Below are 230,686 nucleotides of genomic sequence, written 5' to 3' on the forward strand. Positions count from 1 at the left end.
ATCAATCGAGCCTCTTGTTATATTAGCTCTTACAGTAGTAGCTACTGGTTCTAAAAATGATTGTGCAATTGTCTCTGTTTGTTCCAAGCCGTAATGTGTTACCCAATGGTCAACTAACCACTTAGGTAAACTATATTGAATAGCAATTCTTTTTTTATCATCTTGGATATCATTTATATCTGGTAATTCACTTCTCATAATTGTACGTAGTATACCGTTAACCACATTTCCGGTATAATAACCGCCTTCTTCTTTGGCAATTTCCACCGCTTCATTAATGATTGCGTGATCAGGTACTTTATCTAAGTATACATATTGATAAATACTCATCCAAAGTAATTCACGTACCCAACCTTTGATTTTTGTTTTTAAAAATGGTTTCAAATAAAAATCTAAAGTATATTTACGTTTTACTGTACCGTATACAAGTTCAGTGAATAATCCTTTATCTAAATCACTAATTTCATATGTTGATAGTACTTCATTAATTTCTAAGTTACTATAGGCACCTTCATCTAATATTGCTTGTATTGTCTCAAAAGCGAGACCTCTTATCGAATTTGTCATACTAATTTCTTCCCAACTAGTGATTCTTGAACACCACTTAAATAATTTGCTACTTGCATACGTTTTTTACCGGCTAATTGAATATCAGTTAAAGCAATACATTCATCTGAGGCAGTTGCAACTATAATTGCTTTCTTAGTCGTATCTACAATAGTGCCTGGTTCACCTTTTTTACCTGATACGATATGTGCACCATAAATTTTTAAATTCTTGTCATCCATAATAGTATAGGCAACTGGCCATGGTGATAGACCTCTTATATGATTGTGTATCTCTTGTGCACTACAATTCCAATCGATTTTTTCATCTTCACGACTAATATTTGAAGCAAATGAAGCTTGACTATCATCTTGTTCTACACTGTCATTAGTACCATTTAAAATTGAAGGTAATGTTTCTTTTAATAAATCAGCACCTAAAAAACTCAACTTATCATGCATTGAACCCACATTATCATCTTGTTCTATGTCGATAGCTCGTTGTGAGATAATATTTCCTGCATCTAGTTTTTTCACCATATACATAATCGTTATACCTGTTTCTTTTTCACCGTCTATAATCGCTTGATGTATTGGTGCGCCACCTCGATATTTAGGTAACAATGAAGCATGTACGTTTATTGCCCCTAGTTTAGGTGTATTCAATAATTGTTCTGGTAAGATTTGGCCAAATGCAGCTGTTACGATAAGATCTGAATCCATGTTTAATAATGTTTGTAATTCCTCAGATCCTTTTATTTTCTCAGGTTGATATACTGGAATATTATGTTCTACCGCTACTTTTTTTACAGGCGGTGGTGTCATAACGCGTTTTCTACCTACTGGTCTGTCTGGTTGAGTTACTACTGCAATAACTTCATGCTCTGCAATAAGCATTTCTAATACTTTAGTTGAGAAATCTGGTGTTCCCATAAAAATTATTTTACTCATTTTCGAAATATGCCTCCATTTCACTATCACTTAATATACGTTTAGCCTTTTCTGTGAAAAATATGCCATTTAATTGATCAATCATATGTAAAATCATTCTCGCTACATCATCGTACGCTGTTAATTCTACTGAATTTCCGTTAACGTCATTACTTTCAACAACAATCATTTTACTGCGTTCAACTTCGCCATATACATCAGGTAAACTTACTGATCCTTCTAAATCAGTAATCGTTTCAGTTGATTGTTTAATAATTTTAGGATTGATAAGTTGTAATAAGCCTTCCATTTCCATATCAACGATGGCAACTTGTTGGTTAATACCGATTTGATTTGCGCTTAATGCAGATCCTTCCAACGCATATAAAGTATCTTCAACATCTGTTAGTGTTTGCTTTAATTGATTATCGTATTGTTCTACTTGATGTGCCGGTTGGTTAAATATTGGATGCTCCGCTTTAACTAATTTTTTTACTGACATATTTAACGCTCCTCATTAAAATTCATCAAACCATTATAACTTATATAGTATAAAATTGCGACCTCCCTTATTCAGACTAAAGAATGAGAACGATCTCTTTGACTTTAATACCATATTTTATAAAATATAAATGAGTACTATGTTTAAAAAAAGGGAAGATTAATAAAGACAATTAATTTAAATTGTAAAAAAAGAGGTGAATTAATAATGGAAGTAAACAAAGTGATTTATATTTTATTAGCTGTATTTTTAGGTAGCTTTGGAATTCATAAATTCTATGCTGGTAAAAATATGCAAGGCATTCTACACATTTTATTCTGTTGGACAGCAATACCTCATATTTTAGCTATTATTAGTGCTATCTTAACATTATTCAGACCAGCTGATGAAAATGGTAATGTATTAATGTAATTAAATTAAATTTTTAAGCCATTGAGCGCTGACAACTGTGTTTGTTGTCATGATACTCAATGGCTTTTTTATGTCTACATCATCATTTGTGGGTTGATATCTATTTTTAATGCTAATTTATCTTTAACATACTTGTCATGATAATAATCATCTAAATATGTTAATGCTTTGTGTAATTCTGGTTCTCTTTTATATTTAACTAGAATTTGGAAGCGGTACTCGTTGTTAATTCTTGATAAAGCCGCAGGAGAAGGACCGAGGACAAGGGCTTGATCAGTTAGATGTTGTAACAATATTTTATGAATATGTTTAGAAGCTTCCATTACTTTTTTCATTTCTTTATGTGAAATTGTAAAATTAATTAAAAAGTAATAAGGAGGATACTTACCTAATTTGCGATAACTCATTTCTTGTTGATAAAAAGTTAAATAATCATTTTTCTTAACATCTTCAATTGCGTAATGTTCAGGATTATATGTTTGAATAATTACTTGCCCTTCTTTTTCATGACGTCCTGCTCGTCCAGCTACTTGTGTTAATAGTTGATATGTGCGTTCGCTAGCTCTAAAATCAGGTAAATTTAACATTGTATCTGCATTTAGAACACCTACTAATGTGATATTAGGATAATCTAATCCTTTAGCTATCATTTGTGTGCCTAAAAGAATATCTCCTTTACCATTTTCAAAATCATTAAGTAATTTTTCATGAGCACCTTTACGTGATGTTGTATCTACGTCCATACGAATGATTTTTGCATCTTCGAATTCTTGCTGGAGTAATTCTTCAACTCTTTGTGTACCAGTCCCTACTTGTCTAATATGTTCACTTTCACAATTAGGACATTTATTAGGTGGCGTTTCTTGATAACCACAATAGTGACATTTCAATTGATCAGTTGTTTTGTGATACGTTAATGAAATATCACAGTTTGGACACTGTGGTACGTGACCACAATCACGGCAAAGCATAAATGAAGCATATCCTCTTCTATTTAAAAATAGTACGATTTGTTCATTATGGTCTAAACAATGTTGAATGGCTTGTCTAAGTGTAGAAGAAAACATTGAACGGTTCCCTTCTGCAAGTTCCTCACGCATATCCACAATATTAATAGCAGGCAGCGCTTGATTATTAACACGATTAGGTAATGTTAATAATTGATAAACGTCTTTTTCTGCACGTGCATATGTTTCTAAACTTGGAGTTGCACTTCCTAGTATGACTGGACATTGATGATAATGACTACGCCATTGCGCTATATCTCGCGCATGATATCTTGGATAATCTTCTTGCTTATATGTAGATTCATGTTCTTCGTCTATAATAATTAGACCTAAATTTTTAAATGGAGCAAATATACTTGAGCGAGCACCTACACTGACTTGTGCACGACCATCACGAATCTTTTGCCATTCATCATATCTTTCACCATTTGAAAGACCTGAATGTAACACCGCAACATCATCACCAAATCGGCGCTTAACCCGTAATACCATTTGTGGTGTTAAAGCAATTTCGGGGACGAGCATCATAGCCTGTTTACCTTGATTTAATGCTGTTTCAATAGTTTGTAAGTATACTTCTGTTTTCCCCGATCCTGTGACACCATGTAATAAAAATGTTCTCTCTTCATTTGCATCTATTTTTGCTTTAATCGCATCGAAAGCATTTTGTTGATCATTCGTTAATTGACGATTATTTTCTTTCTCAAAAATACGATTTGCAAAAGGATCTCTTTCAACTTCAGCGTCATACTTTTCTAAATAACCTTTTTTAATTAATGTATCTAAACTTGATTTAGAGAATCCCATTTCATCTAATTCTTTGATAAACACATCTCGGTGTCTTTCATCTAACAAGTAAGCATATAAATCATATTGCTTAATTGATTTTTCTAATTTATTTAAAATTTCGTCTGGATTACCTATATCCGTTACTTTAACAGCACGTTGTGTTTTCTTTTTAATATTTTGCGATAAGATAGTAGTTTCTTTAATGAAATGTTGCTTTAATAAATCATCTAAATATCCTAAATCGTTATTTTTTTGTGCATCTTTATAAAAATAATATCCATCTTTATTAAATCTTTTTAAAATAGATTCTGATATGTCATTACCCTTTACAATTTCGAACGCTTTTTGATATTTAGCTTTAATTGCATTAGGCAACATGACTTCTAAAACTGAAATACGTTTTGTTAAATGATAATGACTAAGCCACTCACTAAGTTCAATTAATTCAGGTGTTAATTCTGGTTTGATGTCTTGAATCTCTTTGATTTCTTTAAGTTTACTGAAGTCAATGTCTTCGTCAGGTTGATCTTGAATACTCATAACATACCCTTGAATTGTTCTTGGTCCAAACGGTACTATCACACGTACCCCTATTTGAACGAATGATTGCAATCGTTCAGGTATAATATAGTCAAATTTAAAATCAACACTTTTAGAAGGTATATCTACAATAACCTTTGCTATCATTATTGCCACCTAGTTTCTAATTCGTCTAAAATTTCGTTAGCAATTTCAACTTTTTTGCCTTTCTTTATATTGACCATATCTTGGTTTTTAAAATGCATCGTTAATTCATTTTCATCTGAATTAAAACCAATTGATTTATCACCAACATTATTGGAAATAATCACATCCGCATTTTTTCTTTTTAATTTATCTTGAGCATATTGTTCAATATTTTGAGTTTCTGCAGCAAAACCAACTAAATACTGATCCTGTTTATGTTCACCAAGATACTTAAGAATATCCTGAGTACGTTTAAATTTTACAGTTAAATCGCCATCTTGCTTTTTCATTTTATGATCTAACACTTCAGATGGAGTGTAATCAGATACAGCTGCGGCTTTAATAACGATATCTTGAGTATCATAGTATTGTAATGTTTCTTCAAACATCTCTTTTGCACTTTCAACTCGAATCACATTCACACCTTTAGGATCATCTAATTGGGTTGGCCCACTAACTAGCGTGACATTAGCACCACGTTTTTGTAATGCAGTTGCTATTGCGAATCCCATTTTTCCTGATGAACGATTTGATACAAATCTAACTGGATCGATGACTTCAACTGTAGGACCTGCAGTAACAAGAGCATTTTTACCTTTAAATGAACTTTCAATTTGTGTCTCATGTTGATTAAAGTATTGATTAATGACTGACACAATTTGTAAAGGTTCTTCCATACGTCCTTTAGCAACATATCCGCACGCTAAATAACCGTCCCCAGGTTCTATAAATTGGTACCCATCAGATTTTAAAGTCTCTATATTATGTTGTGTTCGTTTATTTTCGTACATGTGTACATTCATAGCTGGAGCGATAAATGTTTGTGTTTCTGTTGCTAATAAAGTTGACGTTATCATATCATCTGCAATACCGACACTTAACTTTGCAATTGTATTTGCAGTCGCTGGCGCTACGATAATAACATCTGCCCAATCGCCAAGTGTAACGTGTTGGATTTCTTGAGGATTTTCTTCTTTAAAAGTATTTGTATAAACTGGATTTTTACTAATAGATTGAAAGGCTAATGGTGTAACAAATTCTTGTGCATGATTTGATAACATCACACGTACTTCATAACCTGCTTGAGTTAATTTACTAGTTAAATCTATAGCTTTATATGCAGCTATACCGCCCGTAACCGCTAATAAAATATGTTTCATTATTGTGTTCTCCTTAAATACATTTTCAATTCAATCAATTTATTTCCCTGATTAGAACTTTGCTCGTTTGTTTATTCAACAAGATGTTATTCAAATTTATATTAATTATACACAAATTATCAATGATATTAAAAAAACACACCTTATATAAGTGATATATTCATTACAACTCATGTAATAACATATCTCAAAAAAGGTGTGTACATTTATTTTAATGTGATTATCCTAAAAATTCGTTAGGAATAACTGGTGAAACTTTACCATCAGCAATTTCTTCTAGTGCTTTACCAACAGGTTTAGCTGAAATGTATTTACTTTCTAAAGCTGTTTCTGGTTTTTCATCTAATTCACGAGCTCTTTTTGCAGCAGTAGTAGCGATAAGATATTTAGATGTAATCTTACCTGTTAATTGGTTTAAAGGTGGATTTAACATTATTTTTTTGCCTCCAGTATCATTTTTCTATATTTAGCTTCTATTCTTTCACGTTTAAGGTGTTCAGCTTCGACGATTGATTGAATTTTGTTTTTGGCTAACTCTACTTCATCGTTAACCACAACATAATCATATAAATTCATCATTTCTACTTCTTTTCGTGCTTCGCTAACACGACTTTGAATTTTCTCATCTGATTCTGTCCCTCTACCTACTAAACGATCTCTTAAATCATCTAGACTTGGTGGAGCTAGGAAAATAAATAATGCTTCAGGGAATTTCTTTCTAACTTGTTTTGCACCTTCGACTTCAATTTCTAGAAATACATCATGTCCTTGGTCCATCGTATCTCTAACATATTGAACAGGCGTACCATAGTAATTACCTACATACTCGGCATATTCAATAAATTGATCATCTTTAATTAATGCTTCAAATTCATCTTTTGTTTTGAAGAAGTAATCTACACCATCAATTTCACCCTCGCGCATGCTACGAGTAGTCATCGATATAGAATACTTATACGAAGTATTGGGATCTTCAAATATTTTCTTTCTAACAGTTCCTTTACCTACACCAGAAGGACCTGAAAGAACTATTAACAATCCTTTTTCATTATCCATGCCTTACGACCTTTCTAAGCTATTCTTCTATTATTTAAATATGATATCATATTGCACTTGAAATTGTATAGAGATACTTTTAGCGACTCATTATACATTTTTCATAATAAGTTAAATTAAACAAGAATCATGACCGTACGAATGATGCATGTTACAATAATGAGAATGAATAACAAGAAGGTGGCAGATATCAATGGCATATGATGGCCTATTTACAAAACAGATGGTTGATTCCTTACAAGATTTAGTTACAGGACGCATCCATAAAGTTAATCAACCCGAAAATGATACGATAATTATTGTTGTACGCCAAAACCGTCAAAATCATCAACTACTTTTATCTATACATCCAAGCTTTTCAAGGTTGCAATTAACGAATAAAAAATATGATAATCCATTCGACCCACCTATGTTTGCTCGTGTCTTCCGTAAACATCTAGAAGGTGGCATTATTAAAGCTATTCGTCAAATTGGTAATGATAGACGTGTAGAAATTGATGTACAAAGTAAAGATGAAATCGGCGATACTATGTATAGAACGATTATATTAGAAATTATGGGTAAACATAGTAATTTAATATTAGTTGATGAAAATCGAAAAATCATCGAAGGATTTAAACATCTTACACCTAATACAAACCAATATCGTACAGTAATGCCTGGTTTCCAATATGAAGCCCCTCCAACTCAACATAAGTTAAACCCTTATGAAGTGTCAGGTTCTGAAGCATTAAAACATATTGATTTCAATGCAGGTAAAATTGCTAAACAACTGTTAAATACTTTCGAAGGTTTTAGCCCGTTAATTACAAATGAAATCGTTAATCGTCGTCAGTTTATGACGCCTGAGACTTTACCTGAAGCATATGATGAAGTCATGGCTGAGACACTAGAAACACCTACCCCTGTATTTCATAAAAATCATCAATCTGGTAAAGAAGATTTTTACTTCATGACTTTAAATCAATTTTATGATGATATAGTAACTTATGACTCTTTAAATGATTTATTAGATCGTTATTATGATGCACGAGGAGAACGTGAGCGCGTCAAACAACGTGCTAATGATTTAGTGCGTTTTGTCCAACAACAACTTCATAAATATCAAAACAAATTAAGCAAACTCATGCATGAATATGAAGGAACTAAAGATAAAGATAATTATCAATTGTATGGGGAATTAATAACAGCAAATATTTATCGTATAAATCAAGGAGACGAATCTGTAACAGTACTCAATTATTATAATAATGAAGAGATTACAATTCCCTTGAATCCAACGAAATCTCCTTCTGTTAATGCACAATATTATTATAGACAATACAATCGTATGAAAACGCGTGAACATGAACTTCAACGTCAAATTCAGTTAACTAAAGAAAACATTGACTATTTCACTGGTATTGAACAGCAATTAGAACATATAACGGTAAATGAAATCGATGATATTCGTGACGAATTAGCAGATCAAGGATTTATGAAACAGCGTAAAAATGTTAAGAAAAAGAAAAATGCTAAAATACAGCTTCAATCTTATCTTTCAACAAATGGAGATACGATATTAGTAGGTAAAAATAATAAACAAAATGATTATCTCACTAATAAAAAAGCACAGAAAAATCATATATGGTTCCATACGAAAGACATCCCAGGTTCGCATGTTGTTATTCTAAATGATTCACCTTCAGAAGAAACTATTAAAGAAGCGGCTATGCTCGCTGGTTACTTCTCTAAAGCTGGAAATTCAGGTCAAATTCCTGTTGACTATACCGAAATAAAACATGTCCATAAACCTTCTGGTGCAAAACCAGGATTTGTCACTTATGACAAGCAAAAAACTTTATATGCAACTCCAGATTATGATCATATTCAACATATGAAATCTGAAAGTTTAACTTAATTTAAATATAAAGAGGACTGATTACGCATATATGAAGTGCACCCCAAAAGTTAGACTTAAAATCTAACTTTATGGATTTCAGCACAATATATGACACGTAACCAGTCCTTTTTAATTATATAAATATTTTGTTAGTGCTTATCTGGTAATGCAAGTTGGAAACTGACACCAAATTTATCTTGTACCCATGCAAATTCGCGATATGGTGGCATTTCAGTTTTAGGCATTAAAATAGCGCCTTCTTTTTTTAGTCCACTGAAAAGTCTTTCCATTTCCATTGTATCTTTAACAGTGACATAAAGTGACATTGCAGGATTCATTGGTAATTCTTCTCCATTGTTTGCATCAATAGCCATAAAAACTTGACCATTTAGTGTGAATATCGAATGTTGAACAGTTCCAGGTGTTCCAGGTCCATCTTCATCATATTTAACCATCGTTATAATTTCACTATCTTCAAATAAGCTTGTATATAAATTAATTGCTTCTTCTGCTTGATCATTAAACATTAAAAATGTCGTTATTTTTGGTATTTCCATTTTAATCCCCCTATAAGTGTTGTTTAAATTATTATCAATACTTATCCATAGTTTAACATGCGTGTCTTAATTTTGTTGACTATACCCACTTTTAAGATTTTAGCTATTTATAATATTTTTGTTAGATGTAGTTTTTTAATTTTGACTTATATGTTTGAACGGTTAAAATTAAATTAAGTGAAAAGGAGGCCATAATATGACACATTTACTTATTCCTCTATTGATATTAGTAATTGTTTTACTAATTGGATGGCTATTAACTAAATTATTTATTCGTTAAAGTAATATAAAAAAGAAACGGCGTTAGAGTGTTGTTAAACTGATGTGCCCTTATAAAGTTAGATTTTTAGTACAACTTTAGGGTTCAGTACAAACATTGACTAATCGCCGTTTTTTTTAATTCATTGCTTTTAAATTAATAATCATGTAGTTTAAATCATTATTTCGGACTACAATTCACCTTTAGTACGTAAGTTTTCCTTTGCTTTTTTGAAAATATCACTTGTATGTTCAAAAGCATTATAATTCATTTCTTTTTGAAATTTGGATACTGTACTTTCATTTTCTTGGACATCGAGTTGAGTTGTATTTCTAAAATCTTCCCGTCGACTTAAAAATGCATTGCAGTGTTTTAATGACGAGTACAGATGATTATCATGTTTCTGCTTTAACATTTTACATCCCACCTATAAACCTATCTTATGATAAGTTATCTCTCCAATCAACTAAAGTCTGAATGTCATTTTCAGAAATTTCTCCACGCTCTTTTGCTACTTCAATCAATTCATTATAATTACTTAAAGTGTAAAAAGGAATTTGTGCTTGTTTGAATGTATCATCTGCTTTAGCTAGACCATAAGTAAATATGGCAACAACGCCTAACACTTCTGCGCCAGCTTCTTTAAGGGCATCTACTGCTGTTACTGATGATCCACCAGTAGAAATTAAATCTTCAACAACCACTACTTTTTTGCCTTTACTTTTGGCACCTTCAATTTGATTTTGTTTACCATGGCTTTTACTTTTCGAACGAACATAGTTCATTGGTAACTCCATTTTTTCTGAAATATACGCAGCATGTGGTATACCTGCTGTTGCAGTACCAGAAATAATTTCTACGTCTTCAAATTTTTCATTAATAAGTTTGATTAAACCATCTCTAATAGCATTTCGTACTTCTGGATAGCCTAATGTTACTCTGTTATCGCAATAAATTGGTGATTTAATACCTGAACTCCATGTAAATAAATCATTTGGTGATAATGATACTGCTTCAATATCTAGTAGTGATTTTGCAATTTCTTTAGCCATTTAACCTAACCAACTTTCTTTTATTTTTTGATAACTTTCAACTGGATTGTCACTTTGAGTAATTGGTCGACCAACAACAATATGTGTTGATCCTAATTTTTTAGCTTGCTCCGGTGTAGTGATTCGTTTTTGATCATTTTGCGCAGCACCTTGAGGTCTAATGCCAGGCGTTACCTTCATAAAATCTTCGCCTAATTCTTTAGTTAACAATTCCGCTTCCAATGGTGAGCAAACGACACCATCAAGACCTGCTTGTTGAGTCAATCGAGCATAATTTAGAACTGCTTCTTCAATCGTTGTTTGTATATTTTGTTCATTATTTAACTGTTCTTGAGTTGTTGATGTTAATTGAGTAACAGCAATGATTTTTATATCTTTGTTGTGTTGACGTAATCCTTCAATAGCTGCTTCCATCATCGCCTTACCACCAGCTGCATGAACATTTACTAAATCTACATCTAATTTTGCTAACCCTTGCATTGCTTTATTTACTGTATTGGGGATGTCATGTAATTTTAAATCAAGAAATATACTATGACCTCTATCTTTAATTGATTTAATTAAATCAGGTCCTGTTTGATAAAATAATTCCATTCCAACTTTTACAAATAATGGTTCATTAAATTGATCTAAAAATGCATTAACTTTATCTGCAGATTCAAAATCTAATGCAATAATTGGTAATTGTTTCATTATGTACTCCTTATATTGAAAGTTCTTCAATCAAAGTCTAATAACTAAGAATTGAAGAACTTATCTAAATTAAAATGTAGTTTCAAAATATTAAATTATATTGAATTAGTTTACATATTTCGCATCGTAAATGTCATACTCTCAATAACATTAGTTAAAGCGCTAGCAGTATCTAATGATGTTAAACATGGAATACCATTTTCAACTGTTGTACGACGAATTTGGAATCCATCTCTTTCCACTTCTTTACCTTTTGTCATTGTGTTAATAACGATTTGAACGTCACCATTTTGAATACGTGTAAGCAAGTCATTTTCTCCACCGATTTTGCCTACAACTTCTGCTGGTATATTATTTTGTTTTAATTTTTCAGCAGTCCCCTTAGTTGCTAGAATCTTATAACCTACTTCATTAAGACGGTGTGCAATTTTGACAATTTCGTCTTTATCTTTATTGCTTACTGTCATTAATACTGTACCGTGATCTTTGACTTCAAATCCACTACCAGTTAACCCTTTGTATAGCGCTTTTTCTAATGTTTGGTCTTTACCCATTACTTCACCTGTAGATTTCATTTCAGGCCCTAAAGTAATGTCTACATTTTTCAGTTTATTAAAGCTAAATACTGGTGCTTTAACAAATACACCTTCTGAATACGGTTGAATACCTTCTTTATAGCCTAAAGATGATAATTTCGTACCCATGATTGCTTGCATAGCTAATTGTGCCATTTGAATGTCAGTAATTTTACTTAAAAATGGTACTGTTCGACTTGAACGAGGATTTACCTCTAGAACATAAACACCATCATGTGCAATTACAAATTGAATATTGATTAATCCAATAATATTTAAACCTTTAGCTAATCTAATTGTGTAATCTTCAAGTGTTTTAATTTCTTCTTGAGATAGTGTTTGAGGTGGGTATACTGCAATAGAATCACCACTGTGTACACCTGCACGTTCAATATGTTCCATTATTCCTGGAATAATGACTGTTTCTCCATCTGAAATAGCATCGACTTCAATTTCTTTACCAGTTAAATATCTATCAACTAATACTGGATGTTCTGGACTAGCTTTAACAGCTTGTGTCATATAATTTTCTAACTCATCATCACTATCTACAATTTCCATAGCACGACCACCAAGCACATAAGATGGTCTAACTACAACTGGATATCCAATATTACGCGCGTTTTCTAACGCTTCTTTTGGTGATGTTGCAGTTTTACCTTGAGGTTGTGGTACATCGATAGTATGAAGTAATGCTTCAAATTCTTTTCTATCTTCAGCACGGTTTAAGTTTTCTAAAGAAGTTCCTAGTACTTGTACGCCATGTTTTGCTAATTTGTCAGCAAGGTTAATTGCTGTTTGTCCACCAAACTGTACAACTACACCTTTAGGTTTTTCAAGATTAATAATACTCATTACATCTTCTTCTGTTAATGGTTCAAAATATAATTTATCTGAAATTGAAAAATCTGTTGATACAGTTTCAGGGTTATTATTTACAATAATTGCTTCATAACCAGCATTTTGTATTGCCCACACAGCATGAACTGTTGCATAGTCAAATTCTACACCTTGTCCAATTCGAATAGGTCCAGATCCTAATACAAGAATTTTTTCTTTATCAGTAACAATAGATTCATTTTCAGTTTCATAAGTACCATAGTAATAAGGTGTTGTAGACTCAAATTCAGCAGCACATGTATCTACCATTTTGTACACTGGAGTAATATTATTTTCAATTCGTAATTGATAAACTTCTTCTTCTGTCATATCAAAACGATGTGCAATAACTCTATCACTGAATCCATAATCTTTAGCATATTTAAGGTATTCTAAATCACCTTGATGTGCTTTAAGTTCATGTTCAATGTTGATAATATTTTGGAATTTATTTAAGAAGAAATAATCAATTTTAGTCATTTCATGAATTTCTTCTAAAGTTGTTCCACGACGTATGGCCTCACCTATAAAGAATAATCTTTCATCATCTTGATGACTAATACGTTCTTTAATGTAGTCTAAATCAAAGCTTTCACCGTTTGGTAATCCTAAATGATGTACGCCGTATTCTAATGAACGAATCGCTTTTAATAAAGATTCTTCATATGTGCGTCCTATTGCCATTACTTCTCCAGTTGCTTTCATTTGAGTACCTAATTCACGCTCACCTTTTTCGAATTTATCAAATGGGAAACGTGGTATTTTTGAAATAACGTAGTCTAGTGTAGGTTCAAATGCAGCATAAGAAGTTCCAGTAATTGGATTTAACATTTCATCTAGTGTTAAACCTACAGCAATTTTGGCTGCTAACTTCGCAATTGGATAACCTGTTGCTTTAGATGCTAATGCTGATGAACGAGATACACGTGGGTTTACTTCAATAATGTAATAGTTGTATGAATCTGGATCTAAAGCTAGTTGTACGTTACATCCACCTTCAATTCCTAAAGCGCGAATAACTTTTAATGACACATCACGTAGCATTTGATATTCGACGTCTGATAGTGTCTGACTTGGCGCAACAACAATTGAGTCACCAGTGTGTATACCAACTGGGTCAATATTCTCCATATTACAAACTACTATTGCATTATCATTTTTATCACGCATAACTTCATATTCAATTTCTTTAAATCCAGCAATTGATTTTTCAATTAAACATTGTGTAGCAGGACTATAATGAAGACCATTGGTAACAACTTCTTTTAAGTCATCATCGTTGTAGCAAATACCGCCACCAGTTCCTCCCATTGTGAATGCAGGACGAACGATTAATGGATAGCCAACTTCTTCTTTAAATTTAAAAGCTTGTTCTACTGTATTTACGATGTCACTTTCAGGTGCTGGAACATTTAAATCATTCATTAACGTTCTAAATAATTCACGGTCTTCAGCTTGTTGAATTGATTCTAATTCAGTACCAAGTAACTTCACATTATTTGCGGCTAATACACCACTATCGTGTAATTGAATAGCCATATTCAAACCAGTTTGACCACCTAATGTAGGAAGTAATGCATCGGGTTGTTCTTTGCGAATAATACGTGCAATAAAATCGTGTGTTAATGGTTCAATATAAACTTTATCTGCAATTTCTTTATCTGTCATAATCGTCGCTGGATTTGAGTTAACTAATATAACTCTATATCCTTCTTCTTTAAGTGCAAGACAAGCTTGAGTTCCTGCATAATCAAATTCCGCAGCTTGCCCAATAATAATTGGACCCGATCCTACTACTAAAATTGTTTGAATATCGTTACGCTTAGGCATTTACATTACGCTCCTTTTCTATGAACTCGTTCATCATTGTTATAAATTCATCAAATAAATAATTCGAATCGCTTGGGCCTGGTCTTGCTTCAGGATGATATTGAACAGAAAAAGCAGGTAAAGTCTTATGTCTTAAACCTTCAACAGTTCCATCATTTAAAGCAATATGAGTAACCTCTAAATCAGTGTTTTCTAAAGAATCTTTATCGATTGAATAACCATGGTTTTGACTTGTAATGTCAACTTTACCTGTTTTTAAGTTTTTAACAGGATGGTTAGCGCCTCGATGACCAAACTTCATTTTGAATGATTTAGCACCTTGGGATAATGCGAATAATTGGTGTCCTAGGCAAATTCCAAAGAATGGAATTTTACCAAGAATACCTTTAATCATTTGAATAGCTACTTCTACTTCATCTGGATCTCCAGGTCCATTTGATAGCATTACGCCATCTGGTGACATCTTCAATATTTCTTCAGCAGATGTGTCGTATGGCACAACTGTCACATTGCACCCTCGCATATTTAATTCTCGTACAATATTTTGCTTTTTACCAAAGTCAAGAAGTACAACGCTTAAATCTGCTCCAGTAGATACATAAGGTGTTTTTGTAGAAACAGTTGATACTTCGTCTCTAGGTAATTCAGTTGTTTTAAGATGTTCAACTAAGCTTTCAATTTCATCTTTGTTATCTGTAAATCCAGCTCTTAATACACCATGTTGGCGAATTTTACGTGTGATACTTCTAGTATCAACACCTGAGATACCAGGTATTTGATATTGAACTAATACTTCATGTAATGTCTTTTGATTACGGAAATTACTTGGATGTGTACTTGCTTCTTTGACTACTACACCATTTAATGTAGGTGTTAAAGATTCAAAGTCATCTCTATTAATTCCATAATTTCCAATTAATGGATACGTAAATGTAATAATTTGACCTGTATATGAAGGGTCAGAAATTGTTTCTTGATAACCTGTCATTGCTGTGTTAAAAACAATTTCACCAATCGATAATTCATCTGAACCTAGCTGGTATCCTTCATAATAAGAACCGTCTTCAAATACTAGATAACGTTTTGAAAGCATTTATTTTTCCTCCTTAAATACAACTTCACCTTTTATCATAGTTAATACGGGATGTCCGTATACTTTCTCACCAATAAATGGTGTATTGTCAGCTTTTGATAAGAAATCTTCACTTCTAATTTCTTTTTCATTTTCTAAATCAATAATAGTAATATCAGCATAACTATCTTTGTGTAGTTTTCCGTAGTTAAGATTAAAGATTGTAGCTGGTTTAATTGTTAAATAATCAATTAATTGTTTTAATGACCAATTACCATTTCTTACGAAGTGTGTATATAGTAATGGGAATGCTGTTTCACTACCTACAATTCCAAATGGTGCTTTAGTCATAGGTTGTTCTTTTTCTTCTTTAGCGTGTGGCGCATGGTCTGTAGCAATACAATCAATTGTACCGTCTAATAATCCTTCTAATAATGCGTCACGATCTTCTGTACTTCTTAATGGTGGATTCATTTTATAATTAGCATCATCACCTGGAACATCATTTTCTGTTAATAATAAGTGATGTGGCGTTACTTCAGCTGTAACATGAATGCCTGCTTTTTTAGCATCGCGAATAACACGGACACTTTCTTTAGTTGATACGTGACAAACATGATAATGACATCCTGCTGCTTCAGCTAATAAAACATCTCTTGCAATTTGAACTGATTCACAAACATTTGGAATACCAGGAATACCTAGTTCTTCACTACGTTTACCTTTATGCATAGCGCCGCCATAAATTAAGCTATTGTCTTCACAATGAGCAACAATTGGCTTTTTAACTTTAGCAGCTTGCTTCATAGCAGCGTACATCATACTCGCTTGTTGTACACCGACGCCATCGTCTGTGAACGCAAACACACCTTCTTTAGCTAAAGCTTCGAAATCCACTAACTCTTTACCAGCTTGTCTAGTTGTAATTGAAGCATAGGGTAATACGCGAACTTGAGCTGTTTCAGAAATTCTTTCTCTTAACGCTCTTACATTTTCAACTGAATCTGGTACTGGTCTTGTATTAGGCATAGGGCAAATTGTAGTAAATCCACCTCTAGCTGCTGCTTTTGTACCTGTTTCAATTGTCTCTTTGTGTTCACCACCTGGTTCACGTAAATGCACATGTACATCTACAAATCCTGGTGCGATTAAATTTCCTTTAGCATCAATGACTTCAATATCGTCAGATGATGCATCTATTTTAGTACTGATCGTTTTAATTCTTTTACCTTCGATTAAAATATCTGTATTTTTCAATTTTCCGTTCTTAATAATTTTACCGTTTTTAATTAATTTCATGATTCAAATACCCCTTCCTTATTGTAAAAGCTCATCAATAACTGCCATTCTCAAATACATACCGTTTTCCATTTGCTTAAATATTCGAGACTTAGGTGCCTCTACCAATTCGCTTTCGATTTCTACTCCTCTATTTACAGGAGCCGGATGCATGACAATAGCTTCTTCTTTTAATTTATCATATCTTTCCCTAGTTAACCCATATTGTTGATGATAATTTTCAGCTTCAAAATTGGCCTTTCCAGTAATACCATGTCTTTCATGCTGAACTCTTAGCAACATCACAATATCTACTTGGTTAATCACATCATCAATATTTACATATGATGCCTCTATTGTATCGTCTACCCATTCTTCGGGGCTCGCGAACATTACATTTGCACCTAATGCTTTTAAACTATGAAAATTACTTCTAGCTACTCGAGAATTTTTGATGTCACCACAAATTAATACATTTAGACCTTCAAATTTTCCATACTCTTCATAAATTGTCATTAAATCAAGTAAACTTTGTGTTGGATGTTGACCACTACCATCCCCACCGTTAGCTATAGGGATATTTAAATTATTTAATTCTTCATAATATGCATTTTGAGAATGTCTAATTACAAGTAAATTAACACCAATACTTTCTAAAGTTTTACAAGTATCATACAAGGATTCACCCTTTTGAACTGATGATGTACTTGTCTCAAAATTAACTAAATTCAATCCTAACTTTTGTTCGGCAACTTCAAAACTACATTTTGTTCTAGTTGAATTTTCAAAGAACAAATTAGCTACAAATTTATCTTTGTATTGCGGTACATTAACTTCTCCAGATTTAAATTGACTTGCTTTTTTAACTAAGCTAAAAATTTCATCGTTTGATAAATCTTCCATTGATAATAAATGTTCCATTATTTGCCTCCTCAGTTAAACTGATTATTTTTTAGGTAAGATTAAATTTAAAATAATACCTGATAATGCTGATAATGCCATTCCTTCAAGCTGAAGATTTATGCCAATACCTTTTAAATTGATAAGTAGATTTCCAATACCAATTACTAAAATGACAGATGCTATTACCAAGTTTCTATTGTTAGCAAAATCAACATTACTCTCAACAATCATTCTTAAACCACTTGCGGCGATAATACCGAATAATAGTATAGATACACCACCCATGACTGGTGTTGGTATTGAAGAAATAAGTGCTGTGAATTTTCCTATAAATGCGAGTACTATCGCTATGACAGCTGCGCCACCAATAACGTAAATACTATAAATTTTAGTAATCGCCAGAACGCCAATGTTCTCACCGTATGTTGTACTTGGTGGTCCTCCGATAATACTTGCAACCATCGTTGATACACCGTCACCGATAATTGATTTGTCTAATCCTGGATCTTTAAAGAAATTTTTACCTACAATTTTATTAATGACCATTTGATGTCCAATATGTTCACTGACTGTAACAAAAACAACAGGTATCATCACTAGTACCAATCCTAGGTGAAACGATGGTACATAATCTTTAAATGGTAGATAAATATCTGGGAAATCTAACCATTTAGCTTTAGCTATTGGCGCAAATTTTACTAATCCCATAAATATTGAAACGATATAACCTACAATAATACCGATTAAAACTGGTATGAGGGATAAGAATCCTTTGAAAAAACCTTGCACAATAATAGTTACTATTAAAGTGATTAACGCTACTACTAAATAACTTAAATTGTAACCTTTCATGTCTCCTGAATTTTCATACATTGCCATGTTTACTGCTGTAGGTGCAAGACTTAAACCGATAACCATGATTACTGGTCCAACCACAACAGGTGGTAATAATTTCATTAGCCATTCTGTTCCACTAAATCGTATACATATACCGATAATGACGTACATTAATCCACTCATGAATAATGCAACTAACATGTCTCCTAAACTATGTGTACTTAACCCAGTAATGATTGGAGTGATAAAAGCGAAACTAGAACCTAAATAAGCAGGTATTTTGGCTTTTGTTATTAATATGTATAATAATGTTCCGATTCCAGATGCTAATAATGCAGCTGATATTGGTAGTCCTGTTAAAAATGGTACAAGTACAGTCGATCCAAACATCGCAAATAAATGTTGTAAACTTAAGAATGCCCATTGGCCTGCTTTTGGTTTATCTTTAACATCTAATACTGGTTTTACTGTACGTTCAAACATTTGTTCATTTTCCATAATGATTCATTTCCTCTCATAAAAAAATCTCTTTACATACAGTTATGCAAAGAGACTAAAGTCAATGATATGAATCATAAGCAATATGTATCTATAGTCATATAAGTTTACATAACTATATTACAGTTAGTTAAATGCTTATATAATTCAATTCACCTTTTTCAGTCTCTCGTACTGTTTTAAAAGGATATATTATTCAATTACTACCGCATTCGTTGAATCCTTTTCCGTTAAGAATACTTTCACTGATTCATCTCGTGCAGTAGGTATATTTTTCCCTACAAAATCTGCTCGAATTGGAAGTTCTCTATGGCCTCGATCAACAAGTGTTGCCAAACCAATTTTAATTGGTCTAGAGTGTAATAGTATAGCATCTAATGACGCTCTTACAGTTCTTCCTGTATATAAAACATCGTCCACGATGACAACAACTTTTCCTGTGATGTCTACATCAATCTCAAATGCTTTATCAAAAGATTGCTTTGAAACTTGATCAATGTCATCTCGAAATTGTGTAATATCAATTGTACCTGTTGGAACAAGTTGTTGCTCAATCATATTAATTTTTTCTTGAATACGGTAAGCAAGGTAAGCACCTCGCGTTTTAATGCCCAATAATACTAAATCTTCTGTACCTTTGTTATACTCAAGAATTTCATGTGCAATTCGAGTTACTGTACGTTGTATTGCTGCTTCATCCATAATGATGCGTTCAGACATTTCCTCACCTCATAAATTAACATGAAAAAAACCTCACGCCTTTAACAAGACATGAGGTTGATATATAGACAATGTGTGATTGATGTTTTATCACATACACATGTTCATTCAATTACATGAGTTACATTCCTTTATTGACGTCTCTATATACGAATATAAAGGTAGTAACGTTAATGTAGATTAAGTATCATTTTCATGTCTTTGAAGCCTCTCTGGACTTACATTTAAAGACCTACGATTTTTTTATTTAAACTGTTATTAGTTTAATCCTAAAACTACAATTAGTCAACGGTCATATGACTATTTTTTTATTTATCTTTATAAGTTTATGACTTATGTCTAGACTTTAATTAATATCTAAATTCAAATATTGAACTATATGATTTATCAAACTATATTAAGCATCTCTTTTTCTAATATCATCTAATAAATCTTCAAATTCTTGTGGTAATTTAGCTGTTCTTTCAATATATTCATGCGTAACTGGATGTTCAAAACCGATGACTCCAGCATGTAAAGCTTGTCCACCAATATCTAATGTTTTCTTAGGACCATATTTAGGGTCCCCAACTAATGGGAATCCAATATATTTCATATGTACACGGATTTGGTGAGTACGACCTGTTTCTAACTCGCACTCAATTAATGTGTAGTCTTTAAAATGTTCTAATACATTGAAATGTGTTACTGCTTCTTTTCCATCATCTACGACAGCCATAGCTTGGCGGTCTTTTTTATTACGTCCAATAGGTGCATCTACAGTTCCATAATCATGTGGAATATTGCCATGTACTAATGCGACATATTTACGTTTAACTGATTTCGCCATTAATTGCTCAACTAAGCCTCGATGCGCAATATCATTTTTAGCAACCATTAACAATCCTGAAGTATCCATATCAATTCTGTGAACGATGCCTGGGCGTATTTCACCATTAATACCTGATAAATCTTTAATTTGATACATCAATCCATTGACTAAAGTACCTGTATAATGACCAGGTGATGGATGAACAACCATACCTTTAGGTTTATATACAATAGCTACATCGTTATCTTCATAAAAAATATCAAGATTTAAATTTTCTGGCGTGATATCCGCTTCTACGACCTCTTGTTCTGTTACGATAATATGATCGTTTTGTTTAACTTTATAGTTTGGTTTTACCACTTTATCATTTACTTTTACTAAATCTTCTTTGATCCAATCTTGAATCTGACTACGTGACCAATCGCTATTCAATTCAGGTAATACTTTATCTAATCTTTGACCTACATAATTATTATCTGAAATTTGATATTCATATGTTTCCATTACCTTACCTCCTATTCTTTATTTGTTGTATCTTTAAGTAAAGCTATAATTATTAAAATTACACCAATTGTTAAACTTGAATCGGCAATATTAAATATTGGAAAATCATATCCAAAAATATTTGTGTCGATAAAATCAACAACTTCTCCATTAAACAAACGATCTATAAAATTCCCTAAAGCGCCTGCGAACAACAAACTAACAGCTAATTGCATAAATAAATTGTACTTAGCTTCTTTAATAAAGAATAATACGAGTATGATTAATATAATTACTGTAATGATATAAAAGAAAAACATTTTTCCACTTAAAATACCCCAAGCAGCACCATTATTTCTATGGGATGTTATATTTAAAAAATTTGGTATTACTTCGTAGGAATCCCCTATTTTCATTGAACTAGCAATTATCCATTTTGTTATTTGGTCAATGACTAAAATAAAAATGACTACGAATAATGAAATACCAGTATAATATTTCTTTTTCATTCATGTGCCTCCATTCAAAACCATTCATCACTTTTTTACAACATCTTTTATTATATCTTAATCAAGTATATAAAAACAGGATAGCCTAAAAATAAATACGATGTACATAATGAAATAATTTTATTTGCTAATCGGCATTATTATGAGTATCGATATGTTGTTCTTAATTATGCTTTTTCATTATTTTTAGGATGTATATACTGATATTGATCTACATCAAAACTTGGAATTGTTCTATCTGTAATTTCATAAGCTTTTTTAAAATTCATCTCAGAAATTTGAAGTGATCCATCTTGATTTATTTTTTCAATATATGCTACGTGCCCATATTTTCCTTTAGTTGTTTGTAATATCGACCCTTTTTTAGGTTGATGATTGACTTTGTAATCATCTTTTTCAGCATTTTTAGCCCATTCTTTTGCATCAGACCATGTGTTCTCAATTTGATGGTGATCTTCTTTAACTTTATCAAAAACATAATACGTACATTGACCTTTTTGATAAGTATTATATTTCATTGGATTGATTTCTAATAAATGATTTTTGGGCTCTGTCATATCTTGATTATTTAATCCATCTATTATTGCAGCTATCGTAATACATATAGTCACTATAAACATTAAAGTTATACTTTTTTTCACTGAATCACTCTTCTTTTATATAATTAAACCTAAAATATATGCCATCCGGCCCTTTAACATTCAAATGGGTCGTTTCTGGATAATGAAAATCTACAAGTGCTAAGCCATAAGAATGAGAATTATCAACGCGTTTAGTTCCGGATATCCATTGATTTATAGCTAAATGATGGTGGTAATGTTGAGATGATAAAAAGAATGAATAGTCATCCATATATGCTGATTCTTCTAAACCAAAATAATTTAAATAATAATCTTTGACTTCAGATATACGTACCGTCTTTAAATGTAACGTACCAATTTTAGCCTCATCTGGAATGCCTTGCCACTTTTCGTCTGAAACTTCATTTAATAAACGTGGGACGTTAATTGGCACAATATTAAGCAATGCTTTATCATCCTCATAATGCCATGACTCAAAATCTTGATCGACATAAAATTTCAAACCGTTGCCTTCAGGATCTTCAATAAACAAAGACGTTGAAACACTTTGTTCTCCACCGTTAACAGGTATTTCATAATCGCTCAATTGTACTAATAAATCAGCTAAATCAGATAGCGTTGGCAACATGATTCCTAAATTAAATAACCCAGCTTCTGACATTAATGGTTCTCGTCCATTAGTAATTTCATTTAACGTAATGAATGTATTTGACATTCCTACTTCATATTGAATGCTCGTCATCGTTTCGTTAACAATATTTAACCCTAATATTTCTTCATAAAAAGGTTTAAGTTCATCTTTATCTCTTACATTTATAGTTATTCCATTTACAAAATTTGCATTCTTATTATGAAACATACATACTACCTCTTTCATAAAGCTTATCTATAAATTTAACTCATTATTGAAATTATTATCAGTAACATCCATATTTTTAATATTATGCTAAAAATTTATACTAAAAGCAACTTAATTGCTAAAAATATTTCTTGAAAGAGCATAATGAGAACATAATATTACAACTAAACTTACACTAATTCATTTATCAATATTTCAAATTTAAAACTATAAAACAAAAGCTGTTAGCAATGTCAATTGACACTGCTAACAGCTTTAAATCAATGATCTAATATTAATTTAATGTTTTTACGACTTCTTGACAACGTGGGCATAAGTGATCTAGTTCTCCTACTGAACCTAATTGATCACTATAGTTCCAACATCTTTCACATTTTTCGCCTTCAGCATGTTCAATACGGATATCACCATATTGATATGCTTGACCATTGTCAACGTGGTCAACTACTTCTGCTTGAGAAGTAATAAATAATTGTTGTAAGTCATTAAATTGTTGTAAGAATTCTGAAGCATTGAAATCACTATTACTACCGATAGTCACTTTAGCTTCTAATGATTTACCAATGACTTTTTCATTACGAGCTGCTTCTAATGCACGGTTGACGTCATCACGTAATTTCATAAATGTATTCCATTTATCTAATAATTGTTGGTCTACTTCTTCAACTTTTGGCATATCAGCTAAATGTACACTTTCTTCTTTAACATGTGGCGTATGTGACCAAACTTCTTCTGCAGTATGCACTAAGATTGGTGCAAGTAATTTAGTCATATCAACTAAGATTTGATATAACACTGTTTGCATACTACGACGTTTATGTGATGAACGTTCTTCAATATAAAGAATATCTTTACCATAATCTAAGTAGAAATTACTTAATTCTACATTGATAAAGTTTTGTACTTCTTGATAAATATTAAGGTAATCAAAGTTTTCATAGTTTTTGATAGTACTAGCAGTGAATTCACGTAAACGATGTAATAAATAACGATCGACTTCTAATAAATCCGCTTCAGCAATACCATCTGTTTCTGGATTGAAATCATTCACATTACCTAACATAAATCTTAATGTATTTCTGATTTTACGATATACATCTGACGTTTGTTTTAAAATTTCATCTGAAATACGCACATCAGCTAAATAGTCTGTACTACTTACCCATAAACGTGCAATATCAGCACCTTTTTGTTTTACAACTTGATCCGGTACAATCACGTTGCCTAATGATTTACTCATTTTCTTACCTTCTCCATCCATGACGAAACCATGAGATAATAAGAATTTGTATGGTGATTGACCTTTTGTTGCCACTGCAGTTGTAATTGATGAGTTAAACCAACCACGATATTGGTCACTACCTTCAAAGTATAAATCTGCTGGGAAACTTAATTCAGGGCGTGTTTCAAGTACACCTCTATGAGATGATCCTGAATCGAACCATACGTCCATAATATCTTCTTCTTTAGTAAATTCGCCATTAGGACTTCCTGGATGAGTGAATCCTTCAGGTAATAAATCTTTAGCTTCACGTTCGAACCAAATATTTGAACCATGTTGTTCGAATAAATCTGCAACATGATTAACTGTTTCTTTAGTCATGATGATGTCGCCATTTTCAGCATAGAATACTGGTAGTGGAACACCCCATACACGTTGACGAGAAATAACCCATTCTCCTCGATCACGAATCATATTGTAAATACGAGTTTTGCCCCAATCTACTTTAAAATCAGTATTATCAATCGCATCTAGAATATCTTGTCTTACTTTATTAATAGAAGCAAACCATTGTGGTGTCGCACGGAAAATAACTGGTTTTTTAGTTCTCCAATCATGTGGGTAACTATGAGTAATGAAGCTTAGTTTTAATAAAGCATCTTTTTCTGTTAATAAATCAGTAACAGCTTTATTCGCTTTGTCATAGAACATACCTTCAAATGGTCCGCCTTCTTCAGTGAACACACCTTTATCATTTAGTGGACTAATAACAGGTAAATCATATTTTTGACCAACGATATAGTCATCTTCCCCGTGTCCAGGAGCAGTATGAACACAACCTGTACCAGCATCAGTAGTGACGTGGTCTCCGTTAATAACTAATGAAGTTCTGTCTAAGAATGGATGTTGTGCTTCAACATATTCTAATTCCTTACCTGTAAATTCTTTTTCAAGTTGGATTGAATCTGTATCCCATTCTAATGCTTCTGCAACTGTTTCTGCTAGAGCTTGTGCAATAATGTATTTTTTACCGTTAACATTATATTGTCCATATTTTAATTCTGGATGAACTGTAATCGCTACATTTGAAGGGATTGTCCATGGTGTAGTTGTCCAGATAATAAATTGTGCGTCAGGATCAACGACACCTTTGTCATCTTTAACATTAAACGCTACATAGATTGAAGCAGAACGTTTATCATGGTATTCAATTTCAGCTTCAGCTAATGAAGATTCACTTGATGGTGACCAATATACTGGTTTTTTACCTTTGTAAATTAAACCTTTGTCAGCCATTTCACCAAATAATCGAATTTGTGCTGCCTCATATTCAGGGTTTAATGTGATATACGGATTATCAAAATCACCACGTACACCTAAACGTTTGAAATCATTTTTTTGAATTTCAACTTGTTTTAAAGCAAACTCTTTACATTTTTCTCTAAATTCAGCAGTAGTCATTTTTTTACGATCTACGCCTTTTTTAGTTAATGCTTGTTCAATTGGTAAACCATGTGTATCCCAACCAGGAACATACGGGGCATAAAAGCCTTGCATCGTTTTGTATCTAACGATGAAATCTTTAATAATTTTATTTAAAGCATGACCCATATGTAAGCTACCATTAGCATAAGGTGGGCCATCATGTAAAATGTAAGATTGGTTTCCTTTATTTTTATCTAATGCTTTTTGGTATTGATTGTCTGCATCCCATTGTTCTTGAATTTTTGGCTCTTTATTAGGTAAGCCACCACGCATTGGAAATTCTGTTTTTGGCATTAATAACGTATCTTTATAATTCATTTACTTTCATTCCTCCTAATTATAAAAAAGAACTCTAAGTTCAATTAACAGGGACGGTTATACCGCGGTACCACCCTGATTAACTCAACTTAGAGTTCTCTCTTGAATGTATTCATTTTAAATAAATCAGTGATATAAGAAACATGCTTATATTAGGCTCCCACCATTTCCTAATTCGCTGTGATAAGTGTTTTGTTTCTTACGCGTCTGATTTTTTATTTTTGATTTGGTGATTCTGATTGAGTCACTGAATCACTTTGAGATGTTGAAACCGTACTTTCTGAAGATTCAGTTGTTTGAGACTGACTTTGAGCATTTTGTTTCATTGCTTTTTCTTCTTCAGTTAAATCATTTTCATTTAAATGGTGAATGTCTTCTAAAGTCACTTGTTCAGCATCTAAATCATAATTTAATAAATAATCCCAATCGTCATTCTTAAGTAAGTCTAATTGAGCTTCAACTAACATACGGAAACGAGATCTAAATACTTTAGATTGACGTTTCATATCTTCAGTTTGGAAAGCTAAACGACGTGCTTTTTCTACCGCATCGTTTACAATTTGATCAGCTTGCGCTTGAGCTTTGGCAATTGTTGCTTCTGCATCTTTATTCGCTGCTAATTTAGTTTCTTCACCAGCTTTTTGTGCTTGTACTAATGCGTCAGTTACAGATTGATGAACATCTTGATATGACTTAATATTAGTATCTCTTTCTTCAATAACTTTTTCAAGTTGTTTTTTATCTTCTTTTAATCTTTCTATTTCAGAGCTTAATTGTTCTAAATAGTTTGCAACTTCAGTAGGTTCTAGACCATTTTTCACACGAGTAAACTCTTTGCTTTTAATTTCACTTGGTGTAAAAGGCATTTTATGTCCTCCTTAATTTTACACTATTTGAATAATGTATTATAGGTAATGTGTATTTTATCTTTTTTAGTTCTTCCACCTATATCGGTCATTTGTGCTCTACCGAAACCTTGGATGGAAAGTAAATCATTCATTTCTAATTGAAAATCAGGTGAATCAATGATTGTGTGATTCACTTTTACTCTTTTTTTCTCGATGAGTTGTTTCGCAATCGATCTTGATTTGTGAATCATTTCTTTAAGTACAACATCAAGTCTTAGTGCACTCACCGTTGAACTATGAATCTTCCAATTCTCTTCTGATTGTATCATATCTTTCAAAGGAATAGAATTAAGTTTAATTGTAGCACCTTTGATTTTAGTGAATTCTAACATAATAAATGATTCTAAAGCTTTTGTCAAAACAAATTGAATACGTTCTCCAACCATAATATCTCCAAGTTGATTTCTATCTATTCCTAAAGACATCAATGTCCCTAATACATGTTGGTGTTGTATTGTAACAAACTTTTGTGGATAGTCTATTTCAATTAAAGTTAAATCAAAATCACTTTCATTTGGTTCGTAATAAGAAGGTGTGATCAGTGCACGTTGTCGTTCAGCTTGAGGTCCCCCATTAAAATGAACAACCAAATCTTCATAACTACCAACAATAACTTCCAATATATACTGACCTCTAGGATCTAAAAAGTTCGTTAATACTGGCGCATAATGTCGTTCAGCTTGTTGGCATTTATCGATTAATAAATCAATGGTTGCTTGTTCTTCTTTTCTAAAATGCTGATAAATATCGATGTTTGACACCTCCTTATTTTTAAGTAGTTTAGCCAGTTCAGTCACATTATTTTACAAAGTTAACAATAAAACGAGGCAAACTGGCATACTTCCAGTTACCTCGTTATTCAACAACATCTATATTATTTACTATCTTTTAAGTATTTACTCTTATCCAGCTAAGTGAACTAAAATCATGTTGAAAATAGTCACTAATCCTCGTTGGAATAATACTAAAACAATGATAGCAACAATAGATGATATATCAATAATTCCAATTGGTGGAATTATTTTTCTAAATGGTTCCAAAAATGGTTCGTAAATCTTCCCGAGTATTTCACCAAACTTAGATTCTCGAATATTTGGCACCCAAGAAGTAAAGAAATAAACAATCATTCCATAATAATAGATTTGAACAATCCAAATTATAATTCGGAATATTGTATTAAGTAATCCAATATCCATATGTTATCTCCTTATTCGTAATGTTGCTCCATATTCTCAATATGGTCTGTAATGCTACCAGCAACTTCAACATTGTCTGGAGTACATAGGAAAATATCTGTACCGACACGTTGGATATCGCCACCAATTGCATATACTGTACCACTCAAGAAATCAATAATACGTTTAGCAGAGACTTTATCAATGCGTTGTAAATTAACTAAAGTAGCACGACGATTTTTTAATTCATCTGCAATATCTTGAGTGTCTGAGAATACACGTGGTTCAAATAAACACATTTTTGAACTTTCTTGAGTAGCAACATTTGTTTGTGCATTATTATTCATCGTTACAACATTTCTTGAGTTTGATTTAGAATTATTAGTCATACGATAATTCCTTTCTTCAGAAGTTGAATTATATCTAGTTGAATTTTTTTGTGGTACTGATTTAATAGCACTTGTTTTTGACGTAGCCGGTTCTTGTGCTACCTCTCTTTGTGATTCAACTTCACGTTCTTGTTTACGATCACGTTCTTGTTCGCGTTCTTCTGGTACTTCCACTTCTTCTTCATCTTCAACTACAAAAAAACCATTAAATAAATCTTTTAAAGCCACGGGGCTCACTCCTCTTCTCCTACAAGTTTAGTCCCAATTCTTACAAACGTAGCACCTTCTTCTATAGCAATGAGGTAATCGTTACTCATACCCATAGATAATTCAGTACACGGTGCATATTCTAAATTGAGTTTCTGTATTTCGTCTCTTTTTATTCGTAATTTTCTAAATAATGACTGTATGTATTCAACATCATCTGTAAATGGTGCCATAGTCATTAATCCGACTATTTTTATATTCTCATATTGTTTAAGGTCTTCGATAAATGAATTAACATCGTCTAAATCAATACCATGTTTAGAAGATTCTCCAGAAACATTCACTTGCAAGAAACAAGAAATAGTATGATTGGCACGTTTGTTAATTTCTTTAGCTAAACTCATTCTATCTAAAGCGTGGAAGTAATCAACTTCATTGATGACATCTTTAACCTTTCTAGATTGCAAAGATCCGATAAAATGAAACACTGCATCACTAGGTAGTGCTTCTTTCTTTTCTTTAAATCCTTCAAGTCTATTCTCACCAAAGTGACGAAGTCCAGCTTGATAAGCTTCTTTAGCTCGCTCTATTGTAACATACTTTGTCACTGCAATCACGCTAGGCTGTGTTGAAATGTTACTTTTTTCTCTTTGCTGATTTATTTCATCGTTAATTTTTGCCAAATTTTCTTCGACTTTACGCATTAATCTTCACCTTGCTTTCTTCCGATGAAGGCTAACATTCTACCAGCTTGCCCTTTCTCTACTCTATAGGAAAAGAAATAATCTAAGTTTTCTGATGTAGCATAATCTGTAATATAAATATTATCTTTTGGTACACCCACACTTTGTAATAATAAAGCATTGGCTTTTTTTAAATCGATGCCATGTCTGTCTTCATCTCGTGTTTCTATATATTGAGTTGTTTCAATATCTAATGTTTCAAATTTAGATTTAATATCATCATTAATTTCATACGAATTTGAAGTTGCTGGACCTATCACAACTTGTAAATCATTTAAGTCAAAATCGATTTGTCGAACCATTTCTTTTACAATTTCACCATATGTACCTCTCCAACCTGCATGAGCTAAACCAACATAATGATTTTTCTCACTATAAAAATATACTGGTACACAATCTGCATAACACATCGTTAATAAAATATTAGGTTCATATGTATACAGACCATCAATACCATGTAAATCGTTTGTGATTGCATCGATATTAGTTCCTTTATCTGCAGCTGTAATTTTGGCTACTTTATTTTCATGAGTTTGTATAGGAAATACCCAATCTCTTCTAGGAAAATGTATCAAATCGGCTAAAATAGCTTGATGCTTTGATATATTATCTTGATCATCGTCAACGTATCTAGCCATATTAAATGCATTTTCAGGATACATACTTAAGCCACCCTCTCTCGTAGTAAATCCAAGGGTAGTATTTGTCTTATTTTCGTCTTTGTATTCTAAAAAATGATCTTGTTTAATAAATTTTTCAGTCAAATGTTTCACAACCTTAAGTATGAATTTTCAATATTTGCTATTAATGATAAAAATGGCTTTCGTAAAGTTATTATATAACATTTTTATTTGTAATTAAATTAAAACTATTTTAATTGTACATGGATTAACATGCTTTTTCTTAAACTTTAGAATCTGGTTATAATCTTAAAAATTCCTATGTAAAAAATTAAAAAGTCATCAGAATTCAATCTGATGACTTAAAATAATATGTTTAGAGAATTAATTAACGTCTAGTTCTTCTTGAACGTCTTTCTTCTCTGTTTCTAATAAAGCTAGGAATATCATCGTCTTTAGTTGTATGAGTTCTTTCGTTCACACTGTCAGAAGATGATGCACTTGAAGCAGAACTGCTTACAGATTCTTCTCTATCTACAGAATGAGATGATGAAGCACTATTTACACTAGAACCGAATCCAGTACTAGAAGCTTTACGTCCTTGAGAAGATGGTTTGTCTTCAAATCCAGTAGCAATAACTGTAACTACAATTTCATCTTGTAATTCTGGGTTAATTACTGTACCGAAAATCATGTTCACGTCTTCATCAGCAGCATCTTGTACGATATCAGCAGCTTCTTGAGCTTCGAATAAAGAAAGTGATTCCCCACCTGTAATGTTCATAAGCACACCTTGTGCACCAACAATAGAAGTTTCTAATAAAGGTGAAGAAATAGCTTTTTTAGCTGCTTCTACCGCTCTATTTTCTCCAGATGATACGCCAATTCCCATTAAGGCAGAACCTTGGTTTGACATAATAGTTTTCACGTCAGCAAAGTCTAAGTTAACTTCACCAGATACAGCGATTAAGTCAGAAATACCTTGTACACCTTGACGTAAAACGTTGTCTGCTTCTTTAAATGCTTCCATCATAGGAGTTGATTTATCAACGATATCTAATAAACGATCATTAGGAATAACGATTAATGTATCTACAGCAGCTTTCATTGATTCAACGCCGGCAGCAGCTTGTGTTTGACGTTTACGACCTTCAAAGCCGAATGGACGAGTAACAACACCAACTGTTAAAGCTCCCATTTCTTTAGCAATTTTTGCTACTACAGGAGCAGCACCAGTACCAGTACCGCCACCCATACCTGCAGTTACGAATACCATATCTGCACCTTGGATTGCATCTTCAATTTGTTCACGTGATTCTTCTGCAGCTTTTTTCCCAATTTCTGGGTTAGCTCCAGCACCTAATCCACGTGTTAATTTTTCACCAATTTGGATTTTTGATTCAGCTTTAGATAAGTTTAAAGCTTGTCCATCCGTATTGATAGCGATAAATTCTACATTATTCATACCGTGGTCAATCATACGGTTTACAGCGTTGTTACCGCCGCCACCTACACCGATGACTTTTAAAGTCGCTAAATGATTAAATCCTTGTTCAAATTCTAACATTTAAATTTCCTCCTAGTTTTAATGGCCAATAATCATTCAAATAAAGATTTCATGAGTTTTTTAAATTTACCTTCTTCTTTGTCTTTATCTTGAGCATTATGATGATCTTGTTCTTGATGAGTTTCGCGGTTGTCATATTCTTCATGAGGTGCTTCAGGTTCTTCCTCATAATCATCTTTTTTATTCGATTTGCGTTTGAACCAATCGAAACCGCTTGATTTAGAGTCAGCATCTTTATCATTTGATTCGATAACTTCCTCTTCAAATTCCTCATTATCTTGATAACTAATTGTAACATAATCTAATAACTCGTCAAAAGTGATACTACTAGAAATCGTAGAAATCGCAGAAGAAAATTCTGGTTTTCTGATACCCATTTGAGATGGTGTATGAATTCTTACTTTTTCACTTACCATATCTTGTAGTAATTCTTTTACACCTAATAAGTTAGCTGATCCGCCAGTAACGACGAAACCACCGTTAACTTTAGTTAATCCTAATTCTTGCAATACATCAAATACTTCGAAGAAAATATCTTCAACTCTTGCTTCAATAAAATCACTTAAATCTTTTTGCGTATATTGAACATTCTCTTCACTATCTATTTGATCCACAGAAAATACATCTTGGCTTGAAGCTGAGTCATAAAAAGCATGACCATATTGATGTTTAATCTTTTCTGCTGTGTCATAAGAAGTGTTTAATCCTTGTGCAACATCGTCAGTAATATCACGACCAGCCATTTCGATTGAATCTGCATCCACTAATTCGCCACGTTCATAGAAGGCAATTTGTGTTAAATCTTCACCGATATCAATAACACATGCACCGAGCTCTTTCTCAGTTGCTGATAAGATTGAGCCATAATTGTATGCATCTGAATATACGTCAAGCACGTCTACACCACATGATTCAACACATTTAATCATATTAATTAAAATTGATTTTTGAATAGCTATAACGCCTGCATCCACTTTAAGTGAATGTCTAGCGATTAATTCTTTTGGATCTGATACTTCATTTTCCTTATCTACAACAAAGCGTATTGGGAAAACGTTAATGACTTCTGTTTCAGGAACATCATTTTTGTCTCTAATACCTTCAAGTACAGATTCGATATGTGTTCCATTAATTTCAGTATCTTCATAAAATTCTATTTCATTTGATTCATCATACACTTCAGTTCCTATGATAGGTAATTTTAAGAATACTTCTTTAATATCGACACCTGAAGCGATAGAAGCCTTTTTAATTGTGTCTTTGACAGCTTGTCTTGCTATATCAAAGTCATCAATCAGACCATTTTTAATACCGCTTGTATAGGTTTGTCCTGTACCTATCACATTTATTCCATTGTGAAATTTTTCGCCTACTATTGTTTTAACACTTGATGAACCAATATCTATGCTTACATAGTAATGTTCCTCCATAGATAGGCACCTCCTGACAAGTTACTATTAAAATACACTATGTTTAGTTTACAATACGTTGATAAGCTTGTGAACTATAAACACATACTAATATCAAAATTTTTTAATTATTTTCTTTTGATTCTTTATTAATTTTATTTAACACACTTTGAAGTTCTTCTTTTGCTTCAGTTTCTTTTGCTGATGTTTTAGATACACTTTGTTCAGATTCAGATTGATCACCACTACTATTTTGATAAGGAATAAATGATGCTCCTACCGACAAATCAATATAACCATCTGTTTTAAGGTCGCCTGAATCACTACGAGACAGTGATTCTGACATTTGTGGGTAATATTTCATCTTATCCGCTATAGTCGTAATATCTCCAATGACTTGAATATCATCTTTAGTGAATATTTTAATTCTGTTCTGCTTATTCTTATCTGGTGCATAGTTGACTTCCGCAATTAAATTTCTCACTTTAGGTGACATTTCTGATAACGCTTGGATTATTTTTTCCTTTTTGTCGCCTTTAAAACCATCAATGATTGGACCGTCATGTGAAATATTACCATCATAATCTTTTAATTCTTTCCCGTCTTCTAGCACAGGCACATATTTGTCTTTGTTTTTCGTTAAACCAACAACTTGATATTCTGTTATTTTAACATTTAACGTATTAGGTAATTGCTTGGTAATGCTTACATCTTTAATTAATTTATTTTTCTTTAAATTAGTTTTAGCTTTACCTTTACTAAAAGTATACATGCGTGAAGTAGACTTAACATTGAGTGCTTTGTTAATTTGGCTTTTACTTACATTATGATTCCCCTCAATATTTACGTTGGAGATTTTACTTAATGGTGTAAACATATATAGTAAGAATATCACAATTAACAATACCAATACTGTAATAACGGTGTACTGAATTCTTTTTTGTCTTCGACGCCGTTGTGCTCTTTTCTCTTCTAGAGTTGGTGAACTAAATTGTGTAACTTTCTTATTAGAATCTGTTTGTTCTTCTTGTGCATGTTCTTTTTTCTTTGATGTTGATTTATTTGGTGTAAAAAAACTCAACCAATTTTTCTTTGCATTTTTATTTTTGTGCTTAGTTTTTGAAGTTGTATTAACTTCAATATTATTTGTTTGTTCTTTATCTTGTTGACTATCATCGCTATTAACTTTTTCATCATTATTATAATGATTAATTTGCTCACTTTCGCGATACGACTCTGAGTTATCATTATCGCTAACAAAATCTTCTTTATCGTTTAAATGAGTTTTGCGATCATTTAAGATGTCCTCACTATGATGCTGTTCTTCTTCACTCGTATCATCATAGTGATTCGAGTTAGATATGTCGTCTTCAACTTTATCTTTAAACTTTTTTCTTTTACGCGTTCTAAAATCGTTACTTCTACGAAACATGCTTAACTCATCATTTTGTTTGTCATCGGAGTTAGCTGCATTGTTTCTGTTATTGTCATTAGATTTACCGTCCATTTTCTATCACGCCCTTTTAGTATGATGGCAAGTGTGCACGGAAACTTTGAATAAATTTCTCTCCACGTTCTTCGAATGTATTATACTGATCCCAACTTGCACACGCTGGTGAAAGTAACACCACATCATTTGGTTCAATAACGTCTTGAATTTTATCGACGGCATCTTGTACATCTGTAGCCTTGATAACGTATTTACCTTGACTATTTCCTAATTTAGCGAATTTTTCTTGTGTTTCACCAAATACGACCATAATTCTTACATTATTCATATAAGGTACTAATTCATCAAATTCATTACCTCTATCTAACCCGCCACATAACCAAATGATTGGTTGATTAAATGAATTTAATGCAAATTGTGTAGCTAGCGTATTTGTTGCTTTAGAATCGTTATAGTATTTATTAGTTCTATTTGTACCAATATATTGTAATCTATGTTCAATCCCTGAGAATGTTGTAAGACTGTCAACAATCGCTTTAATTGGTACACCAGCTAATATTGTAGCTAAAACAGCTGCTAAAATATTTTCTAAATTATGTTCACCTGGTAAAACTAAATCATCTACGCTAATAATACGAACACCTTTATATTCAATAAAGCCATCTTTAATATATATACCATCCACTTCTTGTTGAGTTGAGAAATATAACGTTTTAGCTTTTAAATTTTCTGATTCAATTAAATGACGTTGATGATAATTACAAATTAAGAAATCATCTTCTGTTTGATTTTTATATATTTGCTTTTTAGCATTTTGATAATTTTCAAGCGTTTCGTGATAATCTAAATGCGCTGAATAAATATTAGTGATAATTGCGATATGTGGTTTATATTGATCAATTCCTAATAATTGGAATGATGATAATTCAGTAATCAAATAATCTTTCGGAGTTACTTCTTGTGCCACTTTCGAAGCAACATAACCAATATTTCCAGACAATCTACCAGTTAATCTACTATTTTTAAACATGTCACCTATTAATGAAGTGACAGTGGTTTTACCATTTGTACCTGTTACTGCAATAATGGGCGCTTCTGAAATTAGATAACTTAATTCAACTTCAGTTAATATTTTTAAACCTCTTTTTACTGCTTCATCTATAATCGATACAGTGTATGGAATACCGGGGTTCTTAATAACTATAGGGTTATTATCTAATAATGAATTTGGATGGCTTCCACTAATAACCTTAATGCCCATAGCTTCTAAATCTTTAGCATGTGCATCTTGAGATAAATCTTTACCATCATTCACTGTTACATTCGCGCCTAATTTACTTAATAATTTGGCTGCCTCGTAACCACTTTTTGCTAATCCTACAACTAATACATCTTTATTTTCTAATCCTGTGTAATTTAGCATACTAGTGCACTCCAATCCATAAGCCTATTAGACCTGTTATTAAACCTACTGACCAAAATACTGTTACAACTTTCCATTCATTCCATCCACATAATTCAAAGTGGTGATGAATAGGACTCATTTTGAAAATACGTTTTTTAGTTAATTTATATGAAGCAACTTGTAACATAACTGATAACGTTTCTACTACGAATACAAATCCGATAAATATAAGTGATAACTCTTGGTTTAACATAATTGAAATTGTAGCAAATATGCCACCTAATGCTAAGCTACCTGTGTCACCCATAAATACTTTAGCTGGATTTAAGTTATATGGTAAGAATCCTAGTAAAGCAAATACCATAATAATACAGAATGTACCAATTGCAGGTGATTCTAGTACAAAACTCATAATGGCATACATTGCAAAACCGATAATTGAAAGTCCTGTAGCTAAACCATCTAATCCATCTGTTAAATTGACTGCATTTGAAAAGCCAACTTGCCAAAAGATGATAAATATAACATAAGCAAATGAAAGAGGGATACCACCGTCAGTAAACGGAATATGTAAAGTTGTTGAAAAATTGACTAAGTTAAACACATTACTTAGTACGAAAAATATTACAGCAATTAAAATTTGTGCTAAAAATTTCTGTTTACTTGTTAAACCTTGGTTATTTTTCTTAACAACGATAATGTAATCATCAATAAAGCCAATTAATCCAAATCCGATTGTTACAAATAGTAATAAAATTATTGGATTAGAACGATCTACAAAAATAATCGCAATAACTGAAGCGATAATGATACTTATTAAGAATGTTAGTCCACCCATTGTTGGAGTACCCGTTTTCTTCATATGGCTTTGAGGCCCTTCTTCACGAATACTTTGTCCAAATTTCATTCTTTTGAGCGTTGGTATGAGTATAGGTACAAGTACAAAAGTTACTAGAAGCGATAACATCGCATATACAAAAATCATAATAATCTCCTTTTCTTTTATCCGTCAATTTACATATATTATTAAATATTTTTAATTGTTAGCTTTTACATTTTATCAGTTTTAGTTCTAAATTTATACGTTAGTTCATAACATATTAAGAAAGAGAGAAGGATAAATAAAATCCCAATCTCTTCCTTATATGTTGAATATCTATGTTGTACTAGTCAGTGCTTGAATCTTTCTTTTTAGACTTAGATTTATCTTTCTTATCAGATGATTTGTCTAATGATTGTTTATCACTATCGTCAGTTGTGCTATCAGTAGATTCTGCTGATAAAGTAACTTCAATTTTATCTGATTTTTTAAGTTTTTGACCTTGTGTCATAGATTGATCTGAAACAAAACCACTGCCAGTCGTTTTGACCTTAATGTTAGTTAATTCTTGGAAAGCAAGAACATCTTCTTTTGTCCAGCCTTTCATATCAGGCATAGTCAAGTCACCATCTGTTACTAAAAGAACTTTACTATGAGGCAATGCTTCAGAATCAGCTTTGACTGATTGTGATTTCACTGTTTTACCACTGCCAATAACAACTGGTTTAAGTGATTTAGCATTAATACTATCTTTAGCTTTTTCTATTGATTGTCCTTCTACGTTAGGCACTTTACTATAATCCTTTTTAGAAGCAGAATCTTTTGATTTATCAACGTTTAAATATTTCAACGTATTTTCCATGATCGGTTTGAATGCTTTACTTACACCCATTTCATATGCTTCTTGATCATTTTTTTGTGCAAGACTCATACCAGCATAAACAATCACTTTAGGATGTTTCTTAGGTGCATCACCCATGAAACTTACGAAGTATGGATTCTCACCCTTAACATAACCGCCACCTTTAGAATCGGCTACTTGAGCGGTACCTGTTTTACCTTCGATATCGTATCCTTTCACACGATAGTTCATCGCATGACTCTTCTTACTATTTACAACTTTATCTAATTCTTTTTCAACTTTATTAGCAGTATCTTCTGAAACTGGTTTTCCAGCGTAAGATTTCTCACCTTTATAAAAATTCTTTTTAGAAATTGGATTGTCTATACTACTTACAAACCATGGTTTCAACATATTACCTTTGTTGAAAAATGCTGACTGTGCTTGAATCATTTGAACTGGTGTTACTGTAGTTGATTGTCCAAATGCTGATGTTTTTTGTTGTAATTCATTATCCCATGCAATATGACCAGTGGATTCACCATCAAACATACCATTTGTTGATTTACCAAAACCAAATCGTTCATACCAAGATTTCATTTTATCAGCACCAACTTCATCTTGTAAGTGCATCATTAATGAGTTAGCTGAGTACGTAAATCCTAGTGTTTCAGGAATACTACCCCAACCTGTTTTATTCCAGTCAGAAATTTCTGAGCCCATTATCTCTCTAGGTCCTGATTTAAATTTCTTATTCGGGCTGAATTTACCTTCTTGAATAGCTGCAGCTAATCCATATGTTTTAAATGTTGATCCTGGTTCATACGTATTTTGATATAAATCATTAGCCCATTTTTTACCAAAGTCTTTACCTGTTTCAGGATTAAATGTAGGTCTTTGGCTATACGCTAAAATTTCTCCGGTTCTTGCATCCATAACAACCGCAAATAAATCTTTAGGATTGTAGCGGTCAACCATGTCATCTAATGCTTCTTCGACGAACACTTGAATATTTGAATCAATCGTTAAATGAACATCATCGCCACGTTTAGGTTGTTTTTCTGATTTTGTATTTGGTGCGATGTATCCCCAGATATCATGTATATATTTTAATGATCCTTTTGAACCATTAAGATAACTATTAAATATCTTTTCAACTCCCATTGCACCATTTAATTGACCCGTATCAGGATCTTTTTGAGCCATACCAATTAAGTGAGAAGCAAAGTTACCATTAGGATAAAATCTTTCAGTTTCAGGATATAAGGTAATTCCTGGTAAGTCTTTCTTTTCAAGTTTTTCTTTATCTTGATACGTTAAATTAGTACCTTTTTGACCAAACTCTACTTGGAATACTTTTTTCTGATTCAATCTTTTTTCGATTTCATCTGGTTTCATATCAATAACTTTTGATAATTCTTTGGCAGTTTTCTTTTTATCTACCACATGCCTTAGCTTTTTACTATTTTCACTCGCTTTTTTATCTACAACTGCTACGACTTTATATCTTTCAACATCTTCGGCTAAGACTTTACCGTTTCTATCGTAAATCTTTCCTCGTTCTGGTTGCTCTGAGTTATTAACTAAATATTTTTGGTTTGCTTTCATTATCAAATCTTGTCCATTTGAATGACCAGTAATCATTATGTATGAAAACCTCAAAACCAATATAAAAAAGAGCAGCCCGAATAAACCAACAAGTAGGACTGCCCCTATTTTATTTTTTTTAATTTTAATTTTTCGTTTCGCCATTATTACGCACTACCTTTACATTATCGTTCTTGAGGCTCATACCTTGCTTCTTAGCCTTGTCGTAAATGCGTTCGTATGAAGAATTTTTCTTAATTTCAGATTTTAAGGCGCTGTTCTCGCTAGATTGTTGTTCAATTTTTTGATCTAAATCTGCAATTTTTCCTCGCGTATCATACGCATCCATTTTTAAAGATAGCATATAAATACTAATCATAGCAATGACAGAGACTAGCGTTATGTATAAAATCTTTTCGAATCTAGTAAGTTGAACGACAACTTTACGTTTAACGGTTTGCTTTTGAGGAGAGGTTTGCGGTTGTCTTTTTGGAACACTGGTTTGTGTTGCATTATCATATGGTTGGTAAACTTTTTCTACAGCCATGTTGAATTACTCCTTATTTTAATATTTCTGCAATGCGTAGTTTTGCGCTTCGGGCTCGATTATTGTCATCTAAATCTTCGTCAGTCGCAGTAATAGGTTTACGGTTTACGCGTTTCAATTTTGGGGTATATTCTTCAGGGATAACTGGTAAGCTTCTAGGTAAGTCAGGTCCCTTTTCATACTCTTGAAACATCTGTTTACATAATCGGTCTTCCAATGAATGGAATGTAATAACAGAAATACGTCCGTGTACCTTTACAAGCTCGATAGCTTGTTCTATTGAATCTTCGAATGCACTTAATTCATCATTTACTGCAATTCGTATAGCTTGGAACACTCTTTTCGCAGGGTGCCCGCCTTTTCTTCTAGCTTTGGCAGGAATGCCTTCTTTAATCACTTCAACTAATTCTAATGTTGTCTCGATTGGTTGTTTTTCTCGGTTTGCTTCAATTCTTCTTGCAATTTGTTTTGAGAACTTTTCTTCACCATAACGATAGAAAATTTTGACTAATGCTTCAAAAGACCATTCATTTACAACTTCATAAGCTGATAATGATTGCGTTTGATCCATCCGCATGTCTAATTTAGCATCATGATGATAGCTAAAGCCTCTTTCTGGTACATCTAACTGTGGACTTGAAACACCTAAGTCATAGTAGATACCATCAACTTTTTCAATGTTTAGCTCTTTTAATATTTGTGTTAACTCTCGAAAATTACTGTGAATAAAAGTGACTTTATGTAAATGTTCTTTCAAAACATCTTTAGCATTTTCTATTGCAGTTAAGTCTTGATCAATTGCAATAAGTCTACCTTCATCACTTAATTGATTTAGTAAATATAAGGCATGTCCTGCTCCACCTAACGTACAGTCAACATACACACCATCTTCTTTTATATTTAGATAATCAATGGTTTCGTTTAACATAACGCTTATATGATGAAACACTGTCATACCTCCAAATTAAAAATCAAAATCTATTAAATCCTCAGCAATATCTTCGAAACTATCTTCAGATTCCTCATAGAAATCATTCCAAGTTTCTCTATCCCAAATCTCAATTCGATTTGAAACACCTATTACTGTACATTCTTTAGTTAAATTAGCGTATTTCCTTAAATTTTGTGGAATATTAATACGTCCTTGTTTATCTAACTCTACTTCAACGGCACCTGAGAAGAACATACGCATAAACTTACGTGCGTCTTTTTTTGTCATAGGTAAGGTTTTCATCTTCTCTTCAATTTGTTGCCATTCTTCTAAAGTATAGCCGAATAAACACTTATCAAGGCCTCGAGTGATAATAAAACGTTCATTTAAATCATAACGAAACTTGGACGGTATAATCATACGTCCTTTTGTATCTAATTGATGATCGTATTCTCCCATGAACATTTTTTCTCACCTCACCTTATTTATAATTTACCACATCTCCCCACTATCCTCCACTAATTATGTAAAATTCGTCAAAAATATTTATTTTTATAAAAAAATACCCGCTTTATCTTTTCGATAAATCGGGCTTAAACGCTGTTATATCAATCTTTTATTATGATATGATCAAAAGTGTAAGAAAGTGGTGGATAAGTGGAGGGACTGAACACATCTTTCCCAAAATCATTCAAAATTTGAAGTGGATTCCATATTCTTTCTTGTAAACCTCCCATTGCGTGGAGATGATCATTAATTTCTCTAAAATGTCTCATGCTAATGTCATTTTCTCTTTCGATATTTAAAAGATAACGTTTTTTCAAATAATCATACTGTCTTAAGTGTATTTCATTATTTTTAGTTACTAAATTTTCATTAGCATTATTACCTTGAACTTCTTTATATAAAGAATGAAATAGATTTTCCTGTTGTTGTTTCATACTGTCAATTTCATTTAAAAATGTTTCGGAAGCTTGTTCACGAATAAATTTTTGTTTATCTTCTTCAATACCATTCTCTATGACGTGTTCTAATTGAAGTTGATACTGATTTAATAATTTTTGAGTTCTATTATATAAATAAGTAATCCTCAATCTTGGTAATACAATCGGCATATCAATATTTAATAACTGAAATACATCATGTAGTTCTGCCCAATATTTAATTTCACTTGGACCACCGATGAAGGCCACAGTATTAAATAACCATTCTTCCATTATAGGACGTGTAACAACATTATTTGAAAATCTATCAGGTTCTTCATCTAATATGTCTAATAACTGTTGTTGATTATAGTTTTGTGTTGATTTACTTAAATGGAAAGCATCAATTTCATAAGTTAATAATTGTCTCATCCCTTCTTCATGAAGGAATAAATGCACATTAGTATCAGTTTGAATCATTTGAGACAAACCTTGTTGTGTTGTATTTTTTTGATTATTTCTAAAAGCTTCATCAATAGCACGATGTTTTAAAATCATTTCTTTTAATAAAGGTTTTTCCATTTTTCTCAACGAAGTATATTGAGCATCAATAAATAAAACACCATAATCTTTGAAGATTTCATGTAATAAAGCTTTAAAAATATTTGACCAGTTATCATTACTTTTAATAATGTCTAAACACATTTGGTAAATTGCTTTACTATGCTCTGTTTCTTTTAATTGTTTAAAGTAATCATTCAACACTTCAATCATTTGTGACTGTTCAGGATTAAAACGAGATACGTTACTTTCAGGTGGTGTCATAGTATGATATTTAATTTTATGTAGATGTGCGTCTTGTTGATTATAAGCAAATGTATGATTGACTTCATCAAAATCATGATCTTCTCCAGCAATCCAAAATACCGGTACAACCGTTTGGTTATATTTATTTGAAAGTTGTTGACTCAATGTAATAATTGAAAAAATTTTATGAATTGTATATAAAGGACCACCAAACAGACCAGCCTGTTGTCCTCCAATGACAACTTTTGCGCCATTAGCTAAAGCATCCAAATGTGTTTGTTGCGCTTCAGTTATTGATAAATCTTCCATATAAGATTGAATAACATTAGCAAGTTCTTTTTCTCTTCCATTAGAAGGCGCATCCATTTTCTTTTTAAAGCTATCTTCTGACATAGCATCATATTGGTAGAATTGTTGGAGCCTACTATCACTATTTTTTATTTTGGAAATAAACTGATCGTCATTGTTTAATTTTAATATTTTACAGTCCATTGTTTTTCTCCTTCAGTATCACTATTCCTAATATAGTATAAAGACTATACTCACTTATGACAATTTAACGGCTTATAAAAATTTATAAAATCTTAAAATTCATTAAAAATACATACGTTCGAAATGACATTCGTGTCATTATTTTTATTTTGAATGGTATAAAAAATTCAACTCGTATAAATATATTTATCTAGTTTAATTTTGGCTTAGAGCATAAATAAATGAAAAGAACATAGACTTTAAGGTATAATATAAGAAAGGAATAAAGGGGGACATGATGATGAGCGACGTAAAAAAATTAGAAATTAATTACAAAACTGATGAGTTATTCGAAGATTTTAGAGAGTTTGGTAATAAAGATTTATATATGGTTGAAGAATTTAACGGACAAATGATCGATGCAAGTTCAGACTCACCTTTTTATGGTATTTTTGTCGGAGATAAATTAGCTGCAAGAATGGCATTGCTAAATAAAGGTGAAGTTGAGGAATCTTACTTCCCTGATTGTGACGATTATATTTTATTATGGAAATTAGAAGTATTAGAGAAATATCAAAACAGAGGTTTTTCTAAGGAATTAATCGATTTTGCAAAATCATTTAACCTTCCTATTAAAGCAATCGCTAGAAATAATTCAAAATCTTATTTCGAAAGTCAAGGTTTCAAAGATGTCGAAGCTAAAAATCCTGAAGGACATGATGTTTTAATTTGGCACCCATAGTACGAAAAAATTCCACCGAATTTATTAAATTCGATGGGATTTTTTAATTTGATTATTCTACAATATCAATTAATTCTTTAAGAGACTTAATTTCATAATCAGGTTGAATTGTTGTATTATTTTCTTTATTTCTTAAATTGAACCAACATGTAGCAATATTAGCATTTTTTCCTCCTAAAATATCCGAAGTAAGTGAATCTCCTACAATTATTGCCTTTTCTCTATGTGTTTCTCCCATCTCTTTAAAAATGTAATCAAAAAATTCTGGCATAGGCTTTTGATAACCTGTTTGTTCAGATATAAAAATGCCATTTAATGTTTCGTTAAATGTTGTTTGGGCTAAACGACGTTGCTGTGTTTCTGTAACTCCATTTGTCACAATATAAATATTATGTTTTTTTCTCAAATAATCTATTGTGTCTAAAGTCCCATCAAAAAAGCTAGGTGTAGCTTTTGCTAATTCATCTCTAAATAGATTGTCAGCTAAATTCCCATCAACTTCAATGTTATAGTCTTTAAAGTAATTAACAAATCTCAGAGTTAAAACTTCAACTTTAGTTAATTTATTTTCTTGAAAAGCTTCCCAATGAGATTGATTAACCTTTCTAAAATAATAAAAATCCTCTTCTGTTGGATAATGATTAAAATGTTTAGCCATATTATAAAATGCTTTTTCTTCAGCATCATAAAAATCAACAATTGTATCATCAAAATCTAGTAAAATAGTTGTGTATTTCATTTTTATATCCCTCACTACTCTTTTATCTCTATTAACAATAACAAATTTTGAATATAATTTCTTAGAAAATAAAAAAAGACCAGAGCGCTTGCCCTGGTCAGTACTAAATATTTGAATATTAGAATCCGAATAATTTTCCTAATACGCTAACACCATTTTCTACGATGCTTACGATGCTTGTTCCTAATTTAGCTCCATCGTGATTTTGTGCTGCTTGTACTGTATTTGCGATTGCTTCTGCTAATTTTGTCATTATAAAAATCTCCTTTTCTGTTTTAATTTATTTTAATTGTTGTTAAGACTTAGAATCCAAATAATTTTCCTAATACGCTAACGCCATTTTCTACGATGCTTACGATACTAGTGCCTAATTTAGCTCCGTCATGTCCTTGTGCTGCTTGTACTGTATTTGCGATTGCTTCTGCTAATTTTGTCATAATAAAAATCTCCTTTTTTATAATTTATTTTAGTAATTGATAAATCTTAGAATCCAAATAATTTACTTAATACCCCTACACCATTTTCTACGATACCTACGATACTTGTACCTAATTTAGCACCGTCATTATTAACACCGGCTTCAACTGTATCTTTAATTGCTTTGAATAAACCTTCCACTATAAACACTCCTTAATATTTATTGTTCAAAAGTTACTTTCAAAAACTGAGGTAAATTGATTCGTGTTGTTTATCTATCGTTTTGTTATTTATAATATATAACTTTCATGCCCAACTTTGGCGTCTTTTCCTTACTTCGCTATAAACACTTCAAAACTGTAAAATCGTTTTCAGTTTTGAACAGTTAGGGATACAAAACTGAATTGTTCACAATTCAATAGATTCAAATATTCTTCAAACTTAAAAACACTTTATGATATTGTTTCAATACACTACAATAGTGAAAAATATAAACATTTTTTATATCATAGCTATTGCATATTACAGTTAATTTAGCTATAATAAATCTTGTGTTAAAAAATGTCCTGGTAGCTCAGCTGGATAGAGCAATGGCCTTCTAAGCCATCGGTCGGGGGTTCGAATCCCTCCCAGGACGCTAACTAGAACTGTAATCCTGTTGGATTACAGTTCTTTTTTTATGACATCAAAACAGCTAGGCATTCAAAAATGCCTAGCTGTTTTGATTATTAATTTATAGGGACTTTTTAGGGACCTGAATACTTACAAATAAACTTAAAAAAATGATTTCCTATCTATCATTATAATTCTACAATATGAGGTTTAACATCTGGGTCGTGATTAGCAATGGCTTCTATACAATTAGGATTTTGCACCATCTCTATCACCCAATTTAAAGATTGTTGAGCATCTTTTTTATCAACTAATACTCCAGGTAATATATTTTCTTTCCAAGATTTAGAAGCATAACCAATATCAGATACTAGGAATAAGAATTTCTCATTATCATAAGATTTTACAATCGTAGAACTTAGACCTTTACTATGTCCTGGTGACCATATCATTTTAATAGTACCGTCTCCAAATAAATCAAAAGCTTTCTTTTTAGGTCCTAAATCGCTATCTTCAAATTTAAATGTTTCTAAGTGAACACCCTTCCATTCATGAGGAAGATAATGCATTTTATCTTTTTGTATAGCTTCATATTCCTCTTCACTAACTAATATATGTTTAGCATCTTTAACTAATCTTAATCCGTCAGCATGATCACAATGCATATGACTCATTAATATATAGTCGATATCACTAGGTTTATATCCTAGTTTTATCAATTGTTCATGCACTGCTTCTCCTTTTGGTAAATCAGCTTTATTTACAGGATATTGAAAACGTAAATTTTTAATTTGATGTGTTCTATTATCTGTATGCCATCCAGTATCTATTAATACTAAACCTTTAGGATGTTCTATTAAATAAACTGAAACAGGTATCTTAATTTGATGCTGTTTAGATCTAAAAAGACCTGTCCATGCAAGTAATCTATTATTTGAATATCCAAATGGTAACGCTTCATCTACAATCACATTCCCTGTGTGTAAAACATGAACTTTAATTTTATTTGTCATTGTTCTTCATCCTTTTTTAAAATGTCGTTGATGTGGTTCGTATAATCAAAAAGATCATTTAATTCTTTATTATTTAAATTTAATTTCCTTTTAAAACCTTCATACAACTTGTTTTGTCTATTATTATAAAATTGAAGTCCTTCCTCAGTTAGTTGTATAACTTTCTCTCTTTTATCTCCAGACTTTATCCGTTCTACAAAATGTTTTGTTTCTAATTTCTTAATCCTTTTTGAAATTGCAGTTTTATATACACCTTGTTTTTCAGCTATTTGATTCACAGATAATTGTTTATGTTCTAAAAGTAATTTAAAAATGCCTAATTGTTCTCTTGAAATATCAATATTTTCTTCATCAATAACTTCGTTAATAATTTTACTTATTTCAATAAATGTTAAGTGAAATTGATTAAATTGTTGTAATTCATTACCTTTCATATGTACCTCCAATAAAATAGTACACCTAGGTGTACTATATGTCAAAAAATAATAAGCTTTCTTGTCCGTTGAATATATAATTCAACTTTGAAGAAAGCTTATGCATATTTTTAAATATCATTTAGTTTAAATTCAATTGTATCTATCACTTTATGCTCTCTATTTCTAAAATTTAACGTTGCTTTGTTCTCATCATCTACAATAATTAATTCGGCATATGTTTCTTCAACAGCACTTCTTGATTGAGAAATACTACCTGGATTAATCACATGTACATCAGCTATATTTTCATATTTAGCAACATGTGTATGCCCGTAAAATGCTAGTTGAGCGTTTAATGTTTTAGCTTTTTCAGCTAATTTCATTCTCGTTTGATTTACTTGGTATAAGTGCCCATGTGTATAAAAGGCATTGATCCCATTATTTGAGATTGTATTTTCTTCAGGAAATTCTGGATAAAAATCACAATTCCCTTTCACTCTGTTGTAAAGGCTAAGTTCAGTATCATCATATTGAAATTCTGAATCACCTAAATGAAGAAAAACATCTGCATCATTATGTTTCTCGTAAATATCGTAAAGAATTCCCGATTCATTATGATTATCACTTACTACAATCCATTTACTCATTATTCTCACCTGCTAAAAATTGTTGTAATTGATTAATAGCATTTCCACGATGACTGATTTTCGCTTTTTCCTCATCTGTTAATTGTGCCATTGTTTTACCAAGTGACGGAACATAAAAAACAGGATCATAACCGAAGCCATTTTCTCCTATAGGTTCAGTTGTGATTTCTCCTGATACCGTTCCTTTAAATTGCTGAGTTTGTCCGTTTGGTGAACTCATACTAATAACGCATACAAATTGTGCAGCTCTTTCAGTCTCGTTATTCATATTATCAAGTAACTTTTTAATATTATCTTGGTCATTTTTATCTAAACCAGCATATCTTGCAGAATAAACAGCTGGTTCTCCATTAAGTGCTTGTACTTCAAGGCCACTATCATCTGCAATGACTTGCTTATTTAATGCTTTAGCTGCAGCTACTGATTTTAATTTAGCATTTTCTTCAAATGTTGTACCAGTTTCTTCTACATCAAAATCTTTAATCAATTCACTTATTCCTATGACATTTTTATTAGGAAATATAGCTTTAAAATCATTTATTTTACCTTGATTATTAGACGCAATAACGATATCTTCCATTATTTTTCCCTCCATTTATCCAACATTAACTCGTTCAACTTCAGCATCCATACCTAACCATTCTTGAATAATATTTTCAATATATGTCGTATCTCCTGTAGCAAAAAAGCGATGTGCTGGATGTTCTGTATAACTAGCATGTTCATTACTAAATGTTAATAATGCACTTACTTCTCGAGCTGTCTCTAGTCCAGAAGAAATAACAGTTTTCTTACCACCAAAATAATCATATATAGGTTGATATAATAATGGATAGTGTGTGCAACCTAATATAACAGTATCAGCATCACTATTTCTCCATTGTTTCAATGTTTGATGTATGACAATACTTGTAATTGTCGGATCGTTATATCTCATTTGTTCTACTAAAGGAGCAAAAGCTGGACAAGCAATACCATATACTTCTACATTAGGATTAATTTGTTTAATGTGTTTACGATAAGCTTCTGATTTAATTGTACCTTCTGTTCCTAATATTAAAACATTTTGATTTCTTGTTGTCATAATAGCTGTTCTAGCACCAGGTTCAATGACACCTACCACTGGAATCGGTAATATTTTCTGTAAATGTTCTAATGCAACGGCAGTCGCTGTATTACATGCGATGACTAGCATTTTAATATCAAATTCTACAAGTTTTTGTGCAATTTCAGTTGTAAATTGTTTAACTTCTTCACCTGGTCTTGGACCATATGGACATCTACCAATATCTCCTAAGTAATAAATCGTTTCATTAGGAAGTTGTCTCATAATTTCTTTAGCTACTGTTAAACCACCAACACCTGAATCTATAACGCCAATTGGTCTATTCATAGTCTTACATCCTTATTTCATAATTAAGTTTTATTTTATCATACGCGATTCAATGTGTTTATTATTTTGAATTGTTACAGTCGTTATCTATTCATGGCCAATACAAAGTAAATCATTAAATAAAAAAGCGATACCCCTTTTATTGGGTATCGCTAAATCTGTTACTTATATTATTAATCTACTTTATGGTCAGAACCAAAGAATGATTTGAACATATGGAATGAAGTTTCTCTATTCATTGCAGCAATTGATGTTGTTAAAGGAATACCTTTTGGACATGCATTCACACAGTTTTGAGAATTACCACATTGTTGTAGACCACCTGCGCTCATTAATGCATCTAAACGTTCATCTTTTGTCATTGCACCTGTTGGGTGTAAGTCGAATAAACGAACTTGTGAAATAGCTTGTGCGCCAACGAAGCTATTATTTTGTGTAACGTTTGGACAAACTTCTAAACAAACACCACAAGTCATACATTTAGATAATTCATAAGCTGTTTGACGTTTTTTCTCAGGCATACGTGGTCCTGGTCCTAAATCGTAAGTACCATCGATTGGAATCCAAGCTTTCATACGTTTCAAGTTGTCGAACATTCTTGAACGGTCAACTTGTAAGTCACGAATTACTGGGAAAGTACTCATTGGTTCTAAACGAATAGGTTGTTCTAATTGGTCAACAATTGCAGAACAAGATTGTCTTGCGCGTCCGTTGATAACCATTGAACAAGCACCACATACTTCTTCTAAACAGTTCATATCCCAAGTTACTGGAGTTGTTTTTTCACCATTAATATTAACTGGATTACGTCTAATTTCCATTAGACAAGCAATAACATTTAAATTTTCTTTATAAGGAATTTCAAATGTTTCTTCATATGGTTTAGATTCACTATCGTCTTGACGTTTGATAATTAATTTAACCGTTTTTTGTTTTGGTTGATCGTTTTGCTGTTGTTGTTGATTACTTTGAGTTTCTGGAGTGTCTTTTACTGATTGGTCAGCCATTATTTTTTACCTCCTTTAGACTTACTAGTGTAATCACGTTTACGTGGTGGGATTAAGCTAATATCAACTGGATCGTATTCAAATCTAGGTGCTTCTGTTCTACCTTGGTAATACGCCATAGTTGTTTTTAACCATTCATCATCATTACGATCAGGGAATTCTGGTTTGTAGTGTGCACCACGTGATTCATTACGGTTATAAGCCCCAATTGTAATTACTCGTGCTAGCACAAGCATATTCCATAATTGACGAGTGAAGAATACAGCTTGGTTACTCCAAGTTTGTGTATCTTCCATATCGATATCTTCATAACGTTTCATCAATTCTTGGATTTTCTTATCTGTTTCTAATAATTTATCATTTTCACGCACAACAGTTACATTTGCTGTCATAATTTCACCTAATTCACGATGAAGTTTATAAGCATTTTCTGAACCGCGCATGTTTAATAATTTATCAAAGCGTTCTTGTTCTTCTTTTACACGTGCTTCATAAATACTGTCATCTAAGTCAGTGTATGAAGTTTCAATATCATCAAGATATTTAATAGCATTAGGGCCAGCTACTGTACCACCATAGATGGCAGATAATAATGAGTTAGCGCCAAGTCTATTACCACCGTGTTGAGAGAAATCACATTCTCCTGCAGCAAATAAACCTTTAATGTTAGTCATTTGGTCATAATCAACATATAGACCACCCATTGAGTAGTGTACTGCTGGGAAAATTTTCATTGGTACTTTACGTGGATCATCACCAGTGAATTTTTCATAAATCTCAATAATACCACCAAGTTTAACGTCTAATTCATGTGGATCTTTATGAGATAAATCTAAGTAAACCATGTTTTCGCCGTTAATACCTAATTTTTGGTTAATACATACATCGAAAATTTCACGTGTCGCGATATCACGAGGTACTAAGTTACCATAGTCAGGATATTTTTCTTCTAAGAAATACCAAGGTTTACCATCTTTATATGTCCAGATACGTCCACCTTCACCACGTGCTGATTCACTCATCAGACGTAATTTATCGTCACCAGGAATAGCAGTTGGATGAATTTGGATGAATTCACCATTTGCGTATGCTGCACCTTGTTGATAAACGATAGATGCTGCAGAACCTGTATTAATCATTGAGTTAGTTGTTTTACCGAAGATGATACCAGGACCACCTGTTGCCATAATTACTGCGTCAGAACCGAATGATTGAATTTCAGAAGTTGTCATGTTTTGTGCAACAATACCTCTAGCAGCATTGTCGTCATCTTTAACTATACCTAAGAATTCCCAACCTTCGTATTTTGTTACTAATCCATCTACTTCAAATGAACGAACTTGTTCATCTAACGCATATAATAATTGTTGACCTGTTGTAGCTCCAGCAAATGCTGTTCTGTGATATAACGTACCACCGAAACGTCTGAAGTCTAATAGACCTTCATTAGTTCTACTAAACATAACACCCATACGGTCTAATAAGTGAATGATGTTAGGTGCAGCTTCAGCCATTGCTTTTACTGGTGGTTGGTTTGCTAGGAAGTCGCCACCATAAACAGTGTCATCAAAGTGAATCCAAGGTGAGTCACCTTCACCTTTTGTATTTACCGCACCGTTAATACCACCTTGGGCACAAACTGAGTGCGAACGTTTAACAGGTACTAATGAGAATAAATCTACATGTGCACCTTTTTCTGCTGCTTTAATTGTTGACATCAGACCGGCAAGTCCTCCACCGACAACAATAATTTTTTTCTCTGCCATAGAAATGTCACTCCCCTGAAATATAAAAACTAAGACTAGTTAATCTGTATTTGTTACATAAATGCGATAATAGCAGTTACGCCGATATAAGAGATAATTAAAAATACAATTAACGATACCCATGTGAAGACACGTTGTGATTTTTTTGATTGTAAAATACCCCATGTAACTAAGAATGACCATAATCCATTTGAAAAGTGGAATACTACTGCAATTACACAAATAATGTAGAAAATAGCCCACAATGGATTATGTAAAGTTTCGTGCATCATATTATAGTCAACTGCTTTACCGTAAAAAGCTTTTTGTAAGCGTGTTTGCCATAAGTGCATACCAATAAAGATGAATGCTAAAATACCACTTATTCTTTGGCAAAAGAACATCCAGTTTCTGAATAATGAGTAATGACCCACATTCTCTTTTGCTGTAAATGCAATGTGTAAACCAAATAAACCATGGTATAAAAGCGGAATATAAATAAATAGAAATTCAACTACCAATAAGAACGGTATTGATTCCATGAAACCTGAGGCTTTATTAAAAGCTTCCGCCCCTTGTGTTGCTTGATGATTGACCAATAAGTGAACAATTAAGAATGCACCGATTGGGATAATACCTAATAACGAATGGATTCGTCTTAAGTAGAATTCATTTTTTGATTGAGCCAAAAGGAGTCCCCCCTGTAAACATTTAATTAATTGACTAAAATTATAAAGTTGTATGTAAACTGCCGTAAAAAACCATATAAAATACTAGCTTCTTTTACTTCTTTATTTTGTACTCGTCTTAATTAAATCACTTTAAAGATACTTGGGAGCATCTTCCTGTTAAATTTAAAATCAAACAAGTATTTCATAAAAAAGAAAAGGGCTAGTCATGTTATAGATTTCATATAATGATGTCGTCATATGTGAGTATTCTATAGCAATTCATGTAACCCTACATGATTGATAACAATTCTCAATTAGAAAACGCTTCCAAACAACTTTAAAAAAATAGCCTTTTGTTAACTATATTGTAACATTATTTAAAGCACTTTTGGACATGAGAATAATTCTCATGTCCAAAATTTGTCAATTTATTTTGATTGAAGTGCGTGCTGTAAGTTTTTTGCAACATTTTCGGGTAGTCCAGATTTTTTTAATTCTTCTAAAGATGCTGCTTTCATCTTCTTAATTGATCCAAAAGTTCTTAATAATTTCGTTTTACGTTTACTTCCAATTCCATCTATATCATCAAGTACTGACTTAAGACCTGTTTTTTGTCTCGTTTGTCTGTGGAATGTAATAGCAAAACGATGGACTTCATCTTGAATGCGGTGTAATAAATAGAAAGCTTGGCTATTTTTCTTCAATGGCACTATTTCAGCACTCGCACCATATAATAATTCTGACGTTTGGTGTTTGTCATTCTTTTGTAGTGCTGCAACTGGAATATCCAAACCTAATTCATTTTCAAGTACGTCCATAACACCGTTCATATGCCCTTTACCACCATCAACAATGATTAAATCTGGTAATGGGGTACCTTCATTTAGAACTCGAGTGTATCGTCGACGGACTACTTCTCTCATTGATTTATAATCATCTGGCCCTTCAACCGTTTTAATTTTATATTTGCGGTAGCCCTTTTTATCTGGCTTACCATCTACAAAAGTTACCATGGCTGATACGGGATCCACACCTTGGATATTGGAGTTATCAAATGCCTCAATTCTAATAGGAGTTTGTATTCCCATTCTTTCACCGAGTTCCTCAATTGCTTTAACTGTTCTTGATTCGTCTCTAGCGATTAATTCAAATTTATTTGTTAATGACACTTCGGCATTATGGTTAGCTAAATCTATCATTTCTTTTTTTGCACCTCTTGAAGGTTGCACTATTTTAGTATCCACAACAGATTGAATAATTTCTTTATTTAAATTTTTAGGGACATGAACTTCTTTAGGTAGGATGTGTTGATTTAAACTGTAGAACTGACCTATAAATGTATAGAATTCTTCTTCTTCTGTTTGTTGAATCGGAATCATCGTTGTATCTCTTTTAATCATATTGCCTTGCCTAATGAAAAATACTTGGATACACATCCATCCTTTAGACACACTATATCCAAAAACATCACGAATCGTATTATCGGTAGACATAATTTTTTGCTTTTTAGTGAGATTATGAATGTGTTGAATTAAATCACGATATTCTTTAGCACGTTCAAAATCTAATGATTCACTAGCTTTCTCCATACGATCTTGTAAATTGTTTAATATCGTTTTATCTTCACCATTTAAAAAATCACTAATTTCTTTTGTCATTTGAGCATATTTATCTAAATCTACATCATAAACACACGGCCCCATACATTGACCAATATGATAATAAAGACATAATTTATCCGGCATTTTATCACATTTTCTAAATGGATATATCCGGTCTAATAATTTTTTTGTCTCTTGTGCGGAATAAGCGTTAGGATATGGACCGAAATATTTACCAGATCCTTTTTTAACTGTTCTGGTTACGATTAATCTAGGATGTTTTTCTTTAGTAATTTTAATGAATGGATAGCTTTTATCATCTTTCAGCAAAATATTGTAACGTGGTTGATATTGTTTAATTAAGTTTAATTCTAAAAGTAATGATTCTGTCTCGCTTGAGGTTACAATAAATTCAAAATTACGTATTTCACTCACTAAGCGCGTTGTTTTAGCATCATGTGCACCAGTAAAATATGAACGTAATCGATTACGTAATTTTTTAGCTTTACCAACATAAATTACTTGATCATTACGATCTTTCATTAAATAACAACCAGGTTCCAATGGTACGACATTTAACTTAGTTTTAATTTGTTCTTGATACGTTTCCATGTTTTTCCTCCTTTCTTGTTGGTTTTAATTACGATAAATTCTTTTATGAAAAAATATTAATATTAAATAGGAATAGACAAAACAAAGCTGGAGCATTCTTATGAAATGCCCCAGTCTTCATGTCTATATTCTTATAGGTGTTTATCTAATACTTCAGCTAAGTTTTCTTTAGGTTGGAAACCTACTACTTTATCAACTGGTTGTCCATCTTTGAATACAATTAAAGTTGGAATACTCATTACTTCGTATTTTGCTGCAGTTGATGGGTTTTCATCTACATCTAATTTTAAGATGTCTGCTTTACCATCATAGTCCCCTGCTAATTCTTCTAAAACTGGAGCGATCATTTTACATGGTCCACACCAAGTAGCCCAAAAATCTACTAATTTAACTCCAGATTCTATTTTACTATCGAAATCAGAATCAGTTACTTTTACGATTGCCATAATTGCCAATCCTCCTTAATTTTTAAATGATGAGCAAATTATAACAGAATTTATAAGGTAATGCATTGCAATCTGCTTGCTCTTTTTTTAAAGTGGCAAATTTCCTCAAGAAATCATTCAATTTTCCACTTACTTTAGGCTAATGCCTCAACAAAATATCTATTATGAAGATTTATTTTAAAGAAGCTACGGTAACACCAAATCCACCTTCACTTGGCATACCACCTCTAAATGTTTTAACACTTTTATGTCGTTTTAAATGTTGTTGTACACCTTTTTGTAATGCACCAGTGCCTTTACCATGAATAATATAAACCTGTTCGAAATTGCTTAATACTGCTTGATCTAAATACTGGTCTAATTCGATTAGTGCATCTTCATAGCGATAACCTCTTAAATCAAGTTCTGTTTTTACAGTTTGTCTATTCGCACGGGTAACCATTTTCGTTGGTTTCTCTTTTTTCTTTTTCATTTTTTCTAAATCTTCAATAGGTAGTTTCATTTTTAAAATACCCATTTGAACAACCGCTTCTTCATCGCCAACTAATTCAAGCACTTCACCTTTTTGTCCATAAGATAAGACTTTAACTTCATCGCCAGCTTGAATTTTATCATACTTTTGTTTTTGAACATGTTGTTTAATGGATTTCGCTTCATATTGATCATCTAATTGTTTTTTCTTATCAATAAGTTCATGTTCTTTAACGTCTGCACCTTTTTTATCTCTTAATTCTCTCAATTCTTTAAGAATCGCATCAGCTTCTTTAGTTGCAGATTTCACACGTTGATTCGCTTTTTCTTTCGCTTCATCCATTAATGATTTTTCATAATTTTGATACTGTTGATATTGTTTTTCTAGTTCGTCGTGTGTTGTTTGTGCTTCCTTGACTAGTCTATCTAATTCAATACGTTGTTCATCCACACGTTTTGAATTTTTCTCAAGTGATTCTATCATATTGTTTATTTCTTGTTCATCAGTACCAATCATTGTCTTAGCTCTATTAATAATATGAAGACTTAAGCCTAATTTCTTAGATATATCAAATGCATTAGAACGTCCAGGCACACCCATAAGTAATTTATATGTTGGACTTAATGATTCAACATCAAATTCAACACTCGCGTTCATCACGCCTTCACGGTTATAACTATAAGCTTTTAATTCTGGATAGTGAGTTGTCGCCATAACTAAAGCTCCTAGACTTCTTACATGATCTAGTATACTCATCGCAAGTGCTGCACCTTCACTAGGATCTGTTCCTGCACCTAATTCATCAAATAGAATTAAGCTATTTTTATCTGCATCTTTTAATATTTCAACAATATTTTTCATATGTGATGAAAATGTCGATAATGATTGTTCTATTGATTGTTCGTCACCTATATCACAATACACGTTTTCAAATACACTTAATTGGCTACCATCTAATGTAGGAATAAGCATCCCTGATTGTGCCATGACAATAATTAATCCTAATGTTTTTAATGTTACTGTTTTACCACCTGTATTCGGACCAGTAATAATGACTGTTTCGATGTCATCTATAAATTCAATCGTATTAGCTACAACTGTATTTTGATCTAATAATGGATGGTATGCATTGGGTAAATAAACGGTTCTCTCTTTATGAAATGTTGGTTTAGTTCCTTTGATAGAACGTGCATATCTCGCTTTTGCAATTAAAAAATCAAGGTGACCCATAATTGACTCTGCTGTTAACAAAGCATCCGCTTCAGCTGCTACTTGACCCGTTAACTCAGTTAAAATACGTTCACGTTCAACTGCTTCATCATTTCGCAATCGGCTAATTTGGTTATTCATTTCAACAACTGAAGATGGCTCAATATACAATGTTTGTCCAGAAGCTGATTGGTCATGAACGATACCATTAAAGTCCTGTCTATATTCTGCTTTCACAGGTATAACATTTCTATCATTTCTTACTGTCACAATGGCATCAGACAATTTTTTTTGATTAGCCTGACTTTTAACTACTCTATCTAAATTTTGTCTAATACGTTGGTTAGTACTTGATATCTTACTACGGATACTTTGTAACTCGTAACTTGCATGATCAAATAAATCATGTGTGTCACATTTTTCATTAATATCTTTAAAAAGGTCAGTTAGTATTGGTAGTTGTGCCATATTACTATCTAAAATTGGATATTTAACCTCTTCATCTTCTTCTAATAATTGATTATAGAATGTCTTAAATTGATTTTGAACTTGTATCAAACGTTTAATCGCAGTTAATTCAGTTACATTTAAGACGCCACCAATAGTTGAACGATGAATATATTGCGCTACTTTTGATAAACCACTCAAACTTGGAAGTCGATGTTTATTATATATTTGCGAAATTTCGTCAGTTTCATTGATTTGAAATTCAACTGTTTCAAAATCTGTTGCTGGAGACATTTCTGCTACCTTTTCTCTTCCTAAATCACTGATAGCTTCATTTGATACAAATGATTTTATTTTATCAAATTCTAAGACATCTAATGTTTTTTGTCTCATGCAATCCCTCTATTTCTTCATTTTTATGTTGTTATTAATAAACGATTTAAATGCCTCTCTAGACATTGTATTGATTACTCTATCTTTCGTAACAAATCCTTTTTGCGCTGTTGCAACACCATATTTCATAAATTCTAAATGATCAGTATGATGCGCATCTGTATTAATGGTTAATTTAACATTTGGATATTGTCGTACTGTTTGTGCATTTAAATCCAAACGCTTTGGATTCGCATTAATTTCTAAAATTGTATTTGTTTCTTCAGCAAGTTGAGCTAGTTTTTCAATATTTGGTTCGTATCCAGGACGACGGCCAATAATTCTACCAGTTGGATGAGCAATATGTCTTACGTATGGATTACGACACGCATTTTCTAAGCGTTTCATAATGTCTTCTTCAGATTGATTAAAACTTTGATGTATCGCTGCAATGACATAATCCAATTGTGCAAGAATCTCATCATCATAGTCTAATGAACCATCGGGTAATATGTCCATTTCAATACCTGAATAAATATCAATTTCATCATATTCTTCATTTAATTGTTTAATTTCTTCATTTTGACGTAACAAACGTTCCACTTGTAAACCATTTGCCACTCTTAAACTTTGTGAATGATCAGTAATAACCATAAATTCATATCCCTTAGCGATATTGGCTTCTATCATATCTCTAATTGAAAATGCCCCGTCACTATACGTGGTATGCATATGAAGATCACCGTTAATATCATCTAATTGGATAATTTGACTTAAATCTTTATCAAATTCGCTTCCATCTTCACGCATTGAAGGTTCAATCCAAGAAACTCCAAAATGTCCATAAATTTCCGCTTCGCTATTAAATTGCAATACTTCCCCATTATCTTTTTCAATACCATATTCACTAACTTTCTCATTTTGAGCTTTGGCTAATTGTCTAATGCGAATATTGTGATCTTTTGATCCAGTGAAATGTTGCAACGTGTGATAGAACGCAGCAGGTTCAATCAGTCTAAAATCTACGCCAATTGTTTCATCATCGTATTCTAGTTCTACTGATATTTTAGTTGAACCTATCGCTACATCTTTAACTTTATTAGGAATATTTAATAATTGTTGTTGTACTTTTTCTGGTTCATTCGTGCTAATAATAAAATCTAAATCTTTACTTTGTTCTTTATATCTTCTAAAACTTCCCGCTGAAGAGTATCGATCGATATCGTCTAATTGACTAATATAATCTATAATTTGGTGATTGAGTCCTCTCATTTGATCAATTGGATAACTTTCTTTTTTAGCACCTAATGCTTTAACTGCTTCAAGAATATTTTGTTCCGTCTTTTTAGCAAAACCACTTAATTCACTTACTTTACCTGATTCACATGCTTCTTGTAATGACGCTTTATCAGTAATATTAAGTTCTTTATATAATTTAGCGATTTTTTTACTACCTAACCCTTGTATCTTTAATAAAGGTACTAGTCCTTCAGGAACTTCTTTTTGTAAATCTTCTAATGCAGTTGAATGTCCAGATTGTCGATATTCATTAATGACATCACCGACTCCTTTTCCAATACCTTTTAATTCAGTTACATCCTCAATCTCATCTAGTGGTCGTTCATCTACTTCTAAACTTTGAGCTGCTTTTCTATACGCAGACACTTTAAAGGTATTTTCTCCTTTTAACTCCATATAAGTAGCTATTTTTTCTAATAATTGAATAACATCTTTTTTAGTCATATACATCTCTCCATAAAAATAAGACCAGGACATATTTCTATTTCAAATTGTCTGTCCTGACCTCAACATCATTTTTTATAAATTTAAAATTAATTGTGAAACATAAGGTGTGTGCAATAGAATATGCTTAGCTAATAATGAATGACCCAATGAATTTTGTATCATTACATTAGGATATAAAGCTAAAATATACATCATGATTTGAATAAATATAATACCCATTATTAAACTTAATATAATACCTAAGATACGGCTAATGATATTTAAAGGTTGATATGCAACTATATTATCAAATGTGACGATGATTAGATATAAAATCAACTTACTGCATAGCGCAATTAAAATAAAAGCAACTATAGATTCAAAACGATATTGTAAGTGATCAAAAGATATCGCATATTGGGTATCATATGCAACAGTCTTTGGAAAAGGTAAAAACACGATTAAACGTTTTGCGATGTCTCGATAAAATTGCATTGCAATCCATAACGACACTATTGAAGAAATAAAATGTAAACTTGTAAGCCACAATCCTCGTCGAAATCCAACGATTGCAAAATACAGTAAAATGATTAATATAACAATGTCTAATAACATCTAATCTTCTCGTTGTTTTAATTGATTAAGTTCTTGTTGTAATCGACGGTTTTCTTCCTCTAAGCTTACTTTTTCATGCATAATATTGACGGCTGTTAAAATAGCTTTCCTTGTTGTGTCTAGTCCAGCTGATTTTTGCCCTAATTCTCTCATTGTCTCATCTACTAAATGAGCAACATGTCGTATATGCTCTGGGCTATCATCACCAATTATTGTAAAGTGTTGGTCATTAATTGTTACATTTATTCTATTCTTAAAATCACCCATAATTATATCTCCTGACTTTTAATTAAATTATTCCGTATCTCTATTTAATTTAACCAAAATCATGTTTCTATATTATTTGTACATAATATTAATTTTTGGTTTTATTCTTTTTACTTATCATTAAACATTATACATGAGTCATAATTATTTTGTAAGTATGTGGTTTAATAAAGTCAATCTTTTTCTTTAGAAAATTACGCCTACCTTTTTAATTTTTAGTATTATATATTTTAGAAAAATCCATACTCAAAGACTTCAAATGTAATTTAAGTATCTAATCTCTTTTGATTTTCACTTATGATATAAAAGATAATGTTATGATATGATTTGATTAATGTACCATAATAGTATGAATAAAGAGAGGTTTAACAAAGTATGGCTAATATAGTCCATAAATTAACAACAAATGAAATCAATACTTTAATGTCTAAAATAAAATTTGATACTTTACAGTTGCCACAAGGTATGAAAGCTCGCACGAAACATAATGGTGCTGTTATCAATATATATAATTCTGGAAAAGTCATGTTCCAAGGTAATAATGCCGAAACCGTAGCGCAACAATTGCTACCTGAAAAACAAAGTAACACTACTAGTTTAAATACTTCCAAATCTTCTAAGACACAGGCATCTTATATTAAATACAATCAATATAATTGTATAGGTAGCGATGAAGCTGGCAGTGGTGATTATTTTGGCCCACTAACAGTATGTGCCGCATATGTTACAAAAGAGCATGTGAAAATTTTAAAAGAATTAGGTGTTGATGATTCTAAAAAATTAACCGACACTAAAATAGTAGAAATAGCAGAACAACTTGTTAACTTTATTCCCCATTCATTACTTACACTTGATAATGTTAAATATAATGATCGACAACGTGCTGGATGGTCACAAGTTAAAATGAAAGCTGTATTACACAATCAAGCTATTGCAAATGTTGTCCAAAAAATTGAAACTAATGATTTGAATTATATTGTCATTGACCAATTTGCAGAACGTGGCGTATATCAACGTTATGCTTTATCCGATTTGCCTTATCCGAAATTAACAAAGTTCGAAACAAAGGGCGAATCTAAATCTTTAGCAATAGCGGCTGCCAGTATTATCTCTCGATATGCCTTTGTAAAACATATGAATCATATATCTAAATCATTAAAAATGGAAGTTCCTAAAGGCGCAAGTAATAAAGTTGACTTATTCGCAGCAAAAATAATTGAAAAATACGGTATTGATAAATTGGACAGTATTTCTAAAAAACATTTCAAGAACAGAGACAAAGCTCAGGCTTTAGTTAAAAAGAAATATTTATAAATGCAAACTAATGCAAGTAAGTAGTATTTATATTGATTAGTAATTATATTAGACTGTCCGTAAAGTCCATGACTTTGTTGGCAATTTTTATACCCATGCTTTCCCAGGGTACAGTTTCAGTCAGAAATTCTACACAGATAAATCTTTGGGAATTTCTAACGTCTCAACAAATACTGTTACCTCTGGAGTCAGCGCATAAATACAGCTCATTATTCCTCAAATAATCTAACAATGAGATGATTTTAAAAAGACAAACCTATCGCCAAGATAGATTTGTCTATAAATATGGCAAGTATCAACCTTTAAGGAATGATACTTGCCTTTTACTTACTTTATTATCTTATTGTTGCGCCTTTTTCTTTCAATGCTTCGATAATTTGATCATGTACTTTTGATACACGCTCATCAGTTAAAGTATTTTCAGTATCTAAATAATTTAATCTGATTGCTACTGATTTTTTACCTTCTTCTAAATGTTCACCTTCATATACATCAAATACTTGTGTATCTTGAAGAATATCAGCACCATTATCATGAATTGTTGAGATAAGTTCATATGCTGGTACATCGTGATTTACCTCTAATGCAATATCACGTGAAACACCTGGATATTTTGGAATTGGTTGATAATTGATATAACCAACAGAAACTTTCATCATTTCTTCGTAGTTTAATTCAAACACATATGTGCGTTTTAAGTCATTATCAGCCGCTACAGAAGGATGTAATTCACCGATAAAACCAATATCTTTGCCATTTAAAGAGACAATTGCAGTTCTACCTGGATGTAAACCTTCAATTTTAGCTGCACGATAATCTAATGTTAAATTAAGTTTTTCAGCAACTCGTTCAATAACACCTTTAGTTAGATAAAAGTCGACTTCTTCTTTTTTACCTTGCCATTGATTTACAACATAATCACCTGTCATAATACCACTTAAATATTCAACTTCTTCAGGTAATTCATCTTCACCATTGCCGAAGAATACACGTCCAATTTCATATAATTTCACATCTTTATTTTTACGTGCAACATTATACGTTGTTGCCTCAATTAAATGTGGTAGTAAACTTTGACGCAATGTTGAATGTGCTTCACTCATTGGCATAAGTAGTTCAATTGTTGATCTATCTTGTAATGCAAAGTCTTTAGCATGTTCTTTAGATACAAGTGAATATGTGATAGCTTGGTTTAAACCTGCACCTTCTATTGTTTCTTTCACTATTCGTGTTTTACGTTGACGGTCAGTTAAAGTACCACTAGTCACTTCTTCAAACACTGGTAAAGTTGATGGTATCTCATCATAGCCGTATATACGTGCAACTTCTTCAATCAAGTCTTCTTTAATAGAAATGTCTTTACGACGAGATGGTACGAATACCGTAAGTTCATTATGATTCACTTCTGTTTCAAAACCTAATTGTTCGAAATTCTTTGTAATTTCATCTGCAGATAAATTAAATCCGACTGTTTCATTGATTTTGTCAGTTGTAATGTGAATTGGTGTTATGAATTCACCTAAATCGCCTGCAGACACTCTATCTTTAAGGACGCTACCAGAAGCATACATTTCTAATAAATAACATGCACGGTCAACAGCTTCATTGACAAATTCTGTCGCAATACCCTTTTCAAATCGACTAGAAGCTTCACTTCGTAAATTTAAGCGTCTTGATGTATGACGAATAGAAGCAGAATCAAAAATAGCGCCTTCTATAACAACATTAGTTGTTCGATCACTCACTTCTGAAAAATCTCCGCCCATCACGCCACCTAATGCAATTGGTGTTTGTCCATTAGTGATGACAATATCTGATTCAAGTAGCGTTCTTTCTTGATCGTCTAATGTCGTCATTGTTTCATTTTCTCGTGCTTGACGAACTTCAATATGATTAGAACCAATTTGATCTTGGTCAAACATATGTAAAGGTTGTCCATATTCTAATAGAACATAGTTTGAAATATCAACGACGTTATTAATTGGTCTAATTCCCGCTTTCATTAAACGTGATTGCATCCATATTGGTGATTGACCAATAGTGACATTTTTAACTATTCTCGCGCTATAATAAGGTACTTTATTTTCATTTTTAACGGTAACAGATAATTCATCTGTAGCGGATTCATTTAACTCATTACTAGCAGTTTGTGGTTTAGTCATTTGAGTTTGATATAACGCTGCTACTTCATATGCAGTACCTACCATACTTAATGCGTCTGCACGATTTGGAGTTAAATCAAATTCCATAATTTGGTCATTTAAATACAATGCATCTAATGCATCTGTACCGGGTGTTACCTCTGTAGAAAATACGAAAATGCCATTTTCAAATGCTTTTGGTACAACATTACTTGAGATACCTATTTCTTGTAATGAACAAATCATGCCTTCAGAACGCTCCCCGCGTAACTTGGCACGCTTAATTTTAATACCACCTGGTAAACGTCCACCTACTTTAGCAACAATGACATATTGTCCTTCATCAACATTAGGTGCACCACAAACGAATTGTACAGGCTCTTCCTCACCAATGTCTACTTGGCATATATTTAATTTATCTGCATCTGGATGAGACGTTTTAGATACGACATAACCTACTACTAAGTTTTTAATGTCTTTTGTATAATCAATAATATCGTCAACTTCGATACCAGTGCGTGTTATTTTTTCTGCTAAATCTTGAACATTTTGATTCACGTCTACATAATCTTTTAACCATTCATTTGAAATTAACATTAAATCTCACCTCTATCTTCTACAGCTTTAAACTGGTCTAAGAAACGTACATCATTTGTATAGAAATGACGAATATCCTCAATACCATATTTCAACATTGCGATACGGTCTGGTCCCATACCAAAGGCAAACCCAGAATATTCATTTGCATCAAAACCAGCCATATTTAAAACGTTAGGGTGTACCATACCTGCCCCTAAAATTTCGATCCATCCAGTATGTTTACAAACATTACAACCTTGACCTTTACATTTGAAACATGACACATCCACTTCAACAGATGGTTCTGTAAATGGGAAATAACTTGGTCGTAATCGAATTTCTCTATCAGCACCAAATAATTCTTTCGCTAATAATTCTAATGTCCCTTTTAAGTCACTCATTTTAATATTTTTATCTACTACTAATCCTTCAATTTGAGTAAATTGGTGGCTGTGTGTGGCATCATCTGAATCACGACGATAAACTTTACCAGGGCATATTATTTTAACTGGACCTTGACCATTTCGTTGTTCCATTGTTCTTGCTTGCACTGGTGACGTATGCGTTCTCATTAAAATTTCTTCAGTAATATAGAAACTATCTTGCATATCACGTGCTGGATGAGATTTAGGTAAGTTTAAAGCTTCAAAATTATAATGATCTTGTTCTACTTCAAATCCATCTACAATTTCATAACCTAATCCTAAGAATAAATCTTCAATTTCTTCAATAGTTCGAGTTAATGGATGTTTAGAACCTATTTCAATTTGACGACTTGGTAAAGTAACATCGATTGTTTCTTCTGCTAATTGTTGATTTAACTTTTCATTAGCTAAAATCGTTTGTCTTTCGTCTAGTTCTTGTTGAATTGTTTGTCTTAGCTCATTGACTTTTTGTCCATAAGCTGGTTTTTCTTCATTTGGTAAGTCTTTCATATTTTTCATTAATGCACTTACCGAACCCTTTTTACCTAAATATTTAACTTTCACATCTTGTAAAGCTCTTTCATCATTAGCAGCATTTATATCAACCAATGCTTGTTGCTTTAATTCACCCATATGATCATTTTGAGTCATACGTTTTTCCTCCTTTTATCCCATCAACAATATATTAATCAATCAATTATTTATTTATTTTTTAAACAAAAAAGACTTTCACCCCTCTAACTGGGACGAAAGCCTTCCGTGGTACCACCCAAATTTATGCCTATGCATACACTTGTATACGTTGTTAACGAAGACGTACTCCGACTTAAATCTCTTTAAGTAGCCAAAAAGATGAAAAAAACTAATCAAAATTGGAATAACTTTCAGTCATGGTTATTCTCCCTTAAACAATTTCACATGTTAGTTTACGTCTTTTTATAGGCTATTAATTCTCTTGTAGACCATATCATTGATTATTTATGAATTCATTATTTATTATAGACGATTGATTGATATAGGGTCAACCGGCAATAACCGTTTTGAATATCATTTATAAATTTTAAAGTCACCTAAATGTAGACAAATATTTTATCCTTTTAATTGGTAAAGTAAGATACTACCAGCAATTGCAACATTTAAACTTTCAGCTTTTCCATAAATAGGAATAGTTAAATTTTGTGTTGTACTATTTAATAGTGTTTCATTTACACCTTCACCTTCGTTACCCAAAATAAGTGCAAATGTGTCTTGTGCTTCAATTTCTTTAAAGCTTACAGCTTCATCTAATGCTGTACCATAAATGGGTCCATCAAATGTATCGATGAATATCTGTAATGATTCTGACATAACAGGAATATGAAATACACTACCTTGACTCGCACGTAATACTTTATCTTGATATGGATCTGCAGTGCCTTTTTCCATTACTATTAGATCAATACCTGCTGCATCTGCAGTGCGGATTAACGTTCCTAAATTACCTGGGTCTTGTATTCTATCAATTAATAATACTTGTTTCGCAGTTGATATATCATATTCTGGTTTTTTTATCACTGCGAAAAAGCCTTGAGGTGTCACAGTTCCAGACAACGCTTCTGCAACTTTTAAATTAATTTCAAATGTTTCATTAGCATACTCAATTAATTGTTCATCTGTTCTACTAGGATCAACAACAAATAATTGTTCAATGTCTAAACCACTTTGATATGCTTCATCTATTAAATGTATACCTTCGATAAGTGCTAAACCTGTTTTATCTCTATCTTTCTTTTTCTTAAGTTTATTCGCATTTTTAATTTTACTATTTTGAGCCGACGTAATTTGTTCCATATAATTAATCTCCAATATGATAATTTCTAATTATCCTTAATTGTATATGATTAAGTTATAAATTGAAAATAAAGTATCACTACTATTTTAATAGTTAAGTGATACTTACGTATTAGTTTTAGCTAAGTTGTTCTACTAAGAAACACCCTCATAATATTAAAATAAAAAAACTTCCGACTAAATTTATTGATATTTAATCGGAAGCTAATTGCTCGTTAAACGAATGGTTATTTCAAATAATGATAGCCAATATCATATGTATGAACGCTATTTTTAATAATCGGACTACTTTTATCATCAGATTGACTGCGAACATTTTGATGTGCTTTTTTAAATACATCTGATTTCAACCAGTCTGTAAAAGCTTGTTTATCTTTCCATAAAGTTAAAATTTTAACTTCATCATAATCCTCTTTTTCTAATGTACGAGTAACAAACATACCTTCAAACCCGTCTAATGTCTCAATACCATGTCTAGTATAAAATCTTTCAACAATTTCTGTTGCTGTCCCTTTGTTTAGCGTTAATTTGTTTTCAGCCATAAATCTCATGATTGTCTTCATCCTTTTAGTTAATTTTAGTTAATTTGGCAACAACTGCTATTCTGCCTGCTGTTTGTCTAAATGCATCTTCACAAGTCGATAATGTCACAATTTTATCTCCTTCATTGACATCTACATTCGTTTTAATCAACGAACGCTTCTTTGTTTTGAGTAAAAATGCTTTAAACTGTTCATCATTATCAAAAGTCGTTTGGATATAATTGTCATTACTTGTTGTTTTAAATGCACTAAAAATTTGTAATTGATATTTACCATATTTAGTATCAAAGTGGATTGATTTGTGTTTGTCATAAAATGATTGTTTTAAATAATCATCAAGTACATCAAACATAGTTTGATCACCAATATGATGACCATATATCACCGTATTTTTATCTAAAGGGTTCAATGAATTTCGATAATCCATAAAAATACTTCCTTTACGACGTTGTTCTCTTTCAAAATCTAAATTTAAATATTCATGATTTGTTTTACCTTGTAAAATAGGATAATTGAGCGATGTTCCCTCTAATTGAATCCAACCAACGATGTCTTTATTAATTTTTTCTAAGGATTCAAATTGTGGTCTTACTGATGATTGATGTTCATTTGATAGTGTTTTAAATTTCTTTTGTATTTTGGCATAACTTTCTTGTTCATCTTTATCTTGAACATAAATTTTAATTATTTGATAAGTAAAAACGACAATAACAACGATTAAAATAATTTGTATTATTCTTATTATGTGTTTCATATAATGTGATAATCCTTTATTCTTCATTAGTTAAGCCTTACATAGATTTATAAATACGTTGACGTTTACCCTTACATAATAAATAAATCAATGTAGGTCCACCTACAATCATTAAAATAGCATTGGCAGGTATTTCTAATGGTGGATGTATTGCACGTCCTGCTAAATCAGCTAAAAGTAAGAACCAAGCTCCTATGACTATTGAAAATGGTATAACTGCTTTATAATTAACACCTACTATTTTTCTTACTATATGAGGTACAATAATCCCTAAAAAGGCCATTTGACCTACTATCGCAACTGTTGCACTTGCTAAAAATACTGCTAATAAGCCAATTATCCATCTATACGTATCTATTTGAAAACCAATACTCTTAGCTTGCATATCGTCTAAATTTAATAAATTCAACTTAGGAGATAGTAAAATACTTAAACTTAATCCTATCATTGCAGAAATCGCTATAATATATACATCTTTCCATGTTTTCATAGTTAAACCTTGAGACATTTTCAGTAATGGATTTTGACTTAAGATGTCATATACACCATTTAATAACACAAATAATGCTACACCTACTAAAATCATACTTACCGCATTCAACTGATATTTAGTGTGTAAAAATATAATGATTATAAATGGAATCAATCCTCCGATAAAAACTAAAAAGGGTAAATAATTATATAGTTGAGGAATATACATCATACATAGTGTTCTCATAATTAAAGCGCCAGTCGAAACGCCTATTAAGTTCGCTTCAGCTAATGGATTTTGAAGAGACGCTTGTAAAAGTGCTCCTGATACTGCCAACATAGCCCCTACTATCATTGCTATTAATATTCTAGGTAATCTCAAATCTAATATCGCATCCACCGCATTATTTTCACCAGTTGATAATTTATCTATCCAATCATTAAATGTAATTTTTAAAGTACCAGTAACAAATGATAAATATGCTGTTAAAACAGTTAATAGTATAAATATTATTAAAAATAACTTCTTATGGTTCTTTATCATACAATCATTCCATTACTTTTTATTGTTATAAAATAAGTCATATAACTGTTTCATTGCTTCGTCAGCATCAACATTCGCTGTAATTCCAAATGGAATTTCTTCTAAATCATAAACTTTATTATTTTTAACAGCTTTAAAATGCTTCCAAATATCATTTTGTTTAAATTCTTTTTTAAACATTTTTTTCACTTCATCTGGCATGCCATGTGGTAAACGTAAAATGATATCAGGGTCTACATTGAGTAAGTTTTCAGTATTTGACGAAATATACTGTCTATCTTTTACTTTAATTACATTTTCTCCACCAGCAATTTTCACTAAGTCGCCAATATAAGATTTATCAGTCGCAACTAAATAACTTCCTGGCACACCCATAAGTATTAGTACTTTAGGATGTTTACGTTGTTTAGCAGCTTTGTCTTCAATTTCCTTTTTCACTTTATTTAAGTGATCATTTAATTCTTTTGCTTTTTCAGTTCTATTAAACTGTTTACCTAATTCTGTAATTGAATTTTCCATACCTTGCAAACTATCGTAGTCATAATAGTAACCTTTCATATTAAGCTGTTTATAAAAAGGTTTCATTTCATCTTTGATTGTAGACACACTTAATACGTGAGTTGGATTTAATTTTTTAACTGCTTCTACACTAGGTTGCATAGGTTGTCCCACTTCGGGAACATCTTTATATCGTGCCGGTAATGTTTTATAAGATGTTGGTTTTCCAACGATTGGTAAATCCAGTTTGTCTAGTGTCATTGTCAATGCAACAGTGGTAGGTACTATTCTATATTTTTCAGCTTTTTCTTCTTTTTTTGGTTTCGACGATGATTCACAAGCGACTAATAAAATAGCACATATAATTCCTAAAATTATTGTTTTTACATGTTTCAATCTTTTTTACCTCGCTTTCTCATTAATAAATGAGATACAACTAGGAGTAACATTGCTAATACTATAGCTACGCCCAATATCGCATATTCTTTTTTATGACTTTTTGCTTTTTGATTATTTTCATATTTTTTATTATTTGGTTTATGTTTCTTTACATCATCATCTCTATTGAATGATGGTAATGTTTTATCTTTTTCCTTTTTAATATTGTCCCTAGTACTTTGAATTTTAGTTGATTGTGAATCAACATTATTTTTCAAACTTTGATCATTATTATTTGAATTTTCAGACGATTGAGTATGACTGCTGTTACTATTTTTAGTCACATTTATATTTGTTGTAGTTGATTTGTTTTTTTGTTCTTGAGTACTATTCTTATATTCTTTTGGTTTATTTTGACCAGTCTTTTTATTTTTAGATATATCTTTATCTGTAGTTCGTGTTTGTTGATTATTATTCTTATTTTGTTGAGCTATTATTTGATTCTGATTTTTATCTTTTTTGTCTTCTTTATCATCTTTATTTTGTTTTAAATGAATGAATAGTACACTGTCTTCCTTATCATGGAGATTTTGTTTATAACGCATTTCCAAGGTTTGTATATTTTGCTTTAATAATATTCTTATCGTTGTTGTATTATCATTACTTTTAGTTACAAATGGTAATGGCTGAGAATTGGATGTCAAAAATTGATAATTTTCAATCTTAGTATGTGGAGATAATTTGATTTCTAGGTAAACTTGATTTTTACTATTAAAAATAAGTCGACCTTTTTCATCAAATACTTCTACTTTTTTATCATCTTTATCTCTTACATCTAGATAGATATTATTAGTCTTTTTAGGTAATTCTTTAAAAATAGATTCATCTAATTTCTGAGGGTTATCTTGCTGTGTATTATAAGAATTGGCTGATGGACTATTCATCTCATCAGCCAATAATAATGCATCTTTATTATTTAAAATCATAAATGTCGATACACAACAATAAATGATTAACGTTTTAAAGCTAGTTTGTAATGATACATTCATTATTTCACATTACCTTTGTTAACCTTTTTAGCATAAAATGTAATGAAAACGAATGACATCAATGCAACTGCAGGAACGATATAAATATATCCTGGAATACCAGCACTAGTTTGTGGGTTTTCTACACCACCAGTACCAGTGTTTGTAGTACCCCCTGTAGTATCATTACCAGTAGTACTTGCACTGCTACTACCATTACCAACTACATTAGATGGTCCATTAAATTTATAAGTAATATTGTAATGGTGATCATATAAGAAAGGTTTGCCATTTACTTTTTCATTAATATATACATCAATTTTACCTTGGACTTTACCGCTCACTTTACTTACTTCAAATTCAGAAGTACGTTCATCTTTCGCAGCATTTTTATTAATAATTTTTTCTTTATGGCCTTCGATACTCATACCTGTAATCCAATGACTGTGGTTAACAGTAATTTGAACATATAACTTACCGTTCTTTTTAACATATTTAGCTGGTTTATTAAAATAATCATTGGCAATAGATGTATCGTTAGTATTATATTTTAAGATTTCATAATTGAACGTTCCGCTATCTTCAGCAAAAGCATTATTAACAGTTGTCGCAAAAAACAATATAAAAGACAATACGGCTACACTAAAAATTTTATGTAATTTTTTCAAAATATATACCTCCCATTTAAGACGAATATTACGTCTTTACAAAAATAATAAATGATAAAGATTATCAAAGTCAATATTTATTTTATAATAAAATTATATTATTGTTATAACGATATACTTGTGGTACTATTATTGATAACCATTTTCAATTAAATTGGTTAATCACTTTTAATGACATAGCACAATCATTTTTAGGAGGAAAACATCATGAACAAACATTATCTAAATCCTAAGTTTTATAAGGAGAATAATCATGCATCATTAAGAAGATTTACAATTGGAAGTGCAACTCTTTTATTAAGTGTATTACTTTATGCAAGTAATGGAGAAAATCATGCGCAGGCTGCTGAAACAAATCAAAATAATAATCAAAATACAGCAGTATCACCTTCTTCATCACAAAATAATACTGTATCTGAAGAATTGAATTTCCAAGTTCAAAGAGATGGTTCAAATGAAGTGTCACACATGGATGAATATATGAAGCATCCTGGTAAAGTAATTAAAAAAGATAATCAATATTATTTCCAAGCTACATTAACAAATGCTTCATGGTGGAAAGAATATAAATTTTTCGATAAAAACAATCAAGAATTAACTACTAATGTTGTTAATGATGACACAGCAAATGATACAAAAACGTTAGATATTTCAGTAGAACCAGGATATACAAATATCACATCAAGAATACATATCGTTATTCCAAACTTAAAGTATGATCATACTTATACAACGCATTTGGAATTTGCGAAACCTATTCCAACATTAGGCGAAATTAATACTAATAGTGATAATAATACAGCATCTCAACCTAACAATGATGTAGTAACTACTCCAGCTACTGGAGACAATAACAACGGTGCTACTGCTCCAAGTACTGGAGATAACAACAATGTACCTACTACTCCAGCTTCTGGGGACAACAACAATGCATCTACTACTCCAAATACTGGAGACAACAACAATGCACCTACTACTCCAGCTACTGGAGATAACAACAATGCACCTACTACTCCAGCTGCTGGGGACAACAATAATGTACCAACTACTCCAGCTGCTGGGGGCAATAATAATAATGGAACTAATACAAACACTGGTGACAATGTCGGTAAAGATGGTAAAGATGGTAAAGGTGGCAAAACAGGCAAAAAAGAAGATGAAGGTAAAGATAGCAAATCTAATCAAAATAACGGGGATAAAGATGCTAAAAACTCACAAAATAGCGACGACAACAAATCAAAAGAATTACCTGATACAGGTAAAGTAGCTTCACATAGTTACTTTAATGAATTAGCTATGGCTACGATTGCCCTATTCACATCTATTACAATGTTTGTTTTCAGAAGAAAGCACTCTAAATAATCATATGAAACCTATATTAAGAAGTTGATATCTCTCAGTATAGGTTTTATTATTTTTTTATAAAATGGATTGCAATATATTTATACTTTGAGTTACAATACATGTGAACGATTGATAATGATTATCAATCTGTATTAAAACTATAGGAGTTGTTTACAACATGAACAAACATCAACAGCATAACTTCCCAAAATTAAGGTCTTTTTATTCAATACGCAAATCTACACTTGGTGTAGCTTCGATAGTAGTAAGTACACTATTCATTTTTACTTCTCATGGACAAGCCCAGGCTGCCGAAAATTCTAATGACAATAATGTACAAAATCAATCGGCATCTACGGCGAATTCTGATCAATCAAACCAATCTCAACCTGTAACTCAACCGGTTGAAAATAATAATCAAACACAAACAACGAATCAGCCTACTGCCTACCCTGCAGCGGATCAGTCTATAAAAGATGCTATTAAAAACCCTGCAGTTGAAAACCAACCTCATGACATTGGTCCAAGAGAGACAGTCAATTTCCAACTATTTGATCAAAATAATGAAACACAATATTATCACTATTTTAGTATTAAGAACCCTGCTGATGTCTATTACACAAAAACTAAAGCAAACGTTGAACTTGACCTTGATACAGGTTCAACTTGGAAGAAATTTGAAGTTTATGAAGGAAACACAAAACTTCCTGTTAACTTAGTGTCTTATAATCCAGACACAGATCATGCATATATTCGTTTCCCTGTGACTGATGGTACACAAGAACTTAAAATTGAATCGTCTACACAAATTGATAATGAACCTGAAACAAATTATGATTATACAAAATTAGAATTCGCTCGACCTATTTATAATGACCCATCACTCGTTTTAAATGATAATAGCAGTAATAATGCTTCGGAAAATGCAACTGATAACACAACACCAACAAACACTACCAACAATTCAGATAATAATGTAAATTCAACATCAAATAATAACGATGTAAACTCAACAATTGATAATAATCAAAGCGTTAGTAATCAAACTAATAATAGTCAAAATCAACCAAATGAAAACCAATCTGTAGATACAACACCAAATAATAATCAATCAAATACTACAGATAATAATAATCAAAATGATGACACTCAAAATCAAACTGCAGATACAACACCAAATAATAACCAAAGTAATAATGAAGAAAATCAGTCACAAGCTAATGATACAGTCTATCCTCCTGCTGATGTATCAATAAAAGATGCTATTAAAAACCCAGCAGTATTAGATAAAGATCATAGTGCACCCGTTACACGACCTATTGATTTTGAAATGAAAAAAGAAGACGGTGACAGACAATTTTATCATTATGCAAGCACATTAGATCCAGCAACTGTGATATTTACTAAATCTCAACCAGAAATTGAATTAGGATTAAAAACAGCACAAACATGGAGAAACTTTGAAATTTATGAAGGAGACAAAAAACTTCCTGTTACGCTCGTATCTTATGATTCAGATAAAGACTATGCTTATATCCGTTTCCCAGTTTCTGTAGGCACAAAAGAAGTTAAAATTGTATCATCTATTCAACTTGGTGAAAATAAAGTCGAAAATTATGATTATACTTTAATGGTTTTCAAACAACCGATAACTAATAATCCTAATGATTACAAAGATGATGAAACTTATACTGTAGATAAATTATTGGCACCATATCGCAAAGCTAAGACACTAGAAAGACAAGTATATGAATTAGAAAAGTTACAAAAAACTTTACCTGATAAATATAAAGAAGAATATAAATTCAAATTAGAAAAGACAAAAGCTGCTTTAAAACAACAAGTTCAATCAGCAATTGTTGAGTTTGAAAATGCAAAACCAACTAACGATCAATTAACGGATGTACATGATGCTAATTTTGTTGTATTTGAAAGTGAAGAAAATAATGAGTCAGTAATGGATGGATTTGTTGAACATCCTTTCCAAATTGGTACATTAAATGGTAAGCAATATGTAATTATGCGTACTAAAGAAGATAGTTATTGGAAAGACTTTATTGTCGAAGGTGAACGAGTGACAACTATTTCTAAAGATAAAGAAAAAAACACTAGAACATTAATTTTCCCTTATGACCCTAATAAAGCAGTTTACAATGCAATAGTTAAAGTCGTAGTATCTTCTATCGGTTACGATGGTCAATATCACGTAAGAATTATAAATAAAGATGTCCCAGTTGAAGATACATCTTTTACAAACGTAGACAATTCAATAATTGATGCAGAAAATAATCAAAATGACCCAACTACAACAACTAACAACGAAAACACTCAAATAACTGATGTAGTTAAAGATAACAACACTGATAATCAAACAGATGAAAATGTAGATAATAATGAATCAAATAGTGATAATACAACAATCCCTGATCATAATGTTGATGATATTGCAGATATTGTCGAAGATCACGATGTCGATAAAAACGAAGATAATGAAGTAACTCAAAAAGTTGATGAAGACAGTGATATAATAATACCTGAAAGTGTTAAAACAGATGAAGATATTGATAAAGAACATGTTAAGAAAAAAGGAACAACTGAAACCAAAACTGAGAGTAAAGATAATGTAAAAGATAGTGATAAACAAAAATCAAAAGAGCATGACATGAAAAAAACAACATCTCTTCCAGAAACTGGTCAATCTTCATCTCAAGGATTGACATGGTCATTATTGTTAGCGTTAACTGGTTTAACTTTTATCTTACCAAAGAGAATTAAACATTCTAAAAAATAATACAAAAAAATCCCGTCTGAAAATTAATTTCAGACGGGATTTTTAATAATATCTAAAATTATTTAGATACTACTTCTTCACCATTGTAAGAACCACAGTTTTTACATACGCGGTGAGTTAATTTGTATTCGCCACAACTTGGGCATTCTGTCATACCAGGTACTGACATTTTGAAATGAGTACGGCGTTTGTTTTTTCTAGTTTTAGACGTTCTTCTTTTAGGTACTGCCATGATTTATCCTCCTTAAAATTAAACACATAATTAAATGATATCAGTTTATTTAACAATATTATATCATTAATTAAACCGTTATTGTTCTTTATCGTATAATTGTTGTAATTTCTGAAGCCTTGGATCAACTTGATTACTATTTGAACCATCGTCTTCTTGATCTTGTTCTTGGACAAGTTCAACGAATTCATCTTCATCAATCACTTCCCAACCATTGCCTTCGGTTAACATTTGATCACTGTTGTCTGAATAAGCACGCATCGGTTTTTCGATGATAACTAAATCTTCAACAATATCTTTAATATTAATCATACCGTCAGTAGCTAGATGATAATGTTCATCCTGCTCTTCTTCATCGGTATAATAATCACTACCTTCTAAATCAAATATTTCAGAAGTTTCTACATCCAATGGCACTTCTACAGGAACTAAAGTACGAGCACACGGCATCGTATATGTCCCAGTGACATGTATGTCAGCAATAACTTCATTTGATTTGATAGTTAATTTACCGTCAACATTGATTTCAGAAAGATCAATGAGATCTAATGATTCTTTTAAATGCTCAAAATTCGCCGTTTGATTAAATTCAAAAGGCTTACCTTGATATTTTCTTAATTGTGTTATTGACCATTTCATATGGCTTCACCTCTAACAAGCACAAAATTTATTTTAACTTTCTCAGTATAATATGTCAAGATTTTTTCTTAACATACGTACTTCTGTTACAATACTAATAATGAATTCTGAAAGGAAGAAATGCAAATGAAAAGTGTTGGCTTGATTACTGAATATAATCCTTTCCATAATGGGCATCTATATCATGCTCAACAATCTAAAATAAATTCTCAAGCAGATGTTTCTGTTGCAATAATGAGTGGCAACTTTGTAATGCGTGGCGAACCAGCTATATTCAATAAATTCATTCGTACTCAAATGGCACTTTCTGGTGTTGATTTAGTTGTAGAATTACCTACTATCGCAAATTTATCTTCTGGAGACTTCTTTGGAAAAATGGCTATTAAAGTAGCGAATTATATCGATATTAACACAATATCTTTTGGTAGTGAACATGGTAATATAGTTGAGTTACAAAATGCAGTCAATCACGTGCTTGAATTAGAAAATAATCCTATATTCAAGTCCAAAATTAAAGAAGGTAAAAGTTATCCAAGAATTATCAGTGAACTGATTAAAGACCAACAAACTTTAAATATTTTACAATCACCTAACAACATCTTAAGTATAGGATATCTTAAAGCAATCCAGCAATATGCACCACATATTGAAGCAATGACGATTTACCGTGAGTCAGCACAACATCGTGATAACACAATAAAGCATCAACAATTTGCGAGTGGGTCTTCCATCCGCCAATCTTTAATCAATCAAGAAACTGATTGGTATAAAGTAGTACCTGAAAATATTAAATCACTGTATCAAAATCAAATGACTACAGTTGAAGATACTTTCCCTTACATCAAACATCAATTGTTAACACAAGACACTAATACTTTAAACACTATATATACTGTCAGTGAAGGGTTCGAAAACAGATTAAAAACAATCATCAAAGATGTCAATTCGTTTAAAGAATTACTAAGTAAAACCAAAACCAAACGATATACCTATACACATATACAACGTATCCTAATGAATATCCTGCTCAATATTCATCAACATGATATTACAAACGATATACGAGCAATTAGAATTTTAGGTATGAATGAACAAGGTCGCGCTTATTTAAAATATTTAAAGCAACAATATCCAGAACGTCGTTTTATAACCAATATCAATAAATCTTCAGCTACATATTTCCCTATCGAAATTAAAGCAACAAATGTATACAACTTATTAAGCCAACAATCTCAAAATGATTTTAATACACCAGTGATTCAAACATAATTTAAGACCGTACTATCGATGATGACTATTAAAAGAGTCACATAGTACGGTCTGCTTTTTTATTTATAATATTTTTCTTTTAATGCTTCAGCAACATTAGGAGGTACAAATTCCGAAATGTCTGCTTTATAAGCTGCAACTTCCTTAACGATACTAGAACTAATAAATGAATAATTCGTACTAGTCATCATATACATAGTTTCAATATTATTATTCAACTTTTTATTCATTGATGTTAAGCGTAATTCATATTCAAAATCACTTACCGCACGTAATCCACGTACAATCGTTTTCGCACCGACTTGTTTGCAAAAATCTACTAATAAACCATTAAAATGATGTACTTCCACGTTGGAAAGATGTGCTACAGAGCCCCTAATTAAATCCATACGTTCTTCTATATTAAACGTGCCGCCTTTACTACTATTTTTCAAAACACAGACATGTATTTCGTCAAAACGATCTGCACTTCTTTCAATAATATCTAGATGACCGTATGTAATTGGATCGAAACTCCCGGGAATGACTGCTTTCGTCTTATTCATATTAATCTCCTTTTTCTAATAGCAATGTATCTGTCAAACCATAATGATATCTTTTTATTTCTTTAAACGGTGCACTTTGAATATGTTCTTCATTACTAAACTCACAAATGATAATACCATTTTCTTTAAGCAAATTAAACTCATCAATGCTTTTTAATGCTTCATCAATAAGACCTTTTTTATATGGCGGATCTAAAAATATGTAATCAAATTGAATCTCTCTTTTAGCTAAAGCTTTTAACGCACGATCAGCATTATTTTTATACACTTCAGATTGTGCTAATAAATCAAGTTGCTTAAGGTTTGATTTAATCACTTTAACTGCTTTAAAATTTTGATCGACAAAGATTACTTTATCCATACCTCGAGATAATGCTTCAATCCCTAATGCGCCGCTTCCAGCGAATAAATCCAAAGCTATACCTGATACTTCATGTAAACTATTAAAGATGCCTTCTTTAACTTTATCCATAGTTGGCCTAGTATTTCGACCTTCCAAACTTTCTAATGCCTTACTTTTATGTATTCCCGCAATGACACGCATCACTTTCACACTTCCATTTCACAATATAATTTAATATAATTTGGGATAAAAGGAGATTGATTAAACAAATGAAACAATCATTTATTGTTTTAGGTGAGGGTTTAACAGATTTATTCGAATTCACCACTCTCATCGACTACAACCATACTAGAATTGATAAAATAATCTATTTTCATTCCCCACAAACTGAAAAGCAATTATCATCAGTAGCTATCATTATGCAACCGACTGAAGGTAATTATTTCCAAGCAATGTATATGATGATTAATGCATTAAAATATCCATATCCAAATAGTAATAAGAAATTTGACATGATTAACCAGAAAGCAGAGGAATACGATATCCCAGTATTAGGTATAGATGTTCAACCTCCAGAAGCTTTCCATGACAATGACTTATATTTTAACTATTTAATTAGCGTTTTACGATTACAACGTTGGATACCACCATTACAATAGGAAACACATTTCTTAACGAACACGAGTTATATGACTTCGTGTTTTTCTTTTTCATACGTTTTCTTTAAAAATTTGTATGGTGAACCATCTATATGTTGAACATATTTTAATTTCATTAGTTTATTAACGACATCGTCCGCTTCACTTTCATTAACATACATGATAACGAATTTACGTTGACGATTAGAATGAACGATGTGTCCATATTTTCTAATTTGTCTTTCATGTTTGATATGTTTTAAATAAACAATAAGGCTCACTCTTTGAACTAAATTCATCTTTGCTCACTCCATTTAATATACACAGTTTTTATCATATCATGAGTTTAAATTTTATGAAATAACAATCACTTCCATATATTCCATCCCTATTTATATTATTCTATTAAATCAAAACCAATCTTCATAATGGGATATTCCTATACTTAATTCGTCAAGTAAATATTTGTCTATAAAAAATAAAATAATATTCCGTTCTTCACGCACTTCATTTTTCAAATATGAAGGATATCTGTTAATATAACTTTAATACCTAAAGGAGGATATCAAATGGTTAAACTAAATAAGTGGTTCATTAATGGTTCATTCGCAATTGCAAGTATTGTTGGAAGTGTGATTTATGTAAATAAAAATAAAAAACCACGTGAAATTAATGCAATCCCTCCATTTTTCACAGGTGTAGCACCATATTTATTTGCGCATAGAGGCGGCATGGCTGTTAGACCTGAACAAACAAAGCTTGCATTTGATAATGCAGTACAATATGGCGTAGATGGATTCGAAACAGATGTAAGGCTCACTAAAGATAAGGAACTTATCGTATTCCATGATGCAACTGTTGATAGAACAACTAACGGTTCAGGTAAAGTAAGTGAACATACTTTAGAAGAATTAAGAAAATTAGACGCTGGATATTATTTCACAGATATAAATCGTCAATATCCATTTCGTGGACATGAAGATGCTAAAATTTTAACATTTGAGGAACTTTTAGAGCTTTATCCAGAGATGTATATTAATGTTGATTTGAAAGATCATCCAAACAGTTATGAAGGTTCTATTGCACCTGAAGTCATTTATCATCAAATTGTTAAACATCATGCAGAACATCGTGTATTAGTAACAAGTTTCCATAAAGAACAAATTGAACGCTTTGATCAATTAAGTAAAGGTACTGTAGCAATTGGTGCGAGTCAAAACGAAGTAGCAGATGCGTTTATTAAGTTTAATACGTTTAGAGGACATAAATTCCATCCGAAAGCTAATACTTTCCAAATGCCAACCGAATTTAAAGGAATCAAGCTTACTTCTTCTAGATTTATTAAATGGTTAAAAGTATTAAATATTGTACCAGGATTTTATGGCATTAATAGTATTGATTTAATGACAGATTTATACCAAAAAGGTGTGCATACACTTGTAACAGATCGACCTGATTTAGCACAACAATTTAAAGAGACATTAAAATAATAAATAGCAAAAATCCTTAACGAATAATCACCTTTTCGTTAAGGATTTTTACTTTTACAGACACCGATGTGTATTACCAATTTTCTATAGAATCTCTTTCACCTTTAAAATTGTTACTTTTATGATGACGTTGTTCTAATACTTTTTCAATTGCTGAAAAAGAAATATTTAACGAATGTAATAAGACAAATAAATGATATATTAAATCCGCCGCCTCGTTGATAACTTCTTTGTTATCATTTTTCATAGCTCCTATTACAACTTCAAACGATTCTTCTCCAAATTTCTTAGTGATTTTTTCTATACCTTGTTCTAACAAATAATTGGTATAAGATTTAGATTGATTAGTTCTAGATCGTTCTTTTATTGTATGTTCCAATAATTGAACTGCAAAATGTGTCTTTGTACTAAAACAGCTTTGATTCCCAGTATGACATGTTGGACCATTAGGAATAACTTCGATTAGTATTGCATCATTATCACAATCTGTATGTATCGTAACGACTTGTTGCGTATGCCCCGATGATTCCCCTTTAGTCCACAATCTTTGTTTAGACCTTGAATAAAAAGTTACTACGTTCTCTTCCATTGTTTTATTAAATGCTTCTTCGTTCATAAACCCGAGCATTAATACTTGCTTCGTTACATAATGTTGTAATATGACCGGTACTAAACCTTTACTAAAATCTACTGTGACTGTCATCTTACTGGCACACCACCTTTTCTTAATGTGTGCTTAATATCAGCTACTGTATATGTTTTACTATGTAAAATACTAGCAGCTAAACCGGCAGATACATCTGTTTCTTTAAATAAGTCTAGAAAATGTTGAGGATTTCCACCACCACCTGAAGCAATGATTGGTATATTCACCTTTGATTTAATATCTGATAAATGTTCAATATCAAAGCCAGTTTTCATACCATCGTGATGGATACTGGTTACAAGTAATTCTCCAGCACCAAGTTCTTCAACTTGTTGAATCCAATCATATACTCTTATAGAGGTTAATTGTTTACCTCCATGTGTAGTACAAAAATAGTCATTTTGTTCCGCACTATAATAACTATCAATAGCAATACAAATACATTGACTTCCAAATTTTTGGCTAGCTTCTTTAATTAAATTAGGATTTTGAAGTGCACTAGAATTTAATGACACTTTATCTGCTCCATGATTAAGTAATTGCGAAATATCATCTAAAGTTTGAATACCGCCTCCAACAGTCAATGGTATAAACAATTGTTTAGAAATGGTTTCGATAACTTCCAACATTAAGTCATGTCCTTTTTCAGTTTTAGAAATATCTAAAAATACAAGTTCATCTGCTCCCGCTTCATTATAGTATTGTGCTAATTCAAGTGGACTACCTATATCGATTAATCCCTTAAATTGTATCCCTTTAACAACACGCCCATCTTTAACATCTAAACAAGGAATGATTCTTTTTTTAATCAAGATAACCCCTCCCAAAAACTGGGATTATGTGCAGCTTTACCGATAATCGCAGCATAAACACCCAATTTTTCAAATTGGTTTAAATCTTCTTGATTTCTAATACCTCCAGAAGCAATAATACTTAATTCAGTTTGTTGTACTAATTGTCTTGTTAATTCAAAATTAGGACCAGCTAACTTCCCATCTTTTGAAATATCAGTATAGATGATGCCACCTAAAGGTAAATGATTCACTTGTTTAACAACATCAAACAAATTGAGTTGTGTATCTTCTAGCCAACCATTAATCTTTATATCTTGTTTGTATGCATCTATAGACAAATAAATCTTTTTAGGAAATAGATATGACATTCTTTCCAACCAAGTTAAATCTTGAATACCTTTAGTTCCAACTATGCAGTAATCTATACCTATATCAAAATAATGATTTAAAGTTTCTTGTGATCGAATCCCTCCACCTACTTCTATAGGTTTTTGAGATAATGATCTTAGCTTTTTAATATAATGACATTCTTGAGTTTGCTTTAATTTTGCTCCTATAAGATCCACAATATGTATACGTGAAACACAATCAAATTGATTATAAAATTGGATGCTTTCCTCAGCTGTCATTGTCATTTGCTCTTTAGATTCATATTTACCTTCAGTTAGTCTTACACTCGTTGAGTCAATCAAATCGATTGCCGGCCATATGTTAATCATTTATAAAACCGCCTTTCAATGCTTGATTTAAAATTGCCAATCCTTGTTCACCACTTTTTTCAGGATGGAATTGTATTCCTATACAATTGTTATATTGTACTACTGCAGGAATTTGACACTCATAATCTGCATATGCAACAACATGATTATTCATTATCGCTTGATAAGAATGTATAAAGTACACATCACATTGAAGTAATTGATGATCACTTTTCAATAAATTCCAACCTAAATGCGGGATAGGTTGTGTTGTATGGATTGGCACTATTCGTCCAGGTATCAGTCCTAGTCCTTCTACATTACCTTCCTCACTATATTCAAATAACAATTGCATTCCTAAGCAAATACCAATGATAGGTTGGTTTTTAATTTGGTTTAAGATAGTGTCTAATCTTTTATTTTTAATTTCTGTCATTCCATCTTTAAAATGTCCAACACCAGGTAATACAACTGCATCTGCCTTATAAATAATACTTTCGTTGTTGGTCAATATTGTCTCGTAGCCTAAGAATTCAATTGCCTTTTTCAAGCTATTAATATTGCCTAGACCGTAATCAACTATAGCTATCATTCAATCACACCTTTAGACGAAGGTATTACAAATTCAAGAGTTGGTGTTAATGCCTCTTGTAATGATTTAGCAAAAGATTTAAATAAAGCTTCAATTTCATGATGGGTATTTCCACCTCTAATTAAGTCCATATGCACAGTTAACCTCGCATTAATAATAAGTGCTCTAAAAAATTCTTCTACTAATTCTGTATCAAAATGACCTACTTTTTCTTTACTTAATTGAACATTAAATGAAAAATATGGACGGCCACTAATATCAATTACAGTTCTTGCTAACGTTTCATCCATAGGTATATAACTTGTACCATATCTTTTAAAGCTTTGCTGAGTCTTAACCATTTCCAATATCAACTGTCCTAAAACTATACCAATGTCTTCTGTCACATGATGATCATCAACATATGTATCTCCTTTAGCTTCAATTTGTAATGATAAGCCACTATGAAAAGCAAAAAGTGTTAACATATGATCTAAAAATCCTACGCCTGTATGTATATTGGATTTTTCCTTTTCTTTACTTATAGCAATTGAAATAGAAGTTTCAGCGGTTTGACGTGATTTTTGATAGTTCATTGAACTTCCTCCTTGTTGTTAATTCTGAAAATCACTTTTAAATATGGCTTTACCATATGTCAATGTCGAATATGTATTGATTGTTGATGATTATTAAGTGATTCTACACATGCTAACCTTTCTGCAGAATATGCTACCTTTTTAAAAGTTGATTTTGATAGATTAATCACACTGTGACGTGTCATAAAGTCATTAACTGATAAACCATTCGAAAATCTAGCAGTTTGGTTTGTTGGTAAAACATGACTTGGTCCAGCAATATAATCACCAATTGCTTCTGGAGCATAATGCCCTAAAAATAATGCACCTACAAATTTGATTTGATCAATAAACTGTTCTGGATGTTTAGTTTGAATGGATGCATGTTCAGGTGCAATTTTATTCAAAATATGACAGGCCTCTTCCATATCACTTACTTCAATTAAGTAATGATGATTGGCTATACTTTTGGACACTATAGAATGACGATCTATTGTTTTTAATTTATTATCAATATTTAACTGAAGTTGTTGTAATATTTGAGCATTGTCGCTAATAACAAATGTACGAGCCATTTCATCATGTTCAGCTTGAGCAAAAATATCATATGTAATGGCGTCAATTTGAGCAGTCTCATCAATAATCATAGCTAATTCAGTAGGGCCGGCAATTTGATCAATGCCTACATCTCCATAAACATATTTTTTTGCAAGCGCAACATACTGATTACCTGGACCAACTATTTTATCAACAGGTTTAATAGTTTCTGTACCATATGTAAGCGCCGCTATACTTTGTGCACCTCCAACTTGATAGACATGATTTACGCCAGTTAAGTGACAGGCAGCTAAAACTTCTTTAGAAACGCCATTTGTTTTTGGAGGTGTCACAACAACAATCTCTTCAACGTTCGCGACTTGTGCAAGTGTAGCCGTCATTAGAACAGTAGAAGGATAGCTTGCTTTACCACCTGGAACATATATCCCAACGCGTTCTATTGGATGGTAAACTTCATAACATTCTCCCTTTTTAGTAGAGGAATACTTTATCTTTTCTTGATATGATTTAATCCTTTCATAGCTTTGGTGTAACGCATTAAGTGTATCTTTATTTAATTCATCATAGGCCTTTTGTATGTCTTGCTTTGAAATTTCTAGAGATGTTGTGTCTACATGATCAAAAGTTAAATTATACTTTTTCAACGCTGCATCACCATTGACTTTAACATCATCACAAATATTTTTAACTAACAGGTATAAGGACTCATCTAATGATTGATTGTTACAATAAAGTTCTAAAAATTGTTGTGCTTTAAGCATTTATCATCTGCACCCCTAACATATTAATAAATGATTCTATTTCTTCACCCTTTTTAAAATACTGTGTTCTATTTGTAATCAATCTTGCCGAAATATCAGTGATTTTTTCTTTTTCAACAAGACCATTTGCTTTTAATGTAGTACCTGTTTGAACAATATCAATAATTCCATCTACCATTCCTACAATGCAAGCGAGTTCTATTGAACCACTTAATTTTACAATTTCAATATCTATTCCTTTGTTTTTAAAATAACGTGAAGTTGTTTGAACATAACTCGTAGCAATTTTTTTATAATCATTCGTAACAGGTTTAGCTGCTAAGGAAAAATGACAGTGTCCAAATGGTAAGTCGCATAAATTATTAATATTATATTTATTTTCATTTAAGATATCACTACCTACAATACCTATATCTGCAATGCCTTGTTCCACGTATATTGGTACATCACTTCCCTTTACTATAATAAAATCAATACCATCTATCGTAACTAATAATTGACGTTGTCTATGCTTTAGTCCATTTGATAATAAAAATAGTTGTTCTGCCTCTAAATAGTTGATAAAACTTTCTAATAATCTCCCTTTCGCTACAGCCACTCTAATCATATTGTCACCCCTATTCTTTGAATATGCTGATTATAAAGTCAAAGCCATACCGTATCCTTGGAGGTCACCAGAGTAAAATCCACCAGTTAGTATGCTAGTATCATGTTTATTTAAATAACATCTGATAAAAACACCTTTATAATAAGATCTTGATGGTTGTGCCGAAATATCTAAATGAATATTGGTCAAACCTTGTTTGATTAGTTGCTCTTCCCAACTTTTTACCGTAAGTAATGTTTGAGATGATTGGTCCAAATATTGACTTAATTTTGATAATTGATGACGTGTGCTTTCTGATAGTAATTTTAAGATAGGATGATTATGCGGTAATTGATGTTTTAATCCCGATAGATTTCTCTCTTCAATCATGTTTTTAATAACTAAAGTTCTATATTTTTCTTCTAATAATTCATTCAATAATTGATAATGACCTAAAATAATTAGCTGAATATCATCTTTTAAATACGTTTTAATAAAATGGTAGAAATCATTAAAACTATCATTGAATTGATTATATATAGGCAAATAATTCTCGATACCTATTTGTGATATGACCTCATTATTTCTGACAATAGGTCCAGAATAAGCAACCTTCTTAAAATCTGTTGGAAATATTGAATGATAACGTAGTAATTGATCAGTAAAATCGTGTCTTAAACTATAAATGTGATTGTTATTTTGCCAAAAATTCCTTTCTTTCATTTGTAATAAGTCCTCTTTCGTCAAATGACTCCAATCTAATTTTTCAATTAAATCTATATCTACAAGTTTGTAATTTTTATTTGAAAAGTACTTTAAGAATGCTAATTCAATTTCTTTTATTTTTATTATCTGATTTTGCTTATTCATACTCTACCTCCTTTACTTCTGACTTTAATGCTTTACTGTAGTAAAGTTATAGTTGTATTATAAGTTACCATAAAGACAAATAATAAACAATGTTTATTCATAATTTTCTGATAATTAAAATTAATATGATCTCCATCTATAAACATAAGGGTTTATATGAATTAAAAAACTCCCCAAATATTGAGTTTAATCAATATTGGAGAGATATCTTGTATGTTTTATAAATTTGGTAAAATTTAAATCATTTTATAAAGAACAGTTACATGATCCACCTGAAGCACAACCTTGTGCAGTCGTTTGGAAAAATGGATTGCCTGTATCAATTTTTACATTATCCGAAACAGCTAAAGCAATTTTACTAATAACTTCATCAATTAAATTCTGTAATGCTACTTCTTTTGACTTATAGTCCATTACCACTGGTAACATTTCATATGCTCGTTTACGTTGGCGTGTTTCCATCATAATTGTCTTATAGTCAGGATGATATCTACCAAATCGCATTACATCGTCGTATTGATCTTTGGTCTTTAGGAAAGCCGAATATAATAAGTGTGCTTCATCATTTTGGTTTAATAATTCTTTCGCTTTAATATATTCATCATAAATTTCTGAATTAACTATCATATCTGATAAGGCTTCGACGTCATCTAAAATTGACAATGTTTCTTCATTTATCATTTGTCATTCTACCCTTCATTTATTTTTCTAAGAAAATTAACGAATAATAATCTTTCATTACTTCTCCGCCCATTTCTTCATATTTCGTATTTAACATTCTAGAGCGATGAATATCGGAGTTCATCCAACTATGGATTAATGTTGGGACATCATCAAAGTCGTAACCCACATTCTGACTTGTCGATTTATAACTAACATCTCTTTCATCTAATTGTTGTTTTAAAGCATTTTCAGTAAATTCTACTGAGTCAGAACCACTTTTAGTCGCGTCAAATAAATTTATTGAAGCAATATGTGCAATATCATTATTTACCTTTAACGGTTTTAATCCCTTTAGTTTTCTCATTTCATTAGTTACCTCATAAAGTGTCACTAATTGATTTGTATTTTGTTCATAAGGTATATCTTTATTTTTTAAATTCGCTGTAGAATGAGATTCATTCGTTTTATATGGTTGCAATGTAGCTAATGCATCTTTATCTAAAAAGCGTATTGCCATGATTTTATTCGTTTGTTGGTCTGAATAAACTTGCGCATATATATTACCATATTTAATTAAAGTTTGTGTTTTTAAATCTTCATCTGATAATTCAAATTCATATTTTTTATTATTTGATTTGATTGTAGGTTCGGGATTGATGCTTGTATTTTCGAATATTTTTGAATTGCTTTCATCTATATGTAAAGGGTTAATATGAGCATCTTTTCCAGTTGCATAAACAGATTTTATTTTATTGTCTTTTACACTGACAATGTAATATTGATTTGTTTTCTTGAATACATAATTTTTATAGCCATCTTTATATGGATATGTTCGGTTAGCTTGACCGTATTTTTTGGTAAGTTGATCAATGTCCTTACCAATCCATGTTCCTACACCATTTTTAGGTTTTGGATTTTCTATATTTTTATTTAAATTTTTGAATTGTTCCGTTCTATCACTTTTTTGGCTTTTATTTAGATTTTCTAATACATCAAATTTTAGCCGTGGTGAGTAAAATAAATAGATTAGAAATGATACTAAAAAAACAACTCCTAAAATTCGTATAACTAATTTTTTCATCTTTCACCCACCTTAACTGAATTATTACTATTGTACATAATTACTTATTTCATAATCAAGATAAGTCTATTGTTATTTCTTGAATTAGGAAGCACAATTTTACAAAATGGTGTCTTACATTGGATTAGATTCTTAATATAAAAAAACTGATAAAACTATACAGAAAGTTTTATCAGTCACAATCTTATTTATTCAATTATAAACCTAAAGTAGCTTTAATTAATGATGTTGTTTCTCCACCTGGATACAAGATGTATAACAGTACATAAACTGCTACACCAGTAATCGCTGTGAAGAACCATATTACTGAAGCAATAGGTCCAATTTTTCTATGAATTTTAAATTTCTCTTTAAAAGCTAATACAATTTGTATTATTCCTAAAATCCCACCAATTGTTGCTAAGTTAATATGGAAAATTAAGAAAATAGTATAATAAATTTTAACACTATCTGGTCCACCGAATGCGGTATTACCAATAAAGATTGTTCTACTAGCATAAATAATAAAGAATGTTGCGGCAAAAACGGCAGCCCATAACATTACTTTTTTATGCTGATCAATTTGTCTTTTCCAAATAAGTCTCCATCCAATTGCCACTAATATCGCACTAATGACAATACACGAAGTACTTATTGTAGGTAAAATAGGTACGTTCATATGTTTCATCCTTACTTAATTTTGTATTTATATCATTTTAATAAGTGATACGACTACAACGAGTACGAAAAATACTACTAAATAGTTTAATGAGTAAATAAACATTTTAGTTGCCCATTTATTTTGATCAGTATTCTTTTTAAATGATGTAAAAGCTAGTGCCATCCACCCTAAATTTAATAAAGTAGCTAAAACAATAAATGTTGTGCCTAAACTAGATAACATAAAGGGAAGTGGTAATAGTAATACTAACCAAATAAACATGCTTACTCGTGTTCTATTGAATCCTTTTACAGATGGTAACATTGGAATATTAGCTAATGAATATTCATCACTACGTTTAATTGCTAACGCATAAAAATGTATTGGTTGCCAACAAAATACTACTAAAAATAGTGCTATTGCTGCAACACTTATTGATCCATCTATAGCTACCCAACCAATTAATGGCGGTACAGCTCCAGGGAAACTACCTACAACTGTATTCCAAGTCGTATGTCGTTTTGACCAGATTGAATAATATGATACGTATCCTATGATACCAAATAATCCTAAAACACCTGATGGTATATTTAATAAAAATAAACAACCTTCACCTATTAACATCATACCAAAGCTTAAAATTAATAAGTGCTTATCTGAAATTCTATCATTTACAGTGGGTCTATTCTGTTTACTAGGCATAATTTGATCTATGTCTTGATCATAATAATTATTAAGTGCACATGCGCCACCCATTATTAATGTAGAACCTATAATCATTAATAAAATTTGAGGTATTGACGATAGGAAGGAGTGATTTGTCATTACAACAGCCAACCAAGAACCAGCAAATGCAGGGATTAAATTCCCTTGAACAAGGCCCATTTTAATAATCTGTTGTAATTCTTTAAATGTCACTTGGCCCGTTTCCTGTGACAATGTTTGTTCTTTACTCATAATTCCCCTCCTAGAATTTTTTCATATAATACAATGATATAGCAAATAGTCATAAAAGACTAGGTTTTAAAAAATTAAATTGTGACACTTTAACGACATTCCAAATAGTTGATTTTGTAACGTAATTAAAAATGGTATCATTGATATAATGTAAAAGAAAAATATATACGTTAAAATAAATTACAAAATGTCCATGTTTAATGAGAATAGTTGTTAGATTTTATTTTAATGATGGGGTGTTTATCATTGTTTAGAAAAGGAAACCTTAAATGGTTAAGTGTCTTAGCAACAATTATTATGACATTCGTACAATTAGGTGGTGCGCTAGTAACTAAAACTGGTTCGGAAGATGGTTGTGGTTCATCGTGGCCGTTATGTAATGGAGCACTACTTCCACAAAACTTACCAATACAAACAATTATTGAATTAAGCCATAGAGCAGTTTCAGGACTTTCATTAATTGTCGTAATATGGCTAGTCATTACCGCTTGGAAACACATAGGGTATATAAAAGAAATTAAACCATTATCTATCATAAGTATAGGTTTCTTATTATTACAAGCCTTAGTTGGTGCTGCTGCTGTAATCTGGCAACAAAATGCATATGTATTAGCATTACATTTTGGAATCTCTTTAGTTAGCTTTTCATCAGTATTTTTAATGACATTAATTATTTTCTCAATTGATCAAAAGTATGAAGCTGACGAATTAATGATTCAAAAACCATTACGTACGTTAACATGGTTAATGGCAATCATCGTATATTTAACTATATACACTGGTGCTTTAGTAAGACATACTAAATCAAGTCTAGCATATGGTGCTTGGCCAGTACCTTTTGATGATATTGTTCCACATAATGTACATGACTGGGTTCAATTTGCACACCGTGGTATGGCTTTTATTACTTTTATGTGGATTATGATTACGTTTATTCATGCAATTAAAAACTATAGTGATAATCGTACTGTAAGATATGGCTATACAGCTGCATTTATTTTAGTTATTTTACAAGTAGTAACTGGTGCTTTATCTGTTATTACTAATGTAAATTTATTTATTGCATTGTTGCATGCTTTATTTATTACTTACCTATTCGGTATGATTGCTTATTTCATCTTATTAATGTTGAGAACGACAAGAAGTCTTAAAAACAAAGCTTAATTATAAAGCCGAAACATTTTTGAATATTGAATGTTTCGGCTTTTTTAATATTTATTAAGATGGATCTTTTTCTAATTCAATTAATAAATCTCCTGTAGCTATAGAATCTCCATTCGATACTGTGATTTGTTTTATAGTACCGTCAAATGGTGCTTGTACCGTTGTTTCCATTTTCATTGCTTCTGTAATGAGTAAAGCTTGATTTGCTTTCACTTTATCTCCAACAGCTACCTTCACTTCTGTGACAGAACCTGGCATTTGTGCCCCAATATGATTTGGATTGGTTTTGTCTGCTTTTGGTTTTACATTTACATTAGCTTTTACACTTTCATCTTTAATATAAATGCGTCTTGCTTGTCCATTCATTGCATAGTAAATTGTTCGTTGCCCATTTTCATCGGGTTCGCTAATTGTTTCTAGTTTAATAATCAATCGTTTACCAGTATCAATTTCTATTTCAACTGTTTCACCGTTTCTCATACCGAATAAAAATGTTGGTGTATCTAACAATGATAGGTCCCCAAATTGTTCCTTAGTAGCAATAAATTGTTTATAGACTTTAGGATATAGGACATAGCTAATGATATCTTGTTCTGTTACTTCTGTATTTTGAATGTTTGCTAATTCTTTTCTGACTTCTTCAAAATCAACAGATTCTAAATATTCTCCAGGTCTATTTTCCAATGGCTTTTGACCTTTAAGTATGACTTTTTGCAACTGTGGATTAAATCCATTTACTGGTTGCCCAATTTCTCCTTTAAAGAAGGATACTACAGATTCTGGGAAATCTAATTTATGTCCTTGATTAATGATATCATCTTCATTTAAATCATTTTGAACCATGAATAGTGCCATATCTCCTACTACTTTAGAAGAAGGTGTCACTTTAACGATATCTCCAAATAGGAAATTAACACGACGATACATATCTTTTACTTCATCAAAACGTTCACCTAGACCAAGACTTTTAGCTTGTTGGCTTAGATTAGAATATTGTCCACCTGGCATTTCGTGTTGATATATTTCTGTATTCGGTGACTTAATATCACTTTCAAAATCTGTATAATATGGACGAACTGTAGCCCAGTAATGACTAATTTCTTCAAGTCCTTCTATATCTGTTCTCAAGTTACGTGGGAATCCATTTAACGCATAATACAATGAATTGGCACTTGGTTGACTTGTCAAACCACTCATTGATGCTACAGCAGTATCAATAATATCTACGCCAGCATCTATCGCTTGTTTATATGTTAGTAAACCATTGCCACTTGTATCATGAGTATGCAAATGTATAGGTAAATTAACCGCTGCACGTAAATGACCGATTAGTTCATATGCTGCTTTCGGTTTTAATAATCCTGCCATATCTTTAATAGCTAAAATATGGAAACCTTCTCTTTCTAATTCTTTAGCTAATTTGACATAATAATCAAGTGTATAAATATTTGATCTTTCTGAGTTTAAAATATCACCAGTATAACAAATTGTTCCTTCAGAAATTTTACCAGCTTGTTGTACCGCTTCATTCGCTACTTTCATTTGATCAATCCAGTTTAAAGAATCAAAAATTCTAAAAACATCGACACCAGCTTCTGCACTTTCTTTTACAAATTTTTGTATTACATTATCTGGATAATTTTTATATCCTACTGCATTTGAAGCACGTAATAACATTTGGAATAAAACATTGGGAATAGCTTTACGTAGACGTTCTAGACGTTCCCATGGATTTTCTTTCAGGAAATTATACGCTACATCAAATGTAGCACCGCCCCACATTTCTAATGAAAAACTATCTTTAAATACTTCTGCAGTTTTAGATGCAATATTTAACATATCTTTTGTTCTTACTCGAGTAGCTAATAAAGACTGATGTGCATCTCTGAAAGTAGTATCTGTAATGAGTACATCATCTTGTTCTCGTACCCATTTCGCTACTCCGTTTGGACCTTGTTGATCTAGTAACTGTTTCGTTCCTGAAAATGTATCTACCTTTGCTTGTGATACTTTAGGAAGAGAAGCCGTTTCATATAACGGTTTAGGTCGCTTTTCAACATTAGGAAATCCATTAATTGTTACATTCCCAATATATTCAAGTGTCTTTGTTCCTCTATCTAATGTTGGTTGAATGTTAAATAATTCTGGTGTTTCTTCTATAAATTTAGTAGTATAATCTCCACTTCTAAACTGGTCATTTCTCATAACATTAATTAAAAATGGAATATTGGTTTTAACCCCACGAATTCTCATTTCTCTTAAAGAACGTTCCATCTTTTCTTCTGCTTGTTTAAATGACATAGCATGTGTAGATAGTTTTACTAATAAAGAATCATAATACGGTGATATTTCAGCACCTTGGAATCCATCACCTGCATCTAATCGTACGCCAAAGCCTCCACTTGATCGATATGCAATAATGGTTCCCGAATCAGGCATAAAGTCATTTAAAGGATCTTCAGTAGTAATACGACATTGAATTGCATATCCTAATGTTTGAATATCTTCTTGCTTAGGCATACCAACTTCTTGGCTAAATAATTCGCCACCATCTGCAACTAATATTTGCGTTTTAACGATATCTATTCCAGTTATCATCTCAGTTATCGTATGTTCTACTTGCACACGAGGGTTAACTTCAATAAAGTAAAATTCATTCCCAGACACTAAAAATTCGACCGTTCCTGCATTAACGTAATTAATATGTGACATCAATTGGATTGCAGCATCACATATTTCTAAGCGTAATGATTCAAGTAACCCTACTGAAGGTGCTACCTCCACTACCTTTTGATGACGTCTTTGAACCGAACAATCACGTTCATATAAATGAACAAGATTACCATATTCATCACCGATAACTTGTACTTCTATATGTTTAGGATTATCGATGTAGCGTTCGATATAAATTTCGCTATTACCAAATGATTTTTCAGCTTCTGATTTAGCGCGATGAAATGCATCTTCTAATTCACTGGCTTCACGAACAATTCGCATTCCTTTACCGCCACCGCCACTTGTAGCCTTAATCATTAACGGATATCCAGCCTGACTTGCAAAGGCCTTTGCCGCTTCAAAGCTTTCAATAGGTCCATCTGTACCTGGTATCATAGGTAAGTTAGCTTTAAGTGCAGTTGTTCTTGCTTTAACTTTATCACCAAACATATCTAAGTGTTCTAGATGAGGTCCAATAAATTTAATGCCTTCTTCAGCACATCTACGTGCAAATTGTTCATTTTCACTTAAAAAACCGTATCCTGGATGTATAACATCAACATTTGCTCTTTTAGCTACTTCTATAATTCTTTCGATATTTAAATAACTTTCTGCTGGTCCTAAATCACTACCTACTAAATAAGATTCATCTGCCTTATATCTATGTAATGATGATTTATCCTCATTAGAATAAATTGCTACTGTACTAATATTCAACTCTGCTGCTGCCCTAAAAATTCTGATAGCAATTTCACCACGATTGGCTACTAATAACTTCTTGATGTGTTTCAAGAGTAAAAACACCCCTTTTAAATATTTAGAATTTTCTAACTACTTATATATTAAAATTTTATCCTATATAGCAATTATTTTCTATAGTTAATATATATTAGTCATAATTCTTTAACTTAAGTGTCATAAAACCAAAACAAATTATTTTATTTTAATGATTCACTTATAATCAAATAAAATTATCATTAACAATAACTTTATATTATCATTATGTTGAAAGTATTTCCAGTTTAAAATAATTTACAAATAAAAAAGCTAATCCCTTACCTTTAGAAAATTCACTGTACAGAATTTCACTAAAGAGAGATTAGCTAAATAGTTATTGATAACGACGTCTAATATCGATTTTTCGTTGTTTACTTCTAATTTCATCCATTTTAATTTGTTTTGCAGTAATTAAGAGTAATCCCATTGCTATACTTAAACTAATCATAGCCGAACCACCAAAACTAATAAACGGTAATGGTACACCTGTTAATGGAATTGTTGCTGATATACCACCTAAGTTTACAAATGTTTGGCTTCCGATATAACTAGCAATTCCTACACATACTAATTTATAAAAATATGAATTCGTTTTATTAGCTAGTTGGAATGCACGGTAAACAATGAAAAATTCTAGTAGGATGACAAATAAACCACCTACAAGTCCTAATTCCTCACATATAACCGCAAATATAAAATCGGTATGTGGTTCTGGTAAGTAGCCAAGTTTCATAATACTATTTCCAAGTCCCCGACCAAATAATCCACCATTACCTATAGCCATAAGTGAGTTAGATATATGGTAACCTGTACCAGCTTCTGCGTTAAATGGATTAGTTAAGGTACTAAATCTAGCTTCAAGGTAACTTGGTAATAGTCCTAAAGCAAGCACTAAAATGGATATCACTATACCTGCAATGACTACCATAATACCGTATTTCAAAAGATTTTGTACGCCTATACCAGCGTAAAAAATTATTGAAAAGAAAATAATTAAAATTAATAATGTTTGCCCTACGTCTCTTTGTAAAAGTACTAGCGCAACACAGCTTGAAACTAAAATAATCGGTGCTGCAATAAGTTTAATTTTATTTCGTACTTGAGGCATTTTCTTCTCTATCATAAACGGTAAGTATAAGATGATAGCAATTTTTAATAACTCTGACGCTTGTAAATTCATAAATCCTAAATTGATCCAACTTTTTGAACCATTAATATTTTTACCAATTACAAGTGTTATTAATAACAAAGCGAATATACCTATCATCATCCACTTTTGAACATTAGGCTTTTTCAATATCTTTACATTCATTATAAATGCCATAAAAAAGACTATAACAAAACTCATAATGACGTAAAGTAACTGTCTCGTATAGAAATATGTACCGGATACTTCAGCACCGCCTGTTAATGTACCCTTAGTAGCAGCCACCATGCTGGCACTATAAACCATAACTAAACCAATTAAACATAGAATCACATATGTGACTAACAATGGATAATCGATAAATTTAGATGTTTTCCCAATATACCGCAATATATTTTTAAAGTTTTTCATATATCAGTTCATCCAATTCAATGTTTTTAAGATTTGTTTAAAGGGAATTAATCGAATATTAATCATTCCCACAAACTTATCTTTTTTATTATAAACTTCTTATGTATCACAAAACAAATATAAACATAATGATTTTACAAAAAGATAAAATGACTGAGAAAATATCAATTATGATACTATCTCAGCCACCATTCATACAATGTGTAAGTTGCATTTCACGTTTATATCAAAATGAATTCAAACTATGTTATATCTATACAAATTTGAATTAATATAAATAATAACGTTAGATTAAATCAAATCTATAAAATTAAACATTTGTAAAAGCTTCGTGTAGTTTTGAAAGTTCTTTTTCAAGTCTTAACATAAGTTCTTTGCCGACTTCTTTGTCAACTAGCCCTAGTTGTACAGCAAAATCTACTTCTTTTTGAAGACCGAACATTTGTGTATCTAAAACTTCTTCATAAAGCGGACAAGAAGGTACTGTTAGGTTATCCATTTGAACTTTGATTAGCTGTAAAATTCTATCAGCATCTTTGTTCAATTGCTCATATGCCGCATTATTTAATTTCGACTGATTAGCCATGACACACACTCCCCCTATCATTTCATTAAATATCTTCAATACTTAAAATTTTATCTTACTAAATGTTAAAAAGCAAGTATCTTTAAAATAAGTATAACCTATTTTATGATAAAATAGTATGAGATAAAAATTTAGGGAGTGGGCAAGATGATTCAAATTAAAGGTGCGGTAAAATTCCCCATCACATTAGATAGTACAACTTGGATATTTGACGATCGAAAGGTAAATATTGAAGACTTAGAAAAAGGTGTCTTTGACGGCACTAAACCAGTTCGATTTGAAGACAATAGAGAATGGAATCGTGCTATTCTTGAAGGACAAACTAATCCGCCAACGCTTAATTCTGAAATAAAATATAAAAAACGTTCTGTTTTAGAAGGTTCATTTGTGATTAACATGACACCATTCTTTAAAACAGCAGAACCACAATCAAACGCAACTGCAATTAAATTATTTAATGATGAAGATTCAGTTGAAGTTCCATTAGATTTATTACCATACTTATTCTTCCAATTTGCTAAAGATGGAAAACGTATGTATGACGATAATTCAGTTGATAGTTTTGTATACGATACAGAAAATGGATACAGCTACGAATTTAAGTATGTAAAATATATTGAGGTGATTTAATTGGTTCCTGTTAAATGTATCATTTGTGATACTACAGTTCATATTGATGAAAATACTGTAGAAGCAAAACGGCTTAGAAACAACCCTATTCGTACTTTTATGTGTGATGATTGTAAAAGTCGCTTAGATACACCTAAACAACCTCAACCTTTTACGTATCACGATTCAAAAGAAAATTAACATAATAAAACCACTCGCTAGTTGTATTATCAACTAGCGAGTGGTTTTTTTGCTTATATTTTATTCATGTTAATTAAAAATTATTCTTCATCAGACATCATTTGTTTAACACGTTTAGCTTCTTTTTCACGAACTGATTTATTTAAAATTTTCTTTCTCAAACGAATACTTTCAGGAGTTACCTCTACTAATTCATCATCATTAATAAATTGTAAAGCCTCTTCAAGCGTTAAAATACGTGGGCGATTCATTGTTTGAGTTTGGTCTTTAGTTGCTGAACGTACGTTAGTTTGATGTTTTGTTTTTGTGATATTAACTGTTAAGTCATTTTCACGGTTATGTTCACCAACAATCATACCTTCATAAACTTCAGTACCTGGTTCCATAAAGTTAGTACCACGGTCCTCTAGACCTAAAATAGCATAAGTACTAGCAGTTCCTTGATCCATTGAAATTAATGCACCATTTCTTCTGCCACCAATTTTTGCTTTAATGCGAGGTCTAAATTCTTCAAATGTATGGTTAATAATTCCATAACCACGAGTCATTGACATAAATTCAGTAGTGTAACCAATCATACCACGTGCAGGTACCATAAAGATTAGACGAGTTAAACCATTATCTGTTGTCATCATGTCTAACATTTCACCTTTACGTGTACCTAAAGATTCGATTACTGCACCAGAATTTTCTTGAGGCACTTCACACTGAACTCTTTCAAATGGTTCACACATCACGCCATCTACTTCTTTAAGAATTACTTGAGGTTTAGAAACTTGTAATTCATAACCTTCACGACGCATATTTTCAATTAGGATTGATAAATGTAACTCACCACGACCCGCAACAATCCATGCATCAGGTGAATCTGTAGGTGTTACTTTTAATGATACATCTGTTTCAAGTTGTTGATCTAAACGTTCTTGAATTTGGCGCGCTGTTACAAAGTCACCTTCACGACCAGCAAATGGTGAATTATTGACTCTGAATGTCATTTCAAGTGTTGGCTCATCAATACGTAATACTGGTAATGCATCTTGGTGATCATGTGGTGTTACTGTTTCACCAACGTTAATGTCTTCCATACCAGATACTGCGATTAAGTCACCAGCTTGTGCTTCTTCAATTTCTTCACGTTTTAATCCAAAGTAACCAAAGATTTTAGTTACGCGGAAGTTTTTAATAGTGCCATCTAATTTAATAAGTGATACGTTGTCACCAACACGCATTTTACCTCTAAATACTCGGCCAATACCGATACGACCAACGTAATCATTATAGTCTAATAATGCTACTTGGAATTGTAATGGTTCATCACTGTTATCTATTGGTGCTGGTACGTAATCAATGATTGTTTCGTATAGTGATTGCATGTTTTCATCTTGTTGTTCAGAATTTAAACTTGCAGTTCCGTTAACAGCTGAAGCATATACAACTGGGAAATCAAGTTGTTCATCATTTGCTTCTAATTCAATAAATAAATCTAACACTTCATCAACTACACCTTCTGGTCTTGCTGATGGTTTATCAATTTTATTTACTACTACAACTGGTTTTAAATTTTGTTCTAATGCTTTTTTAAGTACAAAACGTGTTTGAGGCATAGTACCTTCATATGCATCTACAACTAAGACTACGCCATCAACCATTTTCATGATACGTTCAACTTCGCCACCAAAGTCAGCATGTCCTGGCGTATCTAAAATGTTAATTCTTGTTCCTTTATAGTCTACCGCAGTATTTTTAGCTAATATCGTAATACCACGTTCTCTTTCTAAGTCATTAGAGTCCATAGCACGATCGTCAACATGTTCATTCTCTCTAAAGATTCCTGATTGTTTCAATAATTCATCAACTAACGTCGTTTTACCATGGTCAACGTGCGCAATAATTGCTATATTACGTACATCTTCTCTTATATTCGTCATATTATAAATTTCCTTTCTTAAGTAAACTCCCACTTTTAATTACAACTTTTTTATTATATCATAGATTAGAGAAAAAATAAGTAAAAGGTGGGGTATGGGATGCAACAAAAAAAATCTAAAGGCGTATTTTGGGTATTCTCAATTTTAGCTGTAATCTTTTTATTGCTTTTTAGTTTTAGTGTTGGTGCTGCAAATGTTCCAATGATGATTTTAACATTTATATTACTCGTTGCAACATTTGGTGTCGGTTTCACAGTAAAAAAGAAATATCGTGAAAATAATTGGTTATAAATGATATAACCCCTTAAAAACGAATTAAAACTTCTTTTAACACGAATTCATCATCATTTAATTTTATTTTAACAATATATTTTCAAAATAAAATTGTAAAAGTCCATGGAGGCATTAGAGTCTTCCATGGACTTATTTTTATCATTGTAGGTATTATCGACCAAATCTTCTTTTATGATGTTTTCGTAACGTTTCTTCAAACTCATTTAAATAATTATTTAATAGTTCATCGTGTAATGAAGGATTTGCCATAACAATAGAATTGGGTTGGTTAATTGTTAAAGCGTCACCAAGTAAATTAGTACCTTTACCGCCTACTTCATTAAGTATCATTAAACCGCCAGCATAATCCCAAGGTTGTAGTCTTGGCGTTACATAAGCGTCTAATTGCCCTTTTGCTACACTAACAATTTCTAGCGCTGCACTACCATATGCTCTAGCACTTCGAGCATCATCAACAATTGGTGTAAATATAGGCCCCATAATAGGTTTAGTTAACCAATTAGGATTAATACCAATAATACTTGTTTTTAATTGCGTAGATTTTAATTTTTCCAATGGATGATTATTCTCATAAGCACCTTCACCAACTTTAGTATGATACAAAATATCTCTCATTACGTCATATACAAATCCAGCGTATGGTTGACCTTCGTGGTAAATACCAATAGAAATCGCAAAATTTTCTTGTTGATGAACAAAATTTAAAGTGCCATCAATTGGATCAACGACCCAAACCACACCATTGATATCTTTTAAATCGTGACCATGACCTTCTTCACCTATCACTTTGTGTTCCGGATAATTTTGGTAAATCATTTCAAATATATAATCTTCTGTTGCTTTATCTACGTTAGTCACTAAGTCGTTAGGGTTGGATTTGGTTTCTATATTTAAATCCTCTTTCATCATTAAACGGACTTTGTTACCCGCTTCTAAAACTAATCCTTTAGCAAAATCGTAAAGTGCCATGGTATCATCTCCTATTAATATCTATTATACACGATAACTATCCCTTTTTTTATAATGTTAGATTCCCCTTTTTACATGAAATTATGTATAAAATTGAAACTACAATTTAGAATTTCTAGTCATGGTTATGCTACAATAACTTTAATTATTACCCTAGGAGGCAAGTTATGACAAAATATACATTTACACCTGAAAATTTTAAAGCCTTTGACGTAGATGGTCTTGATGAACGTATGGAAGCACTTAATGAACATGTTAGACCTCAACTTCATCAATTAGGTGATTATTTCACAGAGTATTTTAGTACTCAAACTGGGGAAACATTCTATCCTCACGTCGCAAAACATGCCAGAAGAAGTGTTAACCCACCTAAAGATACCTGGGTTGCATTTGCTCCAAACAAACGTGGTTACAAAATGCTGCCCCACTTTCAAATTGGATTATTTAGAGACCAATTATTTGTAATGTTTGGTGTTATGCATGAAGCTAAAGACAAAGCTGAACGTGTTAAAACATTTGATAAGCATTTCGACACATTAAGACATCTCCCTTCAGATTATAGTGTGTGTCTTGACCATATGAAACCAGAAAAACCACTAATTAAAGATTTTACAGATGATCAATTACATGAAGCCATAGACCGCGTTAAAAATGTTAAAAAAGGTGAATTTTTCGTTGCTAGAGCAATCTCACCTGACGATAATCGTTTAACGTCTGACAAATCATTTATTCAATTTGTAGAAGAAACATTTGACCAGTTCTTAAAATTCTATCACGCATAATAATTTGTTATAAAATACCTGATACATTGAAATGATGTCCGGGTATTTTTTAATAGTGTAAAATATTTTTAGGTTGACCTAAAAATATAATTAGGTTAATATATCATTATGATTTTACATTAGAGGTGATTTAATTTATGAATAAGCAATCAGACAATCATGAACATCAAAAAAGCTTAGAAGAAATTAATAATACGATAGATTTTGACTACAAAAGTAATGCCAGTCAAAAACTATTAGCTTTTATTGGACCAGGTCTATTAGTTGCTGTTGGATATATGGATCCTGGCAACTGGATTACTTCAATGCAGGGTGGCGCACAATTCGGTTATACACTGCTATTTGTCATTTTGATTTCTAGTCTAGCTGCTATGTTGTTACAAAGTATGACTGTTAGATTAGGGATAGCCACAGGGAAAGATTTGGCTCAAATGACACGCCACTATTTATCTAAGCCTGTTGCTGTTATTTTTTGGATAATTGCAGAACTAGCTATTATCGCGACAGATATTGCTGAAGTAATCGGAAGTGCCATTTCACTTAATTTATTATTCAATATTCCATTAATTGTTGGTGCACTAATTACAGTATGTGATGTGTTTATACTTTTATTTATGATGAAATTTGGTTTTAGAAAAATTGAAGCTATTGTAGGTACACTTATCTTTACAGTATTAGCTATCTTTATATTCGAAGTTTATATATCATCACCTAATGTCATTAACTTATTAAATGGATTTTTACCTCATAAAGAAATTGTTACTAATCAAGGTATTTTATATATTGCTTTAGGTATTGTTGGTGCAACAATTATGCCACATAATCTTTATTTACATTCTTCAATCGTTCAATCAAGAAAGTATGATAGAAATAATAATGATGATAAAGCTCAAGCAATCAAATATGCAACAATTGACTCAAACATCCAATTATCAATTGCATTTGTAATTAACTGCTTATTATTAACTTTGGGCGCTGCTTTATTCTTTGGCTCAAATGCAGATGAATTAGGTGGATTTTATGATTTATATCATGCATTAAAAACTCAACCATTACTTGGTGCAACATTAGGTGGTGTTATGAGCACATTATTCGCGGTAGCACTCCTTGCTTCAGGGCAAAATTCAACAATCACTGGTACTTTAGCAGGTCAAATAGTAATGGAAGGTTTCTTAAGATTCCGATTACCAAATTGGCTTCGTCGATTAATTACAAGATCACTAGCAATTATTCCAGTTATTATTTGCTTAATTATTTTTAATGGCAATGAAGCTAAAATTGAACAATTACTAGTATTTTCACAAGTATTCTTAAGTATTGCATTACCATTTACATTAATACCATTACAATTAGCGACAAGTAATGAAAAATTAATGGGTCCATTTATTAATAAAAGATGGGTAAATGTGATTTCTTGGTCACTTATTATTATCTTAAGTATTTTGAATGTTTATCTTATTATTCAAACATTCCAAGAATTGTAAATGAAGCTAACAATATTCACTGAGATTAAATATAAACAAAACAACCTTTTGAGATTATTTGAAAATCCCAAAAGGTTGTTTTACTTTACGATATTTTATGAAGTTGCTCCATTTTTTAATCATTCAATCAATAGTTATTAGAAGGTGTTTTATCTAATAAGTATATGGCTTTTTGCTTTGTTGATGTTCTTTTAATTCTTCTTCTGGATTCCACTCTTGTCTCTTGGTTGAATCATCATAAGAATTATTATTTTGGAATTGATTAGTTGGTCCTTGTTTATCTGATTTCGCAAGTAGCATGATACCAGAAATTAACCATAATACCATCGCAATAATATTAGTTGCCATAATACCAACAATTGCAGCTGCAATTAATAAACTAGCGCCTAATTTACGTCTTCCTTTAACAGTTAGCGCACCAACAATTCCTAATATAGTAGAGAAAGCTAACACACCCATTGATAAAGCAATTGATGTTGCAAGCATGTCCATAGACATATCTTGATTACTTCCCATCATTTTGCTTACCATTTCTTCATTTTGAGATGCACCGCTTCCTGACTTCATAGCGAAATAACCTACGATTACTAATAATAAATATAAACTACTCAATCCATTAGCAATCCAAGCTAAAATAAGTTCTGTTTTTCTTTTCATTTCGGTACCTCCTTAAATCCTTACCTTAATAATACTAAAAACTGTCTTTTCTTGCTAATTAATACACTAAAATTTTAATACTCTAGAAAAAAAGACCAAAAATGAATACTAAACTTTCATTTTTGGTCTTTAAATTATTATTTAGAGTTGTTTTCTTCATCAATATTTTGATTATCTTGCTTAACGTTATCTCTCATTTTTTGTTCAGTTTCACCGAACATTTGACGACGTTCTTCGTAATTCATTCTACGTTGATTTACAGCACTTGGTTGATTTTTACGTTTTTCTTTCATGCGTTGATTATATGCTTTACGCTTTTCTTTTTTCTTAGCACGAATTTCTGCTTTTTCTCTCTTTTGTTGAGCTTTTAGTTCTTTTGGATCAATCTGAGGTTCATCATTATAATTATTTTGTGCTTCATCATATGCACTATCATTATAAGCCTCTGGATTAACTTGTGCTTCGTTATTAGAATTAGATTTCTTATTATACTTAGCTTGTCTAGATAATACTGTAGGTTCTTCTTCTTGTTCATCATCATCTGAACGATATTCACTTTCAACAGCACGCTTAGGAAATTGTTCATATTTATCATCATATGTTTCATTATTTTCTTCATTTTGTGCTGTAGCATCTTGAGTTGGTTCATATGCTTGTTCTTTACGTTCCATACTACGACGTGATGGTCGTCTACGTTGACTTGTTTTCTCAATTCTTTCTTCTTGTTCAGGTTCATATTGATGTGTATCTTGCTCTGGAACTTCATTATAAGGTTGGTAACCATAACCGTTATTATAATTTGGTACGACTTCTACCTTGTTCTTTCTTACAAACATCATAATTGCTATGATGAAGAATAAAATTGGAATAATTAAAGTTACAACAAGTAACACTAATGGTATCGTAATGATTGCTGATAATAAGAATAAAAATCCAGATAAAATTCTAATATTCATAGATATTAATGCTAAAAATGAAATCAGTAAACAAACAATGAAATACACTATAATAGCCCATACACCATTTTGTAACCAAATTACAAATTGTGTAGTACTTAAACTATTATTTGCCAACATTTGTTGAATAAGGTCATTATTATTTAATGTATTCTCTAAGTTAGCAATTGATGTATCATTACTAAATGACACTAAAGCTATAAACATCGTGACAATTGTCAACACTAGTAAGAATACCCAACTAAGCCAACCTAATACTTTTTCTGTTAGTCGACTGACTGGACGTTTGATTTGAGTATATTGCTCTCCTGTCATTCGTTACAACTCCTTACTTTACTTATCAAGTTATTATATCGAAAATAACATAAAATAACTACCATTTTCATTCTACTTTAACGACATTTTAAAATTTAAAAAACTTTCGTTATATTCACTTAATGTATCTTGACCTAAATCTTGATAAACTTCTAAGCGTTGTTGTTCCTTTTTATTAGGGTAAAATCTATGATCATTTTTAATATCATTTGGTAACATATTTCTTGCAGCTTTATTTGGTGTCGCATAGCCTACCCATTCGGTATTTTGTTTGTTGTTTTTTGCATCTAATAAGAAGTTCATAAATTTATATGCGCCCTCTTTATTTTGCGCTGTTTTTGGTATAACCATATTATCAAACCATAAATTAGACCCTTCTTTAGGAATAACGTAATTATATTTGTCACTTTCTTGTACTAATGGAGCAGCAACCCCACTCCAAACAACGGCCACATTACCTTCATTCTGTTGAAGCATCATTGTAATTTCATCACCTACGACACCTCTTACTTGTGGTGCTAAATTCTGTAAATCTGATTCAGTTTTTTTAATATGTTGTGGATTTTTATCATTCAAACTATATCCCAATTTATTGAGACCCAAACCTATAATTTCTCGAGCACCATCTACTAAAAGTACTTCATTTTTATATTTTGGTTTATATAAATCTTTCCAACTATTAAAAGAATCATTTGGATACTTATCTTTATTATATAAAATACCAACAGTACCAAAGAAATAAGGTAATGAATATTTATTATGGCGGTCATATGGCATGTTCATATAATCTGAATCTAAATTTTTAATATTAGGTATTTTTTTATGATCAAGTGGTTCTAAAAGATGTGCACGTTTTAATTTTTGTACTGTATATTCACTTGGAAACGCTACATCGTAATGCGTACCACCGTTACGAATTTTTGCTTCCATAGCTTCATTAGAATCAAATGTTTCATATACTACTTGTATACCTGTTTCTTTTTCAAACTTTTTAATTAAACTTGGGTCAATGTATTCTCCCCAGTTATATACATAAATTTTCTGATTGGTATCTGTATTCTCTTTTGATTTAAACCAATGACTGACTGCTAAACATAAAGCACCGATAATGATAGAGATTAAAATTAATTGTAAAAATCGCTTCATGTATTCACACCTCGTTTCGTATGTTTTTTACGTTGAACGATGTGCTGAATCGCGTAATAACCAATGACACCTATCATTATAACGACAAATAATATTGTTGATATAGCATTAATTTCCATACTTATACCTTTACGAGCCATGGCATAGACTTCTACAGAAAGCACACTAAATCCGTTACCAGTAACGAAAAAGCTCACTGTGAAATCATCTAAAGAATACGTTAATGCCATAAAAAAGCCACCGATGATTGCAGGCATTATATTAGGTATCACAATACTACTCAATAGTTGTGATTCTGTAGCTCCTAAATCTCTAGCAGCATTCAACATACTATCATTCATTTCATATAATTGAGGTAATACAACGATAACAACTATCGGTATACAGAATGCAATATGTGATGCCAAAACTGTCCAAAAACCAAGTCCTAATCCAGTAAAATGACCTATAGCAGTGAACATAATTAAAAAAGAAGCACCAATTACAACGTCAGATGATACCATCAATACATTGTTTAAAGTTAATAAGGTTACTTTAAATTGTTTATTTCTTAAATAATAAATAGCAATTGCACCTAAAGTACCTATTAAAGTTGAGACAGCAGCTGCAATTAATGCGACTGCGACCGTATTAAAAATGACAGAAATTAATTTATCATTTTGGAACAAGGTTTGATAGTGTTCTAATGTGAAATGTTCAAAATGAATCATATTACCTGCTGAATTAAATGAATATACCATCAAAAACAAAATGGGTATATATAACACAGCAATTAAAATACTTATATAAAGCTTGCCATACCATTTCACATTTCTCACCCTTTCCTATGATTAGATTTAGATTTTGTCATAATTAATATAAATGCCATGAAGATGATTAAGAATAATGCAATCGTAGATCCCATTCCATAGTTTTGAATAGTTAAAAATTGTTCTTCAATTGCTGTACCAATATTAATAACTTTATTACCTGCGATAAGACGAGTAATCATAAATAATGATAATGCTGGTATAAAGGTAACTTGTACACCTGTCATTACACCTTCTCTTGTTAATGGTACAATCACTTTTCTAAATGTCGTTAATGGACTGGCACCTAAATCACTAGATGCTTGTAGTAAATTATTAGGTATAGTTTTCATACTATTAAATATAGGCAGTATCATAAATGGGATATAGATATAACTAGCCACCACAATAAACGCACCTGCTGTAAATAACATGTTTATTGGAGATAAATGAAATATATTTAATAATTGATTAATTAACCCATCATGACTTAATAAACCAATAAATGCATATGTTTTTAATAATAGGTTAATCCAAGTTGGTATAATCATAATCATTAATAGTAAATTTTGATATTTTGATTGTGCAATATAGTAAGCAGCTGGATAACTTATCACGAGCGTTACAATTGTTATAATAGCTGCAAAAAGGATTGAATCAGTAAACATTTTTAAATAACTAAATGTAAAGATGTGTTCATAGTTAGTAAAGCTAAAATGTCCTTGGTTATCGAGAAAAGAATAATAAACGAGAAGTACCACTGGGATGATAATAAAAAGAACCATCCAAATTAAATACGGGATGAGCAATAAACGATTTGTATTACGCATTATCAACTTCCTCATAACTTTCAATTCGTTTATCAAATTCTTCTTCCGTTTCTCCAGGTACCATAATATGAATAGCTTCTGGTTCAAAATATAAACCAACTTCACTACCAACTTCTGCTTTACGTGTCGACTGAATTACCCACTCATATCCTTTTCTATCAACTACACAAATTTCGTAATGTACCCCTCTAAAAAGCATTGAATCAACTTTTACTTGGAATAAGCCTTTATCTGCTTCGATTAAAGAAATATCTTCAGGACGAATCACTACATCTACATTTTTATTTTCAGGAATTCCCATATCTACACATTCAAAATCTTGACCATAAATATTAACAACGAAATCTTCGACCATTCTTCCTTTTACAATATTAGATTCACCAATAAAATCTGCCACAAATCGATTGACTGGCTCATCATATATATCATTAGGTGTACCAAATTGTTGAATTTTACCATCTTTCATTACAAATATGTAATCACTTAAAGCCAAAGCTTCTTCTTGATCATGGGTTACGAAAATAAATGTAATCCCCAATCTTGATTGCAATTCACGTAGTTCATATTGCATTTCAGTTCGTAATTTTAAATCTAAAGCGGATAATGATTCATCTAATAAAAGTATTTCTGGTTCGTTAACAATCGCTCGTGCTATAGCAACACGTTGCTTTTGACCACCACTCATACCATTGATATTGCGTTCTTCATATCCTGAAAGTTTTACTAATCGTAAAGCTTCTTCTACTTTATCTTTTATTGCAGATTTACTCATTTTCTTAAGTCGTAATCCATATGCGATATTATCAAATACATTTAAGTGTGGAAATAATGCATAATCTTGGAATACTGTATTCACTTTTCGCTTATTTGGAGGTAACTTACCGATTGGTTTATTTTGGTATATAACTTCACCTTTATCAGGATATTCGAATCCAGCTATTAATTTTAAAATCGTTGTTTTACCACATCCAGAAGGACCTAACAATGTATAAAAGTGTCCAGACTCTATATCAATATCAATTTCATTTAATATTTGAACGTCATCATATCCTTTACTTACTCCCTTAAATGATAATAATGGTGCCAATTTCTACAACTCCTTATAAATATGATGCTGTTGCAACAATTAATATTTTCACTTCTTCATGACTTTCATTAAATAGACGATGATCATCGTTCGCTTTAAAATAAAATACATCTTCTTTGTTAGCATGATAACAAGTATTACCTAATTGAAGTGTAACTTGACCTTGCAAGCAATAGATAAATGTATCAGATTCTGATGGATTAAATGTTTTATAAGACGCACCAGGTTTTAATGTTAATAAAAGTGGTTCCATTTCAAATTCATTAGATTTAGTTACTAACCAATTTAATATATAGCCCCTATCATATTCATCATAAATGACCTGATCTTTCTTTTTATAAATGACCTTTTGTTGTTCTGATTCCTTAAAGAAATCACTTGCTGAAGTACCCAAGACTTCTAAGATACTTAAAAATGTCTCCATACTTGGTGATGCATTTTGACTTTCTATTTGGGAAATATATCCTTTTGAAAGATCAGTTCTTTCTGCCAATTCTTCTTGAGTTAAATTTTTTATTTTCCTAAGATTCTTAAGTTTATAACCTATATCCATATTGAAACCACCTAAAAAAAGCTATATTAAGTTTACTTTTATCAAACATTTTGTTTAACGCTTAATAAAAATACCAAAATATAACTTTATAATCAATACTTTTTAAAATAAATGATTTGTATTATGGATTATGACTTTGCAGAAAAGACTTGTTGATCGGGATTTTTAGTCACTTCTTGAACAACTTTGTAGCTATTATATCCACTACTTTTTTCAAATTCTTTAAATATTTGTTTTTCTTCTGCTTTACCAGGGACTATTTGTTTAAAAGTTTTGTAAGCATTTTTGACATCTTCGCCTTTAACAGATGATTCGTAATAATTTTCAATTTGATTAAAGAAATGAATGACTGACATCATTTCCTCATTGTTCCAGTCTATATCTAAGGGATATTGATATTCCATGTTTTTCACTCCAATATGTTTAATAGAATATATATTCAGTCTATCGAACAAGCATTTAACAAACAACTGATTTAATATTTTTAAACTAAGATTGTATATAGTTTTGACAACATAAAAAAACTGGCAACAATTATGTTGCCAGTCTCATTTAACTAATTCGTTAAATTACATTGTGTGGATTGGGTAACCAATCGCTTTTTCAGCTGCTTCCATTGACATTTCACCTAATGTTGGGTGAGCATGTACTGTTAAAGCAATATCTTCAGCGTTCATACCTGATTCAATTGCTAAACCTAATTCAGAAATAATATCTGATGCGCCAGTACCAACAACTTGAGCACCGATGATTGTGTCATCTTCTTTAAGTGTAATTAATTTAACAAAACCATTAGTATCATCTAAAGATAATGCACGGCCATTTGCAGCGTAAGGGAATTTAGAAGCTTTAATTGATAAACCTTCTTCTTTTGCTTGCGCTTCAGTATATCCAACTTGAGCTAATTCTGGCTCAGTGAAACATACTGCTGGCATACCAATGTAATCAACTTCTGCAGCTTGTCCATCAATAGCTTCTGCAGCAACTTTTGCTTCGTAGCTAGCTTTATGAGCAAGTGGTAAACCTGGAACGATATCTCCAATTGCGAAAATATTTTCGATTGAAGTACGGCTTTGTTTATCAACTTCTAATAAACCGCGTTCTCCGAATTTAAGACCTAATTCTTCTAAGCCTAATTCATCAGTGTTTGGACGACGTCCAACAGTTACTAATACATAATCAGCTTCGATTGTTTGTTCTTCACCTTTAGCTTCATAAGTAACTTTAACACCATTTTCAGTTTCTTCAGCTGATTTAGCCATAGCTTCAGTAACGATTTCGACACCTTTTTCTTTCATGCCTTTTTTAACTGGTTGTGTCATTTGTTTTTCAAAGCCGCCTAAAATATCTTTGGCACCTTCAAGAATTGTTACTTCTGAACCGAAGTTTGCAAATGCAGTACCAAGTTCTGAACCGATATAACCGCCACCAACTACAACTAATTTACCAGGTACTTCTTGTAAGTTTAACGCACCTGTTGAATCGATAACGCGTTTACCGAATTCAAAGTTAGGAATTTCAATTGGTCTAGAACCAGTTGCGATAATAGCATGTTTGAAATTGTAAGTTTGAGCACTTTTTTCATCCATAACACGTAAACTGTTATTATCTACAAAGTAAGCTTCGCCTTTAACGATTTCAACTTTATTACCTTTTAATAATCCTTCAACTCCACCAGTTAATTTGTTAACTACTGATGATTTGAATTCTTGAACTTTTTCATAGTTTAAAGAAACACTTTCAGCAATTACCCCTAAATTTTCTGAATGTTGTGCTTCAACAAAACGATGAGATGCGTGTAATAAAGCTTTAGAAGGAATACAACCAACGTTTAAGCAAACGCCGCCTAAATTACCTTTCTCAACGATTGTTACTTTTTGACCTAGTTGTGCTGCACGAATTGCTGCAACATAACCTCCAGGACCTGCTCCGATTACAATAGTATCTGTTTCAATTGGGAAATCTCCAACTACCATCTTTTTACCCCTCCATTAATAATAATTCTGGATTATTTAATAAACGTTTAATGTGATTCATAGCATTTTGTCCAGTTGCACCATCGATTTGTCTGTGGTCAAAGCTTAATGATAATGCAAGAACTGGAGCTGCTACAATTTCTCCATCTTTAACAATCGGTTTTTGAGCAATACGCCCAATTCCTAAGATAGCTACTTCTGGGTGATTAATAACTGGAGTGAACCATTGTCCACCAGCTGAACCGATATTACTGATTGTACATGTTGCACCTTTCATTTCATCAGAAGTTAATTTACCATCACGTGCTTTAACAGCTAGTTCATTAATTTCATCAGAAATTTGGAAAATAGATTTACGGTCAGCATGTTTAACAACAGGAACTAATAAACCTCTGTCTGTGTCTGCTGCAATACCAATATTCCAATAATGTTTGTGTACAATTTCGCCAGCTTCTTCATTAAATGAAGTATTAAGTGCTGGGTATTTTTTTAGTGCAGAAACAAGTGCTTTCACTACATATGGTAAGAAAGTAAGTTTTGTTCCTTGTTCAGCTGCAACTTCTTTGAATTTCTTACGGTGATCCCATAATTGTTGAACATCAATTTCATCCATTAATGTAACATGTGGCGCTGTGTGTTTAGAATTAACCATAGCTTTGGCAATTACTTTACGCATAGCTGGGATTTTTTCAGTTGTTTCTGGGAAATCGCCTTCTGGAACTGTTTGAGTTGTTGCAACGTTACTATCTTCTGAAGTAGCATCTGATGCTGCACTTTCATTAGATGTAGTTTGAGCTGATCCACCATTTAAGTATGCATCAACATCTTCTTTTGTAATACGTCCATTTTTACCTGAACCTGCAACTGCTTTAATATTCACGCCATTTTCACGTGCATATTTACGTACTGAAGGCATTGCTTTAATAGTTCTATTTTCATCAACTTCAACGTCTTGAGTATTAGTTGCTGCTGGTTGACTTTCTTGAGATGAAGCATTGTCTTCTTGAGGAGCTTCTTCTTTAGGTGCATCACTTGATGATTCATCACTGTGATGACCTTTGAATGTCATTTCTTCAGCATCTGGTGCGTCAATTTTAACGATGATATCACCAACAACTGCTACTGTACCCTCATCAACTAATACTTCTTCAATTGTACCACTAACTGGTGATGGAATTTCTACAACAGATTTATCATTTTGAACTTCTGCTAAGACATCATCTTCTTCAATTGTATCTCCAGCTTTTACAAACCATTTTACAATTTCACCTTCGTGGATACCTTCCCCGATGTCGGGTAATCTAAATTCAAATGCCACGGTCTTTTTCCTCCTAAGATTTTATAATAAAAATCACTATTTAATATAAATTTTATTCATTTATTAAAATTCTAAAGTTGCTTTTGCTTTTTCAACAATATCATTTTTATTTGGTAACCAAACATTCTCAGCTTGAGTAAATGGATATACTGTGTCAGCTGCTGCAACACGAGCGATTGGAGCTTCTAATGATAAAATTGTACGTTCAGCTAATTCAGCTGCTACTTGTGTACCAACACCTGCTTGACGTTGTGCTTCTTGTACAACTACTGCTCTATTTGTTTTTTCAACTGAAGCTACTAAAGTATCAATATCAATTGGTTGTACTGTACGTAAATCAATTACTTCAACAGAATAACCTTCTTTTTCTAACTCTTCAGCTGCTTTTAATGATTCTTGAACCATTGCGCCATAAGCGATTAAAGTAATGTCGTTACCTTCTTTTTTAACATTAGCTTTTCCGATATCAATTGTATATTCTTCTTCAGGAACTTCTTCTCTGAATGAACGATATAATTTCATATGCTCTAAATATACTACTGGATCGTTACTTCTAATAGAAGAAAGTAATAAACCTTTAGCATCGTATGGACCTGAAGGGATAACAACTTTTAATCCAGGAGATTGAGCTAAAATACCTTCTAAGTTATCTGCGTGTAATTCAGGAGTATGCACACCGCCACCGAATGGGGTACGAATTGTTACAGGTGCAGTTTTAGAACCACCTGAACGGAAACGAGTACGTGCGATTTGTCCTGCTACAGAGTCAAATACTTCATATACGAATCCTAAGAATTGGATTTCCATTACTGGACGGAAACCTTCAATAGCTAAACCTAAAGCTAAACCTCCAATACCAGATTCTGCAAGTGGTGTATCGAATACACGATCTTCACCAAACTCTTTTTGTAAACCTTCAGTAACACGGAATACACCACCGTTAACACCAACGTCTTCACCGAAAACTAATACGTCTTCGTCTTTTTTAAGTTCAGTTTTAAGCGCATCATTAATCGCTTGAACCATTGTCATTTGTGCCATGGCTTACTTCGACTCCTTCTCTTTGTAAATTTCATATTGTTCTGCTAAGTTTTGAGGCATTTCTTCATACATGATTTCCATTAGAGAAGTAACAGTTTGTTTTTCTGTATTGTCAGCCTCTTTAATAGCTGCTTTGATGTCTGATTTAGCACGTTCAATAACTTCATTTTCTTTCTCTTCATTCCAAAGACCTTTGTTTTCCAAGAATTTTCTGAAACGTACTAATGGGTCTTTTTTCTCCCATTCTGCGTCTTCATCTGAAGTTCTGTAACGTGTAGGGTCGTCACCAGCCATAGTATGTGGACCATAACGATATGTCATAGTTTCGATTAATGTTGGACCTTCACCTGCAACTGCACGTTCACGAGCTTCTTTAGTAGCTTGATATACTGCTAACGCATCCATACCATCAACTTGGATACCAGGGATACCAACAGCAATAGCTTTTTGAGCTAATGAAGTTGCTGCAGTTTGTTTGCTACGTGGTGTTGAAATCGCGTAGTTATTGTTTTGAATAACAAAGATTGCTGGTGCTTTGTATGCTGAAGCAAAGTTAATACCTTCATAGAAGTCACCTTGAGATGAACCACCATCACCAGTATAAGTAATTGCAACTGCATTTTTGCCACGTTTTTTAAGACCGAATGCTACACCTGCTGTTTGAATATATTGAGCACCGATGATAATTTGTGGGCTTAATGCATTAACGCCTTCAGGGAATTGATTTCCTTTGAAGTGACCTCTTGAGAATAAGAAAGCTTCAGTTAAAGGTAAACCATGCCAAATAATTTGTGGCACATCACGATACCCTGGTAAAATAAAGTCTTCTTTTTCTAAAGCGTATTGAGAAGCTAATTGAGAAGCCTCTTGTCCTGCTGTAGGTGCATAGAAACCTAAACGACCTTGTCTATTTAAAGAAATAGAACGTTGGTCTAAAATACGTGTCCATACCATTCTTTCCATTAATTCTACTAATTCTTCGTCTGTTAAATCAGGTACTAAGTCTTCATTTACAACGTTACCATCTACGTCTAAAATTTGAACCATTTCAAATTTCGACTGTGTGTCATTTAGTACTTTTACCGCATCGAATTGGGCTTGTAACTTAGGAGCCATTCAATTCACCATACCTTTCCCATTTATAAATAGAAATTCATTTTATCCATAACAATTGTATCACAAATAAATAACCCTGTTAAACGATTTCATAAAGTTCTGTTTTATTATAAAAAGATACAGATGTGAGGACTGTACTAATACTTCCCCTACATCTGTATCAATCGTCAAATTATTTAAATTGATCTACGTCTTGTTTTTCCTTATTTACCTTGTTCATAGCTTTTGAATACGCTTTAAATTTCTTATTCATATCTTTGTAGGCTTTACTTAATTCTTTTGATTTTTCATCAACTTGTTCTTGTGTTGCACCATCTTTATTAATAAAACTAAACAGTGATTTTTCTTTACCTAAAGCTTTTTTGTAAGCCTTTGCATAGTCGCTATGTGTTTTATATTTATCTTTTATCGCTTTATCTAGTTCTTCAACTTCTTTTTTCTTATCTTTATTGTCTATATTATCAATGTGTGATTCTGCTTTTTTAAATTCTTTTTCAGACTCATTAAGCGCTTTTTCTTCTTTTTTAAATTCTTTTTCACGTTTTTCTGCATTTTCGACAATATCATCAGCAGCTTTCTCTCTAGTTTGCTGATCTTTATCATTAGCTTTTTTAAATAGCTTTTGTTTTTCTTCTTCTAACTTATTTATTTTTTTACTTACATCTGTAACTGGTTTTTCTTTATCAAAAGCATTTTGTACTTGATCGTCATATGCTTTAATTTCCTTTTTATCTGTAGTACATCCTGCTAACAAAACAGCCGATGTAGCTACTACTGCTATCGTTTTGTTAAATTTCATTTCTGTTTCCTCCTCAAAGTTGTACGCTTGTTATAATAAATAAATCTACATTATAAATCAACGAAATCGATATTATAAGCCGTCTAAACTATTCATGTATATAACGAGTATGCCTTTATTTATATTATAATATAAAATTATTATACTATATAGTATCAGTGAGTTTTGAATTTACACCTTCTACTTATAGAAGTTTGTCGACTATGATGTTATTCTAACTTTTATTTAGTATTTCTACTAATAATCTAATTTACATCAATGTACTTCTACCTATCTAATTTGGTATATTTATATTAAGGAAGGTGTCAAACATGTTAACAATGAAAGATATAATAAGAGATGGTCATCCTACACTACGTGAAAAAGCTCAAGAATTAAGTTTCCCTTTATCTAATGAAGATAAAGAAACATTAAAAGCTATGCGTGAGTTTTTAATTAATAGTCAAGATGATGACATCGCTAATAAATATGGTTTACGCTCCGGTGTAGGTTTAGCAGCACCACAAATTAATGTTTCAAAAAGAATGATTGCAGTTTATTTACCTGATGATGGTAATGGGAAATCTTATGACTATATGTTAGTGAATCCAAAGGTAATGAGTTATAGTGTCCAAGAAGCTTATTTACCAACTGGTGAAGGATGTTTAAGTGTTGACGAATCAATTCCTGGATTGGTTCATCGTCATAATAGAGTGACAATAAAAGCTCAAGATATCGAAGGTAATGATATTAAATTACGTTTAAAAGGCTACCCTGCTATCGTTTTCCAACATGAAATTGATCATTTAAATGGTGTAATGTTTTACGATCATATCGACGAAGCTAATCCTTTAACACCACATAATGATGCAGTAGAAGTTTAATATGAAATTTTAAAACTCGTAAGTATTAATTACTTACGAGTTTTTATTTCTGAACTTCTGTAAATATTATTACGAGTCTTAACTCCACTACTTCTCATTATATATTTCTTCATCTATTAAATACCTATCTATTATAATTTAAACAAATATCTAATAGTAAAAGTGGAACAATTCCATTTAAAAACTAGTCATTATTTAAATATTCTCGCTTAAAACACTTCTTACCACTTTACTTAAAGATAAAACTGCTTTATTTCTTCTTATACATCATGTAAAATATATATTAACTGAAAACTTAGTGAACTAATGCTATTTTTCAAAATTTGAACGACAATATTTCCCTGGAAAACATACTCGGTAGTGAAATTAAATAGAATCATTGTATATCTATTTAGATTGAGCTGGTATGTATTTTATTTTAAATAAGGAAGCATGCTTTATTGAAGAGTTATATCAATTAGAATTTTATTGTTTCTATCTTTAATAACCCGAGTTGTAAACCAAGGGACTTGAATAAATATTTAAAACAACCCTTAGGAGGAATTATATCAATGTCAGTATTTAAAGTATTCTATCAACATAATAAAGATGAAGTAATCGTGCGTGAAAACACACAAACAATTTATGTTGAAGCACAAACTGAAGAACAAGTTAGACGTTATTTAAAAGACCGTAATTTTAATATCGAATTTATCACTAAATTAGAGGGCGCACATTTAGATTACGAAAAAGAAACTTCAGATCATTTCAGTGTGGAGAAAGCTGAATAATGAAACAATTACATCAAAATGAAGTAGGTGTATATGCACTTGGTGGCTTAGGTGAAGTTGGTAAAAACACTTATGCTATTGAGTACAAAAATGAAATCGTGATTATTGATGCTGGTATTAAATTTCCAGATGATAATCTTTTAGGAATTGACTATGTCATTCCTGATTACACTTACTTAGAACAGAACCAAGATAAAATTGTTGGTCTGTTCATAACACATGGACACGAAGATCATATAGGTGGTGTGCCCTTCCTATTAAAGCAAATTAATGTACCTATTTACGGTGGTCCATTAGCTTTAGGATTGATTAGAAACAAATTAGAAGAACATAACTTATTACGTACTGCTCAACTGAACGAAATTAATGAAGATAGTGTCATTAAATCAAAACACTTTGAAATTTCATTCTACCTTACTACTCATAGTATCCCAGAAGCATACGGTGTTGTTGTGGATACTCCAGAAGGTAAAATTGTTCATACTGGAGATTTTAAGTTTGATTTCACACCTGTTGGTGAACCAGCTAATATTGCAAAAATGGCTAAACTTGGTGAAGAAGGTGTGCTTTGTCTCCTATCTGACTCAACAAATGCTTTAGTACCAGATTTTACACTTAGTGAACGTGAAGTTGGTCAAAATGTCGATAAAATTTTCCGTAATTGCAAAGGTCGTATCATATTTGCTACCTTCGCTTCGAATATCTATCGTGTACAACAAGCAGTAGAAGCCGCTGTTAAACACAATAGAAAAATTGTCACATTCGGACGCTCAATGGAAAATAATATTAAAATTGGTATGGAATTAGGCTATATTAAAGCTCCACCTGAAACTTTTTTAGAACCAGGTAAAATTAATAGTATTCCTAAACATGAATTACTTATTTTATGTACAGGATCTCAAGGTGAACCAATGGCAGCATTATCTCGTATTGCTAATGGTACACACAAACAAATTAAAATTATCCCAGAAGATACAGTGGTATTTAGTTCATCACCTATTCCTGGTAATACAAAAAGTATTAACCGTACAATCAATGCACTTTACAAAGCTGGTGCAGATGTCATTCATAGTAAAATTTCTAATATTCATACATCTGGACACGGTTCACGTGGAGACCAGTCCCTTATGCTACGTTTAATTCAACCAAAATACTTCTTACCTATTCATGGTGAGTACCGTATGTTGAAAGCACATGGTGAAACTGGTGTTGATTGTGGTGTAGATGAAGATAATGTATTTATCTTTGATATAGGTGACGTACTTGCCTTAACACATGATTCGGCTCGTAAAGCAGGCAGAATCCCTTCAGGTAATGTCCTTGTCGATGGTAGCGGTATTGGTGATATAGGTAACGTTGTTATTAGAGATCGTAAATTATTATCTGAAGAAGGTTTAGTAATCGTTGTAGTTAGCATCGACTTTAATACTAACACTTTACTTTCAGGTCCAGATATCATATCAAGAGGTTTTGTTTACATGCGTGAATCTGGCCAATTAATATATGATGCACAACGTCGTATTAAAACAGATGTTATATCCAAATTAAATCAAAATAAAGATATACAGTGGCATCAAATTAAATCTTCAATTATTGAAACATTACAACCATATTTATTTGAAAAAACAGCTCGTAGACCAATGATTTTACCGGTTATTATGAAAGTTAATGAAAATAAAAATCAATAATTCTATAATAAACTCCCATAAGTAATAATTATCCTTCGATAATTTCACTTATGGGAGTTTTTGTATTGGAAAAATAAAATATTAGAACACAAAAATACACTCAGATGAATTGAAATTAATCTACTTCATCTGAGTGCTAGAATTGTAGGGTATATCCCTACTTATTACTAATATTATTTATTTAACGATATTCTTTTCAAAGCGACCTAAATCATTATCGTGTCCAATCATAATCAGTATATCCCCGATTTCAATACTTAAATATGGATCAGGTGAAACTATAAACTGCTTACCTCTTTTAATAGCAATAATATTAATTCCATATTGAGCACGGATATCTAAGTCTATGATAGTTTGTCCAGTCATTTTTTCTGTAGCTTTTAATTCAACGATTGAATGTTCATCTGCTAATTCTAAATAATCTAATACACTGGCACTTGCAACATTATGTGCAATACGTCTTCCCATATCACGTTCTGGATGTACAACAGTATCTGCCCCTATTTTATTTAATATTTTGGCATGATAATCATTTTGTGCTTTGGCTGTAACCTTTTTTACACCTAATTCTTTTAAAATAAGTGTAGTTAAGGTACTAGATTGAATATTTTCACCAATTGCCACAATAACATGATCAAAGTTTCTTATACCTAAACTTTTCATTACTGCTTCATCTGTTGTATCTGCAACAACTGCATGTGTTGCAATATCGCTATATTCATTGACTCTATTTTCATCACTATCAATAGCCATAACATCCATATCTAAGGCGTTAAGTTCACGAACAATACTGCCACCGAAACGACCTAAACCAATTACAACGTATTCCTTTTCCATAATTGTCCTCCGTAATATATACACATTTAAATAACAACGGCTAAATCAATCCTTACTAATGTAACACTTTAAAAATTGATTCAATACCGTTGTTATATATTGATAAACTTTTATAAATTATTTTTTGCCCTCAACATAATCTTTATCGAAAACAAATAATCTCAATAATAATATTAACGATGGAACTAATAAAAGTAAACCTAAAATAAATGCTATTACAAGTGCTAGACCCATTTCATCATTGACATGGGAACTTGAAATTTTCACAAATGGTTGTAATAAATATGGCAATTTACTGATACCATATCCGAAAAAGGCAAATAACATCTGTAGAATAACCATAATAAATGCCAAGCCATGATTTTTCTTAAATATTGTTAATGCACCAGCAATTAAGAAAAATATAAAACTAATAACAAACATCCACCAATAGTTAAAGACAGCATTATTAAAATGATATGAATTTTGAACTCTTAGTGATAAAAAGACAAATAATGAAATAATCATCATTGGTGGTCCCCAAAATATATGCCAACGTCTCATTAAATCGTATGCTGGTTTATCATTCGCTTTATTAGCATAAAACGTTAGGAATCCTGAAGATATATAAAGTACAGATATAATGGCTAAAAATACTACGGACCATGCGAAAGGACTTAATAACAATTGAACCCATTCCAAATCAACATGATTACCAACTTCTTTTATGTAGCCACCTTCTGAAATCGTTAATCCAGTCGCTAATGCAGCCGGAATCAACAAACCTGTTAAACCATATAAGACAATCCATGGTAATTTAGTATCTTGACCATAATTTTCAAATGCGTAAAAACTATTTCTAATTGAAATCAATATCGTTCCAAGTGAACCGGGAACAAGTAGCACTGTTCCTAAATACTTAACAGAATCCGGAAAGAAACCGACGAAACCGACAAAGAAAAATACAAAAAATACGTTGGTTACTTCCCAAACTGGACTTAAATATCTTTCAATAAGGTGATTAATTTTCTTTTCATCACCAGTAATTTTAGAGTGGAGTGCAAAGAATCCTGCACCAAAATCAATTGAGGCTACGATGATATAGCAAAATAAAAATATCCATAACACTGTAATACCTATATATGAATACATCATTTGCTATCACCTCTTTCTTTAATTACTCGATCAACATCATTGATTGCCGGTTTATTTTTAAACATTCTTAGTAAAACATAAGCTGAAGTTACTAAAAGTACTAAATATAATAAACCAAATAGTATTGTTACTAACGTAATGCCTCCAGCTTGTGTTGCAGCTTGTGAAACTCTTAAATAACCTCTTACAATCCATGGTTGGCGTCCCATTTCAGTTAAGAACCAACCAAACTCTATAGCTAACATAGAAGCTGGTCCAGTTAATAAAATACCGTATAACATAGCTTTATGAGTTGTAAACTTACGTAATTTTTTAATGATTAAAAATAACATATATATTCCAGAAACAATAAAACAAAATACACCCATAGATACCATTAAATCAAAGAAATAATGAACGATTAATGGTGGTAATTCATTTTTAGGAAAATCATTAAGTCCTTTTACTGTTGTTTTCGTATTATTATCAGCTAAAAAACTTAACATTCCAGGTATTTCAATAGCACCAGATACTTCTTTTGTTTTGTCGTTTAATACACCAAAAAATACTAAATTGGCATGTGACTGCGTATCAAAATGCCATTCATAAGCTGCTAATTTTTCAGGTTGTACTTTGTGCAAGAATTTTGCAGACATGTCCCCTGCTAACATAGATAATAATGTTGATATAAAACCAACAATCATAGTCATTTTTAAAGATTTTAAATGATATGTTTTATCTTCTGGGTGACGATTTTTTAATAACTTAAACGCTGCAATTGCTGCAAGAACGAATGCCATTGTCATACCTGCTGTCGCAACGACGTGAAATGATCTTACAATAAATGATGAATTAAACATTGCTTCTAATGGTTGAACATTCACCATTCGACCATTCTTCATTTCAAAGCCAGCAGGTGTATTCATAAATGAGTTAACTGACGTTATAAAAAATGCTGAGAACGACCCACCGATAATCACAGGTAAACCAATGAAAAAGTGAATCCATTTATTTTTGAATCTATCCCATGTATAAAGATAAATACTTAGGAAAATTGCTTCAAAGAAGAAAGCAAATGTTTCCATAAATAATGGTAAGGCTATGACATGACCACCCATTTTCATAAATGTCGGCCAAACAAGCGACAGTTGTAAACCAATAATTGTACCCGTTACAACACCAACTGCAACAGTTATTGTATAACCTTTTGACCATCTTCTTGCTAATGCTATATAATTCGCATCATTATTACGTATACCAAGAAATTCTGCAATAACAAACATTAATGGCATACCAACACCGATTGTTGCAAATATGATATGTACTGCTAATGTCATACCTGTAAGCAATCGGCTTATTTCTACTGAATCCATATATAATCACCTTGTACTTATAATTTTAAATATTTTACAATGCTTAAAATTATAAATCTTCTGTATCACAAACAAAATACATCTGCTTACAATTTTGATATAAAATTTATTAAAAGACACACAATGTTCACACCATTGATATTTTAAGAATTTATCTATAAGATAAGTCTATACAAATTTAAGAGAAAGGAAATTTTCGATGTCACAGATAACATTATATACTCAAGACGATTGTCCACCTTGTACATTTGTTAAAAATCATCTAAAAGCAAATAATGTTGATTTTATAGAAAAAAACATTAAAAATAATCAATATCGTATTGAAATGATGGATTATGATGCATTTGCTACCCCATTTATATTGTTAGATAACCAACCTATGTATCAAGTTGATATGGATAAAATTAATGATGCTTTTAATATTAAATAATCTTGAATGAACAAACAAAAAAGCAACTAGAGCAAAATTAATTGCCCTAGTTGCTTTTTAATATATATTATTTTGAAATGTTATTAACTAATTCGATAACTTCCTCTTGTGTAGCACAATCAATAGCTCGATTTGCTAATTCTGACATTTCGTTTTGGCTTAAGCCATTAATTTGTCTTCTAGCTTTAAGAATAGATGTAGGACTCATTGAGAACTCGTCTAATCCTAAACCTAATAATAATGGCACTGCAGTTGCGTCTCCTGCCATTTCACCACACATACCTGTCCATTTACCTTCTTTGTGAGAAGCTTCAATAACTTGTTTAACTAAACGTAAAATTGAAGGGTTGTATGGTTGGTATAAGTAAGATACACGTTCTGACATACGATCTGCAGCTAATGTGTATTGAATTAAATCATTTGTACCGATACTAAAGAAATCAACTTCTTTAGCAAATACATCAGCTAAAGCTGCAGTGGCTGGAATTTCAACCATGATACCAATTTCAATGTCATCAGATACATCATAACCTTCGTTTTGAAGATTTTCTTTTTCTTCTAATAACATAGCTTTAGCATCACGGAATTCTTTGATAGTTGCAACCATTGGGAACATAATATTTAATTTACCATAAACAGAGGCACGTAATAACGCGCGTAATTGTGGTCTGAAAATATCGGGTTGTGCTAAGCAAAGACGTATCGCTCTGTAACCTAAGAATGGATTCATTTCATCAGGTAAGTCTAAGTAAGGTAATTCTTTATCGCCACCAATATCTAATGTACGAACAACGACACGTTTACCTTCCATAGTTTCTAATACTTTTTTATAAGCTTCGAATTGTTCTTCTTCAGTAGGTAATTGATCTCTACCCATGTATAAGAACTCAGTACGATATAATCCAACACCTTGTGCACCATTTTCAATTACACCTGGTAAATCATTTGGTGTACCGATGTTAGCTGCTAATTCAGCATGAACACCATCTACAGATACAGTATCTGCATCACGTAATTTTTGTAATTCTTGTTTATCTTCAAAGAAACGTTCACGTTTATTTTGATAAGCAATTACTTCATCTTCTGTAGGGTCGATAATAACATCACCTGTTAAACCATCGACAATAATCATATCACCTTGTTTCACTTCTTTAGTGATTGATTTTGTACCTACAACAGCAGCGATTTCTAAAGAACGACTCATAATTGCTGAGTGGCTTGTTCTGCCACCAATATTCGTAACAAAACCTTGAACGAATTCTTTGTTTAATTGTGCTGTATCAGAAGGTGTTAAGTCATTACCAATAATAACAACACTTTCATCAATCATACTTGGGTTTGGTAATTCAACACCAAGAATATGTGCTAAAACACGTTTAGAAACGTCTCTAATATCAGCAGCACGTTCTTTCATATATTCATTATCCATAGATTCAAAAATAGTAATAAATTGAGTAGTAACCTCATTTAATGCTGTCGCAGCATTAACTTTATCATTTTTAATTTTATCTTGGATTGGTTGAATTAATTCTGGATCATCTAAAACAAGTAAATGTGCATCAAAAATAGCTGCTTTATCAGCGCCTAATTGAACTTCTGCATTATTTCTTATTTTAGTTAATTCAATTTTAGATGCTTCGATAGCGTTATTGAATTTGCTAGTTTCACCTTCAACATCAGTGATTGTTTCACTGCTGTCAAAAGTTAAGTCTGGCTCAACTATTAAGTATGCTTTAGCGATTGCTACACCGTCAGATGCCGCAATACCATTAATTAATTTAGACATATTACTTAGTTAAACCTTCTTTTGATAAGACATCACTGATTGATTCAATTGCTTCTGTTTCGTCGCTACCGTCAGCATAAATTGTAATTTCAGCATCTTTACCAACACCTAAACTCATAACACCCATAATTGATTTTAAGTTAACTTTTTTACCGTTGTATTCTAATTGAATATCTGAATCAAATTTTGAAGCTGTTTGTACCAACATTGTTGCTGGGCGAGCGTGAATTCCTGTTTCGTCGATAATTACATATGATTTTTGTTCCATAAATTTATTTCTCCTTCTATAAGTTAGAATCTTCAATATACTTACAATCTAACATAATTTTTTATACTTTAACTTTACCAAAACCAATAGTTAAATTCAATTTCTTTAAAACCGGTTTCAGTATATTTCTACAAAATTATAACAATTTATAGTCTTTAAAGTAAATCTTTGACGACTTTTTCACATTTTTCAATGTGATCCTGGCCTAATTTATTCATGAAATAATAACTAATTGACGCTGAAACTGCTTGTCCAACAAATGGGAACCATTTCGTTTGTTTAGCAGCTGTTCTTTTAGCAACATCTCTGATAACTACTTTCATCAACGCATTAGTCAATTTTTTACCAATGAATTGACTACCTTGAATAGCTGCTGCTGACATAATACGTTCTCTAACATCATCGCTTAATGAATTAACTTGTTTATGATCTAATCCATAGATTTTGTTTACATCGCTTATGATATCTCTCATTAATTTGATATCAACACCAAAATCTAAACCTGGAATAGGTACAACACTTATACCAGATGATAATATAGATTTCTTTTTAACGAGTTTTTCCGCTGATTCTCGTCTATCTTGTAATTCACTTTGAGTTACTGGTAAATTACTTTTTTCTTTAATTTCTTCAATATTTAAAACTCTGTTACCAACAGTATTAGTAACTTTGTTAGTCACTTTATTTCTAATACTCATCTTATTCCCCTTCCCAGATTCATATTTCATTAAGACTATATACCCAGTTTATAAATATTTAATGCACAATATTAACGAAAATCGCTTTTAAATATTTTGAAGGTTTGTAGTGAGGATGTGTTTTAAAGTCTTTAGGTAATCCCATAACTTCTTTAATTTCATATTCAACTTCAGCATTATCTAAAGTCGTTTTAATTACATTTTTAAATGCTTTAAGTGAAAATACACTAGAATTCGTACATAACAATAATGTTCCCTTTTCAGATAAGATGTCTAAAGCACCGTCAATTAATTTATCGTAATCTTTTTGAACAGAAAATGTTTTTTTCTTGTTACGTGCAAAACTTGGTGGATCTATAACGATTGTGTCATATTGATGACCATGTCTTTTGGCATAATTGTAAAAATCAAATGTATCCATAACATAAATATATTCAGATTTAGGGTCCATCGCATTTAGTCCAAAGTTTTCCTCTGTTAATCCTCTTGAACGATTAGCTAAATCTACACTTGTTGTTGATAAAGCATTTTGTGCAGCTACCACAGAAAATGCACCAGTATAACTAAACACGTTTAAAATATGACGTCCCTCAGAAAATTGGTCACGTAATTTTTTCCTTACTTCTTTTTGATCTAGGAATATACCAGTCATTAATCCATCTTCTAAGTCAACATTATAAAATGTGAAATTTTCCTCTATAACAATTGGGAATGTCTGACGTTCTCCTTCAACAAATCCACCAGTATACTCTGTATCTTTGAAACGCATTTTTTCGTAGATAGATTGATACTCAAATGTTGATTTTATTGCTTCTAAAATATAGTAACGGTACTTATAAATTCCTTTTGAATACCATTGTATTAACAAGTTCCCATCATAATTATCAATTGTTAATCCTCCGACACCATCGCCTTCAGCATTAAATAATCTAAAAGCATTTGTTCCATCAATATGGTAATAATATTCTCTTTCAGTCAATGCCTGTTCGAATAGTCTTTTGAAAAAAGCAGTATTAATATCTTCAGAAGGATTATAACTTAACACCCATCCTAAACCTTTATGTTGTCGACCTACATAAGCGGTTGCGATATATTGCTCCCTACCATCTACTAATTTGAATAAATCCCCCTCTTTCAGGTGATCATGTGCATAAATATCATCTTCGTCTATTAGTGGATATTGATTATGGTATTTTGTTTCTTTTCCTCTATTTAAAGTTGCTATTTTCATATACTTAACTTACCTCTCTTTTAATATATTTCTACGGGAAATTAATTTAAATTCACAATCAAGCCTTATACTTTAATTTTTATAAGCTAACAAGTAAATATTTTAATTCAATCGCTATTTTAACAAATTTTTCATCTTACTCCTATTTTCTAACAAAAAAAGAGCGGTATCACAATTCAATCTTTAATAAGAAGGAACTGTAACCCGCTCAAAAATACGTATTATTATTGTTAACGATACATATCTATTTCATGCATAACTTCAATTGTATTATTTTGGTTTATCTCTTAATTGCAATGAGTATGCAATTATGATTGCAATTAACATTAGTAATAGCGTCGGTGTAATAAACACTGATAATAATAATCCATGAACCATAATATTCATAAATTCGGTTAATAATTTGAAGAATAAAATGCTTCCCATAAATAATTGAAGATAATAGAATTTACCTCTTAAGAAATAAGTTAATGTTGTCGCAATATATACAATGATAATAAATAACAGCAATAACAATGTTACCCATTCAATCACATATTGTGTTTGAGATAATTCCCATTCACCTGATAAGAATAAGGCGTTTCTGTTGTTAAATTCTAAAAATGTAAAGAAGAAAATAACTACACCGCAGAATATTTCAACATACATTGGTTTAATCCATTTAGGTTTTCTCATCCAATTTGGAATATCATCTTCCTGGATATCAACAATATTTTTAACTTTTTCTTTAAACTTATCTCTTTTAGTTCTAATTTTTTCTAAATCGACACTTCTTCTAGTATTACGTGCATATTCTGTTGTCTTATCTTGAAGTTGTTTTAAGTGAACTTTAGTTTGATTTGAAACGTTACCTTTACTTGTTCTTGATAATTCTGGTTCTTCTTCCCCTAATTCTTGTTTCGTTAGCGGTAAAGCTCGTCTTAAGAATAAGAAGTTCCAAATAGACATTTGTCCTAATAACCACATGATGATAAAGAATGTATTCACACTTAAAATATCAATAGATTCAATTTCATTAGAGTCAATACGACCATGCAATGCAATTTGTGTAATAAGATAGCTGATACCATATGATACGATTATCCACATATAGTGACTTTTTCGATTATTACTATTTAATTCATCTTTATAAACGATATAACCGATATGAATGATGAATGGAATAATAAATACGATACCGAAGAAACCATATACTTGCATCATTAGAATTAAAGTTATTAGGAAATACATAATCCCTATAACTAAGAAGAAAATAGAAATATCATAGTCATACTTAATTGTTCTAAATAATGTATGACCGAGTAACATAACTAAGATACCAAATAAAATAATGATAATGGCACTTATTATTGGGAAGCTCCCTATAAATCTACTCATCACTTTTATGATTTCAGCGAAAAATGCATTCAGGAATTCCCATATATTATGTACATGAGTATTTACCTTCTTATCACCATTTAATTGTTTAATAAGTGGTAAATTGATTAATATAATGAGTCCTGTGAAAAGTGAAACGATACCGATAATATAACTAAATATAATCTCGGTGTGTTTCTTAAGAAAAGACATACTATTCACCTCAAAAGTTATTATATATGAAGAACTTCTTCTTGTCTTTAATAAATCACTAAATACATCTATAGACCTAGAAAAGTTTAATATTAGCATAACTGGGTAAAAGTAGTATGTAAACAAATAAAACACAATTAGGGGTGGATTTATTATGAGTAACGAAGAATTAAATAAAAAATCAGCTGAAAAAGCAAAAGAAGCAGAAGAAAAATTAAAAGAGCAAAAAGAAAATAAATCTGATGATATTGAGCAAACTAAAAAAGATATCGACGATGCATTAAACTAATAGTTGACTAAATTTTAATTATACAGATAGGCACGTGTAGTGAATTAAAAATAAAGCTATGTAGATAGGTTATACTATTTACATAGTTTTTTTATTTTGATAAATTAATTTGAAATACCCTTTCTTTTAAAATTATTGTTCTAAAATCTTCATTTTTCTTGAATTGTATTTGTTGTCTAAAAGTATATTAAATTAACATCAATTTATACTTTTATATTCTATACCGCCTTGACATTCTTCACGAAAAAACTTACATTAAAGACAAATTAAATTAATGAACGCACTAGGGGTGTTTTGAACTGAGATGAGGTTAACCCTCAAACCCTTTGAACCTGATCTAGCTAGATACTAGCGTAGGAAAGTGTAACTAACAGAAGATATAAACGTATGTTTAGACATATTCTTATGTTTTGCGCACAACTTTCCTAGAGAAGGTTGTGCGTTTTTTTAGGAGGATGTTTTTTATGTCAAAAGGTTTAAAACTTTCTGAGATACTAGTGACAGTGCTTATCTCTGTTATTTTTGCAATCATTTATAATTTATGGTGGTTGTTTTACAATGTTGCTCAAGTTGCTGGCTTACATCTTGAACAATTAACGTATGGCGTTTGGTTTATGGCTGCAGTAGTTTGTTATTTAATTATACCTAAACCAGGTATCGCCTTACTCGCTGAATTTGCAGCTGGTGCTGGTGAAACAATTGTTATGGGGAAATTTGATATTCCGACAATCGTATATGCACTTTTACAAGGTTTAGCATGCGAAATTGTATTCGCTATCTTTAAATATCAATCTCGTTCAGTTATGGTTGCTATTTTAGCTGGATTGGTTACAGCACTTATTTCATTCCCTGTCGATTACTATTACGGTTATTTAAACGAAGTTGCCGGTTGGAATTTAATTTTATTTATTGTTTTTCGTGCACTTAGTGGCATCATTTTATCTGGTTTACTTTCTTACTTATTAGTAAAAGCATTGGATCAAACTGGTGTAACTAAATTATTTAGACCCGCATCTAAAGATGACTACGATTCATTATAAGGGGATTTTAAAGTGCTAAAAGTTACAAATTTACGTTTGAAGTACCCAAATGGTCACCGAAAAATATTCGATGATCTTAATTTAGAAATTAAAGACAAAGAAAAAGTATTATTGCTCGGCCCTTCTGGTTCTGGTAAAAGTACACTACTCCATGTATTAAGTGGCATCGTACCAAAATTAATTGAATTACCTATGAAATATGACACTTTAGAAATCAATGACCATAATGGCGTTATTTTTCAAGATCCAGATACACAATTTTGTATGCCTAAAGTTTATGAAGAATTAGCTTTTGTATTAGAGAATAGACAACTTCCTAGAAAAGATATGGATGAAGCTATTGAAAATGCATTAAACTCAGTAAACTTAAATGTAAATGAAACAACACAAATTAATCATCTAAGTGGCGGCATGAAACAAAAACTAGCAATTGTAGAAACAATTTTGCAACAAGCTGATACCCTATTTTTAGATGAACCTACTGCTATGTTAGATGTAGAAGCTACAGAAGATTTATGGCAGCGACTAATAGACCTATGGCAAGATCAAACGGTTCTGATTGTAGAACATAAAGTAGAACATATTTGGCAACATGTAGATAGAGTCCTATTGATGAACTATGAAGGTCAAATTATCGCTGATGGTAGTCCAGAACATATTTTACAACATTTTGAACATCTGCTAAGTGAATATGGAGTATGGCATCCTAAAGCATGGAATTATGCCCCAGAACCGAAAAAAATAACGCCATCTACACAACAACAATTATTTAAATTTAATGATGGAGAAATACTTCGTAGTAAGAAAACTTTATTTAAAGTAGACCAATTATCAATAAATTCTGGGGAATGGATTACAATTACTGGAAAAAATGGTACTGGTAAAACGTCTTTATTAGAGTCAATATTACAGTTAATTAAATACAAAGGTATAATGACATACCAAAATCAAGAATTACGTAAAATCAAAGATGCATCCCAACATATGTATCTTGTATATCAAAATCCAGAACTACAATTTATTACTAATTCAGTATATGAAGAAATTTTTATTCATTATAATCATTTAGATTCAACTCATGCAGATGAGAAAACATTACAACTATTAGAATTGCTTAATTTAACTAATGTAAAAAATCAACACCCTTATGAAATTTCAATGGGACAAAAACGTCGATTAAGCGTTGCAACAGCGTTAAGTTCTGATGCAGACATCATCTTACTTGATGAGCCTACATTTGGATTAGATAGCCATAATACTTTCCAATTAATCGAACTGTTTCAAGAAAGAGTTTCTAAAGGACAAAGCATTATTATGGTAACGCACGACCCTGAAATCATTAAGCGCTATCCAACTAGGAGATGGGCGATTAATAATAAGCAATTAACAGAGATTGAAGGTGAACAACATGTTTGAACACTGGAAAATCCGACATACCTTCGTAGATGATGTTAATATTATTACCAAACTTATATTAGGTGTTCTGTTATTTTTCTTTATTATTTTTATTCATAACTTTGATTTCATGATATATATCGTAACACTTATGTTCATTTTTTTAATTATATTTAATGGAACTGAATTTAAAATAACTGGTACTTTTATATTAGTAACTACATTCTTTGCCTTACTATCATCATTATTTATGATTTTATACGGTGATGGAAATCACATATTGTTTAAATTTGGAATTATTCAAATTAGTACAGAAAGTATTGTTCGCGGTATTCATTTATCACTTCGTACGATTACAGTATCTATGTTTGGTATTCTAATTGCATTAACTTCACAAGTTGTTATGATTTTTTATAGTTTAATGCAACATTTAAAAGTCAAACCTAAAGTAGCATATGCATTTATGGCTGCAATAAGAATGATTCCATTAATTATTAGTTCATTAATTCAATTAAGACGTTCTTTAAAAATGAGATACCAAATTATCGATAAATCAAATTATCGAGGATTTAAACGATTAAAACATTTAATTATTCCATTATTAAGTCAGAATATTAGACGTGCCCATCAATTATCTGTTGCAATGGAATCTAAAGGATTTAAAGATGGGCCTAGAACATATTACTATAGAGCACCTTTCTCATATAAAGATCTTATATTTATATTGAGTTTATTAGTCATCATTGGGCTATCTTATTATTTATCTACTACATTTCCTATCACAGGCATTCATGATGTTCGTATAGGTAAATTAGAATAATTTATTTTATCCATTCAATTCACATAAAAAAGTAACTAGGCTGGGAAATAACTCCCAAAATAATAGCACTAAGGTGATCTATTTTAATCATCTTAGTGCTTTCTTTATATCCAATACTTCGTATTGTATGGCTACGCTATGCCCAACTTGCTTTGCTTGTAGAAACTGATTTAATCAGTTTCTCTGTGTTGGGTCCCTTCCGATGGTACAGTTTCAGCCAGAAATTCTACACAGATAAATCTGTGGGGATTTCTAAGGTCTTCAACTTGTACTGTTCCCTCAGGAGTCTTGCCATAAATACTACGTATTTATATGTAATTTTACGCTAATATACTCAAAAAAACTCTTTCGTATAATTTAGTAAACACAACTAAACTTAATTAACGAAGAGTCTTCTGTATAAAGACTAAAACAAGACTCAACTTACATTACCAATGGGAACTTCAATTATTATTCCCACACATGAGTCTAATTAATTGGTAATCATAGATGAATTTAATCAAACATCATTGATAACTTATGGCATGTTTATTAAAGGTAAAGCTAAAAATATAAAAGTTACATGTTTAATACTCAAAATTGGGACTATAACGAAAGTAATCTATAGTCAAAGGAAAATAGATGTAGAACCATTTTTTGGATTAATGTAGTAGCTCAACGAGCTGAAAATAATCAAAATAACAATGAAAAAAGGTAATTTCTATATTATTTCAATAGAAATTACCTTTTTTCATTTGTCCAAGAACTTTATGTCCCGGACCTTTTTTGCATTTTATAAACTGTTAATCAGAGTACGGTGTCATTACTTTAGTGCTTTATTACCAATATCGTTTCTATAGAATAAATTATCATTATTAATTTTTTCAACATTTTTATAGGCTTCTTGTTGTGCTTTAGCTAAATTGTCTCCTTGTCCTATAGCTAATATGACACGACCTCCTGAATTAACGTATTGATTATTTTCTTTTTTCAAGCCACTTACATAATAGTTCTGATTCAATTCGAATCCACTTACTTTATGCCCTTTATCATAATGACCTGGGTAGCCTTTAGAGGCTAACATCACACCAACTACAGATTCATCTTTCCATTCTAAATGAATCTCGTCACCTTTATCTAGAGCGATGATATGATCCATCAAATCACTTTTCATACGTGTTAATAATACTTGTGCTTCTGGATCGCCAAATCTTGCATTAAATTCAATGACTTTTGGTCCATCTTCGGTAAGAATAGCTCCGATATATAACAAACCGAAGAAATGATAACCTTCTTCAGCCATTGCATTAGCAATAGGTTGAGCTATTTCATCATTCGTTCTTTTTAGTATATCTTGGTTAATATGTGGTACTGGACAATATGCACCCATACCACCCGTATTAGGTCCTTCGTCATTATCATATGCACGCTTATGATCTTGCGCAATACAATCAAAAGGTATAGCTCTTTTACCATTAACAAAGGTCATGACTGAGAACTCTTCACCTTCTAAGAACTCCTCAAATACTACTGTACCAGAGTCCTCACTAAACATTTGATTCACAGCTTCTTTAGCATCATTTCGATTGGTAGCTATAACTACCCCTTTACCAGCTGCTAAACCATCTTTTTTAATCACAATTGGTAAATCGCAATGATTAACATATGTTAATGCCTCGTCTTTATTATCAATTTCTCTATATTGAGCTGTTGGAATATGATATTTATCCATAATTCTCTTTGCAAAAGACTTAGATCCTTCTATTTGAGCAGCATCACTATTAGGCCCAAATACTTTAATTTGATGTTCTCTTAATAAATCAGGCAGACCATCAATCAGTGGTTGTTCAGGCCCAATCACGACCCATTCAATTTGATGTTGAGTTACAAATTCTAAAATATCTTCATTATCATTTTCCTTAATATCTGTATGAATTTGTGCAACATTTACCATAGCTTCATTACCAGGTATAACATGCACCTGATCAACTAATGGAGATTGATTTAATTTATTTGCTAATACATGTTCACGACCACCAGCACCTATAACGAGTACGTTCATGAATTTACTCCCTTCATGTTTTAACTTTTAGTGTTTAAAATGACGCATACCTGTCATTACCATTGTAATTCCATATTTATTTGCCATATCTATCGACTCTTGATCTTTAATTGAACCACCAGGTTGAATAATTGCTTTAATGCCATTTTTAGCAGCTAATTCTACTGTATCGTCCATCGGGAAAAAGCCGTCAGATACTAAAGCTACATTCTCATTAATTTCTATTGCTCTTTCTAATGCAATTTTAGCTGATCCAACTCGGTTCATTTGGCCCGCACCAATACCTACTGTTTGTTTTTCATTACTTAAGATAACAGCATTACTTTTAACAGCACTTACAACTTTCCAACCTAATAACATTGCATTCCACTGCTTTTCTGTGGGTTGAACTTCAGTTGCAACCTTCATGTCTTCACGACTAACTTCGTAATTATCTTTATCCTGTACTAAATATCCACCAGATACTGATACAAATTCCTCTTCTCTACTATCAATCGTAGTATCTATTTCTAATAATCGAATATTTTTCTTTTGAGTCAAAATTTCTAGCGCTTCATCTGTAAATTTTGGTGCGATAACTACTTCTAAAAAGATTGAATGTAACGTTTGAGCTAATTCTGCCGTCACTGCACGATTTAGCGCAATAATACCACCGAATATCGATTGATTGTCTGCATCAAATGCATTTTGAAAAGCAAATTCTATAGATTTTCCAATTCCGACGCCACACGGATTCATATGTTTAACAGCTATTGTAGCTGGTTCTTCAAATTTCTTTATTAATGACAGCGCTGCATCTGCATCTTTAATATTGTTATAACTTAATTGCTTACCATGTAATTGTTTAGCACCTGCAATAGTATGTTTAGCATTAGATGTTCTTACAAAATAAGCTGATTGTTGTGGATTTTCTCCGTAACGTAATGTTTCTTTATTATCTTTGAAGAAATTAACAATTGCTTCATCATATTGAGTCGTATGTTCAAATACTTTAATCATTAGTGATCTACGGTATGCTTCATCCAATTGATTGTTTTTGATTCTACTAATCACTTCGTTATAGTCTGATGGATGAACAATTGTAGTGACATGTTTAAAATTCTTAGCTGCAGCTCTTAACATCGTCGGACCACCAATATCTATATTTTCGATTGCATCATCTTCCGATACATCAGGATTTTCGACTGCTTTTTGAAATGGATAAAGATTAACAACAACTAAATCTATAAGATCAATATGTTGCTCTTTTAATTGATCTAAATGTTCTTGTTTATCTCTATCAGCTAATATGCCTCCGTGAACTGCAGGATGTAATGTTTTAACGCGCCCATCCATGATTTCAGGAAATTGTGTGAGTTCTGTAACAGATTTCACATCAACTTGAGCTTCTTCTAAAATTTGTTTTGTACCACCTGTTGAATAAAGTTCATAGCCTAAAGAGTGTAATGATTTTGCAAATTCAACAATACCGCTTTTATTTGAAACACTTAAAATTGCTTTTTTCATTGTTTTGTAATACTCCTCTATTGAATGATTTTTGCAATAACGCTCGGATATAATTCGTATTCTAATTGTTTAACTCTTTCTTCCAAGTCTTCTTTAGTATCGTCCGTTTTAATATCACATTGTCTTTGTTCAATAATTTCTCCCGTGTCCATACCGCTATCAACATAATGTACTGTAGATCCTGTTACAATATCTCCACTACGATATGCCTGTCCTATTGCGTCAATCCCCTTAAATTTCGGCAATAATGAAGGATGGATATTTAAAATTTTATGTGGAAACGCATTTAATATATCTTGTCCTATTAATCTCATATAACCTGCTAATATTATCCATTGAACCTCTTCTTCGGATAATAATGTCAGTAAGTGTTTTTCATATTGTGATTTAGATTCAAAGTCTTTCGGTTCATTGATATGTACTTTGATACCTAATGCTTTCGCACGATCGATGCAGTATGCGTCATTATGGTCTGTATATAGTGCTGAAATTTCAATATGCGATAAATTTCCATTTTGTACTTGTCGTACTATATTTTCAAAATTGCTACCAGAACCAGAAGCAAAAATCGCTACTTTAATCACATTTATACCCCCTGAATGTGAATTGGTTTACGGTCATCTTTGATAATACGACCAATCTCATACGCATCTATATTTTGTTCTTTTAACACTTTTAAAGCCTGCTCTTTGTCATTTTCATTCACAATGACAGTGTAGCCAATACCCATGTTAAAAATGTTATACATTTCATCTGTACTTATATTTCCTTCTTTTTGCAACCAGTCAAAAATAGCTGGCGTTGGAAAAGCATGACTATCTATGTCCGCTGCAAGTCCTTCAGGTAATGATCGTGGAATATTTTCATAGAATCCACCACCTGTAATATGATTCATGGCTTTAATTGAGACATGTTTCTTCAATTCAAGAATCGGTTTAACATATAATTGAGTAGGAGCTAAAAACGTTTCTAAATAGGTACTATCTCCAAACGAATCGTTTAAATTAATACCTGACTTTTTGATTAATTGTCTAACAAGACTATAACCATTTGAGTGTATACCATTCGAAGCTAACCCGATGATGACTTGTCCAGGTTTGACTGCTGATCCATCAATATAATCTTCTTTTTCAACTGCACCAACAGCAAATCCGGCTAAATCATATTCACCTTCGTGATACATTTCGCCCATTTCAGCTGTTTCTCCACCTATTAATGCTGTATTGGTTTCTTCACATCCATCGCTGATACCTTTTACTATTTGTTCAATAATTTCAGGCACGACTTTATGTGTTGCAATATAATCTAAGAAGTATAGTGGTTCGGCACCCGTTGTTAAGATATCATTGACACACATTGCAACTGCATCTATTCCAATAGTGTCATGTTTGTCGTTGTCGATTGCTAATTTTAATTTGGTACCAACACCATCTGTACCCGATACAAGTACAGGTGCTTTCATATTAAGTTGGGACAAATCAAATGTTGCACCGAAACCACCCAATCCTCCAATAACTTCTTTACGCAATGTTCGTTTAACATGACTAGACATTCTTTCTACCGCTTCATAACCTGCGTGAATATCAACACCTGATTGTTCGTATGCTTTAGACATTTATATTTCCCTCACTATCAAAATAATGTTTATTTTTAGTAATATATTCTTTTTGGCGTTTACTTAAATGCTTTTTATAATTTTCTTCATAATCAAACAATCCTGCTGGATAATCTCCGGTGAAACTTTCTACACATAAGCCATGATATGGTGCATCATAATCTAAACCAATAGATTTAATTAATCCATCTACGCTAAGATAAGCAAGTGAATCAGCACCAATATACTCACAAATTTCTTCAGGTGATTTACTAGCTGATATGAGTTCAGCAGTTGTTGACACATCAATGCCATAAAAACTTGGAAACATGAATTCAGGAGAAGCAATTCTGACATGGACTTCATTTGCACCTGAATCTTTTAACATTTTGACAATTCGTTTAGATGTAGTACCTCGTACGATTGAGTCATCGACTAATATAATATTTTGACCATCTACGATATCTTTAACTGCAGATAATTTAACTCTTGCACCTTGCTCACGTAATTGTTGGGTAGGTTGTATAAATGTACGAGCAACATATTGATTTTTTACAAGCCCCATTTCATATGGAAGTCCAATTTCTTCTGCATAACCAGTAGCTGCTGACAATGAAGAATTAGGTACACCAATAACCATATCTGCTTTTACAGGACTTTCTTGTGCTAAACGCTTACCAGATGCTTTACGAACGGCATGAACATTTTTTCCTGCAATAGTAGAATCTGGTCTTGCAAAATAAATATATTCCATAGCTGAAATAGCCGTATTAGTGTGTCGTGTATAAGATTTAACATGAACCCCTTCATCGTTAATAATGACGTATTCTCCTGCATGTATATCTTGAACAAATTCAGCACCAAGTACATCAATGGCACATGTTTCGCTAGCTATAATATAAGTATTATCCTGCATTTTCCCAACTACTAACGGTCTAATTGCATTAGGATCAACAGCCCCATACAATGCATCTTTCGTAAGGATAGCAAAAGTGAATCCACCCTTAATTTGACGTAAGCTTTCTTTAAGTGCTTCTTCGAATGTTGGTGCTTTACTTCTTCGTATTAAATGCATGATTACCTCTGTATCAGAAGAAGAATGGAATATCGCACCATGTTTTTCTAAATTTTGTCTTAAAGATTTAGCATTAATCAGATTACCGTTATGACATATCGCAACACTCATATCATAAAAGTGATATAAAAATGGTTGTATATTTTCAATGCCTTTATTTCCAGAAGTTGCATATCTGACGTGACCTATGGCGTGATTATAGTCTTTTAATCTAGCTAATTGATTATCTTTAATTGCTTCCGTTAGTAAGCCAAGACCTCTTTCACCAACTAATTTTTCGTGATTAGAAGCTACAATACCGGCGCCTTCTTGTCCTCTATGTTGTAAACTATGCAGCCCCATATAAGTTAATTGTGCTGCATCAGGATGATTCCATATGCCAAAGACACCACATTCCTCATTTAATCCTGAGTAGTTAAACATTGGTGAATTGCTCCTTCCCAAACATGTTTAATATCCGTTACTTCTTTGGTAATTTTAGTTTGTTCATTTGATACGTTAAATTGATTTGTATGTGTTAACTGACCAATTTCAATAGCACCATCAATATTTAAAGATTGATTTGCTTTAACCGCTACAATATATCTACCTTGAGATTCACTAAATAATTGTGGATTAGATACATTTACATGAGCTTCAAGTCCTAAATCATAATAAGCACTCATTTTAGCTAATGTAATTAATAGGCCACCTTTACCTACTGTTTGCACATGTGATGCAATTCCATTTCTAATGGCTTCTTTAATGGCTTCTCCTTTTTCAACTTCTTTACTTAAATCGATAGATTCAAATTCGTGATTGACTGAACCATATATTAATTTTTCAAGTTGACTGCCACCAAAATCATTACGGGTTTCTCCAACTAAATAAAGTTTATCTCCAGCTTGAGGTTTAAAATCAGTTAAGTAATCAATATTTTCAATTAAACCAACCATACCTACTACAGGTGTTGGGAATATAGAGGTACCTCTAGTTTCGTTATAAAGAGAAACATTTCCTGATACAACTGGTGTATTTAATACGTCACATGCTTCTGCCATACCTTTAGTAGAATCAATTAATTGTTGATAAATTTCTTTTTTCTCTGGTGAACCATAATTCAAGCAATCTGTCATAGCTAATGGCGTCGCACCGACAGCAATTAAATTGCGATACGCTTCAGCAACCACCATTTTCCCGCCTTCATAAGGTTGATTGAATACATAGCGTGCTTCCCCGTCAATTGTTGAAGCAATGGCTTTATTCGTTCCTTCTACTCTAACAACTGAAGCTTGTAAACCTGGCTTAACAATCGTATTTGCACCGACTTGTTGATCGTATTGTTCATACATATGTTTTTTTGAAGCAATTGTAGGATGATTTAATAATTGATTGAATGTAGATTCAACATCAATTTGACTGTAATCATTTTTAGAAGTGTTGTATTCCTTTTCTTCACCTTCAAGAACATAAACAGGTGCTTCATCAGATAATGGTTGAACAGGTATATCCGCAAATACTTCATCTTCATACGTTAATACAAAACGATCAGTGTCAGTTACTTCTCCGATTACCGCACTATCCAATTCATGTTTTTCAAATAAATCTAGGAATTTTTGTTCTGTTCCTTTTTCTACAACTAGTAACATTCTTTCTTGTGTTTCAGATAGCATCATTTCATATGGAGAAATACCTGGTTCTCTTGTAGGAACTTGATCCAATTTTAAATGAAGACCGCTTCCACCTTTAGCAGCCATTTCTGAAGATGATGAAGTTAATCCAGCTGCACCCATATCTTGTATACCAACTAATTCATCAAAAGTGATAGCTTCTAAAGTTGCTTCCATTAATTTTTTACCAACAAATGGATCGCCAATTTGTACAGATGGTCTTTTGCTTTCACTTTCTTCTGTTAATTCTTCAGACGCAAATGTAGCACCGTGTATACCATCTCGGCCTGTTTTCAATCCTACGTAAATAACAGAATTTCCTACACCTTTAGCTGTCCCTTTTTGCACCATGTCATGATCGATAATACCTACACACATCGCATTAACTAATGGGTTGCCATCATAGCGATCATCAAATTCAATTTCTCCGGCAGTTGTTGGTATCCCAATACAATTACCGTAACCACCAATACCACTAACGACACCTTTAAGTAATCTTTGATTTTGTTTATTTGATAATTCACCAAAACGTAAACTATTTAATAAATTTATTGGACGAGCGCCTATGGAAACAATGTCTCTGATGATACCACCTACGCCAGTTGCTGCACCTTGATACGGCTCTATAGCAGATGGATGGTTATGAGATTCAACTTTAAATACTACTGCTTGTTTGTCACCAATATCTACAACCCCTGCACCTTCACCCGGTCCCATTAATACATGTTCACCTGTTGTTGGGAATTGTTTTAAAAATGGCTTTGAATGTTTGTATGAGCAATGTTCACTCCACATAACTGAAAAGATACCTGTCTCAGTAAAATTAGGTTCTCTACCTAAAATCTCACAAACTTTATCATATTCTTTATCGCTTAATCCCATATCTTGGTATAACTTTTCTAACTTAATCTCTTCAATACTTGGTTCGATAAATTTAGACATTTTGTTCCCTCCAACTATTTACCATTGCTTCAAATAATTTGACGCCACTATCAGTACCTAATAATAATTCCATTGCTCTTTCTGGATGAGGCATCATACCACAAACATTTCCTGCTTTATTAACTATCCCTGCTATATCATCATATGACCCATTAGGATTATCAGTATATTTCAAAATAATCTGATTATTTTGGCTTAAATCCTTATAAATTTCTTCATTACAATAGTAATGTCCTTCTCCATGTGCCACAGGATAAACAACAATTTCGTCTTCGTTATATAAATTAGTGAAGGGTGTTTGATTATTAACTACACGTAGTGATTCATTTCTGCTAACAAACAAATGTGAATCATTATGAAGTAATGCACCAGGTAGTAAACCAATTTCAGTTAGAATTTGGAAACCATTACATACCCCGAGTACTGGTTTACCTTCATTTGCTAATCTTTTCACTTCATTGATGACTGGAGCTACACTTGCCATAGCACCTGATCTTAAATAATCTCCAAAAGAGAATCCACCAGGAATAAGTACACCATCGAACCCTTCTAAAGAGGTAGTTCTATAATCAACATATTCCGCTTCAACACCTGATTTAATTGCAGCATTATACATATCTCTATCACAGTTTGACCCTGGAAATACAAGAACAGCAAATTTCATGTTATGCATTCTCCTTTTCATCAATCACTTTATAGCTATATTCTTCAATAACTGTATTAGCAAATAATTTTTCACTTAATGTTGTAATAATGTTATCTACAGCCTCATCAGTTGCTTCATCGACAGTCATATATAATAACTTTCCTACTCGAATATCATTCACTTGGTTATAACCTAAATCATGAACAGCTCTGTTTAATGCTTGTCCTTGTGTATCTAATACCTGTGGTTGTAACGTTACGTGTAATTCAATAGTTTTCATTATTTTAAATCCTCCAATTTATTTAAAAATGATTGATACGTTTCAATTAGTGATCCAGTGTCATTTCGATATACATCTTTGTCAAAATTTGTATCAGAATATTTGTCCCATATTCTGCATGTATCTGGAGAAATTTCATCAGCTAATAAAATATTTCCAGTTTCTGTAATGCCAAATTCAATCTTGAAATCAACAAGTCTTAATTCCATTTCATTCATTAATTTAGATAATATTGTATTAATATCTAATGCCATTGATTTTAAAGTGTCGATTTGTTCGTTATTAGCAATATGCATTAATTTAATGTGATCCTCAGTGATAAGCGGATCATTTAAATCATCATTTTTATAGAAGAATTCGACTAATGGCTCATCAAAAACGTAACCTTTTTCAAAACCTAATCTTTTAGTAATAGAGCCTGCTGCTATATTTCTAACTACGACTTCTAATGGAATAATTTTCACTGATTCTACAAGTTGCTCTGTTTCTGATAATTGTTTTATAAAATGACTTTTCAATCCATTTTCGTTTAAATAATTAAATATAATAGAAGTAATTTGATTGTTTAATTTCCCTTTGCCTAGCATCGCATCCTTTTTAGCACCATTACCAGCAGTGACCTCGTCTTTATATTCCACTCTTAATTCATTAGGTTTATCGGTAGAATAAATTCGTTTTGCTTTACCTTCATATAGTAATGACATTAACCTTCTCTCCCCTCAAAACGCTTTAACATATCTTTTTCAGTTTCATCGATATCATTAGTTAGTATTGTCATATGGCCCATTTTTCTATTTGGCTTACGTTCAGATTTACCGTATATATGTACATGCCATTCTGGATGTTCTCCAAATTCATGTTCTAATAAATCTAAATCTTTACCTAATAAATTCATCATTACTGCTGGTTTTAAAACTTCAATTTGCTGGGGTAATGATTGTCCAGTTACTGCTAATATATGTGTATCAAATTGTGAATAATCACATGCTTCAATAGAATAATGTCCTGAATTATGTGGTCTAGGTGCAATTTCATTAACATATAAGTGATTGTTTTCATCAATGAAAAATTCAACAGTAAAAGTGCCGACAAAGTGAACTACGTTAGTTATTTTCTCTACTTCTCTCTTTGCACTTTCAGTTTTATCAGATCTTGCTGGAACAATTGTTTTAAATAAAATTTGATTTCTATGTTCATTTTCTTGTAGTGGGAAATAAGTGATTTGTTGATGATTGCCGATTGTAACAGTAAGTGAAACTTCTTTATCAATTTCCAGAAATTTCTCAGCTACACATTCTTGTTTCGATATGATAGTTTCTGCTTCTTCTAAATCTTCTTCTGCCTTGACCAATACTTGTCCTTTTCCATCATATCCACCAAAACGTGTTTTAACTATAAATGGATAACCTAATTCTGATACGGCATTTGATAAATCATCTTTATTTTTTATAGAGGTATAAGGAACAATTTGCGTGCCCGCTTGCTCCAAAGTTTGCTTTTCAGTTAATCTATCTTGAAGTAATTCAATCGCTTGATAACCTTGAGGAATATTATATTTATCTGTTAGCGATTTAAGTTGGTTAGCTGATATGTTCTCAAATTCATAAGTGATGACATCTGATCTATCTCCAAGTTGTTGTAACGCTTTTTCGTCATCATACTCAGCATGTATAAATTCATGGGCAACATATCTACATGGACAATCAATATTAGGATCTAAAACAATAACTTTATATCCCATTTTTTGTGCTGATTGCGCCATCATTTTACCTAGTTGGCCGCCTCCGATGATGCCAATAGTAGCGCCAAATGATAATTTATTGAAGTTCATTTTGCATTTCCTCCACTTTTTGTACGAGAGATTTTTCATAATTTTCCAAATTTTTACGAACTGAAGAATGACTAATACCGAGAATTCTCGCTGCTAATATACCTGCATTTTTAGCGCCAGATTTACCGATTGCTGTTGTCGCTACTGGAATTCCACCAGGCATTTGAACGATTGATAATAGTGAATCTAAGCCCTTTAAACTTTTCGATTCTATAGGTACGCCTATAACTGGCAATGTAGTCATTGAAGCAACCATACCTGGTAGATGTGCTGCTCCACCTGCACCAGCAATAATTAAGTCGTAGCCGTCATTAACAGCATGACTTGCAAAATCTACCATTAAATGTGGCGTACGATGTGCTGAAACTACTTTTTTTTCATACGGAATTCCAAATTCTTCAAGCATATTGCAACTTTCTTTCATAATTTCCCAATCGGAAGAACTACCCATAATGACTGCAACTTTCACAATGTACACCCTTTCAAAACTTTGGATTTATTTGTCTTTAAGTTGTATATTACAGATATAGCATAACAATCATTATATGCTTTTTCAATCAAAAATCGAACTTTGATTGAAAATTTTAATTAAATTTACGTCTTTTAGCTATTAAATGACGTATTATTAATGTTAAAGTTAAGTTATTAAATTATTAGGAGGAGATATTGTGGTAGCAAAGCTATTAGATGGTAAACAAATCGCAAAAGATTATAGACAAGGATTAAAAGAACAAGTGGAAGAGCTTAAAACAAAAGGTTATACACCAAAATTGTCTGTAATAATAGTTGGTAATGACGGTGCCAGCCTAAGCTATGTGAAATCAAAAAAGAAAGCCGCTGAAAAGATTGGTATGATTTCTGAAATTATTCATTTAGATGAAGATACATCTGAACAAGACGTGTTATCTGAATTAGAACGTTTGAATAATGATGATTCTGTCAGTGGCATTCTTGTTCAAGTCCCTCTTCCAGAGCAGGTAAGTGAACAAAAAGTATTAGAAGCTATTAATCCTGAAAAAGACGTAGACGGTTTCCACCCTAGTAATATTGGTAAGTTATATATTGATGAACAAACATTTGTACCATGTACACCACTTGGTATTATGGAAATTTTAAAACATGCAGATATTGATATTGAAGGCAAAAATGCAGTAGTAATCGGTAGAAGTCATATCGTTGGTCAACCTGTTTCTAAACTGTTATTACAACAAAATGCTACAGTGACTATTTTGCATTCTAGATCAAAAGATATGGCAAGTTTTGTTAAAGATGCAGATATTGTCGTAAGTGCAGTTGGTAAACCTGAATTAGTAACAAAAGATATGGTTAAAGAAGGTGCTGTCATCATCGATGTAGGTAATACACCTGATGAAAATGGAAAATTAAAAGGCGATGTCGATTTTGAAGAAGTTAAAGAAGTTGCTGGCGCTATTACTCCAGTTCCAGGAGGCGTTGGTCCATTAACAATCACTATGGTATTAAACAACACTTTATTAGCAGAAAAAATGCGCCGTGGTATTAAATAAGTTTTGACTTTTAACATATAAATAAAAGCCGAAGAAAATGTTTCTTCGGCTTTTTTAATGTTTTGTTTTTATTAATATTTTATACTTGGAAACTTAATTTAGGGATAAATGTTTCATAGTGAATTTTATTTGTGTCTATATCAAGTTCTTTTATAGATTTAATAATTGATTGAATGAATGATTTACCACCACATACATATATTTCTGTATTTTCATCGATCCATTCTTTTAAATCTTCGCTACCAATATATCCATTTTTAGTTTTATCATGTAGCATATATGTTGCATTGTCACTGCCATTAGCAATTGTTTTTAGTACAGAAGAGAATGGCGCATCATTAATATCATTTGTAACTTGTACAAAACGAGTAGTGCTATCATTATTAACTACTTCATTAAACATAGATACTAGTGGTGTTACACCAATTCCTGAACCTAAGAATAATTGTTTATTGTCTTTTTCAACTACGTGGAACGGACCAACTGGTGCAGATAAATTGATGTCGTCGCCTTCTTTAAATTCGTCATGTAATATAGTAGAAACTTCACCTTCATGTTCAGTAGTTACATCACGTTTAACTGCAAATGTTAAATAATTTTCGTCACCTTTAACTATTGAATAGTGTCTTTTTGCTCTATATGGCATTTTTTCACTACCTACATCAACAGTAATATATTGACCAGGTACAAATTGGCTTAAATCATAGTCTTTTGAAGATACTGTAAATGCTTTAATATCAGAAGAAACTTCTTCAATTGTTTCAACTTTAAATGGTTGGAATCCATCCCATAACATTTCTGCATAAATATCTTTTTCAACTGAAATAAACACATCTGCAATTTCTTGATATGCTTTTTTCCATGTTTTGATAATTTCATGATCATCATCTAAACCAACAACTTGTTTAATTGCTTCGATCAAATTTTCACCAACAATATCATATCCAGCTGGTGGTACTTGTAAGCCACAGTGTTTATAGGCAATTCCTTTAACTACAGGTAAAATAGCTCCAAGATTATCTATATTTACAGCTGCTGCTAATACAGATTGAGCTAATGCAGTAGATTGTAATCCTGTTTTTTGGTTTGTTTGGTTAAACATATTTCTTAATTCTGGATGTTGATTTAACATACGACCATAAAATTTCGAAGTAATTTCTGTACCTTTATCCTGCAATACAGGCACCGTTTCTTTGACGACTTCTTTTTCTCTTTCACTTAACATAATTTCCACTCCCACTAATCTAGAATTAAAATTAATTCAATTTGCATATTCATTCTAATCCTATGTTAATTGTATATGCAATATAATGTAGAAATGTTCACATATCGTTCAATTTACAAAAGCTTAATTAAATTTTTTCTTATTATATGTTTTAAATAATTAATCAATCAGGTATATTAAGACTATAGTATGATGTATTATTCTGAAAATTAAGGTATATTATAAATAAATCATAGTCGACTAATATTCGGAGGTTACTTTATGAACAAACTAATACAGTCATTATCAGCTATCGGAGTATCTGCTACTTTAGTCACACCGAATTTAAATGCCGAAGCTACAACTAATTCTGAACCTCAACTTAGAGGTGTTAATGATATGATTATTGAACAAGGCGAAGATTATAATTTATTAAAAGGAATTAGTGCTTATGACAAAGAAGATGGCGATTTAACTCATAAAATTAAAGTCGATGGCGATATTGATACTAATAAACCTGGTACATATAAAGTTAAATACAAAGTTACTGATTCAGATGGAGCACAAAATACAACAGTTAGAAATATCAAAGTTAAATAACAAGATACTTAAGTTGAGATTATTTCTCAACTTTTTTTATTTTTCTGAATTATTGCTTTTTTAGACTAAAAACGCTTTTATTTATTGTATTTTCACAAATTTGTCCTTTTTCACAAAATGTACACATAATTTTAACAAATCTTACAATCCCCGTCATATCTCAAACTTTTTAAAATTTTTGGCTTATATTAATAATTTTTTTCTTCTAGGTACTTGTAAATATTGTGTAATAACTTAAAATTAGTGATAAGCCCTACATTTGTAGTATTAGGAGGTCAAAAAAAGTGTCAAAATTTAAGTCTTTGCTTCTAATGGTCGGAACCCTAATTTTACTTAGTGGTTGTTCGAACATTGAAGTTTTTAATGCAAAAGGGCCAGTAGCAAGTAGTCAGAAGTTCTTGATCATCTATTCAATTATCTTCATGCTTGTTATTGTTGTCGTTGTTCTTTCCATGTTTGCATTCTTCATCTTTAAGTACAGTTATAGTAAGAATGATGAATCTGGTAAGATGCACCACAATTCTTTAATTGAAACAATTTGGTTTGTGGTACCTATCATTATCGTTATTGCTTTAGCAATTCCAACTGTTAAAACATTATACGATTATGAAAAACCACCAGAGAAAGACAAGGACCCACTTGTGGTTTACGCAGTAAGCGCTGGTTACAAATGGTTCTTTGCCTACCCAGATCAACACATCGAAACTGTTAATACGTTAACAATTCCAAAAGATCGTCCAGTAGTATTCAAGTTACAATCTATGGATACTATGACAAGTTTCTGGATTCCACAATTAGGTGGTCAGAAATATGCCATGACTGGTATGACTATGAATTGGACATTAACAGCAGATCAAACAGGTACTTTCAGAGGTAGAAACTCTAACTTCAATGGTGAAGGTTTCTCACGTCAAACATTTGATGTAAACTCTGTAAGCCAAAGTGATTTCAACAAATGGGTGAAAAAAGCTCAAAGTAAGAAAACGTTAGATCAAGATACATTTGATAAACAAATCTTACCAAGCACACCTAACAAAGAATTAACGTTTAATGGTACGCATATGGCGTTCGTAGATCCTGCAGCTGATCCTGAGTATATCTTCTACGCATACAAACGTTACAATTACGTTCAAAAAGATCCTAACTTCGTTGATGAAAAAGATCTTTATAAAGACGTAAAAGATAAACCAGTCAAACCAGCTCGTAAGGTTACAATTTCAAATGCTAACTATAAACGTCACGGTATGACACCAATGATTCTTGGCAACAATGAAAAATACGACAATGAATTCAAGAAGAAAGAAAAACACAATTCTAAGGAAATGGAAAAAATTTCCAAAGAAGCTAAAGACGGTAATGCGTCTAAAAACAAAGAAAATGATGATCATGGAGGTGGACATTAATGAATTTTCCATGGGATCAATTACTAGTTAAGGGTAACTGGATGATTACGATGGCACAAATCGGTGCACCATTCTTAGTTATCGGCCTTATCGCAGTAATTACTTATTTCAAATTATGGAAATATCTTTATAGAGAATGGTTCACATCCGTAGACCATAAAAAAATCGGTGTTATGTATTTAATCTGTGCCGTATTAATGTTCGTCCGTGGTGGTATTGATGCGTTAATGCTTCGTACTCAATTAACTGTTCCAGATAACACATTCTTAGAATCTAACCACTACAATGAAGTATTTAGTACACACGGCGTTATCATGATTATTTTCATGGCTATGCCTTTCATCTTTGGTTTATGGAATATTGTTGTTCCATTACAAATCGGTGCACGTGATGTTGCCTTCCCTGTAATGAACAACGTAAGTTTCTGGCTATTCTTTGCTGGTATGATTTTATTCAACCTATCATTTATCGTAGGTGGATCTCCAGCTGCTGGTTGGACAAACTATGCACCACTTGCTGGTGAATTTAGTCCTGGACCAGGTGTCAACTACTATTTAGTTGCTATCCAAATTTCCGGTTTAGGTACGTTAATGACCGGTATTAACTTCTTTGTAACGATTTTAAGATGTAAAACACCTACAATGAAGTTTATGCAAATGCCAATGTTTACTGTAACTACATTCATCACTACATTAATCGTTATCTTAGCCTTCCCTGTTCTTACAGTGGCTTTAGCGTTAATGACAGTCGATAGAATATTCGGAACAGCGTTCTTTACAGTAGCTGATGGCGGTATGCCTATGTTATGGGCTAACTTCTTCTGGGTATGGGGGCACCCTGAAGTATATATCGTTATCTTACCTGCATTTGGTATTTACTCTGAAATTATTCCAACATTTGCGCGTAAACGCTTGTTCGGACATCAAAGCATGGTCTGGGCAACTGCTGGTATCGCGTTCTTAAGTTTCTTAGTTTGGGTTCACCATTTCTTCACAATGGGTAATGGTGCTTTAATTAACTCATTCTTCTCAATTTCTACAATGTTAATCGGTGTACCAACCGGAGTTAAGCTATTCAACTGGCTATTAACATTGTATAAAGGTAGAATTACTTTCGAGTCACCTATGTTATTCTCATTAGCATTTATCCCTAACTTCCTATTAGGTGGGGTTACAGGTGTAATGCTTGCGATGGCATCAGCTGACTATCAATATCACAACACTTATTTCTTAGTAGCTCACTTCCACTATACATTGGTTACTGGTGTAGTATTTGCCTGCTTAGCTGGTTTAATATTCTGGTATCCAAAAATGATGGGCTACAAATTAAACGAAACGTTAAACAAATGGTGCTTCTGGTTCTTCATGATCGGATTTAACGTTTGTTTCTTACCACAATTCATTCTTGGATTAGATGGTATGCCACGTCGTTTATACACTTATATGCCTTCTGATGGTTGGTTCTTATTAAATGTTATCTCAACTATCGGTGCTTTATTAATGGCAATTGGTTTCTTATTCTTAGTGGTAAGCATTGTTTACAGTCACATTAAAGCACCACGTGAAGCTACAGGCGATAACTGGGATGGACTTGGTCGTACTTTAGAGTGGACTACTGCATCAGCAATTCCACCTAAATACAACTTTGCTATCACTCCAGATTGGAATGACTATGACACATTCGTAGATATGAAGGAACATGGTCGTCATTATTTAGACAACCATAATTACAAAGATATTCACATGCCAAACGACACACCAGTTGGTTTCTGGATGGGAATATTCTTTACAATCGGTGGTTTCTTCTTAATCTTTGAAACAATCATTCCAGCCGCTATCTGTTTAGCAGGTATCTTCGGTACAATGATTTGGAGAAGTTTCCAAATTGACCATGGTTACCATATCCCTGCTTCTGAAGTAGCTGAAACTGAAGCACGTTTAAGAGAAGCACGTATTAAAGAAAGGGAGGCTGTAAGTCATGAGTCATGATACTAATACAATTGATTCACGTACGCATGAAGGCGAATTAAATAAACTTGGCTTTTGGATTTTCCTTACAGCCGAATTCGCGTTATTCGGTACCCTATTCGCAACGTTATTAACTTTGCAACATGGTGGCGATTACGCTGGCAAGATGACTACAGAGTTATTTGAATTACCTTTAGTTTTAATAATGACATTCGCGTTATTATTAAGTTCATATACATGTGGTATTGCAATCTACTACATGCGTAAAGAAAAACAAAACTTAATGATGTTTTGGATGATTCTTACTGTACTACTAGGGCTTGTATTCGTAGGATTTGAAATCTACGAATTCGCACATTATGTTTCTGAAGGTGTCAACCCTACTATCGGTTCCTTCTGGTCTAGTTTCTTTATTCTATTAGGAACACACGGTTGTCACGTTTCAGTTGGTATTGTTTGGATTATTTGCTTATTAATTCAAATTGGAACTCGTGGTTTGGATTCATATAATGCTCCAAAATTATTTATAGTAAGTTTATACTGGCACTTCTTAGATGTTGTTTGGATCTTCATCTTCACTGCCGTATATATGATAGGGATGGTGTATAGCGGATGAATACAATCGTAAAACATACAGTCGGATTTATTGCTTCTATCGTATTGACGCTTTTAGCAGTTTTCGTAACACTATACACATCAATGAGTTTCCATGCTAAAGTAACAATTATTTTTGGATTCGCATTTATCCAAGCTGCACTTCAATTATTAATGTTCATGCATTTAACTGAAGGTAAAGATGGACGTGTCCAAATGTTTAAAGTTATCTTTGCAATTATCATAACTCTAATTACTGTTATCGGTACTTATTGGGTTATGCAAGGTGGTCACTCACACCACTTATAAAAAGTATAAAGTTCATACTTTTAGACCTACTAGCATTGCTAGTAGGTCTTTTTTACGTCAAAATAGAACTAATGATAAATGAGAGGAGTTGGTATCAGTGGTCATACCTATTATTATAGATACTGATCCAGGTATTGATGATGCAGCTGCCATCAGCTTGGCATTGAGTCATCCTAATATAGAAGTTAAAATGATTTCTACTGTTAATGGAAATGTGAATGTTGATAAAACAACGAACAATGCACTTAAATTAGTTCATTTTTTCGATAGTAAAGTCCCAGTTTATAAAGGTGCAGCTCGTCCTTTAATTTCCGATCCTGTTGATGCAGCCGAAGTACATGGCGAGTCAGGAATGGACGGCTATGATTTTGAATCATTTGAAAATCATTATATTCCACAAACAAATTCAATAGAAGCAATCAAAGATGAAATTATGAAGAGTTCTTATCCAATAACTATTGTTGCTATTGGACCATTAACAAATATTGCATTACTTTTAGCTACTTATCCTGAAGTAAAATCGAATATCAAACAAATTGTTATTATGGGTGGTAGTAGCGGTAGAGGCAATGTCACACCTTTAGCAGAATTTAATATATATTGTGATCCAGAAGCAGCAAACATTGTTTTTAATGCACAAATACCAGTTGTGATGATTGGATTAGATTTAGCAAGAAAAGCTATGTTCTCACATGATTTTATAAAAGAAATTAAACAAGTTAATCAAACAGGAAATATGTTATATCATTTATTACAACATTACAGAACTGAAAATGTTCACGAAGGTATAAAGTTATATGATGTATTTACAATTTTATATTTAATTAATCCAGATATATTCAACGTTTATGATGCCAATGTACAGATTGAGCTTCATGGTTTATTAACTAAGGGTGCCACTGTTGTTGATTTTGAGTCGCTAGAACCAAATTGTAAGGTAGTACATTCCCCTATTTCAACACACTATCAAGATTTATTTTTAAACGCCCTTTCATATTGTAAATAAAAATAGAACGCACATATTTAGTATCTCAACAGACAATATATGTGCGTTCATTTGTTTAATTTATTATTATTTTACTTTAACACCAGGAACGTTATATTCCTTTTTTTGATGAAGAATATTATAGAAAATATGTTTCATTTTGTTTTCATTCGCTTTTTCATTTTCTGTAATTAAATTACTTGCTAAAACAACAGTATATTTATCATTATAGTAAACAGTAAATATTTGTCCGAAGAACACGCCATTAATCCTATTCATTGTAGGAGTAACGTAGAAACCATATCTATATTCAATTGGATATTCTTTAGTACCAAATTCATGTAAAAATGGATTAGCTGTATCTGCATTAAATATCTTATACTGTTGCATTGCATTGACTAATTTGCCCATATCATATGGAGCCATATATAAATTACCAGCGCCATAATATTGGTTTAATATTTTAGGATGCATCAAAGAAAATTTATTATGAGTCAATTTGTATCCATTTGCCATATTTTTACGATATAATTTTTCATCAAAGAAAGCTGTATGTTGTAATTGATATGGATTACCTAATCTATTGTAATAATTGGCAACATAAGGCTTATTTGTAACCTGCTCGATAACTTTCGCAAGCACTAAATAATTCCCATCATTGTAATGATCTTTATGGTAATAATTTTCATCTATACCTCTTTGTTGAATTGTTTTGACTGCTTGATCTAAATTTTTAATATTTGTTGATGCTTTATATTTGTATAACCCACTTCGATGTAACATCAAATCTTTTAATGTGATTTCTTTACTTGTTTTAAACCAAGGTAAATATTTGGTTACTGGATCATTGATATTCACTTTATTTTCTAATTCAAGTTGTTTTAACATTAATCCAGTAGTGAATTTTTGTGATGAACCGATAAGATACATTGTATTAGCTGTATTCTTTTTACCAGATTCAAAGTTTTGAAAGCCATAACCTTTATTCAACTTAATCTTACCATTTTCAAATATAGCAGCAGTACCATTAAAATTTGTATCTTTTAAATAGTTATCAATTTCTTTATATATAGGTTTTTTCTTATTAACAACGGTTTTTAGCTTTTTAGGTGCTTTCTCATGTTTATCTTTTTTAATAATATATGTAGCATTATCATTTTTTTGGAAGTACCGACTATCCATGTGCAGATATTCGTTCCATTTTTTTCCAAAAATTACCATTAATATGATTAGTATAATTAACACAATGATGAAAAACACAATCTTAATCTTGTTTAGTTTCATTTCGAAATTTGCCTCACATAATAATATCAATATTTTTCTTAGAAATATAAACATTAGATATCAAGGTCTTACTTTTATATCCATAATACTCGCTGAAAAATATATCTATTTGTCTTTTATTTTGTCTTGAACGTATCTATCAATTTAATTTCTATTATCTTACTTTAAATTTAATCCTCCCTTTTTTTATTAATTACCTCTATAAAGATCTTAAAAAATTATAAAGCTATTGTGATTACTACGATGTTACTCAATAAATATGATATGCATAATTATAAATCATTTTATGCATAAAATCACTTTAATTATATAGTACACCTTTAACAGAAAGATTACATAGTACTTTAGTACCATAAATAATAATATCTTAAAAAATTTTATGAAACTGACAACACAGTATTTTAACGCCAGTCAATTTAATAAAAATGGAAATGAATTGTTTAGATAAGATCATAATAGCAAATAGTTTCAACATAAATTAGCATAAGTATAAATATGCATAATAATAATTGTTGAATTTGAATTGTTATATTGGTTATTAAAGTGTCACAATAAATGTAATCAAATACTCACATTTCTTACCATCAATCATTTATACTATAAGATATAAATAAAATTTTAGAATTCAATACTATTTATTGATATATGAGTTGTAATTTTTACTATAAAGTAATACAATTTAGGGCTATAGTGTGAAAAATTATAGACAACAATACGAAGAAACTACATAAATTTTAATCATATATTTAAAAATAAGTTAATAATGTTTAGGAGCAACAAATATGAATAAATTCTTTAAATACTTTTTAATTCTACTGACTTTCGCTCTTATTGCTATTCCTGTTGTTTTTGCTAGTAACCTATTCAAATCTTCAGAAAAAGCGTTTGAATCTTCTCAAGATAAAAGTAACGCAGATCGTCAATCAAATCTAAGAAGTTCAAAGGTCAACCCTGAAAAAGATCCAATTTCTATATTATTTTTAGGAATTGATGATAATGAAGGACGAGAAAAAAACGGACAAAGCTTGGAACATTCAAGATCTGACGCGATGATTTTATCTACTTTTAATCAAAAAAAACATCAAATTAGAATGTTGAGTATCCCCCGTGATACGATAAGTTACATTCCTAAAGTAGGTTATTATGACAAAATCACTCATGCCCATGCATACGGTGGCCCAATTGCTGCAATGGATTCCGTTGAAGCAACAATGAATGTGCCAGTTGATTACTATGCACGTGTTAATATGAAAGCATTCGTTGAAGCTGTCGATGAACTTGGTGGCATTTACTATGATGTTCCATATAATTTAAACGAACCAAATAGTGATGATACAGGTAGAATTAAAATTAAAAAAGGCTATCAAAAATTAAATGGTGATGAAGCATTAGCAGTTGCTAGAACGCGCCACCATGACTCAGACTTAAAACGTGGACAACGTCAAATGGACTTAATTAAAATATTATTCAAAAAAGCACAAACACTTGATTCATTTGATAAATTAGATGAAGTTATTAATATTGTAGGTAAAAATGCTAAGCATAATTTAACTAAATCTGAGATTAAATCATTATCTAGAATGTACCTATCTGACAGTGTTAAAATGAAAAAATCACAACTAGAAGGTGATGATGATATGTTAGATGGCGTTTATTATTACAATCCTAGCATTAGTAGTATCCAGAAATATTCAAACATCTTGCGTACTGATTTAGGATTATCTAAAATTACTGATAAAGATGATTTCTTAAATCAAAGAGTTATTGATCATTATGGCTCTCTAGTACCATTAACTGAACTAGATGATTCTCTTTTAAGAAAAGGTCAAAATGATACAACTGATGACAAAAAAGATAAAGATAATAATGATAGCAGTAATGACAGTAATAATGATGATCAACAAAACAGTGGAACTAACGATCAAACTCAAAACAATCAACAAATGGATAATCAAAACAACGGTATGAACACGCAACAAGATAATACCGTTAATAATCAAAATTACCAACAACAACAAGATACTACTGCTTATTAATTTTAATATATTATTTAATGAGAGGAGCTGCTTAAATGTCACGAAAAACGTATGAAAAAATTGCTAATATAAATGGTATGTTTAACGTTTTAGAACAACAAATTATTCATAGTAAAGACATGGCTTTATTTAGAAATGAATTCTTTTATGTAAACCATGAACATAGAGAAAACTACGAGGCTTTACTCATTTATTATAAAGAAAGTGCAAATAATCCTGTTGTAGATGGAGCGTGTTATATTGTAGCCCTACCAGAAATATTTAATAAAGTAGATATTTTCGAATCTGATTTACCATTTACTTGGGTATATGATGAAAATGGTATTACTGAAGAAATGAAAAGTATTAGCGTACCGTTACAATATTTAATTGCTGCTGCACTTGAAGTAACTGATGTAAATCTATTTAAACCATCTGGTTATACAATGGGAATGAATAATTGGAATATCGCTCAAATGAGAATTTTTTGGCAATACACTGCAATTATAAGAAAAGAAGCATTATAAAATATTAAATATCACTTAAGGAAGAAGTCATCAAATAACCGGGCTTCTTCCTTTTTTATAATAAAGGAGACTAAATATGTTCTATAAAGTTACGAATAAAGAAATGTTAGAAGCGTGTTTTGAAATTAGAAAAGAAGTGTTTGTTAAAGAGCAAAATGTGCCAGAAGATCATGAAATTGATGAATATGATGAGAATGCAATTCATGTCATTGGCTATGACAATGATAACCACCCTATTGCAACAGCACGAATACGCTTATTGAATGAAACTACCGGAAAAGTCGAACGCGTAGCAATTTTAAAAGATTATAGAGGTCGAGGCTTAGGATTAAAATTATTGAATTTTGTTGAACAAACAGCTAATGAAAATCAATTAACATTTTTAACAATGAATGCTCAACACTACGCAATCTCCTTTTATGAAAAATTAGGTTACAACGTTGTAGGCGAACCATTTGATGAAGAAAATATTAAGCATATCGTTATGGAAAAACATTTGTAACATATAGTATTCTCAAATTATTTTCTTTGTCATACTTTGTAATATTTCATTAACCACAAATTAATTTTTTATATGAAATTACTTGCGTACTATCAATGTTTAAACCCCTTACATCGTAATAAATTTAAAAAATTATAGGTTAAAGTTCTATTACAAATCTGTTAAAAACAATACACTTTTATTTTCGCATATTATAATTAATACAAATTCATAACATACAAGGAGTAATTATAATAATGGCGAAAAAATTCAATTACAAATTACCGTCAATGGTTGCACTAACTTTATTTGGAACAGCATTTACGGCTCACCATGCAGATGCAGCAGAAGCTACTCAAGACCAAACTAAAAACAAGAATGTACTGGATGACCAAACAACCTTAAAACAAGCTAACAATGCTAAAAAAGAAGTGAGTAACCCAACACAAAATATTTCTGGTACTCAAACTTATCAAGATCCAACTAAAGTAAAACCTGTACAGACTACTTCTACAGAAGATAATGATACATCTAAACAAAATGATACTGCAGATGTAACAAATATTACTAATACAACAAGTGATAGTACAAATTCTGATAAAGAATCTAAACAAAATGATACTGACAATCAAAAAGATGTGAGTACTGATGCTACTGATAATCAATCAACAACTAACGTTGACTCTGATAAATCAACTAACGAGAATAATGAAGCTGTTAAAGAACAAACTGACAATAACACTAATGCTCAAGCTCAACAGCAAACTCAAAATACAGATAATAATGTAAAAAATAAAACTAGCCAAGAAACTAGTCAAAATGAAAACACTGAATCTACTAACCAATCAACTAAGCAAACAGTTAAAAATAATGGTGGTTATAGTTTAATTGATGATGAAGATGATGTTGAGAGTGAAAATGTGTCAGATAACAATTCAAATGACACTACTAAACAAACAGTAACAACTGCACAATCTGAAAGTAATAAAACAGATAAATCAGCTATCTCTAATCAAACTACAAAATCAACAAACACTAATACTAATACAACAAACACTAAAAATGATACTAAGGAATCAGCTAAAGTTGAATCAGCACAAGTGAACGATTCATCAAATAATCAAGTGTCTACTTTTAGATCCGTAGCTAAACCAAGAATGATGTATGCAACTGCTAAAAAAGCAACATCTTCTTTACCAAAATACAAACCAGCAGTGAAATCTTCAATAAATGACTATATTCGTAAAAAGAATTTTAAAGCACCTCAGATTGAAGAAGATTATTCATCTTACTTCCCTAAATATGGATACAGAAATGGTGTAGGTAAACCTGAAGGAATTGTTGTCCATGATACAGCTAATGAAAATTCAACAATTACGGGCGAAATCAATTACATGAAGAACAATTACAACTCAGCTTTCGTACATGCGTTTGTAGACGGCAACAGAATCATCGAAACTGCCCCTACTGATTACTTATCATGGGGAGCTGGTCCATACGGTAATGAACGTTATATAAACGTTGAAATTGTTCATACACATGACTATGATTCATTTGCACGTTCAATGAACAACTATGCTGATTACGCTGCAACACAATTACAATATTATGGTTTAAAACCTAATAGCGCTGAAAACGATGGTAGCGGTACTGTTTGGACACATTCAGCAATTAGTAGATGGTTAGGTGGTACAGACCATGCTGACCCACATGGTTACTTTAAACAACATAATTATAGTTATAATGAATTATACGATTTAATCAATGAAAAATATCAAATTAAAATGGGACAAGTTGCACCTTGGGGTACTACTTCAACAAGTACAACTAAACCTTCTAGTGGAAGTACAACAACTAAACCTACTACTAAACCTTCAACTAGTAATAGTAAATTAACAGTTGCTGCAAATAGTGGTATGGCTCAAATTAACACAAAAAATAGTGGACTATACACAACTGTTTATGACAAAAAAGGTCACTCTACTAAAGAAGTACAAAAAGCATTATCAGTAACTAAAACTGCAACATTAGGTAATGATAAATTTTACCTTGTACAGGATTATAATACTGGGGAAAAATTTGGTTGGGTTAAACAAAATGAAGTAATTTATAATACAGCTAAATCACCAGTAAAAGTTAATCAATCTTATAATGTTAAATCTGGTACTAAAGCTTATACAGTACCTTGGGGTACTAGTAAACAAGTAGCTGGTACAGTTTCAGGAAAAGGAAATCAAACTTTTAAAGCTACTAAACAACAACAAATTGATAAATCAACATATTTATATGGTACAGTTAACGGTTTAACTGGATGGATTAGTAAAGCTTATTTAACTACACCTACTAACACTACTAAACCAGCTACAAAACCAACAACTAAGCCTACAACTACTAATAATAAATTAACAGTTGCAGCAAATAATGGCGTAGCTCAAATCAATTCTAAAAATAGTGGTTTATATACAACTGTTTACGATAAATCTGGTAAAACAACAAAAGAAGTACAAAAAACATTAGCAGTTTCTAAAACAGCTACATTAGGTAATGATAAATTTTACTTAGTTCAAGATTATAATACTGGCAAAACTTATGGTTGGGTTAAACAAGGAGATGTAGTCTATAATACGGCTAAATCACCTACTTCTGTAAATCATTCATATAGCGTTAAACCTGGTACAAAAGCTTATACAGTTCCTTGGGGTACTTATAAACAAGAAGCAGGAACAGTTTCAGGTAACGGTAACCAAACATTTAAAGCTACTAAACAGCAACAAATTGATAAAGCTACTTATCTATATGGAACTGTAAATGGTATCACTGGTTGGATTAGTAAGTATTATTTATCTGAACCAACTTCAACTAAATCAACTGTTGCTAAACCTAAAATGGCTTTTAAATCATATGCTGTAACAAACGAAGAAACACCTAAAACTCAAACTACGGCTAAAACTAACATTACTCAAACTACTAAAAAAATTGGTCAAGTAAAACTTAACAACTCTGGTATTCGTAGTTCTGTATATGATAAAACAGCTAAAAATGGTGCTAAATACGCAAATCGTACTTTCACAATTTCTAAACAAAGAACTGAAGGTAATCAAACTTATGTGTTATTACAAAACACAGTATCAAACACACCATTAGGCTGGGTTAACATTAATGATATTAATGTTCAAAACCTAGGAAATGAAGCTAAAGAAACAGGTAAATATAAAGTGAATAGCAATAATAATGGGCTTTATTCAATTGCATGGGGAACTAAAAACCAACAATTATTACCTACAAGTCAATTAGTAAATCAAACTTTTAACGCTTCAAAAGCTATATATGTAGGTAACGAAAAATATTTATATGGTACAGTTAACAATCGCACTGGTTGGATTGCAGCAAAAGACTTAGAACAATCTAATACTAATAATCCTGCAACGCCATATAATTATACTTTCGTTATCAAAAATAATAATGGTTATTATTATGATGATCCTGCTGCAAAGAACGGTTATTCATTAAAAACTTATTATGAAAAACCATTTGTAGTCATTAAACAAAAACAACAAAATGGTGTTACTTGGTATTACGGTAAATTAACTAATGGTAAATATGCTTGGGTTAAAGCAAACGATTTAACAAAAGAATTGGTTAAGTATTCAAATACAGGACGTACATTAAACCAAATGGCTTCTATTCAAAGTAATTTAAGCTATGGCCCACAAGTTCAAAGAACTCCTGGCGTATGGTCAAATGCAACTTACTATGAAACAAAAAATGCTATGGATTCTAATAAATTAGCTAAAAATCCTGTATCTAAATATCAATTTTTACGTTTAGATCAACCACAGTATTTATCTGAAGCTACTTTAAATAAATTACTTAAAGGTAAAGGCGTACTTGAAAACCAAGGTGCAGCATTTAGTCAAGCGGCTAAAAAATATGGCTTAAATGAAATTTACTTAATTTCACATGCTTTATTAGAAACTGGAAATGGACAATCTCAATTAGCTAAAGGTGCTAACATTACAAACGGTGTAGTAAATACTCGTTCTGCAACTAAATATCATAATGTATTTGGTATTGGTGCTTATGACTATAATGCTCTAGGCGAAGGATTAAACTTTGCTAAAGCGTCTGGTTGGAATTCAGTTTCAAAAGCGATTATCGGTGGAGCTAAATTCATAGGTAATTCATATGTGAAAGCTGGACAAAACACGTTATACAAAATGCGTTGGAATCCTGCACACCCAGGTACACATCAATATGCAACAGATATTAATTGGGCAGATTCAAATGCACAAGTATTAAAAGGATTATATGATCAAATCGGAGAAGTTGGTAAATTCTTTGATATTCCTACATTTAAATAATTCTTATTTCGACTAACAAGATAATTCTTGTTAGTCGATTTTTATTACGTCCCCCTTCTCTTTTCTATGATCCTATAACCTTTAAAAGGAAATTTTCTTGTTAATATTATTCCGATATAAATAAAGAAAGCAATTTCTATCTTATTTCAATAGAAATTGCTTTCTTTATATTTATTAAATCTATAAATCATTGACTCACGACATTTTTAATATCTTTATCATCCATTAATGAAAACTATGGCGACTATTTAACTTGTTTAATAATTGATTTAAACTTTCGATTTCGTTTTCTGATAAGCATTGACATCTAGCCTCTATTAATTCACATCGAGCAGTATTTATCTGCTTAATTAATGCTCGTGCTTCCTCTGTAAGAATTAATTCCTTACATCTTAAATCTTCATGTGACTGCTGACTTGTAATATATCCTTTCAATACAAGTTTTTTAATCCATCGTGACACAATCGATTGTTCTCGACTAATCTTCATTGTTAAATCATATTGTGATAAACGGTCGTAATTATACAGTATTCGTAATAACTCTAATTGTTCTGATGTAATGTCTGTTCTTTGTCCAAAGCGTCGGTTAACTATATTCAAATCGTTGTTAGTAAGTGTAATAAGTTTTTCAAGTTGTTTATACATGCTGTTTCTACTCCACTTTATTTAGTTGATAATATTATATGCTTTTTTTATAAGATATACAATAGAATTTTATATTGTAGTCAAAATCGTTGCATTATCGCCATAAAATATAATAAATTAAGTACAGTTAAACAATAAAAAGGAGACATATTTATGCCTTCCATTAAGGACAGGGATTATTTTTTTGATAATGCCCGAGCGATACTTATATTTTTAGTAGTGTTTGGACATCTATTACAGCCGTATACTTCAGAAGATAAAAATTTATCAGCACTATATCTAGTTATTTATAGTTTCCACATGCCAACATTTTTATTTATATCAGGTTACTTTGCTAAAAATTTAGACAAACCTTATTATTTAGAAAATATTGCTAAAAAATTATTATTACCGTATTTCATATTTTTCGCATTTTACTCGGTGTATTATTTTTTAACTGGAAAAAGCGATAGTTTACAATTAGATCCATTCAACCCTGTATTTGCATTATGGTTTTTATTAACGTTATTCTTCTTCCATGTCGTTTTAGTTATTGTAAGAAGATATAATCCATGGATTGTTCTTACTATTTCCATTGTTTTTTCAGTATTTGCCGGTTATTCGGCTAACATTGATGAATACATGAGTATTTCTCGTACCATTGTATTCTTCCCAATTTTCTATTTAGGTCATTTATTTACTAAAAACCAAAGTATGGTGTTAAGAAGTAAAAAATGGGTGCCTATCTCCATTCTTGTATTTATACTTTACTTTGTAGGTTATTATTTACATCCAATTAATTCTGATTGGTTATTGGGTAGCACACCTTACACTTCATTAGAACAAAATGCCGAAGACGTATATAGTCCACTGAAACGTTTACTATTGTATGTAGTTATATTAGTTTCGATGTTTGCATTCTTAAATTTAACATCTCAAAAATTACGTTTTTATACCTATATTGGTAGTAGGACAATGTATGTCTATTTATTACATGGTTTAATTATTGGTATTATTCGTGGATTTGAACTCTATCCATTTAAATCGCCAATTTCTGTATTTACTTATCTATTTTTATTTATTACATCTGGCATTATAGTTTATATCTTATCGAACCGGTGGATATGTAAATGGACAAATCCAATCATAAACTTAAAATCCCCTTCTAAATTCAAAGGGTAATGTTTATTATAAAATTAATTCGTATACCAAAATGTAGTGCTTAAAATATGTTATGATTGTAATAATTTGAAAGAATTATACGACATTTCAAACATTAAAAGTACTATATTTTGGTATTTTTTAGAGGAGTAATGATTTATGAAATTACAATTAAATGAGCAGTCAAAATTTTTAAAAGCACCTAGTATTCGACAATTTTCAAACCGTATGAAAGATATTGATGATTGTATCAATTTAACAATTGGGCAGCCTGATTTTCATATGCCAGAAGTGGTAAAAGACGCTTACATCAAAGCCATTAAAAATGACCAAACAAGTTATTCTCACAATAAAGGGATCATAGAAGCTAGACAGGCTATAAGTAATTATTATCAAAATAAATATGGTTTCGAATATAGTGTTGATGAAATAATTATGACTAATGGTGCTAGTGAAGCTTTAGATACTACATTGCGTAGTATTATCAATCCAGGAGATGAAATTATCATTCCAAGTCCTACATATGCGGGCTATATCCCTTTAATTCAAACTTTAGGTGCTGTGCCAAAATTTATTGATACTACCGAAACATCTTTCAAAATCACACCAGAATTGTTGAATCAATATATCAATGAAAATACAAAAGCTGTTTTACTTAATTATCCTACAAATCCTACAGGCGTGACATTAAATCGTGAAGAAGTCAGCGATATTGTAAATACATTGTCTAAATATAATGTATTTATCATTAGTGATGAAATCTATGCAGAAAACACGTTTAATGGTGTTCATACTTCTTTCGCTGAATTCGATGAGATTAGAGATCAATTAATACTCATCAGTGGTTTAAGTAAATCACATTCAGCAACTGGTATCCGTGTTGGATTTTTAATTGGACCAGAATATTTAATTGAAAAATTAACTTTCATGCATGCATATAATTGCATTTGTACAAATGTTCCAGCTCAACATGCATGTATCGCTGCATTAAATGAAGGTTTAGAAGCGCCAAAATATATGAATAAAGCTTATATTGAGCGTCGTGACTATTTAATCGAAAAACTTCAAGACCTTGGTTTCGAATTAAATGCTGTACCTGAAGGCGCATTTTACATTTTCCCAAGTATAAAAAATTATACAGATGATGATTTTAATTTTTGTGTTGATGTGTTAGAAAAAGCTCACGTTGCTATGGTACCTGGTTCGTCCTTTACAGATATTGGGAAAGGCCATGTAAGAATTTCTTATGCTTATGATATGTCATTACTCAAAGAAGGTATGTCACGTTTAGAAGATTATTTAAAAGAGCAATATCCGGAACAATTTCCAACTAATAAATAAATCATAAACACAGTAAAAAACCCCTTAAAGTATGATGGCTTTAACACCATACTTTAAGGGGTTCGTTTATATCAAATCTTATGGGAATTTAGGGAATTGGTCAAAGTCAGGGTCACGTTTTTCTTTAAATGCGTCACGACCTTCTTTAGCTTCATCAGTTGTATAATAAAGTAAAGTTGCATCTCCAGCCATTTGTTGTAAACCTGCTAAGCCATCTGTATCTGCATTCATAGCTGCTTTTAAGAAACGTAGTGCTGTTGGTGAATGTTTCATGATATCTTGACACCAAGCAACTGTTTCGTCTTCTATTTGATCTAATGGAACGACAGTATTAACTAATCCCATGTCTAATGCTTCTTGTGCATTATATTGACGACATAAGTACCAAATTTCTCTTGCTTTCTTATGTCCAACAATTCTTGCTAAATAACCAGAACCATAACCAGCATCAAATGAACCTACTTTAGGACCAGTTTGTCCGAAAATAGCATTGTCTGCTGCAATAGTTAAGTCACATACTACGTTTAATACGTTACCTCCACCAATAGCATAACCACGTACCATTGCGATAACTGGTTTTGGAATAACTCTGATTAAACGTTGTAAATCTAATACATTTAAACGAGGAATGTCATCTTCGCCAACATAACCACCGTGTCCACGTTTCTTCTGATCTCCACCAGAACAGAATGCTTTATCTCCTTCACCAGTTAAAATAATAACTGATATTTTTTGATCATCACGCGCACGTGAAAAGGCATCAATCATTTCAGCTACTGTCTTAGGTGTAAATGCATTACGTACTTCTGGACGATTAATTGTTACCTTTGCAATTCCATCGTAAAATTCATATTTAATTTCATCATATTCTCTAAGTGTTTCCCACTGTCTAGTCATTTTGCTCCTCCTTTAAAAAACCTAATATTATTGTATCAAATTCCGCGCTATCTTCCACGTGAATTGTATGACCTACTTCAGAAACTATTGTTTTTCTACTATTAATAATTTGTTCATTCATCTTTTGAGCAATATTTACAAATTTCTCATCTTTTTGACCAGCTAATATAATTGTCGGTATTTGAATGTTAATAAGTGATGGCCATAAATTTGGCATTTGTCCTGTACCATAATCTCTCAAAGCTTTTGCTAACTTACTAGGATCTTGATTCATTCTGTTTTGACGAATTTGTTTTTTAACTGATTTATCTAAATCATATTGGGATGCAAATAACGGTAATCTTTCCCAATCGTTAACAAATATTTCCAGTCCAGCAATTTCTAATACTTTCGCTCTAGCATTATCAACTTGTTGTCGTTCTATCTGATCTTCTTCTTTTTGTATACCGGGCGACGTGCTTTCTAATATTAAACCTGACAATTCATTAGTACCATGTAATGCATAGTAAAGTGATACTCTACCACCCATAGAATAACCTAATAAATATTGATGATATTGATGATATTGATGATATTCACTTAATATTTGGTCTAATTGTTGACTTATATATGAAAAGTTCCATTCTTGATCCATAGGTGAATCATCATTACCATGTCCTGGCAAATCAACAGTCAATACATTAACTTGTTTAGTCAACGTATCTATATGACTATCAAATGTTGATCCATCACTAATAAAGCCATGTAACATAATCAACAATTGATTGGATGGTTTGTTGGATGAATAAAATTTATGATGTAGCATTAATTATTTCACTCAATTTCTTATATAAAATTTGATGTTGCTGTAAATTGTCTTCTCTATCAGTAATGATTTCATATACGATAGCGCCGGATTGTGAAAGCGTCATATCTTTAAATTCAGATAAAGTATTAAAACGTTTGAAATTAAATTCATATAATAATGCGGCATGTTCAAAATCCAACCCAGTTGGTGTACCAAATAAACGCTCAAAGTATTCTGATGCAGATGATTTTTGAGGTAAATATGAAAAGATACCTCCCCCATCATTATTCAATAAAATTACATTTAAGTGTATGTTATTTAATTTTGACATGAGTAGTCCATTCATATCGTGGTAAAAAGCTAAATCTCCAATTAATAAAGTAACATGTTTATGAACTGCCATACCTAATGCTGTAGATACAACACCATCAATACCATTGGCACCACGATTGGCATAGATTTCAGCTTCACTATTAAATAATAGATTATCAACATCTCTTACTGGCATACTATTACTTACAAATAATGCATCTTGTTTAGTTAGTTTTGAAATCAATTCTCCTACATAAGCCGCTTCATCAGTAGCATGTTGTAGATAATCATTTATTTCAATACGAGCTTGCTTTTCTAATGTTTGCCATTTCTCTATCCATGCTTTTCTATTAATAGGTTGGTTATTCTTTAAAGATCTGAAAAAGTCATTCGCAGATATTTCATAAGAAACATCAGGCGGTACTGGAAATACATCAATTTTATCATTATTTTGAACTAATATTTGAAACGCTGATGTATTCTTCAACCATTGATTTAACTTTTTAGATATAACAGGTTTACCAACTCTAATTACAAAATCGACTTCCCAATCCATACCAGCTCGATACAATAAATCATAAGTAGTAATAATATTAGGATGGTTATTACGTCTTAACTGACTTAGCGGATCGGCTAACACAGGTAAATCATTTTCAGTTGCATAAGATAATATTTGGTCAACTTCTTGGTGTTGCATATCACCTACTATGATTAAACCTTTATCTTTTTCTATTTTTTCTTTGATTGGCATAACATCAATCATTTTTTGATAATGTGGTAGTGTCTTAGATTCTGATTTTAATAATTCTGTTCTATCTAAATTAGGTGTTAAAGGTTCTCTAAATGGTAAATTAAAGTGAATTGGTCCTTTGTGTGGTCCAAATAAATATTGACTAGCAATTTGCATTTGATAATGAATAGTATCTAGCATGTTAGGTGTTCCATCAGCAATTGGCATATCAAATTGGAAATTCACATAGTTACTAAACATATTCACTTGATTAATTGCTTGTGGCGCTCCTACACTTCTTAATTCATGAGGACGATCACTAGTTAAGACAATAAGTGGTATACGACTAATCTGACTTTCAGCAATTGCAGGTGTATAATTAGCCGCTGCTGTGCCAGAAGTACATAATATAGCTACAGGTCTCTCGCTACCTTTTATTAAACCTAATGCAAAAAAGGCAGCGCTTCGTTCATCTGGATGAATCCAAGTTTTAATGTTTGGATGCGCTTCTAATGCGATAGCTAATGGGGTCGAACGAGATCCCGGACTAATTACAACTTCTCTTACGCCATAAGCATATAATTCTGATGCAAATGTAAATACTTGAGTTGTTAATGCTTCATTATAATTACTCATTTTCATCTACTCCTAATGCATTCATCATTGGTGAAAATTTTACTGCTGTTTCAGCAATTTCACTATCTGGATCAGAGTCTTTCACTATTCCACAACCTGCAAATAATGTTGCTTGACCGCCTTTAATTAACATCGAACGAATAGCTACTATAAATTCACAATCATCATATACATCAATAAAACCTACTGGTGACCCATATAAACCACGTGTTCCAAATTCTTTTTTCTCAATAAATTCTAATGCTTCATCTTTAGGGTATCCACCTAATGCAGGTGTAGGATGCAAACGATCGATTAAACTAATATATGAATGATCATTTAACTTACCTTCTATTTGTGTATATAAGTGATATAAATGGTCATTTTTTAAAATATTAGGTGTTTCATTGTAGTCTACATCTTCAACATAAGGTTGAATATCATTTAAGATACTTTCAACGACAAATTGATGTTCACCTAAATTCTTTTTGTCATTTAGAAAAGCATTTATATTCGCTTGATCTTCCTGTTCATCATGAGATCGTTTAATTGTTCCAGCAACAGCTTTAGTAGATAGAACTTGATTCTCAACTTTGATTAATTGTTCTGGTGTTTGTGAAAAGAAGACAGATTGATTTGATTCAAGTAAAAAGATATAACTATTTTTTTCATTTTTTAAAGCTTTAGATAAAACATATGGAATGCTGATTTCTTCATCAAATTTAATTAAACGTCTACGTGCTAAGACAATTTTCTTAGAATAATCTATACTTTCGATGGCTTCTTTAACCAAGTCACGCCATTCGTCTAAATAAATATCTTCCATTTTTGTCACATTACCTATATGCTCATCGTATGAATCTACATTGGCCTGCTCAAATTGACTAACTAATGTTTTAAAAGCATCTATATCAAATTTATCTCTTTCTGTTGTGTAAGTGATAAAATGACGTTGTCCCTCTGTTGAGATTAAAACTTCAGGTAATACAAAATGATTTAAACCGTATTCTCTCCACTCATCATCTGATTTATGTTTTGAAAATTGAAAACCACCACATAAACGTAAATGGTGTTTTTCACTATCTGGATGTATTAATTCTATATCTTTTTTTAAGGCTTCCCATTCTTTAAAGATAGACTGTTTATTTTCGAAATTATTTTTGAACTTTCGAATTGCATGATATCCGAAATATGAAGATTGATTATCGTTTAGACGTAAATAAAAACGATCACCTGCTTGTGATTCAGTTAAATGAAATAACGTACTTGGATCTATACTTTGGTTGATTTCAACTTCTACTGAGACCCAATCTTTAGAGCTTCCATATAACTTATTGACAATCTCATCTTCTTTAACGTTAACAGCCATTCATTTCACTTCTTTCTTCTATATTTACTCATTAGTATATTGTATCATTTTTCAAACTTAATTTTAGTGGAATTGCTTAATAAAGTAATGCAATTTTTCACGTGAATTGACCTTTATTAATAATTACTTTAAAATATTAATGTTAAAACTATAAAAAAATAAGAGGTTATAAATTATGGCAGATCAATATCAACAATATTCAACTGTGAAAAAATATTGGCAATTAATGAGACCTCATACTTTAACTGCTGCAGTTGTTCCCGTGTTAGTGGGTACTGCATCGGCTAAACTATATCTTCTAGGAAGCGAAGATCATCTAAAATTTAGTTTATTCTTAGCAATGTTACTTGCTTGTTTGTTAATTCAAGCAGCTACCAACATGTTTAATGAATATTACGATTTTAAAAAAGGTCTAGATGATCATACATCCGTAGGTATTGGTGGCGCTATTGTACGTAATGGTATGAGCCCTAAATTAGTTATGAACATCGCAATTGCCTTTTACATTATTGCCGCTTTACTAGGTATATTCCTCGCTTTCCAAAGTTCATTTTGGATTATTCCTATTGGGATTGTATGTATGGCGATTGGTTATTTATATACTGGCGGTCCAATTCCAATTTCTTGGACACCGTTTGGTGAATTATTCTCCGGCTTGTTTATGGGTATGATTATTATTCTTTTATCATTCTTTATTCAAACTGGAAATGTACAAGGATTAATTGTATGGTTAAGTATTCCTATCGTTATTACAATTGGTCTTATTAACATGGCTAACAACATTAGAGACCGTGTTAAAGATAAAGCAAGCGGACGTAAAACTTTACCAATTTTACTTGGTAAACGAGCATCTGTTATCTTTATGGCAACTATGTATATCGTTGCGTATTTAATTGTCATTTTCACTGCATTATTTAAATCTGGTGGATCACTCTTCTATTTATTAGTATTATTGTCATTCCCAATGCCAATTAAAGCTGTTAGAAGATTTAATAAAAACGACACACCAGAAACAATGATGCCAGCAATGGCTGCTACAGGAAAAACAAATACTATTTTCGGTATTTTATATGCATTAGGCATTTATATTAGTGCATTACTTGGCGCAATTTAATTAAATATATAGATAGTCGACAATGAACATGTTCATTGTCGATTTTTTTATTGTTTAATCATATGTTGATATATATGACCGTACAGATCAATATCGCTAACTGTTTTAAAACCTAGTTTTTCGTATAATCTTTGTGCTCTAGTATTACCATAATCGCAATTTAAACTCCATTTTTTATCGGAATGATTTTCAATCACATACTTTAATAAACTTGTGGCTATTCCTTTACCTCTATATTCCGGGAAGGTAGCAACTGTTTCGATATACATTTCATCATCTTCTGCTTCTTTAATAGGTAATGGTGTACCAAATGCTCTGATATCTTCATCGAGTGGAAGTTCAAGCCATTTCTTTTCATATTCAAGTTCATTTTCACCATCATATGCAATTAAACAACCTGCTACTTCGCCATCTTCCTCATAAACCCAAACGTTCTCATAATAACTACGATATTTAACATTGACCACACTCAATTCTAAAATATGAATAATTCGTTCTTTACTTATTTGCTTCACCATATCTAATTCCATGTCTTCCCATATCATATAACATAATTCAGCTATTCTTTTATTATCACTAGGATGCGCTTGTCTAATCATCAAATACCCTTCCTTTATTAAGTGTCTTAATTTAATTATATAGAAACTAAGCTACGATATAAACGAAAGTCATCATCTAATTTCCAATAGTTATCATGACTCATTTTAAAAATGTCTTTGTTGATATCATAATATATAACACATACCTATAATTACAGTTTAATTGAATAACTAACCCTTAATTGTTTAAAATAAAAATTAAGGAGGCAGTCAATCATGAAAGTGAACAAACTTATTTATATACTTGTAGCAATCTTTTTAGGCGGCGTGGGTGTCCATAAATTTTATGCCGATAAAGTTGGTCAAGGCGTACTACATCTCGTTTTCTTTTGGACAGGAATTCCTAGTATTGTAGCAATTGTACACGCTATTATCGTTGCATTTACTAAAAAAGCTGATAAAGATGGATATATTGTATTCGAAAGGTAAAAAATGATTATAATATTCATATAAAAATCATATCTTACATTTAAAATGTTGAAATTTGGGTATATATAACTTAAATAGAACAAAAATAAAGGGAGATTTTTTAATGATGAATATTATTAAACGCGCAATTAGAATAGTTATTACAGGTTACATTGTAAAAGCTATCCGCAATTTAATTTCAGGTAAATCAAACGGTGGAAAATAAATATTTGAGTTATGTGAAAAAGTCAGTCCTAAATGGGCTGACTTTTTGCTTTACTATAATTTTTTAAGTTCACAAGCTAAATCTTTATCATTTAATTGATCGCTTTGATTAAGATGTATGATAATATTTTCCTTTTCAGATTGAGTTCTATTTTGACTCATTTTAAATGCTGCTTCAAGTTTGTTAATTTTAACTTTAAATCCAACAATACCTTTAATTTGTTGTTTTGCTTCTTTAGATAAATTATTCCAAGTTGCACCATTAGGTCGATGGTTTTCATATTTATCAAGCATTTTAATTAATTCACTTTCTAATTCTTCAGTTGTTAATAATTGTCCTGTTCCATATGCATGAACGCTTTGGTAATCCCAAGTCGGCACATTTTCAGTATCATACCAAGTTGAAGATATATATCCATGAGACCCTTGAAAAATGATTAATACTTGCTGATTCTGATCGATCGTTTTCCATTGTTCATTACCTTTAGCAAAGTGACCCGAAATGTATAATTCATTATGTTTTTCTTCAATATTTACTGGTAAATGAGTAGCAATTGGTGTCGTTCCATTATAAGTAACTATCGTGACAAAATTATGTTCATTCATAAATGATTTAATCATTTCATAATCATGGATTTGATATTGCTTTGGAATATACATATAATTCTCCTCCCTTTTATATAGCAATAGACATTATTTCATCAATTTGTTTATCTTCTCCCATATAAAAAGCATGTTCCCCTATTTTTTCAAAGCCAAGTTTTTTATAAAATTGAATTGCTTTTAGATTGTGTTCCCAAACGCCTAACCATATTTGGTTGTATCCATGTTCTCTTGCAACCTTTAAAGCATGATTATAAAGTTCTCTTCCAACACCCATTTTTTGAAAATGGTTAAGTACGTAAATTCGTTCAATTTCAATATATTCATTACCAAAATCTTCGGTTTGTGCCTTGTTAATATTGAGTTTTAAATACCCAGCCAATTGATCTTCAACATAAATAAAATATATAAATGAATCTTCATTTTGCAATTCTTTAAGCACATTATTATCAGTGAAAGTTTGTTTCAAATAATTATCAATATCTTCATCTTTATTTTGTGGTCTAAATGTTTCATTAAAAGTCTTATACTCAATATTTTTTAATTTTTCTAAGTCCTCTTCATTACATTGTCTTATTAACATAGTAATAACCCCTTTTTAATATATTCGCTTGTTACCATTTTTAACATTTTTCCAATCCTCAGATATATTATGTTTAACTCTATTCAACATTTTTGATAATTCATCAATTTCTTTATTATTGAATCCCTCTAATGCCACTTCATTGGAATGATTGTTTTCCCTTATAATAAATGGATATAAATTCTGCCCTTTTTCAGTAGGATATAACAATTTGTTCTTTTTATTATTTTCATTATAGGTTTTATATATAAAATTGTTCTTTTCCAAATTTTTAATTGATCTTGATGCTGTAGCTCTATCAATTTTCAACATATCTACAAGTTGCTCTTGTATCATACCTGGATTTTCACAAATTCTTACTAAATAGATAAATTGACCTTTTGAAAGTTTCAAATCTTTAAATTCAATATTACTGATTGAATCTAATGCTCTTGCTATTATTCCTATATCTCTTAAAATATCTTGCAAATTCTACACCTCTTTTTATTGCATTTGCAATAATTTTACAAACTAAGAATAACACATTTATGGTATATTTACGAATTCAATATGATTTTTAGTACATGTTTCTGCGTATCTCTGAATTATTTTAAACTACCTTACCAAATGAATACTAAGTGACAAGAAATAAAAATCAATATATAATAAAATAAATTTTATAAGTAATAATATTTATAACTATATCTAGAGTTTCCTTATTAATATACATGTTAGATTAGTAAACTTATAAAGTTTAATTTTAAATCTTTATTGTTGGAGGTCATGTATCAATGAGAATTGGCATATTATTAATTAGATGGATGTTGGCAGTGTCTTTCTTAGTACATGGAACACTAAAATTCCATGATTTAAATGGAACTATTCATTTCTTAGGTTCATTGGGGCTAACACCTACAATTGCTATTTTAATGTCTATTGGTGAAGTCATTGGTGGAGTTTTTTTAATATTTGGTATCTTAACGCCTTATGTTAATGTTTTTTATATTTCTGTCATGCTTGGATCAATATTCACTTTAAAGATTACACGAGGTTATGTAAGCGGTTATGAGTTTGAAGTTATACATATTGTGATGAATATAGCTGTAATGATGAGTTATAGTTGGAAAAAATGGATTCAATTTTATTAAATAAATTAACTTGGCTGTTGTGATTTTTAATATATCAAAACAAATTATTTAAGCAAAAGGAGAATTGATTTTGCAGACACCTGAAGATAAATTGATTGAAAAAGTAAAAGAGCTACGCAAAGAATATGAAGAAAATGAATTGATGACTGAACTCATTCTTGAGTTTTTAGTTAAACAATGCGTTAAAGAAGAATATAGGAAGTAATATAACTTAGTAGTGTATTTTAAACGATTAAATTTAGAAACATTTTGATTAGAATCGAATTGAGTTGAAATAATTAACCAAATTTAATAGATTAAAGCCACGTATCAAAAGGATAACTAATAATTTTATAATTATTAAATAAATAAGATAGACTAACTGAATAGTCTATCTTATTTTTTTATTTTTTATCTTTTTTAGTTGGTGATAAAAAATATAATGGTATTAATATAGCTAATGACAACATTAAATATCGTCTTATTATTTCATAGGTATCTGTCCAAGGAATACAAATTAGGGCAACCCCTACTAATATAATTAATATGAGATAAATATGTTTTTGTCTAATAATACCACCTCTTATAAGACTGCAATAACAAATACTTGGTCTAAAAAATAAATGTTCACTAAAACAATGCTAAATATAAAGTAAATCTTATGATTACTGAATTTCTATTTTTATTATAAAGGCTTATTTGTAAACAAAAAATAAACCTGGAATGGATTTAGACCATTCTAGGCTTTTGAAGTCTAAGCCGACAACCAAACCGACAATATTGAATGAAAATTTAAATGTTGTCGAATTCGTTGACATTTTAATTCAAAACAGATTGTAACAGATTTTCACCAAAATAAAAAAGAACGTTGATTTAACAACGTTCTTCGGAAATAGTGTTAATCAGATTTCCACTGATTTTTACTAAAATACGGAAACGGAGGGATTCGAACCCTCGCGCCGCTCTCGCGACCTACACCCTTAGCAGGGGCGCCTCTTCAGCCAACTTGAGTACGTTTCCATGGCTCCGCAGGTAGGACTCGAACCTACGACCGATCGGTTAACAGCCGATAGCTCTACCACTGAGCTACTGCGGATTAATTAAATTTTATTGATATCTCTATCAAGCACAAATATTATTATATCAATATTGTACAAATTTTCAAGAGATAACTTAAAAAAATATGCGGAACATTTACACTAAATTAATATAACGTTCCACATATTATAAACTTCAACATATTTTTATTTGTCTACAAATAGGGAATAACGTGAAAGTGCTTCAAAGATATTTAAAGAGGATTTTTCATAATCAATAGGTTTATCGGGGTCATTTGATTTCATGCGGGATTGTTTATCAACCATGTAATAAAAGATAATTGCATTGGTGTATTGATGCCATAAACTGTGAAATGATATGTTCAAAATAATCGTTTCATTATTAGCAAATGTGATTTTACATTTACGATGTTTTAATTCTTTAATTGATTCAACATAATGCATGTTAATCCATAAATTTTCTTCTTGCCTGTCAGAATGTGTTGGGAAAAAATAAGTAGGAAAAATGGGTGTTAATAAAATCGGGGGTTTACTAGAAATACCTGTAATACGATTAGTTTCTGCTTTTTTACTTAAATAATTATTACCGTAAAATTTGCATGATCTTTCAATAATCTTTTGAACCTTAAATGGACTCTGAATAATTGACTTATCATACCTTAATATTTCAGAACCATTTTGCTGATTATTTTCATCATAGTTAGGTCTGATAACCATATCTCCCTTTCTAATAACGTAAATACTCTGAGTTGTCATAGGGAAAACCTCACTTTTTTTAGTTTTATTATTACCCTTAATTTTTTGAGTAATAATACATTTTTTATTTTATAACAAAATTGTGTAAAGTCAAGTTCTCCTTTCGGTGTAATAATATACATATTTCTTGATAAAAAGTCAGAAAATTCATTGATTTCAAAATTCAAAATATGTATAATATTTATATAATAAATACAATTGAAAGGTCGAGATCTTTATGAATCATAATACTCATGTGAAGCATACGACACTAGAACAATTTGTAACTACTGTTAATGATTTAGGCGTTGAACTTGTCATTGACGAAGCACTTAGAGAAGTAAGAAAAAAAGAACTGAGAACTTTAATCGATGAAGCATTAGTCAATAAAGACGAAAATGCATTCAACGAGTACATGGTAGAATATAAAAATTTGGAGGCATTACTCAGTGAATAATTTAGATTCGAGTCATTCAAAATAAGGTCTATTCCCTACTTAATTGAGCTAGAGACTAGACCTTTTAATTTATATTAATTAAGACATTAATCTTAATATTTCATTTCTATCTATATCACCAAAATAATGATATAAATCGTAATTTGCTAAAGCTTCTTCCAAGTGATTAAAGTCATGTAAACAACCTTCCAATGCATGTTCTAATTCGGTAATATCCCCTTCCCCAAAGAAATCACCAAATATTTTAGCGTGTTCTATTTTTCCTTTTTTTACATCAAATTTAATTTGAATGAAACCTCTATCAAATTTCTCTTCACGTTCAAAATTATATTTAGGATTTTTACCATAATTCCAATCCCATGTGCGGTATTTCTCATTACTGAGTTTTTCGATATTTTTCCAGTCTTCATCTGTTAGAATATATTCTTCAACTTGTTGTTCACCAAATATCGTTTTCAATATAATTTGTTTAAATTGATCAATATTAATTGGCTCATTTAAAAATTCTTCAATGTTTGCAACACGTTTACGTACTGACTTAATACCTTTAGATTTAATTTTTGCTGGATTTACTTTTAATGCATTTTGAACTTCATCTAACTCACTATTTAACATCAAAGTACCATGACTAAACATTCTATCTTTCACTTTAACCATTGCATTACCAGAAATTTTTGCAGCTCCCACTTGAATATCATTACGGCCTGTCATTTCCGCATTGACACCAAGTGATTGTAAAGCCTGCACAATAGGCTCTGTAAACTTTTTAAAGTTATGGAAACTATTACCGTCATCATCAGTGATAAAACTAAAATTCAAATTACCAGTATCATGGTAAACTGCACCACCACCAGAAATTCTTCGTACTACGTCAATTCCTTTTTCATCAACGTATGTTTTATTAACTTCTTCAATGGTATTTTGATTTTTACCTACGATTATTGATGGGCGATTAACATAAAATAAAAAATAGCTTTCTTCAGCTGGAAGGTTTTTTAAGACATATTCTTCCATAGCTAAATTCAATGTTGGATCAGTTATATTATTGTTACTTATAAATTTCATATAAAACTCTCCTTAATAGATTCTATATATGCCCTTACTTTATTTATGCCTTATTTACATTTAAAATTCCAATTATTTACTCAATAATGACAAATTTTTCATAATTTATGAATTAAATTGTAGGGTTTTTAGTGTTATTAGTTTATTTGTAGCGTAATTTTTAGTACAATATAGTCTAGCTATGAATTAAGGGAGGACTCGAAATGACTGTTGCAGAAGTAGGTAATATCGTAGAATTTTATGATGGTTTAAGAGGCCGTGTAGAAAAAATAAATGACAACTCAGTTATCGTTGACTTAACTATTATGGAAAACTTCAATTCACTTGATTTACCTGAAAAAACGGTTATTAACCATAAACGTTATAAAATTGTTGAACAAGAAGGTTAATTGAAATGAAAAAAGTTTCGAAAGCTTTGCTATGGTTTATAATTAGTTTCATAGTTTTTCATGCTATTTTACTTATCATGTGGGGCGAGCATCAAGAATACTGGTATTTATATACAGGAATTATGCTTATTGCTGGTATTAGTTATGTGTTTTATCAAAGAGATATCAAATCAAAGCGTTTATTAACCTCTATAGGCATTGGTATTATAGCCAGTATTATTTTAATTATTATTCAATTGGTTTTATCACTGATAACATCTGATTTAACCTATGCTTCATTGATTCGAGAATTAACTAAAACAGGCGTTCATTGGAAATGGCAAATGCTAATTACATTATTATTTGTTATACCATGTCATGAATTATATATGCGTACTGTTTTACAAAGTGAGTTAGATAAATACAATTTGCCTAACTGGTTATCTATTTTAATCACTGCAATTTGTTCAAGCTCTCTATTTATATATTTAGATAATTGGTCGATAGTGATATTTATTTTTATAACTCAATTATTATTATCAATCAGTTACGAATATTCTAGACGTATTGCTACAACATCAATTGCACAAATTGTTGCTATCATTTTATTATTAATTTTTCATGGATAGATTCTGATTTTATTTTTCAGAAATATTAAAACATAACATATTATAAAAGAGCTTCAAATCGGTTATAGTAACTCGATTTGGAGCTCTTTTATAATAAATAAAGTAATTTTCATTTTTACAACGTTATTATAAGTGAGAGGGTAAATATTAAAAATGTTATTTAAACACCTCAAAGTTTTGTTCTAAATTAATCTTATATTTTGAATCAGCTAAATTTTTAGCAATTAACATGCTCATAGTTTCTTCACTAGTATGATGAATCGTTGCATCTTTTAAATACGATTGATAGTTTCTGAAACAATAATCAGTCATTACTATTCTATATAAATTATTTGGATTAATATTATCCAACGTGACACGATTAAAAGGTTCTTTAGTCATATCTACTTTATAATCAAATCCCTGCCACAATGTGTATAGTGTTTCGTCAATAAGCGTAGATTTTAGTGTATCCGCTTCAAACTCAATATATGAATAAGAAAATTCTAATATATCTTTAATACATTGACCTTTTATTGTTAAATCTACAGGTTTATCTGGATATGGATAAGCCTCATAAATTTGACGATTAGATATAATACCATGCAGCCCTTCTTCGCCATTCTTAGGTACGTGAACGCAACTAATTGGGTAATCATAAGCTAATCTAATACTATCATGTAATAATTGAGCAAATGGATGTGGTTGACCTACTAACTCAGCTAAATCTTTAACAGGTAAATTAACATGTTCATCATTTATAACTTCATTTGCCCAATGTTCAACTGCTTTTCTATCATAATACGTTACTTTAAGTAGATCTTCATCTTCGTCATAATCATTTAAATCAATGACCTCTGGCGATATTTCTTCCACTTCATATGTATTCGTTCTTTTTTTAAATTTAATTTTCACATGAACAAGTTCTTCGGCATCTTGTCCGGCTTGAACGTAGACTGTATCATGGTCTTGTCCTACAAGTGTTTGATGTTGGTGTGCAGTTATAATTAAATCAATCACACCAATTTCTTTCATCAATATTTCAGCTTGGTTAACGTTATCTTCATTTTTCTTTTCTGAATTACTAAATTTATCTAATCCACCGTGATATATTACAATTAAAAAGTCAGGTTCTTCTATTTCATGAATATATCTAATCCATCTTTTAGCTGACAGTATTGTTTTTTCAATACTAACGTCTTGTTCCATTTCTGCATATTCATTTTTCATAAGTCCATCTGCAGTTAGTCCAACGATAGCTATTTTCAAATTATCAAAATTTTGAATTGAGTATGGTGTTGAAAAGTATGGTTCTTTAGTTTTGATATATTCTATATTAGCTGATAACCACGGAAATCTTGCTAAAGCAACTGAACGTGTTAAAAACGATAATCCAAATTTAAATTCATTTGGGCTAATACCACTTGCATTATATTGCATTGCATTCATTAATTTTATCATTGGATGACGTTTATATGGCGCAACAATTGCATAATAAAATGCCGCTAGTGAGCCGGCTAAACTACCACCGCTATCCAATAAAATAACTCTTTGATTATTCTCTCTTACTTTATTAACAAATGTTCCAGCACGATAGATATTTGATCCATAATCCCCATTTAAAAAATGACTATGCATATCCGAAGTTACGATTACATCTACGTTTATATTTTCGTTTCTCTCCATCTTAAAACACCTCTCATTATGCATAGTTTAACATGTAATCATATCTTTACGATAACACTTTTACTATACCTATAATTTTTAATTAAAAAAAGACACTCCAAGTAAAAATAGCTTTTAATACTTGAAATGCCTTTAATATAGAATTTAACCAATTTGAATACGTTCTTTAGGATAATGATATTTTTTAGGTTCTTTTCGTCCCCCTATCATTATGATAAAGGAGATTAACCCTACACGTCCGATAAACATTAATATCATCAAAATAATTTTAGTTAAATTACTAATATCATCTGTAACACCTAATGTGAGTCCACACGTACCAAATGCTGACATCACTTCAAAGAACACTTGTAAGAAGGTTAGTTTACCTTGTTCTGCTGCGGATATAATTATCATACTCGTGAATGTTAAAATTGAAGCCATTGTAAACACCATAAATGAACGTTGAATATCCATTATATGAATTTCACGGTTAAACACTTTGATGGATGTTTTATCTGCCGAATTACTAAAATTAATAACAAATAGTATTAAAATAGCAAATGTAGTAGTACGTATACCACCACCTACCGAACTAGGAGATGACCCGATAAACATTAATAAACTCATAATAATATTTGTGGGGTCGCTAAATTGTGAAACGTCTATAGTTTGCAATCCTGCACTTCTCGTTGTAGCAGATTGAAACAGAGAGTAAAACAATGACTGGTGCCAACTCATGCCTTTAAATGCATGATTATGTTCTAAAAGAAATATTATTATCACACCAAATACAAATAAAAATAAATATGTTGAAGTAGTAATTTTCGTAAATAATGAGAATCTAAAGTTAGTTACTCTATTTTTTATATATGCTTTAACTTCAAGTAATACTGGGAATCCTATCGAACCTAAAACTATTAAAAACATTACTATCGTTTGTACAAAATAATCTTTTGCATAAGGCACTAACGAATCACCAGTAATATCAAGACCACCGTTTGTTGTTGCAGAAATAGAAACAAATATTCCTTGCATGATAGCATATTTTAAATCTGGATTGTCCCTGTAAAAATAAAATGCAAGCAATATTGCGCCGATAAATTCAATAACGATTATTGTTCTAACTATTTCAAGTATCAGCTTAACTGTTCCACTCATTGTATCTTTATTATTATCAAGCATAATGAGTTGACGTTCACGAATACCTATGTGCTTACCTAAAACAACCCACAACAAGGTTCCAATAGCCATAACACCAATGCCACCGATATTTAAAATTACTAATATAATAATTTGACCAAAAGTTGAATAAGTATCCACAATACTGATTGGTGTTAATCCAGTCACACTTATGCCTGATACAGCCACAAAAAGTGTATCTATTGGATTTACGTCAACGCCAGACTTATGCACATATGGTAAATTCAATAATAAAAATGCGACGATAATAGCTGCTAAATAATAAAGTACTATCCCTTGTTGAGGACTGGACCTTTTTAATAGTTGACCAAAAATCGACATTCATTTCACCTCAACATCATTTTAATTTAATATCTATACTTTTCTCTTTACCGTTTCGATATATTTTAGCTTTTAATGTATCTTTATCTTCCCTATGACTAAAAATAATTTGTCTATAACGTAAATTGTCTTCTAATCTTTTACCATCTAATTCTACTATTACATCATCTTTTTTCAACCCTGATTTATCTCCAAGTGAATTAGGTTTAACTTCACCTATTAAAACGCCATTTTTAATTTGATCAGGTAAATTGATGGATTGACGTTCACTATTGTCTATATCAGCAATATTTTTAATTTTAATACCAGTATTAGGATATTCAATTTTACCATCTTTTTCTAACTGTCTAGCCACTTTTTGAGCTTCATTAATAGGAATAGCAAATCCCATTCCTTCAACGTTATCCATATCTATTTTAAGCGATACAATACCTATAAGTTTACCATCTCTATCAACTACTGCACCACCTGAATTCCCTGGATTTACGGGCGCATTAATTTGAAATGCTTTCATTAATACATCATAGCTATCGTCTTTATCTATATCTACTGGTACATGTCTATTCAAACCAGAAATGATACCATCTGATACACTCTCTTTAAAATCTACACCTAAAGGATTACCTACTACTAATATAGGCTCTCCCAAAACTAAATGATTGGAATCTCCAGTTTTAATTGCTTTAACGGACTTATCTACACTTTTGGCTTTTACAACTGCAATATCAGACCATTTATCAGTTCCAACAACCTTACCTTCAACTGATTTATTATTTCCAAATGTAATTTTTTGTTTATCCTTATCACCCACTACGTGAGCGTTAGTCATAATAAAAAGAGAGTCGCCCACTTTTTTGTAGACGACACCTGAACCAATTTCATTATCTGCTTTAGATGTGTTATTAGGAACCGAAGTATCTTTTACTTCTTCATTTTCCACAGTAACAACAGATTTAACTGAACTATTGGCACTTTTCATTGTATCTGTATAATGTTTATTCGTTGGTGATAAAGCACTATCATTGGTGTGATCGTTTTTATTAACGTTAGTAAAAATAGCGTTAAGGATAATTATTAATAAAATAATACCAATAATAATAGCAATTTTAGGCCAATGTTCAATAAAGAATGATTTAATTATATCAATATAATCTTTATTCTTATTATTAGATTTATTTTCTGATGAAGATGCGCTCATATGTATAGCTTTATTGTTGTGATCTTTATCGCGTTCTTTTTCATTTTGATGATGGCTTCTCTCTTTACTTTCTGTTAAACCACTATTTTTAGCTGAACGTGTTTCGTTGTCATTTGTAGCATTTTCTTTTTCATTCTTTGATTTATGCTTACTATTAGATTCGATGTTATTTTCACTAGAATCTTTATCAGTATCTATTTTACTTTTTGACTTATTTTCATCCAAATTATTAAACTCTGAGCTAGTATTTATACTTTTATCAGCATTAATACCATTTTCGTCAGTTTGTTTTAAATCGTTCGTGTTATCTTTTGATTGATTTTTGGATCGCTTTAATTGATGTTCTTCAGGTAACGTTAAATTTGATTCATTATGTGATGATGAGTCTTGGTCGTTGTCCATTTTATTACTAGATTGTGAAGCGATATTTTGTTGTTGTTGAATTTCATCTTTAGTCAATTTTTCTATTCTTGCTTTTCTTAAATTGTCTTTGACTCTTTCTTCATTAACTTTAGATTGATATTCGTCTTTTTTTGCTTGAATTCTTTCTTCTTCCTTTTGTTGTTCTACTCTAGCTTCTCGTTCTTCATTATGGAAGAATTCACGACGTTCTCGTCGATAGTTTTTACGAGGGATGACTTGTTTTTTATTTTTATCCACTAGATAGTTCACTCCTATCATTTCACTCAATTATCTTTATTATGACATACTCAAATAATAATGAGGTAATATTTTCTAGAAAAGATTGTATATTCCTAAGAAAAAGTCCTATGTATACGTAAATTTTAATATTTTATAATTAAAACTGCAATGTTGTATAGTAACAAAAAAGACTTCGTTCTAATTTGAACGAAGTCAATTAATACTATTTCTTTTTCTTTTTATTATTCACTACTGATGTTAACCAACCGATAACAACAAGTAAAATAAGTACTGCCCAGAAGATTGATTGCCATAAAACAGTATGTGGGAATTCTTCAGGTAATATACCAACATCTTCATGTGCTAACACGAGTACTACTAATTTAATACCTACCCAGCCTACAATCGCAAATGCTGCGCCTTCTAAACCAGGATATTTGTTTAATAGTTCAACGAACCATGTAGCAGCAAAACGCATTAAAATAACACCAATCATTCCGCCAAGGAACATTACTGCAAATTGACCTAAATCCATACCTGCGAAATCAATATCAATTTCAGGTAAGGTAACTGCTATTGCTAATGCAGCTAACATTGAGTCAATTGCAAATGCGATATCTGCAAATTCAACTTTAAATACTGTAGCCCAAAATTCTTTCGGTCCAACAGCTTTCTCTTGGCCTTCTTCATCAAAATGATGGTCATCATTTTCATGTTTTTGATGGTCTTCTTCAGTCTTATGGAAGAAATCCCATAAGTTTTTAATAGACATGTAAATTAAGTAGATCGCACCAATTGCTTGAATAAACCAAAAATTAGCTATAATACTTATTAAGAATAATGCTATAAATCTAAATACAAATGCACCTAATAAACCATAAAATAATGCTTTTTTTCTTTGTTTAGGTGGCAAATGTTTTACCATAACCGCCATTACGATGGCATTATCAGCAGCTAGTAAACCCTCTAAAAATACTAGTACAATTAGAACCCATCCATAGGATAATAACATACTCGGTTCAAATTCCATTGTGGACAACTCCTTTGATTTAAATTACAAATAAAGAGACCTATGCTAAAAAATAGCAAAGGTCTCACTTAGCAAATATTATTGCCCACTTTACCGGAAGATAAGACTTCGTAATGACGATAAAGTGTAAAATCACTTAATTGTTAAAGTGACCATCAAGTTACTCCCCTCTGACATAAATGTCATAGCTATTTATTTGTGAATATGGTTATTATACAGACATATGTGCATAATGACAATTTATTTTTTTATAAAATTGTAATAACATACTGTTTAATACCCAAACCACTCAATATCAAACATCTTAAAGTAAACTATATAATTTAATTTCTGGGAATTTTTCTTCAAACCAACGTGTTGCAAATTCATTTTCAAATAAGAATACTTTATTATCATAACGATCATTTACAAGTATAGAACGAGATGTATTCATATTATCTTTAATATCATCTTCATTTTCTATCCATCTAGCAATTTTACGTCCTACTTGTTCCATGACAACATCTACATTGTATTCATTTTTCATACGATGTTCGAATACCTCGAATTGTAACTGACCAACAGCACCTAAAATAATTTGATTAGTGTGTAACGTTTTATAGTATTGAATGGCACCTTCTTGAACAAGTTGTTCTATACCTTTATGAAAATGCTTTTGTTTCATTACATTTTTAGCAGAAACTTTCATAAATATTTCTGGAGTAAACTGTGGTAAATCTTGGAAACTGAATTTTTGCTTACCGCCTACTAACGTATCTCCAATTTGGTAATTACCTGTGTCGTATAACCCAATAATATCTCCAGCTACAGCATGGTTAACAGTTTCTTTATCGTCTGCCATAAATGAAGTTGAACGTGTAATTTTTTGTTTCTTACTAGTACGTTGCAATGTAACATCCATACCACGTTCAAATGCACCACTAACAACTCTCATAAATGCAATTCTATCTCGGTGTTTAGGATCCATATTAGCTTGTATTTTAAAGATAAATCCAGAAAAGTCAGTATCAAATGGACTCACTTCAATGTCTTCTTTTGTTTGTCTTGCATTAGGCATTGGTGCATGGTCAACGTATGCATTTAAGAAATTTTGAACACCAAAGTTAGCTAAAGCAGATCCGAAAAATACTGGAGTCAATTCACCATTTAATAATGCATCATTATCAAAATCTTCTCCTGCTCCTTCTACTAACATTAACTCTTCGATAGCTTGTTCAAATGCACTATCATTTTTAATGGCATGATCTTCTTCTAATTCATAATCATCATTTAGATGTAAAATATTTTCTTCATCTCTAAAAGGTTCAATTGATTTACTTTTTCTATCAATAATACCGAAAAAGTTTTGTCCCATTCCTACTGGCCAATTCATTGGATAAGTATCAATATTTAATGTTTCTTCAATTTCTTCTAATAAATCAAATGGTTCTTTACCCACTCGGTCTAATTTATTAATGAAAGTAAAAATAGGTATACCTCTCATTTTACAAACTTTAAATAATTTAAGTGTTTGTGGTTCGATACCTTTAGCACAGTCGATAACCATTACAGCACTATCAACAGCCATTAACGTACGATACGTATCCTCTGAAAAGTCTTCGTGTCCAGGTGTATCTAAAATATTAATTTTATAATCGTCATAATCAAACTGCATGACTGAACTTGTTACTGAGATACCACGCTCTTGTTCAACTTTCATCCAGTCACTTGTAGCAAATTTCCCAGATTTTTTACCTTTAACTGTACCCGCTTCACGAATGGCTCCACTGAAATATAATAGTTTTTCAGTTAATGTTGTTTTACCAGCATCGGGATGGGAAATAATAGCAAAGGTCTTTCTTGACTCTACTTCTTCCTTTAAATTCATTAATCATTCTCCTTTAGTATTGTTTCAATCCAACTTGTTACTTTATTAGCAAGATTTTCTGCTTCATTTTCATCATTAAATGTAAAAAATTGCATTAATAATGTTTCATTAATTTCTTCTATACTTAAGTCATTTGAAATTTCAACTGACCAAAATTGATCAGGTATTGCTATCAATAGTGTTTGATTTAATTTTTGAAAATATACATAAAATTTGTTCGAATCATCTGTATATTCCCTAATCTTCAACTGGTCCACCACCAAATTTTTTATATGCTGCTTCTAGACCTATTAAATCATCTCGATGAGGAACTTTGATATGTCCCGGCATAATTTGGTAAGGTTCTCTACCTTTAGATGCGAGAACAACAGTATCACCTGGTTCAGCGATGTCAATTGCATGTTTAATTCCTTCTGCTCTATCCTCAAATTCTACATAATTTGAATGTGTAGCGCCTTTAGCTAATTCAGCTGTAAGCATTTTCGGATCATCATTAGCGGGATTGTCAGGCGTAAAAATAACATAATCTGCACGACAAGCGACACTACCCATTTCAGGAGTTTTTGTCATATCTCGCTCTCCGGCCATACCCACTAAAAATATTAATTTTTGTTTAACAAATGGTTTAACTGCATCAATTAACTTATTCATTCCATCTGCTGTATGTGCATAATCGATGATTAAATCAATTGGCAAACTAGGATCCAGTACTTCTAAACGTCCCTCAACTGGTTCAAGTGATTTAACTGCTTTAATAATTTCTTCAAATGAAATTCCTTTACTCCAAACCGCAATTATTGCTGCCATAATATTCGATATATTGAATTTGCCGACATATGGACTTTCAACATGATAACTTCCGAATGGCGTTTCAAATTCAAATTTCACGCCTTGCAATGATTCATTAATATTTGTCGCCATGAACTGTGCTTCATTATCAATACCATATGTAAATATTTCATAAGGTGTCACAGAAGCAAGATATTCTGAAAAAGAGTCATCGTTATTTATAACGGCGTATTTTTCTTTTGCTAAGTCTTCACCTAACTGACTAAATAACAATGATTTAGCATGTCCATATGCTTCCATTGTTCCATGAAAATCTAAATGGTCTTGCGTTAAATTGGAGAATATAGCAACATCAAATTCAACACCTCTTAAACGACCAAGTGATAAACCATGACTTGATACTTCTAATGTCATAGCTTCAGCACCTTCATCAGCAGCTTCTTTAATTTTTTTAGTTAAAGATACTGTCTCAGGAGTTGTATTTGCGCCTTTCGTTTTCTTTTCATTAATCTGGAAACCATTTGTACCTAAATAAGCACTATTTTTATTTAGTTTTCTATATATTAGATGAATCATTGTAGCAATAGATGTCTTACCATTTGTACCTGTTACCCCATATGTAACTAGTTGATGGCTTGGAAAGTTAAATAACGTATGTGCTAATAGACTCGCTACTCTCAATGTATCTGGCACAATGACTTGTGTTACTTCACCATTTAATTCTTGTTCTCTATTAACTACAATTATTTTACATCCTTGATCAACTACATTTTGACAAAATTTATGACTATCTACTGTATAACCTTTTGATGCGACAAAAATACTGCCTTCTTTAGCTGTTCTTGAATCAGTAGTAATATCTTCTACTTTTCTTTCTAATGTTCCAATTACTTGTTTTACTCGAATTTTTTCGAACAATACACTCGCATTCAAAATGAATCGCTCCTTTTTTTACAATAAGTCTATTATACACGTTTTAATGGTTATGATAAATTTATTCTTCATATTTAAATGTAATCATTGTCATCGACTTTTTTATAGTAATGTTCTCAACAAAAATTAACATTATTCTATTATATATGTAGTAAATTGGTTGATTATACGATTTTAATCGCCATTTCTTTCAAAAAAGTTTCAACAATTAAATGTAAATTAAAAGCTCATTTATTAATCTAACATTAAAAATGGTTAAAAATACTGTTAGCTCTAGGAAATTAATGATACTTATTAATGGAATCATGCTAACATAAAGTATAGATAAACATTTTATTTGATGTAATTATAAAGAAAATACTTCATCACTATTAAGTATTTTCGAATTTTATTTTAAGATAGTTATGGTATAATGCATAAATACAAATTTTACATCTACATATAAAGTATTACTTGTAGTTTAATCACAAGAAAATTGCTTCAAGTCAATGGTAATGAAATTAACGGAAATCGTGATATTCCTTTTATAATGTATTAAAATACGTTACACTTATTATAAATTTTAAAAATTAACGGAGGGTGGCTTTTAATGGTTACTCAAAATAAAAAAATATTGATTATTACTGGTTCTTTCGGTAACGGTCATATGCAAGTTACTCAAAGTATCGTAAACCAATTAAATGAAATGAATTTGGACCATTTAAGTGTTATTCAACACGACTTATTTATGGAAGCACATCCGATTTTAACTTCTATATGTAAAAAATGGTATATCAATAGTTTTAAATATTTTAGAAACATGTATAAAAACTTTTATTATAGCCGCCCTGATCAACTAGATAAATGTTTTTATAAGTATTATGGTCTAAATAAATTAATAAATATACTGATTAATGAGAAACCAGATTTAATTTTGTTAACATTCCCAACACCAGTAATGTCTGTATTAACAGAACAATTCAATATTAATATTCCAATTGCGACGGTAATGACTGATTATCGAATGCAAAAAAATTGGATTACACCAAAATCAGAACGTTATTATGTTGCTACTGAAACAACTAAAGAAGATTTCATGGAAGTAGGCGTTCCTGCCTCTAACATTAAAGTCACTGGAATCCCTATTTCTAGTAAATTTGAAGAATATATTGATCAAAGAGCGTGGTTGAGTAAACATCATTTAGATCCAGATAGACCAACTATCTTAATGTCTGCAGGCGCATTTGGAGTTTCAAAAGGTTTTGACCAAATGATTAATGAAATCTTAGAGAAAAGTAAACATTCACAAGTTGTTATGATTTGTGGACGCAGTAAAGAATTAAAACGTTCATTACAAGCTAAATTTAAAAATAATCCTGATGTTTTAATATTAGGATTTACTAAACATATGAATGAATGGATGGCATCAAGCCAATTAATGATTACTAAACCAGGCGGAATAACTATTTCAGAAGGATATACTCGCTGTATTCCAATGGTATTTTTAAATCCTGCTCCTGGTCAAGAATTAGAAAATGCGCATTATTTTGAAAAAATGAATATGGGTAAAATTGCTAATACGCCAGAAGAAGCTATTGATATCGTTACGCAGATTACAAATGATGAAACTTTATTAAATAAAATGACTTCTAATATGAAAGAATCTAGAATTGAATATTCTACTTTGAAATTATGTAAAGACTTATTAGAATTATTAGGCCACTCTTCACAACCTGAAGAGATATATGGAAAGGTACCTTTATATGCCAGATTCCTCGTTAAATAATTATTCTAATAATAAAAACTTTATTATTATGTTAGTCATTTTATTTTTAATGGAATTTGCTAGAGGTATGTATATTTTAAGTTATATTAATTACTTACCTACTGTTACATCAATTGCAGTTGCAGTGACATCACTTGCTTTTTCTATTCATTTTATTGCAGATGCTGCGACAAATTTTGTTATTGGCTTTTTATTAAAAAAATTCGGTGCTAGATTAGTGCTAACATCAGGCTTTTTAATGGCATTTCTAAGTTTATTCTTAGTCATCTGGTTTCCGTCATCATCAATTATCATCATTATTAGTGCAATTATGCTCGGTATTGCTGTTAGCCCCATTTGGGTGATTATGTTATCAAGTGTTCAAGAAGATAAACGAGGCAAACAAATGGGCTATGTTTATTTTGCTTGGTTATTAGGTTTATTGGTAGGTTGGGTAGTCATGAATTTTCTAATTAAAATTCATCCCCTACATTTTGTATTTATGATGTCACTAGTAGTTTTAATTGCATGGGTTTTATACTACTTTGTCAATATAAGACTCACAAACTACAATACTAAACCTGTAAAAGAGCAATTATTCCAAATTGTCGATGTAACTAAACGACATATGATTTTATTTCCAGGCATCTTATTACAAGGTGCAGCTATTTCAGCGCTAGTTCCTATATTACCTACATACGCAACTAAAATCGTACATGTATCAACTGTTGAATATACACTAGCAATTATGATTGGTGGCATAGGTTGTGCTTTTTCTATGTTATTCCTTTCAAAAATTATAGATAAAAATAGCAAAGGCTTTATGTATAGTATTATATTTGGCGGTTTCATTTTATATACATTAATGATATTTGGATTATCTTTAATCACAAATATTTATATTGTATGGGGTATCGCTTTATTTATTGGATTAATGTATGGTATTTTACTTCCAGCTTGGAATACATTCATGGCAGGCCATATTAATCCTAAAGAACAAGAAGAAACTTGGGGCGTTTTTAATAGTGTACAAGGTTTCGGTTCTATGATTGGTCCATTATTAGGCGGTTTAATTACTCAATTCACAAATAACTTAAATAATACATTTTATTTTTCTGCATTTATTTTCTTAGTTTTAGCCCTATTTTACGGTTATTACTTTATAAATCGAAAACATGCAAAATAACAGAAAATGGAGTGAGATAGACATCTATTATAAAATAGATACCACTATCTCACTCCATTTTGTTTATGTTTTAACTATTAATAATTATTGGTTTTCAAAATCTAATTAATTTAATTTAAATGTATCGATAACGTTCCATTTGTCATCTTCTGAATGATATTGAAGTAACGATAATTCATCAATTACCTCTTTATGATCTACCCCTGCTAATTCTACTTGACCATAAATATCTTCAAATTCTTGACTTGAAAGACCTTGTGCAATTGTAAAATGAGGTACAAATTGATGTTCAGCCTTACCATAAAAATCATCTGTATCAAATCGATTAAAAATTTCTTCAAGTTCGTCGTTTTTAGCAACTTTAAAGTAAATAACATTATTTACTGGTTTGAAACTTGATGCTTTAGTAGCATGGATATCGATTGATGAGATACCTTTAATTCGAGTTTCAATTTCTTTTTTAACTGAATCTAAATCCGCATCATTAACTTCAAATTGAGATTTCACAGTAATATGTGGCATAATTTGTGCGTAATGAGTGTCATAACGCTTACGATATGCATTTACCTCTTCTTGAAATGACTTTGATGGGATTAACGCTAATCCTAAAATCATTTGAATTCCTCCTTTGTTTAACCTATTTCCATTATAGCAAAATTCCATGAAAACCGTTACTTTAAACTTAAAAATATTTTTTCTATTTTAAACTATATTCTTCAAAATTTTTATACGATGTATAGTTGATTATGATTTTTTAAACAGTATTATTTCAAATTATATCTTTAAAAAACATACCTATTTTTATACTCATTCATTAAGTTAGTCCGGAATTTCTTCATTTAAAAAGTATTTTAGTATATCGCCTAACATTGGTTTCCATGATTTCCAGTTATGGCCGCCATCGAATTCTTGGTACTCATACTTCACATGGTATTGTTTAATAAGTTGATTTAATTCTCGGTTTGGCGTTAAGAAATTCGCACGTTTTCCATTGGTTGGCAAGGTAAAATCTTCTTCTTCTAAACCAATAGCATGCCAAATTGAAAGTTGTTCTTTTGTTTCACAATCTATCAATTTCTCTTTAATGATATCGTCATATTGTGGACTAAGCATAGCTACTTGGCTAAATATAGTTGGATACGTTAATGAAGTAAGTAAAGCTATACTTCCAGCCAAACTATCACCCATTAATAATCGTGCATTACCTACTTTGTAAGTTGGGAAAGTAGCATCAATAAATGGTAATAACTCTTTGCCGATTGCTTTAACAGTTAAATGTGATCGACTACCTTGTGGGTGAAATTCTTCACGTCGTTTTTCAACACTCTCGTAATGAAATCCTACAATAATAGCTCGTTGTATTTCCTGATCTTTACGCAATCTTTCATATTCTCTTTGAATTCTTCCAAATCTTAAAAAATCTAATCCATCAAAACAAATAATCACTTGATGTTTAAATAAATCTGTATAATCTTCAGGTAAATAAATCGATATCGTAACTTCTCTTTCTAAAATATCGCTATAGAATTGATGTTTATTAATTTTACCTGGTTTAAATTCAGACATGTTAAAACGCCCCCTAGTAGTATTAATAACATTGTACCAAGAGACGTTATATTTTTAAATTATGTAGATTTTAAAGTTTTTAATAAATTAAGAAATTCAGTTGTTAATTGTAATTTTAATTCTTTAATAAACAACTATTTTCCGTAAATAAATTCATTAACGTTATATATATAACATCCTGTTTTATTTACTTACTTTTTTCAATCTTTCAGGATAGGTTTTCAACCAAAAGATAGCATTAGGTAGTTTTTTCGCATCAGGTTTATATAATGCATGATAACCTGAACCTAAACGTGACTTCTGTACTTCATAATCTTTTAATGCTTCTATAGCTGGTTTATGTAGTATCCATATCGCTATAATGTTTAACCACGCCATAAGACCTGCCCCTAAATCACCTAAAGCCCAAGCAACATCTGCAGTTTTAATACCACCATATAATGTTGCAATAATGATTCCTAATCTTATGAGAATAAATGCAATATTGGTTGTATGATTGTTTTGCTTTCTAGTTATATAAGCTACATTTGTTTCAGCAATATAGTAATAAGCTATTATTGTCGTAAAAGCAAAGAAGAATAACGCAATTGCTACAAAATAAGAACCTATTCCAGAAAAATGAGTATCAAAATGGTAACTACTACCATGAAATGCTTTATCTATACCTGCTTGTACATACATAGCTGTACCTGAATAATCTTTACTACCATCTGCATTTTCTACAAATACACCACCATTTTTTATTAAATGTGGTGTGCCATTAGCATTATTTTGACCATCTGTAACGTTATATGTACCTGAAAGCAAAATAATTAACGCTGTCGCTGTACATACAAATAAAGTATCCACATAAACTGAAAATGATTGAACTAATCCTTGTTTTGCTGGATGAGATACTTCTGCAGCTGAAGCTGGATGCGGTCCAGTACCTTGCCCTGCTTCATTAGAAAACAGTCCTCTTTTAACTCCAATTTCAATCATAGCGCCTACAATTCCACCAAATGCTGATTGTAATCCAAATGCAGATTTGAATATTTCTGCTAATAATGCTGGAACAGCTTGAATGTTAATCACAATAATGATGATTGCCATCAAAATATAAATTACAGCCATAAATGGTACGACAGCAGTAGCTACATTAGCAATTGAACGTAATCCACCAAAAATGATTAACGCTAAAATAATTACGACGATCACAGCAACTACCCAATTAGGTATATTGAAAGCGTTACTCATAGAACTTGCGATTGCATTTGCTTGTACACCAGGCAATAATAATCCGGCAGATATAATCGTAACTATTGCAAATGCTAATCCGTAAATCTTACCCAACTTACCACCGATACCATATTCGATATAATATGCTGGACCACCACGATATTCACCGTTAACTTCACGTTTAAAGATCTGTCCTAATGTTGATTCAATAAATGCACTACTCGCTCCTAAAAAGGCACTCATCCACATCCAAAATACTGCACCAGGACCTCCAATAAAGATTGCTGTTGATACACCAACTATATTACCAGTACCAACACGCCCCGCTATTGACATGGCTATAGCTTGAAAACTAGAAATACCACTAGGTGATTTTTCTCCCTGAAACATTAAACGAATCATTTCTTTAAAATGTCTTACTTGGAAAAAGCGCATCATTAAACTAAAAAATATACCCGTAAATAATAATCCATATACTAATGGTTTACTCCAAACCAGTTCATTTAAAAATGCAACGATATTTTCAATCATCGTATACCTCCCTAATCAATAGATTAAAAAAATTATACGATGTATATTTACACTTATCAATATATTTTTAGAATTTTATATAAAATGTATTATATTATTATCTATTTGTGCGCTTTATTTAAACGATATGGCTCTTTTGTAGTATTGAATTTTGAGATATACTATAAAAGACTATCAAAAAATGAAAAATTTCAGGAGGACTATCATATATGTTAAATAAAGTTTGGTTCCGAACTGGCATAGCTTTAATTATGTTGTTCATACTCATCAAACTATTTATGCAAGTACATGAAGTATTTACCCCTATTGTTACCATTATTGGATCTGTTTTCCTTCCATTTATTATTAGTGGTTTCTTATTTTATATATGTTTACCATTTCAAAATTTATTAGAAAAATGGGGATTTCCAAGATGGGCTAGTATTGTAACTATATTTGTCGTGTTAATAGCAATAATTGCTATAGTTGTAGCCTTTATTGCACCAATCTTAATTTCAAATATGAATAATTTGATTAAACAAACACCAGCATTACAAAGAGAAACTGAGCGTCTGGTTAATTTCGCACTAACTCAAATTGATAAATTACCAAATGATGTCACTCACCGTATTAATAATATGGTTAAATCAATGGGTGATGGCGTAACAGATGTCTTATCAAACTCACTTTCATATATCACATCATTAATTTCTACTATTTTCTTATTGATTATGGTACCGTTCTTCCTTATTTATATGTTAAAAGATCACGAAAAATTCATTCCAGCAGTTGGTAAATTTTTCAAAGGAGAACGTAAAGTATTTGTAGTAGATTTATTGAAAGATTTAAACTACACGTTGAAGTCATATATCCAAGGACAAGTAACAGTTAGTGTTATTTTAGGTATTATCTTATATATTGGTTATACAATTATTGGACTACCTTATACACCATTATTAGTATTATTTGCTGGTGTAGCTAATTTAATACCATTCTTAGGTCCATGGCTTTCATTCACGCCAGCAGCTATTTTAGGTATTATCGATGGTCCGACGACTTTTGTTTGGGTGTGTGTTATCACTTTAATTGCACAACAATTAGAAGGAAATGTCATTACACCAAATGTTATGGGTAAATCACTAAGCATGCATCCATTAACAATCATTGTGGTTATTTTAGCAGCTGGAGATTTAGGTGGTTTTACACTAATATTAATCGCTGTACCTTTATATGCAGTATTAAAAACAATAATTAGCAATATCTTTAAATATCGTCAACGAATTATCGATAAAGCGAATAGTAACGTTAAAGATTAGATATTCTTTCACATAACATAAAATTATAACTAAAAAAAGCTGTGAAGAGGCCTATAGCCTTCTTCACAGTTTTTTATTATTTTCCAATTCTTCTTTCAACTAATCACATAAAACAAAAACCAAGTGAGTTGTATAGACATCTCACTTGGTCATTTGATTTATTTTGTAGCTTTCGTTTTAAAATTCCTAGCTTTATTATTTAATTGCGTGGTATCCACCATCAACATGGATGTTTTCACCTGTAACACCGCTAGAAAAATCACTTAATAAGTAAGCCGCTGTTTTACCTACTTCTTCTTGGTCAACGTTACGTTTTAATGGTGCACGTTCTTCAATTTCTTTAAGAATTGTGTTAAATCCACCTACACCTTTAGCACTTAAAGTACGAATAGGACCAGCTGAGATTGCATTTACACGGATGTTATCTTCACCTAAGTCTAGTGCTAAATATTTAACATTTGCTTCTAAACTTGCTTTAGCTACGCCCATAACATTATAGTTTTGTATAGCAAATTCTCCACCTAAATAAGTTGTAGCAACAATGCTTCCACCTTCAGGCATTAATTTTTTAGCTTCATTTGCAACAATAGTTAGTGAATATGAACTAATATCTTGCGCTAATAAGAAACCTTCTCTTGATGTTTCAGAGAAACGTCCTCTTAAATCTTCCATGTTGGCAAAAGCAATTGAATGATAAACGCCATCAATATTGCCTACATCTTCACCGATGTTAGCAAAGCCATTAATAACATCTTCATCACTTTGAACATCGATTTGATATAAACGTTGTTCTGATTGATTAAGTTGATCTAATAATTTTTCTAATTCTTTACGGCTTCGATCTTTACGATATGTAAATACTAATTTAGCACCTAGTTGATCTAGTACTTTGGCAACGCCAAAACCAATACTACGTTTATTGGCAATTCCCATAATGACATAAGTTTTATTTTCAAGATTTAACATGCAAATAACTCCTTTTAATAAGATATATAATAAATCATTTCAAACGTTTCTAAATTTTTCACTCAATATATTTTAACATTTTTAGTACCTGATAATAAAGCATTTTAGATTTACTCTATAGTTCACACTATACTTATATTAAATTTCATATTATTTATATAATTAAAAAGATCTGTAAGTATGATGTATACTTACAGACCCATAATCCTTTATTAATAATAGAATTCTAATTCTTGTTTTAACTCATCTACATATTCTTTTGAACCTGTCACAATAAGTCTATCTTTATAACGTAATTGCGTATCACCATGAGGAACAATGGAATCATTATTGCGCACAATTCTTACAAAAATAATATCTCCACCGAATGGGAAATTTCGTAATTGGATGTTCTCATATTTATAATTCAACATTTGAATTTCATATAGAGATGTTTCTACATTACTTAATAAGTTAAGCATATTCGGCGTTTCAATTAATCCTTTAAGTAATATTTTATTACTTAGATAATTACTAAATATTTCTATGCCTAACGATTTCATTTCTATGTCTTCATTTGTACTTTCAAGTCTACATATCACTCGTTCTACGCCATGTTCTTTAGCCATCAAAGCGACTTTCCGGTTAATTTCATCATCATTAGTCGCACATACAACGATGTCACGATCGAATAACCCTAATCTTTCAAGTATTCCTTGTTCATAATCAGCGATTTCGACCATAGTAATTTCATCGGATAATTTACGACTATCACTTAAATCTTTACGATAATAAAGTGAAATGTCATACAATTGGGAAGTTAAATTCTGTACGATAGGAATAGTCAGTTGGTTTTTACCTATCAAGCTTACCTCAATACGACGATTCATTTCATTAGGTACTGGGAATAGCTTTTTAAAAATAACAGGCACAAAGACACAAGTAATGACTGCACTTAAAATAAGTAACCCTGATGTTTCTGCTGAAATTGTCTTTAATTGTTCAGCGATTTTAGCTGCAGCAATAACTAATGATAGCGTTGACGTTAATAAGAATGCTGAAGCAACAGTCGTCTTCATATCAAACCATCGTTTTATAAGAAATACTGGAATTAGCTTAGATACTATAAAAGCCAAAATTAAAATAGGTATAATGATTAATAATGATGGTTCTTTCACTAATGATGGAATGTCTAAATCTACACCCACCATAATAAAGAATATAGGAATGAAAAATCCGTATCCAAATGAGTCTAATTTCTCAACCATTTCTTCATCAGGATTTAATAATGATACAACTACGCCAGCTAAGAATGCACCAAGTATGTATTCAGCACCAACACCTTCTGCTAATGCAACAAGTAATATAATCAATGCAAATACGGCACGTATACCAATTTGTGTAGTACCACCCATTAATTTTTGTAAAAATGACATTCGTTTAAATAGTACTCCAATCACGTAGAAAATAATTGTAAATACTACCAAAATGCCTGTAAGCCAGATGGTACTACCACCGTGACCGTTAACCGCACCATAAATTGTTAGTAATATCATTGTTACTAAATCGGCTAATACCGCAACTAACAAGATAAATTGTCCAATAGTCGTTCTCATTATATTCATTTCTTTTAATGTCGGAACTACCACACCTAATGAAATAGTAGATATGATAATTATCATTAATAATACATCATCTATTAAACCAAACCATTTTAATGCGTATGCTAAAATAATTGAAACAATCATGATTAATGCAAATACTGTCATTGCGAGGTTTAAATGACCTGGTAATTTCTTCTCTTCTTTTCTTTCACCTTGTCGAGGACGAGAATCTTTTTTAAAGGCGTTAAAATCAATTTCTAATCCACTTAAAAACATTAAAAAGATAAAGCCTAATGTTGATAAAATACTAAGCATAGAATCTTTGGTTACTAAGTTTAAAAATGAATTACCTATAATTATCCCCATTAATATTTCAGCAACTACGACAGGTAAAAAATTAATATTCAACCTATTTATTATAATAGGTGTTAAGAATGCAGCTACAACTACAATCACAAGTGATAAGAACTCCATTAGTTCCTCCTTAAGTTAAATATGACATAAATGATGTTGCTAAGCCGAAATAAATTAACATACTTACAATGTCGTTAATTGTTGTAATAAATGGACCACTTGCAACTGCTGGGTCAATTTTTAATTTATTCATTAATAATGGAATCATTGATCCAACTAATGTACCAACTGTCATAGCACACGTTAAACTGCCACCAACAATGACTGCTAATAAGGGTTGTCTATAAATAGCAATAATTATAATGATTAAAATGATGGAACAAACAATTCCTGATAAAAAGCCACTTCCCGCTTCTCTTAAAGCAACTTTAAATTTACTTTGTTCGTCGATATCACCAGTTGAAATATTACGTACAGATACGGCTAAAGATTGCGTACCAGAATTACCTGACATCCCACTAATAATTGGTATAAAGGCTGCTAATAAAGCGACTTTTGCTAAAGTGTCTTCAAAGCTACCTAAAATTGTTGCAGTAATCATACCTAAAAACGTTAAAATGATTAGCCAAGGTAAACGTTTTGTTGCCGTTTTGATTACTGAATCATTAGTAGAATCAATATCAGAGACACCGGCTAAACGAGAGTAGTCTTCACTTGCCTCTTCATCCATAACATCTAAAATATCATCAATTGTAATAATACCTAATAGATGATTTTGGTAATCAACAACAGGTACTGCAATGAAATCATAGTCTCTCATTGTTTGTGCAACGTCTTCTTGGTCAGTTGCGACATCTACACTAATAACACGTTCACTCATCACATCTTCAATATAAGCATCGTTCTCAGCTGTGATTAAATCTCTTAAAGATAAAACCCCAACTAATTGATCATCTTCATTGATAGCAAAAATCACGTAAATTGTTTCAGCATTTGGCGCTTGTTCTTTAACATGCATTAATGCTTCTTTAACAGGAGTAGTAGATTTTAATGAAAGATATTCTGTTGTCATAATACCGCCGGCGGTATCTTCTTCATAATGTAGTAATGCCTTTATTTCATTGGCATCTTCTTTATTCATTAATGTAAGTAAACTAGCGACTTTAGGTTTAGTTAATTCGTTTAAAATGTCTACTGCATTATCGTATGACATTTCTTCTAAAATATGACTTGCGTAGTTTGCATTAATTTTTTCAAATAATTCTTCGTAATCCTCATCGTCTATATCCAAGTGATCAAAGAAATCAGCAACTTCTTGTGGTGATAAGAATTGGAATATTTTTTGTCTATTCTCATCATCAGTGTCTTCAAAGTATTCACTTTGTTCGTAATTATGCATTGATAAAAATTCTTCTCTAAATGCATCTATATCTTCATTTTGTAATAATTGATCTAATAAGTCTTTATCGTACACATCTTCGCTAGCGTATTCTTTCTCTTTCATTTCTGTGTCGTTAGACAATTTAAACACCTCCAAAATGCTTTTTATATCATGTCATACCATTGATTTAGTTGTTTATAATCAGTTGTTATTTCAATTGTATTTTTACTTACTGGGTGTTCAAATGTTAGTTTGTAACACTGTAAACATTGCCCCTCTATTTTATCATGTTTACCACCGTATAATGTATCACCAATTAAAGGATGACCTAAATGTTGAAAATGCACCCTTATTTGATGAGTCCGACCAGTACATAATTGGACTTCACATAAACTTACATGACTCTTTTGTTTAATCGTCTGATATATGGTTTTAGCATACTTACCATTTTCTGATACTTGTCTTTCAATAATACTATGACTAGTTCTTGAAATGGGCGCTTCAATCACATCACTTGGTTTTGTTAAACCATGGGCTAAACATATATATTTTTTATTCATATTAATTTTTGAAAATAAGTAATGAATATATCCATATTTTGCAAATAAAACAATACCAGTCGTATTACGATCTAATCGTGTAACAATATGTGGGTTAGTATTTTCACCTTTGTCTTGTAAATAACCTAAAACTTGTTCAACTAAGCTCTCATGTGGATGTTCACGAGAAGGTGCACAATTTTGTCCATTAGGTTTGAAGACAATAATAATATAGTCATCTTCAAATAAAATATCTAATGGTTTCAAATATGGAACTAAGTTAGCGCTCGGAACTTCCTTTGGTAAACGCACTTCTAATTTGTCATTGATATCAAGTTCAAACCTTACTGTTACAGGTTTATTATTTACAAGTAAAGCGCCATTAGTTTTAATGGCGCTAATCGTTTTCTTAGAAAAATCATGTCGTTTTAAAAATGTTTTAAGCGTTTCTTTTTGCGTAATTGTATAACGGAATATCATATTTCATCATCACTTGAAATAAAGGAATCGTGTACCCTTTTCCAAAATGGGAATGGTCTAAAGCGTGCAAACCTTACTTTTTCATTTGCTACTCTATATTGAATCGCATTCACATTTTTATGTTTAATGCTGACATGGTCAATAGTCGTACGTATCGTATCATGATTCACTGGGGTAATAAGACAAGTATGATGTTTAGGTAACACAAGTGGTGACCCTACCGTTCTAAACACGCGATTGTTAATTGACGCAATCTCAGCAATTTGCATTGCTTCAAGAGAAGGATGAATTAACGCTCCACCTAATGCTTTGTTATAGGCTGTAGAACCTGATGGTGTAGATATACACAAACCATCACCTCTAAAACGCTCAAAATGTTTTCCACGAATATTAACATCCACAACTAATGTTGATCCATTTTCAGTTTTCATGGTTGCTTCATTCAAAGCTAAGTACCTTGTTTCATAACCATTATTATTATATCGGACTATGATTTCTAATAATGGATATTCAATGACTTGAAATTCTGAATTGTTAATTTCAATAATCAATTTTTCGACTTCATGAGGTAACCAATCAGCATAAAATCCTAAATGGCCAGTATGAACACCGACAAATGCTACTTTCGATAACATATGACTATACTGATGAAAGGCTTGAAGTAAAGTACCATCGCCACCAACTGATATGACTATTTCTGGATTTTCTTTATCTTCAATCATTTGAAAGTCTTTCATATGGCTAATCATTTTATGCTTTAACGCATTGGATTTCGAATCGCCTTTAGTTAGGATTGTATAACGCATCTTTACACCTCATTAGTCATTTTCATGCTTTTTTGCACGCTTTTGAGTATAGTATTTTTGTGCTTCTTGAATTTCATCTTTGATTTCAGACATTTCTTCATCTAATAAGTATGCCGCTTCAGCTGCTCTTTCTAAACGATGTTGTATCTCACTTGGATAATCCCCATCATATTTATAACGCAATGTATGCTCAATCGTTGACCAAAAGTTCATTGCCAATGTTCTAATTTGAATTTCAGCTAATATCGACTTTTGTCCACTCAATGTTTCAATTGGATATTCAATGATGACATGATAAGAACGGTAACCACTTTCTTTAGTATTACGAATATAGTCTCTTTCTTCAACGACGCTAAAGTCTTTACGTTGACGTAAAATATTGACAACTACATCGATGTCATCAACAAATTGACACATAATTCGTAACCCAGCTATGTCATACATTTCTTCTCTTAATCTATCAAATTGAATTCCACGTTTATTGGCTTTATCAATTATACTTGAAATAGGTTTTACGCGGCCTGTTACGAATTCAATGGGAGAACTATGTTCACTAATTTCATATTGTCTACGTAATCCTTTTAATTTTACTTTTAATTCATTAACGGCCTGTTTATAAGGTGTTAAAAATTGATCCCACTGGTTCATATTCATTCACTCCGCTTCATTCTAGTTCAAAAGTTTTTTCAACAGCAGAAACAAACTCCTTACCATAGTTATTATTACCTTCTATATTATCCAATATGTAATCTAATTCTTCTTGGAAATGTTTAAGTTCTAACGTTTCATTTACGACTAGTTTTTTACCTTTATTTTCATGTAGCATTGACCATGTTTCTTCAACAAAGATCAAATACGAATAGGATTGTCCATCATCTAATATGTATGCAAATCCGTAGTTATCACTGTCAACAAGCATTTGTCCTACTTCTTCTAATCCTTCAATAGAATCTTCTGAATAACAATAAATTGTATCATCTTTCACTTTTATCTCATTTATATATATACGCATGCTTGCCCCTCCTTATTCCATATTAGTTTAACATAATTTGGCCATTCAACACACATATCTATGCCATTATTCTTACATTATTATTAGGTTTATGATTGTTCAGATTAAAACCAAAAGTATATGTCTGATATTATTAAAATATATGTAAAATTGTACATCGTCAAAATGATCAAAATTACTTTAAATCATAGATAATTTACGGCATAATATTGATAAATTTAAAATAAATACAAAGAAAAGTATCGGGGTGTATCTCTATCATGGCAACTAATAATGAAATTGAATTTAAACAAATACTAAATGAAAATGTTTATAATGACATTAAACACAAATACTTTAAGGACGATACTCCTTTTAAACAAATTAACTATTATATTGACACTGAGGATTTTAAATTAAAATCAAATCAGTCGGCTTTAAGAATACGTGTGAAAGACGATACTTATGAAATGACGCTTAAGGTTCCAGCAGAAGTCGGTTTAACAGAATATAATTTTGATGTATCTATAGAACCTAAAATTAATAAAGTAATTAGCCACGATCAATTACCATCAGATATTAGACATATTATATCTGAAAAATATGGCATTCAAGATGGTAGTTTATCTATTTTAGGTGCATTAACAACATATCGAATGGAAACCAATTATAAAAATGAATTACTTGTACTGGATAAAAGTGAATATCTGGGCACTGAGGATTATGAACTTGAATTTGAAGTTAACCAATATGAAGAAGGATTAATAAAATTCAACGAGTTACTTCAGTCATTTAATCTGACTCACCAAAAACCATTGAATAAAGTTCAACGATTCTTTGAACGAAAAAAAGAATTATCTTAAATTAGCAAAAAATAGCTATAATGCAAATTACTTTCATATGTAAAAATTCATGTTATATTAGATATATATTAATGGAACACGGTGATAATATGCCTAGAACACCTTATGACATCATCGGGCAAGACGCACTATATCAAATGATTGATCATTTTTACTCGTTAGTTGAACAAGACGATAGAATTAATCATTTATTCCCTGGTGATTTTAAAGAAACGAGTCGAAAGCAAAAACAATTTTTAACTCAGTTTTTAGGTGGCCCTGATTTATATACTCAAGAACATGGACACCCCATGTTAAAAAGACGACATATGGAATTTACAATTACTGAATTTGAACGCGATGCTTGGTTAGAAAATATGTCTATTGCGATTACCCACGCTAATTTTCCCGCTGGGGTTGGAGACTATTTATATGAAAGATTGCGACTAACAGCTAATCACATGGTAAATTCCGAAAATTAATTGTAGGTGAAATGACATGGCTGAAGAGTTAAGAGTAATGGAGAATAAGAGTTGTGAAGATGCAAATACTGATCTATCACCTGTATGCAAAATAGAAATTTACTCTTTTTTCGATCCCTTTAGTAAAGATTGCTTTAAATTATCCGCAATTTTATCTAAATTAAGAATTGAATATAATCAATATATACGTGTTAGACATATTCTTAATCCTTCATTAAAAGTTTTAACAAAATGCCAAGCACAAAGCACCTCTGATTTTGATAATATTGCCCTTGCTTATAAAGCGGCTGAATTACAAGGTCGTTTAAGAGCTGAGCGTTTTATTCATTTAATGCAAAATGAAATTATTCCAAAGCGTGATATTATCACTGAAGAAATGATATGTGATTGTGTAAAAAATGCTGGAATAGATTATGAAGTGTTTAAAGAAGACTTACAAAAAAGTAAACTTACTGAAAGTTTAAAAGTTGACTTGCATATAGCACGTGAAATGGAAATTGAACAATCCCCTTCTCTCGTCTTTTTCAATGAAGATGTGCACGAAGAAGGTTTAAAAGTTGAAGGATTATATCCTTACCATATATACACATATATTATTAACGAACTTATGGGTAGTCCTATTGAAAAGAACTTACCACCAAAATTAGAGACATACATTCAACAAAAGCAACTTGTTACAATGGAAGAATTGCTTACTATATATGAATGGCCTGAGAAATTACTTAATAAAGAACTAAAAAAATTAATGCTTCAGCAAAAAGTTGAAAAACTTAATTATCCTGAAGGTAAATTTTGGAAATCAAAAATGCCCAAACCTAATTGTTAAATATAAATATTAATAAAGCCAACACAAAATGATTTTAAATAATCTTTTGTGCTGGCTTTTTGTTTATTCATTAATTGTATAATTTATGTATATTGTTCAACGTATAATTTTATAATAAATAAAAAAACGCCGTGTCTGATTACACGACGCTAAACAAAGGGGATGGGAGAAATTTTTCACTTCAAACAAAGGGGTATGTTTGTTATGTGATTAATTTCATGTTCATAATATAACACGACACATACCCCATTTCAACCATTCAGTTTATTAAATTTTAAATTGTCACAATCTGTTCATAATGTAAGCGAATTCAATCATATTAAGCTTTCATTAGCTTTTCAAAAGCATCTAATTTTTGTTCAAAGACTTCACATGCTTGTTCAATTGGTTCTGGTGTTGTCATATCTACACCCGCATTTTTTAGTATTTCAATTGGATAATTTGAACTACCTTTTTTCAAGAATTCATTAATATATCTTTCAACAGCTGGTTGCCCTTCTGTCAAAATTTGATGACTTAAACTTTGTGCAGCACTATAGCCTGTTGCGTATTGATATACATAATAATTCATATAGAAGTGTGGAATTCGAGACCATTCTTTACTGATATCTTCATCAGTTTCGACAGCATCTCCAAAATATTGTTTATTCAATTTGGCATATTCTTCATTCATACGATTAGGTGTTAATGGTTCACCCGCTTCTTCAATTTGATGAATTTTATGTTCAAATTCAGCAAACATAGTTTGACGGAATAGAGTTGCTCTAAATCGTTCTAATTCTTGGTTTAGAAGTAATAAGCGTCTTTCATCGTCAAGATGTTTATCCATATAGTCACTTAGTAATGCTTCATTACAAGTTGAAGCAACTTCTGCTACAAATATAGTATAATCACTTAAGTTTGAAGGTTGGTTTTGACGACTGAAATAACTATGAGCTGAATGACCAAATTCATGAACTAATGTATATAAATCAGATACTGTATCTGACCAATTTAATAAGATGAACGGGTTTGTTAAATGCGCACCTGATGAGTAGCCGCCTGAACGTTTACCTTTATTTTCATATACATCTACCCAGCGATTTTCTAGTCCTTCTTTAACTACATTTAAATATTCTTCACCCATAGGTTCAAGTGCTTTTAACATCCATGATTTAGCTTCTTCATAAGGCATTTCAAATTTAACGTCTTTTACTAATGGTGTATATAAGTCATACATTTTCAAATCATCAATACCTAATAACTCTTGACGCAATTTAGTATATCTATGAAGTAAAGGTAAGTATTTGTGAACTGTTTTCACTAAGTTATCATAAACTTCTTCAGGAATATGATTATTACTTAAAGCTTTTTCACGTGCAGAATTGTAATGGTGTGTACGAGCGTTAAAGACATTTTTCTTAACTTCACCTGCTAATGTTGCACCTAAAGTATTATTATGTGCTCCATAAGCTTTATAAACATTTCTGAAAGCAGATTCTCTTAATACTCTATCATCTGATTCTAGATATTTAATAAAAGTACCTTGTGTAAGTGGATGTGCTTCTCCATCTTTATCTATAGCATCTTCAAATTCTAGATCAGCATTACTGAACATTCCATATACATTTGATGGTGTAGATAAAGCATCTTGAGCTTCAGTAAGTAATTTTTCAGTATCAGCATCTAAAATATGTGGACGTTTTTCATTAATAAGTTGTAAATCGAACTCATATTGTTTCAATTTATCGTTAGATTGAATAAACGATTGAATTGTCGCTTCATCAATTTGTAAAATCTCTGGCACTAAGAAACTCCATGCTGAACTGTATTTAATAATTAATTGGTGTGCACGTGATTCCATACCAGTATATTGATCATTAGCAGTATCTTGGTCTTGTTTAAGATGAGCATAAACATACACCTTCTCTAATTTAGTACCTATTTCATCTTCTAATGCTAATGCTTCATATAAAGTTTCGGCACTGTCTCCTAAGCGCCCTTTAAATTGCTCTTCTTTACCGATATCATTTTCAACTTCTTTAAATGCTTCTTCAAATGCTTCATTGTTTGGGAAAATCGTTGTTAGATCCCATGTATATTCAGGATATTTAAGTTCCTGTTCTTCTCTAGTTAATTGTTGATTCATAAATAAACCTCCTCGAAATTCTCAATAACTTAATTTTCTCATTTTAGTAGATAATTTGCACGTCTTTACTGTTAAGATTTATAGCATATTGATATTCCATTATTATCGCCTTAATAATCTCAATTTTAGCTTTTGTAGGATTTGAAAATTGTCTGAAATCAAGGCATTTTTCAAAGTATTGATAATTCAATCGTTTTTCTTTCTCTAATAACAATAATTGAAGTTGCCATTCGATAGGATGGGTTTTGATATATATTTGATGAGGTACGATAAATCCCACTTTATACGCCACCTTATCCTCAAACAATTGTAATTGATACATCGCACTTAAAGTAGGCTCTAATACTGAATTCTTCCAACGACATCGTTGTATATATTTTAAAATCTTTTGATTACTCAGTTTATAAATTGTATTTGAACTATGACTAAGTTTATTAGCCTTATCTAAATAGTTTATCAATGTTTGTCTTCTTGCTTTAAACGTCTTACCACCAATATGTTGTATATCTGAATAAACTATAGGTGACTTATCTTGTTCATTCCAAGTTAAAAGTCTCTTAGTTTCACAATCAATAGTACTTGCTTGAAAGTCACTTAGACTTAGCATCATTTTGCTTTTATCATATTTAATATCTTTAACAATCCATATGGGATGTAATCCAATACTATTCAGACCGTCACTACGTAGTCGTATCTTGGATAAACTAATCATAGAAAACTGTAATTCTAACGCTATTTTATCGTTAACTACTATATCTGGTAATTGATTAATCAATTTGTAAAATGGCTCAATTCGGACAGTATATCCTAATCGTTTTAACATAGTTGCTAATTGGTATTTTGCGTGATAGTGAAGTTCTGATTCACCTTTTGCACACCATCTTTGACTCTGGCTTTCATGTGCAAAATGAGGCATAACTTTTATTCCTTTTTTCAAAATTAATTTTGAATGGCAATGAGGACAATAATAATCCACATTTTTAATGGCATTTTTAGCTAAGATATGTTCATTGTTATGATTTAAAGCTACTAACATACGTTCACCTCATAAATATTAACGAAGCAAACACTATTTTTACTTTTGACAACATATAAGTTTAAAGAAGTCCATAAAAAAACGAGACATTTTCATGTCTCGTCTAAAATACTATTTTTATTCAGTTGCGTCAGTAAAATAACGACGCATTTGAGAAGTGACATTGTGACTCATAATGATTTTACCGTAGTCATTCAAGTACACTTCAGTTTTATCTGTTGGATAAGCAAATTCTAACAATTGACTATAACTATCATTAATTGTCTCTTGATCTACATTTTCATCAAAATGGATAGCATAATAATATTGTGAATCAATCATGTAAAGTAAATCTTCAAACTCTACTGTACTTTGATTGTTGTGATAAGCATAATTTATTACTTGCTCTAGATCTTCAAATTTAACTATGACAGTACGCATACTTGCTTGTTTACGCTGTCTTTGAGGTTGTTCTTGTTGTGCTTTCTTTTGTTGATCGCGTTGTTCAAATATATTTTCTACATTATCTTCACTTTCAAGTGTTTGAGCTAGAAGTTCATTTACTTGGTCATCAAATTGATCAAAATGATTATCATCAGCCATATTCATAGCTTCTTCATTTTTAGACTTAGAAATAGTCACTTCCACACCCTTTTCAAAGGCATGTACTTGAATCCATAATGGACCTTCAACAACAAAATCTTCTTCTTCATTGATTTCATCCATCATAGACCAAAAGAATTCTTCTCCACGTTTGCGGTTTGTCCATAAATCTTCACGACTAAAGCCACGCGCTTCTATATCGCTATATGTTATAAACAATTTAACTGTTGTATCATCTACGCGTTCTATTCTCATATCATCTCACTCCTTACAGTCGATGAATAGTAACCATATTGTATTAGAACGTGACTTAAATTACAATCTATTTGTTTGATTAAATTTAACTATATTTTTATGGGGTTCTTATAGTGTTATATTCCCCATTTTCATAGGTAAAAAACAACCATCTATGACTCAATTCAACTTCTATAATATACAAAAAACAACACCATTTCAAAAATAGTGTTGTTGTAATATCTTTTAGTAAAGTGATTAAATCACATAGTTATTAAAGTTATTAGTCAACCAAACGTTGAGCTTCTTGTAATTGGAACGTACGGACTTTTCTTGGTAAGAAACGTCTAATTTCATCTTCGTTATAACCAACTTGTAAACGTTTATCGTCTAAAATAATTGGACGACGTAGTAAACCAGGATTATCTTGAATAATTGAGTATAAATCTTGTAATGGTAAAGAATCAATATCAACATTCAATTTTTGGTATGTTTTAGAACGAGTTGAAATAATCTCATCAGTTCCGTCTTCAGTCATTTTTAAAATTAATTTAATTTCATCAATTGTTAAATGTTCAGAAAAAATGTTACGCTCCGTATATGGAATGTCATGTTCTTGTAACCATGCTTTCGCTTTACGGCAAGATGTGCAACTTGGTGAAGTAAATAATGTTACCATACATCTCACTCTCCTATAATTGGATTCATTCGTTATTTTTAAATATGTTATAGATTAAAGAAATTTATGTTTCTTTTGCTTTCTTAACCTTACATTTTACATTATACCCATCTAACATTAAAATTAAATGAGAAAATCCTAATTTTTCTGAGAAATTTTGAAATAATTCAAAATAGTCTCTCAAAATATTTCAATGCTTAAATATACATTCATCTTAACACAACTTACATTTTAAAGAAATACTGTTATAATGATATGTAAATATTATTTGAGAAAGTAGGCATCTTATATGGAAACATTATTTTCAGGCATTCAACCAAGTGGTATACCTACAATTGGTAATTATATAGGTGCATTAAAACAATTCGAAGAAATTCAAAATGACTATGAATGTTTCTTTTGTATTGTTGACCAACATGCTATCACAGTACCACAAGACCGCTTGAAGTTACGTAAACAAATCAGACAATTAGCTGCGATTTATTTAGCATCAGGCATTGATTCTGATAAATCAACACTATTTATTCAGTCAGAAGTACCAGCACATGTCCAAGCTGGATGGATGCTCACTACAATCGCTTCAATCGGTGAATTAGAACGTATGACACAATTTAAAGACAAAGCGCAAAAACGAACTGACGGAGTACCAGCAGGATTACTTACATATCCACCTTTAATGGCAGCTGATATCGTTATTTATAATACAAATATTGTTCCTGTTGGAGAAGATCAAAAGCAACATATGGAATTAACTCGTAACTTAGTAGATAGATTCAATAGTAAATATAACGACGTATTGACTAAACCAGAAATTCGTATGCCTAAAGTCGGTGGACGTGTTATGAGTTTACAAGACCCTACTAAAAAAATGAGTAAAAGTGACGATAACCAAAAGAACTTTATCTCATTATTAGATGAACCAAATGTTGCAGCTAAAAAAATTAAAAGTGCTGTCACAGATTCCGATGGTGTTATTAAGTTTGATCGTGACAATAAACCAGGCGTTTCTAATTTATTATCTATTTATTCAGGACTAACTAATGAAACAATTAAAGATATTGAAGCGAAATACGTTGGAGAGGGTTATGGTAAATTCAAAGGTGATTTAGCAGAAATTGTAAAATCATTCTTAATCGATTTCCAAGAAAAATATGAATCTTACTATAATTCTGATGAACTAGATGATATCTTAGATAAAGGTAGAGACAAAGCTCAAAAAGCCTCATTTAAAACGTTGAAAAAAATGGAAAAAGCTATGGGCTTAGGACGTAAAAGATAAATTATTATCGAAAATTAATTTTCCATTCAAAGTGTTTATACTTTGAATGGTTTCTTTTATACCAAAATTTCATAAAGTATTTTAGGGGGAATCTATTTTGTATCAATTTAGAAATGCCAAAATAGATGATTTAGAAGAAATCTTAATTATTGAAAACCAAGGTTTTACACCAGAAGAAGCAGCAACAAAATCAGCTTTAATAAAAAGAATTGAAATGATTAATGATACGTTTATTATCGCTGAATTGAATGAAAAGGTTGTTGGTTATATTAATGGACCGGTAATTAATCAACCATTCATTACCGATGATTTATTTGAAAGTATAGATGAGAATTCAACAACTGGAGGTTATGTAGCTATATTAGGATTAGTCGTTGATCAATCACAAAGAAATCAAGGACTTGCTGGTAAATTACTAAATGAAATAGAACAACGAGCTAAAACACACCATCGTTTAGGTATAACATTAACCTGTAAAGAAGAACTGATACCATTTTATGAAAAATATGGTTACGTTAATAAAGGGGTTTCTAGTTCCCAACATGGTGGTATAAAATGGTTTAATTTAATGAAGGAATTTAAACATTAGTTGATCATAAATGATATAAATTAAATGGCGAAGAAAAAACGTATCGATACGCTTTTCTCCGCCATTTTTAATTTAATTATTTTTTCTTTTTACCAGTTTCTCTATCGATTGATTAACTATTTTCTTTACCTGCGCCCTTTAGGATTAAATGCATCTTTTAAACCTTCACCAACAAAATTAATACTTAAAATAGTTAATGTTATCATTAACGCTGGTGGCATCCATATCCATGGTTTTCCACTAATCACATCACCCTCTTGAGCATCACTTAACATATTTCCCCAAGATGGTATTGCTTTACTAATTCCAAATCCTAAAAAACTTAATCCAGATTCTACAACAATCATTCCCGCAAATGTTAAAGTAGCTTGCACTATCACAACACTTATTATATTTGGTAATAAGTGCTTAAATATAATTTTATGAGTAGGAGTACCTATAGATTTAGCAGCTAAAAAATATTCGTTTTCTTTTTCTTGCATAACCTTGCCTCTAACTAATCTAGCAATACCACCCCAACTCAAAATGATAATTACAAATACTAAAATAATCGCTGACCCGTATGGATTTTTAATCTTATCACCTAAAGCTGCATTTAATACAATTGCAAATATTAAGAACGGAAACAGCATCACAAATTCAGTAATTCTCATCATTACAGTATCAATAATGCCACCAAAGTACCCAGATAATGTACCTATTGTAATACCTATTATTAACATTCCTAAAGTTGAAATTATTCCTATACTTAAGGAAATTCTACCGGCATAAAGCAATCTGCTAAAGTTATCTCTACCACCTGAGTCAGTTCCTAAAATATTTTCTAGAGACATGTCACCTTTAATATTCAATAAATCTTGTTTATTTATAGGAAGTGGTGCAATCAATGGTGCTAATATTGAAATAATAATAACAGTTATCAAAAAAAATAAAGATATCATCGCAATTTTGTTATGATAAAACTTATTTAATGCAATTTTAAAAGGCGATTTTGACTTTTGATTCATAGTTGTCCCCCTTGTTAATTACTTCTAATTCTAGGATCAACTAAACCATATGTTATATCTGATATAAATTTCCAAGTAATCCTAAAAATGAAAAAAATAAAGTTAAAGCCATCATTAGTGAATAATCTTGCCCAGTTACTGATTCTAAAAATAATTTTCCAACTCCATTATATGAAAATATAGTTTCAGTTATAACTGCTCCTCCAAGAATACTAACTATATCTGCACCTAAAAAGGTAATTATAGGAATCAAAGAATTTCTCAAAATATGTTTAAAGTAAATTTTATTATCTGACAATCCTTTTGCTCTAGCAGTTAATACATAATCCTTTTTAGAGTTCTCAATTATGTCGTTTCTTAGATATTGAATATAACCAGCCGTAGATAGTAATCCGAGTGTTGTAGCAGGTAGTATTGTATGATATAACTTACTGAGATAGTAAGCTAATGAACCTTCTTCTAAATTAATATCGACCGAACCTTGAAACGGGAAAATATGAAAATTAAATGCAAAAAGAAAAATTGCAAATACACCAGCAATAAACGATGGAATGGCTAACATTAGATAGTTAAATACTTGTATTGAATAGTCTCCAATACTATAAGCATATCTTCCAGAATATATTCCTAAAGCAAAAGAAATTACATAAGTAATAATTAGTGACACTGTTCCTAATAAAATAGTGTTAGGTAATCTTTCTTCTATTAAGTCAAGAACAGGCCGTTTATATTTTATGGATTCTCCAAAATCTCCATGTAGAATATTATTAGCCCATCTTATGTATTGAGTAGTTATTGAATCATTTAAACCCAGTTTTTCTCTTTGAGCTTCTATTGCTTCTTGTTTTACATTTGGTCCATGTTGCCCAGAAAATGGATCTCCTGGCTGAATAATAGCTAATGCAAATACAACCATTGATATTAAAATTAATAACGGTACCATTAGACCAAGTCTTTTTAAAATTAATTTAAGCATTAAATCCCCCCCCACTTTCGGATAGAAACAAGCTACTTGATGTCCTTTTATATGTTCTTTTAATTTAGGCATTTTTTCTCGACATATTTCTTTTACATATGGACATCTAGTTTGAAACGGACAACCTTTTGGTGGGTTACTTGGAGAAGGTAATTCTCCTTTCAACAATTCTCTTTTCTTTCTACTAGAATTGAATTGTGGAATTGATGATATTAATGCTTGAGTATAAGGATGTAAAGGTCTGTTGTAAATATCTGAATCAGAAGCTATTTCTACAATATGGCCAAGATACATTACACCAATAACATCACTTATATGCTTAACCACACTTAAATCATGAGCTATAAATAATAAACTTAGATTAAATTCTTCTTGTAAATCCTTTAAAATATTTAATACTTGTGATTGAACTGAAACATCTAAAGCACTAACAGGTTCATCTGCAATAATAAGTTTAGGTTTTAATGCAATTGCTCTAGCGATACCCACTCGTTGACGCTGACCACCTGAAAATTCATGTGCATACTTATAATAAGCATCTTCATTTAAACCCACACATTTTAATAAATGTAACACTTCAGCTTTTACATCATTTTTATTTATCTTTTTATAGTTCAATATTGGTTCAGCAATAATGTTACCAATCATTTGCATAGGATTTAATGAAGCATAAGGATCTTGAAAAATGATTTGAAAGTTTTGTCTAGCTTCTCTTAATTTTCTCCCTTTTAAATGTGTGATATTTTCCCCATCTAAAATGATGTCACCTGAAGTTACGTCTTCTAAACGTAAAATAGACTTTCCTATTGTAGATTTTCCACAACCAGATTCTCCTACTAAACCAAAAGTTTGTCCTTTTTTTATATGAAATGAAACATCATCTACAGCTTTGACAAATCTTTTTTTATTAAATATTGAACTTTTAATTGGGTAGTATTTTTTAAGCTTTTTTACTTCTAAGATGTTCTCCATAAATTACCCCTCACTTTTATTGTCATATAAATGACAACGTACTAATCTATCCTTATCTTTCATAAATTTTGGATGGACTTTGTCACAAATTTTTATTTTTTCAGAACATCTATTTGCAAAACGACAGTGGTTATGACCAAATTCTAAGATAGAAGGAACAATTCCTTCTATTGTATCTAGACGTTCTTTAACTTCATCAAGTTTTGGTAATGTGTTTAGTAGTTTTTTAGTATATGGATGTTTAGGTCTTACAATAATATCTTCCAAATCACCATACTCTACAATTTGACCCGCATACATTACCATCACCTTATCACAAAATTCTGAAACAACACTTAAGTCATGTGTAATTAAAATAATTGCCATGTTATTTTCTTTTTGGATTTGTTTTAATAGTTCTAATATTTGAGCTTGTATTGTTACATCAAGGGCAGTTGTTGGCTCATCGGCTATTAATAGTTTAGGTGAACAACATATTGCCATTGCAATCATTACTCTTTGTCGCATACCGCCTGAAAGTTGATGTGGATAGCTATTTAATATTTCATCTTGTCTAGGTATACCTACCTTTGTTAATAAATCTTTAGCCTTTTCGTACGCTTCTTTTTTAGATAAACGCTGATGTATTCTTATATTTTCAATAATTTGATTTTTTATTTTAAATACAGGATTCAACGCAGTCATTGGCTCTTGAAAAATCATAGCAATATCATTACCACGTAATTTATTAAATTCTTTAGCATTAAAATTATCAATTCGTTGACCTTCAAATATAATTTCACCATGTGTTATTTTAGAAATTTTCTCAGGTAAAAGATTAATAATAGATTTACTCATGATTGATTTACCACAACCCGACTCTCCTACAACTCCTAAAACTTCACCTTCATTTAATTTAAAAGTTATGTCTTCTACAGTTGGATGCCAGCTATTATGTATTTTTAATGATGTTTCTAATTCATTAACTTCAAGTAATTCTTTTTTCATACTGTCCCCCTAAAAAGCAACCTCGACACAATGTCGAGGTTGCATAAGATTAATTATCTTTTGTCATTTTATACAATGGTGAATCATTTCCAAGTTCTATATCGTAGTTTTTCACTTTATCGTTAGCGATACTAATAGATTTTATTTGTAAAATTGGCAACGCTGGTAACTCTTCATTCAAATATTTTTGCCATTTAACATAAATATCTTTACGTTTTTGTTCATTGTTTCCAACTTTATTAAAGTCTAACGCATCATCTAAATACTTATCTGATTTAGGCATTACTGTTCTCATTTCATTTTGTGGTCTATCAGTATGGTATAAGTCTGACGGATCTGGATCAGTACCGCCTGTCCATGATCTGAAGTAAACTTCCATATTTTTAGAAGCATTAGCTAAATCATCATTATATTTTCCAAATTCCACCATTTTTACTTTCGTCTTTAGTCCTACTTTTTCCCAGAAATCTTTTATTGCAGCTGTTCTTGGTTCAAAAGTTGGGTTTGTTCCTGCATAATGTTTTAAATTAATTTCAAATGGTTTACCTTTCGGATCTTCTCTAAATCCATCCCCATCTTTATCTTTATATCCTAATTTATCTAAAATTTTCTTCGCTTTATCTGGATCATAATTATAGTGATTTAATTCACTATCATTTGCTGCAATCCAATGAACAGAAGGTACGAAAGTATTTAACTCAGTGCCATATCCTTGGAAAAATGCATTTATCCATTTTTTTCTATCAAATGCATAAAGTAATGCTTTTCTTAGTTCTTTATCCTCATATTTAGGTCTAACTTTTCCAGTTTTGTTTGTAGCTTTATCATAATCATGAGATACGAATCCTATAAATGCATAATCAAGTCCTGGTGCTGATAGAACTTTTAATTTCTCTTTTGACTTTTTAGCTTCTTTAGCCATACTACCAGTTGCATTATTTACTAAATCTATATCTCCTTTTTCTAGTGCTTTTATCATCTGTGGTTGATCAATAACCTTTAATTCTATTTTATCTAGAGCAGGTTTGCCTTGCCAATAATCATCAAATCTTTCAAGTTGCACTGCCTCTCCTGGAACAATTTTCTTAACTTTATAAGGACCAATACCAATAGGGTATTTCCTAATTTTATCCGATTTAGCTAAATCTTTTACAGGAATATCACCGACATATTTTTTACTCAATAATGCGTCACTAGGAAATCCTGTTAAATAATTAACTTTTTTCTGATCAAAAGTAACTTCCATAGTATAATCATCTATTTTTCTAATACCGCTTATTGAGTTAGCTTTACCTTCATGTTTTTCTTTAGCACCTTTTATATTTTCAACACTTGGATAATATGATCCGTCATAATCTTTATCAGCTAAAACCTCTAAAGTGTATATCCAATCATCTATTTTTAGTTCATTTCCATCATGCCATTTGATTCCTTTTTTTATTTTAAATTCAATTTTTTTACCAGGATCTATATCTTTCCATGAGGCAATATATGGTTGAGGTTTAATTTTTTTATCTATTTTTAGTAGGCCTTCATTAAAATAATTTACAACTTCAGAATCACTAGCATCTGAAGATAATATTGGAGAATAGACACCACTTGGTGCATGGCCAAGTCCTACCTTTAAAGTACCTCCTTTATGATTGGAAGTTTCAGTTTTTGAGACGTCTTTATTATTTTCTTCTTTACTAGTTCCACAAGCACTTAAAATAAAAATTGTTGTTAATATAAGTATGAAATACTTAGATATCCTCTTTTTCATAAATTTAATTCCTTTCGTAGATTCTAGTTGTTATTAATGTATTTTACTATTGATGGAAAATAAGACAAGTTTGTTTTTAGAAATTTCAGTTTTCAATGTTTTTGTTAAATTACTAATATATTGATTTTGATTTATTATTTAATTTACAGAATCAAAAAAATTTCAAAACCTAAAAAATTATTTATAACAGTCATCATATCTTTTCTATTTTGGATTTGGACTTCTCATACATGGACTGATTATATTAACGTCTTATTTTATGTATCTTTAATTTCTTTCATACTATTGTTTATTATTCTTTTAGTACAGGAAGGCATATTCGATGTCACTAGTTATGGTTTTCGACGTTTAACATACCAACTTTCATCTAATTCGAAAAAGAAAAGTATGAAAGATGATGCGTTTTTTAATCCTAAAAACGCAAAAAAGGAACACTACATGATTTCCTCATGGGTGCTCCCTAGTCTTTGTATTAATATATTGTTAGTTATCGTCACTATTATTGTTTCTTTCACTATTTAAAAACGCAAGTGTCACATTAAGCCGACACTTGCGTTTTGTATATTTTAGTCTTCGAATTTTTTGAAAATCAGTACTGCGTTATGTCCACCAAAACCTAAACTATTACTCATTGCATGTGTAATTTCTAAGTCTTGAGCTTCATTAGGCACATAATCTATATCACATTCTGGATCAGGTGTTTCTGCATGAATCGTTGGAGCAATTTTTGAATCTCTAATTGATAAAGCAGAGAAAATCGCTTCAATACCACCAGTTGCGCCAAGTAAATGACCTGTCATAGATTTTGTTGAGCTAAGTTTTAATGTATTAACTGCATCACCAAAAGTATTCTTGATAGCTTGTACTTCGTATAAGTCACCCACTGGAGTACTTGTACCATGCGCATTTAAATATTGAATATCTTTTGCTTCAATGCCCGCATCATCAAGTGCTGCTTGCATTGCTCTAGAACCGCCTTCACCTTCTGGCGCTGGTGCAGTAATATGGTAAGCATCACCTGTTGTACCATAGCCCACAATTTCTGCATAAATTTTAGCACCACGTGCTTTTGCAGATTCAAGAGATTCTATAACTACAATTCCTGCACCTTCACCCATAACAAAGCCATCTCTGCCTTCTTGGAATGGACGGCAAGCCGTTTCTTTATCATCATTTGTAGATAATGCACGACTCGCACTGAAACCAGCAATAGCCATATGTGAAATAGGAGCTTCCGTACCACCAGTTATCATTGAGTCCGCATCACCACGTTGAATGATTTTAAATGCTTCACCAATTGAGTTAGTTCCTGTTGCACAAGCAGTTACAGTTGAGCCACTTGGACCTTTAGCACCTAAATCAATAGATACTTGTCCTGTCGCCATATCTGGAATTAACATTGGCACGAAGAATGGACTTACACGTCTTGGTCCGCGTTCAACTAATTGAGTATGGGCTTTTTCGAATGTTTCCATTCCTCCGATACCTGAACCAATCCACACACCAATACGATTTGCATTCGCTTTAACGTCTAACTGGGAATCTTGTACTGCTTCTCTAGCAGCAACAACTGCATATTGCGTAAATCTATCCATACGACGTGCTTCTTTTTTATCAATAAAATCTTCTACATTAAAATCTTTTAATTCGCCTGCTAGATGCACATTATAATTTTCAGTATCAATTCTTGTAATAGTATCGATACCATTAACTCCTTTTAGTGCATTCTGCCATGTTGTTTCAGCATCGTTACCGATTGGAGATAAGGCTCCGATACCAGTAATAACAACTCTATTATTTTCACTCATTAGTTATCCTCCTATTTTCCCCATTTAATAACCATTGCACCCCAAGTAAGTCCGCCACCGAAACCTACTAAAACTAGCGTATCGTCATCTTTAATTTTACCATTTTGTAACTCTTGATTAATACTTAACGGTATTGAAGCAGCAGATGTATTACCGTATTTATTAACAGATACACTCATTTTTTCAGGTTCAATACCTAATCTTAAACGAGCTGATTCCATAATTCTTATATTTGCTTGATGAGGTACAAATAAATCGATATCTTCTGAAGTTAAACCTGCTTTTTCAACAACACGTGTTGACGCATCGCCCATTATTCTTACAGCAAATTTAAATACTTCACGACCATTCATTTTTAATTTCTTAGTTTCTTTATCTAAATATAAGTATTTTCCGCCACTACCATCAGATCCCATTTCGTAACTAATAATACCGCGACCTTCTGATACTTCGCCAATAACAACTGCACCAGCGCCATCGCCAAATAAGACAGCTGTAGAACGGTCAGTTAAATCAGTAATTTTAGATAATTTATCTGCGCCTACTACTAGTATATTTTTATAATCACCTGATTGAATATATTGTTTAGCAGTAATCATTGAATACATAAAACCAGAACAAGCTGCTAACTGATCCATTGTAGGTACTTTTCCTGTACCTAAACGTTCTTGTAAAATATTAGCAACACTTGGGAATGGCATGTCACCTGTCGCAGTCGCTACTATAATCATATCTATATCTTCTGGTTGAATACCAGCATCTTTAATTGCTTTTACACTAGCTTCGTAAGCTAAATCTGATGTATCTTGATCTTCATTAGCCCAATGTCTTTCTTTGATTCCAGTCATTTTAGAAATCCATTCATCTGATGTTTCTAAAAATTGTTCAAAATAGGCATTGTCTACAATATTTTCTGGAGCGTATGCCCCGAAACCTTTAATACCCACATCCATGGTTGTACACCTTCTTAATAAATTTTTAATACCAGGTATTAATTTAACATATTTTTCATTTTAAACTCAAGTATATAGAAATCTAATTGAATAGCTGCTATCTCTACACATACTTATATGATTAGCTATACAATCATTAAATACCGTCATTTAAATAGCTTTTTAATTTCAACTAATACAAAAATGCTTTAATTAAATCATATCATATATAAGTTTGATACCACTGTTTCAAACTCATTTGGATTCACTCTATACAAACAATCTTTTTTCCATTAAAATATATGTATATATACTATATTGGAGGTTGCATGCAATGAAATACCTCATGACATTCTTTTGGGCATTCGTTTTATTACAAATGGTCAATTTCGTGTTGAACAGTTTAAATGGTGAAGGTAACAGCTTAAATGTTGTTTCCCCTATCATTATGGCAGTTATCTTTACAATAACAACTGCTATTTTAGGTGCAATAATTAGTCCTAAAAATAAATCTGAACAATACGAATAAGTAAAAACTGGTAGCAGACTTTTATACAGTTGCTACCAGTTTTTTTATAATTTATATCATAAATTTACTATTTTTAAATTTTTCTCCCCCGTCAATTGTACACTTGTTTCGTCAATTTTATGTTTGTTTACTTGTTTTAAAAAGTCATTCAAATAAAATCCATTATCTAAATCTAATTTTTCTTTTAATGCATAAACTGTTAATTCATATTGATGATCTTTGTCAGGAGGTGTGGGTCCTACATAATACTTATCAATTGCTGAGAAATCTTCTCCTAATAAGCCACTTGTGAAACTATTCTTTCCTTGAATACCGTCAGTCGTAATTCTAGAGAAATCTTCTTTTACAGAAATATTTGAATTTGAAACTTTAAGATTTGCTACACTCCAATGAATCCAGGCAAATCCACAAACTGGAATAGCATCATAGTCTATTAATGACCAAGCAAGATATTGAGTATCTTTAGGAAGTTCAGTCACTTCAAAAGGAAATGATTTTATTGGATTGCCATTGATTATGTCACTTTCATTTGCGCCAGCTGCATAGGCATATGGGATAAAATTGTTTTTAAATTCTGTGTTGATTTTCATGATGTTCACTCCTCGAATAATTACTATTATTTCTTATTATATTATAAATTAACTAATTAAAGTATATGCATCATTTGTTTAGTTCATTATGTGAATCAATCCATACTTTTAAATACTGAAATCAACCATTTACATCACAAATAAAAAACCAAGAAGATGAATTTTCATTCAAATTCTTGGTTTTAGTTATTTATTATTCAGGTTTGTTAACATCAAATGTTAGTTCATTGTTTTCATCTAAATCTACATCTATTTTAGTACCTTCTGGTAAGTTTTCTTTAATCATCATACGTGCTAATGGTGTTTCAATTTGTCTTTGTACAAATCGTTTCAATGGTCTTGCACCAAATTGAGGTTCATAAGCTTCTTCACCTAACCATTTTTTCGCTTTTTCAGTTACTTCAATAGTTATTCTTTGATCTACTAATCTCATATTCAAGTTACCAATAATTTTATCGACAATCATACTCATATCGTCAACTGATAATGGTCTGAATAATACGATGTCATCCATACGGTTTAAAATTTCTGGTTTGAAGTATGCATGTAAGCTATCCATAACAGCTTTTTCAGTAGATTCACTAATATCACCTGTTTCAGATACTTGATCTAACAATACTTGTGAGCCAATATTACTTGTCATAATAATAATTGTATTTTTAAAATCAACGCTTCTACCTTTAGAATCAGTTAATCGACCTTCATCTAAAATTTGAAGTAATACGTTAAATACATCACTGTGGGCTTTTTCCACTTCATCAAGTAAGATAACTGAGTATGGGTTACGTCTTACCGCTTCAGTTAATTGACCACCTTCATCATGACCTACATAGCCTGGAGGGGCACCAATTAATCTAGACACAGCATGTTTTTCCATATACTCACTCATGTCGATTCTGATCATGTGTTTTTCAGAATCAAATAATGACGCTGCTAATGATTTAGCTAATTCAGTTTTACCTACACCAGTTGGTCCTAAGAATAAGAAACTACCAATTGGTCTATTAGGATCTTTGATACCTGCTCTGGCACGTACTACAGCGTCAGAAACTAAATCTACTGCTTTATCTTGACCTACTACACGTTTATGCAAAATATCACCTAAGTGCAGTAATTTATCTCTTTCAGTTTCTACTAGTTTTGATACTGGGATACCTGTCCATTGACTTACGATATCTCCAATTTCTTCGTCAGAAACGATTTCACGAATCATTCTGTCGTTATCTTCACCTTGCTCATCTTGGAAGACATCTTCTAATTCTTTTAATTCTTTTTCCAATTGTGGTATTTTACCATATTGTAATTCTGCTGCTTTTTCAAGATTATTATTAGTTTGCGCATCTTCTAAAGCTTTTCTACTTTCATCCAATTCAGCACGTTTTTCTTGTAATTTAGCAATTTTTTCTTTTTCTTGTTCAACACGAGATTGTAATGAGGCTTGTTTTTCTTTTTCATTAGATAATTCTTCTTGAAGTTCTTCGAGTCGTTGTTTACTTGCATTATCTGATTCGTTTTTTAATGCACTTTCTTCTATTTCTAACTGCATTACACGTCTATTGACTTGGTCTAATTCAGTAGGATTTGAGCCCATTTCTGTACGAATAGTTGCACAAGCTTGGTCGACTAAGTCAATCGCTTTATCCGGTAAGAATCTGTCAGTAATATATCTATCAGATAATTCTGCTGCTGTAACTAAAGCACGGTCTTGAATACGTACACCATGATATACTTCGTAACGTTCTTTTAAACCACGTAGGATTGAAATTGTATCTTCAACATCTGGTTCGCTTACGCCTACTTTTTGGAAACGACGTTCTAAGGCAGAATCTTTTTCAATATACTCTCTATATTCATTTAATGTTGTAGCACCAATACAATGTAATTCACCACGTGCTAACATAGGTTTTAACATGTTGCCGGCATCCATAGCACCGTCTGTTTTACCTGCGCCTACTAACATATGAATTTCATCAATAAATAGGATTATTCTACCATCAGATTCTTTAACTTCTTTAAGTACTGCTTTCAAACGTTCTTCGAATTCTCCTCGGAATTTTGCACCTGCAACTAAGGCACTTAAATCAAGCTCGAAAATAGTTTTGTCTAATAATGATTCAGGCACGTCTTTTTTAACAATTCGTTGAGCTAAACCTTCAACTATTGCTGTTTTACCTACACCTGGTTCACCTATAAGTACTGGATTATTTTTTGTTTTACGGCTTAAAATACGAATCGTATTACGTATTTCCTCGTCACGGCCAATGACAGGATCCATTTTACCTTGACGCACTTCTTCTACTAAGTCACGGCCATATTTTTCTAATGCTTCATAATTTACTTCTGGGTTCTGGCTAGTCACATGATTTCCCCCTCTTATTTTATTTATAATTTCTTTGATAACTTCAGATTTATTACCTATGAATTCTTTAGTTGTTTGATCAATGTCCATAGCTGCTCTTAAAACATGTTCCATAGAAATGAATTCATCATCATAATCATTCATGTAAGTTTCAGATTTGTTCATTAATTCGTTTGCTTTAGAACTGATATATTGTCCATATTGAACATTATCACCTTGAACAGTTGGATAAGATTTTAACTTCTTATCATAAGCTTTTTCTAATTGGTCTACGTCAATATTTGCACGTTCTAACACACTTTTAAATAAACTTTCACTTTCGTTTAATGTTGCTTTTAGTATTGCTTCTATTTCTATATTTTGTAATTCAAATTCTTTACTATATTCAATTGCTCTTTGTAATGAGCCTTGAATAGCATAAGTCATTTTATTTATATCCAATTGTTTTCACCTCTATTTATTTAGAGTCAGTCATTCATTTATCAAAGTTTATTTTTGACTTTGACTTTCTTTGACCTTAACTATATTATAGTCCTCTTTTTAAAATTAATCAACAACTTGAACCTAAAATTTTTATTAATTTTAATCAATTAAATTTTGAATGGATAATACCGAAAAACTCAAACTAAAACCTCTTTATGTATTGAATTCACATTTTTTAAAATATAAACAAAGAAGTAGTATTGAGTACGTTTAGTTTAATAAACATCTTTCAATACTACTCCTTTATGTGATTAGATTATTTCTTTTTAATATGTTTTAAAATTTCGTCAGTAAGTGCTTTTACGCCACTATTTTCTAAATGAATGCCATCTGGTGCAAAGTATTCTGTATGACCCTCTGATCTTTTATACCAATCAATTAAAGTCACATTGCTCTTTTCTTTTGCTGCATCAGCCATTAGCTTATTAACGTGATTTTCATAACCTCTTGGTACTCGTGTATTGACTAAATAAATTTGAGCTTTACCAAATTTACTAATTAAATCATCAAGTTGTTCTTTATTAAAATCACCATTAGTACCTAATTCTAATACAACTTGATCAGATTTTTTATTATAATGAGAATAATTTTGTTCTGCTAATGGAATCGCTTGATATAAATTTCTACCAACTTTACCATCAATTTTAGCTTTTGGTACACTGTCTTTAAAAGTTTCCCCTATGTCTACCATTACTGAGTCACCTATTAATAATGGACTAATATCTGTATCTACATCTGTATCATTTTTTCCATTTTGACCAATTTTATCAATAGGAATCATTCTAATTAAATACTTATCTTCTAAATCTGTGTTAAATGAATTGGACTTATGATTAATTTTATCTTTACCTAATCCATCAAATGAACCAATCATAATAAAAGCAAATGGAATAATTAAAATAATAATCGTAATCGTTCTAATAAGTGCAGGTTTATACTTACGTTTCAAAGTAAATGCCTTTAAACCTTGTTTTCTGAATGGCGTTTCTACATAACGATATGACAACTCAGCGCAAACAAATGTTAAAACAATATCTATAATGTAGACATATAAAGGAATTTGTCCATCAATATAATAGCTATGAATAAAACTAATAATCGGAAAGTGCCATAAATATAAACTATAAGACCGTTTACCTATGTATACAAACAAAGTATTACCTAATAGTTTAGACACAAATGTTGCTGGATGCACCACACTAGCAATGATAAATAAAGTCATAGCAGAAATAATATAAAATCCACCATTATAAATCCAGTCACTTTCGTCTTGAACAGTTACAAATAATAGAATTAAAAATGCTAATCCTAATATGCCTACAATATCTATTGCACGTTGTAACGCTTTAGGAGGTTGTGCTTTTAATTTGAATGGTGGCCATAAAAATGCCAATATGACACCCAATAATAATGTTTGTAAACGCGTATCTGTACCAAAATATACTCTTGAATGGTTCAGATGTGGCTCTGAAATGATAATCATTAACATAAGTGATAATAATGAAATGATCCAAAAAATGAGCGTCACATTACGGTATTTCTTTAAAGTTAGTAATAAAGTAATTAAAACTATTGGAAAAACTAAATAAAACTGTTCTTCAATAGCTAATGACCATAAGTGTTTAAGTGGCATAAAAGAGAATTGTTCAAAATAGTTAACATCTTTAGCGATATACCACCAATTTGAAACATAAAATATTGCAGCAATAATATCATGTTTTACTCTAACTATCTCTTCTGATTTAAAAAGTAATGTGGCTATACCAACTACTAATAATAGCGCTAATACAGCTGGAACTAACCTTTTCAAACGACGTAACCAAAAATTCTTTAAATTGATTATGCCATTTTCTTCGTATTCTTTTAATAATAAGCTCGTTATTAAATAACCTGAAATAACAAAAAATGTATCTACACCTAAAAATCCGCCTGTTAACCATTGTTTATTTAAATGGTAAATAATAATGCCGATAACAGCAATTGCTCTTAAACCATCTAAACCAGGCATATATCTTAATTTCTTTCCCCTATTTCTAGTGCTTTTATATTCCTTATTCATATTTCACTTTCTTCCCCATCAAATCATTTTCGAATATTCATAGTAGTTTAAGTTTTATATTAAAATAGTCATGTATCTTGTATTTAATCTAAGTTTCATTACTTATTGAGAAATAATTAAAACAACTTGATAAATCTTATGACTAATAATGATTTGGTTAAAATAAACTTGCAACAACTTATTTATTACTTAAATTTATTGCATTCAAGTTACAATTAGTCTTAATTATTGTAATACAACCGTAATATAAATTCAATTTAAATAGCAATTGAATATTATTTATTTAATGACGATTGGATTTTTTTTAAATTTATTATAAATACATTTTTATTTTCAGAATATTGGTTTCTTATCGTTTAGATAGCGTAAATTTTTAAATTTAATTCATCTTAATTTGCCATCTCTAATTTAGACCACATAAAAAAGAATGGTATGTAATGTATACACGCAATGTGTATATTACTACATAACTATTCTTATTATCAGAATTAGATTAACCAACACCTAGAGCAATTTTCGCGTATCTAGACATCATATCTTTATTCCAAGGTGGATTCCATACGATATTAACTTCAGTATCTTGAATTTCTGGAATCTCTGCTAATACAGTTTTAATTTGATCAATAATTTGCGGTCCTAAAGGACAACCCATAGAAGTTAATGTCATCTCAACAGTACAAAGTCCTTCGTCATCTACATCAACTTTATATACTAATCCTAAATTAACAATATCAATACCTAATTCAGGGTCGATTACCATTTCTAGAGCTCCTAGGATACTATCTTTTAATGCCTCTTCCATTAGTATCACCTCTCTATATTTTCTTTATACTAATATATCAAATATCCGACAAAACGCCAATAAAATGCTATGATACAACTACAATATATTATTACGACATAAGGAGAACGTTATGCAGCCTCATTTAATTTGCTTAGACTTAGATGGAACATTATTAAATGATAATAAAGAAATTTCTAATTATACAAAACAAGTTTTAACAGAATTACAACAACGTGGTCATTCAATCATGATTGCTACAGGCCGTCCATATCGTGCCAGTCAAATGTATTATCATGAATTAAATATGGATACGCCTGTCGTAAACTTTAACGGTGCGTATGTACATCATCCTAAATCAAACGATTTTGATACAATACATGAAGTTTTAGATATAGATATTTCTAAAAATATTATCGAAAAATTACAGCAATTTCATGTAACTAATATTATTGCTGAAGTAAAAGATTATGTGTTTATTAACAACCATGATCCTCGTCTATTTGAAGGTTTCTCAATGGGAAATCCTAGAATACAAACTGGTAATTTATTAGAACAACTTAACGAAGCACCAACATCTCTATTAGTAGAAGCAGAAGAAAGCAAAATTCCAGAAATCAAAGATAAATTAACACAGTTTTATGCTGAAAATATTGAACACCGTCGTTGGGGTGCACCATTTCCTGTCATTGAAATTGTTAAACGCGGTATTAACAAAGCTCGTGGTATTGACCAAGTTAGACAATTTTTAAATATTGAACCAGAACATATTATTGCTTTTGGTGATGAAGATAATGACATCGAAATGATTAAATACGCACAATATGGTATTGCTATGGACAATGGTCTTCAAGAACTTAAGGATATTGCTGATGAAACAACATTTAGTAATAATGAAGATGGAATTGGAAGATATTTAAATAATTTCTTTGATTTGAATATACGTTATTATTCATAAGAATAGCGTTTCAACACATCTGAGATAGATATACTATGCTGTCTCAGAATTTTATTATATCAGGGGGTATAACCGCATGAGTAAAATAGTTGTCGTCGGTGCAGTTGCAGGTGGTGCAACTTGTGCAAGTCAAATTAGACGTTTAGACTCTGAAAGCGAGATTATAATTTTTGAAAAAGATAGAGATATGAGCTTTGCCAACTGCGCATTGCCTTACTATTTGAGTGATACAATTACTGAAAGAGAAAAAGTGTTAGCTTATACTCCGGATAAGTTTTTCGATAAAAAACAAATATCAGTTAAAACGTATCATGAAGTCATTGCAATTAACGATACCAAACAAACTATAACTATTAAAAATAAAAATACAAATGAATCGTTTGAAGAATCATATGATTACTTAATTTTAAGCCCTGGTTGTAGTGCAAACCGACTTAATTTTGATACAGACTTAGCTTTTACATTAAGAAACCTAGAAGATACAGACGCTATCAATTCATTTATTGATAAAAATAATGCTCAAAAAGCATTAATTGTAGGTGCTGGGTATATTTCATTAGAAGTATTAGAAAATTTATATCATAGAGGATTAGATATCACACTTATTCATCGTTCTGAACAGGTAAATATATTAATGGATCAAGATATGAATCAACCTATCTTTGATGAATTAAAAGATAAACATATTCAATATCGTTTAAATGAAGAAATTGCTGATATAAATGGTAATGAAATTACATTCAAATCAGGAATAAAAGAAGACTACGATATCATTATTGAAGGTATAGGTACTAAACCTAACTCTGAGTTTATAAAAAGTTCTAACGTTCAACTTGATGAAAAAGGATTTATTCCAGTGAATGATGCTTTCCAAACAAATATAAATAACATTTATGCTCTTGGAGATGTCATTACATCACATTACAGACATGTTGATTTAAAAGCAAATGTTCCTCTAGCCTGGGGCGCACATCGTGCTGCGAGTATTATTGCTGAACAATTAGTAGGAAATGATAATATTAAATTTAAAGGATATCTAGGATCTAATATTGTTAAATTTTTCAATTATACGTTTGCTAGCGTTGGTGTTAAACCAGAAGAATTATCTCAATTCAATTATAAAATGGTAGAAACTAAACAAGGCGCACATGCAGGTTATTACCCAGGAAATACACCATTACATCTGAGAGTATACTTTGATCAAGATACTAGAAAAATTATACGTGCAGCTGCAGTTGGGCAAGAAGGTGCTGATAAACGTATTGATGTATTATCTATGGCAATGCAAAATAATATGACTGTTGATGAATTAACAGAGTTTGAAGTTGCGTATGCCCCACCTTATAGTCATCCTAAAGATCTTATTAATATGATTGGATATAAAGCACAATAAAAAACATGCAAAACGGTTAATTAAAATCGTTTTGCATGTTTTTAAGTTTATAAATGATTTAATGACCTATCCTAAACCTAACATTTTTGAGATAGGACCCCAAGGAAGAATAACACCAATTGCCATTGTTATAATAATTAAGACAATTGTACTCCAAAATAATTTTGTAGAATCTTCGTGTTTCTTTCTTTTAGTAATAGAAATTTCCATTAATGCAATAACACCTAAACCACACAACATTTTCAATGTTAAAAGCATATGATTGCCGCCTTCACCATTACTGGCTGCAGCAAATTCTTTAATTAATTCCCAAAAACCAGAAATTAATGTTAATAGCATAAACAATCTTAATGCCATCTGTAATGGTTTAAAATATGGTGTAGCTCCTTGTGCTTTAGAAATGTTTAAGTATGCAGCAATAAAAAGAATAATTGCTAATACCCAACTTAAAATATGAACATGTAACAAATCAATGTTCCCTCCACTTAATATTTTACTTAACTAATGATACCACAAAACGAACAATTTATTTTAAATGATATAAGTATATAATTTATTACCCTTTTTAAGAGATTGTTCGTCATAGTAATAAACAAAAATATAAAACTCTAACCCTAAGCCCAAACATAATTATAGCCTGAGACATTTACTTATGTCCCAGGCCTTTAACTATATTATCTAATTAATTATAACTAGTTCAATCTTATTCAGAAATGTAAGTAGTTAACGTACCAATATTATCGATAGTTACTTTAACTTCATCACCAGGTTGTAAGAATTTTGGAGGTTGCATACCAGCACCAACACCAGCTGGCGTACCAGTAGCAATAATATCTCCAGGATGTAAAGCAACGTATTTAGAAATTTCTTCGATTAATTCGTCAATTTTTAAAATCATTTCACCTGAGTTACCATCTTGACGAATTTCATTGTTTACTTTAGTAACAATATTAACGTTTTCAGGTGTAGGTAGTTCATCCTTAGTTACGATGTATGGTCCCATTGGGCAACCACCTGTTAAACTTTTAGATAAGAATGCTTGGTCGTGGTTATTTTGGGCATTACGGTCAGTAATATCATTGATAATTGTATATCCATAAATATAGTCTAACGCTAATGCTTTAGGAATTTTCTCTCCTGATTTACCAATTACAATACCTAACTCGCCTTCATAATCTAATTGATCAGTAATATCTTTGTGATTTGGAATTGTTGCTAAATCACCTGTTAATGATGATGCTGCTTTAGTGAAAACATATAATCGTTGTACTTCATGGTTTAATTCACTTGCATGATCTTCATAGTTACGACCAAATGCGATAACGTTATTTGGTGGAGTAACCGGTGGTAAAAATTCAATATCATTAAATGAAATTTTATAATCTTCAGCTTTACCGCTATCTTCAGCAGCTACAACTGCTTTACGTACTTGTTCTTGGAAATCTAACGTTTGGTTTTGTTGTAATCCTGCTAATAATGTTTTCGGATGAAAATCACTTTCTGCAAAATCTGCAAATACTAATGTTAAATCCCAAACAGCATCTTCACGTTTAACTTTAACACCATATGAAGTTCTGTCATTATGCTTGAATGATAAAAATTTCATTCATAATCAACTCCTCATCTATATCTTAATACATATTATAACTGTTATGACCATGAAATAACAAATATATAAGTAAGAAAATTAAGAAAGTTTCTACATATTCGTTTTTTCAAATTATCCGTAAGTAAGAGTATCTTAATTGTCATCAATTTCTAACATGCCAAATTTAAAGAAATATAAATAACCTTTGACCTTAGTTTGAAGTATCGTTTCTAAAGTATTGCGGTAATACTTCATCTGTATGCGATACTTATCCTTCAATTGTTGACCGATTTCTTCATCTGTTAATCCTCTTCGACGGTTAAAAGCGTCTGTCTTATAATCTACAAAATAATATTCTTTATCTTTAACATAGATTAAATCAATCATCCCTTGAATAATTGAAACGTCTTCATCTTTCAGTTCTAATTGATCAACTTTAGATTGATTCACTACAAAAGGTAATTCTCTATAAACTTGATCAGCGTTTGCTATTTCTAAATACAAATTACTATTTATAAAACGCATAATTTCTTTATATCTAATATCTTCTTTTGCATCAGATTCAATGATATTTTTATCTATAAGCTGATTGATATATTGATCTAAATCATCTTCAGTCATTCTTTCTTGGTTAAATGGTAAATGTTGCATTACTGTATGCATCAATGTACCCACTTCATTCGCTTTGCGTTTTCCTTGTTGACTTAAAAATTTAGGACGTTCATATGTTGAGACACCTATTCTATACTGTCGCACTCTATCATAGTTAGTACCACTTTCTTCCGTTTCAAGTTGACGTTTTAATTCTGATACAGATTGTTTTGACGGTTTTTCAGTGTCGACTAAATAAGGATATTCGAAAGTTAACTTGTC

At 31.3% G+C, this 230,686-nt stretch carries 221 protein-coding genes, 3 tRNA genes, 3 pseudogenes and 1 riboswitch (2 of these 228 only partly in view); of the genes and pseudogenes, 58 read left to right on the top strand and 169 right to left on the bottom strand.

From position 1 onward, the window contains the following. The 3 genes in view from rsmB to N524_RS0101545 are tightly spaced (each overlapping or abutting the next) and all read right to left on the bottom strand, a layout consistent with a single transcriptional unit that may run on beyond the window. Nucleotides 1-567, bottom strand: partial view of a 16S rRNA (cytosine(967)-C(5))-methyltransferase RsmB gene (gene rsmB, locus N524_RS0101535; protein WP_029055465.1) — the 5' portion only. It extends 741 nt beyond the left edge of the window; only the first 567 of its 1,308 coding nucleotides appear in the window; its start codon is at nt 565-567; the stop codon falls past the left edge of the window. Beyond that, nucleotides 564-1,496, bottom strand: coding sequence for a methionyl-tRNA formyltransferase (gene fmt, locus N524_RS0101540; protein WP_029055466.1), 933 nt, complete (start codon nt 1,494-1,496; stop codon nt 564-566). The genes rsmB and fmt overlap by 4 nt, the downstream gene beginning before the upstream one ends. After that, nucleotides 1,489-1,977 (bottom strand): peptide deformylase, encoded by a 489-nt coding sequence (locus N524_RS0101545; protein ID WP_029055467.1) that lies wholly within the window; start codon nt 1,975-1,977, stop codon nt 1,489-1,491. The genes fmt and N524_RS0101545 overlap by 8 nt, the downstream gene beginning before the upstream one ends. 207 nt (nt 1,978-2,184) lie before the next feature. Here N524_RS0101545 and N524_RS0101550 point away from each other — a divergent pair, with 207 nt between their 5' ends. After that, nucleotides 2,185-2,388 carry a TM2 domain-containing protein gene (locus tag N524_RS0101550; RefSeq protein WP_029055468.1) on the top strand — a complete coding sequence of 68 codons (204 nt, stop codon included), beginning with the start codon at nt 2,185-2,187 and terminating at the stop codon, nt 2,386-2,388. 74 nt (nt 2,389-2,462) lie between these two features. On the opposite strand, the gene priA is transcribed toward N524_RS0101550, so the two are convergent. The 4 genes from priA to gmk form a co-directional block, all read right to left on the bottom strand. Further along, nucleotides 2,463-4,871, bottom strand: coding sequence for a primosomal protein N' (gene priA, locus N524_RS0101555; protein WP_029055469.1), 2,409 nt, complete (start codon nt 4,869-4,871; stop codon nt 2,463-2,465). After that, nucleotides 4,871-6,070 carry a bifunctional phosphopantothenoylcysteine decarboxylase/phosphopantothenate--cysteine ligase CoaBC gene (gene coaBC, locus N524_RS0101560; protein ID WP_029055470.1) on the bottom strand — a complete coding sequence of 400 codons (1,200 nt, stop codon included), beginning with the start codon at nt 6,068-6,070 and terminating at the stop codon, nt 4,871-4,873. The genes priA and coaBC overlap by 1 nt, the downstream gene beginning before the upstream one ends. 220 nt (nt 6,071-6,290) lie before the next feature. Next, complete coding sequence (rpoZ, locus tag N524_RS0101565) at nt 6,291-6,503, bottom strand: DNA-directed RNA polymerase subunit omega (protein ID WP_017637145.1); 213 nt, start codon at nt 6,501-6,503, stop codon at nt 6,291-6,293. Next, on the bottom strand, nt 6,503-7,126 hold the full coding sequence (gmk, locus tag N524_RS0101570; protein WP_017637146.1) for a guanylate kinase: 624 nt from the start codon (nt 7,124-7,126) through the stop codon (nt 6,503-6,505). Before gmk ends, rpoZ begins: the two co-directional genes overlap by 1 nt. Before the next feature lie 193 nt (nt 7,127-7,319). On the opposite strand from gmk, the gene N524_RS0101575 reads away from it, so the two are divergent. Further along, on the top strand, nt 7,320-9,026 hold the full coding sequence (locus tag N524_RS0101575) for an Rqc2 family fibronectin-binding protein (protein WP_029055471.1): 1,707 nt from the start codon (nt 7,320-7,322) through the stop codon (nt 9,024-9,026). Between the two features lie 131 nt (nt 9,027-9,157). Here N524_RS0101575 and N524_RS0101580 read toward each other — a convergent pair whose 3' ends face one another. From N524_RS0101580 to bshC, 31 genes are all read right to left on the bottom strand, one after another. Then, nucleotides 9,158-9,565 (bottom strand): VOC family protein, encoded by a 408-nt coding sequence (locus tag N524_RS0101580; protein WP_017637148.1) that lies wholly within the window; start codon nt 9,563-9,565, stop codon nt 9,158-9,160. A 449-nt stretch (nt 9,566-10,014) separates the two neighbouring features. Next, nucleotides 10,015-10,239 carry a hypothetical protein gene (locus N524_RS0101590; RefSeq protein WP_017637149.1) on the bottom strand — a complete coding sequence of 75 codons (225 nt, stop codon included), beginning with the start codon at nt 10,237-10,239 and terminating at the stop codon, nt 10,015-10,017. A gap of 25 nt (nt 10,240-10,264) precedes the next feature. Further along, nucleotides 10,265-10,876: an orotate phosphoribosyltransferase gene (pyrE, locus tag N524_RS0101595; RefSeq protein ID WP_017637150.1), complete on the bottom strand. Its 612-nt coding sequence runs from the start codon at nt 10,874-10,876 to the stop codon at nt 10,265-10,267. After that, nucleotides 10,877-11,569, bottom strand: coding sequence for an orotidine-5'-phosphate decarboxylase (gene pyrF, locus N524_RS0101600; protein ID WP_029055472.1), 693 nt, complete (start codon nt 11,567-11,569; stop codon nt 10,877-10,879). It abuts the gene before it with no gap. A 110-nt stretch (nt 11,570-11,679) separates the two neighbouring features. Next, nucleotides 11,680-14,853 carry a carbamoyl-phosphate synthase large subunit gene (gene carB / locus N524_RS0101605; protein WP_029055473.1) on the bottom strand — a complete coding sequence of 1,058 codons (3,174 nt, stop codon included), beginning with the start codon at nt 14,851-14,853 and terminating at the stop codon, nt 11,680-11,682. Beyond that, nucleotides 14,846-15,946 carry a carbamoyl phosphate synthase small subunit gene (locus tag N524_RS0101610; protein WP_017637153.1) on the bottom strand — a complete coding sequence of 367 codons (1,101 nt, stop codon included), beginning with the start codon at nt 15,944-15,946 and terminating at the stop codon, nt 14,846-14,848. Before N524_RS0101610 ends, carB begins: the two co-directional genes overlap by 8 nt. Further along, nucleotides 15,947-17,224, bottom strand: a complete 1,278-nt coding sequence (locus N524_RS0101615; RefSeq protein ID WP_017637154.1) for a dihydroorotase — start codon at nt 17,222-17,224, stop codon at nt 15,947-15,949. Nucleotides 17,225-17,242: 18 nt separating this feature from the next. Beyond that, nucleotides 17,243-18,124, bottom strand: a complete 882-nt coding sequence (locus N524_RS0101620; RefSeq protein WP_029055474.1) for an aspartate carbamoyltransferase catalytic subunit — start codon at nt 18,122-18,124, stop codon at nt 17,243-17,245. Nucleotides 18,125-18,148: 24 nt separating this feature from the next. Next, nucleotides 18,149-19,441: a uracil-xanthine permease family protein gene (locus N524_RS0101625; protein WP_029055475.1), complete on the bottom strand. Its 1,293-nt coding sequence runs from the start codon at nt 19,439-19,441 to the stop codon at nt 18,149-18,151. A gap of 192 nt (nt 19,442-19,633) precedes the next feature. Next, nucleotides 19,634-20,161, bottom strand: coding sequence for a bifunctional pyr operon transcriptional regulator/uracil phosphoribosyltransferase PyrR (pyrR, locus tag N524_RS0101630; RefSeq protein ID WP_017637157.1), 528 nt, complete (start codon nt 20,159-20,161; stop codon nt 19,634-19,636). Nucleotides 20,162-20,558: 397 nt separating this feature from the next. After that, nucleotides 20,559-21,476, bottom strand: coding sequence for an RluA family pseudouridine synthase (locus N524_RS0101635; protein ID WP_029055476.1), 918 nt, complete (start codon nt 21,474-21,476; stop codon nt 20,559-20,561). Between the two features lie 11 nt (nt 21,477-21,487). Next, nucleotides 21,488-21,964: a signal peptidase II gene (gene lspA / locus N524_RS0101640; protein WP_029055477.1), complete on the bottom strand. Its 477-nt coding sequence runs from the start codon at nt 21,962-21,964 to the stop codon at nt 21,488-21,490. A 167-nt stretch (nt 21,965-22,131) separates the two neighbouring features. Then, the gene (locus N524_RS0101645) at nt 22,132-22,605 is read right to left on the bottom strand and encodes a CHAP domain-containing protein (RefSeq protein ID WP_017637159.1); all 474 of its coding nucleotides are present in this window, start codon (nt 22,603-22,605) and stop codon (nt 22,132-22,134) included. Between the two features lie 4 nt (nt 22,606-22,609). Beyond that, the gene (locus N524_RS0101650; RefSeq protein WP_017637160.1) at nt 22,610-23,404 is read right to left on the bottom strand and encodes a VOC family protein; all 795 of its coding nucleotides are present in this window, start codon (nt 23,402-23,404) and stop codon (nt 22,610-22,612) included. Nucleotides 23,405-23,678: 274 nt separating this feature from the next. Then, the gene (gene ileS / locus N524_RS0101655; RefSeq protein WP_029055478.1) at nt 23,679-26,429 is read right to left on the bottom strand and encodes an isoleucine--tRNA ligase; all 2,751 of its coding nucleotides are present in this window, start codon (nt 26,427-26,429) and stop codon (nt 23,679-23,681) included. A gap of 215 nt (nt 26,430-26,644) precedes the next feature. Continuing rightward, nucleotides 26,645-27,295, bottom strand: a complete 651-nt coding sequence (locus N524_RS0101660; protein WP_017637162.1) for a DivIVA domain-containing protein — start codon at nt 27,293-27,295, stop codon at nt 26,645-26,647. Nucleotides 27,296-27,318: 23 nt separating this feature from the next. Continuing rightward, nucleotides 27,319-28,098 carry a YlmH family RNA-binding protein gene (locus N524_RS0101665; RefSeq protein WP_017637163.1) on the bottom strand — a complete coding sequence of 260 codons (780 nt, stop codon included), beginning with the start codon at nt 28,096-28,098 and terminating at the stop codon, nt 27,319-27,321. Between the two features lie 141 nt (nt 28,099-28,239). Further along, the gene (locus N524_RS0101670; protein WP_017637164.1) at nt 28,240-28,533 is read right to left on the bottom strand and encodes a YggT family protein; all 294 of its coding nucleotides are present in this window, start codon (nt 28,531-28,533) and stop codon (nt 28,240-28,242) included. Nucleotides 28,534-28,544: 11 nt separating this feature from the next. Then, the gene (locus tag N524_RS0101675; RefSeq protein WP_037555481.1) at nt 28,545-29,129 is read right to left on the bottom strand and encodes a cell division protein SepF; all 585 of its coding nucleotides are present in this window, start codon (nt 29,127-29,129) and stop codon (nt 28,545-28,547) included. A gap of 5 nt (nt 29,130-29,134) precedes the next feature. Continuing rightward, nucleotides 29,135-29,812 (bottom strand): YggS family pyridoxal phosphate-dependent enzyme, encoded by a 678-nt coding sequence (locus N524_RS0101680; protein WP_017637166.1) that lies wholly within the window; start codon nt 29,810-29,812, stop codon nt 29,135-29,137. Continuing rightward, nucleotides 29,812-30,615 carry a peptidoglycan editing factor PgeF gene (gene pgeF / locus N524_RS0101685; protein ID WP_029055480.1) on the bottom strand — a complete coding sequence of 268 codons (804 nt, stop codon included), beginning with the start codon at nt 30,613-30,615 and terminating at the stop codon, nt 29,812-29,814. Before pgeF ends, N524_RS0101680 begins: the two co-directional genes overlap by 1 nt. A 244-nt stretch (nt 30,616-30,859) precedes the next feature. Beyond that, the gene (gene ftsZ, locus N524_RS0101690) at nt 30,860-32,038 is read right to left on the bottom strand and encodes a cell division protein FtsZ (protein ID WP_017637168.1); all 1,179 of its coding nucleotides are present in this window, start codon (nt 32,036-32,038) and stop codon (nt 30,860-30,862) included. Nucleotides 32,039-32,070: 32 nt separating this feature from the next. Beyond that, complete coding sequence (ftsA, locus tag N524_RS0101695) at nt 32,071-33,468, bottom strand: cell division protein FtsA (protein WP_029055481.1); 1,398 nt, start codon at nt 33,466-33,468, stop codon at nt 32,071-32,073. A 103-nt stretch (nt 33,469-33,571) separates the two neighbouring features. After that, the gene (locus tag N524_RS0101700; protein ID WP_029055482.1) at nt 33,572-34,954 is read right to left on the bottom strand and encodes a cell division protein FtsQ/DivIB; all 1,383 of its coding nucleotides are present in this window, start codon (nt 34,952-34,954) and stop codon (nt 33,572-33,574) included. 16 nt (nt 34,955-34,970) lie between these two features. Beyond that, complete coding sequence (gene murD / locus N524_RS0101705) at nt 34,971-36,320, bottom strand: UDP-N-acetylmuramoyl-L-alanine--D-glutamate ligase (protein ID WP_017637171.1); 1,350 nt, start codon at nt 36,318-36,320, stop codon at nt 34,971-34,973. A 1-nt stretch (nt 36,321) separates the two neighbouring features. Further along, nucleotides 36,322-37,287 (bottom strand): phospho-N-acetylmuramoyl-pentapeptide-transferase, encoded by a 966-nt coding sequence (gene mraY, locus N524_RS0101710; protein ID WP_017637172.1) that lies wholly within the window; start codon nt 37,285-37,287, stop codon nt 36,322-36,324. 181 nt (nt 37,288-37,468) lie between these two features. Beyond that, nucleotides 37,469-39,715 (bottom strand): penicillin-binding protein, encoded by a 2,247-nt coding sequence (locus N524_RS0101715; protein WP_029055483.1) that lies wholly within the window; start codon nt 39,713-39,715, stop codon nt 37,469-37,471. Continuing rightward, a complete protein-coding gene (ftsL, locus tag N524_RS0101720) occupies nt 39,696-40,097 on the bottom strand; it encodes a cell division protein FtsL (RefSeq protein WP_017637174.1) in 402 nt (133 codons plus the stop codon). Before ftsL ends, N524_RS0101715 begins: the two co-directional genes overlap by 20 nt. A 13-nt stretch (nt 40,098-40,110) precedes the next feature. Continuing rightward, the gene (rsmH, locus tag N524_RS0101725) at nt 40,111-41,046 is read right to left on the bottom strand and encodes a 16S rRNA (cytosine(1402)-N(4))-methyltransferase RsmH (protein WP_029055484.1); all 936 of its coding nucleotides are present in this window, start codon (nt 41,044-41,046) and stop codon (nt 40,111-40,113) included. A 15-nt stretch (nt 41,047-41,061) separates the two neighbouring features. Next, nucleotides 41,062-41,493 carry a division/cell wall cluster transcriptional repressor MraZ gene (gene mraZ, locus N524_RS0101730; RefSeq protein ID WP_002442408.1) on the bottom strand — a complete coding sequence of 144 codons (432 nt, stop codon included), beginning with the start codon at nt 41,491-41,493 and terminating at the stop codon, nt 41,062-41,064. A 143-nt stretch (nt 41,494-41,636) separates the two neighbouring features. Beyond that, nucleotides 41,637-43,250 (bottom strand): bacillithiol biosynthesis cysteine-adding enzyme BshC, encoded by a 1,614-nt coding sequence (gene bshC, locus N524_RS0101735; RefSeq protein ID WP_029055485.1) that lies wholly within the window; start codon nt 43,248-43,250, stop codon nt 41,637-41,639. A gap of 280 nt (nt 43,251-43,530) precedes the next feature. Between bshC and N524_RS0101740 the strand changes: the two genes are divergently transcribed. Beyond that, the gene (locus tag N524_RS0101740) at nt 43,531-43,971 is read left to right on the top strand and encodes an N-acetyltransferase (RefSeq protein ID WP_029055486.1); all 441 of its coding nucleotides are present in this window, start codon (nt 43,531-43,533) and stop codon (nt 43,969-43,971) included. A 52-nt stretch (nt 43,972-44,023) separates the two neighbouring features. Here the strand turns inward: N524_RS0101740 and N524_RS0101745 are convergent, their stop codons facing one another. The 4 genes from N524_RS0101745 to N524_RS12690 all read right to left on the bottom strand — a co-directional run bounded on the left by N524_RS0101745 (nt 44,024) and on the right by N524_RS12690 (nt 45,328). Next, complete coding sequence (locus N524_RS0101745; RefSeq protein ID WP_017637179.1) at nt 44,024-44,710, bottom strand: YjjG family noncanonical pyrimidine nucleotidase; 687 nt, start codon at nt 44,708-44,710, stop codon at nt 44,024-44,026. 118 nt (nt 44,711-44,828) lie between these two features. Further along, entirely contained in the window at nt 44,829-44,963 is a 135-nt protein-coding gene (locus N524_RS13100) for a beta-class phenol-soluble modulin (protein WP_017637180.1), read from the bottom strand. Between the two features lie 49 nt (nt 44,964-45,012). Beyond that, a complete protein-coding gene (locus N524_RS13105) occupies nt 45,013-45,147 on the bottom strand; it encodes a beta-class phenol-soluble modulin (RefSeq protein ID WP_002450638.1) in 135 nt (44 codons plus the stop codon). Between the two features lie 46 nt (nt 45,148-45,193). Beyond that, the gene (locus N524_RS12690; protein WP_017637181.1) at nt 45,194-45,328 is read right to left on the bottom strand and encodes a beta-class phenol-soluble modulin; all 135 of its coding nucleotides are present in this window, start codon (nt 45,326-45,328) and stop codon (nt 45,194-45,196) included. A gap of 362 nt (nt 45,329-45,690) precedes the next feature. Between N524_RS12690 and N524_RS0101765 the strand changes: the two genes are divergently transcribed. Next, nucleotides 45,691-45,764, top strand: a tRNA-Arg gene (locus tag N524_RS0101765). Between the two features lie 163 nt (nt 45,765-45,927). Here N524_RS0101765 and N524_RS0101770 read toward each other — a convergent pair. From N524_RS0101770 to zapA, 14 genes are all read right to left on the bottom strand, one after another. Further along, a complete protein-coding gene (locus N524_RS0101770) occupies nt 45,928-46,752 on the bottom strand; it encodes an N-acyl homoserine lactonase family protein (RefSeq protein WP_029055487.1) in 825 nt (274 codons plus the stop codon). Continuing rightward, a complete protein-coding gene (locus tag N524_RS0101775; protein ID WP_029055488.1) occupies nt 46,749-47,186 on the bottom strand; it encodes a MarR family winged helix-turn-helix transcriptional regulator in 438 nt (145 codons plus the stop codon). The genes N524_RS0101770 and N524_RS0101775 overlap by 4 nt, the downstream gene beginning before the upstream one ends. A 110-nt stretch (nt 47,187-47,296) precedes the next feature. Continuing rightward, nucleotides 47,297-47,815, bottom strand: a complete 519-nt coding sequence (locus N524_RS0101780) for a YfcE family phosphodiesterase (RefSeq protein WP_029055489.1) — start codon at nt 47,813-47,815, stop codon at nt 47,297-47,299. Beyond that, complete coding sequence (locus N524_RS0101785; protein WP_029055490.1) at nt 47,808-48,395, bottom strand: XTP/dITP diphosphatase; 588 nt, start codon at nt 48,393-48,395, stop codon at nt 47,808-47,810. Before N524_RS0101785 ends, N524_RS0101780 begins: the two co-directional genes overlap by 8 nt. A gap of 15 nt (nt 48,396-48,410) precedes the next feature. Continuing rightward, nucleotides 48,411-49,208, bottom strand: coding sequence for a glutamate racemase (gene racE, locus N524_RS0101790; protein WP_017637635.1), 798 nt, complete (start codon nt 49,206-49,208; stop codon nt 48,411-48,413). 173 nt (nt 49,209-49,381) lie between these two features. Then, complete coding sequence (sdhB, locus tag N524_RS0101795; protein WP_017637636.1) at nt 49,382-50,215, bottom strand: succinate dehydrogenase iron-sulfur subunit; 834 nt, start codon at nt 50,213-50,215, stop codon at nt 49,382-49,384. Then, nucleotides 50,215-51,981, bottom strand: coding sequence for a succinate dehydrogenase flavoprotein subunit (gene sdhA, locus N524_RS0101800; RefSeq protein ID WP_029055491.1), 1,767 nt, complete (start codon nt 51,979-51,981; stop codon nt 50,215-50,217). The genes sdhB and sdhA overlap by 1 nt, the downstream gene beginning before the upstream one ends. Nucleotides 51,982-52,034: 53 nt before the next feature. Beyond that, the gene (locus N524_RS0101805; RefSeq protein WP_029055492.1) at nt 52,035-52,649 is read right to left on the bottom strand and encodes a succinate dehydrogenase cytochrome b558 subunit; all 615 of its coding nucleotides are present in this window, start codon (nt 52,647-52,649) and stop codon (nt 52,035-52,037) included. Between the two features lie 410 nt (nt 52,650-53,059). Then, nucleotides 53,060-54,844, bottom strand: coding sequence for an excinuclease ABC subunit UvrC (gene uvrC / locus N524_RS0101810; RefSeq protein ID WP_029055493.1), 1,785 nt, complete (start codon nt 54,842-54,844; stop codon nt 53,060-53,062). A gap of 131 nt (nt 54,845-54,975) precedes the next feature. Further along, nucleotides 54,976-55,290 carry a thioredoxin gene (trxA, locus tag N524_RS0101815; RefSeq protein ID WP_017637640.1) on the bottom strand — a complete coding sequence of 105 codons (315 nt, stop codon included), beginning with the start codon at nt 55,288-55,290 and terminating at the stop codon, nt 54,976-54,978. 172 nt (nt 55,291-55,462) lie between these two features. Beyond that, complete coding sequence (locus N524_RS0101820; RefSeq protein WP_029055494.1) at nt 55,463-57,811, bottom strand: endonuclease MutS2; 2,349 nt, start codon at nt 57,809-57,811, stop codon at nt 55,463-55,465. Between the two features lie 9 nt (nt 57,812-57,820). Then, nucleotides 57,821-59,533 carry a DNA polymerase/3'-5' exonuclease PolX gene (polX, locus tag N524_RS0101825; RefSeq protein ID WP_029055495.1) on the bottom strand — a complete coding sequence of 571 codons (1,713 nt, stop codon included), beginning with the start codon at nt 59,531-59,533 and terminating at the stop codon, nt 57,821-57,823. Nucleotides 59,534-59,608: 75 nt separating this feature from the next. Beyond that, nucleotides 59,609-60,130 carry a CvpA family protein gene (locus N524_RS0101830; protein ID WP_017637643.1) on the bottom strand — a complete coding sequence of 174 codons (522 nt, stop codon included), beginning with the start codon at nt 60,128-60,130 and terminating at the stop codon, nt 59,609-59,611. Next, the gene (gene zapA, locus N524_RS0101835; protein WP_017637644.1) at nt 60,131-60,397 is read right to left on the bottom strand and encodes a cell division protein ZapA; all 267 of its coding nucleotides are present in this window, start codon (nt 60,395-60,397) and stop codon (nt 60,131-60,133) included. It abuts the gene before it with no gap. A gap of 375 nt (nt 60,398-60,772) precedes the next feature. On the opposite strand from zapA, the gene rnhC reads away from it, so the two are divergent. Further along, nucleotides 60,773-61,711 (top strand): ribonuclease HIII, encoded by a 939-nt coding sequence (gene rnhC, locus N524_RS0101840; RefSeq protein WP_029055496.1) that lies wholly within the window; start codon nt 60,773-60,775, stop codon nt 61,709-61,711. A 335-nt stretch (nt 61,712-62,046) separates the two neighbouring features. Here rnhC and pheT read toward each other — a convergent pair whose 3' ends face one another. The 9 genes from pheT to isdC all read right to left on the bottom strand — a co-directional run bounded on the left by pheT (nt 62,047) and on the right by isdC (nt 71,569). Beyond that, nucleotides 62,047-64,449, bottom strand: a complete 2,403-nt coding sequence (pheT, locus tag N524_RS0101845; protein ID WP_029055497.1) for a phenylalanine--tRNA ligase subunit beta — start codon at nt 64,447-64,449, stop codon at nt 62,047-62,049. Beyond that, nucleotides 64,449-65,507, bottom strand: coding sequence for a phenylalanine--tRNA ligase subunit alpha (pheS, locus tag N524_RS0101850; RefSeq protein WP_029055498.1), 1,059 nt, complete (start codon nt 65,505-65,507; stop codon nt 64,449-64,451). The genes pheT and pheS overlap by 1 nt, the downstream gene beginning before the upstream one ends. A gap of 438 nt (nt 65,508-65,945) precedes the next feature. Then, entirely contained in the window at nt 65,946-66,686 is a 741-nt protein-coding gene (locus tag N524_RS0101855; protein WP_029055499.1) for a TrmH family RNA methyltransferase, read from the bottom strand. Between the two features lie 227 nt (nt 66,687-66,913). Continuing rightward, the gene (locus N524_RS0101860; protein ID WP_017637649.1) at nt 66,914-67,237 is read right to left on the bottom strand and encodes an antibiotic biosynthesis monooxygenase; all 324 of its coding nucleotides are present in this window, start codon (nt 67,235-67,237) and stop codon (nt 66,914-66,916) included. A gap of 16 nt (nt 67,238-67,253) precedes the next feature. Then, a complete protein-coding gene (srtB, locus tag N524_RS0101865) occupies nt 67,254-67,982 on the bottom strand; it encodes a class B sortase (protein ID WP_029055500.1) in 729 nt (242 codons plus the stop codon). Between the two features lie 37 nt (nt 67,983-68,019). Further along, a complete protein-coding gene (gene isdF / locus N524_RS0101870; protein ID WP_029055501.1) occupies nt 68,020-68,997 on the bottom strand; it encodes a hemin ABC transporter permease protein IsdF in 978 nt (325 codons plus the stop codon). A gap of 12 nt (nt 68,998-69,009) precedes the next feature. Then, nucleotides 69,010-69,891, bottom strand: coding sequence for a heme ABC transporter substrate-binding protein IsdE (isdE, locus tag N524_RS0101875; protein WP_017637652.1), 882 nt, complete (start codon nt 69,889-69,891; stop codon nt 69,010-69,012). After that, a complete protein-coding gene (locus N524_RS0101880) occupies nt 69,888-70,922 on the bottom strand; it encodes a hypothetical protein (protein ID WP_029055502.1) in 1,035 nt (344 codons plus the stop codon). Before N524_RS0101880 ends, isdE begins: the two co-directional genes overlap by 4 nt. Then, nucleotides 70,922-71,569 carry a heme uptake protein IsdC gene (gene isdC / locus N524_RS0101885; RefSeq protein WP_017637561.1) on the bottom strand — a complete coding sequence of 216 codons (648 nt, stop codon included), beginning with the start codon at nt 71,567-71,569 and terminating at the stop codon, nt 70,922-70,924. The genes N524_RS0101880 and isdC overlap by 1 nt, the downstream gene beginning before the upstream one ends. A 207-nt stretch (nt 71,570-71,776) precedes the next feature. On the opposite strand from isdC, the gene N524_RS13030 reads away from it, so the two are divergent. Further along, nucleotides 71,777-72,931: an NEAT domain-containing protein gene (locus N524_RS13030; RefSeq protein WP_029055503.1), complete on the top strand. Its 1,155-nt coding sequence runs from the start codon at nt 71,777-71,779 to the stop codon at nt 72,929-72,931. A gap of 160 nt (nt 72,932-73,091) precedes the next feature. Beyond that, on the top strand, nt 73,092-75,704 hold the full coding sequence (locus N524_RS0101895; RefSeq protein ID WP_029055504.1) for an NEAT domain-containing protein: 2,613 nt from the start codon (nt 73,092-73,094) through the stop codon (nt 75,702-75,704). Nucleotides 75,705-75,762: 58 nt separating this feature from the next. Here the strand turns inward: N524_RS0101895 and rpmF are convergent, their stop codons facing one another. Together rpmF and N524_RS0101905 are read right to left on the bottom strand one after the other, a co-directional pair. Beyond that, entirely contained in the window at nt 75,763-75,936 is a 174-nt protein-coding gene (gene rpmF, locus N524_RS0101900) for a 50S ribosomal protein L32 (protein WP_017637655.1), read from the bottom strand. A gap of 78 nt (nt 75,937-76,014) precedes the next feature. Then, complete coding sequence (locus N524_RS0101905) at nt 76,015-76,575, bottom strand: YceD family protein (protein ID WP_017637656.1); 561 nt, start codon at nt 76,573-76,575, stop codon at nt 76,015-76,017. A gap of 126 nt (nt 76,576-76,701) precedes the next feature. On the opposite strand from N524_RS0101905, the gene N524_RS0101910 reads away from it, so the two are divergent. After that, nucleotides 76,702-77,844, top strand: a complete 1,143-nt coding sequence (locus tag N524_RS0101910) for a nucleotidyltransferase (RefSeq protein ID WP_029055505.1) — start codon at nt 76,702-76,704, stop codon at nt 77,842-77,844. Between the two features lie 59 nt (nt 77,845-77,903). Here the strand turns inward: N524_RS0101910 and coaD are convergent, their stop codons facing one another. Continuing rightward, nucleotides 77,904-78,389, bottom strand: a complete 486-nt coding sequence (gene coaD / locus N524_RS0101915) for a pantetheine-phosphate adenylyltransferase (protein WP_017637658.1) — start codon at nt 78,387-78,389, stop codon at nt 77,904-77,906. Between the two features lies 1 nt (nt 78,390). Then, entirely contained in the window at nt 78,391-78,933 is a 543-nt protein-coding gene (gene rsmD, locus N524_RS0101920; RefSeq protein ID WP_029055506.1) for a 16S rRNA (guanine(966)-N(2))-methyltransferase RsmD, read from the bottom strand. A gap of 68 nt (nt 78,934-79,001) precedes the next feature. Here rsmD and N524_RS0101925 point away from each other — a divergent pair, with 68 nt between their 5' ends. Beyond that, nucleotides 79,002-79,391, top strand: a complete 390-nt coding sequence (locus N524_RS0101925; RefSeq protein WP_017637660.1) for a DUF7147 family protein — start codon at nt 79,002-79,004, stop codon at nt 79,389-79,391. A gap of 26 nt (nt 79,392-79,417) precedes the next feature. On the opposite strand, the gene N524_RS0101930 is transcribed toward N524_RS0101925, so the two are convergent. Next, nucleotides 79,418-79,669, bottom strand: a complete 252-nt coding sequence (locus N524_RS0101930; RefSeq protein ID WP_017637661.1) for a YlbG family protein — start codon at nt 79,667-79,669, stop codon at nt 79,418-79,420. A gap of 270 nt (nt 79,670-79,939) precedes the next feature. On the opposite strand from N524_RS0101930, the gene N524_RS0101935 reads away from it, so the two are divergent. After that, nucleotides 79,940-80,860 carry a glycerophosphodiester phosphodiesterase gene (locus N524_RS0101935; protein WP_029055507.1) on the top strand — a complete coding sequence of 307 codons (921 nt, stop codon included), beginning with the start codon at nt 79,940-79,942 and terminating at the stop codon, nt 80,858-80,860. A gap of 73 nt (nt 80,861-80,933) precedes the next feature. Here N524_RS0101935 and hisIE read toward each other — a convergent pair whose 3' ends face one another. The 12 genes from hisIE to cyoE form a co-directional block, all read right to left on the bottom strand. Beyond that, nucleotides 80,934-81,563, bottom strand: coding sequence for a bifunctional phosphoribosyl-AMP cyclohydrolase/phosphoribosyl-ATP diphosphatase HisIE (gene hisIE / locus N524_RS0101940; RefSeq protein ID WP_017637663.1), 630 nt, complete (start codon nt 81,561-81,563; stop codon nt 80,934-80,936). After that, on the bottom strand, nt 81,560-82,318 hold the full coding sequence (gene hisF / locus N524_RS0101945) for an imidazole glycerol phosphate synthase subunit HisF (protein ID WP_029055508.1): 759 nt from the start codon (nt 82,316-82,318) through the stop codon (nt 81,560-81,562). The genes hisIE and hisF overlap by 4 nt, the downstream gene beginning before the upstream one ends. Further along, nucleotides 82,315-83,019: a 1-(5-phosphoribosyl)-5-((5-phosphoribosylamino)methylideneamino)imidazole-4-carboxamide isomerase gene (gene hisA, locus N524_RS0101950; protein ID WP_029055509.1), complete on the bottom strand. Its 705-nt coding sequence runs from the start codon at nt 83,017-83,019 to the stop codon at nt 82,315-82,317. The genes hisF and hisA overlap by 4 nt, the downstream gene beginning before the upstream one ends. Next, nucleotides 83,012-83,590 (bottom strand): imidazole glycerol phosphate synthase subunit HisH, encoded by a 579-nt coding sequence (gene hisH, locus N524_RS0101955; protein ID WP_029055510.1) that lies wholly within the window; start codon nt 83,588-83,590, stop codon nt 83,012-83,014. Before hisH ends, hisA begins: the two co-directional genes overlap by 8 nt. Continuing rightward, entirely contained in the window at nt 83,587-84,165 is a 579-nt protein-coding gene (hisB, locus tag N524_RS0101960; protein ID WP_029055511.1) for an imidazoleglycerol-phosphate dehydratase HisB, read from the bottom strand. Before hisB ends, hisH begins: the two co-directional genes overlap by 4 nt. Nucleotides 84,166-84,224: 59 nt before the next feature. Further along, complete coding sequence (gene hisD, locus N524_RS0101965) at nt 84,225-85,463, bottom strand: histidinol dehydrogenase (protein WP_029055512.1); 1,239 nt, start codon at nt 85,461-85,463, stop codon at nt 84,225-84,227. Next, nucleotides 85,456-86,070, bottom strand: a complete 615-nt coding sequence (hisG, locus tag N524_RS0101970) for an ATP phosphoribosyltransferase (protein ID WP_029055513.1) — start codon at nt 86,068-86,070, stop codon at nt 85,456-85,458. The genes hisD and hisG overlap by 8 nt, the downstream gene beginning before the upstream one ends. 30 nt (nt 86,071-86,100) lie before the next feature. Beyond that, nucleotides 86,101-86,919, bottom strand: coding sequence for an ATP phosphoribosyltransferase regulatory subunit (locus N524_RS0101975; RefSeq protein ID WP_029055514.1), 819 nt, complete (start codon nt 86,917-86,919; stop codon nt 86,101-86,103). 246 nt (nt 86,920-87,165) lie between these two features. Beyond that, on the bottom strand, nt 87,166-87,600 hold the full coding sequence (locus N524_RS0101980) for a YlbF family regulator (RefSeq protein ID WP_017637670.1): 435 nt from the start codon (nt 87,598-87,600) through the stop codon (nt 87,166-87,168). A 19-nt stretch (nt 87,601-87,619) separates the two neighbouring features. After that, complete coding sequence (locus tag N524_RS0101985) at nt 87,620-88,663, bottom strand: CAP-associated domain-containing protein (protein ID WP_029055515.1); 1,044 nt, start codon at nt 88,661-88,663, stop codon at nt 87,620-87,622. A 196-nt stretch (nt 88,664-88,859) separates the two neighbouring features. Further along, nucleotides 88,860-89,321 carry a DUF420 domain-containing protein gene (locus tag N524_RS0101990; protein WP_029055516.1) on the bottom strand — a complete coding sequence of 154 codons (462 nt, stop codon included), beginning with the start codon at nt 89,319-89,321 and terminating at the stop codon, nt 88,860-88,862. A 27-nt stretch (nt 89,322-89,348) separates the two neighbouring features. Next, on the bottom strand, nt 89,349-90,260 hold the full coding sequence (gene cyoE, locus N524_RS0101995; protein ID WP_017637673.1) for a heme o synthase: 912 nt from the start codon (nt 90,258-90,260) through the stop codon (nt 89,349-89,351). Between the two features lie 246 nt (nt 90,261-90,506). On the opposite strand from cyoE, the gene N524_RS0102000 reads away from it, so the two are divergent. Next, nucleotides 90,507-91,424, top strand: coding sequence for a COX15/CtaA family protein (locus N524_RS0102000; RefSeq protein WP_017637674.1), 918 nt, complete (start codon nt 90,507-90,509; stop codon nt 91,422-91,424). 54 nt (nt 91,425-91,478) lie between these two features. On the opposite strand, the gene N524_RS0102005 is transcribed toward N524_RS0102000, so the two are convergent. From N524_RS0102005 to N524_RS0102015, 3 genes are all read right to left on the bottom strand, one after another. Beyond that, nucleotides 91,479-94,931 carry a pyruvate carboxylase gene (locus N524_RS0102005; protein WP_029055517.1) on the bottom strand — a complete coding sequence of 1,151 codons (3,453 nt, stop codon included), beginning with the start codon at nt 94,929-94,931 and terminating at the stop codon, nt 91,479-91,481. A gap of 319 nt (nt 94,932-95,250) precedes the next feature. Then, nucleotides 95,251-96,474 (bottom strand): cell division peptidoglycan polymerase FtsW, encoded by a 1,224-nt coding sequence (gene ftsW / locus N524_RS0102010; protein ID WP_029055518.1) that lies wholly within the window; start codon nt 96,472-96,474, stop codon nt 95,251-95,253. A gap of 310 nt (nt 96,475-96,784) precedes the next feature. Then, nucleotides 96,785-97,060, bottom strand: coding sequence for a YlaN family protein (locus tag N524_RS0102015; RefSeq protein WP_017637677.1), 276 nt, complete (start codon nt 97,058-97,060; stop codon nt 96,785-96,787). A 147-nt stretch (nt 97,061-97,207) separates the two neighbouring features. On the opposite strand from N524_RS0102015, the gene N524_RS0102020 reads away from it, so the two are divergent. After that, entirely contained in the window at nt 97,208-97,690 is a 483-nt protein-coding gene (locus N524_RS0102020; RefSeq protein ID WP_029055519.1) for a hypothetical protein, read from the top strand. Then, nucleotides 97,691-97,870, top strand: coding sequence for a DUF2197 domain-containing protein (locus N524_RS0102025; RefSeq protein ID WP_017637679.1), 180 nt, complete (start codon nt 97,691-97,693; stop codon nt 97,868-97,870). 80 nt (nt 97,871-97,950) lie between these two features. On the opposite strand, the gene typA is transcribed toward N524_RS0102025, so the two are convergent. Then, the gene (gene typA, locus N524_RS0102030) at nt 97,951-99,798 is read right to left on the bottom strand and encodes a translational GTPase TypA (protein WP_017637680.1); all 1,848 of its coding nucleotides are present in this window, start codon (nt 99,796-99,798) and stop codon (nt 97,951-97,953) included. A 99-nt stretch (nt 99,799-99,897) separates the two neighbouring features. On the opposite strand from typA, the gene N524_RS0102035 reads away from it, so the two are divergent. After that, entirely contained in the window at nt 99,898-100,089 is a 192-nt protein-coding gene (locus tag N524_RS0102035) for a DUF5325 family protein (protein ID WP_029055520.1), read from the top strand. Between the two features lie 153 nt (nt 100,090-100,242). Here N524_RS0102035 and N524_RS0102040 read toward each other — a convergent pair whose 3' ends face one another. Further along, nucleotides 100,243-101,061, bottom strand: a complete 819-nt coding sequence (locus tag N524_RS0102040; protein ID WP_029055521.1) for an inositol monophosphatase family protein — start codon at nt 101,059-101,061, stop codon at nt 100,243-100,245. Nucleotides 101,062-101,228: 167 nt separating this feature from the next. Between N524_RS0102040 and N524_RS0102045 the strand changes: the two genes are divergently transcribed. Together N524_RS0102045 and N524_RS0102050 are read left to right on the top strand one after the other, a co-directional pair. Next, nucleotides 101,229-101,843 carry a YktB family protein gene (locus N524_RS0102045; RefSeq protein WP_017637683.1) on the top strand — a complete coding sequence of 205 codons (615 nt, stop codon included), beginning with the start codon at nt 101,229-101,231 and terminating at the stop codon, nt 101,841-101,843. A 137-nt stretch (nt 101,844-101,980) separates the two neighbouring features. After that, nucleotides 101,981-103,327, top strand: a complete 1,347-nt coding sequence (locus N524_RS0102050) for an Nramp family divalent metal transporter (RefSeq protein ID WP_017637684.1) — start codon at nt 101,981-101,983, stop codon at nt 103,325-103,327. Between the two features lie 153 nt (nt 103,328-103,480). Here the strand turns inward: N524_RS0102050 and N524_RS0102055 are convergent, their stop codons facing one another. The 13 genes from N524_RS0102055 to N524_RS0102115 form a co-directional block, all read right to left on the bottom strand. Next, on the bottom strand, nt 103,481-103,984 hold the full coding sequence (locus tag N524_RS0102055) for a DUF4064 domain-containing protein (RefSeq protein ID WP_029055522.1): 504 nt from the start codon (nt 103,982-103,984) through the stop codon (nt 103,481-103,483). Between the two features lie 137 nt (nt 103,985-104,121). Next, complete coding sequence (gene auxB / locus N524_RS0102060) at nt 104,122-105,255, bottom strand: lipoteichoic acid stability factor AuxB (RefSeq protein WP_029055523.1); 1,134 nt, start codon at nt 105,253-105,255, stop codon at nt 104,122-104,124. A 72-nt stretch (nt 105,256-105,327) separates the two neighbouring features. Further along, the gene (locus N524_RS0102065; RefSeq protein WP_029055524.1) at nt 105,328-106,401 is read right to left on the bottom strand and encodes an ABC transporter substrate-binding protein; all 1,074 of its coding nucleotides are present in this window, start codon (nt 106,399-106,401) and stop codon (nt 105,328-105,330) included. Further along, nucleotides 106,398-107,210, bottom strand: coding sequence for an ABC transporter permease (locus N524_RS0102070; protein WP_029055525.1), 813 nt, complete (start codon nt 107,208-107,210; stop codon nt 106,398-106,400). The genes N524_RS0102065 and N524_RS0102070 overlap by 4 nt, the downstream gene beginning before the upstream one ends. A 5-nt stretch (nt 107,211-107,215) precedes the next feature. Next, nucleotides 107,216-108,019 (bottom strand): ABC transporter permease, encoded by an 804-nt coding sequence (locus tag N524_RS0102075; RefSeq protein ID WP_029055526.1) that lies wholly within the window; start codon nt 108,017-108,019, stop codon nt 107,216-107,218. Then, nucleotides 108,012-109,106 (bottom strand): ABC transporter ATP-binding protein, encoded by a 1,095-nt coding sequence (locus tag N524_RS0102080; RefSeq protein ID WP_017637690.1) that lies wholly within the window; start codon nt 109,104-109,106, stop codon nt 108,012-108,014. The genes N524_RS0102075 and N524_RS0102080 overlap by 8 nt, the downstream gene beginning before the upstream one ends. Nucleotides 109,107-109,119: 13 nt before the next feature. After that, nucleotides 109,120-109,659: a helix-turn-helix domain-containing protein gene (locus N524_RS0102085; protein WP_017637691.1), complete on the bottom strand. Its 540-nt coding sequence runs from the start codon at nt 109,657-109,659 to the stop codon at nt 109,120-109,122. 128 nt (nt 109,660-109,787) lie between these two features. Further along, the gene (locus tag N524_RS0102090; RefSeq protein ID WP_017637692.1) at nt 109,788-110,063 is read right to left on the bottom strand and encodes a UPF0223 family protein; all 276 of its coding nucleotides are present in this window, start codon (nt 110,061-110,063) and stop codon (nt 109,788-109,790) included. 165 nt (nt 110,064-110,228) lie between these two features. Next, nucleotides 110,229-111,635 (bottom strand): dihydrolipoyl dehydrogenase, encoded by a 1,407-nt coding sequence (gene lpdA, locus N524_RS0102095; RefSeq protein ID WP_017637693.1) that lies wholly within the window; start codon nt 111,633-111,635, stop codon nt 110,229-110,231. A 4-nt stretch (nt 111,636-111,639) separates the two neighbouring features. Beyond that, nucleotides 111,640-112,953, bottom strand: coding sequence for a dihydrolipoamide acetyltransferase family protein (locus N524_RS0102100; protein WP_029055527.1), 1,314 nt, complete (start codon nt 112,951-112,953; stop codon nt 111,640-111,642). A gap of 63 nt (nt 112,954-113,016) precedes the next feature. Further along, nucleotides 113,017-113,994, bottom strand: coding sequence for an alpha-ketoacid dehydrogenase subunit beta (locus N524_RS0102105; protein WP_029055528.1), 978 nt, complete (start codon nt 113,992-113,994; stop codon nt 113,017-113,019). Between the two features lie 3 nt (nt 113,995-113,997). Beyond that, nucleotides 113,998-115,110 (bottom strand): pyruvate dehydrogenase (acetyl-transferring) E1 component subunit alpha, encoded by a 1,113-nt coding sequence (gene pdhA / locus N524_RS0102110; RefSeq protein ID WP_017637696.1) that lies wholly within the window; start codon nt 115,108-115,110, stop codon nt 113,998-114,000. A gap of 172 nt (nt 115,111-115,282) precedes the next feature. Continuing rightward, nucleotides 115,283-115,909 carry a YkyA family protein gene (locus N524_RS0102115; RefSeq protein WP_029055529.1) on the bottom strand — a complete coding sequence of 209 codons (627 nt, stop codon included), beginning with the start codon at nt 115,907-115,909 and terminating at the stop codon, nt 115,283-115,285. Nucleotides 115,910-116,220: 311 nt separating this feature from the next. On the opposite strand from N524_RS0102115, the gene def reads away from it, so the two are divergent. The 3 genes from def (at nt 116,221) to rnjA (ending at nt 119,230) form a co-directional block, all read left to right on the top strand. After that, complete coding sequence (gene def / locus N524_RS0102120) at nt 116,221-116,772, top strand: peptide deformylase (RefSeq protein WP_017637698.1); 552 nt, start codon at nt 116,221-116,223, stop codon at nt 116,770-116,772. A gap of 551 nt (nt 116,773-117,323) precedes the next feature. Beyond that, nucleotides 117,324-117,542, top strand: coding sequence for a DNA-dependent RNA polymerase subunit epsilon (locus N524_RS0102125; protein WP_017637699.1), 219 nt, complete (start codon nt 117,324-117,326; stop codon nt 117,540-117,542). Further along, a complete protein-coding gene (gene rnjA, locus N524_RS0102130; RefSeq protein ID WP_029055530.1) occupies nt 117,542-119,230 on the top strand; it encodes a ribonuclease J1 in 1,689 nt (562 codons plus the stop codon). Before N524_RS0102125 ends, rnjA begins: the two co-directional genes overlap by 1 nt. A gap of 177 nt (nt 119,231-119,407) precedes the next feature. On the opposite strand, the gene N524_RS0102135 is transcribed toward rnjA, so the two are convergent. The 3 genes from N524_RS0102135 to N524_RS0102145 form a co-directional block, all read right to left on the bottom strand. Continuing rightward, nucleotides 119,408-120,067: a potassium channel family protein gene (locus N524_RS0102135; protein WP_017637701.1), complete on the bottom strand. Its 660-nt coding sequence runs from the start codon at nt 120,065-120,067 to the stop codon at nt 119,408-119,410. A gap of 117 nt (nt 120,068-120,184) precedes the next feature. After that, nucleotides 120,185-121,201, bottom strand: coding sequence for a cytochrome d ubiquinol oxidase subunit II (locus N524_RS0102140; RefSeq protein ID WP_017637702.1), 1,017 nt, complete (start codon nt 121,199-121,201; stop codon nt 120,185-120,187). After that, a complete protein-coding gene (locus N524_RS0102145; protein WP_029055531.1) occupies nt 121,198-122,553 on the bottom strand; it encodes a cytochrome ubiquinol oxidase subunit I in 1,356 nt (451 codons plus the stop codon). The genes N524_RS0102140 and N524_RS0102145 overlap by 4 nt, the downstream gene beginning before the upstream one ends. Before the next feature lie 199 nt (nt 122,554-122,752). Between N524_RS0102145 and N524_RS0102150 the strand changes: the two genes are divergently transcribed. After that, nucleotides 122,753-122,983 (top strand): glutaredoxin family protein, encoded by a 231-nt coding sequence (locus N524_RS0102150; protein ID WP_017637704.1) that lies wholly within the window; start codon nt 122,753-122,755, stop codon nt 122,981-122,983. Between the two features lie 67 nt (nt 122,984-123,050). On the opposite strand, the gene ptsP is transcribed toward N524_RS0102150, so the two are convergent. The 5 genes from ptsP to auxA all read right to left on the bottom strand — a co-directional run bounded on the left by ptsP (nt 123,051) and on the right by auxA (nt 128,535). After that, entirely contained in the window at nt 123,051-124,769 is a 1,719-nt protein-coding gene (gene ptsP, locus N524_RS0102155) for a phosphoenolpyruvate--protein phosphotransferase (protein WP_017637705.1), read from the bottom strand. A 1-nt stretch (nt 124,770) separates the two neighbouring features. After that, the gene (locus tag N524_RS0102160) at nt 124,771-125,037 is read right to left on the bottom strand and encodes a phosphocarrier protein HPr (RefSeq protein ID WP_017637706.1); all 267 of its coding nucleotides are present in this window, start codon (nt 125,035-125,037) and stop codon (nt 124,771-124,773) included. Between the two features lie 155 nt (nt 125,038-125,192). After that, nucleotides 125,193-125,735, bottom strand: coding sequence for a hypothetical protein (locus tag N524_RS0102165; protein ID WP_029055532.1), 543 nt, complete (start codon nt 125,733-125,735; stop codon nt 125,193-125,195). A gap of 58 nt (nt 125,736-125,793) precedes the next feature. Then, complete coding sequence (locus tag N524_RS0102170) at nt 125,794-126,966, bottom strand: class I SAM-dependent rRNA methyltransferase (RefSeq protein WP_029055533.1); 1,173 nt, start codon at nt 126,964-126,966, stop codon at nt 125,794-125,796. A 270-nt stretch (nt 126,967-127,236) separates the two neighbouring features. Further along, nucleotides 127,237-128,535, bottom strand: a complete 1,299-nt coding sequence (gene auxA, locus N524_RS0102175; RefSeq protein ID WP_029055534.1) for a lipoteichoic acid stability factor AuxA — start codon at nt 128,533-128,535, stop codon at nt 127,237-127,239. 154 nt (nt 128,536-128,689) lie between these two features. Between auxA and graF the strand changes: the two genes are divergently transcribed. The 5 genes and pseudogenes from graF to N524_RS13115 all read left to right on the top strand — a co-directional run. After that, nucleotides 128,690-128,824, top strand: coding sequence for a glycopeptide resistance-associated protein GraF (gene graF, locus N524_RS13340; protein WP_017637048.1), 135 nt, complete (start codon nt 128,690-128,692; stop codon nt 128,822-128,824). 275 nt (nt 128,825-129,099) lie between these two features. Continuing rightward, nucleotides 129,100-129,201, top strand: a riboswitch (TPP riboswitch). Nucleotides 129,202-129,288: 87 nt separating this feature from the next. Then, nucleotides 129,289-129,864, top strand: coding sequence for an ECF transporter S component (locus tag N524_RS0102185; RefSeq protein WP_029055535.1), 576 nt, complete (start codon nt 129,289-129,291; stop codon nt 129,862-129,864). A 12-nt stretch (nt 129,865-129,876) separates the two neighbouring features. Then, entirely contained in the window at nt 129,877-131,280 is a 1,404-nt protein-coding gene (locus N524_RS0102190; protein WP_029055536.1) for an ABC transporter ATP-binding protein, read from the top strand. Next, complete coding sequence (locus N524_RS0102195) at nt 131,273-132,079, top strand: energy-coupling factor transporter transmembrane component T family protein (protein ID WP_017637045.1); 807 nt, start codon at nt 131,273-131,275, stop codon at nt 132,077-132,079. The genes N524_RS0102190 and N524_RS0102195 overlap by 8 nt, the downstream gene beginning before the upstream one ends. A gap of 476 nt (nt 132,080-132,555) precedes the next feature. Beyond that, a pseudogene (locus N524_RS13115) lies at nt 132,556-132,918 on the top strand (hypothetical protein); the annotation flags it as partial. Here N524_RS13115 and purD read toward each other — a convergent pair. The 11 genes from purD to purE are packed head-to-tail and all read right to left on the bottom strand — an operon-like array spanning nt 132,882 to nt 144,112. Beyond that, complete coding sequence (gene purD, locus N524_RS0102205; RefSeq protein ID WP_029055537.1) at nt 132,882-134,120, bottom strand: phosphoribosylamine--glycine ligase; 1,239 nt, start codon at nt 134,118-134,120, stop codon at nt 132,882-132,884. The pseudogene N524_RS13115 and the gene purD sit on opposite strands and share 37 nt — an antisense overlap. A gap of 27 nt (nt 134,121-134,147) precedes the next feature. Then, the gene (gene purH / locus N524_RS0102210) at nt 134,148-135,626 is read right to left on the bottom strand and encodes a bifunctional phosphoribosylaminoimidazolecarboxamide formyltransferase/IMP cyclohydrolase (RefSeq protein WP_029055538.1); all 1,479 of its coding nucleotides are present in this window, start codon (nt 135,624-135,626) and stop codon (nt 134,148-134,150) included. 17 nt (nt 135,627-135,643) lie between these two features. Beyond that, nucleotides 135,644-136,210, bottom strand: coding sequence for a phosphoribosylglycinamide formyltransferase (gene purN, locus N524_RS0102215; protein ID WP_029055539.1), 567 nt, complete (start codon nt 136,208-136,210; stop codon nt 135,644-135,646). A 2-nt stretch (nt 136,211-136,212) separates the two neighbouring features. After that, a complete protein-coding gene (gene purM, locus N524_RS0102220) occupies nt 136,213-137,241 on the bottom strand; it encodes a phosphoribosylformylglycinamidine cyclo-ligase (RefSeq protein WP_029055540.1) in 1,029 nt (342 codons plus the stop codon). Next, nucleotides 137,234-138,718 carry an amidophosphoribosyltransferase gene (purF, locus tag N524_RS0102225; protein ID WP_029055541.1) on the bottom strand — a complete coding sequence of 495 codons (1,485 nt, stop codon included), beginning with the start codon at nt 138,716-138,718 and terminating at the stop codon, nt 137,234-137,236. The genes purM and purF overlap by 8 nt, the downstream gene beginning before the upstream one ends. Continuing rightward, entirely contained in the window at nt 138,697-140,886 is a 2,190-nt protein-coding gene (gene purL, locus N524_RS0102230; RefSeq protein ID WP_029055542.1) for a phosphoribosylformylglycinamidine synthase subunit PurL, read from the bottom strand. The genes purF and purL overlap by 22 nt, the downstream gene beginning before the upstream one ends. Then, a complete protein-coding gene (gene purQ / locus N524_RS0102235; RefSeq protein WP_017637038.1) occupies nt 140,879-141,550 on the bottom strand; it encodes a phosphoribosylformylglycinamidine synthase I in 672 nt (223 codons plus the stop codon). Before purQ ends, purL begins: the two co-directional genes overlap by 8 nt. Before the next feature lies 1 nt (nt 141,551). Beyond that, nucleotides 141,552-141,812: a phosphoribosylformylglycinamidine synthase subunit PurS gene (gene purS, locus N524_RS0102240; RefSeq protein ID WP_017637037.1), complete on the bottom strand. Its 261-nt coding sequence runs from the start codon at nt 141,810-141,812 to the stop codon at nt 141,552-141,554. After that, complete coding sequence (gene purC, locus N524_RS0102245; RefSeq protein ID WP_017637036.1) at nt 141,812-142,516, bottom strand: phosphoribosylaminoimidazolesuccinocarboxamide synthase; 705 nt, start codon at nt 142,514-142,516, stop codon at nt 141,812-141,814. Before purC ends, purS begins: the two co-directional genes overlap by 1 nt. Continuing rightward, nucleotides 142,516-143,643, bottom strand: coding sequence for a 5-(carboxyamino)imidazole ribonucleotide synthase (gene purK, locus N524_RS0102250; RefSeq protein ID WP_029055543.1), 1,128 nt, complete (start codon nt 143,641-143,643; stop codon nt 142,516-142,518). The genes purC and purK overlap by 1 nt, the downstream gene beginning before the upstream one ends. After that, a complete protein-coding gene (purE, locus tag N524_RS0102255) occupies nt 143,630-144,112 on the bottom strand; it encodes a 5-(carboxyamino)imidazole ribonucleotide mutase (RefSeq protein ID WP_017637034.1) in 483 nt (160 codons plus the stop codon). The genes purK and purE overlap by 14 nt, the downstream gene beginning before the upstream one ends. Before the next feature lie 199 nt (nt 144,113-144,311). On the opposite strand from purE, the gene folD reads away from it, so the two are divergent. Then, nucleotides 144,312-145,169, top strand: coding sequence for a bifunctional methylenetetrahydrofolate dehydrogenase/methenyltetrahydrofolate cyclohydrolase FolD (gene folD, locus N524_RS0102260; protein ID WP_029055544.1), 858 nt, complete (start codon nt 144,312-144,314; stop codon nt 145,167-145,169). Nucleotides 145,170-145,248: 79 nt separating this feature from the next. On the opposite strand, the gene N524_RS0102265 is transcribed toward folD, so the two are convergent. Beyond that, entirely contained in the window at nt 145,249-146,394 is a 1,146-nt protein-coding gene (locus tag N524_RS0102265) for a globin domain-containing protein (RefSeq protein ID WP_017637032.1), read from the bottom strand. 261 nt (nt 146,395-146,655) lie between these two features. On the opposite strand from N524_RS0102265, the gene N524_RS0102270 reads away from it, so the two are divergent. The 6 genes from N524_RS0102270 (at nt 146,656) to rihC (ending at nt 152,252) form a co-directional block, all read left to right on the top strand. Continuing rightward, a complete protein-coding gene (locus N524_RS0102270; protein WP_029055545.1) occupies nt 146,656-146,973 on the top strand; it encodes a DUF5011 domain-containing protein in 318 nt (105 codons plus the stop codon). Nucleotides 146,974-147,257: 284 nt separating this feature from the next. Further along, on the top strand, nt 147,258-148,376 hold the full coding sequence (gene qoxA / locus N524_RS0102275) for a cytochrome aa3 quinol oxidase subunit II (RefSeq protein WP_017637030.1): 1,119 nt from the start codon (nt 147,258-147,260) through the stop codon (nt 148,374-148,376). Next, a complete protein-coding gene (qoxB, locus tag N524_RS0102280; protein ID WP_017637029.1) occupies nt 148,376-150,364 on the top strand; it encodes a cytochrome aa3 quinol oxidase subunit I in 1,989 nt (662 codons plus the stop codon). Before qoxA ends, qoxB begins: the two co-directional genes overlap by 1 nt. Beyond that, nucleotides 150,354-150,959 carry a cytochrome aa3 quinol oxidase subunit III gene (gene qoxC, locus N524_RS0102285; protein ID WP_017637028.1) on the top strand — a complete coding sequence of 202 codons (606 nt, stop codon included), beginning with the start codon at nt 150,354-150,356 and terminating at the stop codon, nt 150,957-150,959. The genes qoxB and qoxC overlap by 11 nt, the downstream gene beginning before the upstream one ends. Beyond that, nucleotides 150,956-151,246 (top strand): cytochrome aa3 quinol oxidase subunit IV, encoded by a 291-nt coding sequence (gene qoxD / locus N524_RS0102290; protein WP_017637027.1) that lies wholly within the window; start codon nt 150,956-150,958, stop codon nt 151,244-151,246. The genes qoxC and qoxD overlap by 4 nt, the downstream gene beginning before the upstream one ends. Nucleotides 151,247-151,343: 97 nt before the next feature. Then, nucleotides 151,344-152,252 (top strand): ribonucleoside hydrolase RihC, encoded by a 909-nt coding sequence (gene rihC / locus N524_RS0102295; protein WP_029055546.1) that lies wholly within the window; start codon nt 151,344-151,346, stop codon nt 152,250-152,252. Between the two features lie 66 nt (nt 152,253-152,318). Here the strand turns inward: rihC and N524_RS0102300 are convergent, their stop codons facing one another. After that, nucleotides 152,319-153,515, bottom strand: coding sequence for a serine hydrolase domain-containing protein (locus N524_RS0102300; protein ID WP_029055547.1), 1,197 nt, complete (start codon nt 153,513-153,515; stop codon nt 152,319-152,321). Nucleotides 153,516-154,297: 782 nt separating this feature from the next. Between N524_RS0102300 and N524_RS0102305 the strand changes: the two genes are divergently transcribed. The 4 genes from N524_RS0102305 (at nt 154,298) to N524_RS0102320 (ending at nt 160,899) form a co-directional block, all read left to right on the top strand. After that, nucleotides 154,298-155,551: an LCP family protein gene (locus tag N524_RS0102305; protein WP_017638082.1), complete on the top strand. Its 1,254-nt coding sequence runs from the start codon at nt 154,298-154,300 to the stop codon at nt 155,549-155,551. A 35-nt stretch (nt 155,552-155,586) separates the two neighbouring features. Then, nucleotides 155,587-156,057, top strand: coding sequence for a DUF2538 family protein (locus tag N524_RS0102310; protein ID WP_017638081.1), 471 nt, complete (start codon nt 155,587-155,589; stop codon nt 156,055-156,057). A 76-nt stretch (nt 156,058-156,133) separates the two neighbouring features. Next, on the top strand, nt 156,134-156,559 hold the full coding sequence (locus N524_RS0102315) for a GNAT family N-acetyltransferase (protein ID WP_017638080.1): 426 nt from the start codon (nt 156,134-156,136) through the stop codon (nt 156,557-156,559). A 236-nt stretch (nt 156,560-156,795) separates the two neighbouring features. Continuing rightward, nucleotides 156,796-160,899 (top strand): glucosaminidase domain-containing protein, encoded by a 4,104-nt coding sequence (locus tag N524_RS0102320; protein ID WP_029055548.1) that lies wholly within the window; start codon nt 156,796-156,798, stop codon nt 160,897-160,899. Nucleotides 160,900-161,124: 225 nt separating this feature from the next. On the opposite strand, the gene N524_RS0102325 is transcribed toward N524_RS0102320, so the two are convergent. Continuing rightward, nucleotides 161,125-161,544 (bottom strand): MarR family transcriptional regulator, encoded by a 420-nt coding sequence (locus N524_RS0102325; RefSeq protein WP_029055549.1) that lies wholly within the window; start codon nt 161,542-161,544, stop codon nt 161,125-161,127. Between the two features lie 153 nt (nt 161,545-161,697). Here N524_RS0102325 and N524_RS0102330 point away from each other — a divergent pair, with 153 nt between their 5' ends. Then, the gene (locus N524_RS0102330) at nt 161,698-162,705 is read left to right on the top strand and encodes an acyltransferase family protein (RefSeq protein ID WP_017638077.1); all 1,008 of its coding nucleotides are present in this window, start codon (nt 161,698-161,700) and stop codon (nt 162,703-162,705) included. 138 nt (nt 162,706-162,843) lie between these two features. Then, nucleotides 162,844-164,025: an aminotransferase class I/II-fold pyridoxal phosphate-dependent enzyme gene (locus N524_RS0102335; RefSeq protein WP_017638076.1), complete on the top strand. Its 1,182-nt coding sequence runs from the start codon at nt 162,844-162,846 to the stop codon at nt 164,023-164,025. Nucleotides 164,026-164,103: 78 nt separating this feature from the next. Here N524_RS0102335 and menB read toward each other — a convergent pair whose 3' ends face one another. From menB to N524_RS0102355, 4 genes are read right to left on the bottom strand one after another with little or no spacing between them, the layout of a single operon-like run. Next, the gene (gene menB / locus N524_RS0102340) at nt 164,104-164,922 is read right to left on the bottom strand and encodes a 1,4-dihydroxy-2-naphthoyl-CoA synthase (protein ID WP_017638075.1); all 819 of its coding nucleotides are present in this window, start codon (nt 164,920-164,922) and stop codon (nt 164,104-164,106) included. Further along, nucleotides 164,915-165,727: a 2-succinyl-6-hydroxy-2,4-cyclohexadiene-1-carboxylate synthase gene (gene menH, locus N524_RS0102345; protein WP_029055550.1), complete on the bottom strand. Its 813-nt coding sequence runs from the start codon at nt 165,725-165,727 to the stop codon at nt 164,915-164,917. Before menH ends, menB begins: the two co-directional genes overlap by 8 nt. Next, entirely contained in the window at nt 165,714-167,387 is a 1,674-nt protein-coding gene (menD, locus tag N524_RS0102350) for a 2-succinyl-5-enolpyruvyl-6-hydroxy-3-cyclohexene-1-carboxylic-acid synthase (RefSeq protein WP_029055551.1), read from the bottom strand. Before menD ends, menH begins: the two co-directional genes overlap by 14 nt. Then, complete coding sequence (locus N524_RS0102355; RefSeq protein ID WP_029055552.1) at nt 167,380-168,735, bottom strand: isochorismate synthase; 1,356 nt, start codon at nt 168,733-168,735, stop codon at nt 167,380-167,382. The genes menD and N524_RS0102355 overlap by 8 nt, the downstream gene beginning before the upstream one ends. A gap of 175 nt (nt 168,736-168,910) precedes the next feature. Here N524_RS0102355 and N524_RS0102360 point away from each other — a divergent pair, with 175 nt between their 5' ends. Beyond that, nucleotides 168,911-169,849 carry a 1,4-dihydroxy-2-naphthoate polyprenyltransferase gene (locus N524_RS0102360; RefSeq protein ID WP_017638071.1) on the top strand — a complete coding sequence of 313 codons (939 nt, stop codon included), beginning with the start codon at nt 168,911-168,913 and terminating at the stop codon, nt 169,847-169,849. A gap of 47 nt (nt 169,850-169,896) precedes the next feature. Here N524_RS0102360 and N524_RS0102365 read toward each other — a convergent pair whose 3' ends face one another. Further along, nucleotides 169,897-170,448: a GNAT family N-acetyltransferase gene (locus tag N524_RS0102365; RefSeq protein WP_017638070.1), complete on the bottom strand. Its 552-nt coding sequence runs from the start codon at nt 170,446-170,448 to the stop codon at nt 169,897-169,899. 216 nt (nt 170,449-170,664) lie between these two features. On the opposite strand from N524_RS0102365, the gene N524_RS0102370 reads away from it, so the two are divergent. Together N524_RS0102370 and N524_RS13775 are read left to right on the top strand one after the other, a co-directional pair. After that, nucleotides 170,665-170,877 (top strand): TM2 domain-containing protein, encoded by a 213-nt coding sequence (locus N524_RS0102370; protein WP_017638069.1) that lies wholly within the window; start codon nt 170,665-170,667, stop codon nt 170,875-170,877. Nucleotides 170,878-170,980: 103 nt separating this feature from the next. Then, nucleotides 170,981-171,082: an SAR1012 family small protein gene (locus tag N524_RS13775; protein ID WP_017638068.1), complete on the top strand. Its 102-nt coding sequence runs from the start codon at nt 170,981-170,983 to the stop codon at nt 171,080-171,082. A gap of 53 nt (nt 171,083-171,135) precedes the next feature. On the opposite strand, the gene N524_RS0102380 is transcribed toward N524_RS13775, so the two are convergent. Genes N524_RS0102380 through N524_RS0102390 form a run of 3 tightly spaced genes read right to left on the bottom strand, consistent with a single transcriptional unit; the run spans nt 171,136 to nt 172,735 of the window. Continuing rightward, nucleotides 171,136-171,741, bottom strand: coding sequence for an FMN-binding negative transcriptional regulator (locus N524_RS0102380; RefSeq protein ID WP_029055553.1), 606 nt, complete (start codon nt 171,739-171,741; stop codon nt 171,136-171,138). 16 nt (nt 171,742-171,757) lie between these two features. Next, nucleotides 171,758-172,267 (bottom strand): GNAT family N-acetyltransferase, encoded by a 510-nt coding sequence (locus N524_RS0102385; protein ID WP_037555483.1) that lies wholly within the window; start codon nt 172,265-172,267, stop codon nt 171,758-171,760. A gap of 15 nt (nt 172,268-172,282) precedes the next feature. Beyond that, the gene (locus tag N524_RS0102390; RefSeq protein ID WP_029055555.1) at nt 172,283-172,735 is read right to left on the bottom strand and encodes a MarR family winged helix-turn-helix transcriptional regulator; all 453 of its coding nucleotides are present in this window, start codon (nt 172,733-172,735) and stop codon (nt 172,283-172,285) included. Nucleotides 172,736-173,037: 302 nt separating this feature from the next. On the opposite strand from N524_RS0102390, the gene N524_RS0102395 reads away from it, so the two are divergent. Beyond that, on the top strand, nt 173,038-173,394 hold the full coding sequence (locus tag N524_RS0102395) for a DoxX family protein (protein ID WP_017638419.1): 357 nt from the start codon (nt 173,038-173,040) through the stop codon (nt 173,392-173,394). Nucleotides 173,395-173,464: 70 nt separating this feature from the next. After that, complete coding sequence (locus tag N524_RS13780; protein ID WP_259677261.1) at nt 173,465-173,599, top strand: hypothetical protein; 135 nt, start codon at nt 173,465-173,467, stop codon at nt 173,597-173,599. A 705-nt stretch (nt 173,600-174,304) separates the two neighbouring features. On the opposite strand, the gene N524_RS0102405 is transcribed toward N524_RS13780, so the two are convergent. The 3 genes from N524_RS0102405 to N524_RS0102415 form a co-directional block, all read right to left on the bottom strand. Continuing rightward, nucleotides 174,305-174,393 (bottom strand) — tRNA-Ser (locus tag N524_RS0102405). Nucleotide 174,394: 1 nt separating this feature from the next. Continuing rightward, a tRNA-Asn gene (locus tag N524_RS0102410) sits at nt 174,395-174,469 on the bottom strand. A gap of 148 nt (nt 174,470-174,617) precedes the next feature. Next, nucleotides 174,618-175,187, bottom strand: a complete 570-nt coding sequence (locus tag N524_RS0102415) for a competence protein ComK (RefSeq protein ID WP_017637366.1) — start codon at nt 175,185-175,187, stop codon at nt 174,618-174,620. A 217-nt stretch (nt 175,188-175,404) separates the two neighbouring features. Here N524_RS0102415 and N524_RS0102420 point away from each other — a divergent pair, with 217 nt between their 5' ends. Next, complete coding sequence (locus N524_RS0102420; RefSeq protein WP_017637367.1) at nt 175,405-175,623, top strand: IDEAL domain-containing protein; 219 nt, start codon at nt 175,405-175,407, stop codon at nt 175,621-175,623. Between the two features lie 78 nt (nt 175,624-175,701). On the opposite strand, the gene N524_RS0102425 is transcribed toward N524_RS0102420, so the two are convergent. Then, nucleotides 175,702-176,688, bottom strand: a complete 987-nt coding sequence (locus N524_RS0102425; protein ID WP_017637368.1) for a lipoate--protein ligase — start codon at nt 176,686-176,688, stop codon at nt 175,702-175,704. 203 nt (nt 176,689-176,891) lie between these two features. On the opposite strand from N524_RS0102425, the gene N524_RS0102430 reads away from it, so the two are divergent. Both N524_RS0102430 and N524_RS0102435 read left to right on the top strand, forming a co-directional pair. Then, nucleotides 176,892-177,077: a YkvS family protein gene (locus tag N524_RS0102430; protein ID WP_002450747.1), complete on the top strand. Its 186-nt coding sequence runs from the start codon at nt 176,892-176,894 to the stop codon at nt 177,075-177,077. Between the two features lie 5 nt (nt 177,078-177,082). Further along, nucleotides 177,083-177,685, top strand: coding sequence for a CPBP family glutamic-type intramembrane protease (locus N524_RS0102435; protein WP_017637369.1), 603 nt, complete (start codon nt 177,083-177,085; stop codon nt 177,683-177,685). Between the two features lie 156 nt (nt 177,686-177,841). Here N524_RS0102435 and N524_RS0102440 read toward each other — a convergent pair whose 3' ends face one another. The 7 genes from N524_RS0102440 to N524_RS0102470 all read right to left on the bottom strand — a co-directional run bounded on the left by N524_RS0102440 (nt 177,842) and on the right by N524_RS0102470 (nt 187,312). Then, nucleotides 177,842-179,350, bottom strand: coding sequence for a bifunctional metallophosphatase/5'-nucleotidase (locus tag N524_RS0102440; RefSeq protein ID WP_029055556.1), 1,509 nt, complete (start codon nt 179,348-179,350; stop codon nt 177,842-177,844). A gap of 144 nt (nt 179,351-179,494) precedes the next feature. Further along, a complete protein-coding gene (locus N524_RS0102445; RefSeq protein ID WP_017637371.1) occupies nt 179,495-180,853 on the bottom strand; it encodes a TrkH family potassium uptake protein in 1,359 nt (452 codons plus the stop codon). Between the two features lie 16 nt (nt 180,854-180,869). Continuing rightward, nucleotides 180,870-182,711, bottom strand: coding sequence for a S1C family serine protease (locus tag N524_RS0102450; protein ID WP_029055557.1), 1,842 nt, complete (start codon nt 182,709-182,711; stop codon nt 180,870-180,872). 205 nt (nt 182,712-182,916) lie between these two features. Continuing rightward, nucleotides 182,917-183,723 carry a TerC family protein gene (locus N524_RS0102455; protein ID WP_029055558.1) on the bottom strand — a complete coding sequence of 269 codons (807 nt, stop codon included), beginning with the start codon at nt 183,721-183,723 and terminating at the stop codon, nt 182,917-182,919. A 304-nt stretch (nt 183,724-184,027) separates the two neighbouring features. Further along, nucleotides 184,028-185,590, bottom strand: coding sequence for a peptide chain release factor 3 (locus N524_RS0102460; RefSeq protein WP_029055559.1), 1,563 nt, complete (start codon nt 185,588-185,590; stop codon nt 184,028-184,030). Next, the gene (locus tag N524_RS0102465; protein WP_231577495.1) at nt 185,590-185,847 is read right to left on the bottom strand and encodes a YueH family protein; all 258 of its coding nucleotides are present in this window, start codon (nt 185,845-185,847) and stop codon (nt 185,590-185,592) included. The genes N524_RS0102460 and N524_RS0102465 overlap by 1 nt, the downstream gene beginning before the upstream one ends. Next, entirely contained in the window at nt 185,828-187,312 is a 1,485-nt protein-coding gene (locus N524_RS0102470) for a UDP-N-acetylmuramoyl-L-alanyl-D-glutamate--L-lysine ligase (RefSeq protein WP_017637376.1), read from the bottom strand. Before N524_RS0102470 ends, N524_RS0102465 begins: the two co-directional genes overlap by 20 nt. Before the next feature lie 589 nt (nt 187,313-187,901). Between N524_RS0102470 and N524_RS0102475 the strand changes: the two genes are divergently transcribed. Together N524_RS0102475 and ltaA are read left to right on the top strand one after the other, a co-directional pair. After that, the gene (locus tag N524_RS0102475) at nt 187,902-189,077 is read left to right on the top strand and encodes a diglucosyl diacylglycerol synthase (protein ID WP_017637377.1); all 1,176 of its coding nucleotides are present in this window, start codon (nt 187,902-187,904) and stop codon (nt 189,075-189,077) included. After that, nucleotides 189,055-190,242 carry a lipoteichoic acid biosynthesis MFS flippase LtaA gene (gene ltaA / locus N524_RS0102480; protein ID WP_017637378.1) on the top strand — a complete coding sequence of 396 codons (1,188 nt, stop codon included), beginning with the start codon at nt 189,055-189,057 and terminating at the stop codon, nt 190,240-190,242. The genes N524_RS0102475 and ltaA overlap by 23 nt, the downstream gene beginning before the upstream one ends. A 105-nt stretch (nt 190,243-190,347) precedes the next feature. Here the strand turns inward: ltaA and N524_RS0102485 are convergent, their stop codons facing one another. The 3 genes from N524_RS0102485 to N524_RS0102495 form a co-directional block, all read right to left on the bottom strand. After that, nucleotides 190,348-190,857 carry a YjcG family protein gene (locus N524_RS0102485; protein WP_017637379.1) on the bottom strand — a complete coding sequence of 170 codons (510 nt, stop codon included), beginning with the start codon at nt 190,855-190,857 and terminating at the stop codon, nt 190,348-190,350. A gap of 204 nt (nt 190,858-191,061) precedes the next feature. Continuing rightward, complete coding sequence (locus N524_RS0102490) at nt 191,062-191,808, bottom strand: esterase family protein (protein ID WP_029055560.1); 747 nt, start codon at nt 191,806-191,808, stop codon at nt 191,062-191,064. 183 nt (nt 191,809-191,991) lie between these two features. Further along, nucleotides 191,992-193,557, bottom strand: coding sequence for an alanine/glycine:cation symporter family protein (locus N524_RS0102495; RefSeq protein ID WP_029055561.1), 1,566 nt, complete (start codon nt 193,555-193,557; stop codon nt 191,992-191,994). 209 nt (nt 193,558-193,766) lie between these two features. Between N524_RS0102495 and cozEa the strand changes: the two genes are divergently transcribed. After that, on the top strand, nt 193,767-194,852 hold the full coding sequence (gene cozEa / locus N524_RS0102500) for a lipoteichoic acid biosynthesis protein CozEa (protein ID WP_017637382.1): 1,086 nt from the start codon (nt 193,767-193,769) through the stop codon (nt 194,850-194,852). Nucleotides 194,853-195,047: 195 nt separating this feature from the next. On the opposite strand, the gene fabI is transcribed toward cozEa, so the two are convergent. From fabI to N524_RS0102535, 7 genes are all read right to left on the bottom strand, one after another. Next, a complete protein-coding gene (gene fabI, locus N524_RS0102505) occupies nt 195,048-195,818 on the bottom strand; it encodes an enoyl-ACP reductase FabI (protein ID WP_029055562.1) in 771 nt (256 codons plus the stop codon). 212 nt (nt 195,819-196,030) lie between these two features. Then, a complete protein-coding gene (locus N524_RS0102510; RefSeq protein ID WP_029055563.1) occupies nt 196,031-197,875 on the bottom strand; it encodes a monovalent cation:proton antiporter family protein in 1,845 nt (614 codons plus the stop codon). Nucleotides 197,876-197,885: 10 nt separating this feature from the next. Next, nucleotides 197,886-199,259, bottom strand: coding sequence for a magnesium transporter (mgtE, locus tag N524_RS0102515; RefSeq protein ID WP_371106437.1), 1,374 nt, complete (start codon nt 199,257-199,259; stop codon nt 197,886-197,888). 41 nt (nt 199,260-199,300) lie between these two features. Continuing rightward, on the bottom strand, nt 199,301-200,155 hold the full coding sequence (locus N524_RS0102520; protein WP_029055564.1) for an RluA family pseudouridine synthase: 855 nt from the start codon (nt 200,153-200,155) through the stop codon (nt 199,301-199,303). Beyond that, the gene (locus N524_RS0102525) at nt 200,152-200,961 is read right to left on the bottom strand and encodes an NAD kinase (protein WP_017637387.1); all 810 of its coding nucleotides are present in this window, start codon (nt 200,959-200,961) and stop codon (nt 200,152-200,154) included. Before N524_RS0102525 ends, N524_RS0102520 begins: the two co-directional genes overlap by 4 nt. A 12-nt stretch (nt 200,962-200,973) precedes the next feature. Continuing rightward, complete coding sequence (locus N524_RS0102530; protein ID WP_017637388.1) at nt 200,974-201,609, bottom strand: GTP pyrophosphokinase; 636 nt, start codon at nt 201,607-201,609, stop codon at nt 200,974-200,976. A 16-nt stretch (nt 201,610-201,625) separates the two neighbouring features. Next, nucleotides 201,626-201,973, bottom strand: coding sequence for a hypothetical protein (locus tag N524_RS0102535; protein ID WP_017637389.1), 348 nt, complete (start codon nt 201,971-201,973; stop codon nt 201,626-201,628). 260 nt (nt 201,974-202,233) lie between these two features. Between N524_RS0102535 and N524_RS0102540 the strand changes: the two genes are divergently transcribed. The 3 genes from N524_RS0102540 to yjbH all read left to right on the top strand — a co-directional run bounded on the left by N524_RS0102540 (nt 202,234) and on the right by yjbH (nt 204,102). After that, on the top strand, nt 202,234-202,815 hold the full coding sequence (locus tag N524_RS0102540; RefSeq protein WP_029055565.1) for a CYTH domain-containing protein: 582 nt from the start codon (nt 202,234-202,236) through the stop codon (nt 202,813-202,815). A gap of 89 nt (nt 202,816-202,904) precedes the next feature. After that, complete coding sequence (locus tag N524_RS0102545) at nt 202,905-203,276, top strand: truncated hemoglobin YjbI (RefSeq protein WP_029055566.1); 372 nt, start codon at nt 202,905-202,907, stop codon at nt 203,274-203,276. A 16-nt stretch (nt 203,277-203,292) separates the two neighbouring features. Further along, a complete protein-coding gene (gene yjbH / locus N524_RS0102550; protein WP_017637392.1) occupies nt 203,293-204,102 on the top strand; it encodes a protease adaptor protein YjbH in 810 nt (269 codons plus the stop codon). A 319-nt stretch (nt 204,103-204,421) separates the two neighbouring features. On the opposite strand, the gene pepF is transcribed toward yjbH, so the two are convergent. The 4 genes from pepF to spxA all read right to left on the bottom strand — a co-directional run bounded on the left by pepF (nt 204,422) and on the right by spxA (nt 208,761). Continuing rightward, on the bottom strand, nt 204,422-206,230 hold the full coding sequence (pepF, locus tag N524_RS0102555) for an oligoendopeptidase F (RefSeq protein WP_029055567.1): 1,809 nt from the start codon (nt 206,228-206,230) through the stop codon (nt 204,422-204,424). A gap of 43 nt (nt 206,231-206,273) precedes the next feature. Then, complete coding sequence (locus tag N524_RS0102560; protein ID WP_029055568.1) at nt 206,274-207,266, bottom strand: competence protein CoiA; 993 nt, start codon at nt 207,264-207,266, stop codon at nt 206,274-206,276. Between the two features lie 117 nt (nt 207,267-207,383). Continuing rightward, nucleotides 207,384-208,103, bottom strand: coding sequence for an adaptor protein MecA (mecA, locus tag N524_RS0102565; RefSeq protein WP_029055569.1), 720 nt, complete (start codon nt 208,101-208,103; stop codon nt 207,384-207,386). A gap of 262 nt (nt 208,104-208,365) precedes the next feature. Next, entirely contained in the window at nt 208,366-208,761 is a 396-nt protein-coding gene (gene spxA / locus N524_RS0102570; RefSeq protein ID WP_002450775.1) for a transcriptional regulator SpxA, read from the bottom strand. A 289-nt stretch (nt 208,762-209,050) separates the two neighbouring features. Between spxA and trpS the strand changes: the two genes are divergently transcribed. Further along, nucleotides 209,051-210,040, top strand: a complete 990-nt coding sequence (gene trpS / locus N524_RS0102575) for a tryptophan--tRNA ligase (protein ID WP_017637396.1) — start codon at nt 209,051-209,053, stop codon at nt 210,038-210,040. A gap of 97 nt (nt 210,041-210,137) precedes the next feature. After that, complete coding sequence (locus N524_RS0102580) at nt 210,138-210,629, top strand: GNAT family N-acetyltransferase (protein WP_029055570.1); 492 nt, start codon at nt 210,138-210,140, stop codon at nt 210,627-210,629. 125 nt (nt 210,630-210,754) lie between these two features. Here N524_RS0102580 and opp4C read toward each other — a convergent pair whose 3' ends face one another. The 5 genes and pseudogenes from opp4C to opp4A all read right to left on the bottom strand — a co-directional run bounded on the left by opp4C (nt 210,755) and on the right by opp4A (nt 216,333). Continuing rightward, nucleotides 210,755-211,636: an oligopeptide ABC transporter permease gene (gene opp4C / locus N524_RS0102585; protein ID WP_029055571.1), complete on the bottom strand. Its 882-nt coding sequence runs from the start codon at nt 211,634-211,636 to the stop codon at nt 210,755-210,757. 14 nt (nt 211,637-211,650) lie between these two features. Continuing rightward, nucleotides 211,651-212,612 (bottom strand): annotated as a pseudogene (gene opp4B, locus N524_RS12700) (oligopeptide ABC transporter permease). Then, nucleotides 212,613-213,584 (bottom strand): annotated as a pseudogene (locus tag N524_RS12705) (ABC transporter ATP-binding protein); the annotation flags it as partial. A gap of 3 nt (nt 213,585-213,587) precedes the next feature. Continuing rightward, the gene (locus N524_RS0102600) at nt 213,588-214,571 is read right to left on the bottom strand and encodes an ABC transporter ATP-binding protein (protein ID WP_029055572.1); all 984 of its coding nucleotides are present in this window, start codon (nt 214,569-214,571) and stop codon (nt 213,588-213,590) included. A gap of 49 nt (nt 214,572-214,620) precedes the next feature. Next, nucleotides 214,621-216,333 (bottom strand): oligopeptide ABC transporter substrate-binding protein, encoded by a 1,713-nt coding sequence (opp4A, locus tag N524_RS0102605; protein ID WP_029055573.1) that lies wholly within the window; start codon nt 216,331-216,333, stop codon nt 214,621-214,623. Nucleotides 216,334-216,492: 159 nt separating this feature from the next. Here opp4A and N524_RS13120 point away from each other — a divergent pair, with 159 nt between their 5' ends. Next, the gene (locus tag N524_RS13120; protein ID WP_225880643.1) at nt 216,493-216,855 is read left to right on the top strand and encodes a DUF3899 domain-containing protein; all 363 of its coding nucleotides are present in this window, start codon (nt 216,493-216,495) and stop codon (nt 216,853-216,855) included. A gap of 44 nt (nt 216,856-216,899) precedes the next feature. Here the strand turns inward: N524_RS13120 and fabF are convergent, their stop codons facing one another. Both fabF and N524_RS0102615 read right to left on the bottom strand, forming a co-directional pair. Next, nucleotides 216,900-218,141 carry a beta-ketoacyl-ACP synthase II gene (fabF, locus tag N524_RS0102610; RefSeq protein ID WP_029055574.1) on the bottom strand — a complete coding sequence of 414 codons (1,242 nt, stop codon included), beginning with the start codon at nt 218,139-218,141 and terminating at the stop codon, nt 216,900-216,902. Between the two features lie 11 nt (nt 218,142-218,152). After that, nucleotides 218,153-219,094, bottom strand: a complete 942-nt coding sequence (locus tag N524_RS0102615; protein WP_017637404.1) for a beta-ketoacyl-ACP synthase III — start codon at nt 219,092-219,094, stop codon at nt 218,153-218,155. A gap of 313 nt (nt 219,095-219,407) precedes the next feature. Here N524_RS0102615 and N524_RS0102620 point away from each other — a divergent pair, with 313 nt between their 5' ends. Then, nucleotides 219,408-219,602 (top strand): YjzD family protein, encoded by a 195-nt coding sequence (locus N524_RS0102620; protein ID WP_017637405.1) that lies wholly within the window; start codon nt 219,408-219,410, stop codon nt 219,600-219,602. A gap of 56 nt (nt 219,603-219,658) precedes the next feature. On the opposite strand, the gene N524_RS0102625 is transcribed toward N524_RS0102620, so the two are convergent. The 4 genes from N524_RS0102625 to N524_RS0102640 all read right to left on the bottom strand — a co-directional run bounded on the left by N524_RS0102625 (nt 219,659) and on the right by N524_RS0102640 (nt 225,895). Next, nucleotides 219,659-220,192 (bottom strand): YbhB/YbcL family Raf kinase inhibitor-like protein, encoded by a 534-nt coding sequence (locus tag N524_RS0102625; RefSeq protein ID WP_029055575.1) that lies wholly within the window; start codon nt 220,190-220,192, stop codon nt 219,659-219,661. 193 nt (nt 220,193-220,385) lie between these two features. Next, nucleotides 220,386-222,992 carry an ATP-dependent chaperone ClpB gene (gene clpB / locus N524_RS0102630; RefSeq protein ID WP_029055576.1) on the bottom strand — a complete coding sequence of 869 codons (2,607 nt, stop codon included), beginning with the start codon at nt 222,990-222,992 and terminating at the stop codon, nt 220,386-220,388. A 298-nt stretch (nt 222,993-223,290) separates the two neighbouring features. Continuing rightward, nucleotides 223,291-225,093, bottom strand: a complete 1,803-nt coding sequence (locus N524_RS0102635) for an acyltransferase family protein (protein ID WP_029055577.1) — start codon at nt 225,091-225,093, stop codon at nt 223,291-223,293. Nucleotides 225,094-225,586: 493 nt separating this feature from the next. Then, nucleotides 225,587-225,895 (bottom strand): metal-sulfur cluster assembly factor, encoded by a 309-nt coding sequence (locus tag N524_RS0102640; RefSeq protein WP_017637409.1) that lies wholly within the window; start codon nt 225,893-225,895, stop codon nt 225,587-225,589. A 112-nt stretch (nt 225,896-226,007) separates the two neighbouring features. Between N524_RS0102640 and N524_RS0102645 the strand changes: the two genes are divergently transcribed. Both N524_RS0102645 and N524_RS0102650 read left to right on the top strand, forming a co-directional pair. Next, a complete protein-coding gene (locus N524_RS0102645) occupies nt 226,008-226,832 on the top strand; it encodes a Cof-type HAD-IIB family hydrolase (protein WP_029055578.1) in 825 nt (274 codons plus the stop codon). Nucleotides 226,833-226,908: 76 nt separating this feature from the next. Beyond that, nucleotides 226,909-228,225 carry a CoA-disulfide reductase gene (locus N524_RS0102650; protein WP_029055579.1) on the top strand — a complete coding sequence of 439 codons (1,317 nt, stop codon included), beginning with the start codon at nt 226,909-226,911 and terminating at the stop codon, nt 228,223-228,225. 66 nt (nt 228,226-228,291) lie between these two features. On the opposite strand, the gene N524_RS0102655 is transcribed toward N524_RS0102650, so the two are convergent. From N524_RS0102655 to addA, 3 genes are all read right to left on the bottom strand, one after another. Beyond that, nucleotides 228,292-228,693 carry a YisL family protein gene (locus N524_RS0102655; RefSeq protein WP_029055580.1) on the bottom strand — a complete coding sequence of 134 codons (402 nt, stop codon included), beginning with the start codon at nt 228,691-228,693 and terminating at the stop codon, nt 228,292-228,294. A gap of 235 nt (nt 228,694-228,928) precedes the next feature. Continuing rightward, nucleotides 228,929-229,831 (bottom strand): fumarylacetoacetate hydrolase family protein, encoded by a 903-nt coding sequence (locus tag N524_RS0102660; protein WP_017637413.1) that lies wholly within the window; start codon nt 229,829-229,831, stop codon nt 228,929-228,931. A 135-nt stretch (nt 229,832-229,966) separates the two neighbouring features. Further along, a protein-coding gene (gene addA / locus N524_RS0102665) for a helicase-exonuclease AddAB subunit AddA (RefSeq protein WP_029055581.1) crosses the window boundary here: on the bottom strand, nt 229,967-230,686 show its 3' end. It continues 2,940 nt past the right edge of the window; only the last 720 of its 3,660 coding nucleotides appear in the window; the start codon falls outside the window, past its right edge; the stop codon is at nt 229,967-229,969.

It is taken from the genome of Staphylococcus sp. URHA0057, from assembly GCF_000620265.1.
GTDB classification, from domain to species: Bacteria; Bacillota; Bacilli; order Staphylococcales; family Staphylococcaceae; genus Staphylococcus; species Staphylococcus pasteuri.

Bases quoted from the DNA above. Each gene is read 5' to 3' on its own strand.
- N524_RS0101590 (WP_017637149.1), bottom strand. From the start codon at position 10,239: ATGTTAAAGCAGAAACATGATAATCATCTGTACTCGTCATTAAAACAC.
- N524_RS0101615 (WP_017637154.1), bottom strand. From the start codon at position 17,224: ATGAAATTAATTAAAAACGGTAAAATTATTAAGAACGGAAAATTGAAA.
- N524_RS0102020 (WP_029055519.1), top strand. From the start codon at position 97,208: ATGATTCAAATTAAAGGTGCGGTAAAATTCCCCATCACATTAGATAGT.
- coaBC (WP_029055470.1), bottom strand. From the start codon at position 6,070: ATGAAACATATTTTATTAGCGGTTACGGGCGGTATAGCTGCATATAAA.
- N524_RS0102615 (WP_017637404.1), bottom strand. From the start codon at position 219,094: ATGGATGTGGGTATTAAAGGTTTCGGGGCATACGCTCCAGAAAATATT.
- N524_RS0102170 (WP_029055533.1), bottom strand. From the start codon at position 126,966: ATGAAAATAGCAACTTTAAATAGAGGAAAAGAAACAAAATACCATAAT.
- N524_RS0102420 (WP_017637367.1), top strand. From the start codon at position 175,405: ATGAATCATAATACTCATGTGAAGCATACGACACTAGAACAATTTGTA.
- N524_RS0101855 (WP_029055499.1), bottom strand. From the start codon at position 66,686: ATGGAACAAATTACGTCGGCTCAAAATAGTAAAATTAAAAATGCGAAT.
- N524_RS0101990 (WP_029055516.1), bottom strand. From the start codon at position 89,321: ATGAACGTACCTATTTTACCTACAATAAGTACTTCGTGTATTGTCATT.
- fabF (WP_029055574.1), bottom strand. From the start codon at position 218,141: ATGAGTGAAAATAATAGAGTTGTTATTACTGGTATCGGAGCCTTATCT.
- N524_RS0102645 (WP_029055578.1), top strand. From the start codon at position 226,008: ATGCAGCCTCATTTAATTTGCTTAGACTTAGATGGAACATTATTAAAT.
- N524_RS0102540 (WP_029055565.1), top strand. From the start codon at position 202,234: ATGGCAACTAATAATGAAATTGAATTTAAACAAATACTAAATGAAAAT.
- pepF (WP_029055567.1), bottom strand. From the start codon at position 206,230: ATGAATCAACAATTAACTAGAGAAGAACAGGAACTTAAATATCCTGAA.
- purD (WP_029055537.1), bottom strand. From the start codon at position 134,120: ATGAACGTACTCGTTATAGGTGCTGGTGGTCGTGAACATGTATTAGCA.
- N524_RS0101575 (WP_029055471.1), top strand. From the start codon at position 7,320: ATGGCATATGATGGCCTATTTACAAAACAGATGGTTGATTCCTTACAA.
- graF (WP_017637048.1), top strand. From the start codon at position 128,690: ATGAGTAACGAAGAATTAAATAAAAAATCAGCTGAAAAAGCAAAAGAA.
- N524_RS0101780 (WP_029055489.1), bottom strand. From the start codon at position 47,815: ATGAGTAAATGGATTGTAGTAAGTGATAATCATAATGAATCGGGAATT.
- racE (WP_017637635.1), bottom strand. From the start codon at position 49,208: ATGAATAGACCAATTGGCGTTATAGATTCAGGTGTTGGTGGTTTAACA.
- N524_RS0101910 (WP_029055505.1), top strand. From the start codon at position 76,702: ATGAAAAGTGTTGGCTTGATTACTGAATATAATCCTTTCCATAATGGG.
- rpmF (WP_017637655.1), bottom strand. From the start codon at position 75,936: ATGGCAGTACCTAAAAGAAGAACGTCTAAAACTAGAAAAAACAAACGC.
- yjbH (WP_017637392.1), top strand. From the start codon at position 203,293: ATGGCTGAAGAGTTAAGAGTAATGGAGAATAAGAGTTGTGAAGATGCA.
- N524_RS0102490 (WP_029055560.1), bottom strand. From the start codon at position 191,808: ATGTCTGAATTTAAACCAGGTAAAATTAATAAACATCAATTCTATAGC.
- ftsL (WP_017637174.1), bottom strand. From the start codon at position 40,097: ATGGCTGTAGAAAAAGTTTACCAACCATATGATAATGCAACACAAACC.
- N524_RS0101660 (WP_017637162.1), bottom strand. From the start codon at position 27,295: ATGCCTTTTACACCAAGTGAAATTAAAAGCAAAGAGTTTACTCGTGTG.
- qoxD (WP_017637027.1), top strand. From the start codon at position 150,956: ATGAATACAATCGTAAAACATACAGTCGGATTTATTGCTTCTATCGTA.
- N524_RS0101975 (WP_029055514.1), bottom strand. From the start codon at position 86,919: ATGAATAAGCAAAATCAGATAATAAAAATAAAAGAAATTGAATTAGCA.
- N524_RS0102050 (WP_017637684.1), top strand. From the start codon at position 101,981: ATGAATAAGCAATCAGACAATCATGAACATCAAAAAAGCTTAGAAGAA.
- N524_RS0102320 (WP_029055548.1), top strand. From the start codon at position 156,796: ATGGCGAAAAAATTCAATTACAAATTACCGTCAATGGTTGCACTAACT.
- mraY (WP_017637172.1), bottom strand. From the start codon at position 37,287: ATGATTTTTGTATATGCGATGTTATCGCTTCTAGTAACTTTTGTACTT.
- fabI (WP_029055562.1), bottom strand. From the start codon at position 195,818: ATGTTAAATCTTGAAAATAAAACTTATGTCATTATGGGAATTGCCAAT.
- ftsW (WP_029055518.1), bottom strand. From the start codon at position 96,474: ATGAAAAACTTTAAAAATATATTGCGGTATATTGGGAAAACATCTAAA.
- ileS (WP_029055478.1), bottom strand. From the start codon at position 26,429: ATGAATTATAAAGATACGTTATTAATGCCAAAAACAGAATTTCCAATG.
- mecA (WP_029055569.1), bottom strand. From the start codon at position 208,103: ATGAGAATAGAACGCGTAGATGATACAACAGTTAAATTGTTTATAACA.
- N524_RS0102495 (WP_029055561.1), bottom strand. From the start codon at position 193,557: ATGATTGAAAATATCGTTGCATTTTTAAATGAACTGGTTTGGAGTAAA.
- N524_RS0102415 (WP_017637366.1), bottom strand. From the start codon at position 175,187: ATGACAACTCAGAGTATTTACGTTATTAGAAAGGGAGATATGGTTATC.
- N524_RS0102300 (WP_029055547.1), bottom strand. From the start codon at position 153,515: ATGAAACTAAACAAGATTAAGATTGTGTTTTTCATCATTGTGTTAATT.
- N524_RS0101635 (WP_029055476.1), bottom strand. From the start codon at position 21,476: ATGGAAACATATGAATATCAAATTTCAGATAATAATTATGTAGGTCAA.
- N524_RS0101580 (WP_017637148.1), bottom strand. From the start codon at position 9,565: ATGGAAATACCAAAAATAACGACATTTTTAATGTTTAATGATCAAGCA.
- N524_RS0102660 (WP_017637413.1), bottom strand. From the start codon at position 229,831: ATGAAATTTTTATCATTCAAGCATAATGACAGAACTTCATATGGTGTT.
- N524_RS0102460 (WP_029055559.1), bottom strand. From the start codon at position 185,590: ATGAATTTAAAGGAAGAAGTAGAGTCAAGAAAGACCTTTGCTATTATT.
- N524_RS0102650 (WP_029055579.1), top strand. From the start codon at position 226,909: ATGAGTAAAATAGTTGTCGTCGGTGCAGTTGCAGGTGGTGCAACTTGT.
- cyoE (WP_017637673.1), bottom strand. From the start codon at position 90,260: ATGAGTAAAGAACAAACATTGTCACAGGAAACGGGCCAAGTGACATTT.
- opp4C (WP_029055571.1), bottom strand. From the start codon at position 211,636: ATGAATCAAAAGTCAAAATCGCCTTTTAAAATTGCATTAAATAAGTTT.
- N524_RS0101820 (WP_029055494.1), bottom strand. From the start codon at position 57,811: ATGAGACAAAAAACATTAGATGTCTTAGAATTTGATAAAATAAAATCA.
- auxA (WP_029055534.1), bottom strand. From the start codon at position 128,535: ATGTCTTTTCTTAAGAAACACACCGAGATTATATTTAGTTATATTATC.
- gmk (WP_017637146.1), bottom strand. From the start codon at position 7,126: ATGGATAATGAAAAAGGATTGTTAATAGTTCTTTCAGGTCCTTCTGGT.
- N524_RS0102425 (WP_017637368.1), bottom strand. From the start codon at position 176,688: ATGAAATTTATAAGTAACAATAATATAACTGATCCAACATTGAATTTA.
- N524_RS0101610 (WP_017637153.1), bottom strand. From the start codon at position 15,946: ATGCTTTCAAAACGTTATCTAGTATTTGAAGACGGTTCTTATTATGAA.
- bshC (WP_029055485.1), bottom strand. From the start codon at position 43,250: ATGGACTGTAAAATATTAAAATTAAACAATGACGATCAGTTTATTTCC.
- N524_RS0102315 (WP_017638080.1), top strand. From the start codon at position 156,134: ATGTTCTATAAAGTTACGAATAAAGAAATGTTAGAAGCGTGTTTTGAA.
- pdhA (WP_017637696.1), bottom strand. From the start codon at position 115,110: ATGGCTCCTAAGTTACAAGCCCAATTCGATGCGGTAAAAGTACTAAAT.
- fmt (WP_029055466.1), bottom strand. From the start codon at position 1,496: ATGAGTAAAATAATTTTTATGGGAACACCAGATTTCTCAACTAAAGTA.
- N524_RS0102560 (WP_029055568.1), bottom strand. From the start codon at position 207,266: ATGTTAGTAGCTTTAAATCATAACAATGAACATATCTTAGCTAAAAAT.
- uvrC (WP_029055493.1), bottom strand. From the start codon at position 54,844: ATGGAAACGTATCAAGAACAAATTAAAACTAAGTTAAATGTCGTACCA.
- N524_RS0102530 (WP_017637388.1), bottom strand. From the start codon at position 201,609: ATGAACCAGTGGGATCAATTTTTAACACCTTATAAACAGGCCGTTAAT.
- N524_RS0102520 (WP_029055564.1), bottom strand. From the start codon at position 200,155: ATGATATTCCGTTATACAATTACGCAAAAAGAAACGCTTAAAACATTT.
- murD (WP_017637171.1), bottom strand. From the start codon at position 36,320: ATGCTAAATTACACAGGATTAGAAAATAAAGATGTATTAGTTGTAGGA.
- carB (WP_029055473.1), bottom strand. From the start codon at position 14,853: ATGCCTAAGCGTAACGATATTCAAACAATTTTAGTAGTAGGATCGGGT.
- N524_RS0102135 (WP_017637701.1), bottom strand. From the start codon at position 120,067: ATGGAAAAGGAATACGTTGTAATTGGTTTAGGTCGTTTCGGTGGCAGT.
- N524_RS0102485 (WP_017637379.1), bottom strand. From the start codon at position 190,857: ATGATTTTAGGATTAGCGTTAATCCCATCAAAGTCATTTCAAGAAGAG.
- N524_RS0101985 (WP_029055515.1), bottom strand. From the start codon at position 88,663: ATGAAAAAATTAGTTATACGAATTTTAGGAGTTGTTTTTTTAGTATCA.
- N524_RS0102510 (WP_029055563.1), bottom strand. From the start codon at position 197,875: ATGGAGTTCTTATCACTTGTGATTGTAGTTGTAGCTGCATTCTTAACA.
- N524_RS0101895 (WP_029055504.1), top strand. From the start codon at position 73,092: ATGAACAAACATCAACAGCATAACTTCCCAAAATTAAGGTCTTTTTAT.
- N524_RS0101550 (WP_029055468.1), top strand. From the start codon at position 2,185: ATGGAAGTAAACAAAGTGATTTATATTTTATTAGCTGTATTTTTAGGT.
- ptsP (WP_017637705.1), bottom strand. From the start codon at position 124,769: ATGTCTAAATTAATTAATGGTATTGCGGCATCTGACGGTGTAGCAATC.
- purH (WP_029055538.1), bottom strand. From the start codon at position 135,626: ATGAAAAAAGCAATTTTAAGTGTTTCAAATAAAAGCGGTATTGTTGAA.
- N524_RS0102525 (WP_017637387.1), bottom strand. From the start codon at position 200,961: ATGCGTTATACAATCCTAACTAAAGGCGATTCGAAATCCAATGCGTTA.
- N524_RS0101700 (WP_029055482.1), bottom strand. From the start codon at position 34,954: ATGGACGGTAAATCTAATGACAATAACAGAAACAATGCAGCTAACTCC.
- N524_RS0101925 (WP_017637660.1), top strand. From the start codon at position 79,002: ATGAAACAATCATTTATTGTTTTAGGTGAGGGTTTAACAGATTTATTC.
- N524_RS0102270 (WP_029055545.1), top strand. From the start codon at position 146,656: ATGAACAAACTAATACAGTCATTATCAGCTATCGGAGTATCTGCTACT.
- N524_RS0102385 (WP_037555483.1), bottom strand. From the start codon at position 172,267: ATGTTAATAAGACAATGTAATGAAGAGGACTTAGAAAAATTAAAAAAT.
- N524_RS0102625 (WP_029055575.1), bottom strand. From the start codon at position 220,192: ATGAAAATCAACACAGAATTTAAAAACAATTTTATCCCATATGCCTAT.
- N524_RS0101545 (WP_029055467.1), bottom strand. From the start codon at position 1,977: ATGTCAGTAAAAAAATTAGTTAAAGCGGAGCATCCAATATTTAACCAA.
- menB (WP_017638075.1), bottom strand. From the start codon at position 164,922: ATGACTAGACAGTGGGAAACACTTAGAGAATATGATGAAATTAAATAT.
- N524_RS0102140 (WP_017637702.1), bottom strand. From the start codon at position 121,201: ATGATGTATTCATATATAGGTATTACAGTGTTATGGATATTTTTATTT.
- N524_RS0102545 (WP_029055566.1), top strand. From the start codon at position 202,905: ATGCCTAGAACACCTTATGACATCATCGGGCAAGACGCACTATATCAA.
- N524_RS0101935 (WP_029055507.1), top strand. From the start codon at position 79,940: ATGGTTAAACTAAATAAGTGGTTCATTAATGGTTCATTCGCAATTGCA.
- N524_RS0102055 (WP_029055522.1), bottom strand. From the start codon at position 103,984: ATGAAAAGAAAAACAGAACTTATTTTAGCTTGGATTGCTAATGGATTG.
- cozEa (WP_017637382.1), top strand. From the start codon at position 193,767: ATGTTAAATAAAGTTTGGTTCCGAACTGGCATAGCTTTAATTATGTTG.
- N524_RS0102370 (WP_017638069.1), top strand. From the start codon at position 170,665: ATGAAAGTGAACAAACTTATTTATATACTTGTAGCAATCTTTTTAGGC.
- N524_RS0102365 (WP_017638070.1), bottom strand. From the start codon at position 170,448: ATGATTAGACAAGCGCATCCTAGTGATAATAAAAGAATAGCTGAATTA.
- N524_RS0102440 (WP_029055556.1), bottom strand. From the start codon at position 179,350: ATGGAGAGAAACGAAAATATAAACGTAGATGTAATCGTAACTTCGGAT.
- qoxC (WP_017637028.1), top strand. From the start codon at position 150,354: ATGAGTCATGATACTAATACAATTGATTCACGTACGCATGAAGGCGAA.
- pyrE (WP_017637150.1), bottom strand. From the start codon at position 10,876: ATGGCTAAAGAAATTGCAAAATCACTACTAGATATTGAAGCAGTATCA.
- N524_RS13775 (WP_017638068.1), top strand. From the start codon at position 170,981: ATGATGAATATTATTAAACGCGCAATTAGAATAGTTATTACAGGTTAC.
- N524_RS0102305 (WP_017638082.1), top strand. From the start codon at position 154,298: ATGAATAAATTCTTTAAATACTTTTTAATTCTACTGACTTTCGCTCTT.
- srtB (WP_029055500.1), bottom strand. From the start codon at position 67,982: ATGAAACACATAATAAGAATAATACAAATTATTTTAATCGTTGTTATT.
- N524_RS0102455 (WP_029055558.1), bottom strand. From the start codon at position 183,723: ATGGAATTTGAACCGAGTATGTTATTATCCTATGGATGGGTTCTAATT.
- qoxB (WP_017637029.1), top strand. From the start codon at position 148,376: ATGAATTTTCCATGGGATCAATTACTAGTTAAGGGTAACTGGATGATT.
- purL (WP_029055542.1), bottom strand. From the start codon at position 140,886: ATGTCTAAATTTATCGAACCAAGTATTGAAGAGATTAAGTTAGAAAAG.
- N524_RS0102165 (WP_029055532.1), bottom strand. From the start codon at position 125,735: ATGAGTATTAGAAATAAAGTGACTAACAAAGTTACTAATACTGTTGGT.
- purC (WP_017637036.1), bottom strand. From the start codon at position 142,516: ATGTCATTACTATATGAAGGTAAAGCAAAACGAATTTATTCTACCGAT.
- hisA (WP_029055509.1), bottom strand. From the start codon at position 83,019: ATGATTAACATATGGCCGGCAATCGATTTGATTGACTCAACGAGTGTA.
- N524_RS0102635 (WP_029055577.1), bottom strand. From the start codon at position 225,093: ATGAATAAGGAATATAAAAGCACTAGAAATAGGGGAAAGAAATTAAGA.
- mraZ (WP_002442408.1), bottom strand. From the start codon at position 41,493: ATGTTCATGGGAGAATACGATCATCAATTAGATACAAAAGGACGTATG.
- N524_RS0101715 (WP_029055483.1), bottom strand. From the start codon at position 39,715: ATGGCGAAACGAAAAATTAAAATTAAAAAAAATAAAATAGGGGCAGTC.
- hisH (WP_029055510.1), bottom strand. From the start codon at position 83,590: ATGATAGCTATAGTTGATTACGGTCTAGGCAATATTAATAGCTTGAAA.
- N524_RS0102085 (WP_017637691.1), bottom strand. From the start codon at position 109,659: ATGGATATAGGTTATAAACTTAAGAATCTTAGGAAAATAAAAAATTTA.
- N524_RS0101625 (WP_029055475.1), bottom strand. From the start codon at position 19,441: ATGGAAAATGAACAAATGTTTGAACGTACAGTAAAACCAGTATTAGAT.
- N524_RS0102015 (WP_017637677.1), bottom strand. From the start codon at position 97,060: ATGGCTAATCAGTCGAAATTAAATAATGCGGCATATGAGCAATTGAAC.
- ltaA (WP_017637378.1), top strand. From the start codon at position 189,055: ATGCCAGATTCCTCGTTAAATAATTATTCTAATAATAAAAACTTTATT.
- N524_RS0102160 (WP_017637706.1), bottom strand. From the start codon at position 125,037: ATGGAACAAAAATCATATGTAATTATCGACGAAACAGGAATTCACGCT.
- N524_RS0102075 (WP_029055526.1), bottom strand. From the start codon at position 108,019: ATGCGTAATACAAATCGTTTATTGCTCATCCCGTATTTAATTTGGATG.
- N524_RS0102185 (WP_029055535.1), top strand. From the start codon at position 129,289: ATGTCAAAAGGTTTAAAACTTTCTGAGATACTAGTGACAGTGCTTATC.
- isdF (WP_029055501.1), bottom strand. From the start codon at position 68,997: ATGATAAAGAACCATAAGAAGTTATTTTTAATAATATTTATACTATTA.
- N524_RS13030 (WP_029055503.1), top strand. From the start codon at position 71,777: ATGAACAAACATTATCTAAATCCTAAGTTTTATAAGGAGAATAATCAT.
- lspA (WP_029055477.1), bottom strand. From the start codon at position 21,964: ATGAAAAAGAAATATTATACTGGTATTTCATTATTCGTAGTCATTTTT.
- N524_RS0102125 (WP_017637699.1), top strand. From the start codon at position 117,324: ATGTCAGTATTTAAAGTATTCTATCAACATAATAAAGATGAAGTAATC.
- rnjA (WP_029055530.1), top strand. From the start codon at position 117,542: ATGAAACAATTACATCAAAATGAAGTAGGTGTATATGCACTTGGTGGC.
- N524_RS0101905 (WP_017637656.1), bottom strand. From the start codon at position 76,575: ATGAAATGGTCAATAACACAATTAAGAAAATATCAAGGTAAGCCTTTT.
- N524_RS0102065 (WP_029055524.1), bottom strand. From the start codon at position 106,401: ATGAAGCGATTTTTACAATTAATTTTAATCTCTATCATTATCGGTGCT.
- trxA (WP_017637640.1), bottom strand. From the start codon at position 55,290: ATGGCAATCGTAAAAGTAACTGATTCTGATTTCGATAGTAAAATAGAA.
- N524_RS13100 (WP_017637180.1), bottom strand. From the start codon at position 44,963: ATGACAAAATTAGCAGAAGCAATCGCAAATACAGTACAAGCAGCACAA.
- N524_RS0102640 (WP_017637409.1), bottom strand. From the start codon at position 225,895: ATGGAAGAGGCATTAAAAGATAGTATCCTAGGAGCTCTAGAAATGGTA.
- opp4A (WP_029055573.1), bottom strand. From the start codon at position 216,333: ATGAAAAAGAGGATATCTAAGTATTTCATACTTATATTAACAACAATT.
- def (WP_017637698.1), top strand. From the start codon at position 116,221: ATGTTAACAATGAAAGATATAATAAGAGATGGTCATCCTACACTACGT.
- N524_RS0102195 (WP_017637045.1), top strand. From the start codon at position 131,273: ATGTTTGAACACTGGAAAATCCGACATACCTTCGTAGATGATGTTAAT.
- ftsZ (WP_017637168.1), bottom strand. From the start codon at position 32,038: ATGTTAGAATTTGAACAAGGATTTAATCATTTAGCGACTTTAAAAGTC.
- N524_RS0101930 (WP_017637661.1), bottom strand. From the start codon at position 79,669: ATGAATTTAGTTCAAAGAGTGAGCCTTATTGTTTATTTAAAACATATC.
- purM (WP_029055540.1), bottom strand. From the start codon at position 137,241: ATGTCTAAAGCATACGAACAATCAGGTGTTGATATTCACGCAGGTTAT.
- N524_RS0101745 (WP_017637179.1), bottom strand. From the start codon at position 44,710: ATGAAATACACAACTATTTTACTAGATTTTGATGATACAATTGTTGAT.
- N524_RS0102395 (WP_017638419.1), top strand. From the start codon at position 173,038: ATGAGAATTGGCATATTATTAATTAGATGGATGTTGGCAGTGTCTTTC.
- lpdA (WP_017637693.1), bottom strand. From the start codon at position 111,635: ATGGTAGTTGGAGATTTCCCAATTGAAACAGATACTATTGTAATCGGA.
- trpS (WP_017637396.1), top strand. From the start codon at position 209,051: ATGGAAACATTATTTTCAGGCATTCAACCAAGTGGTATACCTACAATT.
- N524_RS0102115 (WP_029055529.1), bottom strand. From the start codon at position 115,909: ATGAAATTTAACAAAACGATAGCAGTAGTAGCTACATCGGCTGTTTTG.
- sdhB (WP_017637636.1), bottom strand. From the start codon at position 50,215: ATGGCTGACCAATCAGTAAAAGACACTCCAGAAACTCAAAGTAATCAA.
- coaD (WP_017637658.1), bottom strand. From the start codon at position 78,389: ATGAATAAGACGAAAGCAGTCATTCCCGGGAGTTTCGATCCAATTACA.
- N524_RS0102535 (WP_017637389.1), bottom strand. From the start codon at position 201,973: ATGCGTATATATATAAATGAGATAAAAGTGAAAGATGATACAATTTAT.
- N524_RS0102430 (WP_002450747.1), top strand. From the start codon at position 176,892: ATGACTGTTGCAGAAGTAGGTAATATCGTAGAATTTTATGATGGTTTA.
- rsmD (WP_029055506.1), bottom strand. From the start codon at position 78,933: ATGCGTGTCATTGCGGGAATACATAAAAGTAAGGCATTAGAAAGTTTG.
- hisG (WP_029055513.1), bottom strand. From the start codon at position 86,070: ATGATTAGAGTGGCTGTAGCGAAAGGGAGATTATTAGAAAGTTTTATC.
- auxB (WP_029055523.1), bottom strand. From the start codon at position 105,255: ATGACAGGAGAGCAATATACTCAAATCAAACGTCCAGTCAGTCGACTA.
- N524_RS0101740 (WP_029055486.1), top strand. From the start codon at position 43,531: ATGAGCGACGTAAAAAAATTAGAAATTAATTACAAAACTGATGAGTTA.
- N524_RS0102475 (WP_017637377.1), top strand. From the start codon at position 187,902: ATGGTTACTCAAAATAAAAAAATATTGATTATTACTGGTTCTTTCGGT.
- N524_RS0101980 (WP_017637670.1), bottom strand. From the start codon at position 87,600: ATGATAAATGAAGAAACATTGTCAATTTTAGATGACGTCGAAGCCTTA.
- pyrF (WP_029055472.1), bottom strand. From the start codon at position 11,569: ATGAAACAATTACCAATTATTGCATTAGATTTTGAATCTGCAGATAAA.
- N524_RS0102045 (WP_017637683.1), top strand. From the start codon at position 101,229: ATGACAAAATATACATTTACACCTGAAAATTTTAAAGCCTTTGACGTA.
- N524_RS0101830 (WP_017637643.1), bottom strand. From the start codon at position 60,130: ATGTTATTAGACATTGTTATATTAATCATTTTACTGTATTTTGCAATC.
- purK (WP_029055543.1), bottom strand. From the start codon at position 143,643: ATGAACTTCAATAAATTATCATTTGGCGCTACTATTGGCATCATCGGA.
- rnhC (WP_029055496.1), top strand. From the start codon at position 60,773: ATGGCTAATATAGTCCATAAATTAACAACAAATGAAATCAATACTTTA.
- N524_RS0102330 (WP_017638077.1), top strand. From the start codon at position 161,698: ATGCCTTCCATTAAGGACAGGGATTATTTTTTTGATAATGCCCGAGCG.
- N524_RS0102620 (WP_017637405.1), top strand. From the start codon at position 219,408: ATGAAATACCTCATGACATTCTTTTGGGCATTCGTTTTATTACAAATG.
- N524_RS0101860 (WP_017637649.1), bottom strand. From the start codon at position 67,237: ATGAGATTTATGGCTGAAAACAAATTAACGCTAAACAAAGGGACAGCA.
- zapA (WP_017637644.1), bottom strand. From the start codon at position 60,397: ATGGGTGATTTTAAGAATAGAATAAATGTAACAATTAATGACCAACAC.
- polX (WP_029055495.1), bottom strand. From the start codon at position 59,533: ATGACTAAAAAAGATGTTATTCAATTATTAGAAAAAATAGCTACTTAT.
- N524_RS0101785 (WP_029055490.1), bottom strand. From the start codon at position 48,395: ATGGAAGATATCGTTATTGCGTCTAATAATCAAGGTAAAATAAATGAT.
- N524_RS0102335 (WP_017638076.1), top strand. From the start codon at position 162,844: ATGAAATTACAATTAAATGAGCAGTCAAAATTTTTAAAAGCACCTAGT.
- N524_RS0101680 (WP_017637166.1), bottom strand. From the start codon at position 29,812: ATGCGTAAAGTCGAAGAAAATTTGGCAAAAATTAACGATGAAATAAAT.
- N524_RS0101670 (WP_017637164.1), bottom strand. From the start codon at position 28,533: ATGGATATTGGATTACTTAATACAATATTCCGAATTATAATTTGGATT.
- N524_RS0101775 (WP_029055488.1), bottom strand. From the start codon at position 47,186: ATGAAAGGTAATGAATTACAACAATTTAATCAATTTCACTTAACATTT.
- N524_RS0102265 (WP_017637032.1), bottom strand. From the start codon at position 146,394: ATGTTAAGTGAAAGAGAAAAAGAAGTCGTCAAAGAAACGGTGCCTGTA.
- menH (WP_029055550.1), bottom strand. From the start codon at position 165,727: ATGCTACATCATAAATTTTATTCATCCAACAAACCATCCAATCAATTG.
- menD (WP_029055551.1), bottom strand. From the start codon at position 167,387: ATGAGTAATTATAATGAAGCATTAACAACTCAAGTATTTACATTTGCA.
- N524_RS0102445 (WP_017637371.1), bottom strand. From the start codon at position 180,853: ATGTCGATTTTTGGTCAACTATTAAAAAGGTCCAGTCCTCAACAAGGG.
- N524_RS0102040 (WP_029055521.1), bottom strand. From the start codon at position 101,061: ATGGCACTTTACGATTTTGCTAAAGGATTAGTTTTAGAAGCGGGTAAC.
- N524_RS0101880 (WP_029055502.1), bottom strand. From the start codon at position 70,922: ATGAATGTATCATTACAAACTAGCTTTAAAACGTTAATCATTTATTGT.
- N524_RS0102090 (WP_017637692.1), bottom strand. From the start codon at position 110,063: ATGGAATATCAATATCCCTTAGATATAGACTGGAACAATGAGGAAATG.
- hisD (WP_029055512.1), bottom strand. From the start codon at position 85,463: ATGCTTAAAGCACAACAATTTTTAGAACTTTATTGTAACAATCAATCA.
- N524_RS0102105 (WP_029055528.1), bottom strand. From the start codon at position 113,994: ATGGCACAAATGACAATGGTTCAAGCGATTAATGATGCGCTTAAAACT.
- pheT (WP_029055497.1), bottom strand. From the start codon at position 64,449: ATGTTAATTTCAAATGAATGGTTAAAAGATTATGTAGACGTGAATCAA.
- ftsA (WP_029055481.1), bottom strand. From the start codon at position 33,468: ATGGAGGAACATTACTATGTAAGCATAGATATTGGTTCATCAAGTGTT.
- sdhA (WP_029055491.1), bottom strand. From the start codon at position 51,981: ATGGCAGAGAAAAAAATTATTGTTGTCGGTGGAGGACTTGCCGGTCTG.
- N524_RS0102355 (WP_029055552.1), bottom strand. From the start codon at position 168,735: ATGGCTGTTAACGTTAAAGAAGATGAGATTGTCAATAAGTTATATGGA.
- N524_RS0102035 (WP_029055520.1), top strand. From the start codon at position 99,898: ATGCAACAAAAAAAATCTAAAGGCGTATTTTGGGTATTCTCAATTTTA.
- N524_RS0102325 (WP_029055549.1), bottom strand. From the start codon at position 161,544: ATGTATAAACAACTTGAAAAACTTATTACACTTACTAACAACGATTTG.
- priA (WP_029055469.1), bottom strand. From the start codon at position 4,871: ATGATAGCAAAGGTTATTGTAGATATACCTTCTAAAAGTGTTGATTTT.
- purQ (WP_017637038.1), bottom strand. From the start codon at position 141,550: ATGAAATTTGCTGTTCTTGTATTTCCAGGGTCAAACTGTGATAGAGAT.
- pheS (WP_029055498.1), bottom strand. From the start codon at position 65,507: ATGACTCAAAATGATCATATGGGTGAATTAAAGCAACAAGCATTGGTT.
- N524_RS0101620 (WP_029055474.1), bottom strand. From the start codon at position 18,124: ATGGAACATTTATTATCAATGGAAGATTTATCAAACGATGAAATTTTT.
- rpoZ (WP_017637145.1), bottom strand. From the start codon at position 6,503: ATGTTAAATCCACCTTTAAACCAATTAACAGGTAAGATTACATCTAAA.
- purS (WP_017637037.1), bottom strand. From the start codon at position 141,812: ATGAAAACTATTGAATTACACGTAACGTTACAACCACAGGTATTAGAT.
- N524_RS0102150 (WP_017637704.1), top strand. From the start codon at position 122,753: ATGTCACAGATAACATTATATACTCAAGACGATTGTCCACCTTGTACA.
- pyrR (WP_017637157.1), bottom strand. From the start codon at position 20,161: ATGTCTGAACGCATCATTATGGATGAAGCAGCAATACAACGTACAGTA.
- N524_RS0101770 (WP_029055487.1), bottom strand. From the start codon at position 46,752: ATGACAAATAAAATTAAAGTTCATGTTTTACACACAGGGAATGTGATT.
- purF (WP_029055541.1), bottom strand. From the start codon at position 138,718: ATGTTTAACTACTCAGGATTAAATGAGGAATGTGGTGTCTTTGGCATA.
- hisB (WP_029055511.1), bottom strand. From the start codon at position 84,165: ATGAACTATCAAAAATCACGTCAAACCGCTGAAACTTCTATTTCAATT.
- spxA (WP_002450775.1), bottom strand. From the start codon at position 208,761: ATGGTAACATTATTTACTTCACCAAGTTGCACATCTTGCCGTAAAGCG.
- typA (WP_017637680.1), bottom strand. From the start codon at position 99,798: ATGACGAATATAAGAGAAGATGTACGTAATATAGCAATTATTGCGCAC.
- N524_RS0102435 (WP_017637369.1), top strand. From the start codon at position 177,083: ATGAAAAAAGTTTCGAAAGCTTTGCTATGGTTTATAATTAGTTTCATA.
- N524_RS0102600 (WP_029055572.1), bottom strand. From the start codon at position 214,571: ATGAAAAAAGAATTACTTGAAGTTAATGAATTAGAAACATCATTAAAA.
- N524_RS0101650 (WP_017637160.1), bottom strand. From the start codon at position 23,404: ATGTTTCATAATAAGAATGCAAATTTTGTAAATGGAATAACTATAAAT.
- N524_RS13105 (WP_002450638.1), bottom strand. From the start codon at position 45,147: ATGACAAAATTAGCAGAAGCAATCGCAAATACAGTACAAGCAGCACAA.
- mgtE (WP_371106437.1), bottom strand. From the start codon at position 199,259: ATGAAAGAGAAAGAATACGCTAGCGAAGATGTGTACGATAAAGACTTA.
- N524_RS0102360 (WP_017638071.1), top strand. From the start codon at position 168,911: ATGGCAGATCAATATCAACAATATTCAACTGTGAAAAAATATTGGCAA.
- N524_RS0102145 (WP_029055531.1), bottom strand. From the start codon at position 122,553: ATGGATTCAGTAGAAATAAGCCGATTGCTTACAGGTATGACATTAGCA.
- N524_RS0102310 (WP_017638081.1), top strand. From the start codon at position 155,587: ATGTCACGAAAAACGTATGAAAAAATTGCTAATATAAATGGTATGTTT.
- hisIE (WP_017637663.1), bottom strand. From the start codon at position 81,563: ATGACAGTCACAGTAGATTTTAGTAAAGGTTTAGTACCGGTCATATTA.
- N524_RS0102380 (WP_029055553.1), bottom strand. From the start codon at position 171,741: ATGTATATTCCAAAGCAATATCAAATCCATGATTATGAAATGATTAAA.